Annotated in this window: 177 protein-coding genes, 4 tRNA genes and 2 pseudogenes; 112 read left to right on the top strand and 71 right to left on the bottom strand. The window is 72.5% G+C overall.

Features of this window, described 5'->3' with window-relative positions:
* The 4 genes from ACF07V_RS33525 to ACF07V_RS33510 all read right to left on the bottom strand — a co-directional run.
* Positions 1-941: CHAP domain-containing protein (locus tag ACF07V_RS33525; protein ID WP_392159457.1), on the bottom strand; the 941-nt coding region annotated here is incomplete at its 3' end.
* Positions 942-1,076: 135 nt separating this feature from the next.
* The gene (locus tag ACF07V_RS33520; RefSeq protein WP_392159456.1) at positions 1,077-1,526 is read right to left on the bottom strand and encodes a hypothetical protein; all 450 of its coding nucleotides are present in this window, start codon (positions 1,524-1,526) and stop codon (positions 1,077-1,079) included.
* A gap of 440 nt (positions 1,527-1,966) precedes the next feature.
* Positions 1,967-2,131: a hypothetical protein gene (locus tag ACF07V_RS33515; protein WP_392159455.1), complete on the bottom strand. Its 165-nt coding sequence runs from the start codon at positions 2,129-2,131 to the stop codon at positions 1,967-1,969.
* A gap of 142 nt (positions 2,132-2,273) precedes the next feature.
* Positions 2,274-2,630, bottom strand: a complete 357-nt coding sequence (locus ACF07V_RS33510) for a hypothetical protein (protein WP_392159454.1) — start codon at positions 2,628-2,630, stop codon at positions 2,274-2,276.
* Between the two features lie 132 nt (positions 2,631-2,762).
* Here ACF07V_RS33510 and ACF07V_RS33505 point away from each other — a divergent pair, with 132 nt between their 5' ends.
* Complete coding sequence (locus ACF07V_RS33505; protein WP_392159453.1) at positions 2,763-3,755, top strand: LuxR C-terminal-related transcriptional regulator; 993 nt, start codon at positions 2,763-2,765, stop codon at positions 3,753-3,755.
* Between the two features lie 146 nt (positions 3,756-3,901).
* Here the strand turns inward: ACF07V_RS33505 and ACF07V_RS33500 are convergent, their stop codons facing one another.
* From ACF07V_RS33500 to ACF07V_RS33490, 3 genes are all read right to left on the bottom strand, one after another.
* The gene (locus ACF07V_RS33500; RefSeq protein WP_392159452.1) at positions 3,902-4,762 is read right to left on the bottom strand and encodes a histidine kinase; all 861 of its coding nucleotides are present in this window, start codon (positions 4,760-4,762) and stop codon (positions 3,902-3,904) included.
* Positions 4,675-5,511 (bottom strand): alpha/beta hydrolase, encoded by an 837-nt coding sequence (locus ACF07V_RS33495; RefSeq protein WP_392159451.1) that lies wholly within the window; start codon positions 5,509-5,511, stop codon positions 4,675-4,677. The genes ACF07V_RS33500 and ACF07V_RS33495 overlap by 88 nt, the downstream gene beginning before the upstream one ends.
* Positions 5,512-5,729: 218 nt before the next feature.
* Positions 5,730-6,617 carry a cupin domain-containing protein gene (locus ACF07V_RS33490; RefSeq protein ID WP_392159450.1) on the bottom strand — a complete coding sequence of 296 codons (888 nt, stop codon included), beginning with the start codon at positions 6,615-6,617 and terminating at the stop codon, positions 5,730-5,732.
* Positions 6,618-6,874: 257 nt separating this feature from the next.
* Between ACF07V_RS33490 and ACF07V_RS33485 the strand changes: the two genes are divergently transcribed.
* The gene (locus ACF07V_RS33485; RefSeq protein WP_392159449.1) at positions 6,875-7,090 is read left to right on the top strand and encodes a DUF6243 family protein; all 216 of its coding nucleotides are present in this window, start codon (positions 6,875-6,877) and stop codon (positions 7,088-7,090) included.
* Between the two features lie 182 nt (positions 7,091-7,272).
* Here ACF07V_RS33485 and ACF07V_RS33480 read toward each other — a convergent pair whose 3' ends face one another.
* The 5 genes from ACF07V_RS33480 to cseB all read right to left on the bottom strand — a co-directional run bounded on the left by ACF07V_RS33480 (position 7,273) and on the right by cseB (position 13,514).
* Complete coding sequence (locus ACF07V_RS33480; protein WP_392159448.1) at positions 7,273-9,831, bottom strand: ABC transporter permease; 2,559 nt, start codon at positions 9,829-9,831, stop codon at positions 7,273-7,275.
* Positions 9,832-9,905: 74 nt separating this feature from the next.
* Positions 9,906-10,679: an ABC transporter ATP-binding protein gene (locus ACF07V_RS33475; RefSeq protein ID WP_392159447.1), complete on the bottom strand. Its 774-nt coding sequence runs from the start codon at positions 10,677-10,679 to the stop codon at positions 9,906-9,908.
* Between the two features lie 265 nt (positions 10,680-10,944).
* Entirely contained in the window at positions 10,945-11,193 is a 249-nt protein-coding gene (locus ACF07V_RS33470) for a hypothetical protein (RefSeq protein ID WP_392159446.1), read from the bottom strand.
* Between the two features lie 141 nt (positions 11,194-11,334).
* Positions 11,335-12,804: a sensor histidine kinase gene (locus ACF07V_RS33465; protein ID WP_392159445.1), complete on the bottom strand. Its 1,470-nt coding sequence runs from the start codon at positions 12,802-12,804 to the stop codon at positions 11,335-11,337.
* Entirely contained in the window at positions 12,801-13,514 is a 714-nt protein-coding gene (cseB, locus tag ACF07V_RS33460; RefSeq protein ID WP_392159444.1) for a two-component system response regulator CseB, read from the bottom strand. Before cseB ends, ACF07V_RS33465 begins: the two co-directional genes overlap by 4 nt.
* A gap of 427 nt (positions 13,515-13,941) precedes the next feature.
* On the opposite strand from cseB, the gene ACF07V_RS33455 reads away from it, so the two are divergent.
* Entirely contained in the window at positions 13,942-14,382 is a 441-nt protein-coding gene (locus tag ACF07V_RS33455; RefSeq protein WP_392159443.1) for a hypothetical protein, read from the top strand.
* A 128-nt stretch (positions 14,383-14,510) separates the two neighbouring features.
* Here ACF07V_RS33455 and ACF07V_RS33450 read toward each other — a convergent pair whose 3' ends face one another.
* Positions 14,511-15,071, bottom strand: a complete 561-nt coding sequence (locus tag ACF07V_RS33450) for a hypothetical protein (RefSeq protein WP_392159442.1) — start codon at positions 15,069-15,071, stop codon at positions 14,511-14,513.
* Positions 15,072-15,515: 444 nt separating this feature from the next.
* On the opposite strand from ACF07V_RS33450, the gene ACF07V_RS33445 reads away from it, so the two are divergent.
* Entirely contained in the window at positions 15,516-16,790 is a 1,275-nt protein-coding gene (locus tag ACF07V_RS33445) for a M23 family metallopeptidase (protein WP_392159441.1), read from the top strand.
* 412 nt (positions 16,791-17,202) lie between these two features.
* Here the strand turns inward: ACF07V_RS33445 and ACF07V_RS33440 are convergent, their stop codons facing one another.
* The 3 genes from ACF07V_RS33440 to ACF07V_RS33430 all read right to left on the bottom strand — a co-directional run bounded on the left by ACF07V_RS33440 (position 17,203) and on the right by ACF07V_RS33430 (position 18,653).
* On the bottom strand, positions 17,203-17,649 hold the full coding sequence (locus ACF07V_RS33440; protein ID WP_392159440.1) for a DUF2267 domain-containing protein: 447 nt from the start codon (positions 17,647-17,649) through the stop codon (positions 17,203-17,205).
* A 58-nt stretch (positions 17,650-17,707) separates the two neighbouring features.
* Entirely contained in the window at positions 17,708-18,103 is a 396-nt protein-coding gene (locus tag ACF07V_RS33435; RefSeq protein WP_392159439.1) for a DUF2267 domain-containing protein, read from the bottom strand.
* Between the two features lie 115 nt (positions 18,104-18,218).
* Positions 18,219-18,653: an Hsp20/alpha crystallin family protein gene (locus ACF07V_RS33430; RefSeq protein WP_392159438.1), complete on the bottom strand. Its 435-nt coding sequence runs from the start codon at positions 18,651-18,653 to the stop codon at positions 18,219-18,221.
* A gap of 127 nt (positions 18,654-18,780) precedes the next feature.
* On the opposite strand from ACF07V_RS33430, the gene ACF07V_RS33425 reads away from it, so the two are divergent.
* On the top strand, positions 18,781-19,443 hold the full coding sequence (locus tag ACF07V_RS33425; protein ID WP_392159437.1) for an HSP18 transcriptional regulator: 663 nt from the start codon (positions 18,781-18,783) through the stop codon (positions 19,441-19,443).
* A 388-nt stretch (positions 19,444-19,831) separates the two neighbouring features.
* Here ACF07V_RS33425 and ACF07V_RS33420 read toward each other — a convergent pair.
* Positions 19,832-19,902: transfer RNA gene (locus ACF07V_RS33420), tRNA-Gly, on the bottom strand.
* Positions 19,903-20,308: 406 nt separating this feature from the next.
* Here ACF07V_RS33420 and dcd point away from each other — a divergent pair.
* The gene (dcd, locus tag ACF07V_RS33415; RefSeq protein ID WP_030690788.1) at positions 20,309-20,884 is read left to right on the top strand and encodes a dCTP deaminase; all 576 of its coding nucleotides are present in this window, start codon (positions 20,309-20,311) and stop codon (positions 20,882-20,884) included.
* Between the two features lie 13 nt (positions 20,885-20,897).
* Positions 20,898-21,395: a phosphoribosyltransferase gene (locus ACF07V_RS33410; RefSeq protein ID WP_392159436.1), complete on the top strand. Its 498-nt coding sequence runs from the start codon at positions 20,898-20,900 to the stop codon at positions 21,393-21,395.
* Positions 21,396-21,449: 54 nt separating this feature from the next.
* Here the strand turns inward: ACF07V_RS33410 and ACF07V_RS33405 are convergent, their stop codons facing one another.
* A complete protein-coding gene (locus tag ACF07V_RS33405) occupies positions 21,450-22,328 on the bottom strand; it encodes a Yip1 family protein (RefSeq protein ID WP_392159435.1) in 879 nt (292 codons plus the stop codon).
* Between the two features lie 203 nt (positions 22,329-22,531).
* Here ACF07V_RS33405 and ACF07V_RS33400 point away from each other — a divergent pair, with 203 nt between their 5' ends.
* Entirely contained in the window at positions 22,532-23,158 is a 627-nt protein-coding gene (locus ACF07V_RS33400; protein ID WP_392159434.1) for a hypothetical protein, read from the top strand.
* An 89-nt stretch (positions 23,159-23,247) separates the two neighbouring features.
* Here ACF07V_RS33400 and ACF07V_RS33395 read toward each other — a convergent pair whose 3' ends face one another.
* Together ACF07V_RS33395 and ACF07V_RS33390 are read right to left on the bottom strand one after the other, a co-directional pair.
* On the bottom strand, positions 23,248-25,506 hold the full coding sequence (locus ACF07V_RS33395) for a (Fe-S)-binding protein (protein WP_392159433.1): 2,259 nt from the start codon (positions 25,504-25,506) through the stop codon (positions 23,248-23,250).
* 107 nt (positions 25,507-25,613) lie between these two features.
* Positions 25,614-26,093: a sugar transferase gene (locus ACF07V_RS33390; protein ID WP_392159432.1), complete on the bottom strand. Its 480-nt coding sequence runs from the start codon at positions 26,091-26,093 to the stop codon at positions 25,614-25,616.
* A gap of 228 nt (positions 26,094-26,321) precedes the next feature.
* Here ACF07V_RS33390 and dnaK point away from each other — a divergent pair, with 228 nt between their 5' ends.
* Genes dnaK through ACF07V_RS33370 form a run of 4 tightly spaced genes read left to right on the top strand, consistent with a single transcriptional unit; the run spans position 26,322 to position 30,470 of the window.
* The gene (gene dnaK, locus ACF07V_RS33385) at positions 26,322-28,166 is read left to right on the top strand and encodes a molecular chaperone DnaK (protein ID WP_392159431.1); all 1,845 of its coding nucleotides are present in this window, start codon (positions 26,322-26,324) and stop codon (positions 28,164-28,166) included.
* Positions 28,163-28,795, top strand: coding sequence for a nucleotide exchange factor GrpE (grpE, locus tag ACF07V_RS33380; protein ID WP_392159430.1), 633 nt, complete (start codon positions 28,163-28,165; stop codon positions 28,793-28,795). The genes dnaK and grpE overlap by 4 nt, the downstream gene beginning before the upstream one ends.
* A 33-nt stretch (positions 28,796-28,828) precedes the next feature.
* Complete coding sequence (dnaJ, locus tag ACF07V_RS33375) at positions 28,829-30,022, top strand: molecular chaperone DnaJ (protein WP_392159429.1); 1,194 nt, start codon at positions 28,829-28,831, stop codon at positions 30,020-30,022.
* A 4-nt stretch (positions 30,023-30,026) separates the two neighbouring features.
* Positions 30,027-30,470, top strand: a complete 444-nt coding sequence (locus tag ACF07V_RS33370) for a heat shock protein transcriptional repressor HspR (protein ID WP_392159428.1) — start codon at positions 30,027-30,029, stop codon at positions 30,468-30,470.
* Between the two features lie 111 nt (positions 30,471-30,581).
* On the opposite strand, the gene ACF07V_RS33365 is transcribed toward ACF07V_RS33370, so the two are convergent.
* Positions 30,582-31,562 carry a helix-turn-helix transcriptional regulator gene (locus tag ACF07V_RS33365; RefSeq protein WP_392159427.1) on the bottom strand — a complete coding sequence of 327 codons (981 nt, stop codon included), beginning with the start codon at positions 31,560-31,562 and terminating at the stop codon, positions 30,582-30,584.
* 132 nt (positions 31,563-31,694) lie between these two features.
* Between ACF07V_RS33365 and ACF07V_RS33360 the strand changes: the two genes are divergently transcribed.
* A complete protein-coding gene (locus ACF07V_RS33360) occupies positions 31,695-31,904 on the top strand; it encodes a hypothetical protein (protein ID WP_392159426.1) in 210 nt (69 codons plus the stop codon).
* Positions 31,905-31,911: 7 nt separating this feature from the next.
* Positions 31,912-32,229: a (2Fe-2S)-binding protein gene (locus ACF07V_RS33355; RefSeq protein WP_041129982.1), complete on the top strand. Its 318-nt coding sequence runs from the start codon at positions 31,912-31,914 to the stop codon at positions 32,227-32,229.
* Positions 32,230-32,333: 104 nt separating this feature from the next.
* Here ACF07V_RS33355 and ACF07V_RS33350 read toward each other — a convergent pair whose 3' ends face one another.
* Positions 32,334-32,738, bottom strand: coding sequence for a pyridoxamine 5'-phosphate oxidase family protein (locus tag ACF07V_RS33350; protein ID WP_392159425.1), 405 nt, complete (start codon positions 32,736-32,738; stop codon positions 32,334-32,336).
* A gap of 122 nt (positions 32,739-32,860) precedes the next feature.
* Between ACF07V_RS33350 and clpB the strand changes: the two genes are divergently transcribed.
* Complete coding sequence (gene clpB, locus ACF07V_RS33345) at positions 32,861-35,452, top strand: ATP-dependent chaperone ClpB (protein ID WP_392159424.1); 2,592 nt, start codon at positions 32,861-32,863, stop codon at positions 35,450-35,452.
* Between the two features lie 13 nt (positions 35,453-35,465).
* On the opposite strand, the gene ACF07V_RS33340 is transcribed toward clpB, so the two are convergent.
* The gene (locus ACF07V_RS33340) at positions 35,466-35,894 is read right to left on the bottom strand and encodes a hypothetical protein (RefSeq protein ID WP_392159423.1); all 429 of its coding nucleotides are present in this window, start codon (positions 35,892-35,894) and stop codon (positions 35,466-35,468) included.
* Between the two features lie 116 nt (positions 35,895-36,010).
* On the opposite strand from ACF07V_RS33340, the gene ACF07V_RS33335 reads away from it, so the two are divergent.
* Positions 36,011-36,550 (top strand): YbjN domain-containing protein, encoded by a 540-nt coding sequence (locus ACF07V_RS33335; RefSeq protein WP_392159422.1) that lies wholly within the window; start codon positions 36,011-36,013, stop codon positions 36,548-36,550.
* Between the two features lie 23 nt (positions 36,551-36,573).
* Here ACF07V_RS33335 and ACF07V_RS33330 read toward each other — a convergent pair whose 3' ends face one another.
* Together ACF07V_RS33330 and ACF07V_RS33325 are read right to left on the bottom strand one after the other, a co-directional pair.
* Positions 36,574-37,242 (bottom strand): hypothetical protein, encoded by a 669-nt coding sequence (locus ACF07V_RS33330; RefSeq protein WP_392159421.1) that lies wholly within the window; start codon positions 37,240-37,242, stop codon positions 36,574-36,576.
* Positions 37,243-37,372: 130 nt separating this feature from the next.
* Positions 37,373-38,569, bottom strand: a complete 1,197-nt coding sequence (locus tag ACF07V_RS33325; RefSeq protein ID WP_392159420.1) for a pyridoxal phosphate-dependent aminotransferase — start codon at positions 38,567-38,569, stop codon at positions 37,373-37,375.
* A gap of 199 nt (positions 38,570-38,768) precedes the next feature.
* On the opposite strand from ACF07V_RS33325, the gene ACF07V_RS33320 reads away from it, so the two are divergent.
* From ACF07V_RS33320 to ACF07V_RS33230, 19 genes are all read left to right on the top strand, one after another.
* Complete coding sequence (locus ACF07V_RS33320) at positions 38,769-38,957, top strand: hypothetical protein (protein ID WP_392159419.1); 189 nt, start codon at positions 38,769-38,771, stop codon at positions 38,955-38,957.
* A 52-nt stretch (positions 38,958-39,009) separates the two neighbouring features.
* Positions 39,010-39,222, top strand: a complete 213-nt coding sequence (locus tag ACF07V_RS33315; RefSeq protein ID WP_392159418.1) for a hypothetical protein — start codon at positions 39,010-39,012, stop codon at positions 39,220-39,222.
* 217 nt (positions 39,223-39,439) lie between these two features.
* Positions 39,440-39,958, top strand: coding sequence for a DUF2617 family protein (locus ACF07V_RS33310; protein ID WP_392159417.1), 519 nt, complete (start codon positions 39,440-39,442; stop codon positions 39,956-39,958).
* Positions 39,959-40,033: 75 nt separating this feature from the next.
* Positions 40,034-41,743: a polyamine aminopropyltransferase gene (locus tag ACF07V_RS33305; RefSeq protein WP_392159416.1), complete on the top strand. Its 1,710-nt coding sequence runs from the start codon at positions 40,034-40,036 to the stop codon at positions 41,741-41,743.
* Positions 41,744-41,802: 59 nt separating this feature from the next.
* Complete coding sequence (locus ACF07V_RS33300) at positions 41,803-42,606, top strand: SRPBCC family protein (protein ID WP_392159415.1); 804 nt, start codon at positions 41,803-41,805, stop codon at positions 42,604-42,606.
* A gap of 77 nt (positions 42,607-42,683) precedes the next feature.
* Positions 42,684-43,469 (top strand): aldose 1-epimerase, encoded by a 786-nt coding sequence (locus ACF07V_RS33295; RefSeq protein WP_392159462.1) that lies wholly within the window; start codon positions 42,684-42,686, stop codon positions 43,467-43,469.
* Positions 43,470-43,479: 10 nt separating this feature from the next.
* Entirely contained in the window at positions 43,480-44,028 is a 549-nt protein-coding gene (pyrE, locus tag ACF07V_RS33290) for an orotate phosphoribosyltransferase (protein ID WP_392159414.1), read from the top strand.
* A 234-nt stretch (positions 44,029-44,262) separates the two neighbouring features.
* Positions 44,263-45,285 carry a class II fructose-bisphosphate aldolase gene (gene fbaA, locus ACF07V_RS33285; protein WP_392159413.1) on the top strand — a complete coding sequence of 341 codons (1,023 nt, stop codon included), beginning with the start codon at positions 44,263-44,265 and terminating at the stop codon, positions 45,283-45,285.
* A gap of 60 nt (positions 45,286-45,345) precedes the next feature.
* On the top strand, positions 45,346-46,515 hold the full coding sequence (locus ACF07V_RS33280; RefSeq protein ID WP_392159412.1) for a MalY/PatB family protein: 1,170 nt from the start codon (positions 45,346-45,348) through the stop codon (positions 46,513-46,515).
* A gap of 42 nt (positions 46,516-46,557) precedes the next feature.
* On the top strand, positions 46,558-48,051 hold the full coding sequence (locus ACF07V_RS33275) for an MFS transporter (RefSeq protein ID WP_392159411.1): 1,494 nt from the start codon (positions 46,558-46,560) through the stop codon (positions 48,049-48,051).
* A gap of 15 nt (positions 48,052-48,066) precedes the next feature.
* Positions 48,067-48,480, top strand: coding sequence for a DUF3151 domain-containing protein (locus ACF07V_RS33270; protein WP_392159410.1), 414 nt, complete (start codon positions 48,067-48,069; stop codon positions 48,478-48,480).
* A 119-nt stretch (positions 48,481-48,599) separates the two neighbouring features.
* Entirely contained in the window at positions 48,600-49,466 is an 867-nt protein-coding gene (locus ACF07V_RS33265; protein WP_392159409.1) for a DUF3152 domain-containing protein, read from the top strand.
* A 121-nt stretch (positions 49,467-49,587) separates the two neighbouring features.
* On the top strand, positions 49,588-50,439 hold the full coding sequence (locus ACF07V_RS33260; protein WP_382865271.1) for a tryptophan 2,3-dioxygenase family protein: 852 nt from the start codon (positions 49,588-49,590) through the stop codon (positions 50,437-50,439).
* Entirely contained in the window at positions 50,432-51,637 is a 1,206-nt protein-coding gene (gene kynU, locus ACF07V_RS33255; protein ID WP_392159408.1) for a kynureninase, read from the top strand. The genes ACF07V_RS33260 and kynU overlap by 8 nt, the downstream gene beginning before the upstream one ends.
* 99 nt (positions 51,638-51,736) lie before the next feature.
* Entirely contained in the window at positions 51,737-52,606 is an 870-nt protein-coding gene (locus ACF07V_RS33250) for an alpha/beta hydrolase (protein WP_392159407.1), read from the top strand.
* Between the two features lie 98 nt (positions 52,607-52,704).
* Entirely contained in the window at positions 52,705-54,918 is a 2,214-nt protein-coding gene (locus ACF07V_RS33245; protein ID WP_392159406.1) for an FG-GAP repeat domain-containing protein, read from the top strand.
* A gap of 76 nt (positions 54,919-54,994) precedes the next feature.
* On the top strand, positions 54,995-56,311 hold the full coding sequence (locus ACF07V_RS33240; RefSeq protein ID WP_392159405.1) for a sensor histidine kinase: 1,317 nt from the start codon (positions 54,995-54,997) through the stop codon (positions 56,309-56,311).
* Positions 56,308-56,970, top strand: coding sequence for a response regulator (locus tag ACF07V_RS33235; protein ID WP_392159404.1), 663 nt, complete (start codon positions 56,308-56,310; stop codon positions 56,968-56,970). Before ACF07V_RS33240 ends, ACF07V_RS33235 begins: the two co-directional genes overlap by 4 nt.
* A gap of 269 nt (positions 56,971-57,239) precedes the next feature.
* Complete coding sequence (locus ACF07V_RS33230; RefSeq protein WP_392159403.1) at positions 57,240-58,436, top strand: cytochrome P450; 1,197 nt, start codon at positions 57,240-57,242, stop codon at positions 58,434-58,436.
* Between the two features lie 14 nt (positions 58,437-58,450).
* On the opposite strand, the gene ACF07V_RS33225 is transcribed toward ACF07V_RS33230, so the two are convergent.
* Positions 58,451-59,332 carry an alpha/beta fold hydrolase gene (locus ACF07V_RS33225; protein ID WP_392159402.1) on the bottom strand — a complete coding sequence of 294 codons (882 nt, stop codon included), beginning with the start codon at positions 59,330-59,332 and terminating at the stop codon, positions 58,451-58,453.
* A gap of 156 nt (positions 59,333-59,488) precedes the next feature.
* On the opposite strand from ACF07V_RS33225, the gene ACF07V_RS33220 reads away from it, so the two are divergent.
* The gene (locus ACF07V_RS33220; RefSeq protein ID WP_392159401.1) at positions 59,489-59,941 is read left to right on the top strand and encodes a MarR family winged helix-turn-helix transcriptional regulator; all 453 of its coding nucleotides are present in this window, start codon (positions 59,489-59,491) and stop codon (positions 59,939-59,941) included.
* A 20-nt stretch (positions 59,942-59,961) separates the two neighbouring features.
* Here the strand turns inward: ACF07V_RS33220 and ACF07V_RS33215 are convergent, their stop codons facing one another.
* Both ACF07V_RS33215 and ACF07V_RS33210 read right to left on the bottom strand, forming a co-directional pair.
* Positions 59,962-61,530, bottom strand: coding sequence for an ABC transporter permease (locus ACF07V_RS33215; protein WP_392159400.1), 1,569 nt, complete (start codon positions 61,528-61,530; stop codon positions 59,962-59,964).
* A complete protein-coding gene (locus ACF07V_RS33210) occupies positions 61,527-62,423 on the bottom strand; it encodes an ATP-binding cassette domain-containing protein (RefSeq protein WP_392159399.1) in 897 nt (298 codons plus the stop codon). The genes ACF07V_RS33215 and ACF07V_RS33210 overlap by 4 nt, the downstream gene beginning before the upstream one ends.
* A 62-nt stretch (positions 62,424-62,485) precedes the next feature.
* Here ACF07V_RS33210 and ACF07V_RS33205 point away from each other — a divergent pair, with 62 nt between their 5' ends.
* Positions 62,486-63,004 carry a GbsR/MarR family transcriptional regulator gene (locus tag ACF07V_RS33205; protein ID WP_392159398.1) on the top strand — a complete coding sequence of 173 codons (519 nt, stop codon included), beginning with the start codon at positions 62,486-62,488 and terminating at the stop codon, positions 63,002-63,004.
* Here the strand turns inward: ACF07V_RS33205 and ACF07V_RS33200 are convergent.
* Together ACF07V_RS33200 and ACF07V_RS33195 are read right to left on the bottom strand one after the other, a co-directional pair.
* Positions 62,992-64,755 (bottom strand): hypothetical protein, encoded by a 1,764-nt coding sequence (locus ACF07V_RS33200; RefSeq protein ID WP_392159397.1) that lies wholly within the window; start codon positions 64,753-64,755, stop codon positions 62,992-62,994. The two genes, ACF07V_RS33205 and ACF07V_RS33200, sit on opposite strands and share 13 nt — an antisense overlap.
* A 45-nt stretch (positions 64,756-64,800) precedes the next feature.
* The gene (locus ACF07V_RS33195) at positions 64,801-65,625 is read right to left on the bottom strand and encodes a diacylglycerol kinase (RefSeq protein ID WP_392159396.1); all 825 of its coding nucleotides are present in this window, start codon (positions 65,623-65,625) and stop codon (positions 64,801-64,803) included.
* A gap of 110 nt (positions 65,626-65,735) precedes the next feature.
* Here ACF07V_RS33195 and ACF07V_RS33190 point away from each other — a divergent pair, with 110 nt between their 5' ends.
* A complete protein-coding gene (locus ACF07V_RS33190; RefSeq protein ID WP_392159395.1) occupies positions 65,736-67,019 on the top strand; it encodes an adenylosuccinate synthase in 1,284 nt (427 codons plus the stop codon).
* A 51-nt stretch (positions 67,020-67,070) separates the two neighbouring features.
* Here ACF07V_RS33190 and ACF07V_RS33185 read toward each other — a convergent pair whose 3' ends face one another.
* Entirely contained in the window at positions 67,071-67,901 is an 831-nt protein-coding gene (locus ACF07V_RS33185) for an oxidoreductase (protein WP_392159394.1), read from the bottom strand.
* Between the two features lie 108 nt (positions 67,902-68,009).
* Here ACF07V_RS33185 and ACF07V_RS33180 point away from each other — a divergent pair, with 108 nt between their 5' ends.
* Positions 68,010-68,909, top strand: coding sequence for a LysR family transcriptional regulator (locus tag ACF07V_RS33180; protein ID WP_392159393.1), 900 nt, complete (start codon positions 68,010-68,012; stop codon positions 68,907-68,909).
* Between the two features lie 22 nt (positions 68,910-68,931).
* Here ACF07V_RS33180 and ACF07V_RS33175 read toward each other — a convergent pair whose 3' ends face one another.
* Together ACF07V_RS33175 and ACF07V_RS33170 are read right to left on the bottom strand one after the other, a co-directional pair.
* On the bottom strand, positions 68,932-70,782 hold the full coding sequence (locus tag ACF07V_RS33175) for a serine/threonine-protein kinase (protein ID WP_392159392.1): 1,851 nt from the start codon (positions 70,780-70,782) through the stop codon (positions 68,932-68,934).
* A gap of 34 nt (positions 70,783-70,816) precedes the next feature.
* A complete protein-coding gene (locus ACF07V_RS33170) occupies positions 70,817-72,343 on the bottom strand; it encodes a substrate-binding domain-containing protein (protein ID WP_392159391.1) in 1,527 nt (508 codons plus the stop codon).
* Positions 72,344-72,513: 170 nt separating this feature from the next.
* On the opposite strand from ACF07V_RS33170, the gene ACF07V_RS33165 reads away from it, so the two are divergent.
* The 3 genes from ACF07V_RS33165 to ACF07V_RS33155 all read left to right on the top strand — a co-directional run bounded on the left by ACF07V_RS33165 (position 72,514) and on the right by ACF07V_RS33155 (position 75,227).
* Positions 72,514-73,455 carry an NADP-dependent oxidoreductase gene (locus ACF07V_RS33165; protein ID WP_392159390.1) on the top strand — a complete coding sequence of 314 codons (942 nt, stop codon included), beginning with the start codon at positions 72,514-72,516 and terminating at the stop codon, positions 73,453-73,455.
* A gap of 100 nt (positions 73,456-73,555) precedes the next feature.
* On the top strand, positions 73,556-74,179 hold the full coding sequence (locus ACF07V_RS33160) for an FMN-dependent NADH-azoreductase (protein WP_392159389.1): 624 nt from the start codon (positions 73,556-73,558) through the stop codon (positions 74,177-74,179).
* A 157-nt stretch (positions 74,180-74,336) separates the two neighbouring features.
* Positions 74,337-75,227, top strand: coding sequence for a glycoside hydrolase family 19 protein (locus tag ACF07V_RS33155; RefSeq protein ID WP_392159388.1), 891 nt, complete (start codon positions 74,337-74,339; stop codon positions 75,225-75,227).
* Between the two features lie 6 nt (positions 75,228-75,233).
* Here the strand turns inward: ACF07V_RS33155 and ACF07V_RS33150 are convergent, their stop codons facing one another.
* Positions 75,234-75,410, bottom strand: coding sequence for a DUF397 domain-containing protein (locus ACF07V_RS33150; protein WP_392159387.1), 177 nt, complete (start codon positions 75,408-75,410; stop codon positions 75,234-75,236).
* Complete coding sequence (locus ACF07V_RS33145; protein WP_392159386.1) at positions 75,407-76,243, bottom strand: helix-turn-helix domain-containing protein; 837 nt, start codon at positions 76,241-76,243, stop codon at positions 75,407-75,409. The genes ACF07V_RS33150 and ACF07V_RS33145 overlap by 4 nt, the downstream gene beginning before the upstream one ends.
* Before the next feature lie 157 nt (positions 76,244-76,400).
* Here ACF07V_RS33145 and ACF07V_RS33140 point away from each other — a divergent pair, with 157 nt between their 5' ends.
* Both ACF07V_RS33140 and ACF07V_RS33135 read left to right on the top strand, forming a co-directional pair.
* Complete coding sequence (locus ACF07V_RS33140) at positions 76,401-76,814, top strand: hypothetical protein (protein ID WP_392159385.1); 414 nt, start codon at positions 76,401-76,403, stop codon at positions 76,812-76,814.
* A 50-nt stretch (positions 76,815-76,864) separates the two neighbouring features.
* The gene (locus ACF07V_RS33135; RefSeq protein WP_392159384.1) at positions 76,865-77,659 is read left to right on the top strand and encodes a DUF2785 domain-containing protein; all 795 of its coding nucleotides are present in this window, start codon (positions 76,865-76,867) and stop codon (positions 77,657-77,659) included.
* Positions 77,660-77,687: 28 nt separating this feature from the next.
* Here the strand turns inward: ACF07V_RS33135 and ACF07V_RS33130 are convergent, their stop codons facing one another.
* The gene (locus tag ACF07V_RS33130; protein WP_392159383.1) at positions 77,688-78,584 is read right to left on the bottom strand and encodes a hypothetical protein; all 897 of its coding nucleotides are present in this window, start codon (positions 78,582-78,584) and stop codon (positions 77,688-77,690) included.
* Between the two features lie 123 nt (positions 78,585-78,707).
* Here ACF07V_RS33130 and ACF07V_RS33125 point away from each other — a divergent pair, with 123 nt between their 5' ends.
* The 3 genes from ACF07V_RS33125 (at position 78,708) to ACF07V_RS33115 (ending at position 81,645) form a co-directional block, all read left to right on the top strand.
* The gene (locus ACF07V_RS33125; RefSeq protein WP_392159382.1) at positions 78,708-80,069 is read left to right on the top strand and encodes an aspartate aminotransferase family protein; all 1,362 of its coding nucleotides are present in this window, start codon (positions 78,708-78,710) and stop codon (positions 80,067-80,069) included.
* 68 nt (positions 80,070-80,137) lie between these two features.
* Positions 80,138-80,833: a GntR family transcriptional regulator gene (locus ACF07V_RS33120; protein ID WP_392159381.1), complete on the top strand. Its 696-nt coding sequence runs from the start codon at positions 80,138-80,140 to the stop codon at positions 80,831-80,833.
* A 161-nt stretch (positions 80,834-80,994) separates the two neighbouring features.
* Positions 80,995-81,645 carry a hypothetical protein gene (locus ACF07V_RS33115; RefSeq protein WP_392159380.1) on the top strand — a complete coding sequence of 217 codons (651 nt, stop codon included), beginning with the start codon at positions 80,995-80,997 and terminating at the stop codon, positions 81,643-81,645.
* A gap of 42 nt (positions 81,646-81,687) precedes the next feature.
* On the opposite strand, the gene ACF07V_RS33110 is transcribed toward ACF07V_RS33115, so the two are convergent.
* Entirely contained in the window at positions 81,688-82,392 is a 705-nt protein-coding gene (locus ACF07V_RS33110; protein ID WP_392159461.1) for an SLATT domain-containing protein, read from the bottom strand.
* A gap of 267 nt (positions 82,393-82,659) precedes the next feature.
* Here ACF07V_RS33110 and ACF07V_RS33105 point away from each other — a divergent pair, with 267 nt between their 5' ends.
* The 3 genes from ACF07V_RS33105 (at position 82,660) to ACF07V_RS33095 (ending at position 84,365) form a co-directional block, all read left to right on the top strand.
* Positions 82,660-82,995 (top strand): YbaB/EbfC family nucleoid-associated protein, encoded by a 336-nt coding sequence (locus tag ACF07V_RS33105; RefSeq protein WP_086825272.1) that lies wholly within the window; start codon positions 82,660-82,662, stop codon positions 82,993-82,995.
* A 66-nt stretch (positions 82,996-83,061) separates the two neighbouring features.
* Positions 83,062-83,661 (top strand): recombination mediator RecR, encoded by a 600-nt coding sequence (gene recR, locus ACF07V_RS33100; protein WP_030747474.1) that lies wholly within the window; start codon positions 83,062-83,064, stop codon positions 83,659-83,661.
* A 35-nt stretch (positions 83,662-83,696) separates the two neighbouring features.
* Entirely contained in the window at positions 83,697-84,365 is a 669-nt protein-coding gene (locus tag ACF07V_RS33095) for a DUF5063 domain-containing protein (RefSeq protein WP_392159379.1), read from the top strand.
* Here ACF07V_RS33095 and ACF07V_RS33090 read toward each other — a convergent pair.
* On the bottom strand, positions 84,355-84,753 hold the full coding sequence (locus tag ACF07V_RS33090) for a hypothetical protein (RefSeq protein WP_392159378.1): 399 nt from the start codon (positions 84,751-84,753) through the stop codon (positions 84,355-84,357). The genes ACF07V_RS33095 and ACF07V_RS33090 overlap by 11 nt on opposite strands.
* 218 nt (positions 84,754-84,971) lie before the next feature.
* Between ACF07V_RS33090 and ACF07V_RS33085 the strand changes: the two genes are divergently transcribed.
* The 4 genes from ACF07V_RS33085 (at position 84,972) to ACF07V_RS33070 (ending at position 89,532) form a co-directional block, all read left to right on the top strand.
* Positions 84,972-86,243 carry an aspartate kinase gene (locus ACF07V_RS33085; RefSeq protein WP_392159377.1) on the top strand — a complete coding sequence of 424 codons (1,272 nt, stop codon included), beginning with the start codon at positions 84,972-84,974 and terminating at the stop codon, positions 86,241-86,243.
* Positions 86,240-87,307: an aspartate-semialdehyde dehydrogenase gene (locus ACF07V_RS33080; RefSeq protein WP_392159376.1), complete on the top strand. Its 1,068-nt coding sequence runs from the start codon at positions 86,240-86,242 to the stop codon at positions 87,305-87,307. Before ACF07V_RS33085 ends, ACF07V_RS33080 begins: the two co-directional genes overlap by 4 nt.
* A 252-nt stretch (positions 87,308-87,559) precedes the next feature.
* Positions 87,560-88,285: a SigE family RNA polymerase sigma factor gene (locus ACF07V_RS33075; protein ID WP_392159375.1), complete on the top strand. Its 726-nt coding sequence runs from the start codon at positions 87,560-87,562 to the stop codon at positions 88,283-88,285.
* Positions 88,282-89,532 carry a hypothetical protein gene (locus tag ACF07V_RS33070; protein ID WP_392159374.1) on the top strand — a complete coding sequence of 417 codons (1,251 nt, stop codon included), beginning with the start codon at positions 88,282-88,284 and terminating at the stop codon, positions 89,530-89,532. The genes ACF07V_RS33075 and ACF07V_RS33070 overlap by 4 nt, the downstream gene beginning before the upstream one ends.
* Before the next feature lie 242 nt (positions 89,533-89,774).
* On the opposite strand, the gene ACF07V_RS33065 is transcribed toward ACF07V_RS33070, so the two are convergent.
* Positions 89,775-90,515, bottom strand: coding sequence for an SURF1 family protein (locus ACF07V_RS33065; RefSeq protein WP_392159373.1), 741 nt, complete (start codon positions 90,513-90,515; stop codon positions 89,775-89,777).
* A gap of 24 nt (positions 90,516-90,539) precedes the next feature.
* Complete coding sequence (locus tag ACF07V_RS33060; RefSeq protein WP_392159372.1) at positions 90,540-92,366, bottom strand: prolyl oligopeptidase family serine peptidase; 1,827 nt, start codon at positions 92,364-92,366, stop codon at positions 90,540-90,542.
* Between the two features lie 62 nt (positions 92,367-92,428).
* Between ACF07V_RS33060 and ACF07V_RS33055 the strand changes: the two genes are divergently transcribed.
* Positions 92,429-93,259, top strand: a complete 831-nt coding sequence (locus ACF07V_RS33055) for a class I SAM-dependent methyltransferase (protein WP_392159371.1) — start codon at positions 92,429-92,431, stop codon at positions 93,257-93,259.
* A 98-nt stretch (positions 93,260-93,357) separates the two neighbouring features.
* Here ACF07V_RS33055 and ACF07V_RS33050 read toward each other — a convergent pair whose 3' ends face one another.
* Both ACF07V_RS33050 and ACF07V_RS33045 read right to left on the bottom strand, forming a co-directional pair.
* Entirely contained in the window at positions 93,358-93,645 is a 288-nt protein-coding gene (locus tag ACF07V_RS33050) for a DUF6191 domain-containing protein (protein ID WP_392159370.1), read from the bottom strand.
* A gap of 32 nt (positions 93,646-93,677) precedes the next feature.
* Positions 93,678-94,712: an Lrp/AsnC family transcriptional regulator gene (locus tag ACF07V_RS33045; RefSeq protein WP_392159369.1), complete on the bottom strand. Its 1,035-nt coding sequence runs from the start codon at positions 94,710-94,712 to the stop codon at positions 93,678-93,680.
* Between the two features lie 119 nt (positions 94,713-94,831).
* Here ACF07V_RS33045 and ACF07V_RS33040 point away from each other — a divergent pair, with 119 nt between their 5' ends.
* Both ACF07V_RS33040 and ACF07V_RS33035 read left to right on the top strand, forming a co-directional pair.
* Positions 94,832-96,268 (top strand): tetratricopeptide repeat protein, encoded by a 1,437-nt coding sequence (locus ACF07V_RS33040; protein WP_392159368.1) that lies wholly within the window; start codon positions 94,832-94,834, stop codon positions 96,266-96,268.
* Positions 96,269-96,336: 68 nt separating this feature from the next.
* On the top strand, positions 96,337-97,344 hold the full coding sequence (locus ACF07V_RS33035) for a YdcF family protein (protein ID WP_392159367.1): 1,008 nt from the start codon (positions 96,337-96,339) through the stop codon (positions 97,342-97,344).
* A 32-nt stretch (positions 97,345-97,376) separates the two neighbouring features.
* On the opposite strand, the gene ACF07V_RS33030 is transcribed toward ACF07V_RS33035, so the two are convergent.
* Positions 97,377-99,215: an alkyl/aryl-sulfatase gene (locus tag ACF07V_RS33030; RefSeq protein WP_392159366.1), complete on the bottom strand. Its 1,839-nt coding sequence runs from the start codon at positions 99,213-99,215 to the stop codon at positions 97,377-97,379.
* 338 nt (positions 99,216-99,553) lie between these two features.
* On the opposite strand from ACF07V_RS33030, the gene ACF07V_RS33025 reads away from it, so the two are divergent.
* A complete protein-coding gene (locus ACF07V_RS33025; protein WP_392159365.1) occupies positions 99,554-99,835 on the top strand; it encodes a hypothetical protein in 282 nt (93 codons plus the stop codon).
* A gap of 92 nt (positions 99,836-99,927) precedes the next feature.
* Here the strand turns inward: ACF07V_RS33025 and ACF07V_RS33020 are convergent, their stop codons facing one another.
* Positions 99,928-101,076 (bottom strand): protein kinase, encoded by a 1,149-nt coding sequence (locus ACF07V_RS33020; protein WP_392159364.1) that lies wholly within the window; start codon positions 101,074-101,076, stop codon positions 99,928-99,930.
* 203 nt (positions 101,077-101,279) lie between these two features.
* Here ACF07V_RS33020 and ACF07V_RS33015 point away from each other — a divergent pair, with 203 nt between their 5' ends.
* Positions 101,280-102,158 carry a glycosyltransferase family 2 protein gene (locus ACF07V_RS33015; RefSeq protein WP_392159363.1) on the top strand — a complete coding sequence of 293 codons (879 nt, stop codon included), beginning with the start codon at positions 101,280-101,282 and terminating at the stop codon, positions 102,156-102,158.
* Positions 102,159-102,549: 391 nt separating this feature from the next.
* On the top strand, positions 102,550-103,182 hold the full coding sequence (locus ACF07V_RS33010; protein ID WP_392159362.1) for a hypothetical protein: 633 nt from the start codon (positions 102,550-102,552) through the stop codon (positions 103,180-103,182).
* Between the two features lie 110 nt (positions 103,183-103,292).
* On the opposite strand, the gene ACF07V_RS33005 is transcribed toward ACF07V_RS33010, so the two are convergent.
* The gene (locus ACF07V_RS33005) at positions 103,293-103,466 is read right to left on the bottom strand and encodes a hypothetical protein (protein WP_392159361.1); all 174 of its coding nucleotides are present in this window, start codon (positions 103,464-103,466) and stop codon (positions 103,293-103,295) included.
* Positions 103,467-103,783: 317 nt separating this feature from the next.
* Between ACF07V_RS33005 and ACF07V_RS33000 the strand changes: the two genes are divergently transcribed.
* Positions 103,784-103,858, top strand: a tRNA-Trp gene (locus ACF07V_RS33000).
* 505 nt (positions 103,859-104,363) lie between these two features.
* Here the strand turns inward: ACF07V_RS33000 and ACF07V_RS32995 are convergent.
* Positions 104,364-104,945: pseudogene (locus tag ACF07V_RS32995) on the bottom strand (YdcF family protein); the annotation flags it as partial.
* Between ACF07V_RS32995 and ACF07V_RS32990 the strand changes: the two are divergent.
* Together ACF07V_RS32990 and xerC are read left to right on the top strand one after the other, a co-directional pair.
* A complete protein-coding gene (locus ACF07V_RS32990; RefSeq protein ID WP_392159360.1) occupies positions 104,940-105,119 on the top strand; it encodes a helix-turn-helix domain-containing protein in 180 nt (59 codons plus the stop codon). The pseudogene ACF07V_RS32995 and the gene ACF07V_RS32990 overlap by 6 nt on opposite strands.
* Positions 105,119-106,291, top strand: a complete 1,173-nt coding sequence (xerC, locus tag ACF07V_RS32985; RefSeq protein ID WP_392159359.1) for a tyrosine recombinase XerC — start codon at positions 105,119-105,121, stop codon at positions 106,289-106,291. The genes ACF07V_RS32990 and xerC overlap by 1 nt, the downstream gene beginning before the upstream one ends.
* 97 nt (positions 106,292-106,388) lie before the next feature.
* Here xerC and ACF07V_RS32980 read toward each other — a convergent pair.
* From ACF07V_RS32980 to ACF07V_RS32970, 3 genes are all read right to left on the bottom strand, one after another.
* Positions 106,389-106,462 (bottom strand) — tRNA-Pro (locus tag ACF07V_RS32980).
* Between the two features lie 38 nt (positions 106,463-106,500).
* Positions 106,501-107,238, bottom strand: a complete 738-nt coding sequence (locus ACF07V_RS32975) for a Pr6Pr family membrane protein (RefSeq protein WP_392159358.1) — start codon at positions 107,236-107,238, stop codon at positions 106,501-106,503.
* Positions 107,239-107,255: 17 nt separating this feature from the next.
* Positions 107,256-108,194, bottom strand: a complete 939-nt coding sequence (locus ACF07V_RS32970) for a metallophosphoesterase (RefSeq protein WP_392159357.1) — start codon at positions 108,192-108,194, stop codon at positions 107,256-107,258.
* A gap of 74 nt (positions 108,195-108,268) precedes the next feature.
* Between ACF07V_RS32970 and ACF07V_RS32965 the strand changes: the two genes are divergently transcribed.
* Complete coding sequence (locus ACF07V_RS32965; protein ID WP_369145023.1) at positions 108,269-108,733, top strand: GatB/YqeY domain-containing protein; 465 nt, start codon at positions 108,269-108,271, stop codon at positions 108,731-108,733.
* A gap of 122 nt (positions 108,734-108,855) precedes the next feature.
* Here ACF07V_RS32965 and ACF07V_RS32960 read toward each other — a convergent pair whose 3' ends face one another.
* Positions 108,856-111,087, bottom strand: coding sequence for a transglycosylase domain-containing protein (locus ACF07V_RS32960; protein WP_392159356.1), 2,232 nt, complete (start codon positions 111,085-111,087; stop codon positions 108,856-108,858).
* Between the two features lie 416 nt (positions 111,088-111,503).
* Between ACF07V_RS32960 and ACF07V_RS32955 the strand changes: the two genes are divergently transcribed.
* The gene (locus tag ACF07V_RS32955) at positions 111,504-111,848 is read left to right on the top strand and encodes a WhiB family transcriptional regulator (protein WP_015034550.1); all 345 of its coding nucleotides are present in this window, start codon (positions 111,504-111,506) and stop codon (positions 111,846-111,848) included.
* A 79-nt stretch (positions 111,849-111,927) separates the two neighbouring features.
* Here ACF07V_RS32955 and ACF07V_RS32950 read toward each other — a convergent pair whose 3' ends face one another.
* Both ACF07V_RS32950 and ACF07V_RS32945 read right to left on the bottom strand, forming a co-directional pair.
* Entirely contained in the window at positions 111,928-113,211 is a 1,284-nt protein-coding gene (locus tag ACF07V_RS32950) for an ArsA family ATPase (RefSeq protein WP_392159460.1), read from the bottom strand.
* Between the two features lie 59 nt (positions 113,212-113,270).
* Positions 113,271-114,233 carry an ArsA family ATPase gene (locus tag ACF07V_RS32945; protein ID WP_392159355.1) on the bottom strand — a complete coding sequence of 321 codons (963 nt, stop codon included), beginning with the start codon at positions 114,231-114,233 and terminating at the stop codon, positions 113,271-113,273.
* 122 nt (positions 114,234-114,355) lie between these two features.
* Here ACF07V_RS32945 and ACF07V_RS32940 point away from each other — a divergent pair, with 122 nt between their 5' ends.
* The 5 genes from ACF07V_RS32940 (at position 114,356) to ACF07V_RS32920 (ending at position 117,777) form a co-directional block, all read left to right on the top strand.
* The gene (locus ACF07V_RS32940) at positions 114,356-114,514 is read left to right on the top strand and encodes a DUF4177 domain-containing protein (protein ID WP_116160244.1); all 159 of its coding nucleotides are present in this window, start codon (positions 114,356-114,358) and stop codon (positions 114,512-114,514) included.
* Positions 114,511-114,981, top strand: coding sequence for a RidA family protein (locus ACF07V_RS32935; RefSeq protein WP_369145019.1), 471 nt, complete (start codon positions 114,511-114,513; stop codon positions 114,979-114,981). Before ACF07V_RS32940 ends, ACF07V_RS32935 begins: the two co-directional genes overlap by 4 nt.
* A gap of 88 nt (positions 114,982-115,069) precedes the next feature.
* Positions 115,070-115,975, top strand: a complete 906-nt coding sequence (locus ACF07V_RS32930) for an NUDIX hydrolase (RefSeq protein WP_392159354.1) — start codon at positions 115,070-115,072, stop codon at positions 115,973-115,975.
* Positions 115,972-116,802 (top strand): MBL fold metallo-hydrolase, encoded by an 831-nt coding sequence (locus ACF07V_RS32925; protein WP_392159353.1) that lies wholly within the window; start codon positions 115,972-115,974, stop codon positions 116,800-116,802. The genes ACF07V_RS32930 and ACF07V_RS32925 overlap by 4 nt, the downstream gene beginning before the upstream one ends.
* Positions 116,803-116,892: 90 nt before the next feature.
* Positions 116,893-117,777 (top strand): prohibitin family protein, encoded by an 885-nt coding sequence (locus ACF07V_RS32920; RefSeq protein ID WP_392159352.1) that lies wholly within the window; start codon positions 116,893-116,895, stop codon positions 117,775-117,777.
* Between the two features lie 95 nt (positions 117,778-117,872).
* On the opposite strand, the gene ACF07V_RS32915 is transcribed toward ACF07V_RS32920, so the two are convergent.
* On the bottom strand, positions 117,873-118,547 hold the full coding sequence (locus ACF07V_RS32915) for a Crp/Fnr family transcriptional regulator (protein ID WP_015034542.1): 675 nt from the start codon (positions 118,545-118,547) through the stop codon (positions 117,873-117,875).
* A gap of 305 nt (positions 118,548-118,852) precedes the next feature.
* Between ACF07V_RS32915 and nth the strand changes: the two genes are divergently transcribed.
* The 3 genes from nth to ACF07V_RS32900 all read left to right on the top strand — a co-directional run bounded on the left by nth (position 118,853) and on the right by ACF07V_RS32900 (position 121,970).
* A complete protein-coding gene (gene nth, locus ACF07V_RS32910; RefSeq protein WP_392159351.1) occupies positions 118,853-119,878 on the top strand; it encodes an endonuclease III in 1,026 nt (341 codons plus the stop codon).
* Between the two features lie 108 nt (positions 119,879-119,986).
* Entirely contained in the window at positions 119,987-120,691 is a 705-nt protein-coding gene (locus ACF07V_RS32905) for an NUDIX hydrolase (protein WP_392159350.1), read from the top strand.
* Between the two features lie 79 nt (positions 120,692-120,770).
* The gene (locus ACF07V_RS32900; protein ID WP_392159349.1) at positions 120,771-121,970 is read left to right on the top strand and encodes a MarP family serine protease; all 1,200 of its coding nucleotides are present in this window, start codon (positions 120,771-120,773) and stop codon (positions 121,968-121,970) included.
* A gap of 52 nt (positions 121,971-122,022) precedes the next feature.
* Here the strand turns inward: ACF07V_RS32900 and ACF07V_RS32895 are convergent, their stop codons facing one another.
* The 6 genes from ACF07V_RS32895 to ACF07V_RS32870 form a co-directional block, all read right to left on the bottom strand.
* Positions 122,023-122,214 carry a hypothetical protein gene (locus tag ACF07V_RS32895; RefSeq protein WP_392159348.1) on the bottom strand — a complete coding sequence of 64 codons (192 nt, stop codon included), beginning with the start codon at positions 122,212-122,214 and terminating at the stop codon, positions 122,023-122,025.
* Positions 122,215-122,334: 120 nt separating this feature from the next.
* On the bottom strand, positions 122,335-123,270 hold the full coding sequence (locus tag ACF07V_RS32890; RefSeq protein WP_359510590.1) for an alpha/beta hydrolase: 936 nt from the start codon (positions 123,268-123,270) through the stop codon (positions 122,335-122,337).
* Positions 123,267-123,752 (bottom strand): phage holin family protein, encoded by a 486-nt coding sequence (locus tag ACF07V_RS32885; RefSeq protein ID WP_392159347.1) that lies wholly within the window; start codon positions 123,750-123,752, stop codon positions 123,267-123,269. The genes ACF07V_RS32890 and ACF07V_RS32885 overlap by 4 nt, the downstream gene beginning before the upstream one ends.
* Before the next feature lie 75 nt (positions 123,753-123,827).
* Positions 123,828-125,258, bottom strand: a complete 1,431-nt coding sequence (gene nhaA, locus ACF07V_RS32880) for a Na+/H+ antiporter NhaA (RefSeq protein WP_392159346.1) — start codon at positions 125,256-125,258, stop codon at positions 123,828-123,830.
* Between the two features lie 214 nt (positions 125,259-125,472).
* The gene (gene acs / locus ACF07V_RS32875; protein ID WP_392159345.1) at positions 125,473-127,428 is read right to left on the bottom strand and encodes an acetate--CoA ligase; all 1,956 of its coding nucleotides are present in this window, start codon (positions 127,426-127,428) and stop codon (positions 125,473-125,475) included.
* Between the two features lie 193 nt (positions 127,429-127,621).
* Positions 127,622-130,030: a SulP family inorganic anion transporter gene (locus ACF07V_RS32870; RefSeq protein ID WP_392159344.1), complete on the bottom strand. Its 2,409-nt coding sequence runs from the start codon at positions 130,028-130,030 to the stop codon at positions 127,622-127,624.
* Between the two features lie 324 nt (positions 130,031-130,354).
* Between ACF07V_RS32870 and ACF07V_RS32865 the strand changes: the two genes are divergently transcribed.
* The gene (locus ACF07V_RS32865; RefSeq protein ID WP_392159343.1) at positions 130,355-131,665 is read left to right on the top strand and encodes a hypothetical protein; all 1,311 of its coding nucleotides are present in this window, start codon (positions 130,355-130,357) and stop codon (positions 131,663-131,665) included.
* 129 nt (positions 131,666-131,794) lie between these two features.
* Here the strand turns inward: ACF07V_RS32865 and ACF07V_RS32860 are convergent, their stop codons facing one another.
* Complete coding sequence (locus ACF07V_RS32860) at positions 131,795-132,781, bottom strand: ATP-binding protein (RefSeq protein ID WP_392159342.1); 987 nt, start codon at positions 132,779-132,781, stop codon at positions 131,795-131,797.
* A 102-nt stretch (positions 132,782-132,883) separates the two neighbouring features.
* On the opposite strand from ACF07V_RS32860, the gene ACF07V_RS32855 reads away from it, so the two are divergent.
* A complete protein-coding gene (locus ACF07V_RS32855; RefSeq protein ID WP_392159341.1) occupies positions 132,884-133,726 on the top strand; it encodes an oxidoreductase in 843 nt (280 codons plus the stop codon).
* A gap of 439 nt (positions 133,727-134,165) precedes the next feature.
* On the opposite strand, the gene ACF07V_RS32850 is transcribed toward ACF07V_RS32855, so the two are convergent.
* Positions 134,166-135,032, bottom strand: a complete 867-nt coding sequence (locus ACF07V_RS32850; protein WP_392159340.1) for an HAD family hydrolase — start codon at positions 135,030-135,032, stop codon at positions 134,166-134,168.
* Positions 135,033-135,629: 597 nt separating this feature from the next.
* Between ACF07V_RS32850 and ssd the strand changes: the two genes are divergently transcribed.
* From ssd to ACF07V_RS32815, 7 genes and pseudogenes are all read left to right on the top strand, one after another.
* Entirely contained in the window at positions 135,630-136,673 is a 1,044-nt protein-coding gene (gene ssd, locus ACF07V_RS32845) for a septum site-determining protein Ssd (RefSeq protein ID WP_392159459.1), read from the top strand.
* Positions 136,670-137,857, top strand: a complete 1,188-nt coding sequence (locus tag ACF07V_RS32840; RefSeq protein ID WP_392159339.1) for a TadA family conjugal transfer-associated ATPase — start codon at positions 136,670-136,672, stop codon at positions 137,855-137,857. The genes ssd and ACF07V_RS32840 overlap by 4 nt, the downstream gene beginning before the upstream one ends.
* On the top strand, positions 137,854-138,732 hold the full coding sequence (locus ACF07V_RS32835; RefSeq protein ID WP_392159338.1) for a type II secretion system F family protein: 879 nt from the start codon (positions 137,854-137,856) through the stop codon (positions 138,730-138,732). Before ACF07V_RS32840 ends, ACF07V_RS32835 begins: the two co-directional genes overlap by 4 nt.
* Positions 138,729-139,496, top strand: coding sequence for a type II secretion system F family protein (locus ACF07V_RS32830; RefSeq protein ID WP_392159337.1), 768 nt, complete (start codon positions 138,729-138,731; stop codon positions 139,494-139,496). Before ACF07V_RS32835 ends, ACF07V_RS32830 begins: the two co-directional genes overlap by 4 nt.
* A gap of 50 nt (positions 139,497-139,546) precedes the next feature.
* Complete coding sequence (locus ACF07V_RS32825) at positions 139,547-139,810, top strand: DUF4244 domain-containing protein (RefSeq protein WP_392159336.1); 264 nt, start codon at positions 139,547-139,549, stop codon at positions 139,808-139,810.
* On the top strand, positions 139,797-140,153 hold the full coding sequence (locus tag ACF07V_RS32820) for a TadE family type IV pilus minor pilin (RefSeq protein WP_392159335.1): 357 nt from the start codon (positions 139,797-139,799) through the stop codon (positions 140,151-140,153). The genes ACF07V_RS32825 and ACF07V_RS32820 overlap by 14 nt, the downstream gene beginning before the upstream one ends.
* Positions 140,042-140,473: pseudogene (locus ACF07V_RS32815) on the top strand (Rv3654c family TadE-like protein); the annotation flags it as partial. The gene ACF07V_RS32820 and the pseudogene ACF07V_RS32815, both read left to right, overlap by 112 nt.
* A gap of 40 nt (positions 140,474-140,513) precedes the next feature.
* Here ACF07V_RS32815 and ACF07V_RS32810 read toward each other — a convergent pair.
* Positions 140,514-143,300: a DEAD/DEAH box helicase gene (locus ACF07V_RS32810; RefSeq protein ID WP_392159334.1), complete on the bottom strand. Its 2,787-nt coding sequence runs from the start codon at positions 143,298-143,300 to the stop codon at positions 140,514-140,516.
* Between the two features lie 80 nt (positions 143,301-143,380).
* Between ACF07V_RS32810 and ACF07V_RS32805 the strand changes: the two genes are divergently transcribed.
* The 14 genes from ACF07V_RS32805 to ACF07V_RS32740 all read left to right on the top strand — a co-directional run bounded on the left by ACF07V_RS32805 (position 143,381) and on the right by ACF07V_RS32740 (position 163,756).
* Positions 143,381-143,734 (top strand): STAS domain-containing protein, encoded by a 354-nt coding sequence (locus tag ACF07V_RS32805; RefSeq protein ID WP_015034520.1) that lies wholly within the window; start codon positions 143,381-143,383, stop codon positions 143,732-143,734.
* 15 nt (positions 143,735-143,749) lie between these two features.
* Positions 143,750-144,208, top strand: a complete 459-nt coding sequence (locus ACF07V_RS32800; RefSeq protein WP_392159333.1) for an ATP-binding protein — start codon at positions 143,750-143,752, stop codon at positions 144,206-144,208.
* 211 nt (positions 144,209-144,419) lie between these two features.
* The gene (locus tag ACF07V_RS32795) at positions 144,420-146,744 is read left to right on the top strand and encodes a sodium-translocating pyrophosphatase (RefSeq protein WP_392159332.1); all 2,325 of its coding nucleotides are present in this window, start codon (positions 144,420-144,422) and stop codon (positions 146,742-146,744) included.
* Between the two features lie 151 nt (positions 146,745-146,895).
* Positions 146,896-147,576 carry a small secreted protein gene (locus ACF07V_RS32790; protein WP_392159331.1) on the top strand — a complete coding sequence of 227 codons (681 nt, stop codon included), beginning with the start codon at positions 146,896-146,898 and terminating at the stop codon, positions 147,574-147,576.
* Between the two features lie 97 nt (positions 147,577-147,673).
* The gene (locus ACF07V_RS32785) at positions 147,674-149,239 is read left to right on the top strand and encodes a methyltransferase (RefSeq protein WP_392159330.1); all 1,566 of its coding nucleotides are present in this window, start codon (positions 147,674-147,676) and stop codon (positions 149,237-149,239) included.
* Positions 149,236-150,240 (top strand): ArsR/SmtB family transcription factor, encoded by a 1,005-nt coding sequence (locus tag ACF07V_RS32780; protein WP_392159329.1) that lies wholly within the window; start codon positions 149,236-149,238, stop codon positions 150,238-150,240. Before ACF07V_RS32785 ends, ACF07V_RS32780 begins: the two co-directional genes overlap by 4 nt.
* Before the next feature lie 192 nt (positions 150,241-150,432).
* Entirely contained in the window at positions 150,433-151,488 is a 1,056-nt protein-coding gene (locus ACF07V_RS32775; protein WP_392159328.1) for an ATP-binding cassette domain-containing protein, read from the top strand.
* Positions 151,485-152,270, top strand: a complete 786-nt coding sequence (locus ACF07V_RS32770) for an ABC transporter permease (RefSeq protein ID WP_392159327.1) — start codon at positions 151,485-151,487, stop codon at positions 152,268-152,270. Before ACF07V_RS32775 ends, ACF07V_RS32770 begins: the two co-directional genes overlap by 4 nt.
* A 14-nt stretch (positions 152,271-152,284) precedes the next feature.
* Positions 152,285-153,103: an ABC transporter permease gene (locus tag ACF07V_RS32765; RefSeq protein WP_392159326.1), complete on the top strand. Its 819-nt coding sequence runs from the start codon at positions 152,285-152,287 to the stop codon at positions 153,101-153,103.
* A gap of 322 nt (positions 153,104-153,425) precedes the next feature.
* Positions 153,426-153,623: a hypothetical protein gene (locus ACF07V_RS32760; RefSeq protein WP_392159325.1), complete on the top strand. Its 198-nt coding sequence runs from the start codon at positions 153,426-153,428 to the stop codon at positions 153,621-153,623.
* A gap of 260 nt (positions 153,624-153,883) precedes the next feature.
* Positions 153,884-156,739, top strand: a complete 2,856-nt coding sequence (gene topA, locus ACF07V_RS32755; protein ID WP_392159324.1) for a type I DNA topoisomerase — start codon at positions 153,884-153,886, stop codon at positions 156,737-156,739.
* A gap of 222 nt (positions 156,740-156,961) precedes the next feature.
* Positions 156,962-160,246, top strand: a complete 3,285-nt coding sequence (gene tmk, locus ACF07V_RS32750) for a dTMP kinase (protein ID WP_392159323.1) — start codon at positions 156,962-156,964, stop codon at positions 160,244-160,246.
* Between the two features lie 301 nt (positions 160,247-160,547).
* Entirely contained in the window at positions 160,548-161,324 is a 777-nt protein-coding gene (locus ACF07V_RS32745) for an ABC transporter ATP-binding protein (RefSeq protein WP_392159322.1), read from the top strand.
* A complete protein-coding gene (locus ACF07V_RS32740; RefSeq protein WP_392159321.1) occupies positions 161,321-163,756 on the top strand; it encodes an FtsX-like permease family protein in 2,436 nt (811 codons plus the stop codon). Before ACF07V_RS32745 ends, ACF07V_RS32740 begins: the two co-directional genes overlap by 4 nt.
* Before the next feature lie 131 nt (positions 163,757-163,887).
* Here ACF07V_RS32740 and ACF07V_RS32735 read toward each other — a convergent pair whose 3' ends face one another.
* Complete coding sequence (locus ACF07V_RS32735) at positions 163,888-164,532, bottom strand: LuxR C-terminal-related transcriptional regulator (RefSeq protein WP_392159320.1); 645 nt, start codon at positions 164,530-164,532, stop codon at positions 163,888-163,890.
* Entirely contained in the window at positions 164,520-165,704 is a 1,185-nt protein-coding gene (locus tag ACF07V_RS32730) for a sensor histidine kinase (RefSeq protein WP_392159319.1), read from the bottom strand. The genes ACF07V_RS32735 and ACF07V_RS32730 overlap by 13 nt, the downstream gene beginning before the upstream one ends.
* Before the next feature lie 171 nt (positions 165,705-165,875).
* Here ACF07V_RS32730 and ACF07V_RS32725 point away from each other — a divergent pair, with 171 nt between their 5' ends.
* The 4 genes from ACF07V_RS32725 to ACF07V_RS32710 all read left to right on the top strand — a co-directional run bounded on the left by ACF07V_RS32725 (position 165,876) and on the right by ACF07V_RS32710 (position 169,337).
* Positions 165,876-166,049 carry a hypothetical protein gene (locus ACF07V_RS32725; RefSeq protein WP_392159318.1) on the top strand — a complete coding sequence of 58 codons (174 nt, stop codon included), beginning with the start codon at positions 165,876-165,878 and terminating at the stop codon, positions 166,047-166,049.
* Between the two features lie 317 nt (positions 166,050-166,366).
* On the top strand, positions 166,367-167,569 hold the full coding sequence (locus ACF07V_RS32720) for a DNA polymerase III subunit delta' (protein ID WP_392159317.1): 1,203 nt from the start codon (positions 166,367-166,369) through the stop codon (positions 167,567-167,569).
* Positions 167,570-167,632: 63 nt separating this feature from the next.
* The gene (locus ACF07V_RS32715; RefSeq protein ID WP_392159316.1) at positions 167,633-169,183 is read left to right on the top strand and encodes an alpha/beta hydrolase; all 1,551 of its coding nucleotides are present in this window, start codon (positions 167,633-167,635) and stop codon (positions 169,181-169,183) included.
* A gap of 80 nt (positions 169,184-169,263) precedes the next feature.
* Positions 169,264-169,337, top strand: a tRNA-Thr gene (locus ACF07V_RS32710).
* 130 nt (positions 169,338-169,467) lie between these two features.
* Here the strand turns inward: ACF07V_RS32710 and ACF07V_RS32705 are convergent.
* The 4 genes from ACF07V_RS32705 to ACF07V_RS32690 form a co-directional block, all read right to left on the bottom strand.
* Positions 169,468-170,907 (bottom strand): hypothetical protein, encoded by a 1,440-nt coding sequence (locus ACF07V_RS32705; protein ID WP_392159315.1) that lies wholly within the window; start codon positions 170,905-170,907, stop codon positions 169,468-169,470.
* Positions 170,904-171,830: a hypothetical protein gene (locus ACF07V_RS32700; protein WP_392159314.1), complete on the bottom strand. Its 927-nt coding sequence runs from the start codon at positions 171,828-171,830 to the stop codon at positions 170,904-170,906. The genes ACF07V_RS32705 and ACF07V_RS32700 overlap by 4 nt, the downstream gene beginning before the upstream one ends.
* A gap of 89 nt (positions 171,831-171,919) precedes the next feature.
* Positions 171,920-172,681 (bottom strand): signal peptidase I, encoded by a 762-nt coding sequence (lepB, locus tag ACF07V_RS32695; protein ID WP_392159313.1) that lies wholly within the window; start codon positions 172,679-172,681, stop codon positions 171,920-171,922.
* 122 nt (positions 172,682-172,803) lie between these two features.
* Positions 172,804-173,940: a LuxR C-terminal-related transcriptional regulator gene (locus ACF07V_RS32690; RefSeq protein ID WP_392159312.1), complete on the bottom strand. Its 1,137-nt coding sequence runs from the start codon at positions 173,938-173,940 to the stop codon at positions 172,804-172,806.
* Positions 173,941-174,147: 207 nt separating this feature from the next.
* Between ACF07V_RS32690 and ACF07V_RS32685 the strand changes: the two genes are divergently transcribed.
* The 8 genes from ACF07V_RS32685 to ACF07V_RS32650 all read left to right on the top strand — a co-directional run bounded on the left by ACF07V_RS32685 (position 174,148) and on the right by ACF07V_RS32650 (position 183,409).
* Positions 174,148-174,345 carry a hypothetical protein gene (locus tag ACF07V_RS32685; RefSeq protein ID WP_392159311.1) on the top strand — a complete coding sequence of 66 codons (198 nt, stop codon included), beginning with the start codon at positions 174,148-174,150 and terminating at the stop codon, positions 174,343-174,345.
* A gap of 5 nt (positions 174,346-174,350) precedes the next feature.
* Positions 174,351-175,235: a hypothetical protein gene (locus ACF07V_RS32680; protein ID WP_392159310.1), complete on the top strand. Its 885-nt coding sequence runs from the start codon at positions 174,351-174,353 to the stop codon at positions 175,233-175,235.
* A 77-nt stretch (positions 175,236-175,312) separates the two neighbouring features.
* The gene (locus ACF07V_RS32675; protein WP_392159309.1) at positions 175,313-175,816 is read left to right on the top strand and encodes a cupin domain-containing protein; all 504 of its coding nucleotides are present in this window, start codon (positions 175,313-175,315) and stop codon (positions 175,814-175,816) included.
* Positions 175,813-177,414: a class I tRNA ligase family protein gene (locus tag ACF07V_RS32670; protein ID WP_392159308.1), complete on the top strand. Its 1,602-nt coding sequence runs from the start codon at positions 175,813-175,815 to the stop codon at positions 177,412-177,414. The genes ACF07V_RS32675 and ACF07V_RS32670 overlap by 4 nt, the downstream gene beginning before the upstream one ends.
* The gene (locus ACF07V_RS32665) at positions 177,407-179,590 is read left to right on the top strand and encodes an FAD-dependent oxidoreductase (RefSeq protein ID WP_392159307.1); all 2,184 of its coding nucleotides are present in this window, start codon (positions 177,407-177,409) and stop codon (positions 179,588-179,590) included. The genes ACF07V_RS32670 and ACF07V_RS32665 overlap by 8 nt, the downstream gene beginning before the upstream one ends.
* A 429-nt stretch (positions 179,591-180,019) precedes the next feature.
* The gene (locus ACF07V_RS32660; protein ID WP_392159306.1) at positions 180,020-181,261 is read left to right on the top strand and encodes an APC family permease; all 1,242 of its coding nucleotides are present in this window, start codon (positions 180,020-180,022) and stop codon (positions 181,259-181,261) included.
* A gap of 26 nt (positions 181,262-181,287) precedes the next feature.
* The gene (locus ACF07V_RS32655; protein ID WP_392159305.1) at positions 181,288-182,649 is read left to right on the top strand and encodes a lysine N(6)-hydroxylase/L-ornithine N(5)-oxygenase family protein; all 1,362 of its coding nucleotides are present in this window, start codon (positions 181,288-181,290) and stop codon (positions 182,647-182,649) included.
* 43 nt (positions 182,650-182,692) lie between these two features.
* Positions 182,693-183,409 (top strand): pyridoxamine 5'-phosphate oxidase family protein, encoded by a 717-nt coding sequence (locus ACF07V_RS32650; RefSeq protein ID WP_392159304.1) that lies wholly within the window; start codon positions 182,693-182,695, stop codon positions 183,407-183,409.
* A gap of 207 nt (positions 183,410-183,616) precedes the next feature.
* Here ACF07V_RS32650 and ACF07V_RS32645 read toward each other — a convergent pair whose 3' ends face one another.
* The gene (locus ACF07V_RS32645) at positions 183,617-183,997 is read right to left on the bottom strand and encodes a DUF6479 family protein (RefSeq protein ID WP_392159303.1); all 381 of its coding nucleotides are present in this window, start codon (positions 183,995-183,997) and stop codon (positions 183,617-183,619) included.
* 152 nt (positions 183,998-184,149) lie between these two features.
* Here ACF07V_RS32645 and ACF07V_RS32640 point away from each other — a divergent pair, with 152 nt between their 5' ends.
* Positions 184,150-184,659, top strand: a complete 510-nt coding sequence (locus ACF07V_RS32640; protein ID WP_392159302.1) for a SigE family RNA polymerase sigma factor — start codon at positions 184,150-184,152, stop codon at positions 184,657-184,659.
* 40 nt (positions 184,660-184,699) lie between these two features.
* Positions 184,700-185,983, top strand: coding sequence for a hypothetical protein (locus tag ACF07V_RS32635; RefSeq protein ID WP_392159301.1), 1,284 nt, complete (start codon positions 184,700-184,702; stop codon positions 185,981-185,983).
* A 45-nt stretch (positions 185,984-186,028) separates the two neighbouring features.
* Here the strand turns inward: ACF07V_RS32635 and ACF07V_RS32630 are convergent, their stop codons facing one another.
* Both ACF07V_RS32630 and ACF07V_RS32625 read right to left on the bottom strand, forming a co-directional pair.
* On the bottom strand, positions 186,029-187,720 hold the full coding sequence (locus tag ACF07V_RS32630) for a bifunctional 3'-5' exonuclease/DNA polymerase (RefSeq protein WP_392159300.1): 1,692 nt from the start codon (positions 187,718-187,720) through the stop codon (positions 186,029-186,031).
* Between the two features lie 161 nt (positions 187,721-187,881).
* Positions 187,882-189,126 (bottom strand): LuxR C-terminal-related transcriptional regulator, encoded by a 1,245-nt coding sequence (locus ACF07V_RS32625; RefSeq protein WP_392159299.1) that lies wholly within the window; start codon positions 189,124-189,126, stop codon positions 187,882-187,884.
* Positions 189,127-189,268: 142 nt separating this feature from the next.
* Here ACF07V_RS32625 and ACF07V_RS32620 point away from each other — a divergent pair, with 142 nt between their 5' ends.
* Together ACF07V_RS32620 and ACF07V_RS32615 are read left to right on the top strand one after the other, a co-directional pair.
* Positions 189,269-190,195: an NADP-dependent oxidoreductase gene (locus ACF07V_RS32620; protein WP_392159298.1), complete on the top strand. Its 927-nt coding sequence runs from the start codon at positions 189,269-189,271 to the stop codon at positions 190,193-190,195.
* Between the two features lie 29 nt (positions 190,196-190,224).
* Positions 190,225-190,782 carry a GNAT family N-acetyltransferase gene (locus ACF07V_RS32615; protein ID WP_392159458.1) on the top strand — a complete coding sequence of 186 codons (558 nt, stop codon included), beginning with the start codon at positions 190,225-190,227 and terminating at the stop codon, positions 190,780-190,782.
* Positions 190,783-191,129 lie beyond the last annotated feature (347 nt).

Raw genomic sequence — 191,129 nt, 5'->3', positions numbered from 1 at the left:
CGCGCGATGATGTCGGCGACCCCGGTCGAGTTCATGTCTCCCGCGCCCACGATCAGGTTGTACTGGTCCCAGCCGCCGCCCAGATCCGTACGGGCGGTGAACTTGCCGTCGCCGATGCCCATGTACGCGTACAGGTGTCCTGTCGCCTTGTCGCGCGCCAGAAGGTCCGGCACGCCTGTGGAGTTGATGTCACCCGCCCCCACGATCATGTCGTACTGGTTCCAGCCGCCGCCGAGATCCGTACGACCCGAGAACGACCCGTCACCCACACCCATGTACGAGTACAGATGGCCGTCCGAGCCACGCGCCACGAAGTCGGCCACACCCGTCTTGTTGATGTCACCCACACCCACGATCGGCGACATCCCCTCCGCCATCGGGGGGTTCTGGTCCACTCCGCCGATCGGCGAGACGTATCCGCTGACGCGCTGGGTGTTGTAGTAGCCGGCGGCCGTGATGGTGCCGTAGGTGACGGCGCCGCTCTGGTTGCCGCCGATGGTGGTGATGGTGCCGTCGGTGTTGATGGACTTCACGAGGGCCACGTGGTCGGCGTATCCGGCGCCGTTGTAGTTGAAGACCACCGCGTCACCGACGTGCGGGGTGCTCTTCAGGCCGCCGTTGTACTGGCCGAAGCTACCGGCGGCGGCAGTGAGGCCGGCGACGTCGACGCCTGCCTGGGCCCAGACCCACTTCGCGAAGTCGGCGCACCAGGCCTCTCCACAGCTCCCGTAATAGCCGGAGCCCCCGGCGCTGTTGGTGTCGCACGGGCCGTTGCCGAGGTTCTGCTCCGCTATCCCCGTGATCGTGGAACCCACGCTGGCGGAGGCGGACTGGGCGCCGGAAAGCATCAGGGCGGGAGCGAGCAGAGCGGTGGCGAGCATTCCCTGCAGAGTGCGCCGAATTGAAACCTTTGACACGTCTTGTCTCCTGTAAGTAGGCATGCTGAAGTCCTCGGCACGCGCGTGCCGGGTGAAGTGAGGAGGAGCCGCACCGCAGAAGGCGCGGCGATCGGGCTCTGATGCCGTCGATCAGAGGTGGTGCGGTCGACGGTGGTGCCGTCGATCAGGCAGTGATGTTCAGGGCGCGATCGTCACCTTCGCCGCGGCCATTCCGGCCTGCTGATTGGCGGGCTGTGAAACGGCGTACGCCTGGAGTTCGGTGACTCCGGCGCGCAGACCCGTGTCCACCGCGATCCGGTAGCGGATCGTCGTCGTGGCTCCCTTGGGCAATGGCGCTCCGCCGGTCGCGGCAAGGAGGAAGTCCATACCCGAGGCCTGCGGCAGAAAGGCGGGCTGCCATCTGCCGGTGGCGGGGTCGAGGCGCTCCAGGCGCCCGGCCACCGAGCCGAGGGGGGCGAGTCCCCCGTCGTACTGGTCGAAGCGAATCACGGGTGCGATGAGCGGGTAGTCGGTGTCGCCGGTGTTGCGCATGGTCACGGTGAACTCCACCGGTGCGCCGCCGGGAACGAACCGCGGCGAGGCGGGCAGCCCAGTGATGCCCACGGTGAGTCGCGCGGTCTTGGCCACGGTCAGAGGGCCTTCCGGAAGGCGTTGCTGCTGCCCGGCGGGCGGGCGGTGAGGCGGGGACGTGGTGGGCCGGGTGTGGGCAGATGCCGGGGTAGCCGGGTTCTGCGGAGCTCCCGCGGCCGCGCCGGGCGCCGGAAGGGGATCGGGCGCCCGGCCTGTCGGTCCGGGGTCCAGAGGTTTGGGGGCCTGAGAGGCCTGGGCAGCCGCCCCGTGGTCCGCGCTGTCGGCGCCGGAGTTCGTGGTGGCCGCGGTACGGGCCTGGGGAACGGCCGGGTCGGCGCCGGCGCAGGCACCGAGTGAGCCGACGAGTCCCGCGACGAGCAGAACGGCGGCGGCGAGTCGACGGGATGAACGGGGACTGGAGTTGACGGACTTCATGATGACTTGCTTCCTCCGCACGAGGGCCGATGGCAGGTGAATGTCGGGTGCTGCCCCGGCGACTAGCCCCAGATCCTGTTGTCGTCGGGCCCGGAGGCGACGACGGTCACGGAGGTGGTGGAGGAGTGGCTCTCGGCCGGCTGGGACTGGATCCCGTGGGCGGTGCCGAGCGCGACGAGCGGGAGGGCGGCGACCGCGGCGGCCTTGACGAGGGTGATGCGAAGCATGGTCGTGGTCCTTCTGTGCGTCGGGATGGTTGCCGGTGCTTTGCGTCCCGCGGTGGCGCTGGGCTCCGGTGGTGTCGTCCGGGGTGGTGTCCCTGGCTGACGAGTTCAGCTTCGTAGGAATTCGGACGGGGCGGAAGCGCGATCAGGTGGACGGAATCTGCAGTGGACGGTTCTGTCCACCGTGGCCGGGGGAGGACAGGAGGCGCTCGTAGAAAGGGGCCACCAAGGGCACTGTGGCGCCCATGAGTTCGCATGCCTCGAGGGACGGCTGGGTCTCGAGGACGCGTCGGCAGAGAGCCTCCCCGCGCGCCTCCGCATCGTTCAGCGAGCCGGCGAGGAGGAAGACGCCGACGACGGGATGTGGCCGGGCGTGGATGTGCGTGACCACGTGCTCGACGCGCTCGTCGGGACGGGCGGCGGAGAGGAGCAGATCACTCAGGCGTGGGGGGAGTACCGCGTCCGGCCCCAGCGGCCCGAGTGCGGCGTGGATCAGATACATGGGGCGAGGCACCGATGGTGGCGTTTCCGGCAGTGGACGGAAGCATCCACTGCCCGGCCCGCGACACTGTCGTACATTCATGGGTGATCACGGGCTGGGGCTGATCACCAGCTGTCGCAAGGGGGGAACCGAATGCTCACCGCACTCGGCCTTGATGCCGTGTCGGACGCCGTATATCGCAGCATGCTCGCTCACCCGCAGGAAGGCGTGAGAGCCCTCGCCGCGCGTCTCGGGACGACCGAGACCGCGATAAGCCACGCCCTGAACACCTTGAGCGAGCTGTCCCTGCTCCGCCCTTCCGGCGAACATGAGGGAATGCTGCGGGCCGTCTCCCCGGACATCGGGATGGAGATCCTGATGGCGCGGCAGCAGGAGGAGCTCGCCGCCCACCAGCTGCGGATCGAAGCTTCCCGCGCCGCCGCCGCCCAGCTCATCGCCGAGTACGCCGACCTGCGCCCCTCCGGCACGTACCCGGGGATCGAGCAGCTCAACGGTATCGACCAGATCCGCGACTGCCTGACGCGGCTGACCCGGGACCTCCGGGAGGAGGTCATGACCTTCGCGCCCGACGGCGGCCAGAAGCCCGAGCACATCGAGGCGGCCCGGCCCCTCAACCGAGACCTGCTGGAGCGCGGTGTCCGGATGCGCACCATCTACCTCGAGAGCGTGCGCAACAGCCCGCACACCGTCGCGTACCTGAACTGGCTCGCCGAACTCGGCGGCCGGGTGCGCCTCGTTCCCTCGCTGCCCACCCGGATGATCCTTTTCGACAGGTCCACCGCCGTGATCCCGGTGAACAGCGACGACACCGCGGCCGGCGCCGTCGTCCTGACCGGTCAGGGCACCCTCACGGCGCTCTGCGCCCTCTTCGAACAGGTCTGGGAAGGCGCGCAGCCGCTGGGCGAGGCACCCGGCGTCAGCGATCTGGACCTCAGCGCCCAGGAGCAGAGCGTGATCGATCTCCTCTCCAAGGGCCACACCGACGACACCATCGCCAAGCGACTCGGTGTCTCGCCGCGCACCGCCCGCCGCCTGGCCAGCGACCTCATGGAACGCCTGGGGGCACGCAGCCGCTTCGAGGCGGGAGTCCGGGCGGTCCAGCAGGGCTGGCTCCCCACACGCTGACCTGAGGATTCGTTCAAGAGCGCATGACGGGAATCGAACCCCTGCTGAAAGCTTGGGAATCTCGCGCGGGATAGGGCGCGGCCCGGCTCGTCCGGTGGATGTTCCGTCGGCGCGTTTCGGTACCCGGCCCGGGCCTCGGCCGGCTCTCAGCGTGTTCCCAGGCCGCCGTCGGAGGCCGACACGATTCCGCACTCGTACGCCGTGATCACGAGCTGGGCGCGGTCGCGGGCGGTCAGTTCGGCCAGGAGGCGGCCGATGCGGGTCTTCACCGTCCCCATGCTCACGTGCAGACGCGCCGCGATCTCGTCGTTCGACGAGCCCCGCGCGATCAGCTCCCAGACCTCGCGTTCCCGCTCCGTCACCCCCGTCACCGGGGCTCGTGCCCGGCCGGGGGCCGGGCCGGGGCGGCGGGTGAAGTCCTCGATCAGGCGGCGGGTCACCGACGGGGCCGGCAGGGAGTCGCCCGTGGCGACGACCCGGATCGCGGCCGGCACCTCCGCCCCGGGCGTCGGGCCCAGCGGTACGTCGACGGCGCCGCCGTCGGTACGCAGCACACCGAGGGCGCGGCGCATGTCGGTCGTCGCGGCCCGGCTGGTCTGCTCGACGACGCGCAAGGCATCGAGGGCCTCCTCCGGGCGCCGCTGGGCGACATGACCGGCGACGCCGGCCTTCACGGCGATCAGGCTGAGGCTGTGCGACACGATGTCGTGCGTCTCGCGTGCGATCCTCAGCCGTTCCTCGACGACGGCGCGTTCGGTGTGGCGGGCGGTGTTCGCCGCCTCCCGGGCCCGGCGGGCGCGCGCGGCGAAGCCGGCCGCCCAGCCGCTGCCCAGGACGACCCAGGCGATGGCGGCGACACCGGACCACGGTCCGACACGGGGCGGACGGGACGCGACCCGGTGGAACCTCGCCCCAGGGGTCAGCTCTGGCCGAGGTCGCCGGCGGTGGGGGAGAGGGCCCAGTCGAGGGCGAGGTCGGCGACGGCTTCCCAGCCGGGCTCGCCGCACGTGTAGTGGCTGCGGCCGTCGAAGAGCTTGTACGCGGTGATCGCCTTCGAGCGCTTGGCGTTCTTCTCGTAGTTCTCGTGCTGCACGGAGGGCGGCAGGATGTTGTCGTTGCCGCCGGAGACGAACAGCAGCGGGGCGCGGTCGTCGTTGGCGAAGTCGTAGGTCGTCGACGCGCTCGGGGTGAAGTTCGCGAAGCCGCCCTGGAAGAGGATGCGGCCCGAGACGGGAACGGAGTAGCGGTCGTAGACGGCCTTCGACTCCTCCTCGGTGAGGTTGTTGGTGAAGGCGTAGTGGAACTCCTTCTCGGTGATCGGCACCGCGCGGCTCTTGTTGGCCGGGTTCTTCAGGACGGGGAAGGTCGCCTTGATCTCGCTGAACGGGAGCGACTTGATCCCCTTCACGGCCGCGCCGTCGATGGACACGCCGGCCGACCCGTACCCGGCGTCGAGGAGGAGCTGGACGAAGGCGCCGCCGAACGAGTGCCCCATGATGATCGGCTTCGTGTCGAGCCCGCCGATGACGTGCTTCAGGTGGTCGAAGACCTCCGTCACGCCCAGGCCGGCCAGCGGGGACGGGTCGTCGCGCAGAGCCTGGACTCCGGCGGTGCCGGGCTGGATGCCGGGGTAGCCGGGAGTGAGCACCTTGAGCCCGCGCTGTTCGTAGCGGGTGACCCAGTTCTCCCACGACAGGGGGGTCATCCACAGGCCGTGGATGAGGACGACGGTGTCCGTGGCCGCTTCTCGTTCCATGAGTCTCACCCTGATCTCTCCGGCCGAGGGGCTGGGCCCGCTGCCTGCCGGCTCGTCTTCCCGCCGCGCGATCCGGTGCCGCGGCCCGTCGGCCTTTCGCCGACACGGAAGACGCTATTCCGGCGGTCGGCCGAGCAGAATGATCGACTCGCTTCCTTTCTTTGCCCAAACGCCAGGTCGGGCCTGTTCCGGCTCTTTGCCCAAACGCCAGGTCGCACCTATTCCGGCGCTTTTCGGGCGGCGCGCCAGTCACGGGGGGCGGTGCCGTACTCGCGGGCGAAGGCCCGGGAGAACGCCGCCTCGGACTCGTATCCCAGGGCCTTGCCGATGGCTCCCACGGGCTCCGTGGTCGTCGCGATGCGGTCGGCCGCCCGCGCCAGGCGCAGCCGGGCCAGGTAGCGGGCGGGCGGGTCTCCGGCCAGCCGGGTGAAGCGCGCGGCGAACGCGGCCCGGGACAGCGAGGCGAGCCCGGCCAGCTCCTCCACCGTCCAGGGCTGCTCGGGATGGCGGTGGATGGCCCACAGGGCGGGCCCGAGGGACCGGTCGAGCGCGGCTGTCAGCCACCCCGGGCTGCCGCCGGCCCCGTCGGCGTCGGACCACGCCCGCAGTGCCTTGATGAACAGCAGGTCCAGAAGCCGGGACGCCATCGCCCGCGACCCGGCGCTCGGATCGGCGATCTCGGCCGCCAGCAGCCCGGCGCTGAGCGGCAGCCACTCCAGACCGGGTTCGGCGCCGCGCAGCACGATGACCTCGGGCAGCGACGCGAGGAGCGGGGAGGCCGCGCTCTCCTCGACGAGGAACCGGCCGCTCATCCAGGAGGCATCCCCCTCCACCGCCCTCAGCCGGTGCGCGGTGCCGGTCGCCAGCAACGCCATGTCCCCCCGCCCGAGCCGCAGTCGCGTCCCCTCGTCGACGACGAGCTCGACCGGCCCCTCCTCGACGAGGTGCAGCGCCCGCTCTCCCGGCGCGTGGCGGACCTCGGTCCCGCCGGCCGCCCGGACCGAGGTCAGCGCCTCGCCGCGCAGATGGATCATGTCGAGTACGTCGGACAGCGCGTCGACGGACGCGTCGAGCGGGGCGGCCTGCGGCCCGACCGGATCACTCATGCTCTCGTGTCCTCACCTGTCGTGTAGTGCTCCGGCCCCTTCTATCAGCGACTCGTGCGTCACGGGCTGAGCGAAAGCACCACGGGCTGAGCGAAAGCACCACGGGCTGAGCGAAAGCGCCACGGGCTGAGCGAAAGCGCCACGGTCTGAGCGAAAGCGGAGCGGCGCCCCCGACGTGACGGCTTCGCCCGCTCGGCGGCCGCGTGCGACAGTCAGATGAATCCGCAGATCCCTCCAGCTCATGACCGGGAGAACCCGTGACCGACAGCAAGAACATCAACAACCCCGTGGGCCAGGGCGGCGGCCAGCGCAAGAAGCTGTCCCGCGCCGAACGCCAGAACAACGGTCCGCACCGCAACCTCGACCGCCGGGGTGCCGCCGAACAGAAGGCGGAGCTGGTGCGCAAGATGCGCGAGAAGGTGGGCACTGCCGAGGGCGCCGGGCAGACGGGCGACGACGCCGGGCAGAGCTGACGCACCGCCGCCGCGCAGAGCTGACGCACCGCCGCCGCAGGGCGGCACCGCACGGTTGATGCGACGACGAAGCCCCAGGTCACTGACCTGGGGCTTCGTTCACGAGCGGACGACGGGAATCGACCCCGCGCCACGAGCCTGGGATCACCGATGCTCGGACCGTCGCACAGCCGTGCCGGACCTCAGGTGTTCGCGGCCGCCTCCAGAGGGCTCAGGGCGGCTGCCCGGCGAGCGGGGACGGCGGCCGCGGGGACGGCGATCGCGAGGGAGAGCAGGCACACCAGGAGCAGGGTTCCCCAGGGCAGGACCAGGGTGTACTGCTCGATGGCGCCGTTGGCGAGGGAGCCGACGGCCCAGGCGCCGAACAGGCCGCCCGCCAGGCCCAGCAGGGTTCCGAAGCCGGCGACGGTCAGGGCCTCCAGGCGGATCATGCGGCGGACACCGGCGCGGTCCATGCCGAGCGCGCGCAGCGCGCCGATCTCCCGGGTGCGTTCGGCCACCGACATGGCCAGCGTGTTCACGATGCCGAGCGCGCTGATGACGACGCCGATGCCGAGCATGCCGTACATCACGTCCAGCAGGTCGCCCATGGTGCCCGCGGCCTCGCGGACGAGCTGCTCGCGGTCCTGCACCTTGAGCAGGGGGTTGTTGCCGACGGCGGTGCGCAGCCGGTTCTCCAGCGCCGCCGTCGCCGGGCCGTCGGTGCGCAGCAGCACGCGCTGGACGGAGCCGGGCAGGAAGCTGTTCGCCGCGATCTCGGCACGGCTGCCGAGCGCGTCACGGGCGACGGGGTTGTCCTTGTAGACGCCCACGACCCTGTACGTGGTGGACTTCCCCGCGCGGCCCATCTGGACGTTCAGCATGCCGCCGGTGGTCACGCCGTTGTCCCGGGCGAGGGTGGTGGAGACGGCGATCCGGCCCGGTGCCAGGTTCTCCGCGGAGCCGGACACGAAGTCGAGCTTCATGGTGTCGCGCGCGGTGGCGGGGTCGACGCCGGAGATCTGCCGGACACCGCTGCCGGTGAACAGGGTCGAGTCGGTGATGGCGTGCGCGGCGCGTACGCCGGGGGTATGGGCCAGCCGTCGTAGGGCACCGGGGTCGATGCCCGTCGTGGTGGAGCGGGTGCTGACGACGTAGTCGGCGCCGAGCCCGGCCGCTGCCTGGCGGTCGAGGGCCTGTCCGGTGGAGTGCCCGATGACGGCGAGGCCGGTGACGAGGCCGGTGCTGATCAGCAGGGTGGCGGCGGTGGCCGCCGTGCGCCGCGGGTCGCGCAGGGCGTTCTCGCGGGCGAGGCGGCCGGTGACGCCGAAGCGCCCGGTCAGCCGCCCCGTCAGCCGGATCACCGGGGCGGCGAGCAGCGGCGCCAGCACGATCAGGGCGGCGGCGAACAGACCGCAGCCGGCCATCGCGTCGCGCAGGTTCTCCTCCGAGGCGTCCTTCGCGCCGCTGAGCGAGACCAGCCGGCCGGCGCCGAGCACGAGGAGACCGAGGCCCACCGCGCCGCGCAGCCGGAATCGCTGTGCCGGAGGCGGCTGTTCGGCCGTGCGCATCGCCTCCACGGGGGAGGTCCTCGCGGCCCGGCGGGAGGGCAGCCACGCGGCGAGCACGGTGACGCCGACGCCCACGCCGAGCGCCGCCACGACCGGGCGCGGGCCGATCACCAGGGGGCCGCTGGGCAGGGTGCTGTCGCCGCCGAGGAGGCGGGGCAGCACCACGGCGACGCCGAGCCCGAGCAGGAAGCCGGCCGCCGAGGCGGCCAGGCCGACCACCAGGGCCTCCAGGAGGACGGAGCGCGACACCTGGCGGCGCGAGGCGCCGATCGCCCGGAGCAGCGCGGTCTCGCGGGTCCGCCGCTTCACGAGCATGGTGAAGGTGTTGACGATGAGGAACGAGCCGATGAAGAGCGAGACCCCGGCGAAGACCATCGGCACCTTCTCGTAGCCGCGGGTCAGAGTGTCGACCAGGATGGCCTGCTGGGCCGCCTGGGCCTGGCCCGTGGTGGCCTCGGCGCGGTCGGCGGGCAGCACGGCCGTGATCCGGTCGGCGAGTTCGTACGCGGTGGTGCCGGCGGCGGCGGTCAGGTCGATGCCGGTGTAGTGGCCGGGGGCGGCGAACAGCCTCTGGGCGGTGGCCTTGTCGAAGAGGACGAGGGTGCCGCCGGTGGTGACGCGGGAGTCGTCGGTGGTGACGATGCCGACCAGACGCTTGGTCATGACGGGGCCGTCCGTGGCCAGGGTGATCGTGTCGCCGACGTGGAAGCGGCCCGCGGCGGCGGTTCCGCGGTCCACGGCGATCTCGCCGCTGTTCGCGGGGGCGCGGCCCTCGGTCAGCGGATGGCGGCTGTCCTTGCCGTCCTTGCCCGGTACGTACGCGCCGGCCAGGTGGGACCGGGCCTGGTCGGCCCGGAGCGGGCTGCCGTCCGCCGCGTTCAGGGTGGCCGAGCCGTCGGCCGACGGGCGTACGGCGGCGACGCCGGGCACCCGGGCCAGTTCCGTGACGAGCGTGTCGTCGAGCACACCGGTCCGCGATCCGCCGTTCGTACCGGGTTCGGGGGCCTTCTCGGTCACGGTGACGTCGATCCCGGCGAAGTTCTTCGACGCGGCGGCACGGTGGGCGGCGGCGGTGGAGTCCGCGAAGACGAGGGTGCCGCTGACGAACGTGACGCCCAGGCTGACGGCGAGGACGGTCATGGCCAGCCGGGCCTTGTGGGCCAGGAGGTTGCGCAGGGCTGTTCTCAACATGGGGCTTCCGGGCTTTCCGAGGAAGTCGGGGACTTCCGGGGGCGGGAGGTACGGGAGGGGCGGCGGGGCGCGGCTCAGCCGCCGTGGGCGCGGGAGCCCAGGCTCTTCATCAGGTCGAGGACGCGGTCCGGGGTCGGCCGGGCCATCTCCTCGACGAGGCGCCCGTCGGAGAGGCACACGACGCGGTCGGCGTAGCCGGCGGCCACGGGGTCGTGGGTGACCATGACCACGGTCTGGCCCAGCTCGCGCACCGAGTCGCGCAGAAAGCCGAGAACCTCGGCCCCGGCGCGGGAGTCGAGGTTGCCGGTGGGCTCGTCGCCGAAGACGATCGCCGGGCGCGAGGCCAGGGCGCGGGCGATGGCGACGCGCTGCTGCTGGCCGCCGGACAGCTGCGCGGGCCGGTGGCCCAGGCGGTCGGCGAGGCCGACCATGGAGACGACCCGGTCCAGCCAGTCGCGGTCGGGGCGGCGTCCGGCGATGTCCATCGGCAGGGTGATGTTCTCGAGCGCGGTCAGGGTCGGCAGCAGGTTGAAGCCCTGGAAGACGAAGCCGATCCGGTCCCGGCGCAGCCGCGTGAGCTGCCGGTCCCCGAGGCGGGCGAGTTCGGTGGTGCCGACGCGTACCGACCCGGAGGTGGGCGAGTCGAGCCCGGCGGCGCAGTGCATCAGGGTGGACTTGCCGCAGCCCGACGGGCCCATGATCGCGGTGAACTCGCCCTCTCGGAAGGCGATGCTGAGCCGGTCCACGGCGACCACCCGGGTGTCGCCGCTGCCGTAGACCTTCGACAGGTCGGTGGTGGCGGCCGCGATGCCGGTCGTCGGGTGCGGCGGCAGGAGGTCGGCGGTCATGGGGCTCCTCTTCTCGTACGGAAAGCGCACGTGAAGGGTGTCCGGGGAACGTATCGGGGTCCGGGCCGCCGTGTATCGGCGACCGCTCGGGCGTGCGGCAAGGGTGTAGCGGGCACCGGGCGCGCGAAAGGGCCTCCCCGCGGTGTGCGCGCGTCGAGGGCGCGGGCACCGGGGGAGGCCCGGGAGGGGTGCTGCCGTTACCGGCGTCCGGCCTGGGCGGCGACCGAGCGGGCGAGCACGCCGACGGCCAGGAGGGGTGCTGCCGTTACCGGCGCCCGGCCTGGGCGGCGACCGAGCGGGCGAGCACGCCGACGGCCAGGAGGGTCCCGCCGAGGAACAGCCCGATCACGCCGAGCACTCCGGCGGGCTGTCCCGTCTCGCCCGCCGCGGTGTTCGCCGTGAGCCCGCCGATGACGAGCAGCAGGGACAGGACGGCGGTGAGGGCACCGATGCCCAGGGCGCCGCGGGACAGGGCGCCACGGAACAGGGTGGTGGTGCGGACGGACGGGTTCATGGTGGCCTCCTCGAAGTGGGCCCCGCGCCGGGTCGGGTACGGGACGCGATGTCCTTCGAAGGGTGCCGGAGCAACGTATCGGGCCCTGGGCGGCCGTGTATCAGTGCCCGCTCCACCCCGTACCGCCCCCGCGGCCGTCCGTCACGTGGGCAGCCGCAGGGTGGCGACCGCCCCTCCGTCCGGGGCGTTGGACAGCAGCAGTTCGGCCCCGAGGACCCGCGCCTGGCCGAAGGCGATGGTGAGCCCGAGGCCGTGACCCGAGCCGCGTTCCCGGGCACCTGTGTGGAAGCGGCGCGGGCCGTGGAGCAGCAGGTCGGCCGGGAAGCCGGGGCCGTGGTCACGGACGACGACCGTCGGGCCGTCGACGGTGACGCGCACGGGGCCGACGGCGTGGCGGTGCGCGTTGACGACGAGGTTGCCGACGATCCGTTCCAGGCGGCGTGGGTCGGTCTCCACGGTCTGCACGGTCTGCGCGACGCCGTCGGCGGCGACGTCGGCGTCGTCGGAGGCCCTGGCGGCACCGGCGGTATCGGCGGCACCGGCGGCACCGGCGGTATCGGCGGTATCGGCGGCACCGGCGGTATCGGCGGTATCGGCGGCACCGGCGGCCCCGGCGGCCCCGGCGGCACCGGCGGTATCGGCGGCCCCGGCGGCCCCGGCGGCACCGGCGACATCAGCGGCCCCGGTGACCTCGATGACCTCGGCGGCGAGGCCGGTACGGGAGACCGCCTCCATGACCACGGCGCCGAGCGGCACCCGGACGCGGACCGGTTCCTCGGCGCCGGCGTCCAGGCGGGAGATCTCCAGGAGGTCCTCGACGAGGTCACGCAGGTCGCGGACCCGGGCCCGCAGCAGGTCCTCGGTCTCTCCGGGAGGCAGGAGGTCGACGGTGGCGAGCAGTCCTCCGACCGGGGTGCGCAGCTCGTGGGCCACGTCCGCGGTGAACCGGCGCTCGGTGCGCAGCCGTTGGGCGAGGCTGTCGGCCATCCTGTCGACGGTCGCGGCGATGTCCGCGACCTCGTCACGGCCCTTCGTGGGCCCCGAGCGGGCGTCCAGATCCCCGGCGGAGATCCGCCCAGCCGTCTCGGCGACCCTGCTCAGCCGCCGGGAAAGAAGCCCCGCACCGTAGACAGCCAGGGGAACGGCGGCCGCGAGCGCGACGAGCGAGGCGACCGCCATGGCCGCGTCGAGGCGCGAGAGGTTGGCGTGGTCCGGGTTCAGGTTGGTCTGGACGGCGAGGACGGGGCTGCCCGGCCCGCCGGTGCGCTGGGCGGCCCAGACGCTCGGTCCGACGTTTCCCTCGACGTGCCCGTCGTAGACATGGTGCCGTTCGCCGTCGGCCGGGGCGCGCAGCGCGGCGGGCAGCTCGTCGGGGTCGAGCTCGGCGCCGTCCGTGAGGACGCCGGTGCGCCGGTGGACGTCCATGGCCGCGTACAGGGTGTTGAGCGCCCGTGCCTCGCCTCGGCTCCGGATGTCCTGGGCGGTCCACAGGTGTACGAGGACGCCGACCGCCGCGACCACGAGCAGGGCGATCGCCGCGGCGAGCGCGGCGATCTTCCAGCGCAGTGAGGTGCGGCCCGCCCGGAGACTGCGTGGGGAGAACAAGGTCACCGCCGGAACTTGTAGCCGAAGCCCCGGACCGTCTCGATGCGGTCCCGGCCCACCTTGCGGCGCAGCCGTTGCACGCACAGATCGACGACACGGCTGTCCCCGTCCCAGCCGTACTCCCACACGTCCCGCAGGAGGGTGTGGCGCTCCAGCACGATCCCGGGGTGGGCGGCGAACTCCAGAAGGAGCTTGAGCTCGGTCGGGGTCAGCGCCACCGCCCGGCCGGCGAGGAACACCTCCATCCCGGCGGTGTCGATCCTCAGGTCCCCGAACTCCAGCACGTCCCCCTCGGCCGGCGCCGGTCCGTCCGGGGGCACGGGCGCGTACGTGGCGCGCCGCAGCAGCGAACGCATGCGGGCCACGAGGACGTACGTCTCCACCGGTTTGACGACGTAGTCGTCGGCGCCGGCCTCCAGTCCGGCGACCACGTCGAGCCCGTCGCCGCGCGCGGACATCATCAGGACCGGCACGAGACTGGTCTCCCGGACCCGGCGGCACAGCCCGATCCCGTCGAGGCCGGGCAGCATCACGTCGAGGATCAGCAGGTCGAAGTCGTGCTCACGAAAGGCTTCGAGCCCGGCGAGGCCGTCGGCGACCGCCCGCACGTCGTAGCCGTAACGCTCCAGGGCGACGGCGAAGGACCGGCGCATCAGGTCGTCGTCCTCGACAAGGAGCACGCGCGCGGAGGACGCGGGGGAGTCGGGCGAAGACAAGAGGACGGCTCCTGTTCGAGCGGCGGACGGGTGGCCGGCCTCGGCCCACGTCCACAACGTGGGCACAGCCGCGCAACGACCGGAACAATACGGCAGAGAGCGGACAGCTCCCCCTGTCCCCGAAGCCCCTCGACGAGCGGCGCCGTCTCCTGACGCCCCTGAGAAGTCCCAGGTGAGCGCCTGTGCGACCGCCTCGCCGCCGCCGCACGCGGCGCACCGTGCTGCTCCCCTTCGATGCGATCCCGAGCGCTGCCCGACACATTCCGGATACACAGCCGGACGCGCGCGGCGGATCTGCCGCCGTACCCACAGGCCTGGCGCGTCGACATCGACGGCCACGGCGCGAACTCGTGGTGCGTGCCCGACGGGCGGATCGGCGCTCCACTACTTGGTTGCACCGGCCCACGGCGTGCGGTGATATCTCCGCATGAGCAGGATCGCGCAGGTCATCGTGTTGGCCACAGATGCGGACGAGGTCATGGAGCCGCTCACCCGCCCCGACGAATCGCGCAGCTGGAGGGGCGAGTTCACGCCGCTCAACCTGTTCGTCGGTGGCTGGGTCATCGAGTTCTCCAGGCAGTGGACGCGCTCGGGTCTCCTGAAGCACTTGGAATCACTTCCGTGGCCCGATCCCCGGCAGGTACAAGTGCTGATCCATGACGAGGAGGACGACTGCTTCGGTCTGTGGATGATGTACGACGGCGCGCTGGTCGAGGTACCGCTCCCGCATGTCCAGCGATTCCACGCCCCGGCGTCCCCGACCGTCCAGCATGCGCCGAGCCCGGGATTTCTCTGGCGGACGGACGGAGGGGTCGACGTGCCGGCAGGCCTCTCGACCGAGCGCCAGGATCCGCGACCGGCCTGGTAGCGCACGTGCCCGAGCCGCCTCGTCGTCTCACGGCGGACCGGCTGCCACGCAGACCGGTCGGACATCTGCACCGCGACCTCCCGTACGCCGTACTCGGGCGACGCCGGCGACGTCTCGTGCACGGCGACCTACGGTCGTAGCAGGGCGGCCGCTTCACGGGCGGCATCGATGGCCCCGGCGCGGGCGGCTTGCCGGTCGTCGTCGCTGCGGGTGTAGGCGACGGAGATCACCATGTTGCTGCGGCGGAAGACGACCTGGGCGGTGATGGTCTTGCCGGGGACGGGTGGCCGGAAGCGGAGGAAGGCTTCCGTGCCGAGGCCGAGCAGGTCCTCCTGCGTGTTCTTCTCCCAGCCCGGTTCGTCTTCGGCGCGTAGGTCGCGGAAGTCCTCGTGGGCCAGGTCGACATTGAGGCGGCTCGCGAAGAGATGGACGCCGGCCCGGTACTTGCCCTTCTCGCGCGGGGCGGCCCAGGTGCAGGAGGCGACGTCCTTTCGTCCGCCGTACGCCTCGGGCACGAGCCGGTGGATCGTCTCGGGAGTGACGAGTGTGCAGAAGCTCGGGTCGGCGCTGAACTCGCCGTCCTGAGCGCGGTCCCACCACCGCCATGAGGCGATGGACGCGGTCACGACGACGATCAGCAGGGCCGCGCCTATGAGGCCGCGACGTGAGGGTCTGGCGGGTGTGGTCACCGCCGCAGCATAGGGGCGTCGGCCCTGCCGCGATCGGCGTTCTGCCCGCTGATCCGCCGGTGGCCGGAGCCCGGAGCGGAGTCGGCCATCCGGAACACCTGGCTCAGGGCTTCGACCGCGCCACGGCGGAGGCTTTGACGGCGCATGCGCGGGTCGGAGGGATCGCGCGGAGCCTCAGGCGACAGGCCGCAGGGTTCCGTGCGCCTCGGAGGGCGAGTGCGGCGATATGCGTCGGGCCGACAAACAAGCCCCAGGTCTGTGACCTGGGGCTTCGTAGAAGCCGCCCCGCCCGGCGGTCCGGTGCGGCTGGACGGGTGTAGTTCGGCACCCGACTCCGGCGCCGTCCGCCGGGAGCGCCGGTCGGCCGGATTACATGGGCCTGCGCCTCGGCGCGGGGCGTGCCGGTGCCTTCGCGGTCCCGGACCCGACGACTGGAAGAGCACCATGGCAGAGCGCCACCCTCGTCACCGCACCGGCCGCAGCCCGCTACGTCGCGGGCTCGCCGCCGCCGTGCTCGCGGTCGGCATGCTGACGGCTTCGACGGCACCCGGATACGGCACCGGCGCGCCCACGCCGGCGCCGGGTCCCCAGTTCACGCCGCTGACGGCGGCCGTGATGACCGAACCGGCGCCGTTCAGCGCCACGGACGGCAAGACGCACCTCTCGTACGAACTGCTCACCACGAACGCACTGCCCAGCAGCGCACGGGTGCGGCTGGACCGTGTCGAGGTCCGGGACGCCCGCACGCACCGGGTGGTGGGCTCGCTGAGCGGGCAGGCGCTGGCCGACGCCGCCAACCCGGTGGGCGACCCCCTGCCGGGTGCGGACGGGTACACGCCGGCGCCCCCGGGGCCGACGCCGACCGTCATCCCGGGCTCCCAGGAGTGGGTCGTCTGGCTCGACCTGGTCCTCGGCCGCGGTCAGCGGGTGCCCGAGGTCCTCGAACACCACCTCTCGGGTGCCGTCCTCACCGCCTCGGGTGCCTCCCCGTTCGAGGAGACGGTCCAGATCACCCCGACCGACCGCACCGCGCCGCTGAACCTGGACGCGCCGGTCCGCCCCGGCACCTGGTACTCCAGCGAGTCGTGCTGCGGCAACACCCACCACCGGCGCGGCCTCGGTCCGATCAACGGCCGCTTCTACGTGCCGCAGCGCTTCGCGATCGACTGGTACCGGGTCGGTGAGCAGGGACAGACCTGGGAAGGCGACCCCACCCGGCTCACCAGCTACCTGAGCTACCGTCAGCCGGTCGTGGCGGCGGCCGGCGGCAGGGTGGTGGAGGTCCAGGACGGGATCCCGGACAACACGCCTCCCGTCACGCCGCCGGTCCCGCCGATCGACCAGACCGTCGGCAACCACGTCACCGTGGAGGTCGCACCGGGCCGCTACCTGCTCTACGCGCACCTGACGCCCGGCTCGCCCAGGGTCCGGGAAGGCGACCGCGTCGCGCCAGGCCGGGTCCTCGGGCTGATCGGCAACAGCGGCAACTCGACCACGCCGCACCTGCACTTCCAGGTGATGACCACGCCCGAGTTCTTCCCGACCGACAGCCCGCCGTTCACCTTCCGGAAGTTCCGCGTCGTCGGACACGTCGTACCCCGCCTCTGGGACGACAACCTGGGCACCCAGCCCACCGGCGTCCTCCCGATCACGCCCTCGCCGTACGACGGCCCCCACCGCGCGCAGTACCCGCTCGACCGCGAGGTGCTGGAATTCTGACCCGATTCCGGTGACAGCCCGGACAACGACGAAGGCCCTGGTCTCCGACCAGGGCCTTCGTCCAAGAGCGGATGACGGGAATCGAACCCGCGCTACAAGCTTGGGAATCACCCGGCCCTTGGGTGCCCATGTAGCCGTTGACCTGGGGAAACGTCTGCGTGTGGCAGCGCCCGGCAGGTCGCCGCAGATCCCCTGCTGACCGCTGTTCACCGCCGCTACTGGCACGTTGTGGCACGGCTACCTGCGAGCCGGAGCGGACGTACCTCTACTCGCTCGGCAGCCAGCCCGCCCGAAGGATCGCCAAGGAGGGGTGACCCGGCGGTGCAAGAGTCACGAACCGCCCTTCTAGAGCGAGCGGCACGTCACTGGCAGGCCTCGCGGCCCAATGGGTGGCTCCGGGGAGCGGGGGACATCAGGCAGCACGCTGAGGATGCCGGCTGAGTTCTGCCTGGCCGAAGAGGAGCGCGTAGCCATCGGGAAGCTGATGCAGGATGCGGCCGAGGAGGTCGGGACCGGCGAGCCGTGTCACGACAGCGAAGACGGCGCCGGTGTCCCAGCGGGCGATGGCCGGGCTGGTGCCGGTGCGGGTGGCGATGTCCTTGATGAAGCCCCAGCCGGTGAGCTGTTCGGTGGCGGGGATCTGGGCGGTCAGGGCGAGGGCTGCTTCGACGGGCAGGCATTGTGCGAGGTCGACGCGTTCGTCGCCGACGAGCTGCCGTCCGAGGGCGGCGAGGACGGTGCGGACGGCTTCCTCGGCGCGTTTGCGGGTGGGATACGCGCCTTCGTAGCGCACGCGTTCCAGCATCTGCTCGAACGTCATGGCGGGCTGGGCCGGGTTCGCTCGAAGCTGGTCGTACATGGTGCTGCGGTCGCCTTTCTCTTCGAGTCTCTTCGAGGGGTCGGTGCTCGGCCGGCCGTCAGGTGGGCTGGGGGTGGCCGAAGAGGAGGTCGTAGCCGGGTGGGAGCTGGAGCAGGGCTTCGCGGGTGAGGACGTCTCCGGCTGCGGCGGCCACGGTGGACAGGACCGCGCCGATGTCCCACAAGGCCGTCTTTTCGGTGGCGCCCTCGATCCAGGCCGCGGTTGCGCGGACGAAGCGTTCGGGGGAGAGCGGCTCTGCGGCCTGCAGGGGGTTGAGGAGGATCAGGGCGTAGGTCTCGGGAAGGCGGGCGGCGAGTGCCGCTCGCACGGCTCCGACCAGGTGGGCGCCCAGCAGGGCCAGGACCACGCGGGCCGCGCGTTCGGCTTCCTCCCGGGTCTCGTACTCGCCGCGTTCCTGGACGTGGTCCAGAAAGGATTCCCTGCGCATCGACATCTCACGTCACCTCGAGGGGAGGGGCGAAGGAAGGGGAGGGTGCGGAGGACGGGGTGCCGGAGGGGGATGAGGTTCTCCGTCCTCCGCTGCTGGTGCCGGGTGGTTGCCGGGCCGGTCAGCCGGAGATCTGCTTGCGGCCGGAGTCGCCGCCGATCGCGATCTTCCGCGGCTTGGCGCGCTCGGCGATCGGGATCCGCAGGGTCAGGACCCCCGCGTCGTAGTCGGCTTCGATGTGCTCGGTGTCGAGGGTGTCGGCCAGCATGATCTGGCGGGAGAAGACACCGAGGGGCCGCTCGGAGAGCTCCATCTGCACTCCGTCGGACTTCTCCGCGGGCCGGCGCTCGGCCTTGACGGTCAGCATGTTCCGCTCGACGTCGATGTCGATGGCCTCGGTGCTGACACCCGGGAGGTCGAAGGCGATCACGTACGCGTCGCCCTGACGGTAGGCGTCCATCGGCATCACGGACGGCTTCGACCATGTGCCCGACGTGCCCGAAAGCTGCTGAATGATCCGGTCCATCTCGCGGAACGGGTCGGTGCGCATCAACATCGCGAAACACCTCCAGTTGGTTCAGGCAGGAACTGCCAATGCGCTTCAACGTGCTCCCGTTGTAACATGTCATCGAAATGATGACAAGCGTGAAGTCATCTGGAGGATGACAGATTCGGGAGCCGTCATGAACGAGGCCGCGGAGCCGACCACACCCGTCACCTTCCTGGCTGCCGCCGCGGCGCTGGAGACCATCAACCAGGCCGTCAGGGAAGCGCAGCAAGCCTCCACGGGCACATCGGCAGCGCCGTCGGCAGCGGGCGCGGGCCCCCACCCGGCCCTGGCCGCTCTGCTGATGCTGCGCGAGGTCCGCGAGCAGCTGGGCGGCTGGGAAACGGGCCTGATCGAAACCGCCCGCAGCGAGGGCGCCAGCTGGGCCGACCTCGCCGGCCCCCTTGGAGTCGCCAGCCGCCAGGCCGCCGAGCGCCGCTACCTGCGTCTGCGGCCGGGGAAGGCCGGAAGTACGGGCGAGGAGCGCGTTCAGGCCACCCGGGACGCCCGCGCCGCCGACCGCAGCGTGGACGCCTGGGCCCGGGACAACGCCGCCGACCTGCGCCGGCTCGCCGGCCAGATCACCGCCCTCACGGGCCTCGCCGACGACGCCGAGGGCGCCATCGGCGACCTGAACCAGGCCCTCGCCCACAACGACACCGCACGCCTCGTCCGCCCCTTGACCGGCACCCGTGCCCACCTGCGGCCCGAGGACGCCGAGCTTGCCGAGCGCGTCGACGCCATGACCCGACACACCGACCGGCTCCGCCGGGACGCCCGCGACCAGCGCGGCACGTGACCCGCACCCAAGGAGTGATCACCATGGCCGGACGGTTTCCTCCTCGGCGCTGAACGCACTCCTCGCCGGGCGCCGCGCAGCCCAAGGGGCCGGCACCGTCATCCGCCTGGCGGCCCCCCGGCCCCAGCTCCGGCGCCTCCTGGAGATGGCGGGCGCCCGGCCCCTCTTCCCCGTGGACCCGGACCCGCCGCCCGGTCGACGGGCGCGGGGGTAGGCGCTGCCCGACCGGACGCGTCAGCCAACTGCCTTTCAGGGGCGCGAACGGCGCGCGGACAGTTCCTCCGACCTGGGCAATCCTGCGAGTTGGGGCACGCGGAGGGCACGGCGAGGCGAGGGGGATCTAGACAACGAAGAAGGCCCAGGTCACTGACCTGGGCCTTCTCTCAAGAGCGGATGACGGGAATCGAACCCGCGCTATAAGCTTGGGAAGCTCATGTTCTACCATTAAACTACATCCGCAAAGCGGCCGGATGATCCGTGCCGCATCGTTGCACACTGTACCCCATGCGCCACTTGAGGCGAAGCTCATGCCTTCGTCCGTGCGGAGTGCCGCGTGGAGGGCGCCCCCTTCATCCCCTAATGTGTCTGATCGTCCACCACATGTGTAGGGGAAGGGACTTGATGGCTTCGATGGAGCGCACCGTCGTCCGTTGTGCCGAAGGGCATGTGTTCAGTACCGCCTCGTTCCCGCTTCAGCAGCTCGGTGCCGGGCGGATCGGGCCCGGGCGGCTGATCCGCTGTCCGCGCTGTGCGCGGTTGCGGCACGCGGTGCCGGTGGAGGCCGGGCGGCGCTGAGCCGTGAGGTGCGGGGCGCGGGCGGCTGCCGATTGGGGCAGGTCCGCGCCCTCTGCGTATCGTGGGGGGCGTGCTTCTCTCAGACAAGGACATCCGGGCCGAGATCGATGCCGGGCGGGTGCGCATCGACCCGTACGACGAATCCATGGTGCAGCCCTCGAGCATCGACGTGAGGCTTGACCGCTTCTTCCGGGTGTTCGAGAACCACCGCTACCCGCACATCGACCCCGCCGTCGAGCAGCTCGACCTGACGCGCGAGGTGGAGCCGGAGGGCGACGAGGCGTTCATCCTGCACCCGGGCGAGTTCGTGCTCGCCTCGACCTACGAGGTCATCACCCTGCCGGACGACATCGCGTCGCGTCTGGAGGGGAAGAGCTCTCTGGGGCGGCTGGGGCTCGTCACGCACTCCACCGCCGGGTTCATCGACCCCGGTTTCTCCGGGCACGTGACCCTGGAGCTGTCGAACCTCGCCACCCTGCCGATCAAGCTCTGGCCCGGCATGAAGATCGGCCAGCTGTGCATGTTCCGGCTGAGCTCGCCCGCCGAGTTCCCGTACGGGAGCGAGCGGTACGGCTCGCGGTACCAGGGCCAGCGGGGCCCGACGGCCTCCCGCTCCTACATGAACTTCCATCGGACCCAGGTGTGAGGCGGTCGCAGGCATGAGTGAAGTACGCGAGAACCTGACGTACGAGGGCTTCGGCACCGCCATCCGCGAGCTGGCGCAGACCATCGCCGACGACGGCTACGAGCCCGACATCGTGCTCTCCATCGCGCGCGGCGGTGTCTTCGTCGCCGGCGGGCTCGCCTACGCCCTGGACTGCAAGAACATCCACCTGGTGAACGTCGAGTTCTACACCGGCGTCGGGACCACGCTCGAGATGCCCGTCATGCTCGCGCCCGTCCCCAACGCCATCGACTTCAGCGACAAGAAGGTGCTCATCGCCGACGACGTCGCCGACACCGGCAAGACGCTGAAGCTCGTCCACGACTTCTGCGTCGACCACGTCGCCGAGGTCCGCTCCGCCGTCATCTACGAGAAGTCCCACTCCCTCGTGAAGTGCGAGTACGTGTGGAAGAAGACCGACGAGTGGATCAACTTCCCCTGGTCGGTCGAGCCGCCCGTCGTGAAGCGCGAGGGTCAGGTCCTCGACGCCTGAGCCCCCCGGACATGCGAAAGCCCCCACCGCTCGCGGTGGGGGCTTTTCCGTGCGTCAGAGCATGCCCAGCTTGATCAGGCTCAGCAGCGCCACCAGCTGGATCGCCGACGCTCCCAGGGCCTTCGGCCACGGCAGGTCGTGCGAGCGGCTCACCATCACCGTGAACAGCGCGCCCGCCGCCAGCCAGGTCGCCCAGCCGAGGACCTGCACCAGGCCGTTCTCGCCGCCCAGGAAGAGCGCGAAGACCAGGCGCGGCGCGTCCGTGATCGACATGATCAGCATCGACAGGCCGATCGTGGGCTGCCAGGCGCCGTCGCCGCCCAGCTGGCGCGCGAGGGTGTGGGTGACCGCGCCCAGGATCAGACCGCCGAGCACGAAGCCGAGGGCGGTCATCAGGACGTACGGGATCGCCGTCGACAGCGTCGCGTTGATCGCCTCTTCGCGGGCCTTGTCGAAGCCGAAGATCGCGAGGAGCCCGTAGAGGAACGTGACGATCAGCGCCGGTCCCCAGACGGCGTGGTCCCGCATCTGCAGGAACGTGTCCGCCGGGCGGAGCACGATGCCGCTCAGGAGCGCCTTCCACGGGAGCCGGGGGCCCGTCGGTACGGGGGCGGGGGCCGGCCCCGCCTGCCCGTACGGGTCGTCGACGCTGAACATCTGGGTGTGGCCCGGGTTGTTCGCCGCCGCCGCGTGCTGCTGGTGCTGCTGCCCGCCGTACGGCTCGCCGAAGTACTCCGGCTCCCCGTAGGGCTGCTGCCCGTGCTGCCCCTGCTGCCCGTACGACTGCCCGTACGACTGCCCCTGCGGCGGCTGCTGCCACTGCTGCTGCGGGTTGGGCGGCGGGGCCGCGTTGTACCCGTACGGCGCCTGCTGCGGTCGTTGTTGTTGCGGGGGGCGGTTGTCCCGGCCGCGTCCGTTCCTGAATCCAGCCACGTCGTTGAACGTACCCGTTTCCGCTGTGTGCTCGCTCCTCCGCCCGTTCCTTGCCACTGAGCTGTGACATCCCCCAGGGGTGGCGTGGGTCGTGACGCGGTCGTGGGGGAGGCGCCGGAGCGCTGTTACAAATCCGACGTATCACCTCAATGTCGTACTCGTAGCTTCGGAGATGTCAGCGACCCGAGCAAGGAGCTCTTCCGATGCGTGCCACCCGTCGTTCCGTCCGTACCGCCGCCGTCGCCACCGGGGCCGCCACCGCGCTCCTCCTGCCGGCCGCCGGGGCCGCCTTCGCCGCCGATTCCCCGGCCCCGACCGCGGGCGACCAGGCGGCGAGCGACCGGACGGCGACCGGCCCGGCCGTGAGTGACCAGCCGGTCTTCTGGTGGAACGTCGACCTCGCCGACGGCTCCCTCGCCAGGGTCTACCAGGACGGGCCCGGCCGCTTCTCCGCCGAGATCTACGGCGGCGGCTCCCTGATCGACACCCTCGTCAGCAGCGACGGCAAGCCCGCGTACGGGGAGAACAACGGGCTCCACGTCGTCCTCCGGCCCGACGGCACCGTCTCCTCCTGGCTGGACAAGGGACCCGCCCCGAAGCCCACCCCGAAGCCGAAGCCGAAGCCCGCTCCCAAGCCGGCCCCGAAGCTCAAGCCCGCCCCCAAGAAGCAGGTCCCCGTCAACACCACCAAGGTCGTCAAGCTGCCCGACGGGCACACCGCCACCTTCTTCGCCGGCAAGGACGGGCGGCCCTACGTCAAGATCTCCGTCCCCGGCGGCAAGAGCTGGACCTACAACTTCCACGGGACCCTCGTCTCCCAGCACCGCTGAGGCACACGCGAAAGGGCCGCCCCCGCGCTTCGGAAGCGCGGGGGCGGCCCTTTCCCATGCCGGTCACATGTCCGGTCACCCGTCCGGGGTCAGACGGCCGGCTCCGGCTCCTCCGCCGCGGCCTCCGGCTCCGGGTCGACCGGGGCCTTCACCGAGTCCAGGAGCAGCTGCGCCACGTCCACGACCGTGACGGACTCCTTGGCCTTGCCCTCGTTCTTCTTGCCGTTCACGGAGTCCGTGAGCATGACGAGGCAGAACGGGCAGGCGGTGGAGACGATGTCCGGGTTGAGGGACAGGGCCTCGTCGACGCGCTCGTTGTTGATGCGCTTGCCGATCCGCTCCTCCATCCACATCCGGGCACCACCGGCGCCGCAGCAGAAGCCGCGCTCCTTGTGGCGGTGCATCTCCTGCTGGCGCAGGCCGGGGACGGCGGACATGATCTCGCGCGGCGGCGTGTAGACCTTGTTGTGCCGGCCCAGGTAGCAGGGGTCGTGGTAGGTGATGAGGCCCTCGACCGGGGTCACCGGGATCAGCTTGCCCTCGTCGATGAGGTGCTGGAGCAGCTGGGTGTGGTGGATGACCTCGTACTCGCCGCCGAGCTGCGGGTACTCGTTGGCGATGGTGTTGAAGCAGTGCGGGCAGGTCGAGACGATCTTCTTCGCCGACTTCGGCTTCTTGGTCGTCTCGTCCTCGTCGTCCTCGCCGAACGCCATGTTCAGCATGGCGACGTTCTCCTGGCCGAGCTGCTGGAAGAGCGGCTCGTTGCCCAGGCGGCGCGGGGAGTCACCGGTGCACTTCTCCTCGCCGCCCATGATCGCGAACTTGACGCCCGCGATGTGGAGCAGCTCGGCGAAGGCCTTGGTGGTCTTCTTGGCGCGGTCCTCGAGGGCGCCGGCGCAGCCGACCCAGTAGAGGTAGTCGACCTCGGTGAGGTCCTCGACGTCCTTGCCGACGATCGGGACCTCGAAGTCGACCTCCTTGGTCCACTCGACGCGCTGCTTCTTCGCCAGGCCCCAGGGGTTGCCCTTCTTCTCCAGGTTCTTGAGCATCGTGCCCGCCTCGGACGGGAACGCGGACTCGATCATCACCTGGTAGCGGCGCATGTCGACGATGTGGTCGATGTGCTCGATGTCGACCGGGCACTGCTCGACGCAGGCGCCGCAGGTGGTGCAGGACCACAGGACGTCGGGGTCGATGACGCCGTTCTCCTCGGCGGTGCCGATGAGGGGGCGCTCGGCCTCGGCGAGGGCGGCGGCGGGGACGTCCTTGAGCTGCTCCTCGGACGCCTTCTCGTTGCCCTCCATGTCCTTGCCGCCGCCCGCGAGCAGGTACGGCGCCTTGGCGTGCGCGTGGTCGCGCAGCGACATGATGAGGAGCTTCGGGGAGAGCGGCTTGCCGGTGTTCCAGGCGGGGCACTGCGACTGGCAGCGGCCGCACTCGGTGCAGGTGGAGAAGTCGAGGATGCCCTTCCAGGAGAACTGCTCGACCTGGGAGACACCGAAGACGGCGTCCTCGGCCGGGTCCTCCCAGTCGATCTCCTTGCCGCCGGTGGTCATCGGCTGGAGCGCGCCCAGGGCGGTGGAGCCGTCGGCGTTGCGCTTGAACCAGATGTTCGGGAAGCCGAGGAAGCGGTGCCAGGCCACACCCATGTTGGTGTTGAGCGAGACCGTGATCATCCAGGTGAAGGACGTGACGATCTTGAGGCACGCGAAGAAGTAGGTGAGGTACTGGATCGTGCTCAGGTCCAGGCCGTCCAGGAGCGCGATCAGCGGGTACGAGGCGAAGAAGCCCGGCTCCCAGCTCGTCACGTGGTGCTGGACGCCTTCGAGGGCGCGGAGCGTCATGATGCAGACGCCGACGATCAGGATGACGGCCTCGACGAAGTACGCCTGGCCGGTCTTGGAGCCGGCGAAGCGGGACTTGCGGCCGGCCCTGGTCGGCTTGCTCAGCTGGCGGATGACGATGAGGGTCACGATGCCGAGGACCGTCATCAGGCCGAGGAACTCGGTGAAGATCTCGTACGGCAGCCAGTCGCCGATGATCGGGATCAGCCAGTCGGCCTGGAAGAGCTGGCCGAAGGCGTTGACGATCGTGAGGAGCAGCGAGAAGAAGCCCACCGCGACGAACCAGTGCGCGAAGCCGACGATGCCCCAGCGGTTCATGCGCGTGTGGCCGAGGAATTCCTTGACCAGCGTGATGGTGCGCTGCTTGGGGTCACCGGTGCGTGTACCGGCGGGCACCGGCTGACCGAGCCGCACGAAGCGGTAGATCTGCACGGTGGCGCGGCCGAACAGCGCGACGGCCACCACCGTGATGGCGATCGACACGATGATCGCGGCGAGTTGCATGACGGGCTCCTCGGGCGGGCCTACTAAGCGGTAACTTATTGAGTTCCTGCTGAGATTACCCGGTCACGGCGCCGCGCTGTAGCGGCGCTCGCGGTGATATGTGTCGCTCAGGCAAACCTTGCCGCGCGACGCCTGCGTACAGCTGGAAGCGTACGCGCAAGGATCAGCAGATCCATCCCCAGCCAGTGGTGGTCCACATAGTGGAGATCGAGCAGCTCGCGCTCCTCCCACGGCAGGTCCGATCGGCCGCTGATCTGCCACGGTCCGGTCAGTCCCGGGCGTACGGAGAGCCGGCGGCGGCCCTCGCCCGCGCACTCGCGGTGGGCCGGGGTCAGTGGGCACGGTCCGACGAGCGACATCCGGCCCGCGATCACGTGCAGCAGCAGCGGCAGGGCGGCCAGCGGGCTCTTCGTGCGGAAGGTCAGCATCGTGAAGGGCCGCCCCTCCAGGCCGGCCACCGTCCGGCGGCGCAGGACCGTGCCGCTGCCGCCGAGGGTGACGGACAGCGCGGTCCAGGCGATCAGGGGCGAGAGCGCGAGGAGCAGGGCGAGCCCGCCCGCCACGTCGAACGCGCGCTTCGCCGTCATGCGCTCACACCCTTCGGCGGGAATCCTGGTTCCCGGAATCCCCGGACATGTCCTGACTATGTCCGGACCCTCTCATGCGAACCTGGTCAAAGAGGGGAGCGGCACGCCCTTTGAGTGGAGCGGCCGACGAAGAGTTGAGTCGCCTCCACTCAGGTCTGTTGACGCAGGCGACCTCCTCGTGCATCCTTGAGTCAGTTCCACTCAAGTCAGTCAGCTGGAGGAATCGAAATGGCACGTGCGGTCGGCATCGACCTGGGCACGACTAACTCCGTCGTCAGCGTTCTGGAAGGCGGCGAGCCCACCGTCATCACCAACGCCGAGGGCGCCAGGACCACGCCGTCCGTCGTCGCCTTCGCGAAGAACGGCGAGGTGCTCGTCGGCGAGGTGGCCAAGCGCCAGGCCGTCACCAACGTCGACAGGACCATCCGGTCGGTCAAGCGCCACATGGGCACCGACTGGAAGATCGACATCGACGGCAAGAGCTTCAACCCGCAGCAGATGAGCGCCTTCATCCTGCAGAAGCTCAAGCGCGACGCCGAGGCGTACCTGGGCGAGAAGGTCGTCGACGCGGTCATCACCGTCCCGGCGTACTTCAACGACTCCGAGCGTCAGGCCACCAAGGAGGCCGGTGAGATCGCGGGCCTCAACGTCCTGCGCATCGTCAACGAGCCGACCGCGGCCGCCCTGGCGTACGGCCTCGACAAGGACGACCAGACGATCCTCGTCTTCGACCTCGGTGGCGGCACCTTCGACGTGTCCCTCCTGGAGATCGGCGACGGCGTCGTCGAGGTGAAGGCCACCAACGGTGACAACCACCTCGGTGGTGACGACTGGGACCAGCGCGTCGTCGACTACCTGGTGACGCAGTTCCAGAACGGTCACGGCGTGGACCTGGCCAAGGACAAGATGGCTCTCCAGCGTCTCCGCGAGGCCGCGGAGAAGGCGAAGATCGAGCTCTCGTCCTCGACCGAGACCTCGATCAACCTGCCCTACATCACGGCCTCCGCCGAGGGCCCGCTGCACCTGGACGAGAAGCTCACGCGCGCCCAGTTCCAGCAGCTCACCTCGGACCTGCTCGACCGCTGCAAGGTGCCGTTCCACAACGTCATCAAGGACGCGGGCATCCAGCTCTCCGAGATCGACCACGTCGTCCTCGTCGGTGGCTCGACCCGCATGCCGGCCGTCGCCGAGCTCGTCAAGGAGCTGACCGGCGGTCAGGACGCCAACAAGGGCGTCAACCCGGACGAGGTCGTCGCCATCGGCGCCGCGCTCCAGGCCGGTGTCCTCAAGGGTGAGGTCAAGGACGTCCTGCTCCTCGACGTGACCCCGCTGTCCCTCGGCATCGAGACCAAGGGCGGCATCATGACCAAGCTCATCGAGCGCAACACCACGATCCCGACCAAGCGGTCCGAGATCTTCACGACGGCCGAGGACAACCAGCCGTCCGTGCAGATCCAGGTCTACCAGGGCGAGCGCGAGATCGCGGCGTACAACAAGAAGCTCGGCATGTTCGAGCTGACCGGTCTGCCGCCGGCCCCGCGTGGCGTCCCGCAGATCGAGGTCGCCTTCGACATCGACGCCAACGGCATCATGCACGTGACCGCGAAGGACCTGGGCACGGGCAAGGAGCAGAAGATGACCGTCACCGGCGGCTCCTCGCTGCCGAAGGACGAGGTCGACCGGATGCGCCAGGAGGCCGAGCAGTACGCGGACGAGGACCACCGCCGCCGCGAGGCCGCCGAGTCCCGCAACCAGGGTGAGCAGCTCGTCTACCAGACGGAGAAGTTCATCAAGGACAACGAGGACAAGCTCCCCGGTGACGTCAAGGCCGAGGTCGAGGCCGCGCTCGTCGAGCTGAAGGAGAAGCTCAAGGGCGAGGACACCGCCGAGATCCGCACCGCCACCGAGAAGGTCGCGGCCGTCTCGCAGAAGCTCGGCCAGGCGCTGTACGCCGACGCCCAGGGCGCCCAGGCCGCCGGCGGCGCCGAGGGTGGCGCGCAGGCCAAGGCCGACGACGACGTGGTCGACGCCGAGATCATCGACGACGAGCCCCAGAAGGGCGGCCAGGCGTGACCGAGGAGACCCCGGGCTTCGAGGAGAAGCCCGACGTCCCCTCCGGCGCCACCGCTGACGACGCCGCCGAGGCCGTCGAGTCCGAGGAGGACTCGACGGCCCCGGCCGGGGACGCTACGGACGTAGCCCTGCTGGCGCAGCTGGACCAGGCCCGCACCGCGCTCACCGAGCGCACCGCGGACCTCCAGCGGCTCCAGGCCGAGTACCAGAACTACCGCCGCCGCGTGGAGCGGGACCGGGTCACGGTCAAGGAGATCGCCGTCGCGAGCCTCCTGTCCGAGCTCCTTCCCGTGCTCGACGACGTGGGCCGGGCCCGGGACCACGGCGAGCTCGTGGGCGGGTTCAAGTCGGTGGCCGAATCGCTGGAGACCGTCGTCGCCAAGATGGGTCTGCAGCAGTTCGGCAAGGAGGGCGAGCCCTTCGACCCGACGATCCACGAGGCCCTGATGCACTCGTACGCGCCGGACGTCACCGAGACGACCTGCGTGGCGATCCTGCAGCCGGGGTACCGGATCGGCGAGCGGACCATCCGGCCCGCCCGCGTGGCCGTCGCCGAGCCCCAGCCCGGGGCGCAGGCGAAGGCCGAGGAGTCGGAAGACCCCAACAAGTCCGAGAAGGACAGCGAGTAACAGCCGTACCCGGAAGCGGGAGGAGGGACGTCGATGAATACGAAGGACTTCGTCGAGAAGGACTACTACAAGGTTCTCGGCGTCCCCAAGGACGCCACCGAGGCCGAGATCAAGAAGGCGTACCGGAAGCTCGCCCGCGAGAACCATCCGGACGCCAACAAGGGTGACGCGAGCGCCGAGGCGCGCTTCAAGGAGATCTCCGAGGCGAACGACGTCATCGGCGACCCCAAGAAGCGCAAGGAGTACGACGACGCCCGCGCCCTCTTCGGGAACGGCGCCCTCTTTGGTCAGGGGGGCAGGGCCGGCGGCCCCGGAGGCGGCGGCTCGTTCAACTTCGACCTGGGCGACCTCTTCGGAGGCGCCCAGGGCGGGGCGGGCGGCGGCGGATTCGGCGGTGGTGGCGGCATCGGGGACGTCTTCGGCGGCCTGTTCAACCGCGGCGGGGGCGCCACGCGCACCCAGCCGCGGCGGGGCCAGGACATCGAGTCCGAGGTGACGCTCAGCTTCACCGAGGCCATCGAGGGCGCGACCGTACCGCTGCGGATGTCCAGCCAGCAGCCGTGCGCGGCGTGCTCGGGCACCGGCGACAAGAACGGCACGCCCCGGGTGTGCCCGACCTGCGTCGGCACCGGGCAGGTCTCGCGCGGCGGCAGCGGCTCGTTCTCGCTCACCGACCCCTGCGTGGACTGCAAGGGCCGCGGCCTGATCGCCGAGAACCCCTGCGAGGTCTGCAAGGGCAGCGGCCGGGCCAAGTCCTCCCGGACCATGCAGGTCCGCATCCCCGCGGGCGTCAGCGACAGCCAGAAGATCCGTCTCCGCGGCAAGGGAGCGCCGGGCGAGCGCGGCGGGCAGAACGGCGACCTGTACGTCGTCGTGCACGTCGACGACCACCCGGTCTTCGGCCGCAAGGACGACAACCTCACCGTCACGGTGCCGGTCTCCTTCTCGGAGGCGGCGCTCGGCGGCGAGATCAAGGTGCCGACCCTCGGCGGCCCCGCGGTCACCCTCAAGCTGCCCGCGGGCACCCCGAACGGCAGGACCATGCGCGCCCGGGGCAAGGGCGCGGTCCGCAAGGACGGCACGCGCGGCGACCTCCTCGTGACGGTCGAGGTGGCGGTGCCGAAGGAGCTGGACGACAAGGCACGCGAGGCCCTGGAGACCTTCCGCGAGGCGACCGCCTCGGAGGACCCGCGGGCCGAGCTGTTCCAGGCCGCGAAGGGAGCGTGACCCGGTGGAAGGGCGCCGACGCAATCCGTACGAACTGACCGACGAGTCGCCGGTGTACGTCATCTCGGTGGCGGCCCAGCTCTCCGGTCTGCACCCGCAGACCCTCCGGCAGTACGACCGTCTCGGCCTGGTCTCCCCGGACCGCACGGCCGGACGAGGCCGCCGCTACTCGGCCCGTGACATCGAGCTGCTGCGCACCGTCCAGCAGCTGTCGCAGGACGAGGGCATCAACCTGGCCGGAATCAAGCGGATCATCGAACTGGAGAACCAGGTCGCGGCGCTCCAGGCACGTGTGTCCGAGCTGTCGGCGGCGGTCGAGGGCGCGGCGGCGACGCTGCGCCAGCGCGAGGCCCAGGTGCACGCCTCGTACCGCCGGGACCTGGTGCCGTACACCGACGTGCAGCAGGCGAGCGCCCTCGTGGTGTGGCGGCCGAAGCGCGGCGAGTAGCTCCCGTATCAGGCACGGAGGCCCCCTTCACCGATGGTGGAGGGGGCCTCTGCCGTTGTCCGGGACCGTTCAGCCGTCCCGGTGGCCCGCTGTCCCGGTGTCCCGGACCGCTCAGCTGTCCCGTTCGAGGATCCCGGACTGGGCGATCAGATAGCCGAGCTGCGCCCGGCTCCCGCTGCCGAGGGCGGCGGCGAGCTTGGCGATGTGCGCCCGGCAGGTCCGCACGTTCATCCCGAGCCGGCGGGCGATGGCCTCGTCGACGTGTCCCTCGACGAGGAGCTTGGCGATGGAGCGCTGGACGCCGCCGATGCCGTCCGTCTTGATGTCGTACGGGATCTCCTCCCGTATCGGCACCGCCAGCTGCCAGAACTGGTCGAAGACGCCGCCGAGGTAGGCGACCAGGCCTGGGTGGCGCAGCTCCAGGGCGACCTGGCGGTCGCTGCGGGCCGGGATGAAGGCGACCTCGCGGTCGACGATGATCAGCCGGTCGATGATCTCTTCGAGGGTGCGGACCTGGACCTCGGGCCCGACGTGCTCCAGATAGGTCAGCGTGAGCTCGGTGTGGCGCGCGGTGTGCTGGTAGAGGGTCCGCATGCTGATGCCGCGCCCCAGGAGCGGGGAGACGCGGTCCAGGGCCTCGCTGAGGGCCTGCGCGGGGCGGCCGCCGCCCGGCTGGACGGTGAGGAGCTCGCTGCGGCAGTTGGCCACGACGCGGTCGAGGGTCGAGTTGATGCGGTCGATGCCCTCGAGCACGGTGATGGCGTGTGTGGTGGGTGAGTCGTGGGCGCTGATGGCCATGAACGGCTCGAAAGCGTCCGACAGGGCGACGGTGCGCCGGCGGCGGTCGAGTATTTCCCGTTCGATCGGCTGGAGCAGCTGGGCGAGCGCGGCGGAGGGGGGAACCGGACGGAGCCACTGCGCGTCGTCGGGGTCGGGGTGGAGCAGCGAGAGGTCGAGGAGGCACGGTGCCTCGACCGCCTCTGACCGGGGTATTCGCCCGGTCCGCAGAGCGGCCGCGTACAGCTCGGCGCCCGCTTCGCACAGTTCGGCGTGCGAATGAGGGTGACCTGTTTCGTCCGCTTGTTTCCGCATATGTACACCCCCAGGCTCCTGCATCTCAGGAACATGATGCCTGGGTTTGGTGGTGCAGGCGCAGAGAGTAAGCCATCGTCTTACTCGCGGGGGTTGGAAGTAGACGTTGCCTTCAAGTGAGGTTGCTCGGTGATGATGAAGAAGCTCATACGCGCGGCGGCCGGAGTCGCCTTCATCGCGGCCGCCACAGTGGGCGCGGGAGTGGCCCTCGACCCGGGCTGGCACTCGGAGCCCGCGCAGGTGCAGGCCGCTCAGCTCGACCCGGGTTGGCACCTGACCGGGTCCACGCTCGTCGATGACCCGGGCTGGAGCGTGGCCCCCGCGGACCCCGGCTGGAGCTAGTCGGGACATGAATGTGCCCGATGACCCCAGGTTCCGCCGGGAGATGGCCTCGGCCTATCGCTCCGGCTGGCACTTCGTCGATCTCGCCACGGCCATCCCCCACCGTGGTGACTCGCTGAAGGTCACGCTCTTCGGAGAGCCGATCGTCGTCGCCCGCGAACAGGACGAAGACGTCCGCGCGTACCGCTGTCTGCGCCGTCCCCGCGGCGCGCCGCAGCCCATCCGCTGTGCCATCCGGTACGGCATGATCTTCGTCAATCTCGATCAGCGGGACCACCAGCTGATCGAACCAGAGGCCATCACCGCCACCCCCCGCAGTGCCTGAGCGATTCCCCCGTCGTTGTAGATCGCTCCGGCACTTCCCCCACACAGCGGCGCCATCGCGGACCTGAAACGCGATGGCGCCGCTGTGCGTCTGCGTGTCCGCGGTCAGGCGCGGCCCATCGCCCGGGTGAGGGCGATCTCGATGACGACCCGGTCCGGGTTCGGGGCCGGCGTCCGGCCGTACCGCTCGGCGTAGCGGGCGACGGCGTCCGCGACGACCTCCTCCTCCGTACGGATGCGGGCGACGCCCTCCAGGGTGGCCCAGCGCCCCTTGTCGACCTGGCAGACCGCGACCCGCGCGCCGTCCGCGCCCGCCGCCAGGACGTTGGCGACCTTCCGGCTGTTCTTGTTGGTGATCACGCGCGCGTACCCGCCCTCGGGGTCGTACGTGACGCCGACCGCGACGACGTGCGGTGTGCCGTCCGGGCGCGGGGTGGTCAGGGTGCACATGTGGTACTCGCGCCAGAAGCTCAGGTACGAGTCGGAGGGGTTCCTCGGGTCTGTGGCCATGCCCGGAAACTACCTGCGGCAGGACTCCCTCCGATACCTTGAGCGGAGTCGACTCAACTTTGTGTACCCTGGAGAGGTCATAGAAGGAGAGGACCCACGAGAACCCAGAAGGAGCACCGCACGTGGACGCCGAACTGACCAACAGGAGCCGGGAAGCGATCAACGCGGCGAGCAGCCGCGCCGTGTCCGAAGGGCACGCCGACCTGACCCCCGCCCATCTGTTGCTGGCCCTCCTGGCCGGTCAGGACAACGAGAACATCACCGACCTGCTGGCCGCCGTCGGCGCCGACCAGGCCGTCGTCCGCGGCGGCGCGGAGCGGCTGCTCGCCGCACTGCCGAGCGTCACCGGGTCCACGGTCGCGCCCCCGCAGCCCAACCGCGAGTTCCTCGCCGTCATCGCCGACGCCGACAAGCGCGCCAAGGAGCTCGGCGACGACTTCCTGTCGACCGAGCACCTCCTGGTCGCGATCGCCGCCAAGGGCGGCAGGGCCGGTGAGATCCTCGACGCGCAAGGCGCGAGCGCATCGAAGCTGCTCGACGCGTTCGAGAAGAGCAGGGGAGGACGCCGGGTGACCACACCCGACCCGGAGGGGCAGTACAAGGCGCTGGAGAAGTTCGGCACGGACTTCACCGCCGCCGCGCGCGAGGGCAGGCTGGACCCGGTCATCGGCCGCGACCACGAGATCCGGCGCGTGGTCCAGGTGCTGTCCCGCCGCACCAAGAACAACCCGGTCCTCATCGGCGAGCCCGGCGTCGGCAAGACCGCCGTCGTCGAGGGCCTCGCCCAGCGGATCGTGAAGGGCGACGTCCCCGAGTCCCTGAAGAACAAGCGGCTGGTCTCGCTCGACCTCGGCGCGATGGTCGCCGGCGCGAAGTACCGCGGCGAGTTCGAGGAGCGCCTGAAGACCGTCCTCTCCGAGATCAAGGAGAGCGACGGCCAGATCATCACCTTCATCGACGAGCTGCACACGGTCGTCGGCGCGGGTGCGGGCGGCGACTCCGCCATGGACGCCGGCAACATGCTGAAGCCGATGCTGGCCCGCGGCGAGCTCCGCATGGTCGGCGCGACCACCCTCGACGAGTACCGCGAGCGGATCGAGAAGGACCCCGCCCTGGAGCGCCGCTTCCAGCAGGTCCTGGTCGCCGAGCCGACCGTCGAGGACACCATCGCGATCCTCCGTGGCCTCAAGGGCCGGTACGAGGCCCACCACAAGGTGCAGATCAACGACTCCGCGCTGGTGGCCGCCGCGACCCTCTCCGACCGGTACATCACCTCCCGCTTCCTGCCCGACAAGGCCATCGACCTCGTCGACGAGGCCGCCTCCCGGCTCCGCATGGAGATCGACTCCTCGCCCGTCGAGATCGACGAGCTCCAGCGCTCCGTGGACCGGCTCCGCATGGAGGAGCTGGCCCTGAAGAACGAGACGGACGCGGCGAGCAAGCAGCGCCTGGAGAAGCTGCGGCGCGACCTCGCCGACCGCGAGGAGGAGCTGCGCGGTCTGACCGCCCGCTGGGAGAAGGAGAAGCAGTCCCTCAACCGGGTCGGCGAGCTGAAGGAGCGCCTCGACGAGACCCGCGGCCGCGCCGAGCGCGCCCAGCGCGACGGCGACTTCGACACCGCCTCCAAGCTGCTCTACGGGGAGATCCCGGGCCTGGAGCGGGAACTGGAGGAGGCGAGCGAGGCCGAGGCCCAGCAGGAGTCCTCGAAGGACACCATGGTCAAGGAGGAGGTCGGCCCCGACGACATCGCGGACGTGGTCGGCTCCTGGACCGGCATCCCGGCAGGACGCCTCCTGGAGGGCGAGACGCAGAAGCTGCTCCGCATGGAGGACGAGCTCGGGCGACGCCTCATCGGCCAGTCCGAGGCCGTCCAGGCAGTCTCCGACGCGGTGCGCCGCACCCGCGCCGGAATCGCCGACCCGGACCGGCCCACCGGCTCCTTCCTCTTCCTCGGCCCGACCGGCGTCGGCAAGACCGAGCTGGCGAAGGCGCTCGCGGACTTCCTCTTCGACGACGAGCGGGCCATGATCCGCATCGACATGTCGGAGTACGGCGAGAAGCACTCCGTCGCCCGGCTCGTCGGCGCGCCTCCCGGCTACGTCGGCTACGAGGAGGGCGGCCAGCTCACGGAGGCGGTCCGCCGCCGCCCGTACAGCGTGGTCCTGCTCGACGAGGTGGAGAAGGCGCACCCGGAGGTCTTCGACGTCCTGCTCCAGGTCCTGGACGACGGACGCCTGACCGACGGACAGGGCCGGACGGTGGACTTCCGCAACACCATCCTGATCCTGACGTCGAACCTGGGCAGCCAGTACCTCGTCGAGCCGCTGACCCCGGAGGACGTGAAGAAGCAGCAGGTCCTGGACGTCGTGCGGGCGAGCTTCAAGCCCGAGTTCCTCAACCGTCTGGACGACCTGGTCGTCTTCTCGGCGCTCGACCGGGCCGAGCTGGGCCGGATCGCGCAGCTCCAGATCGACCGGCTCGCGAAGCGGCTCGCCGAGCGGCGCCTCACCCTGGACGTCACCCCGGCGGCCCTGGAGTGGCTCGCCGAGGAGGGCAACGACCCGGCGTACGGCGCCAGGCCGCTGCGCCGCCTGATCCAGACGGCGATCGGCGACCGGCTCGCGAAGGAGATCCTCGCGGGCGAGGTCGTGGACGGCGACACGGTCCGGGTGGACCGCTTCGAGGACGGGCTGATCGTCGGAGCGGCGGGGTAGCCGTCCCGGCGGGCTACATGTCGAAGGAGCTGAGGTGTACGAGGGCGGTGCCGCCGTCCTCGTACACCACCTTCACGTTCACGTAGAGCACCTGGTCGTAGTCCACGTCCAGGCACAGGTCCCCCGGGCAGGACACCGGACGCTCGCCGGTCGGATAGGTGGCTTTCAGCCAGTCGGCGACCCCGGCGCGCGGCATCCGGAAATCCACGGTGACGTACGAGTCCTGCCAGTGCGTCCCGGTGCAGCGGGCGTCCTCGGCGGAGGCGGGAAGCCGGCCGCGGGCGAACGTCATCGCCTCGGCGCAGTCCACCGGCTGCGTCCTGCTGCCCTCGGTGAGGGAGTAGGCGCCCCAGGCCATCAGCGCGACGGGCAGACCGCAGAGCGCCAGGAGCCCCACCAGGAGCCAGATCCACCACCGGGATTTCTTCTTCGCGTCCCCCATGGGCACGAGATCATGTCAGCTGGCAGCGGATCTTGCCGCTTACGGACCAGCGGGGCTTGCCACGTACCGCCCGGCATGGGGGAGGATGGCGAGCATCCGTACGAAGGGAAATAACGGTGAGCATCGACCCGTCCTCGATTCCGAATTTCGGGGGCCAGCCCCAGCCTCAGGCCGCAGGACCGGCGGGCCCCGTCGTCCCCGACCAGGACCTCGTCAAGCAGCTCCTCGAGCAGATGGAACTCAAGTACGTCGTCGACGACGAGGGTGACCTCGCGGCGCCGTGGGAGGAGTTCCGCACGTACTTCATGTTCCGTGGCGAGGGCGAGCAGCAGGTCTTCTCGGTGCGGACGTTCTACGACCGCCCGCACGACTCCGACGATCGCACGAAGATCCTCGACGCGATCGACGACTGGAACCGCCGCACCCTGTGGCCCAAGGTGTACACGCACCTGCACGAGGAGGAGGACGGCTCCGCCACCCTCCGCCTCATCGGCGAGGCGCAGATGCTGATCGGCACCGGCGTCGCCCTGGAGCACTTCGTGTCCTCCACGGTGAGCTGGGTCCGCGCCTCCATCGAGTTCGACAAGTGGATCGTCGAGCAGTTCGGCCTGGAGTCCCCCGAGGAGAAGGCCGCCGGCGACGACGAGGAGGCGTAAGCCCCCTCCGTGCTCCTGGCGCCTCAGATCGCCATGCGCGCGAGCGTCAGGGCGTACGCCCCGTAGCAGCAAGAGAGCCCGGCCAGGGCCGTGACCACCAGGATCGCGGCCCTCGGCCGGGCTTTCGTCAGTGCCGCCGCGAGCGGCAGCAGCAGCGGGAAGGCCGGCAGCAGGAAGCGCGGTTTCGACTCGAAGAAGCCCGAGCCGCCGACGGCGATGACCACGAGCACCGCCGTGTAGGCGAGGACGGGCAGCGGCAGCCGCTCCCCGCACACGAGGAGCGCGAAGAGCAGTACCCCGGCGCCGGTGATGAGCAGCGCCATCGCGAAGCCGAACTGCGTGGGGCCGCCCAGCATGTCCCGTACGAAGACGAGGGCGCCCTTCCCGAAGTCGAAGCGGGACGTCCAGCCCTTCTGCACGGCGAAGTAGCCGCCGAGCGGATCGCCGCTGCGGACCCCGACCCAGAGCACGTACGAGAGCCAGCCCGCCGGTGCGAGCAGGCCCGCCGCCCACACCCGCGGCCCGGACCGGCCCCGGGTCCGCCACAGCGCGCAGCCGACGGCGGCCAGGACGGCGGCGGCGACCGCGACCCCGTTCGGCCGGGTGAGCCCGGCGAGGCAGGCGAGGGAGGCCGCCGCGAGCCACCGGCGGGTGAGCAGCGCGTACAGCGCCCAGGCGGCGAACGCGGTCATCACCGGCTCCGTGTAAGGGCGGACCGATCGTTGTCGGTAAATCGGTCTACCCGACGATCGTCCCGGCGCCCGGGGGGCGCGCACGCCACACCCCCACCCGGCCGAACGGCCGGGGCGGGGCGGGGGCGGCTCAGGCGCTGAGGGCCTTGAGGCGCGAGACGGCCTCCTCCAGGACCTCGGTCCGCTTGCAGAAGGCGAAGCGGACGAAGGGGGCGCCGGCCTCGCGGTGGTCGTAGAAGACGGCGTTGGGAATGGCGACGACGCCGGCGCGCTCCGGGAGGGAGCGGCAGAAGGCGAAGCCGTCGGTGGCGCCGAGGGGGCGGATGTCGGTGGTGACGAAGTAGGTGCCGGCCGGGCGGTAGACCTCGAAGCCCGCCTGCGCGAGGCCCTCGCTCAGCAGGTCCCGCTTGGCGCTCAGCTCGGCGCGGAGGCTGTCGAAGTAGGCGGCCGGGAGACGCAGGGCCTCGGCCACCGCGTACTGGAAGGGGCCCGAGGAGACGTACGTGAGGAACTGCTTGGCCGAGCGGACGGCGGAGGTCAGCCCGGGGCTCGCGGTGATCCAGCCGACCTTCCAGCCGGTGAACGAGAACGTCTTGCCGGCCGAGCCGATGGTGACCGTGCGCTCCCGCATGCCGGGGAGGCTCGCGATCGGGAGGTGCGCGGCGTCGTCGAAGACCAGGTGCTCGTACACCTCGTCCGTGACGACCAGCAGGTCCCGCTCGATCGCGAGCTCGGCGACGGCGGTCAGTTCGGCGCGGGTGAGGACCGTGCCGGTGGGGTTGTGCGGGGTGTTGAGCAGGATCAGCCGGGTCCGGTCGGTGACGGCGGCCCGCAGCTCGTCGAGGTCGAGGACGTAGCGTCGATCAGCGGCTCCGCCGCGGGTGCCCTCGTGGGGGCGGAGGGTGACGGGGACGCGGGTGCCGCCGGCCATGGCGATGCAGGCCGCGTACGAGTCGTAGTACGGCTCCAGGGCGATGACCTCGTCGCCCGGCTCGACCAGGGCGAGCAGCGCCGCCGCGATCGCCTCGGTGGCGCCCGCCGTGACGAGGACCTCGGTGTCGGGGTCGTACCCGAGGCCGTACCGCTCCCGCTGGTGGTCGGCGATCGCCGTCCGCAGCTCGGGGATGCCGGGGCCGGGCGGGTACTGGTTGCCGAGGCCGTCCCGCAGCGCCCGGACCGCCGCCTCCCGGATCTCCTCCGGGCCGTCGGTGTCGGGGAAGCCCTGACCGAGGTTGATCGACCCGGTCCTGGCAGCGAGCGCGGACATCTCGGCGAAGATCGTCGTCCCGAACTCGGCGAGGCGGCGATTGAGCAGCGGTCGTGTCATGACCGCCATCCTGGGGCCAAGCTCTGGACTTGCTCAAGTGCGCTTTGACGGGTGGGCGGAGCGGGGATCGCCCTGGCATGGACATCGCATTCTTCATCCTCGGGATCGCGGCCGTACTCGCGTTCGCGGTGTGGCTCGTCGCGAGCGGGATGAGGGGGACGGGCGGGGCGAAGCGCGGGAGCGGTGGGGGCGACAGCTGGTGGGCGGGATCGTCCTCCTCGTCCGCCGCCTCCTCCTCGTCCTCCACTTCCTGCTCCTCGTCCCCTTCGTTCTCCTGCTCCAGCTCCTCGTGTTCGAGCTCGTCGTGTTCGAGCTCCTCGTGCTCCAGTTCCTCCTGCTCCAGCTCCTCGTGCAGCTGAAGCTCTGGACTCGCTCAAGTCGGATTTGACGGGGTGTCGGACCGGGCATCCCCCTCGCACAGAGAAACGGGGGTAGTACTCATGGAATTCGTGATCTTCATCGTCTTCGCGCTGGTGGTGATCGGGCTGTTCTCCGGCCGGCGGAAGGGCGGGGGCAAGCGGCGCGGCGGGCGCAAGGGCGGCAGCTGGGCCGACGGCGGCGGCGGTGGCGGCTGCGGCGGCAGCAGCTCCTGCGGATCGGGCGGCTCCTGCGGGTCCGGCTGCGGCGGGGGTGGCTGCGGTGGCGGCAGCTGACTGAACAAGTGAACTGTTGGGGCCCCGAAGGGGTTGGAAAACACAGCAAGTTGGGTAAAAACGCTGCGAGTCGCCCGGCGTCCGTGGTTCTCTCGCTCCTGACAGAGACAGCCCTCGGACCGTGTGTGGACCCGAGCCGGCGATTCCCCACTCCCGTAGAACCCTTCTCCGGGGCGCCCCCGGCCCACCCGTCAAACCGTGTTTGCGGAGCCGACCCATGCTCACCACCTTGAAGACCTCCTACACCGATACGCGCGCGGCCGATCTGGCCTGGGCCCTCGGGCGCGAGCCGCTGCCCGCGCTCGCCGTGCTCGATCTCGAACTCTCCGGAGCCAAGCTCCAGTTGAGGCTGCTCGGCGCCTCCCACCAGGTCCTCCTGGAGGAGGAGGGGCGCCACTGCTCGGAGACCGTGGCCTGCATGCCCGGCAGCAGCACCCCGCTCCCGCTCGGCGTCTCCAAGCGCGTCGGCGAATGGGAGTACGAATTCGCGGCGCGCGTCGAGACGCTCTCGCAGGGCTCCTTCGCGGGCCGTGCGCAGGAGCTCCTCGCGCTCGTCGCCGACCACCCCAACGGGCTCGCGGGGACCTTCCCCGGCTCCCCGCACGCCTTCACCGCGATGCTGGCGCAGCGTCACGAGGGCCAGGTGCGGTGGCGCACCTGGCACGCCTACCCGCAGGAAGGGCAGTTGGTGGTGACCAGGACCCGCATTGGCGCACGTATGCCCGCAACGCTCTGATGCGCCCTCTCGGAGCGCCATGTGCACTCGTGTGGGTGACAAGGGGTGTGACAGTCGTGACGTAGCGTTACGGACATGATCGAGCCGACCGTGACCATGCCGCCCAAGCGGGTGCGCCGGCCGCCCCCGCGGCGGTCCGTGCCGCCGCCGCGCGAGGCGGTACGGTTCCCGGTCCTCGCGGTCGTCTTCGTCTGCGCCGCCTGCGGCCTGGTCTACGAGCTGGAACTGGTCGCCCTCGCCTCGTACTTGATCGGCGACTCGGTCACGCAGGCCTCCGTCGTGCTCTCCGTGATGGTCTTCGCGATGGGGGTGGGCTCGCTCCTCGCCAAGCGGCTGCGCTGCCGCGCCGCCGTCGGCTTCGGCCTGGTCGAGGCCGGACTCGCGCTGATCGGCGGCTGCTCGGCGATGGTGCTGTACGCGTCCTTCGCCTGGCTCGGCGAATCGCGGTACGTGCTCGTGGCGTTCTCGCTCGCGATCGGCGTGCTCATCGGCGCCGAGATCCCGCTCCTGATGTCGCTGATACAGCGGGGACAGGCCGCGGGGGCCGATCGGGCCGCGCGCTCCGCCGGATCCGGGCGGGCCGGGCGGCAGGCCCCGCTCGGGGAGCGGGACGACGCCGCGGGGACGGTCGCCGACCTCTTCGCCGCCGACTACGTCGGCGCGCTCGTCGGCGGCCTCGCCTTCCCCTTCCTGCTGCTGCCCTGGCTCGGCCAGCTCACCGGCGCGCTCGTCACCGGCGCGGTCAACGCCGTCGCGGGCGGCGGCCTCGTGCTCTGGGTCTTCCGCCGCGACCTCACCAACCGGTCCCGGGCCCTGCTCGTGGCCGTCAACCTGTGCGTCCTGACCGTCCTCGCCACCGCGACCGTCCTCGTCGACGACTTCGAACAGGCCGCCCGCCGGGCCGTCTACGGGGACCGGGTGCGGGTCGCCGTCCACACCGAGCTCCAGGAGGTCGTGGTCACCGGGGACCGTGAGGACCCGCCCGACCTGTTCCTCGACGGACGCCTCCGGGTGGCCGGCCGCGACGAGTACCGCTACCACGAGGCACTCGTCCACCCCGCGATGAACGGCGCCCACGCGCGCGTGCTGATCGTCGGCGGCGGCGACGGCATGGCCGCCCGCGAGGTCCTGCGCTACGCCGGGGTCCGCTCCGTCACCGTCGTCGAACTCGACCCCGGGGTCGTCCGCCTCGCCCGTACGGACCCGGCGCTCGCCACGCTCAACGCCCAGGCCTTCCGCGACCCCCGCGTCCGGGTGGCCTACGCGGACGCGTTCCGCTGGCTGAGGGGCGCCGCCGATCGTCTGCAGGAACGGTACGACGTGGTGATCTCCGATCTGCCCGACCCGGGGATCACCCCCAGCACCAAGCTCTACTCGGAGGAGTTCTACGGCCTGGTGGCCCGGGTGCTCACCGAGTCCGGACGGTTCGCCGTGCACGCCGGATCGGTCACCGACCGGCCCCGCACCTACTGGACCGTCGACGCCACCCTGCGCGCCGCCGGCTTCGCGACCCGGCCGTACGCGGCGAGCGGCCGCACCCCCGGCTTCGCCGCCGGACCCGACCGCGCCGACCGCACCAGCGGCACGGAGCGGGGGCCGGGGGACTGGGGCTTCCTCCTGGCCGTACGCGGCGAGCGGCCGCCCGCCCTCCGCCTCGCCCCCGACGCTCCCCGGCTGCGCTCGCTCGGCGCCGGGACCCTGGAGAGCGCGGCGCGCCGCGCCGAACGGACCCGGGGCGCCGCACCGCCGCCCTCGACCCTGGTGCACCCCCGGTACGGAGCCTGACCCGCCTGCCGGGCGCAAACAGGCGACGCCGCGCCCCGCCCTGAGTAGGCTCGGCTTCCATGGAGCATGAGGTGTTCGTTCCCGTCCCGGCCGAGGCCCTGCGCGCGACGCTCACGGACCCGGCCCGCGTCGTGCGCTGCGTGCCCGGTCTCCAGCGGGACGCCGACGCGGAGGCCGGGCCCCTCACGGGCAGGCTGAAGGTCCGGGTCGGCGGCAACACCATCACGTACCGGGGCACCCTGCGGGTCGTCGAGCGGGACGGTGCCATCACCTACGAGGGCGAGGGCACCGAGGCCCGCGGCAAGGGCTCGGCCGAGCTCTCCCTCACCGTCGTCCTCACCCCGGTGGCCGAGGGGACCAGCCTGAACTTCACCGGCGCCCTCACGGCCGTCGGCCGGCTCGCCGACGCGACCGACGAGGCGCGCGCCTCGGCGGGCGTCAGGCTCCTCGACAAGTTCGTGGAGGCGCTGGCCGTGCTCGCGGAGGAGCCCGCAGCCCCCGAAGAGGCCACCGACGACGACGGGGTCGACGACGGGGTGGAGGAGCCGTCCGCCCGGAGCGCCGTCTTCGACGCGCCCCTGCCGGCCTCCTCCCTCGACCCGCTCCTCGACGAGGACTTCACCGACACCCCGATCGAGTTCCCCGCCCCGCAGCCCGCCGCCGAGGCCGCCCACGCCCGCCGGACCATGATCGGGCGGAGCGCCGAGGAGGTCGACCACGCCCCGCCGCGCGGCCGTTACGCCCCCGTCCCCGCCCCCGAGGCGACGAGCGCCGGCGCCACCCTGCGCTGGATCGCCCCCGCCGCGGCCCTCGCCCTCGCCTCGGCCGTCGTCGTCGGCCGGGCCCTGCGCCGCCGCCGCTGAAACGATCTCATCGGGACTGGGGGGCGTCGTGGGGCAGGCGGGAACGTGACGACAGGCCCTAGGGTCAGGGCGTGAGCATGCAGACGCGACTGACGGCGGGCGACGCCGAGTTGACCATCAACCCCGACCACGGCTGCCGGATCGAGAGCCTGCGCATCGCCGGCACCGAGGTGCTGCGCCAGGGCGAGCGGTACGGAAGCTTCCCGATGGTGCCCTGGTGCGGGCGGACCGAGAACGGCCGCTTCCGCAACGGCGCCACCACGCACCAGCTCCCGGTCAACGCCGCCCCGCACGCCATCCACGGCACCGTGCGGGACATCCCGTGGAAGACCGCCCGGACCTCCGCGACCGAGGCCGTCTTCACCTGCGAGCTCGGCGACCCCTGGCCGTACAAGGGCCGGGTCACCCAGGTCTTCGAGCTCTCCGAGGACTCCCTCACCCTCCGCTTCGGCGTCGAGACCTACGACGACTCCTTCCCGGCGCAGGCCGGCTGGCACCCGTGGTTCCTGCGCAACCTCGGGCAGGGCGGTCAGGACGTACGGATCGACTTCACGCCCTCCTGGCAGGAGGAGCGCGGCGAGAACCACCTCCCCACCGGCCACCGCATCGACCCCCTCCCGGGCCCCTGGGACGACTGCTTCGGCATGCCCGGCGGCGTCGCCGTCACCCTCACCTGGCCGGAGGAGCTGGAGATCGAGGTCGCGAGCCGCGCCGAGTGGGTCGTGATCTACGACGAGCCCGCCGAGGCGGTCTGCGTCGAGCCGCAGTCCGGTCCGCCGAACGGCCTCAACACCCATCCGCGCCTGGTCACCCCGATCGACCCCCTGGAGGTCGAGAGCACCTGGAGCTGGCGGCGGCTTTAAGCTCGTGGGCATGACTGACGTACGCGCTGAGCTGCTCCAGCAGATCAAGGACAAGGCCGTGGTGCACGGCAAGGTGACCCTCTCCTCGGGTCTGGAAGCCGACTACTACGTGGACCTGCGCCGGATCACGCTGGACGGCGCGGCTTCGCCGCTGGTCGGCCAGGTCATGCTCGAACTGACCAAGGACCTCGACTTCGACGCGGTCGGCGGCCTGACGCTGGGCGCCGACCCGGTCGCGACGTCGATGCTGCACGCCGCCGCCGGGCGGGGCGAGCGGCTCGACGCCTTCGTCGTCCGCAAGGCCGCCAAGGCCCACGGGATGCAGCGCCAGGTCGAGGGTCCGGACATCAAGGGCCGTCGCGTCCTGATCGTCGAGGACACCTCCACCACCGGCGGCTCGCCGCTGACCGCCGTCGAGGCGGCGCGCGCGGCCGGCGCCGAGGTCGTGGCCGTCGCCACGATCGTGGACCGGGCCACCGGAGCCGGCGAGAAGATCAGCGGCACGGCGGGCGTTCCCTACCTCTACGCGTACGCGCTGGACGAGCTCGGCCTGGCGTAAGGCCCGGCGTAACCGCCGCGAAGTCGTGACTTAGGTCCCGGACCCCCGCCAGGGCGGTCCTGACCTGCGTTTTTACCTGAGGGCGGGGTGTTTCACGTGAAACACCCCGCCCTTCGGCATGCCGCGCCCGTGGGAGCCCGCACAAGAGTCTGGAAAGATGGGCCGCGACGATGACGTCGCCCCTAGGTCAGGGACAGCAACGCACACACCCCGCACATCACAAGGAGCGGACGAATGCCCATCGCAACCCCCGAGGTCTACAACGAGATGCTCGACCGGGCGAAGGCAGGCAAGTTCGCCTACCCGGCCATCAACGTGACCTCGTCCCAGACCCTGCACGCTGCGCTGCGCGGCTTCGCGGAGGCCGAGAGCGACGGCATCATCCAGATCTCGACCGGCGGTGCCGAGTTCCTGGGCGGTCAGTACAACAAGGACATGGTCACGGGCGCCGTTGCCCTGGCCGAGTTCGCGCACATCGTCGCGGCGAAGTACGACATCACGGTCGCGCTGCACACCGACCACTGCCCGAAGGACAAGCTGGACGGCTACGTCCGTCCGCTGCTCGACATCTCCGCCGAGCGCGTCAAGGCCGGTCGGAACCCGCTGTTCCAGTCGCACATGTGGGACGGCTCCGCCGAGACCCTCGCCGACAACCTGGCCATCGGCCAGGAGCTGCTCGCGAAGGCCGCCGCCGCCAAGATCATCCTCGAGGTCGAGATCACCCCGACCGGTGGCGAGGAGGACGGCGTCAGCCACGAGATCAACGACGAGCTGTACACCACCGTCGACGACGCCATCCGCACCGCCGAGGCCCTCGGCCTGGGCGAGAAGGGCCGCTACCTGCTCGCCGCGTCCTTCGGCAACGTGCACGGCGTCTACAAGCCGGGCAACGTCGTGCTCCGCCCCGAGCTCCTCAAGGACCTCCAGGCCGGCGTCGCCGCCAAGTTCGGCAAGGCCGACCCGTTCGACTTCGTCTTCCACGGCGGTTCGGGCTCGACGGCCGAGGAGATCGCCACCGCGCTCGAGAACGGCGTCGTGAAGATGAACCTCGACACCGACACCCAGTACGCCTTCACCCGCCCGGTCGTGGACCACATGTTCCGCAACTACGACGGTGTCCTGAAGGTCGACGGCGAGGTCGGCAAGAAGTCCACCTACGACCCGCGCACCTGGGGCAAGCTGGCCGAGGCCGGCATGGCCGTCCGCGTGACCGAGGCGTGCGCCGCGCTGCGCTCGACCGGCACGAAGCTGAAGTAAGCCTGTGAGCGACGGGCCCGGTCACCTCCTCGGGTGCCGGGCCCTCGTCATGTCTGGAGGGTGACCGTGGCGTACGACTTCGACCGGGAGATAGACCGGCGCGGGACCTGGTCGGTCCAGTGGGACGGCATCGCGGACCGCTTCGGCGTCTCCGATCTGCTGCCCTTCACCATCTCCGACATGGACTTCGCCTCCCCGCCGGAGGTCCTCGGGGCCCTGCGCGAGCGCGTCGACCACGGCGTCTTCGGCTACACGGACTGGCGGCTCGGGGAGTTCCGGGAGGCGATCCGCCACTGGTACGCGAGCCGGTACGACGCCGAGATCGACCCGGAGACGCTGGTGTACGCGCCCTCGGTGCTCTCCCAGCTCTCGCAGCTCCTCCAGATGTGGACTGCCCCCGGCGACGGCGTGGTCGTCCACACCCCCACGTACGACGGCTTCCGCAAGGCCGTCACCGGGCTCGGGCGCGAGCTGCGGGGCGTCCCCCTCGGCGATCCGGAGGCCCTGGAGCGCGAGCTCGCCCGGCCCGACAGCCGGATGCTGCTGCTCTGCTCCCCGCACAACCCCACCGGCCGGGTGTGGACGGAGGAGGAGCTCAGGGGCTTCGCCGAGCTGGCCGAGCGGCACGGCGCGGCCGTCGTCAGCGACGAGATCCACGCCGACCTGACGACCGAAGGCCACCGGCACGTTCCCTGGACGCGGATCGCCGAGCCGGGCCGGGGCCGCCGCTGGGCCCTGGTCACCTCCGGCACGAAGGCCTTCAACTTCCCGGCGCTCTCCGGTTCGTACGGCATGGTCGGCGACCCCGACGAGCGCGTGGCCTTCGTCCGGCGCATGGAGACCGGCGAGGGCCTCGCCTCGCCCGCGGTGCTCTCCCTGACCGCCCACATCGCCGCGTACCGGCAGGGCGCTCCCTGGCTCGACGAGCTGCGCGGATACGTGGCCGGGACGATGGACATGCTCAGGAAGCGCCTCGCGGACGGCCTTCCGGAGGTCGACTGGGCGCCCCCGCAGGCCGGCTATCTGGCCTGGATCGACCTGCGCCCGCTCGGGATCGAGGAGACCCGGCTCCAGGAGGAGCTGGTGGCGGTGGAGAAGGTCGCGATCATGCCGGGCGGGGTCTACGGCACCCCCGGCTTCGTCCGGCTGAACGTCGGCTGCCCCCGCAGCAAGGCCGAGCGGGGCGTGGACGCGCTGGTCAGGGCGGCGAACCGGCTGCGTACGGCCTGATCCCGGCGCGCGCGGGCCCCCGCTTCGCGGGACCATGCAGGCATGGGTGCGGGTACGGGCGCGGGTACGGGCGTGCGGGACGTGCGGATGGCCTCGGCTTCCGGCCGGTGGATCGTGTTCACCACGGTCCTCGGATCCGGGATGGCGCTGCTCGACTCGACCGTCGTCAATGTCGCCCTGCCGCACATCGGCGAGGACCTGGGCGCCGACCTCGCCGTCCTCCAGTGGACGGTCAACGCCTACATGCTGACCCTGGCCGGGCTGATCCTGCTCGGCGGCTCGCTCGGCGACCGGTACGGGCGGCGGAAGGTCTTCGTCCTCGGCGTGGTCTGGTTCGCCCTCGCCTCCCTGCTGTGCGGGCTCGCCCCGAACGCCGGGGTGCTGATCGCGGCCCGCGCCCTCCAGGGCGTCGGCGGGGCGCTGCTCACCCCCGGCTCCCTCGCGCTGATCCAGGCGAGCTTCCACCCGGACGACCGGGCGCGGGCCGTCGGGCTCTGGTCGGGCTTCGGTGGTGTCGGCGCGGCGATCGGGCCGTTCGTGGGCGGCTGGCTGGTGGACGGTCCCGGCTGGCGGTGGGTGTTCCTGCTGAACGTGCCGCTCGCCGCGATCTGCGTACCGGTCGCCCTGCGGCACGTGCCGGAGTCGCGGGACGAGACCGCGCACGGCCGCTTCGACGTGCTCGGTGCGGTCCTGGGCGCGGCGGGGCTCGCGCTCGTCACGTACGCGCTGATCGGCGCGGCCTGGTGGGCAGGGGTGGCCGGGGCATTGGTCGGGGCCGGGTTCGTGCTGGTGGAGCGGCGGCGCGGGGAGCGGGCGATGGTGCCGCCGTCGATCTTCCGCTCGCGCCTGTTCACCGCGGTCAACCTGGTGACCCTCTGCGTGTACGCGGCGTTCGGCGGTTTCTTCTTCCTGGCGGCCCTCCAGCTCCAGGTGGTCGTCGGCTACTCGGCCCTGGGTGCCGGCGTGGCCCTGCTGCCGACGACCGTGCTCATGCTGCTGCTCTCCGCGAAGTCCGGGGAGCTGGGGGAGAAGATCGGGCCCCGGATCCCGCTCACGGTGGGGCCGCTGCTGTGCGCGGCGGGGATGCTGCTGATGCTGCGGGTCGGGGAGGACGCCTCGTACCTGACGGATGTGCTGCCGGCGATGCTCGTCCTCGGTCTCGGCATGACGGCCCTGGTCGCCCCGCTGACCGCGACCGTCCTCGCCTCGGTGGACGTGTCCCGGGCGGGCCTCGCGAGCGGCATCAACAACGCGGCCGCCCGCGCCGCCGGACTGATCGCGGTGGCCGCGCTGCCGCTGCTCGCCGGGATGGGACCGGAGGCGTACCTCTCGGCGGACGAGTTCGGGGAGACGTTCCGGCGGGCGATGCCGATGTGCGCGGGGATCCTGGTGGTGGGTGCGGCCCTCGCCTGGACGACCATGAAGACCCCGGCCGCGGCGCCGGGCTGCCACCCGGAGTGCAAGGTCCACTGCGGGGTGCAGGCCCCGCCACTCGACCCGGGGCAGCGGGACGCGGCCACCGGCGGAGGCTCCTGAGGCAGACTGGGGCCCATGGCCATCCACGAGAACCTGCTGGGGGGACCGGCCCCCACCCACCTGCCCGACGAGCCGGGGCCGCGCGAGCTGCTCGCGAGCGGTGCGGCGCCGGCGGACGTCGCCGCGAAGTACCCGACCTCCTCGCTCGCCTGGGCCCGGCTCGCCGACGACGCCTACGAGCGCGGCGCGGTCGTCGAGTCGTACGCCTACGCCCGTACCGGCTACCACCGCGGCCTGGACGCGCTGCGCCGCAACGGCTGGAAGGGCCACGGCCCGGTGCCGTGGGAGCACGAGCCGAACCGCGGCTTCCTGCGCGCGCTGCACGCCCTCGCCCGGGCGGCCGGCGAGATCGGCGAGAAGGACGAGTACGAGCGCTGCACGACCTTCCTGCGGGACTCCTCGGAGACCGCGGCCGAGACCCTCGGCTGACGTTTCCGGCTTCCGCGCACACCTCAGACGAACGCCCTTTCTCCCCGACGGGAGAAAGGGCGTTCGAGTCGAGCGGGTACGATCCCCGGAACCGCAGGACTTGAGGGGGGAACTCTGTCGTGGGGAAACGTGCCTTACCCGCCGGAAGGCGGGGGAAGAGGAAACAGCGCAGGTCCCGGTCCGGGCTCGTCCTGCCGGCCCTGGTCCTGATGACGGTCTCGCTCGGTGCCGGGGCCGCCCTCGCGCACTACCAGGGCAAGGCCGGGGAGAAGACGGCGGCGGCCCCCGGGGCGGTGGAACCGACGACGGTCACGCCGAGCCCACGGCCCACGACGGCGAAACCGACGCCGAAGCCGACTCCCAAGAAGACGCCGAAGCCGACCCCCACCCCCACGCCCACCAGGAAGAAGACCACCGTCCCGCAGTCCGGTGCCGGGACCTTCACCACCGCGCGGGCCTCCGGGACGCCCGTCGGGGACAGCGGCACGCTGCGCCGCTACCGGGTCCAGGTCGAGGACGGAATCGACCTGTCGGCACGTGAGGTGGCCGCCGAGATCCAGCAGATCCTGGGGCATCCGCGGAGCTGGGCCGCGCACGGCCGGGGCCGCTTCCAGCTGGTCTCGGAGAACGCCGACTTCGTCATCAGGATCGCCACCCCGGACACCGCCGACGCGCTCTGTCTGCGGCAGGGGCTCCGCACCCACGGCGAGCTGAACTGCGAGACCTTCGATGGCGTCGTCGTGAACCTCAAGCGGTGGATGCTCGGCTCGCCGACCTTCACGGGGCCGGCCACGGAGTACCGGCACCTGATCATCAACCACGAGGTCGGGCACGAGATCGGCATCCGCACCCACATGGGCTGCCCGGGTCCGGGCAGGCTCGCGCCCGCGATGATGCAGCAGATCAAGGGCCTCGACGGCTGTCGGTCGAACGCTTTTCCGTATGACGAAGACGGGAGCTACATCACGGGCCCGATCGTGTCATGATGCGCTTGGGACGCGCGCGCAGAAGCGCGCCTCCCGAGGGGACCGGAGCTCCCGTGGCGCCCAGCACAGCGCACACGGTGGAGCGGACCGCTACCCGGTAGCACGTATCGAGGAGACAGCAATGTCCACCTTCCCCGATGCCTCCGGAGCCGGCTCGGTCGTCGACGACCCGAACCTCGACTTCGCGGGCACGACGCCGTACGAGGACTACGTCCAGGCGGACGTCCTCACCCACCTCCAGCACCTCCGCTCGGACGACCCCGGCGAGATGGTCTTCCTGGTCACCACCCAGGTCATGGAGCTGTGGTTCACGGTGATCGTCCACGAGTGGGAGACCGCGAGCCGCGCCCTGCGCGAGGACCGCGTCCCGGTCGCGATGGACGCGCTCAAGCGCTCCGTGCGCGAGCTGGAGGCGCTCAACCACTCCTGGCGTCCGCTCGCCCAGCTCACCCCCGGCCAGTTCAACGCCTACCGGGCGGCGCTCGGCGAGGGCTCCGGCTTCCAGTCGGCGATGTACCGGCGGATGGAGTTCCTGCTCGGCGAGAAGTCGGCGTCGATGCTCGTCCCGCACCGGGGCGCGCCCCGCGTCCACGCCGAGCTGGAGAAGGCGCTCCAGGAGCCGAGCCTGTACGACGAGGTCCTCGGGCTCCTCGCGCGCCGCGGCCTGCCCGTGCCGGCCTCGGTCCTCGGCCGCGACCTGGCGCAGCGGTACGAGCCCTCGCCCGAGGTGGAGGCGGTCTGGGCCGGGATCTACGCGGACGCCGACCAGAACACCGAGCTCGTCCGGCTCGGCGAGGCCCTGAGCGACGTCGCCGAACTGGTCTGGCGCTGGCGCAACGACCACCTGGTGGCGACCCGGCGCGCGATGGGCGCGAAGACCGGCACCGGTGGCTCCGCGGGCGTGGCCTGGCTGGAGAAGCGGGCCCAGAAGAACGTGTTCCCCGAGCTCTGGACGGCCCGCAGCCATGTCTGAGACGTCCGAGTCGTACATACAGCGCGCGAAGGCGCTCGACGCCGCCGACACACTCGCCGGGCACCGGGCGAAGTTCGCCCTCGACGAGGGCACCGTCTACCTCGACGGCAACTCGCTGGGCGCCCTGCCCGCGCACGTCCCGGCCCGCATGGCCGACGTCATCACCCGCCAGTGGGGCGAGCTGCGCATCCGCTCCTGGGACGAGTCCGGCTGGTGGACCGCGCCCGAGCGGATCGGCGACCGGATCGCCCCGATCGTCGGCGCCGCACCGGGGCAGATCGTGGTCGGCGACTCGACGAGCGTGAACGTCTTCAAGGCGGTCGTCGCCGCGGCCCGGATGAGCGGTGACGGCCGGGACGAGATCCTCGTCGACGCGACGACCTTTCCCACGGACGGGTACATCGCGCAGTCCGCGGCGCGGATGACGGGTCACGCGATCGTGCCCTGCGACCCGGCCGACATGGCGGCCGCGGCGAGCGACCGCACGGCCCTCGCGCTCGTCAACCACGTCGACTACCGCACGGGCTGCCTCCAGGACCTGCCCGGCATCACCGCCGCGCTCCACGCGGCGGGCGCGCTCGCCGTCTGGGACCTGTGCCACAGCGCGGGCGCCCTGCCCGTCGGTCTGGACGCGCACGGCGTCGACCTGGCCGTCGGCTGCACCTACAAGTACCTGAACGGCGGCCCCGGTTCGCCCGCCTACCTGTACGTCGCCGAGCGCCACCAGGCCGCCTTCGACTCGCCCCTGCCCGGCTGGAACTCGCACGCCGACCCGTTCGGCATGACCCCCGGCTACGCGGCGGCGGACGGCGCGCTCCGGGGCCGGGTCGGCACGCCCGACATCCTCTCCATGCTGGCCCTCGAAGCGGCCCTCGACGTCTGGGACGGGGTCGCCGTCGAGGACGTCCGGGCCAAGTCGCTCGCGCTGACGGACTTCTTCCTGGAGTGCGTCGAGGCGTACGTCCCCGAGGGCCGCGTCACCTCCGTGACCCCCGGGGCGGCCGCCGAGCGCGGCAGCCAGGTGGCGCTGCGCTGCGCGGACGCGCCGGCCGTCATGGCCGAGCTGATCAAGCGCGGGGTCGTCGGGGACCTGCGCCGTCCGGACATCCTGCGGTTCGGCTTCACACCGCTGTACGTGGGCTTCGCGGACGCGGAGCGGGCGGCCCGGATCCTCGCCGAGGTCCTCCGGTCGGCCTGATCATCGTCGGATGATCGCCTGATCTGCGGGGGTTCCGGTGCTGGTACCGTCCCCGCAGGTCAGGCCAATTCGGCCGCGTACCCGAGAGGTTGGAACAGCATGCCGGACCCCGCCGCGCGCGATGCCGCCGAAGAGGCGTCGGCCTTCTCGCACCCGGCCGTCGCCCCGGACGCCACCGCCGCGTACGGCGACCACCCGGACCAGGTGGTCGACTTCTACGCCCCGCGTGACGGGCGGACCCGGGCCCCGCTCGTCGTCGCCCTGCACGGCGGCGCCTGGCGGGCACCGTACGACCGGCAGCATCTGACCCCGTTCGTGGACTTCCTGGCCCGCCGGGGCTTCGCCGTCGCGAGCGTCGAGTACCGGCGCGGGCCCGGCCTCCCCCATCAGGGCGGTACGGCCCCGGTCGCCGGACGCTGGCCCGAGACCTTCGACGACGTGGCCGCCGCCCTGGACGCCGTACCGGACCTGGCCGCCGTGCACCTCCCGCAGGCCGACCCGCGGCGGACCGTCCTCACCGGCCACTCGGCGGGCGGCCACCTCGCGCTGTGGGCGGCCGCCCGGCACGTCCTGCCCGCGGATTCGCCCTGGCGCCTGCCGGCCCCGCCGGAGCTGCGCGGAGTCGTCGCCCTGGCCCCGATCGCCCACTTCGGGCGGGCGGTGGAGCTCGGGGTGTGCGGCGGCGCGGTCACGGAGCTCCTCGGCGGCGAGGCGCGGTACGAGGAGCGCGCGGCGGCCGCGGACCCGTCGGTCCTCCTCCCGACCGGCATCGCGACGACCCTCGTCCAGGGCCGCGAGGACATCGTCGTCCCGTACGCGGTGGCCGAGGCGTACGCGGAGGCGGCGGCGAAGGCGGGCGAGGAGGTCGGCCTGACGCTCCTGGAGGGCATCGGCCACTTCCCGCTGATCGACCCGGCGGCGGACGCGTGCGCGGTGGTGGCGGAGGAGATCGCCCAGCTGGCCTGGTGACCCGGAATTCCCTGGTCACCCGTACAACCCTTCGAACCGGTCGGGGGTCTCATCGGGCACGGCACTCCCGTGTCCGATCTTCCTCGTGGGGGTTCACCTTGCAGTTCCGCACCACCGGCATCCGCCTCGCCTCGGCCGTCACGGCCGTCCTCGCCGTCACGGCGCTGGGCGCGGGCACCCTGGCCACGGCGCCGACGGCGTTCGCGGCCGTCACGGCCGCGGCCGAGGACGCCGCGACCCTTCCCGTCTACCCGGAGGGCAGCAGCTTCGGAGGTGCGGGCACCTCCGGCTTCCTCACCTACTCCTTCGCCCCGGACACCACCCGGGAGCTGCTGTGGACGCCGTACGACGGCAGCGCCGCGATCCCGCTCCAGCACCCCGAGGGCTGGTCCCTGGGGGCCGGTGACGTGGTCGTCACCGGCGACGACTCCTGGTCCGCCCAGTTCCGTTCGATCACCCTGCGGAACATGGCCGACCCCGCCGCCCCCACCGTGGTCATCGACCTCGGCGCGCTGAACGGCAACTACGTGTCCGTGCTGAGCCCCACGAGCGTGCTCGCACAGGTGACGAACGAGGCCGGCCAGGCGGAACTGCACGTCGTCACCAAGGACGGCGCCACGACGACCAGCCGCAAGATCTCGGGTCTGCCCTCGGACGCCACCGACTTCTTCGGCTCGCAGGCCAAGGACGGCTCCGTCTTCGTCGGGTACGAGACGGGGCCGGCGGACAAGCGGACCGGCGGCCGGGCCCTCGTGGACGTGGCGGCCGGGACGGTCACCGCGACGTACGCCGCCCCCGAGTCCGGGTACGGCTACGGCGGCCTGAACTTCTCGGACGCCTACGTCACCTGGTTCGGCTACCAGGCCGGTGTCGGCGACTACATCACGTCCGTCGACCGCAAGACGGGCGCGGAGAAGAAGACCGTCCTCGGCTCGCACATCGACGAGTGGTACAGCGCGCTCGTGGGCGAGTGGCTGGTCTACGGCAACCCCGAGCATCCCGCCAAGGCCGTCTCCCTGGCCGGCGGCGAGATCGTCGACCTCGGCGTCTCGGCCTCGGACTCGGCGGCCGCGACCGACGGCAGCGCGGTCCTGCGCGGCAGCCGGGCCGCCGACGGCGACGGGCTGTTCCGCGTCGCGCCCGCGGCCGACGGCACCCCCACGGTCACCAAGGTGGCGGAGACGGGCACGCCCCCGGTGGTCGAGCAGCCGCTGGAGATCCAGCAGGTCCACGTCCCCGACACGGTGGACCTCGACAAGTCCGGCGGCAAGGTGACCCTGGGCTGGACCCTGTCGCGGGCCGACGCCTACCTCGACGTCACGCTCACGCACATCGCCACCGGCAAGGAGTTCACCAAGCGCCTGACCGCTCCCGCGTCCGGCACGCTGTTCTCCTTCGACTGGGACGGTGTCATCGCCGGGGTCGACGCGCCGAACGGCAAGTACGGCGTGGAGGCCGAGGCGACGCTCCTCGACGGCACCGGCGAGCCCGCCTACCAGGGCTGGCTCATGAACGTCACCCGCACGGCCAACCCGCACGACTACACCGACAACGGCTCCACCGACGTCCTCGCGAGGGACTCCTCCGGCGGGCTGTGGCGCGACGACCTGCGGGACCGGCCGGTGAACGGCCAGGTGACTCCGGCGAATCGGACGAAGGCCGGCACCGGCTGGGGGATCTACAAGCAGATCGAGGCCGTCGGCAACGTCGGCGGTGGCGCCGTCGGCGATCTGATCGCGGTCGACGGCTCCGGTGTGCAGTGGCTCTACCTGGGCAAGGGCGACGGCACGTTCACCACCCGGGTGCAGGTCGGCACGGGCTGGCAGATCTACAACAAGATCACCGGAGGCTCGGACCTCGACGGCGACGGCCGTCCCGACCTGGTCGGCACGGACAGCGCCGGCTACCTCTGGTTCTACAAGGGCACGGGCAGCTACACGAAGCCGTTCGCGCCGCGCGTGAAGATCGGCGGCGGCTGGCAGGTCTACAACCAGCTCACCGCCGTCGGCAACATCGCCGGTTCGGCCGCGGGGGACATGGTCGCCCGCGACACCTCCGGTGTCCTGTGGCTGTACCAGGGCAACGGCGCGGGCGGCTTCGCCCCCCGCGTGAAGATCGGCGCCGGCTGGGGCGCGTTCTCCCAGCTCGTCGGCGCGGGTGACCTCGACAACGACGGCCGCCCGGACCTGATCGCGTACGGGTCGGGCGGCACGTACGTCTACCGCTCGACGGGCTCCGTCACCGCCCCCTTCAGCCGTCAGACGACGTCGCTGTACGCGGGCGAGGGCTCGAAGTTCAACAACGTCCTGTAGGGGAGCGCTAGTCCTCAAGGGGGACCCGGAAGGATCCGCATCCAGCGGGACGACCGGGTCCCCCGCCGCCCGTACGGTGGTTCGCGTGACCGAGACGCAGACCACCGAGACGAGCCGCAGCCCCGAGTTCCGCCTGGTGCAGGTGGCACTCGGTGGGCTGCGCCAGGAACTCTTCCACGACGCCTTCGCCTACCGGCCGCTGCCGCGCATGGACGTGAACAGAGCGCGGTTCCTTCCGGAGCGGATACGCGTCTACGCCGGCCTCCTCCCGCATGCGATCGTCGCCTTCTGCGCCTTCGTCGTGTTCCTGATCGGGTACGACCGCGTCAACGACGCCTTCGGACCGGCGGCGTTCGTGTTCGCGTGGGTGTCGCCCGCGATCGTCCTGGTCACGTTGATCAGGCCGGTCTTCGCCTTCTGGGCCTCGCTCGCGTCGACGCCGTTCCTGGCGTTCCTCGGCGGCTACTGGGGCGGCTGGCCCTGGACGGAGAACAGCTTCGCCGCCCATCTGGTGGTCCTCACCGTGGTCGCCGCCCGCACCGGGCCCCGTACGGCCGGGTGGATGTGGGTCGGGACGGCGGGCTACGCGCTGTTCGCCGAGATGTTCCTCGGGGCGGGGTACGGCTCCGACTCGGTCCCGATGCTGTTCGTCGCCGCCCTCGCCCTGCTCGCCGTCACCGTGATCCAGGTCCGCCGCCAGGCGACCCGCGACGTCACCGCCCAGCAGACCGTCACCGCCCAGGAGATCTCCAAGCGAACGGTCCTGGAGGAGCGGACGACCATCGCCCGGGAGCTGCACGACGTCGTCGCCCACCACATGTCGGTCGTCGCCATCCAGGCGGAGGCCGCGCCGTACCGGGTGGAGAACCCGCCGCCCGAGCTGGAGCAGGCCTTCCTCACCATCCGCGAGAACGCCGTCGCCGCGCTCACCGAACTGCGCCGCATCCTCGGGGTCGTCCGGGCCGAGGACTACGAGGCCCCCGACGCCCCGCAGCCGACCCTCGGCGACCTCGACGCGCTCGTCGCCAACGTCCGCGAGGCCGGGCTCGACGTCGAGAAGACCGTGACCGGCGCGGTGCGCGAGCTGCCGCAGGGCGTCGAGCTCTCCGCGTACCGCATCGTCCAGGAAGCCCTGTCGAACGTCCTGCGGCACGCCCCGGGCGCGGCCGCGAAGGTCGAGGTCAGCTATGTCCTCGGCGGCCTCGGCCTGCGCATCGCCAACGCCCCCGCCCGCGGCCTCGTAAAGCCCTCCCCGGGCGCCGGCCACGGCATCACCGGCATGCGGGAGCGTGTGACGATGCTGGGCGGGGAGATGACGGCGGAGGCGACCGAGGACGGTGGCTACGAGGTGACCGCCTTCGTCCCCGTGAGCCGTGAGGAGCAGCAGGCGTGATCCGTGTACTGATCGTGGACGACCAGATCATGGTCCGCGAGGGCTTCTCGGTGCTGCTCGGCGCGATGCCGGACATCGAGGTCGTCGGCGAGGCGGTGAACGGCCGGGAGGCGATCGCACAGGTCGCCGCGCTCCACCCCGACGTGGTCCTCATGGACATCCGGATGCCCGAGCTGAACGGCATCGAGGCCACCCGGGAGATCGTCGCCGCCGACGCGGACGCGAAGGTGCTGGTCCTGACGACCTTCGACCTCGACGAGTACGTGTACCAGGCCCTGCGCGCCGGGGCCTCGGGCTTTCTCCTCAAGGACGCCTCGGCCCGGCAGCTGGCGGAGGGCGTGCGGGTCGTCGCTTCCGGCGAGGCGCTGCTCGCGCCGACGGTCACGAAGCGGCTGATCACCGAGTTCGCGAAGGCCCCGGGGAGCACTCCGCGCCCGCCGGCGATGGCGCGGATCGGGGAGCTGACCGAGCGGGAGACGGAGGTCCTGGTCCTCATCGCCCAGGGCCTGTCGAACGCAGAGATCGCCGACCACCTCGTCGTCGCCGAGTCGACGATCAAGACCCACGTCAGCCGCGTCCTGGTGAAACTGAGCCTCCGCGACCGCACCCAGGCGGCGGTCTTCGCGTACGAGGCCGGCCTGGTCCGCGTCGGCGGCTGAGCGCCGTCCGTGGCGGGGCCGGTCCGGGGTGGCGGTTGAGCGTTGTCCGTGGCGGGGCCGGTCCGGGGTGGCGGTTGAGTCTCGTCCGTGGCGGGGCCGGTCCGGGGTGGCGGTTGAGCGTTGTCCGTGGCGGGGCCGGTCCGCGTCGGCGGCTGAGCGCCGTCCGTGGCGGGGCCGGTCCGGGGTGGCGGTTGAGTCTCGTCCGTGGTCGGGCCGGTCCGGGGCTGGTGGGCCGGGCCGCGGCCGGCCGCGGGGGGTAGCGTCCGGGCATGGACGCTGTTGACGCTGTGTACGACCCCTGGTCGGCCGAGTTCGTCGCCGACCCCTATCCCGCCTACGCCCAACTCCGCGCCGCCGGCCGTGCCCACTGGCACGGTCCCACCCGCCAGTGGCTCATCCCGCACTACGAGGACGTGTCCGCGCTGCTGCGGGACCGGCGGCTCGGCCGGACGTACACCCATCGCTTCACGCACGAGGAGTTCGGGCGGACGGCGCCGAACGCCGCGTACGAGCCGTTCCACACGCTCAACGACCACGGGCTGCTCGATCTGGAGGCGGCCGACCACACCCGGATCCGGCGCCTGGTCTCCAAGGCGTTCACGCCGAGGACCGTGGAGAACCTGGCCCCGACGGTACGGCGCCTGGCCGCCGGTCTTGTGGGGGACCTGGTGGCGAACGGCGGCGGCGATCTGCTGTCGACGGTCGCCGAGCCCCTTCCCGTCGCGGTGATCGCCGAGATGCTCGGCGTCCCGGCGGAGGACGAGGAGCGGGCGCGGCTGCGGCCCTGGTCGGCGGCGATCTGCGGGATGTTCGAGCTGAACCCCTCGGAGGAGACGGCCCGGCTTGCGGTCGAGGCCTCCGTCGAGTTCTCCGACTACCTGCGGGAGTTGATCGCGCGGCGGCGGAAGAGCCCGGGGGAGGACCTGATCTCCTCCCTGATCGCGGTGGAGGAGCTGACGGAACAGGAGATGATCTCCACCTGCGTCCTTCTCCTCAACGCGGGCCACGAGGCCACCGTGAACACCACGGTCAACGGCTGGTGGACGCTCCTCCGGCAGGGCGTACGTCCCGATCCCGAAAAGTTGTCCACAGCTGTGGAAGAACTTCTGCGCTACGACACCCCGCTCCAGATGTTCGAGCGCTGGGTCCTCGACGACATCGAACTCGGCGGCGTCACCATCCCGCGCGGCTCCGAGGTCGCCCTCCTCTTCGGCTCCGCCAACCGCGACCCCGCCCGCTTCGGCCCCACCGCCGACGTCCTCGACCTCGAACGGGCCGACAACCCGCACATCACCTTCGGTGCCGGCATCCACTACTGCCTCGGCGCCCCGCTCGCCCGCCTCGAACTGACCGCCGTCTTCGGAGAGTTGCTGCGACAGGCGCCGGGCCTGAAGCTCGCCGCGGAGCCGGTGTGGAAGCCCGGTTACGTCATCCGGGGTTTCGAGGAGCTGCTCGTGGAGGTCTGACCTGGCCCTTCGGCTCAGCATGTCTCCGCCAGGACCTGGCGGAGGCGGGCCGCGTAGGCCTCCGGGTGGCTGGTGTTGCCGTTGTGGCCGCCGGGGAACTCGACGAGTTCCTCGCCGACGAGCCCGGCCAGGGAGGTCGCGCACTGGTAGTCGAAGACGGTGCGCGGGGTGGTGCGGCCGGCGGCGGGGACTATGCGGGTGCCGGTGCCCGCCAGCACGGTGGTGTCGAGCGTGTCGTGGACGATCGCGCTGAAGTCGTGGCGGATGAAGTGGTCGAAGTTGGCGATCCGTTGCGCGTTCATCGGCTGGGGCGTCAGGTCCGGCTCGGCGTCGGTGTTGGCGGGGTCGATGCCCAGGGTCCGGGCGATCTCCGGCAGCACGGTGCCGAGACCTCCCTGGCCGTACAGCTCCTGGAGGGCGGTGAGCTCCCGCTCGTGGTGGGTGCGCTCCTCGTCGGGCAGCAGACGCGGGGCGACGGGCTCGTGGGCGACCAGCGTGCGGATGAGTCCGGGGTGGCGCACGGCCGCGTGCAGCCCGATGACCGCACCCAGGCTGCAGCCCAGCATGAGGGCGGGCCCGTCGGCGAGAGCGGCGAGGAGGCGCTGGACGTCGTCGGCGTGCTCCGTGAGCGTGGCCCCCCGCTCCGGGGCGTCGAGCCGGCTGCGGGAGAGCCCGCGGCGGTCGTAGGTGATCACGCGGTAGGAGTCGGTGAGCCGGGCGACGAGGTCGGTGCTGCGGTCGGCGTCGCCCTCCCCGCTCTGCGAGATCAGCAGCGTCGGGCCGGTGCCCCGCACCTGGTAGTGCAGGACCGCCCCGGGGACGTCCAGCGTGCCGGTGGTGACGGTCGCGGTCGCGGTCGTGCTCGTGGCCTCGGTCGTGCCGGTGGTCCTGGACATGGTTCTCCCCCTCGTGTGCGGCGGGCCTCGCGCCCTCCGTCCTCCTCATCAACGTTATTCCATCCAACTCGATACATCAATCCCGATTCATCAATCTCGATCCATCAGTCTCGATACATCCGAGGGGATGAATCGAGTTCGATGTATGTTGACGGAGTGAATGGAGCCGAACTGTTCCTCCTGGGCCGCCTCCTGATGAAGATCGGCGAGGACGCGCTGCCCGAGCCTCCCGGCGGCGAGGGCCGGTACGCGGGCAGCGCCCGGCTGGTGCTGATCGTCGCCGGTGACATCGCCGCCCACCCCGACAGCGCCGTCGGCGAGATCGCCGCCCGGACCGGTCTGCCGCAGAGCCAGGTGTCCACCGCCGTGGCCCGGCTCAAGGAGGCCGGCTCGGTGCGGGCCGTGCCCGACCCCGCCGACCGGCGCCGCGTGCTCGTGCGCCCGGCCGCCGAGGCGTCCGAGCGCGTGGCGGAGGTGCGGGCCACCCGGATCGAGGGCGCGCTCGCGGCGGCACTGGGCTCCGACGACCCGCAGCGCCTGGGTGAGGTCACCCAGGCGCTGGAGGTGCTGGCCCGCACGCTCATGCCGGAGTCCCCGGCCCGTTCCTGAGGCGAGGGCGCGGGGGAACCTCAGCCCGCCGCCACGTCCCGCCGCCGCAGCCCCGCGAGCCCCGCCGCCGTCAGGGCCGCGGCCAGGGCCGTGAGGGCCAGGACCGGGGCCCAGGTCACCTCCGGTCCCGGCAGCTTCGGCAGGTGGCCGAAGGGGGAGAGGTCCAGGACGGCCTGCGGCAGGCCGAGCGCCGGGCCGATCCAGCCGAGGGCCAGGCAGAGTCCCGCCACGCCCCACGCGGCGGTCGCGGCCTTCGGGGCGGCGCCCCAGAGCAGGACCGCGAGCCCGGCGAGCGTCCAGACGGCAGGGAGCTGGACGAGCGCGGCGCCCAGGATCGGGCCGAGGTCGTGCCCGTACGAGAGCGCGAGGCCGAGTCCGGCGAGGGCCAGGATCAGGGCGGAGCCGGCGAAGGCGATCACCAGGTGCCCGGCGGCCCAGCGGAGCCGGCCGAGGGCGCCGGCGAGGAGCGGTTCGGCCCGGCCCGAGGTCTCCTCGGAGCCCGGCCGCAGCACGGACCCGACCGCGTACAGCGCCGCGAGCATCCCGAAGAGGGAGACCATGGTCGCGAGGAACGCGTCGGTCAGCGCGCTCTGACCGCCCATCCGCTCGAAGATCTCCCGGGCCCGTTCGTTGTCGCCGACGATGTCGGCCGCGCCCTCGACCATCCCGCCGAAGACGAGCCCGCCGAGCAGGAAGCCGAGCGACCAGCCGAGGAGCGTGCCGCGCTGGAGCCGCCACGCGAGCGCCCCCGCCGACGCGAGCCGCCCCTCCGCCGGGCCCGGGCGGGTCGCGAGGAAGCTCGCGCCGACGTCCCGGCGGGCGGTCAGCGCGTACGCCGCCGCCGTCTGGGCCAGGACGGCCGCGACGATCAGGAGCAGCACCCACCAGCGCTCACCGGAGAAGGCGCGGACGTGTTCGGCCCAGCCGATCGGCGAGATCCAGGTGAGGACGGAGCCGCCGTCGGCGCTGCCGGCGTCCCCCGCGGCCCGCAGGGTGAACGCGAGCCCCAGCACGCCGGCCGACAGGCCCTTCGCGAGCCGGGCGCTCTCCGTGAACTGGGCGGCGAGCGCGGCCGCCGTCGCGAAGACCATGCCGGTGCCGCCGATCGCCAGGCCCAGCGCGAGCGCGCCGGCCGCGCCCTGTCCGGCGAGCCCGGCGGTGACGACGAGGGCGATGGCGGTGTTCATCACGAGCGCGGCGAGGAGCGCCGCCGTCAGCGGGGCCCTGCGCCCCACCGCCCCGGCGGACAGCATCTCCTGACGGCCGGTCTCCTCCTCCTCGCGGGTGTGCCGGACGACCACGATCAGGCTCGCGACGGCGGCGAGGACCGCGCCGAAGGTGCCGAAGCGCCAGGCGACGAGCCCGCCGAGGGAATCGCCGAAGACCGGCCCGTACATCGCGCGCATCGAACTGTTGGCGGTCATCGAGGCGGCCACCTCGGCGCGCTCGGCGGCCGTGCCGTACAGGCCCTCCAGGGAGCCGGCGCCGCTCGCGACCATGCCGCCGGTGACGAGCGCCCAGACGGGGAGCATCAGCCGGTCGCGGCGCAGCGCGAGCCGGGTGAGCGGTCCGGTGCCGGCGAGGCTCATGAGGACACCTCGTCCGTGTAGTGCCGGAGGAAGAGCTCCTCCAGGGTGGGCGGGGTGGAGGTCAGGCTCCGTACGCCCGAGGCGGTCAGGGAGCGGAGGACGGCGTCGAGCTTGTCGGTGTCGACCTGGAACGACACGCGGTCGCCCCGCAGGTCGAAGCCGTGGACGCCGGGGAGGTGGGCGAGGCCGTTGGGCGGTCCGGCGAGTTCGGCGGTGACGCTGGTACGGGTCAGGTGCCGCAGCTCCGCGAGCGAACCCGACTCCACGGTCCGGCCCTTGCGGACGATGCTGACCCGGTCGCAGAGCGCCTCGACCTCGCTGAGGATGTGCGAGGAGAGCAGCACCGTCCGCCCCTGCCGGCGGGCGTCCTCCACGCAGTCCTGGAACACCTCCTCCATCAGCGGGTCGAGGCCGCTGGTCGGTTCGTCGAGGACGAGCAGGTCGACGTCGGCGGCGAAGGCGGCGACCAGGGCGACCTTCTGCCGGTTGCCCTTGGAGTAGGTGCGGCCCTTCTTCGTGGGGTCGAGCTCGAAGCGCTCGATGAGCTCGGCGCGCCGGGCCTTGTCGAGGCCGCCGCCGCGCAGCCGTCCGTACAGGTCGATGACCTCGCCGCCCGAGAGGTTGCGCCAGAGGGTCACGTCGCCGGGGACGTACGCGATGCGGCGGTGCAGCTCGACGGCGTCGGCCCAGGGGTCGCGGCCGAGGAGCTGGGCGGCGCCGGAGTCGGCGCGGAGCAGGCCCAGGAGGACCCGGATGGTGGTGGACTTCCCGGCGCCGTTGGGGCCGAGGAATCCGTGGACCTCGCCGGACTCGACCGTGAGGTCGAGGCCGTCGAGCGCGTGGGTGCGCCCGAAGGACTTGTGGAGTCCGACGACGCTGATTGCCTTCGTCATGCTTCAGAACGTACGCTCATTTCACAAACTTGTGAAGTTAAGGAACGATGTAAAGTCGCGGGATGGGTGAGAGCGAGATGACGAAGACCGATGCGGCCGCGGACGAGGCGGTCTCCCGCTTCGTGGAGCGCTTCGCCGCCGAGATGACCGCCGCCGGCATGCAGCGCATGGCGAGCCGCGTCTTCGCCGCGCTCCTCGCCTCCGAGACGGCCTCCATGACCTCGGCCGAGCTGGCCGAACAGCTGCGGATCAGTCCGGCCGCCGTCTCCGGCGCGATCCGCTACCTCTCCCAGGTCAGCATGGTCAGCCGCGAGCGCGACCCCGGCACCCGCCGTGAGCGGTACGTCCTCCACAACGAGCTCTGGTACGAGACCTTCACCCGCCGCGACCAGACCCTCACCCGCTGGGAGAAGGTCCTCGACGAGGGCGCCGCCACCCTCGGGACCGACACCGTGGCGGGGCGCCGCATCGCGGAGACGGCCGAGTTCTTCGCCTTCCTGCACGGCGAGATGGCCGGAATCATGGACCGCTGGCGCGCCCACAAGGACGCGCAGGCGGCCGGGGGCCCTCAGGGGGCCTGAGCCTCCAGCGGCGGGGCGAGCCGGTCGAGCAGCGCGGCGAACTCCGGCCCGTCCGCCTCCCGGTACGGCCCCGCCGGCCACAGGGGGCGCCCGTCGATCCACGGCACCACGAACGGCAGGCCGTGCTCGGTGAAGTCACGGAAGCCGTGCAGCGCGACACTGCCGGCGGGCGCGCTCGGCAGGCCGCGGCGCGGCTCCTTCGGCGGACCGGGCGGAATCAGGGGGAGCACCGCCTCGGGTACGGCGTCCCAGCCGCCGTACTTCGGGAAGAGCACCAGGACGGGTGCGCCGCCCTGCGGGTCGTACAGCAGGACGTAACGGCGCAGCACATGGACGGAGCCGGTCGCGGCCCGGACCATCAGCCGCACCGCGGGCCTGCCGGCGGTCAGCAGCCGGTAGACGGAGTGCACGAGCGCGGCCAGGCAGAGCGCGCCGACGCCGTACAGCTTCACGGCGTCCTCGTCCGGCGGCCCGGTCAGCGCGACCGCGCCCAGGGCCGCGCAGAACCCGAGCGCGACCAGCACCCGGTGCACGCCGGCCATCCGCCGCAGGCCCCGCACCCGCCACCAGGCCACCTCGCGCACGTCCGCCTCCGGGCGGGCCGCCCGGCCCCGGGACCCGGCCTGCCGCCGGGCATGCTCGAAGAGCTCGGCGTACGAGGGCCCGGACGGCCCGGGAGGCGCGGGAGGCGCCTTGTGGAGCCGCACGGGAGGACCGTCCGGGGCGCCGTCAACGACGGAATCCGAGCCCTGCACGGGACCCGGGTCCGGCACGGAATCCACTCCGTGCACGGCCTCCGGCCCCTGCACGGCTTCCGGGCCCCGTACGGCCTCCGGCCCCTGCACGGCTTTCGGGCCCCGTACGGCCTCCGGTCCTTGTACGGCCTCCGGCCCCTGCACGGCCTCCGGCCCCTGCACGGCTTCCGGGCCCCGTACGCCCTCCGGCCCCTGCACGCCCTCCGGCCCCTGCGCGGAATCCGATCCGTGCACGGCCTCCGGGCCCTTTACTGCCTCCGGTCCCTGCGCGGGATCCAGCCCCCGTACGCCCTCCGGTCCCTGCACGGCCTCCCGTCCCTGTGCGGATTCCGGCCCCTGGAGCTGATCCAGTACCGCCCCCAGCCCCCGCACCTCCGGCTGTCGTGGCGACGCCCGGTGCATCAGACCCTCGGCCTCCGCGAGTGCGGCGATCCGGCGCCGCACGCGCGCGCCGCGCAGCGGCTTCGCCCAGATCAGCTCGCCGCCGCCGGGCGGGGCGAGGACTCCGCCCCTGCGCGGGTCGCCGCACCACCACAGCACGCCGTCCGGGCCCGGCCGCACCAGCTCGTAGCGCTGCCGGGTCGCGATCACGGTCAGCGGCCACGCCTCGGAGCGGTCGGTGGAGCGCAGGACGACGGTGGTCGCGTGCAGGGAACGGCCGACGGCCACGGCGGGGTGCGCCGACCAGGTGCCCGCGCCGAGGGCCCGCCGCATCCGCCGCGCGAGGACCCGCGAGCCGATGCCGGCGCCCAGCGAGAGGATTCCGACCACGCTGAACGTGGCAGCGACGTCCTCGGCCCAGGTCTCCCCGAGCAGCTGCCCGGAGGCGAAGGCGAGCACGAGCATCAGCACCCCCGTGCCGATCAGCACGACGGCGTTCCCCCCGTACCCGTCCAGCGCCCGTGCCGTCGCCTCGACGTCCAGCGCGGACGTCGTCGCACCCGTTCTCGCTCCCGTCCCCGCACCCGTCGTCACACGTGTCGTCGCACGCGTCATCGTCCGTCCCCCACCCCATCGGTCCGTGTCTCCCCACCCGAGACGTTATGCGGCCTCCACGGGAAGTGTCAGCCCCCACGCCCCCGCCCGGACCGTCCACGTCCGACGCCGCACCGGCCCCGTCAGCCGCCCGTCCGCGCGGTAGCGGAAGTCCGGGCCCGAGACCGTGACCGTACCGGCGGTCGCGCGCCGTGCGGGCGCCGAGGCCGGGTGGACGGTCACCTCGGCCGTGCCGCCGACGGTCCGGACGGTCAGGCCCTCCAGGGGCGCGTCGACGTCCGCGAGCAGCACCCCGTCCGCCTCGACCCGCAGCCGGGCCACGGACGCGGGCGCGGGCCGGACCAGTGTGCGGACGAGGGAGCGGCAGGTGCCCCAGACGGAGGGCGCCGCGGCGACGGGGACGGGCAGGCCCGGGACCAGCAGGTCGCCGAGGACGACGCCGTCGCTGTCGTCGACGAGCAGGTCGAGGCGGCGTACGGCCCCGTGCAGGGCCACCCGGGCCGCCGCCGGTGTGGAGCGCGGCACGCCGAGCGCGTGGGCCACTTCCAGGGCGTCGGGGGCGCCGATCGGGACGAGTGAGAGGGCCCCCTCGGCGAGCTCCCGTTCGCGGTGCAGCAGGGCGACCGTGCGGAGCAGCGCGCGGTCGTCGCCGAGCACGACGGGGCGCCGGGAGCCGCGCCTGGCCAGGGCCCGGGAGAATTCTTCGGGGCCGTCCGGCAGGCAGATCTTCGTCTCTGCGCCCGCGGACAGAACATCTTTCGCGATCCGTACGGACTCGCCGTCACTTCGGCGGGCGACCGGGTCGACGATGACCAGCAGCTGGTCGTGATCCGACACCTCGGTCCTTCCTCGGGTAGCATCTTTGTGCAAGAGCCCCTTGCGCTATTGCGCCAGGGGCTTCGTCTATTCCGGGGCACACCGGTGAGGCGGCGTACGCCCCCTGACCTTGGACATGCCCCACCCGGAAGGGGTGTACGCCTGTGCCCGCACTTGTGCTGCTCGGTGCTCAGTGGGGTGACGAGGGCAAGGGAAAGGCCACCGACCTGCTCGGTGGATCCGTGGACTACGTGGTGCGTTACCAGGGCGGCAACAATGCCGGCCACACGGTCGTCGTCGGCGACCAGAAGTACGCGCTGCACCTCCTCCCTTCCGGAATCCTCTCCCCGGGGTGCACCCCGGTGATCGGAAACGGTGTCGTCGTCGACCCGGCGGTCCTGCTCTCCGAGCTGAGCGGGCTGAACGAGCGAGGCGTCGACACGTCGAAGCTCCTGATCAGCGGCAACGCCCACCTGATCACCCCGTACAACGTCACCCTCGACAAGGTGACGGAACGGTTCCTCGGCAAGCGCAAGATCGGCACCACGGGTCGCGGCATCGGCCCGACCTACGCCGACAAGATCAACCGCGTCGGCATCCGGGTCCAGGACCTGTACGACGAGTCGATCCTCACCCAGAAGGTCGAGGCGGCGCTGGAGGGCAAGAACCAGCTCCTCGCCAAGCTGTACAACCGCCGCGCGATCGAGGCGGAGCAGATCGTCGAGGAGATGCTCCAGTACGCGGAGCAGATCAAGCCGTTCGTCGCGGACACCACGCTGATCCTCAACAAGGCGCTCGACGACGACAAGGTCGTGCTCTTCGAGGGCGGCCAGGGCACCCTGCTCGACGTCGACCACGGCACGTACCCCTTCGTCACCTCCTCGAACCCGACCGCGGGCGGCGCCTGCACGGGTGCGGGCGTGGGCCCGACGAAGATCTCCCGCGTCATCGGCATCCTGAAGGCGTACACGACCCGTGTCGGCGCCGGCCCGTTCCCGACGGAGCTGTTCGACGAGGACGGCGAGGCGCTGCGCCGCATCGGTGGCGAGCGCGGTGTCACCACCGGCCGTGACCGCCGCTGCGGCTGGTTCGACGCGGTCATCGCGCGGTACGCGACCCGGGTCAACGGCCTGACGGACTTCTTCCTCACCAAGCTCGACGTGCTGACGGGCTGGGAGCAGATCCCGGTCTGCGTCGCGTACGAGATCGACGGCAAGCGCGTCGAGGAGCTGCCGTACTCGCAGACCGACTTCCACCACGCGAAGCCGATCTACGAGATGCTGCCGGGCTGGTCGGAGGACATCACGAAGGCGAAGACCTTCGCGGACCTGCCGAAGAACGCGCAGGCGTACGTGAAGGCCCTCGAGGAGATGTCGGGCGCCCCGATCTCCGCGATCGGCGTCGGCCCCGGCCGCACGGAGACGATCGAGATCAACTCCTTCCTGTAGGCATGCCGAAAAGGCCCGCACCCCCGGGTGCGGGCCTTTTCGTGTGTCCGGCTAGGCGTCGAACCTGGTGTCCCGGCCCACCTTGTCCCAGGCGTTCAGGTCCGCGCGGACCTGGTCCAGGTGGGCCAGGATCGCGTCGATCGAGTCGTCGCCGAGGGCGAGGCGGAGCGGGGTCTCGTCGGCGTTCAGGGCGGCGAGGACGGCCGCCGCCGCCTTCGCGGGGTCGCCGGCCTGCCCGCCGTCGCCGCCCTCCACGTACGCGCGCGTGGCGCCGACGGTGTCGGCGTAGTCGGCGATGCCGTCCGTGCTGAGGCTGCCGTTGCCGAAGAGGCTGGTGCGGAAGGCGCCGGGCTCGACGACGAGGACCTTGATGCCGAGCGGCCCGACCTCGGCGGCGAGCGCCTCCGACATGCCCTCCAGGGCGAACTTGGTCGCGCTGTACGCCCCGAAGCCGGCCATCGACATCTGGCCGCCGACGCTGCTGAGCTGCACGATCGCGCCGGAGCGGCGGGCCCGCATGTGGGGCAGGACGGCGCGGGTGAGGGCGGCGGGGCCGAAGACGTGCACGTCGAAGAGGGAGCGGAGCTCTTCGTCGGAGGTCTCCTCGACCGAGCCGACATGGGTGCGGCCCGCGTTGTTGACGAGGACGTCGATGCGGCCGTGGCGCTCGACCAGCGTGGCGACGACCCGGTCGACCGCCGCGCCGTCGGTGACGTCCAGGGCGACCGGGTCGACCTGGTCGGGGTGGGCGGCGACCAGGTCCTCCAGGGTCTCGGTGCGGCGGGCCGCGGCGACGACGACGTCGCCGGCGGCGATCGCGGCCTCGGCGAAGGCGCGCCCGAATCCGCTGTTGGCGCCCGTGATCAGCCAGACCTTGCTCATGTGCGTGTTCCCCCTGCTGTCGCTGTCTTTCTCTGTCTCTCGCTGTCCCAACAAGCTTGGGACAGCGGGACGTTGTCCGTCCAAGATCCGCCGTGATAGCCAACAGGCATGGATGTGCACGGGCGGGATCTTCGGTACTTCCTCGCGGTCGCCGAGGAGCTCCACTTCACACGGGCCGCCGAGCGGCTGTACGTCTCGCAGCCCGCGCTCAGCAAGCAGATCCGCGCCCTGGAGCGGCAGCTCGGCGCGCCCCTCTTCGACCGGGACCGGCAGGGCGTGGCCCTCACCCCGGTCGGTACGGCCCTGCTGCCGCACGCGCGGGACGTGCTCGCCGCGTGGGAGGAGGGCCGGGAGGCGGTACGGCGGGCCAGGGCGGCCGCCGACGGCACGCTGGTCGTCGGCATGAGCACCAGCCCCGGCCGCGGCGGGCTGCTGCCCGCGATCCGGTCGCGGTTCACCGAGGCGCATCCGGAGGCCCGGCTCAGGCTGCGCCAGGTGGGCTGGGAGGACCCGACGGCGGGGCTCGCGGACGGCACCAGCGACGTCGCCTTCGTGTGGCTGCCGCTGGCCGGCGCGGAGCGTTTCCGCTGGGTCGTCGTCGCCACCGAGCCGCGGCTCGTCGCCCTCCCCGAGGTCCATCCGCTGGCCGCCCGCGAGAGCCTCGACTTCTCCGAACTCCTCGACGAGCCGTTCCTCGCCCTCCCGGGCACCGGGCCCGAACTCCGCGACCACTGGCTGGCCGTGGAGGCGCGGGCCGGCCGCCCGCCGGTCGTGGGCGCCGAGATCGCCAGCGCGGACGAGACGTACGAGGCGCTGGTCGACGGCCTCGGCATCTGCCTGGTCGCCGCCGGGAACGCACCGCTCCTCACCCGCGGCGGCGTCGTCACCCGCCCCGTCCGGGGCGTCACCCCCAGCCGCTTCGCCCTCGCCTGGCGGGCGGCCGACGACCGCCCCCTGGTCCACGACTACGCCCGCGCGGCCTCCGAGGTCGTCCCGCGCGAGGCCTGAACCCGGAGGGCGAGGGCAGGCCTCAGGACCGGTAGTACTCGTTCGGTTCGCCGTCGAGCATCGGGTAGACGAGGAGCCGGTCCTTGCCCTTCAGCTTGTCGACGACCAGGTAGCGGGAGAGGCCCTCCTGGCATTCGCGGTCCCAGGCGGTCGTGTCCCGCATGCTGGGGCCGAGGACCAGCAGGTCCCCGGCGCCGCCGAGGACGGCCGTGGTGCCGCAGGACCAGTCCTCGGAGGTGGTCACGCCGTCGATGGTGCGGGGGTAGCCGTCGATGACGCTGATCACGGGTGCGCCGACCGGGCCCTGGGTGATCGTCACCTCCGAGGTGTAGCGGCTGTCGTCGGCTCCGTACATCTCCGGCGCGGGGATCCGGGACCAGTGGCCGAGGAAGCGGGCGGGGACGACCGCCGGTCCGCTCCGGGCCTTGCGGAGGGTGGTCTTCACGGTGCCCGAGGTCCATTCCAGGACCTCGGGGGAGCGCAGGGTGAGGGTCTGCTGGGCGGCGGGGGCGCAGCCCTGGGCGGGGATGCTCGTGGTCACGACGGACTCGCCGTAGACGACCTTGTCCTCGTCGGCCGAGACGAGCCGGGAGCGGCCCATGCACAGCTTGTTCTCGGCGACCTGGACGTAGATGCCGCTCTTGGAGCCCGCGGCGCCCTGGGTGATCTCGATCCGGGCGGTCTCGCGGGGCGAGTCGGTCGAGCCCTGGAGGACGCCCTCCCAGGCGCCGAGGAAGGCGGTGGGGACGATCCCGTGGGGTCGGGCGGCGGCGCCCTTTCCGTTGCCGCCCGCGGTGTCGCCGCCGCCGTCGGGCCAGTAGGTGTAGGCGGCGGTGGCCGCCGCCGCGACGACGAGGGCCGTGACGGCGGCGAGCAGGGCGGTACGGCCCCGACGTCGGGGCGCGGCGGGCGCGGTGGGCTCGGTGTCGGCGGTTCCGGCCGCGCCGGTGGGCGGTGGGGGAGTGTGCTCGGCGAGAGCCGCGCCCTCCGCCTCCAGGAGCTGCGCCGCGTGCCGTCCGAGCCGGGCCAGGACGTCCGCCGGGAGCCACGGGTCGGCGACCGGGAGCGTCTCGACGATCTCGGTCGCCGTGGGCCGGGCCGCCGGGTCCTTGGCGAGGCAGGCGCGGATGAGTCCGGAGAGCTCGGGCGGGAGGTCCGTCAGGTCGGGCTCGTCGTGCGCGATGCGGAACATCGTGGCGTGGACGCCGCTGTCGGCCGTACCGAAGGGGGCGCGGCCGGTCGCCGCGTACGCGAGCACGGATCCGAGGCAGAAGATGTCCGACGCGGGGGAGACCTGGTCGCCGCGGACCTGTTCGGGCGACATGAAGCCGGGGGAGCCGACGACGGCCCCGGTGGTGGTCAGGTTGCCGCCGTCGGAGACGTGGTCGACGGCGCGGGCGATGCCGAAGTCGATGATCCGCGGCCCGTCGACGGTGAGCAGGACGTTGGACGGCTTGAGGTCGCGGTGGACGAGCCCGGCGGCGTGGATGTGGTCGAGGGCGCGGGCGAGCCCGGAGGCGAGGGCCCGTACGGTCGCGGGCGGCAGCGGCCCGAACTCGTCGCCGACGACGGTCCGCAGCGAGGGGCCCGGTACGTAGCCGATGGCGACCCACGGGGAGTCGGCGGTGGTGTCGGAGCCGAGGACGGGCGCGGTGCCGGTGCCGCCGACGCGTTCGAGGGCGGCGACCTCGCGGGCGAACCGGCGCCGGAACTCGTCCTGGGCGGCCAGTTCCGCGTGCACCACCTTGACCGCGACGGTCCGCCCGCCGGCCGAGCGCGCCAGGAAGACCCGGCCCATCCCGCCGACCCCGAGGCGGCCGATCAGGCGGAACGGGCCGACGCTGACCGGATCTTCCGCGTTCAATGACTCCACGTCGCCAGAGCATGCCAGACGAGGAGATCGGCGATCAGCCCTCTCCGCACACCGGAAGCCCCTTCGGGGTCGCGCAGGGCAGGTGCCCGTGCGCGCTGATGACGTCCTGGCCGCGCCCCGACCGGAGGTAGGTGAGGAAGCTGGAGGTCAGGGAGTCGGCCTTGGGAACGCCCCGGGTGTAGGCGTACTCGATCTCCCGGTAGGGGTAGGGGGACGCGCCGATCTCGTCCACGACGGGCCGTCGCCCGTCAACGGCCACCCGGTGCAGGCCCTTGTGCCCGTCGGTCGCGCGGAGTTCGGCGTAGCCGAGGGCGCCGGGGAGCTTGGCGACCGTGGTGAGGACCTGCTCGGTGGAGTCGAGTTCGCAGCGGACGACCTTCGACTCGGGGTCGTCGGAGTTCTGGCAGTCCTGGGAGGAGTTGGCGGGCTCGTTGCGTTCGAGGACCCGGCGCTGGAAGACCTGCCGGGTACCGGAGTTGGCGTCGCGGCTGACGAGGAGGACGGGCCGGTCGAGGCCGGGGACGAGCGCGCCCCAGTTGCGGATCTCGCCCCGGTAGACGCGCCGGATCTGGTCGAGGGTGAGGTCGTCGAGGGGTATCCCGTCGTTCACGACGAGGGTGAAGAGGGAGACGGCGACCATGTTCTCCCGGAGCTCGGGGAAGCCGCCGGGCTTGCGTCCGTCGGAGAAGGCGATGACCGCGCCCTTGCCCTTTCCGGCCGCGGCCAGCTCCCGGATGCCGGCGGTGGAGCCGTGCACGTCGACGGTGACCGTGGAGCCCTCGCAGTCCTCCTCGTACCGCTTCGCCGCCTCCCGCAGGGCGGGCGCGAAGGCCGTCGAGCCGGTGACGGTGAGGGTGCCCCGGGCGCAGCCGATGGGCGGCGGGGTCTGCTCGCGGACGATGATCGTGGCGAGGGCCATGACGCAGGCGGTGAGGACGACGGTGACGGTCCGGGAGGTCGGGCTGAACCTGGCGGGTTTCTCGTCGGGGGTGGTGCTCCGGTTGCGCCGGATGGAGCCGCCCTGGAGGCTTCCGTCGATCTTGATGTCCCGGTCGGCGACGCCGCCGGAGAGCTGGACGAGCAGCTTGAAGTACTGGCCGCGTTCGAGGGCCACCTTGGGCACGAGGACGGCGGATCCGTCGCGGCCGAGCTTGGGGGAGCGCTCCAGGTCCTCCCGTACCGAGTCCCAGGCGGAGGGGATGGTGGCGACGACGCCCTGGACGGTCCGCTCGCCGAAGGTGATCTTCAGCCCGTGGGGGTCGGCGGCGGCGCCGTAGTCCTCGGAGCTGATGTCGAGCTCGCGGTCGTTCTCGATGCGGAGGAGGACGAGCGTGGAGCCGTCGGCGGGCGCGGCCATCCCCACGACCTGGCCCTCCCGCACCGTCATGACCTCGCTGTCCTGGTTCTCCTCCCGGTGGAGCGGGGTGTTCAGCTGCACGCGGTAGCCGAGCCGCTTGCGCTGGGGCGAGAACCGGTCGATCCAGACGACGGCGAGGGTGACCAGGACACCGACGAGGGCCGTTCCCACGGCGATCACGTTCTCTGCGGTTATCCACTCCATGGCCGGGACGGTACGCACGCCTGTACGAGGGCGGGGGCGGCGTAGCGGGCCGCCACCTGGACTTCGCCGTTCGTTCAGACACCTCCCCGGGTGGGCGGACAGAGGTTGCTGGGCGGTGTGGAGCGTGGGTGTAATGGCGACGAGGGGGCCTTCCGTCTGAGGAGTACCCCATGCGCGTCGTCGAAGTGACCGCCTACGGCGGACCCGAGGTCCTCCGAATGGCCCGCCGGCCGAAGCCGGAGGCCGGGGCCGTCCCGGGCAAGGTACGGGTGGCCCTGAAGGCGGCCGGAGTGAACCAGGCCGACCTGCGGATCCGCGCGGGCCGGTACGCCGACGCGGTCGGCGATCTCAGGCCCCCGTTCGTCCTGGGGACGGACTTCGCGGGCAAGCTGCTCGATCCCGCGCCCGGGATGGCGGTCGGCACGCGGGTGGCCGGCTTCGTGCCCTGGTTCGAGATGCTGACGGGCGACGGCACGTACGCCGAGATGATCTGGGCCGACCCGGAGTGGCTGGCGCCGGTCCCGGAGGACGTGGAATTCACGGTGGCCGCGTCCCTGCCGCTGGCCTCGGCCACCGCCCAGCAGGGCCTCGAACGGCTCGGTCTCCCGGCGGGAGCAACACTCCTCGTGACCGGTGCGAGCGCGGTGGTGGGCCGCCTGGCGGTCCAGTACGCCCATGCGGCGGGACTGCGGGTGGTGGCCGTCGCCCACGAGGGCGACGAGCCCGAACTGCGGGTCCTCGGCGCGGACCACGTCGTCACGCGCGGGATCCCGGAGGACGTGGTCGCGAAGGTGCGCGCGGGCGACCCGGACGGGGTGGACGCGGTCTTCGACGGGGCCCTCGTGGGCGCCGAGCTGCTCCCGGTGGTCAAGGACGGCGGTGCGTTCGCCGCGCTGGCCCCCGACCGGGTGCCGACCGCCGAGCGGGACATCCGCGTCGAGACCGTACGGGCGGTGCCGGACGCCGCCGGGCTCGCGGAGAGCCTGCGGAAGGTGGCGGACCGGGAGCTGATCACCCGGGTGGCCGACGTCATGCCCCTGGAGGAGGTCGCGGAGGCGCACCGCAGGGCGGAGGCGGGGCACAGGCCGGGCCGGATCATCCTGATGATCTGAGGGTGATCCGGGTCACAGGGGTCGTCGCCGACTGGACCTCAACTTTGGTTGAGGAAGAAGGATCTCTCTCACCAGCCCCTGTGACTTCCAGGAGATCCCCATGGCCACGCTGCTCCACATCGACACCTCCTTCAACGGCGAGAACTCCCACTCCCGCGCCGTCACCGCCGCCTTCCGCAAGGCCTGGGAGGCGGAGCACCCCGAGGGGACGGTGATCTACCGCGACCTCGCGGCGGAACCGGTCCCGCACCTGGAGGCCGCCGCCTACTACGCGGGCGGCACCGACCCGGCGTTCGCGCTGCGCGCGGAACTGATCGAGGAGGCGGAGCGGGCGGACGTGATCCTGCTCGGCGCGCCGATGTACAACTACACGATCCCCTCCACCCTGAAGGCGTGGCTCGACCACGTCTTCCTCGTGGGCCGCACCTCGATCACCGAGAACCCCTCGCTCGCCGGCAAGCGGGCCGTCGTCGTCACCAGCCGCGGCGGCTCCTACCGCGAGGGCACGCCGCAGCACGGCAACGACTACGTCGAGAACTACCTCCGGCTGGCCCTCGGTGACATGTTCGGCCTGGACGTCAGCTTCATCACCCCCGAGCTGACCCTGGCCCCGTACGTCCCGGCGATGGCCGGGCTCGTCCCGCTCTTCGAGTCCTCCCGCACCGAGTCCCTCGCGGCGGCCGAGTCCCTCGCCAAGGAACTGGCGGTGCAGCTGGCCGCGTAAGGCCCGCTGGCCGTGCAAGGCCGGTTGGATGCGTAAGGCCGAGAACGACCCCACGATGCCGTGGGGTCGTTTTCTGGTCTAGACCTTGACAGGTTCAGACCAATCGCGCTTCGCTGTGGCTTCCCACCCGGACCCCACCCGGAAGGAAGTACGCACCATGCTGCGTAAGTTGGTCACCCTGTTGGCCGCACTCTGTACGGCCCTCGGCCTCGCGGTCCTCCTCCCCACCGCCCCGGCGGGCGCCGCCCCCGCCTGCGTGGCCGCCTGGAACTCCGCCGGCGTCTACACGGGCGGCATGACCGCCTCGTACAACGGCCACAACTGGTACGCCAAGTGGTGGACCCAGAACGAGCGCCCCGGCTCCTCGGACGTCTGGCGCGACGAGGGCACCTGCGGCACCGGCGGGGGCGGCACGGACCCGAACCCCTCCGGATTCGTGGTCTCCGAGGCCCAGTTCAACCAGATGTTCCCGAACCGGAACCCCTTCTACACGTACGCCGGCCTCACCGCCGCGCTCAAGTCGTACCCCGGCTTCGCCACCACCGGCAGCGACACGGTGAAGAAGCAGGAGGCGGCGGCGTTCCTCGCGAACGTCTCCCACGAGACGGGCGGGCTCTACTACATCGTCGAGCAGAACACGGCCAACTACCCCCACTACTGCGACACGACCCAGCCCTACGGCTGCCCGGCCGGCCAGGCCGCGTACTACGGCCGGGGCCCGATCCAGCTGTCCTGGAACTTCAACTACAAGGCCGCCGGTGACGCCCTCGGCATCGACCTGCTGAACAACCCGTGGCGGGTGGAGCAGGATCCGGCCGTCGCGATGCAGACGGGCCTCTGGTACTGGAACACCCAGAACGGCCCCGGCACGATGACCGCCCACAACGCGATGGTGAACGGCGCGGGCTTCGGCGAGACGATCCGCTCGATCAACGGCAGCCTGGAGTGCAACGGCGGCAACCCGGCCCAGGTCCAGAGCCGGGTCACCAAGTACCAGCAGTTCACCCAGATCCTGGGCGTGCCCACGGGGGCGAACCTGTACTGCTGAGGGTCGTCAGTCCTGCCAGGCGAGGAACGCGGTCCAGGAGGACGGCTCCACGGCGAACGTGGGGCCGTCCTGCACCTTGGAGTCGCGGAGGTGGACGGCGTGGGCGCAGGTGGCCACCTCGACGCAGTTGCCACCGCCGCTGTCGCTGTAGCTGGACTTGAACCAGTGCAGGGTGTCGTTCATCTCCGTACTCCCGCCAACTCCTCGATGATGCCCAGCGACCTGCGCGGATCCAGGGCCTGTGCCCGGATCTTCGCATACCGCTGCGTGTGCGTACTGACCTTCGTCCGGTCGCTGATCAGCAGGCTCTCCCCCTGGATCTCCAGGAAGGTCACGCGGTCGTGTGCCGGGGTCTCGATGACGTTCAGATCGCCTCGATCGCCCGCGTACTCGCCGCCCAATCCAGCATCCAGCGGCAGTACCTGCAGGTTCACGTTCCTCCTCCGGGCGCATTCCGCCAAGTACGCCAACTGCTCCCGCATGACCTCCTCGTCCCCAAGCGGACGCCTGAGCACCGACTCGTCGAGTACGAGCTCGATCTCGCAGACCTGTTTCCGGTCGAACAGCGCCTTACGGGCCATCTGGCCGACGACCAGCTCCTCTACCCTCTCCGGACTTGGCTCCGGGTGTCCGCCCGCGATCAACGCGCGCGCGTAAGCCTCGGTCTGGAACAGGCCATGGACTACGTGGTTCGCGTACAACCACAACCCCACCGCCTTCTGCTCGATCGGCGCGTACCCCCGGAACTGCTCCGGCAGCTTCTCCAGTCGTACGAGCTCCCGCATCTCCTCGAAGATCCCCGTGCCGCCGCCCAGGACGCGTTCGAGCTGGACGAGCATGTCGTCGCTCACCGGGTGGATGAGCCGTTCCATGGCGCTGATCGCCGCGCCCGTGAAGCCCATCTGGGCGCCCTCGTACTCCTGCGTCCAGCCCTTCTTCTGTCGCAATCTCTTTGCCACCGCGGCCGCCATCCTGGCCGCGGGGCCAACCGTTTCCCTGTTCTCCGCTCGCGCCATTCGCGCTCCCCATTCGGACTCAACCGATCTCAACCGGTCTCAACTGCTCCCCGCCGAATTCGACTGCGTAGTGGGCGTGTTGGTGCAGGTCAAGGGGTTGTCGACGCGCCCGCCGCAGTCGTGGAAAACGCTAGCGCCGACGCGGGAACATGGTCCTGTGAATGCAGAGAATCGGGAAGTGAATGTGGATTGGATTCCTGTTTCCGGATTCCAACTCCGTAAGGCGGGCGTACAATTCGACGCCGTTCGAGTGGACGGTGACGAAGGGCGCCGGCTGGCCGACTGGATGGAGGCGCTGACGGGGGGAGACCCCGGGCCGGTCGTCATCGAGGCGAACGGCCGGCGGGGGGTGTACTTCCTCGTGCCGCCCGGCACCACGGCGCACAAGTCCTGGCCGCGCGGGGTGACCCGCTTCAACGCGGGCCCGGCCCATGTCAGTTACGTCCCGGTCCCGGCCCTCAGGGGCCGCACCTGGCCCCTGGCGTGGCGTTTCCCGCCGACGTGCCCGGAGCGCTTCGTCCATCCGCTGCTCCTGCGGAGCGCGGTCGCGGAACTGCTCGCCGGTGCGTGACATCCAAAACTCCCGGCGGGACGTGACGGTGTCCGATTACCGTGCGCACGGTGACCGACTGGAACAGCATCGAAGCCGCCGACTACGCCGTGCCCACCGACCGTGACCTGGGAGAACTCGTCGAGGAACTCTCCCGCGCCCTCGCGGATCCCGATCCGCTGATCCGCGACGGGGCGGCGTACGGCGTCCTCCACACGTGGATCGCGCGCGGGGTGATCGACGGGCCCCGGCGGCTGGCCCTCGGGGACGAGATGGCCGAGCGCTTCCGGGACCCGGAGATCCAGGCCCGTACCTTCGCGCCCCTCGTGCTCGACATGCTGGTGACCGAGGGGGACTTGAAGGCGGAGTGGGTGGACGCGTTCGCGCGCTGGTACCCGGCCGAGGAGGACCTGCGCGGGTACGACGAGAAGCTCGGCTGGCTGCACGCGGTCGCGCACGGCGCGGACCTGCTCGACCGGGTCGGGCGCCATGCCGATGGGGACCCGGTGCGGATGCTGGACCTCGCGGCGGCGCGCCTGACGGCGCCGACGGGCCATGTCCTCGACCAGCTGGAGGACGACCGGCTCGCGCGGGCGATCGCGCGTGTTCTCACGCGGACGGACATGAGCGAGCGGGACGCGACGGGATGGCTGGACGCGGTCGACGCCGAGTTCGGCGCCGACCGGATCGTCACGCCGGTGCCCGCGCAGCTCTCCAACTGCCTGCGCACGCTGCGCCTGCTGTACGTCCTCGCGGACCGGGGCGTACGGCCGGCGGCCGAGGGCGCGGCCCCGGAGCCCCTGCACCACCGCGAGGCGGTCAAGACCCGTCTCGGCGAGGTCCTCGACCGGATGGTCAAGCGCTGAACCGTGTCCTCGCGGTTCCCCGCGCCGGTCAGCCCCGCTTGACCAGCCAGGTGAAGGCAAGGCCCGGGGTCAGGGCGGCGAGGAGGGCGGGGGCGCGGTCGTAGCCCGCCACCTCGAACTCCAGGGCCATCGGCAGCAGCAGGACCAGGCCCGTCAGGAGGATGCCGAGCGCGGGGAGGTGGACGTCCGGCTCGAAGCGGCGCAGCCGGTGCAGGTCGTCGGCGCCCATGCAGCCCGTCAGGATCCCGCCCGCGATGAGGACCCAGGGGCCGCCCCAGATCGCGAAGACGATGAGGCCGAACAGCCGCCCGTCGCGGGTGCCGTTCTCGACGACGGGCACCTCCGGGTCGCGGGGCGCGAAGTACACCCCCACCTTCGTGCGGCCGGCCACGGGCCGGTCGTAGCGGGTGTACAGACCGCGGACGGTGACCTCGCGGGGCCCGGACTCGAACGGGATCCGCAGGACGAGGTCGGTGAGGTAGTACGGGTCGTGGTCCTCGTCGCCCTCGTGGAACACGGGATCGCCCGCGAGGCGGACCACGGGGACCTTGTACTCGTCGTACCCGGCGGCCTCCAGGCGCTCGGTCTCGCGGCCGTAGTCGCTGCTGGTGGTGAAGGCCGTCAGGAAGGCGGCGGCGGTGGCGAAGGAGACGCCGAACCCGAACACGTACCGCAGGAGACGGTTCCACCGGCGCGTCTCGCGGTACGGCTTGGCCAGCGGGTCCCGGGCGCGGGAGGCGGCCCGGTGCGAGGCGACGGCCCAGGCGGCGGCGAAGAGGACGGAGAGTCCGGCGAGCGCCAGCGGCGCGAGGAGCGGCGGGTACGGGGAGACCCCCGCGAGGGACACGTACAGGGCTGCCCCGGCACTGAGGACCATCCCCCAGCCGGTGAACGTGGTGGCCGCGCTACGACCGGGCGTGTACATGCCGCGCAGCATAGGTGCGCCGGAGTCGCCCGCGAGGGCTCAGCAACGTGTCGGGTCCGCCACGGTCTCGGTGGACAAGATGGCCATGGCCCGTCCCACCTGCGGTTCCTTACCCTCGGTCCCATGACCCCTCATGTCGAACCCGATCCTCAGGCCGGCGCGGCCGTCAAGGCCGCCGACCGCGCGCACGTCTTCCACTCCTGGTCCGCACAGGGACTGATCGACCCGCTCGCCGTCGCCGGCGCGGAGGGTTCGTACTTCTGGGACTACGACGGCAACCGCTACCTCGACTTCACCAGCGGTCTCGTCTACACGAACATCGGCTACCAGCACCCCAAGGTCGTCGCGGCGATCCAGGAGCAGGCCGGGAAGCTCAGCACCTTCGCGCCCGCCTTCGCCATCGACGTCCGCTCCGAGGCCGCACGCCTCATCGCCGAGCGCACCCCGGGCGACCTGGACAAGATCTTCTTCACCAACGGCGGCGCCGAGGCCGTCGAGAACGCCGTCCGCATGGCCCGTCTGCACACGGGCCGTCACAAGGTGCTCTCGGCCTTCCGCTCGTACCACGGCGCGACCTCCACCGCGATCAACCTGACCGGCGACCCGCGCCGCTGGGCCTCCGACACCGGTTCCGCGGGCGTCGTGCGCTTCTGGGCGCCGTTCCTGTACCGCTCGCCCTTCTACGCCACCACGGAGGCGGAGGAGAGCGCGCGGGCCCTCCAGCACCTGGAGGACACGATCGCCTTCGAGGGTCCGGCGACGATCGCCGCGATCATCCTGGAGACCGTGCCCGGCACCGCCGGCATCATGACCCCGCCGCCCGGCTACCTCGCCGGCGTCCGCGAGATCTGCGACAAGTACGGCATCGTCTTCATCCTGGACGAGGTCATGGCCGGCTTCGGCCGCACCGGCAAGTGGTTCGCCGCCGAGCACTTCGACGTCGTGCCCGACCTGATGACCTTCGCCAAGGGCGTGAACTCCGGCTACGTGCCGCTCGGCGGCGTCGCCATCAGCGCCGAGATCGCCGCCACCTTCGACAAGCGGCCCTTCCCCGGCGGCCTGACCTACTCCGGTCACCCGCTGGCCTGTGCCGCGGCCGTCGCCACCATCAACGTGATGGCCGACGAGAAGGTCGTCGAGCACGCCGCCCACATCGGTGAGAACGTCCTCGGCCCGGGCCTGCGCGAGCTCGCCGAGCGCCACCCGTCCGTCGGCGAGGTCCGCGGCATGGGCGTCTTCTGGGCGCTCGACCTGGTCAAGAACAAGGAGACCCGCGAGCCGCTCGTCCCGTACAACGCGGCCGGCGAGGCCAACGCGCCGATGGCCGCCTTCGGCGCCGCGGCGAAGAAGCAGGGCCTGTGGCCCTTCATCAACATGAACCGCACCCACGCGGTTCCCGCCTGCAACGTCTCCGAGGCGGAGGCCAAGGAGGGTCTGGCGGCCCTGGACGCGGCCCTCTCGGTGGCCGACGAACACACCGTCTGACGGCGGAACGGAGAGGCCCCTTCCGTCTGGACTAGGGTGTCCGGAACCGGACGGAGGGGGCCCGACCCATGCCCGCGAGCGGAGCTGTCACTCGCAACACCTTGCGACAGCAGATCGCGGACGCGCTCCGTGACGAAGTGCTCGCAGGGCGTCTCCAGCCGGGCCAGGAGTTCACCGTCAAGCAGATCGCCGAGCAGTACGGCGTCTCCGCGACGCCCGTCCGCGAAGCCCTCGTCGACCTCTGCGCGCAGGGCCTCCTCGACTCCGACCAGCACCGCGGCTTCCGCGTCCACCAGTACTCGGTCGCCGACTACCGGGGCATGGTCGAGGCCCGGATGCTCGTCGTCGACGGCATCTTCCGCCGCCACGCGCCCGGGACGACCCCGCCGGATCCAGAGCTGTCGGTAGGGGTCGCGCTGGTGTCGATACGCCGGCGCGGCGAGGCCGCCGCCCGCGCCGCCCGCGCCGGGGACCTGGACATCCTCATCGGCTACGACATCCGCTACTGGCGCGAGCTGGGGCGGCTGGTCTCCGCCAACGACTACATCGCCGACTTCCTGCACCGGCTCCGCGTCCAGGCCTGGGTCTTCTCCGTGCCCTACCTGCGCTCCGAGCGGGACGTCCTCGGCTGGCTGTGGAGCGGACACGTGGAGCTGGTCGACGCGATCACCCGCGGCGACGCGGAGGCCGCCGTGCAGGTCGTACGGGACTACAACGCGCACTCGCTCGAATGGGCCGAGGCCCTGGAGGCGCGGGCCCGCTGAGGCCGGGGTGGGTTTGGGTGTGTCAGTGGCGGGGCGCGTTGGGCCGGGGCCGGTGTTCGGGTTGAGGACGGACCTTCGGGGGCAGTTCCTGAGCGGGTGGGCGTCGTCGGCCCGGCCGACTACCCTGGCCGTCCCTGCAACTGACGGAGAGCGAGCCTCCCTTGGCCTGTGACCTGTGGCTGGTCCCCCTCGTCGACGTGCTGTGCCACAGCCCCGACAATCCCTTCGCCGAAGAGATAGCCGCCTACGACGCCGTGCTGAGCGCCTCGGGCCTGCCGACCGTGCCCGTCTACGCGTACATGCCGGGGCTCTCCGGCGACGTCGCCCCGGTCGCCGGATTCGACTACGAGGCCCTGCACTTCCTGCGCCGGGCCTACCTGCTCCAGATGTGCGGGCTGCCGGTCGAGCCGGTCGGCGAGCTCGGCGGGGACTACGAGCAGCTCCTGGAGATGTTCGAGGCGACCGCCCAGCAGTCCCACCTGGTCTGGCACTACGACCACGCGGGCGCGTACGTGCCGGTGGACTTCCCGGTGCCGCTCGCCAGCGACGAGCTCCTCGAAGGCGGCGGGCCGCTCGGCTCCTCGTACGGGCTGCTGCGGGAGCTGGAGTTCGTGGCGCCCGCGATCGGCATCGACCCGGCGAACCCGCCGGCGGCCCCGGCGCCGCCGGACCGGCCCACCACCCTGGAGGAGCCGGCCGCGGCCGTGCCGTCCGAGGACCACCCCTTCGCCCGGGAGCGGCACGTGTGGCTGGGGCTGCACGCGGCCGCGACCCGGAGCCTCGCCCAGGGCTCGATGATCATCCTGAGCTGAGCTGAGCTGAGCTGAGTCGCCCCGCCCGGCCCCCGGATCGCCCTAGCGGGCCTCCGGGGGCCGCTGGCGCGGCATGTTCGGCCGGGTGCCCGGCGGCAGCGGGAAGCGCCCGGAGGGGTGCGAGCTCTCCGCCCTGGCCGGGACCACGCCGACCGACTGGAGCGCCAGCGGTGCCGGGCCCGAGCGGAACTCGACCATCCAGTCCGCGGTCTCCGCCCGTACCAGCTCCGTCACGTCCTCCGAGAAGCGGCGCAGCACGCCCAGACAGCGCTCGGCCGCCTCGCTGGCCGTGCCCTCCGTGGGACCCAGGACCTCCCGGACGCTCTCCGACGCCCAGTCGAACTGGAGCGCCTGGAGGCGGCGCTGCACGGCCTGGGCGGTCGCCACGTCCCTTATCCAGCCCGACGTGAGCCCGAAGTACCGGTCGCAGGCCAGGCAGGCGGCGCCGAGCAGCAGCGACAGATAGCCCCAGCCCGCGGTGCCCTCGGCGACCCCGGTCAGGTCGAGCAGCGGGAGCGCGGCGCCCGCGATCACCCCGGCGGCCGTGCCGATCCGCAGGATCCGGGCGGCGCGGCGCTTCCAGACGCGGTCGGAGAGGTACCACTCGGCGGTGCGCAGGGCGTTCGTCTCGACCCATCGGTACAGCTCGTCGAGCCGTTCGGCCGGCTCGCCCCAGTCGCCCAGGGGGAACGGCGTACCGGTCAGGTCGCGGGTGGCGTCTCCCCCGGGGGGCCCCGGCGGCTGCATCTCCGGCTGCTGGCTCACCGGGGGACTCCTCTGTTCAGCTCAGCGCTCATGTCCTTCTGTGACGTGCGGTGCACGTGGTGCCTGCCCTTCCTACCGCCGAATGGTGGGCGATGGGCCCGGAATCCCGGGATTTCCGCCCACAAGAGGGTGTTGATCAGGTAGAGGAGCCCGCAGTTTCTCACTCGAAAGAGTTGCGTCGGCACCCCGGTCGAGGAGCACGTAGGCTCGGCATACCGACGTTCCGATGACCAGCAGGAGTGAGTGACCGTGATCCCCGGTGGTGGCCAGCCCAACATGCAGCAGCTCCTCCAGCAGGCCCAGAAGATGCAGCAGGACCTCGCCCGGGCGCAGGCCGAGCTCGCCGCGACCGAGGTCGACGGCCAGGCCGGCGGCGGCCTCGTCAAGGCGACCGTCACCGGCTCCGGCGAGCTCCGCGGCCTGGTCATCGACCCGAAGGCCGTCGACCCCGAGGACACCGAGACCCTCGCCGACCTGATCGTCGCGGCCGTCCAGGCCGCCAACGACAACGCGCAGCAGCTCCAGCAGGCCAAGCTCGGTCCGCTGGCGCAGGGCATGGGCGGGATGCCGGGCCTGGGCTTCTGAAGCCCTTCTAAGGCTCGCTTCCAGCCACTACCGTAAGAATCAAGCACTCCCGAGAAGGGCGCCGGCGTGTACGAAGGCGTGGTTCAGGACCTCATCGACGAACTGGGCAGGCTGCCCGGCGTCGGTCCCAAGAGCGCGCAGCGCATCGCCTTCCACGTCCTCCAGGCGGAGCCCACGGACGTCCGCCGTCTCGCGCACGCCCTCCTGGAGGTCAAGGAGAAGGTCAGGTTCTGCGCGGTCTGCGGGAACGTGGCACAGCAGGAGCAGTGCAACATCTGCCGCGACCCGCGCCGCGACCTCACCGTCATCTGCGTGGTCGAGGAGCCCAAGGACGTCGTCGCGATCGAGCGGACCCGCGAGTTCCGGGGGCGGTACCACGTCCTCGGCGGCGCGATCAGCCCGATCGAGGGCGTCGGCCCGGACGACCTGCGCATCCGCGAGCTCCTCGCGCGGCTCGCGGACGGCACCGTCACCGAACTGATCCTCGCGACCGACCCGAACCTGGAGGGCGAGGCCACCGCGACGTACCTGGCGCGGATGATCAAGCCCATGGGGCTCAAGGTGACCCGCCTCGCGAGCGGCCTCCCGGTCGGCGGCGACCTGGAGTACGCCGACGAGGTGACCCTCGGCCGTGCCTTCGAGGGGCGGAGGCTGCTAGATGTATGACGACAGGGCCGGCGCGCTCTCAGGGAGGCTGCTCGATGTCTGACGCCACACTGCACTCCGTCACGCAGGATCCGGACGACTTCGCGGTCCAGATCGCCGACTCGATCGAGAGCTTCATCGTCGCGACGACCGAGGTCGCCAAGGGCGACGAGCCGGACAGCGCGGTGCCCTTCCTGCTCCTGGAGGTCTCCCAGCTGCTCCTGGCGGGCGGCCGGCTCGGCGCGCACGCGGACATCGTCCCGGACGAGCGGTACGAGCCGGACACGGGCCCGGAGCCGGACGTCGACGATCTGCGCGAGCGGTTCGCGGTGATGCTGGACCCGGTCGACGTCTTCTCCGAGGTCTTCGACCCGTACGAGCCGCGCAAGGCCCCGGTCCCGGCCCGGATCTCCGACAACCTCGCCGACATCGTCACCGACCTGCGCCACGGCCTCGCCCACTACCGGGCGGGCCGCACCAGCGAGGCGCTGTGGTGGTGGCAGTTCTCGTACTTCTCCAACTGGGGCCCGACCGCCTCGGCCACCCTCCGCGCCCTCCAGTCCCTCGTCGCCCACGTCCGCCTCGACCAGCCGCTCGCCGAGCTGGACGGCCTCGACACGGACGAGGACCTCACCGAGGACGACCTCGCCGAGGAGGCGGGCCGCGTGATGCTGGAGGAGATCGCGACCCCCCTGGGCCTGCGCGGCCGCCCGCTCAGGAAGTGAGCGTCAGGAGGGCGCTGATGTCCTTCTCGTACGTGAACTCGCGCAGCAGCGTCCCCCAGCCGCCGTGGGGGGCGCGCCGCCAGACGAAGGTGTAGAGCACGGGCAGGCCGTCCTTCACGCGGCGCATGACGATCGAGCCGTACGTGTCGTACGTACTGGTCGTGAGGAACGTCGCGTCGTCGACGGACTCCCCGATGCTCACCCCCCGCGCCCTCAGCGCGCGGAACCGGCCCATGAACATGTCCTTCGTGAGGGTCACGGTCCGGCCCTCCTCGTCGCAGCGGACGTTCTCGAAGGCGGGGTCGTAGGTCGCGTCCAGTGCCTCGACGTCCATCGCGAGGCCGGCGTCCAGGTAGGCGCGCATCCGGTCCACCAGGGTCTGGTCCATGATCGGCTCCTCTGCTCGGTTGCTGTCCGTGGTGCCACCCTGGCCGGGGTCACCGACAGATCGCCGACCGATGACCGACCGTTCGCCGACGAGCCCCGGATGATCACTCTCTGAGCCGCGCGTCTCAGGATGCGATATCACGTCGGCGTTTCCGGGTCCCTCGATAGACTGAGCCGATCGCAGCGCCGGCTGCGGCACAGACTGAGCGAGGAGCGCACGTGGGCCTTGTCGTGCAGAAGTACGGAGGCTCCTCCGTTGCCGATGCCGAAGGCATCAAGCGCGTCGCCAAGCGGATCGTGGACACCAAGAAGGACGGCCACCAGGTGGTCGTCGTGGTTTCCGCGATGGGCGACACGACGGACGAGCTGATCGATCTCGCCGAGCAGGTATCCCCGATGCCTGCCGGGCGTGAGTTCGACATGCTGCTGACCGCCGGAGAGCGGATCTCCATGGCCCTGCTGGCCATGGCGATCAAAAACCTGGGCCACGAGGCCCAGTCGTTCACGGGCAGCCAGGCAGGCGTCATCACCGACTCGGTCCACAACAAAGCGCGCATCATCGATGTCACGCCGGGCCGGATCCGCACCGCCCTCGACGAGGGCAACATCGCCATCGTCGCCGGCTTCCAGGGCGTCAGCCAGGACAAGAAGGACATCACCACGCTCGGGCGTGGCGGGTCCGACACGACCGCCGTGGCGCTCGCCGCGGCGCTCGACGCCGAGGTCTGCGAGATCTACACCGACGTCGACGGTGTGTTCACGGCCGACCCGCGCGTCGTGAAGAAGGCGAAGAAGATCGACTGGATCTCCTTCGAGGACATGCTGGAGCTCGCCGCCTCCGGCTCCAAGGTGCTGCTGCACCGCTGCGTCGAGTACGCACGCCGTTACAACATCCCGATCCACGTCCGCTCGTCCTTCTCGGGGCTGCAGGGCACCTGGGTCAGCAACGAACCGCAAGGGGACCAGAAGGTGGAGCAGGCCATCATCTCGGGTGTCGCCCACGACACCTCCGAGGCGAAGATCACCGTCGTCGGCGTGCCGGACAAGCCGGGCGAGGCCGCGGCCATCTTCCGCGCCGTCGCGGACGCCGAGATCAACATCGACATGATCGTGCAGAACGTGTCCGCCGCCTCCACCGGTCTGACGGACATCTCCTTCACCCTCCCCAAGGCCGAGGGCCGCAAGGCCATCGACGAGCTGGAGAAGGCGAAGACCGCGATCGGCTTCGACTCGCTGCGCTACGACGACCAGATCGGCAAGATCTCCCTGGTCGGCGCGGGCATGAAGACGAATCCGGGCGTCACCGCCGACTTCTTCAAGGCGCTGTCCGACGCGGGCGTGAACATCGAGCTCATCTCGACCTCCGAGATCCGCATCTCGGTCGTCACCCGCGCCGACGACGTCAACGAGGCCGTGCGCGCCGTCCACACCGCCTTCGGTCTGGACAGCGACTCGGACGAGGCCGTCGTCTACGGAGGCACCGGCCGATGACCCCGAAGCCGACGCTCGCGGTCGTGGGAGCGACCGGGGCGGTCGGCTCGGTGATGCTCCAGATGCTCACGCACCACGCGGACGTCTGGGGCGAGATCCGCCTCGTCTCCTCCCCGCGCTCGGCCGGCTCCAAGGCCGCCGTGCGCGGGGAGGAGTGCGAGATCCTCGCGCTCGGCGAGGACGTCTTCGAAGGCGTCGACCTGGCGCTCTTCCTGGTGCCGGAGGACGTCGCCGCCCGCTGGGCGCCGGTCGCCGTCTCCAAGGGCGCCGTCGTCGTCGACACCTCCGCCGCCTTCCGGGCCGACCCCGACGTGCCGCTCGTCGTCCCCGAGCTCAACGCGCACGCCGCACGGATGCGCCCCCGGGGCATCGTCGCCGGACCCGGCTCCACCACCCTCGCGCTCATCGTCGCCGTGGGCTCCCTGCACGCCGAGTTCGGACTCTCCGAACTGGTCGTCACCGCCCAGCAGGCCGCCAGCGGCGCCGGCGCCGGACAGGCCGGCGTCGACGCGCTCCGCGCCCAGCTCGGCCTCGTCGCAGGCGGCGGCGACCTGGGCACCCACCCCGGCGACGTCCGGCGGGCCGTCGGCGAGAACACCGGCCCCTTCCCCGGCCCCCTCGCCCTCAACGTCCTGCCCTGGTCGGGCACGCCCGGCGCCGACGGAGCCTCCTCCGAGGAGGAGCACGTCCGCGACGAGACCCGCCGGATCCTCGGCCTCCCCGGGCTCCGGATCGCCGCCACCTGCGTCCGCGTCCCCGTCGTGACCGGGCACTCCGTCTCCGTGCACGCCCGCTTCGAACAGCCCGTCCCGGTCGGCCGCGCCCACGAGGTCCTGGCGACCTCGCCCGGAGTCGTGCTCTACGACGACCCGGCCGCCGGCGACTTCCCCACCCCCGCCGACGTCGTCGGCACCGACCCCGCCTGGGTCGGCCGGGTCCGGCGCTCCCTCGACGACGAGCGCGCGCTCGACTTCTTCGTCTGCGCCGACAACCTCCGCAAGGGCGCGGCCCTGAACGCCCTCCAGATCGCGGAATCGCTCGTGACGGATTTGTGGGTTCTGTGAACGAGCTGTGAGCAAAAAGGCGTCAGATATCACTTGAACTGCGGTGATGCCGTGGCCGACGATGCACTTCCCCCGTACTGCAACCAGAGTTGGGCGGGGCGCGTCTCTGCGTGCACCCACGACCGTGTGGCGCGGGACACGCTCAAAGCGGGGCATCGGGGGAGAACGGTTACGCATGAGGACGAAGAGCTCGCCGTCGAAAAGGGTGGCGAACGCGTACAACCCTGTCGGGGGGAAGCGTGTCCAACAGGCGTGGCAGAGGTACTCGACATCGCGACCATCGCCCCGCTGCGCGGCGGGGGAACGGCGGTGCTCCCCGTGCGGAGCAGCGCCGGCGTTCCCGTACGCGGCTCCGCGGTGCGTCCACTCAGACGCCCGCGCCCGCTCGGCGGCATGCCGGTGATCGCCCCCGTGCCCACCGGATCCCGCACCGGCGTGGACGGCATCCCCTCGCCTCGTAAGAGCGCCGAGGCCGCCCCGGCCGCCGGCACCACCGTCGACCACCTGACCGAGACCTACCGCGCCCACTACCGGTCGCTGCTGGGTCTCGCCGCGCTGCTCCTCGACGACACGGCCTCCTGCGAGGACGTCGTCCAGGAGGCCTTCATCCGCGTCCACTCGGCCCGCAAGCGGGTCCGTGAGCCCGAGAAGACCCTCGCCTACCTGCGGCAGACCGTCGTGAACCTCTCCCGGTCCGCGCTGCGCCGCCGCATCCTCGGCCTGAAGCTGCTGTCCAAGCCGATGCCGGACATGGCCAGCGCGGAGGAGGGGGCGTACGAGCAGCTGGAGCGCGAGGACCTGATCAAGGCCATGCGCGGACTCCAGCGGCGCCAGCGCGAGGTGCTCGCCCTGCGGTACTTCTCCGACATGACCGAGGTCCAGGTCGCCGAGACGCTCGGAATATCCCTGGGCTCGGTGAAGGCGTACGGTTCGCGGGGCATCGCGGCGCTGCGCGTCGCGATGGGAGCGACGACATGAGCGAGGCACCCGGCGGGGACGGCGTGGCCCACGAGAACCGTGACGGCGACGACGTCCCGGAGAGGCATGCCGCCGAGAAGGACGGCGCCGCCTCCGAGAACCCTGACGCCCAGGATGTACGTGACGAACCGAGTGGACAGCGCATGGTGAAGATCGAGCCCGGACCCGGCGAGGGCGACGACGAACTCGCGGTGCGGAAGCTGTTCCAGGACGCCGTCGGCGGCCTGGAACCCTCGCTCGGCTCGCTGGAGCACCTGCGCCGTGCCGTGCCCGCGCGGCGCGCCCGCAAGCGGCAGGCCGTCGTCGGCGCCGCGGCCGCCGCCGTCCTCCTCGGCACGGCCGTCCCCGCCTTCGTGCACGTCGCCGGCGCGGACGGCCTCTCCGCCGCCAACCCCGCGAACGCGGCGCACGGCGAGCAGGCCCAGGGCGGCACCGGCTCCGAGACCGGCACCGAGGGCGGCAAGAGCCCCCAGGGCCCCGCGAGCAGCGTCTCGCCGCGCCCCGGCGACGGCGCCTCGGGCGGGCCGCAGCGACCGGGCTCCGGCGCCGGCGGCAACGGCCCGCGGCCGTCCCAGGGCACGGCCCTCGACGGCACCCCCCGGTGCACCGCCGGCCAGCTCGGCGTCAGCCAGGCGGGCGCCGACGGCCCCGACGGGGAGGGCAAGGTCTACGGCACCTTCCGCATCGCCAACGTCTCCGACCGGGCCTGTCTGGTCTCCGGCGAGGGCACCGTGGGCTTCGAGGCCCGCGGGGCGGCCGACCCCGCGCGGATCTCGGTCGTCCGGCACACCTCGGGCGACGGCACCGGACTGCCCGACCCCTCGCAGGAGTCGTTCGCGCTCGTCCTGAAGCCGAACGGCAGCTACGAGGTGAAGTTCGCCTGGGTCCCCGGCGAGACCTGCCCGACGAGCGGCGGCGGTGGTGACCCGACCCCGACGCCGACCACCCCGACCGAGCCGCCGCCCACACCGGACCCGACCCCGACGCAGCCGACCCCGACGACCGACCCGACGAGCGGCGCGGGCGGCACCGACTCCGGCGGCGCGGGCGCCGGACCGGGCACCGGCACGGAAGCGGGCACGGGCACCGGCATGGCTGCCCAGCTGCTCCACGAGGACGGCGCTCCGGCGGACGGCAGCGTCGTGATCAGCCACACCGCTGAGATGGGCGGCACCACGGCCTCCGCCGTGGTCCCGAACGCCTGCGCGGGCGCGATCTACCGGACGGGCCTCCTCGCGGGCTCCTGAGCCCGCCGGGGGCCTGTACGGGGCTGGGCCTTGCGGCCGGCTTGTGGACCCGGGCTTTGTGACTGGACCTTGTGACCGGGCCTGTGGGACTGAAGAGTCCTACAGGCCCCGTGCGCACAGGCCTCGTGGCGCACAGGCCTCGTGGCTCACAGGCCTCGTGGCGCACAGGCCCCGTGGCGCACAGGCCTCGTGGCGCACAGGCCTCGTGGCGCACAGGCCCCGTGGCGCACAGGTCCTGCGGCCTACAGCCCCAGCGCCTCGTCGCGGGAGGCCTCGGCCTCGCGGCGGACGAGGCGGAACCACATGAAGACCACGAAGCCCGCGAAGACGAACCACTCCGCCGTGTAGCCGAGGTTCTGGAAGGCCTTGGCGTCCAGGCTCGTGCCCGCCGCGGCCGCCGCCGGCACCGGCGTGAGCCCGGCGGGGGAGTCCGCGAGGGTGATCCAGGCGTCGTAGACGTCGTCCGTGACCACGTTCACCAGGGACGCCGCGCTGATCATCCCGAGCTGCCCCTCGGGCAGCCCGCCCGCCGCGTGGACGCCCTTCGTGCCAGGGTTCTCCGAGGCCTGGAGCGCACCCACCACCGTCACCTCGCCCGACGGCGGGGCGGGGGCCTTCGCGCCCGTGGGGAGCCAGCCCCGGACCACCGGCAGCGAGCGGCCGCCGTCGGTCCTGAGGAGCGTCAGGACGTACGAGCCGGTCCGGCCGTCCAGCTCGCGGTCCGGCACGAGGAACTGCTCCCCGAACCGGCCGCGCGCCTGCGCCGAACGGCCCGAGGTCTCCTTGTCGACCGGCAGCAGCGAGTCCAGCGGCTCGGCCTTCAGCGAGTCCGCCGCCGGCCGCTGCTCGGCCTCCCGATGGGAGTCGACGCGGTCCTCGAACTTGCCGAGCTGCCAGGTCCCCATGAACACGCAGAACGGGATCGCGAGGAGGACGAAGACGTTGATCCCCCACCAGCGGGGCGTTCTCAGGAACCGGTACACGCCCCCCACGGTACGCAAGCCGACTCAGGCCCCCGCAGGCCGGGTCCCCAGGTGTCTGGCCGCGAAGTCCAGGTCCAGGGCGACCTGCTTGATCCGCTCCTCCACCACCAGGGAGCCGTGGCCCGCGTCGTACCGGTAGACCTCGTGGACCGCGCCCCGCGCCGCGAGCCGGTCGACGTAGTTGTCGATCTGGCGGATCGGGCAGCGCGGGTCGTTGACGCCCGCGGACACGTGCACCGGGGCCTTCACCGCGTCCACGTACGTCAGCGGCGACGAGGCCGCGTACCGCTCGGGCACCTCCTCCGGAGAGCCGCCCAGGAGCGTCCGGTCCAGCGCCTTGAGGGCCTCCATCTCGTCCTCGTACGCCGTGACGTAGTCCGCGACGGGCACCGCCGCGAGACCGACCGCCCAGTCGTCCGGCTGGGTGCCCAGACCGAGCAGCGTCAGATAGCCGCCCCAGGAGCCGCCGGAGAGGACCAGGCGCTCCGGGTCGGCGAGGCCGCTCGCCACCGCCCAGGCACGGACCGCCGCGATGTCCTCCAGCTCGATCAGACCGACCCGGTGCTTGAGCGCGTCCGTCCACTCCCGGCCGTACCCCGTGGAGCCCCGGTAGTTGACCCGCACCACCGCGTACCCGTGGTCCACCCAGGCCGCCGGGCCCGAGGCGAAGGCGTCGCTGTCGTGCCAGGCCGGGCCGCCGTGCACCTCGAAGATCGTCGGGAAGGGTCCCTCGCCCTCCACCGGGCGCTGCACGAGCGCGTGGACCCTGCCGCCGGGCCCCTCCACCCACACGTCCTCCACGGGCACCGACGGCGGCGCCTTCGGGCCGGGCGGGTCCAGGACCACACCGCCGGCCGTGGACCGCACCACCGGCGGCTCGGCGGCCGAGGACCACAGGTACTCCACGGAGCCGTCGGGCCGGGCCGTCGCGCTCGACACCGAACCGGCCGGGGTCTCCACCCGGACCAGCGCGCCGGTCGCGATCTCGTACCGCCACAGCTCGCTGCGGGCCTCGAAGCCGTGCACGATCAGCAGCCCCGAACCGTCCGGGTACCACTCCGCCGACACGTCGCCCGGCAGGTCGAGCCGCAGATCGGTCTCGGTGCCCGTCGCCACGTCCCACAGCAGCGGCTCCCAGCGGCCCCGCCGCTGGTGGCCGACGAGCAGCCGGGTGTCCCCGGCCAGCGGCGCGAAGCCGAGGACGGTGAGCCCCAGCTCCTCCGTGCCGCCCTTGGTGTCGTCGAGCTCGGCCACCACGCCCGCGTCCGAGGCGCGCAGCACCCGCAGCGAGGAGTGCATCGCGTCCCCGTGCTCCGTGTGCTCGACGGCGATCAGCGAGCCGTCGTACGACAGGTCGCCGACACCGGCCGACTCCCGGTGCCGGTAGATCTCGACCGGGGCGGCGGCCCCCGGCCGTACGAGATGGACGGTCGAGCCCTCCTCGTCCGTGGAGCGGCCCACCACGAGCGTGCCCTCCCGGCCGATGGCGAGCCCCGCCGGATAGGAGGCGGCGAGACCGGGCACGGCCGGCTCGTCCGCGCCGCCCCCGAACGGCTGCCGCATCCACACCCCGAACTCGTCGCCGTCGGTGTCCGCGAACCACCAGACCGAGGCGCCGTCCGGCGACAGCGTGCCGTCCGTCGTGCCGTTCGGCCGGTCCGTGACCTGCCGCTGCTCACCACTCGCCCGGTCCCAGGCGTACAACTCGTACGTCCCGGTCGCGTTGGACACGAACAGTGAGCGGTCCGGGGCCTCCTCGGCCCATTCCGGCAGGGAGACGCGGGGCGCCCGGAAGCGCTGCTCCCAGACGGGGGTGTCGCTGTGCTTGCTCTCGGTAGTCATGGCATCCATCATGCGCCGCGCGACCGACAATCGGGTCGCGTCGTCCGCAGCCTGTGGATAACCTCGCCGACATGTACTCTCCGACCCCCGACGACTGGCTCGAGGCCAACCGCGCGAAGTGGGACGAGCGCGTCCCGATCCACGCCGCCAGCGAGTTCTACGACCTCGACGCCTTCCGCGCGGGCAAGGACGCCCTGCGGGACTTCGAGCTCGCGGAGGTCGGCGACGTCACGGGCCGCTCCCTGCTGCACCTCCAGTGCCACATCGGCCTGGACACCCTGTCCTGGGCCCGGCACGGCGCCTCCCAGGTCGTCGGCCTGGACTTCTCCGAGCCGGCCGTCGAGACCGCCCGCTCGCTCGCCGCCGACCTGGGCCTCCCGCAGGAGCGGGCCGCCTTCGTCGCCGCCGACGTGTACGACGCCGCCGAGGCCGTCCCGGACGCCTCGTACGACATCGTCTACACCGGCCTCGGGGCGCTGTGCTGGCTCCCCGACCTCGAGCGCTGGGCGGAGACCGCCGCCTCGCTCGTCGCCCCGGGCGGATTCCTCTACGTGGCCGAGTTCCATCCGCTGACCGACTCGCTCGACGACGAGACCGGCAGCCGCGTCGTGCACGACTACTTCGTCCGCGAGCCGTGGGTGGACACCAGCCCGGGGACGTACGCCGACCTCGACGCCGTCACCGTCCACAACCGCAGCGTGGAGTGGGTGCACCCGGTCGGCGAGGTCGTCACGGCGCTCGCGAGGGCGGGCCTGCGCATCGAGTTCCTGCACGAGCACGACGCCTCGCTGTTCCCCCGCTACGGCGCCCTCCAGCGGCACGACGACGGCTACTACCGCTTCCCGGCGGACCGCCCCCGCATCCCCCTGATGTACTCGGTCAAGGCGTCCCGGCCGGCCTGATCGCGAAGGCCAGGGCCTCCCGCCGCGCCCGGCGGAGGGTCAGGGCCTCGCGCCGGGCCGTGTAGGAGGTCAGGGACCTCCCGCTGGGCCTGACCCGGTCACCGCTCGATCCGGATGACGGCCCGCCCGCCGCCGAGGTCCACCGTCGAGTGGCGCGGCGGGGCGCCGTCCTCCTCGTCGTCGCGCAGCACCAGGGCGCTCTGCCGCTCCTTGAGCTCGTTCTGCTTGCCCTGCGAGAACGTGGCGTGCAGCTGCTCGAAGCCCGTCGAGGAGACCTGCCCGGTGCGCTTGCCGCGTCCCGTCATGCGGAGGAACTGGTCGGCGAAGGCGATCACCGTCAGCAGGATGACCAGACCGGGCAGCGTCACGAACACGGCGAACTCCATGCGGCCCATCAGAACACGCCCCCGGCGCCCTGTCAGGGGGCGGTCGAGGGCCTGATGTGGTGGGTGCGCCGGCCGTCCGCGCCGAGGACCTGCGCGCCGATCTTGTGGGTGCGCAGGGACACCGCGGTGCCCGTGATGCGCAGCGCCGGCGCGGCCCGCACGAGCGCCGCCGTCACGTCGTGGAGCTCCTCGACCGTACGGAGCCACATGGCCAGGGCCAGGTTGTGCCGCCCGGTGACCGAGGTGACCACGCGCGTCTGGCGCAGCCTGCCGAGCGCGGCCACCGACTCGGACACGTCCAGGGGCGGTACGTCCGCCGTGACCAGCGCCCACACCGGGCGTCCCGAGAACCGCGGGGCGGGCAGGCAGTGGTGGTGGCAGGCGCCGGCCGCGCCGAGGGCTTCCAGCCGGCGGCGTACGGTCGACTCGCTCGTGCCGCACTGCCGGGCCAGTTCGGCGGCGCTGCGCCGGGCGTCCCCCGCCAGCTCCGCGACGATCCGCTGGTCGAGCTCCGTGACCTGCGCGTACGCGCGCGCGGGGGTCCTGACCCGCCGTTCGCCGCCGGTGATGTCGGCGAGGTGCTGCGCCTGCCCCGGGGTGAGCTGCTCGATCCGCGAGCGGTACGGGCGGTTGTGCAGCTGGGTGACGACCTGTGTGCGGGCCCTGAGCACCCCGGGGAGCTGCCGCACCCGGCCGGCGAGGTAGCCGTCGAGGGCGTGGAGGTCGGGGCAGTTGACGAGCAGGATGAGATCGGCGTCTCCGGTCACCTGGTGGACGCCGAGGGTGTACGGATCCTCCGCGAGCTCGATCGCGGTGGCCTCGGCGCCGCCGGCCACGCACTCCAGCTCGACCCACGCGTAGAGGGTGGCTTCCGTGCCGCGGCGGGCGGTGAGCATCGAACTCCAGGCGTATCCCCCCGCGGTGAGGGTCTCCCAGCGCCGGGCGAGGGTGTCGGGGCTCACGGCGAGGACGGTGGAGAGCTGGGTCCAGCTGGCGCGGGGCGCTATCTGCAGTGCGTGGATCAGTGCCAGATCCACCTCCCCCAGGACGGATTCCCTGGTATGCATGTGCCTCCTTGGTCGATCCCGGGGAAACCCTGGGTGTGGGCACGGGAAGGCCCCAGGATGTGGACCGGGGCTCATGCATTCAAGCCGCGAACCTGGCCGATTTCCATTAAATCCGTCCTATGTCACAGGAGAAGGGCGGAGAAGTGACACGGGGGCTGGACCACATGTGGACAGGAGAACCACCGGAGACGGAACGCCTGTGGGGGGAAGCGGTCGGTCTTGACCAGATCGCCGCGGCCGAGCGCGGCTACGCGAGCTGCGGCCCGGCCGAACAGCTCCTGTGGGAACGTCTTTCCGTCTTCGAGGGCGCCTTCGGCCGGGAGGCGGTCCGCGAGGTCTGCGCCTCCGGCACGCTGCCCGCGGGGGAGATCCAGACGGTCCTCGACCGGCTCGCGCCGCTCGCCCTGCTGCCCGTCGACGACCTCTTCGACGGCGAGGACGGCCTGCCCCGGTACTGGATGCCGCACCCGATGCGGGCCGTCGGCGCCCGTCGGCTCACCGCGCGCGGCGACCGCTGGGCCGTGCTCCTGCACCACCGCAGGTGGTGCGTGAAGGTCGCCCGGCGGGCCGCCGACTGGTGGCAGCGGGGCCGGCAGCTCGACGCCCGGGACCTCGCGCTGCGTGAACTCCCGGACCTGGCGGCCGCCATGGACCCGACGACCGCGCCGCTCTCGCCGAACGCCGAGGCCGAGACGTCCGTCGAGATCGCGGTCTCCCTGTGGTTCCTGTGGGTGGCCTGCGGGCGGATCGCCGAGGGCCGCACCCGCCTGCGGCACGCGCTCAGCCTGCACGCGGGCCCGCCGTCCGCCCGCGCCCTGTGGCTCGCCGCCTTCCTGGAGCTGGAGTCGGGCCGCCCCGAGGACGCCGACCCGCTCCTCGCCCAGGCCTGGGCGGCGGCCGTACGGGACGGCGACGAGCGCTGTCTGGCGCTGCTGGCCCATCTGCGCGGGGCGACCGCCCTCTACCAGGGGCGTACGCGCGCGGCGGAGGCCGAATTCCGGGAGGCCCTCGCGCTGATGGAGGAGCACCCGGAGTTCGGGCCGACCCGGCGGGCCTGCTGGGTCGGGCTCGCGCTCTCCCTGTGCCGCTCCGACCCGGAGGCCGCACAGGAGGCGCTGGACCAGGGGGACCTGGACCGCGAGAGCCGGCGGGCCTGGGTGGGCCGCGACATGTTCGCCGAGGCCTGGGCGTACCACGTGCGGGCCGAACTCGGCGCCTGGGACGGGGAGCGGGAGCGCGCCGCGGAGTACGCCAGGCGGGCCCTGCGCGAGCATCTGCGGCTCGGTTCCGCGGTGGGCGCGGCCTGCGCGGCGGAGCTCCTGGCGCAGATGCGGGCGTTGGAGGGGCGGCACGACGCGGCGGCCCATCTCCTGGGCGCGGTCGACCTGTTGCGGACCTCGGTCTTCGACTCCTCGTACCGGCCTGCGCAGTACTGCCTGGTCACCCGGGCGCGCGGCGAGGAGGCCCTCGGGGCGCTGCTCGTCGACCCGGAGCTGCGGAGCGCGTACGAAGAGGGCGCGAGGCGCGGCCTGTTCGCGCTGGCGGGCGAGATCTGACGCCGGGTTTTCCACAGGCCGCGGCTCGCGCCCGGTCCGTTGTCGGCCCCGATGCCTACGATGTCGGAATGTTCGCCTTCGTCGTGGCTGCCGTTTTTCTGCTGCTCTTCGGGGTCGGTGTGCTGCGCGACCGGCGCCGCTTCGGCAACGCCGTGTACCTCGGTCTCGCGGTCACCTTCCTCGGGATCGGGCTCCTCTTCGGGATCGACGAGACCCGCCCCGGGCTCGCCGAGACCCTCATGGTGCTCGTGCTGCTCGCGCTCGGCCTCGGCCCGGTCGTCCTCGCCGGGCTGCTCTGCGCGAACGGCGTGAAGATGGTCCGCAAGGAGGGCAGACGCCCGGCCAACCTGCTCGCGCTGCTCGCCGGCCTCGGCATGTTCGGGGTGATGGCCCTGGCGGTGGTGACGGCCGCCACCGGCTCGCGGATCCTGGGCCTGCTCACGGGCACCACCCTGCTGGTGCTCGGCTACGTCTCGTTCCTCTTCCTCTGCTTCGTCGGCTACGCCTTCCTGTACGGCCGGATGCGGCTCCGCCGCGACGCCGACTACGTCGTGGTCCTCGGCTCCGGCCTGATCGGGGGCAGACGGGTGCCGCCGCTGCTCGCGAGCCGTCTGGACCGGGGCCGGCAGGTGTACGAGACGCTGGCCGCGCGGGGCGGGGACGCGCCGCTCCTCATCACCTCCGGCGGGCAGGGCCCCGACGAGGAGCTGCCGGAGTCCCACGCGATGGCCGACTACCTGACCGACGGCGGCTTCCCGGCCGGGGCGGTCGTGCGCGAGGACCGCTCGCGCACGACCGAGGAGAACATGCTCTTCAGCAAGGAGCTGATGGAGGCGGACCGGCCGGGCTCCTCCTGTGTGATCGTCACCAACAACTTCCATGCCTTCCGGGCCGCCCTGATGGCCCGGAAGGCGGGGATCGACGGACAGGTGGTGGGCTCGCCGACCGCCGCCTACTTCTGGCCCTCGGCGACGATCCGCGAGTTCGCCGCGGTCTTCCTCCAGTACAAGGTGGTCAACCTCGGAATCTGCCTGATGCTGATCCTGCTGGGTGTCCTGGCGTGGACGGTGCGCTGAGCGCGGCCCATCGGGGCCTCCTCACGGACGGTCTACGGGGTGACGATCGGGAACCGGGCGTCGGGCTTCGACACGTACGAGAAGAGGCGGGTGAGCAGGGCCGGGTCGCCCTCCACCCCGATCCCGAGCTCCTGGAGGCTCTTCCCGGCGAGGAGGCCGAGCAGCTGGGCCTTCCCGAGGGTGAGGGTGAGTCCGGCGGGCGTCCGGGGCTCGGCGACCACCCGGTGGGTGAGGGCGCCGTTGTGCAGGGTGAGCCGCCGCCGCTCGCCCGCGTCCGTGGCGCCGTCCAGGAGGACCAGATCGATCGTCAGGTCCTCGTCCCAGGCGCGCGGCCCGTCGATCGCGACGGCGACCGAGTCGATCAGCATGGGGACGCTGAGGGCCATCGTCATCTCGGGGTTGGCCATGTCGACCATGTCGCCCGTGATGCCGTGCCGGAGCTCCTGGGCGCCGCGCAGGTAGAAGTTCCGCCAGGTGGCGTTCTCGGCGCCGTACCCGAGCTTCTCGTACACCCCGGCGAGGGCCTCCTTCGCCTCCTCGTTCCCGGGGTCGGCGAAGACCACGTGGTTGAGGAGGGTGGCGGCGAAGCGCGGGTCGCCGTTCTCGATGTACCGGCGGGCCTTGGCGAGGGCCTCGGCGGGGCCGCCGGCCACGTCCACGTACCGCTGCGCGAGCTCCACCGGCGGGTGCTCCCACAGATGGGCCGGGTTGCCGTCGTACCAGCCGAGGTAGCGCTGGTAGACGGCCTTGCTGTTGTGGCTGAGGGAGCCGTAGTAGCCGCGGGCGTGCCAGGCCTTCTGCAGGGCGGGCGGCAGCTCGATCCGCTCGGCGATCTCGACGCCCGTCCAGCCCTCGTTGAGCAGGCGGAGGGTCTGGTCGTGCAGGTACGCGTAGAGGTCGCGCTGCTCGGCCAGGAACCGCACGACGTTGTCGTGGCCCCAGGTGGGCCAGTGGTGGGAGGCGAAGCCGACGTCGTACCGCCCGTTGAAGAACTCGATCGCCTCGTCCAGGTAGTGGGCCCAGATCCGGGAGTCGCGGACGACCGCGCCGCGCAGGGTGAGCACGTTGTGCATGTTGTGCGTGGCGTTCTCCGCCAGGCACAGGGCGCGGTGGTCGGGGAAGAGGAAGTTCATCTCGGCCGGGGCCTCGGTGCCCGGCGTCAGCTGGAAGACGATCCGCACCCCGTCGACCGTCTCCTGCTGCCCGGTCTCGGTGATGTCCACGGTCGGCGGGATCAGGCTGATGGTGCCGGTGGAGGTGCCCTGGCCGAGGCCCACGCCGATCTGGCCGTCGGGGGCCTTCGGGAGGCCCACGCCGTACATGTAGCTCGCCCGGCGGGTCATCGCGTTGCCCGCGTACACGTTCTCGCTGACCGCGTGCTCCAGGAAGCCGGCGGGGGCGAGGATCGGGACGCCCTCCTCGGTGCCGTGCGGGAGGACGCCGCGGACCCCGCCGAAGTGGTCGCCGTGCGAGTGGGTGTAGATCACGCCGGTGACCGGCCGGTCGCCGCGGTGCTCCTTGTAGAGCGCGAGGGCGGCGGCCGCCGTCTCCACGGAGATCAGCGGGTCGATGACGATCACCCCGCGCTCGCCCTCGACGAGCGTCATGTTGGAGATGTCCAGGCCGCGGACCTGGTAGATCCCCGTGGTGACCTCGTACAGGCCCTGGCGCGCGGAGAGCTGGCCCTGCCGCCACAGACTGGGGTGCGCGGTGTCGGGGCAGTCGCCCTTGAGGAAGGCGTAGGCGTCGTTGTCCCAGACCACCCGGCCGTCCCCGGCCGTCACCACTCCGGGGACGAGCGCGCCGAGGAAGCCCCGGTCGGCGTTGTCGAAGTCGGTCGTGTCCTCGAACGAGGGCAGGGTGTCGCTCATGAACCAGGTGCTCCGTTCCGCGCGGGCGGTGATCGGCGTACCGGTCCATCTGAACACCGGGGTACTACGGCCGCACTTCGGAGCGAGCGGGCCCGCCGGACCGTGCCCCAGGGCCTGTCTGACCATTCCCGTCGGGTCCGGCCCACCCGGCACGCACGACCGCCGCACGGCCGAAACGCCCAAGTAGCTCCGCTACGAGGGCGCCCCGGCCGCACACCGCTCGCACGCACCGGACGACCCGGCCTGATCCGACGCGAAAGGCCAGACAGGCCCTAGGCTGGAGATACGCGTCCCGCCCCGGCGGCACGTGCCTCATCCGCGCGGCTCGGAGGTGGCCCATGAGGGCACGCCACCACTTCCACATCGACTACCTCGGCCACTCGGTCTCCGCGACCGTCCAGACCGGGCACACGCCGGTCGTCGAGGTCCTCGTCGACGGCAAGGAGACCGGTCACGCCACGACCCGGGACGACCGGCCGGTCACCCTCCCGATCGAGCTGCCGACCGACCCGCCGACCGCGGTGACCGTACGGGCCACCCCGGGGCCCGGCGTACCGCGCTGCCTGCTCCTCACGGAGGAGGACGGGGAGCCGCACGTGATGGCGCCGAGACTGTACTGACCGCGACCGCACCGGCCGCGACCGCACCGGCCGCGACCGTACTGGCCGCGACCGCACCGGCCGGGACCGTGCCGAGGGGACGACGGCGGGGCTCAGGACAGCCAGGCCATCCCGATGATCAGGAAGACGACGAAGGCGATGGCCCCGGCCACCGCGGCCGTCTTGCGCGGCCGGCGCCGGGACAGCTCCGCGAGCGCGCCACCGGTGCTCGGCGGGCTCTGGCGCCGCCGGGTGGCGGGCGCGGACCGGGTCACCGGCGGCCGGTTCATCGGCGGCGGGGTCGGCGCGGGCGTGTGCACCGGCGCGGGCATGGGCATGGGCGCGGCCCCGGCGGGCTGATGGGGCGCGTGCGACCGGCCCCCGACCGGGGCGGCGCCGGGAGGCTGATGGGGCGCGTGGGACCGGCCCGCGACCGGCGCGGCCCCGGAGTAGGAGCGCCAGGCGCCGGAGGAGAACCAGTCCGCGATCGCCTGCGCCGTGGGCCGCTGCTCCGGCTGCTTGGCGAGCAGGCTCAGCAGGTACGCCTCGAAGTCGGGCGGCAGCGCGGCTCCGAGGCGGCTCGGGGGCATCGGCGCGGTGTCGATGTGCTGGTACAGCAGGGCCGTCGCCGTGTCCGCGCGGAACGGCGGTCTTCCGGTGAGGAGTTGGTAGAGCACGCAGCCCAGCGAGTACACGTCGGAGGCGGGGGACGCCGGCTGCCCGAGGGCGCGCTCGGGCGCGAGGTAGAGCCCCGTGCCCACGATCTGACCCGTCGTCGTGAGCGCCGCCGAGGGGTCGTCGACGAACCGGGCGATGCCGAAGTCGGCCAGCTTGACCGTCCCTTCGGCGTCGACGAGCAGGTTCCCCGGCTTGATGTCCCGGTGCACCACGCCCTGCCGGTGCGCGGCCGCGAGCCCGGCGGCGGCGTGCGCGGCGACCACCGCGACCCGCTCGGCGGGCAGGATCATCGGATCGGACGGGCTCCCCTGAAGGCTGTCGCCCTCCACCAACTCCATGACCAGGAACAGTTTTCCGTCCCAGGTGCCGAAGTCGAAGACGCCCACCACGTGCGGATGGCTCAGCCGCGCGGCGGTCTGCGCCTCCAGGCGGAAGCGGTCACCGGCGGAGGGGTCGGTCGCCTGGGCCAGCATCAGCTTCACGGCCACGGCCCGGCCCAGGACCTCGTCGGTGGCCTGCCACACCTCGCCCATGCCGCCCCGGCCGATACACACATGAAGCCGATATCGGTCCGCGACCAGCACCTGGAGACCACCCTTTCGACGATCGATCAACCTGACGGAAGAGAACCAGCGTAGAGCCGCCCCCGGGCGTCCTTCGCCGCGCTCCCCCCTCCGGGCTCCCGTCCGGTGCACGACACCCGTGGTCCGGGTGAACGGAAGGTGTCCCCCGGCGGTTAGCATCGCGGCCCGGAGCCAGTTCCGGCGGACATGGGACGGAGTGGGTCGTGGCGCGACCTCGTGTGGGTGTGGCGGTACTGACGATGGGCACGCGCCCGGTCGAGCTGCGGGCGCTGCTCGACGCCGTGGCGGGTCAGGACGAACCCGCCGCCCGGATCGTCGTCGTCGGCAACGGCACCGGTTCGCTCCCGGCCCTGCCCGAGGGCGTGACCGGGGTCGAACTCCCCGAGAACCGGGGCGTCTCGGGCGGCCGGAACGTGGCGATCGAGACGCTGCGCGCGTTCGGCGACGTCGACATCGTGGTGGACCTCGACGACGACGGCCTCCTCGTCGACAAGGACGTCTTCCGCCGTCTCGCCGACCTGTACGAGGCGGACCCCGCCCTCGGCATCGTGTCGTTCCGCATCGCCGACGAGACCGGCGAGACCCAGCGCCGGCACATTCCCCGCCTCGGGGCGAAGGACCCGCTGCGCGGCGGCGAGGTCACCACCTTCCTCGGCGGCGGCCACGGCCTGTCGATGCCGATGCTCGACCGGATCGGCGGCTGGCCGGAGGACTTCTTCTTCACCCACGAGGAGACCGACCTCGCCTGGCGGGCCCTCGACGCGGGCTGGAAGGTCCTGTACGCGCCGGAACTCCTCCTCCAGCACCCGAAGACCAGCCCGGCCCGGCACGCCGTCTACTACCGGATGACCGCCCGCAACCGCGTCTGGCTGGCCAAGCGCAACCTGCCGGCCCTGCTCGTCCCCGTCTACCTGGGCGTGTGGACCCTGCTCACCCTGGCCCGCACCCGCTCCCTGCCGGGCCTCAAGGCCTGGTTCGGCGGCTTCGCCGAGGGCGTCCGCCGCTCCTGCGGCCCCCGCGCCCCGATGCGCTGGACGACGGTCCTCCACATGACCCGCCTGGGCCGCCCGCCGGTGATCTAGGACCTCGGCCCCGGGAGCATGACGGCCCTGGGAACGAGTCCCCAGGGGGCACCTGAGCCCGGAAACCACTCAGGGGCCCGACCCGCTTTCGCGGATCAGGCCCCTGAGGGTCTTGCGGCTGTCGGGGTGGCGGGATTTGAACCCACGACCTCTTCGTCCCGAAGCAACTCGGCGAGGTGCGCTGCCTTGGAACGGCAGGCTCTTCACCTGCGCTGATGATCCGCAGACGTTCGCGGTTGTCCGCCGCTGTTCGTCGGCGTTGTCACGCAGTTAGACACTCACCGCTTCCGCGCCCTCGTGGCGCGTCGGGCGGAGCGCCCTGATCCGTAGCTCCAGGAGGCATGCTGTAAATGCGATGCCCTGTGATGACGGGGCGTGGCACAGTCAACGGATGTCCAACGACGTCGCATATCCCGTCTTCCGTACCCCCGATCCGGTACTCGCCCTGAGCACCGCGCGCCGTCTCATGGAGTTCGGCCGCTGCGAGTATTCCGAGGTCTCCGCGTACGCGGAGTTTTCCTCTGTCGCCGAGGTGCGGCGGGTGGCGAAGGCGATGCCCGGGGGATGGTTCCGCGGGGCGTCAGAGCTCGAGGAATTCGAAGGGGTGCCGTTCGAGGACCAGCCCCCTTTCGTGGTCGGTGTCCCGGCGGCCGACCTGCCGGCCGAGGCGGACGCGTTCGAGGGGCGGCTACCGGTGGAGTGGGGGGTGGGGGACCAGCCGGTCGGCAGTATCGAGGACGCTTTCACCGCGGCGATCGGTCCCAACATGGGCGAGATCAACTGGGTGTCGCTGCAGTGGCCAGATGCGCCCGAGGCGGGATTCCACGGTGAGTCCAAGCATGCTGAAGTAACACTCCTCTTCAACACCCACACCCGCTACTCGCACGAGCTCGCCGACGATCACACCATCCTCGTCCACGTCCGCAGCGTCATTATCGACGGTCACCAGAGAAGAGAGCCGTACGCCCACTGGCTCGCCGCGCAGGTGGGACTTACGGTCATCGGGCCCGCGCAAGAGAACTGACGGCGGCCGGCCTCGACCGTGCACCGGGCGGCGCAGCCGCCGGGACGACGACACCGCCCGCAGGAAGCCGGGCGCCCGTGTCGGAACGACGCGAGCCGGATCGGTCACCATCAGCGAGGTGCGATGCCTGTCCCCTGCTTGCCTATCGCAGCGGCGAGCGCAAGGAGCGCCTCAACCTGGGCCATCCGCACGCGAGTCTCAGCACTCAGGCGTCCCTTCGACTCCCGCTCGACCGTTTCGAGCAACTCCTGAGCCTTGTAGGCATGAGCGGCGTAGTCAGCCATGTGACCTCCAGTGTGGGTGATCCGTACGGTAACGACCCTGTGAGGCCGGTGATGTCTCAACGGCTCAACCAGGATCTTGGAAGCTGCTGGATGTTCGGTTGGGAAAACCGTCGTGGCAGCGATGTCACCGTGGGTTCAAATCCCACACCCACCGCAGGTAAACGGCCCCTGACCAGGCAGATCGGTCGGGGGCCGTCCTTGCGTGCGTTGCCCGTCAACCACCGTGGTTCCCCGTCAGCTCCCGGCCGAACGGGCACGCCAAGGGCACGGATGCCACCTCGGCAGCAGGCAGGAGTCCTTAGGATGGCAGGCGGGGCAGAGCTGTAGCGCAGAGGTCGTCGCGCGCGGTCTCCAAAATCGCGAGGACGCCGGTTCGAATCCGGCTGGTTCTGCCCTCTTGTCGTATCCGGCGTACTGCGGGCCTTCACCGCCCACCCCAACCCACCACTCGCCCCAGCTCCCATCCCGTCTGCCGTCGACCCACACACCGTGGAGCAGGCGCGGTGCCGGGCGTCCAGGTGGAGCGCGCCACTGTACGAACGACCTGGACGCCCGGTGCCGTGTCTGCTCGGCTCCGCCTGGGTCGAAGGCAGACGGGATGGGAGTCCCCCACCGCCACAGCCCACCGGCCGGCACCCGCGCACGGCCCCTCCCATCCCGGAGCCTGAGCGCCCCCGCCGGAGGCCTTGTCTTGAGGTCGCACTCGCGTACCGCCTCGGCCGCATCGCGGGTTCGTCGCCCATCAACCCAAGCTGTCAGGCGTGCGGACGGCGGCCGGGCTGGAGCGGGGCGGAGACAGGAGCGCAGGCCCGGACGACGGGCCGCGCGCGCCGCGCCGTGCGCGGCGGGTGCCTTGATGAGGTAGAGAAATCTGTAACAACTGTCTCGGCTGCGCCTCTAACTGGCGGGCTGGAGGATCTCGCCTCGGCTGTCTCGGAGCAGGCGGCTCGTGAATCCGTTCTGGGCGAGTCGGTCGTACGCGCTGAGCACATCGCCGGGGACCTGCTGGCTGATCATGAAGCCCTGTTCTGGGGAGACCAGTAGCCGCTGGAGCGCTCCGGCAAGCATGTCGATGACCAGACGGGCGTCTCCGACGGAGTCGACGTAGTCCTGAAGCGTCATGGGGCTCGAAGCGCTGACGATCTCGACCTCGGGCCACAGTTTCCTCGCCGTGGCGTACGCCCGCCGCTCCTCGTATGACTTGCTGATCAGCAGGACGGAGGACACGTCGACGCCGGCCTCGTCCAGGAGCTCCCGGGAGAATCGGATGTTCTCGCCGGTGTTCCGGGCTCGCGGCTCCACCATCACCGCCGAGGCGGGAACGCCCAGCTCGATCGCTCGCTCCTGGTAGTGCACGGCCTCGCCGCGGGGCATGCGTTCCCGTGTGGTCGGGCTGGTCGCCCCGGTGAACACGAGGAGTGGGGCCATGCCGCGCCGGTATAGGTCAACGGCGGCGTCGGCCACCCCCAAGTCGTGGCTGACGAACTGCTGACCGTGGCGGAGGTCGTGATCCGGCTCAAGGTCGGACGTACCAAGGTCTACGACCTGATCCGGACCCGCCGCCTGGTCTCCATCAAGGTCGACGGCTGCCGCCGCATCCCCGCTTCGGCCGTGGGCGACTTCATCGCGGGCCAGATGGAGCGTGCGGCCTGATGACCAAGCGTCGGAGCCGCGGTAACGGTGGACTGCACTGGGACGAGAAGCGGCAACGGCGGATCGCCACGGCGAACCTCGGCTTCGATCCGAGCGGCAAACGGATCGTCAAGCGGGGGAGTGGCAAGACCAAGACGGAGGCCAAGAACAAGCTCAAGGAGGTGCTGCGGGACCACAAGGACGGCCTCGCGATCGCGCCCACCAACTACACGGTCAAGGACGCGGTGACGGACTGGCTCCACTACGGCCTGGTGGGCATCGACCCGAGCACGGCCGCGACCTGCACGACCTTGACCCACACGCACGTCATCCCGTCCCTAGGCGCCCGCAAACTGCGCGATTTGAGCGCGGAGGACGTCGACCGCTGGCTGGCCGCCAAGGCGAAGACGCTCAGCACCCGCACTCTCCAGGCGATCCACTCCTGCCTGAACCGCTCGGTGAAGCGCGCCATGGCCCGGGACAAGGTGAAGCGCAACGTCGTCGAGTTGTGCGCGGTGCCCCAGGGGCAAGCCGCCGGGCGTCCGTCCAAAGCGCTCACCTTCGCTCAGGCCGAAGCTGTGCTCAAGGGTGCCGAGGGGACCTCGATGTACACCTACAGCGTCGTCGCCCTGCTGACCGGCGCCCGTACCGAGGAGCTGCGGGCGCTCACCTGGGACCACGTCTTCCTGAAGGGCATCCCGGACGCCGATCCGCCGCAGCCTCCGCACATTGCCGTGTGGCGCTCGGTCCGGCGGGGTGGAGACACCAAGACCCGGAAGTCCCGGCGGACGCTCGCTCTGCCGGCGCGCTGCGTCGAAGCTCTCTGGCAGCAGTTCGAAGATCAGGGGTGGGGCCGGCTCGCCGCCGACGAGAAGTGGGAGGAACACGGCCTCGTCTTCTCCTCGGCCGTGGGCAAGCCGCTCGACGCGGCCAACGTCCGCCGTGCCTTCCGCCAGGCGCTCAAGGGCATCGACGGGATCGATGCCGACGAGTGGACGCCCCGGGAGCTCCGGCACAGCTTCGTGTCCCTGCTCTCCGACCGTGACATCCCGCTGGAGGTGATCTCCCGCCTCGTCGGGCACTCGGGGACGGCTGTGACGGAGGAGGTCTACCGGAAGCAGATCCGGCCCGTGATCCAGACCGGCGCCGTCGTCATGGACGGGATCTTCGGCGCCGACCCGCAGCGGCCGTAGACGCGCGGGAAGCGGTAGTCACGCAGATAGACACGCAGACAGAAACAGGTGAGGCCGGTACTGAGATCAGTACCGGCCTCACCTGCTGTTACGGCTGTCGGGGTGGCGGGATTTGAACCCACGACCTCTTCGTCCCGAACGAAGCGCGCTGCCAAGCTGCGCTACACCCCGATGTCGCTGCTTTGTTCTTCTCGTCGCGGCGACATCGATTACTTTAGCCCACGCGCGCGCTCAGACGAAATCCGGTATTCGGGGGACCGCGGCGCAGGTCGGATGCGGTCCAGGCCGACGATCGCGAGACCCAGGACGTAGAAGGCCGCGCCGAGGACGACGGAGTTGAGGAGGACGCCCGCGTAGCCGTGGACGGTCACGTCCAGGAACGGGTACGTGTAGCGGGTCGGCGCGTCGGGGGAGATCAGCTCGCCGCGGATCAGGGCGAAGGCGAGGTAGAGGCCCGGGACCGCCGGCCACTGGGCCGCGTGGCGCCACCGGAGGGCCCCGGGGGCCGTGAGCAGGAGGAAGTCGAGGGCCGTGCCGATCGGGGTCACGGTGTGGAGCAGCTGGTTGGCGACGGCCCTCCCACCGGTGAGGCGGGCGATCTCGGCGGCCTGGTTGAACTCGCTCGCCTCGTTGTCGAGGACCAGGTGGAAGACCAGGCCGACGACGGAGATGCAGAGCAGGACGCCGCCGGTCCACAGCGCCGCAAGCGGCGGGCGGCGGGTCCAGGCGCGGTGGGCGCCGAGGCCGAGGACGACGGCGACCAGGATGTTGGTCCAGACGGTGAAGAAGCTCAGGACGACGAGGACGTCCCCGTAGACGCACTCGATGACGATGCCCGTCGCCGCCGACAGCGCGATCAGAGCCCGGAAGGCCGCCGCCCACGGTCGGCGGTGGGCGGGCGGAACGACGGCGGAGGCCGGCGCGGCCGCGGAGCGTGGCGTGAGCATGCCCCCACCGTAAGTGCTCAGGCGCGCGCCGTCAGGGTGAGCAGGGTGGCCTCGGGCGGGCAGGCGAAGCGGACCGGGGTGTACCGGTTGGTGCCGCAGCCCGCCGAGACGTGCAGATATGAGGTCCGGTCGGCGACCGTGTGCCGGGAGAGCCCCTTGACCCGGTCCGTGTCGAGGTCGCAGTTGGTGACGAGCGCCCCGTAGAAGGGGATGCACAGCTGCCCGCCGTGGGTGTGGCCGGCGAGGATCAGCTCGTAGCCGTCGGCCGTGAAGGAGTCGAGCGAGCGCAGGTACGGGGCGTGGACGACGCCCACCGTGAAGTCGGCCGAGGCGTCGGGGCCGCCGGCGACCCGCTCGTACCGGTCCCGCTTGATGTGCGGGTCGTCCAGGCCGGTGAAGGCGAGGTCGGCCTGCGGCAGCTTGAGGCGGCCGCGGGTGTTGGTGAGGTTCACCCAGCCGGCCGCGTCGAAGGCGTCCCGCATTCCCTCCCAGGGGTTGTGGACGGCGCCGACGACCGGCTTGTTGCCGTTGAGGCCGTGCCGGCCCTGGGCCTTCTCCTTGAGGTAGCGGGCGGGGTTGCTCAGCCGGGGCCCGTAGTAGTCGTTGGAGCCGAAGACGTACACCCCGGGGAAGTCCATCAGCGGCCCGAGCGCGTCGAGGAGCTCCGGCACGGCCTCGGTGTCGGAGAGGTTGTCGCCGGTGTTGACGACGAAGTCGGGGCGGAGGCCCGCGAGCGACTGCAGCCAGGCGCGCTTCTTGCGCTGGCCGCTCACCATGTGGATGTCGGAGACCTGGAGGACCCGCAGGTCGCGCATGCCGCTCGGGAGGACGGGGATCGTCACCCGGCGGAGCCGGAAGGAGCGGGCCTCGAAGCCGGCCGCGTAGACGAGTCCGGCCGCAGCCGTCGCCGTGAGGCCTGCCGTGATCTTCAGGGGGATCCCGTACCGTGCGCGCATCCCCCCATCGTCGCAGACCCGCTGAGCCGAAATGCGCGGGCGGTACGGGTGGGTCACCTGCCACACTTGACCCCATGACCACGCTCAAGGCGAAGCTCCAGGACGACCTCAACGCCGCGATCCGGGAGCGCGACGAACTGCGCTCCTCGACCCTGCGGCTCACCATCACCGCGATCACGAAGGAGGAGGTCGCGGGCACGACGAAGCGCGAACTCTCCGACGACGAGGTGCAGAAGGTGATCGCGAAGGAGGCGAAGAAGCGCCGCGAGGCCGCGGACGCCTTCGCCAAGGGCGGTCGCCCCGAGTCCGCCGAGCGCGAGAAGGCCGAGGGCCTCCTCCTCGACGCGTACCTGCCGAAGCAGCTCAGCGACGAGGAGCTCGACTCCATCGTCGCGGCGGCCGTCGAGGAGGCGAAGGCGGCGGGCGCCGAGGGGCCGCGTGCCATGGGCGCCGTCATGAAGATCGTGAACCCGAAGGTGGCCGGCCAGGCCGAGGGCGGCCGCGTCGCCGCCGCGGTGAAGAAGCTGCTCGCGGGCTGATCGCGGAGTACGTACGCGACCCGGGCTGATCCGCGCGGTAGGTACGCGGGAGGTACGCGGTAGACACGAGGAAGGGCGCCCCACCGGACCGGTGGGGCGCCCTTCCTCGTATCAGCTGTGCGTCAGCGGGTGGGCTTGCGGCCGCCGCGACCGTCCGTGCCGCCGATCAGGTCCGTCGGGAAGGTGAACCCGGGGCTCGGCTGGGTGTCGCTGGGCTTGTCGCCGGGCTTCCGGGGCTTGTTCGGGCCCTCGTCGCCCTCCTTCTCCGGGTCCTTGGGCTTCTCGGCCCGCGGCACGGAGACGGGGACGAAGCTCGGGGTCTCGCCGGCGTTCAGCGCGCCCGTCATCGCGATCTTCCAGATCGGGCCGGGGAGGCAGCCACCGCAGACCTTGTCGTAGTACTCGCCACCGATGGTGATGTCGTACATCGACTTCTTCTCGCCGACGTCGTCACCGACCCAGACGGCGGTGGACAGGTTCGGGGTGTAGCCGACGAACCAGGCGTCCTTGCGGTCGTTGGTCGTACCGGTCTTGCCCGCGTTGTCGCGGTCGCTGAGACCGGCCCGGGTACCGGTGCCGTCCTCGACGACGCCCTTCAGCATCTGGTTGACGGTGTCGGCGGTCCGGTCGGTCATCGCGCGCGTGCACTTGGTCTGCGGCACGTTCAGCTTGTCGCCGTTGGCGGCCTTGATGGACTCGATGGCGATCGGGGTGCAGTAGATGCCGCGGTTGGCGAAGGTCGCGTAGACGGACGCCATGTCGAGCGGGGTGCTCTCGATGCTGCCGAGGGTGACGGAGGGGCTCTGCTTGATGGGCTTGCCCAGCTCGCGCTCGTAGCCGACGTTCTTCGCCATCGTCAGCGTCTCGCAGAGGCCGGCCATCTGCTCCAGCTTGGCGAAGTACGTGTTGATGGACTTGCCGAGGGCGCTGGTCATGTCGAAGACGCCCTTCTCCGACTTCATCTCGTTGTTGACCTCCCAGTTGGCGTAACCGGCCGGCTTGCCGTCGCAACGGGTGTAGTCGCTCTCGTTGATGTTGATCTGCGCCGGGTCGTTGAAGCTCGTCGCCGGGCTGATGCCCTTCTCCAGGGCCGCGGCGGCCGTGATCGGCTTGAAGGTCGAGCCGACCTGGAAGCCGTACGTCGTGCCGCCCATCCTGCTGCCGACGGCGAGGTTCAGCGTCGTCTGGTGCTGCTTCTGGTCCAGGCCGTACGGGCGCGACTGGCCCATCGACAGGATGCGGCCGGTCTTGGGCTGAACCTGCACCACCGAGGCGGCGACTGGGTCGTCCTTGTTGACCTTGGCGATGGCGGCCTCGTTGGCGGCGGCCTGCGCGCGCGGGTCGAGCGTGGTCCGGATGGTGAGGCCACCCAGGTTCCACAGCTTCTGCCGCTCCTCGGACGTCTTGCCGAAGGTCGGGTCGTTGAGGATCGTCTTGCGGACGTAGTCGCAGAAGAAGCCGGCGCCGTCGACGGCGGTGATGCAGCCGTTCTTCGGGGTCTTGACCTTCAGCTTGATCGGCTTGGCCTTGGCGGCGTCCGCCTCGGCCTGGCTGATGTCCTTCACGTCGGCCATCCGCTGGAGGACCGTGTTGCGGCGCTTGGTCGCTTCCTGGATGTCGTTGATGGGGTCGTAGCGGCTCGGCGACTGGACGAGACCGGCCATCATCGCCGCCTCGCCCAGGTCCAGGTCGGCGGCGTGCTTGGAGAAGTACCGCTGGGAGGCGGCCTCGATGCCGTAGGCCTGCTGCCCGAAGAACGTGATGTTGAGGTAGTTCTCCAGGATCTTCTTCTTGCCCAGCTCCTCCTCGACCTGGATCGCGAACTTCAGCTCGCGGACCTTGCGGCCGATGGTCTGCTGGGTGGCCTGTGCGACCTTCTCGGGGTCGTCACCGGCCTCCTCGACGAAGACGTTCTTCACGTACTGCTGGGTCAGCGTGGACGCGCCCTGCGCGACCCCGCCCGACTGCGCGTTGCGGTTGATGGCGCGCAGCACGCCCTTGAGGTCGATCGCCCCGTGCTCGTAGAAGCGCCCGTCCTCGATCGCGACGATCGCCTTCTGCATGTACGGGGAGATCTTGTCGATCGGCACGACCTTCCGGTCCCGCGAGTACACCGTGGCGATGAGACCGCCCTCGGCGTCCAGGATCGTGGTGCGCTGACTCAGCGGTGGGGTCTTCAGGTTGGAGGGGATCTCGTCGAACCCCTCCACCGTGCCCTTCGCGGCCAGCCCGAGGGCCCCGGCCGCGGGCAGGGCGATGCCCGCCAGCACGGCTCCGGCGAGCACACTGACACCGAGGAACTTGGCGGCCTGCTGGGTCCCGGTCAGACCACCGCCCGAGCGCTTCTTTGGCATGGGGGCAGCCTACGTTCTCATTCGCCGGACACACGTATATGCCTTGGCCTAAGCTGCTCCCAACTGTCACAGCAGTGTGGTCCGGCATCAAGACCCATGCGTGACATCGGTATGAATTCCCGTGACCCCGAAACACGGGAAGCTCGTGTCCGATTCCGGCTCATGCGTCACACGGTGCCCCAAGTGGGCCCGTCGAAGAAGGGCATATCTGCGAGATATGTCCGCTATGACACGCATGTCCTTCGATCACTCCCCTGGGTGATCTGACGCGCACGCATAGTCCGTTCGGGCCATTCAAGATTGGGCCCGAAGGGGGTGTTGCGCTGTCCCCGCCTTCCGTAACGTCCCAACTGGCAGCGGTGAATATGCCGCTGCCGCCGTGGGGGAGCCTCGATTCGGGAGAGGACGGCGCCGGTATGGGCTGGGTAGCTGACTGGAGTGCGCAGGCGGCCTGCCGCACTACCGATCCGGATGAACTTTTCGTGCAGGGAGCGGCACAGAACAGGGCAAAGGCGGTGTGCACCGGATGCCCGGTGCGGACCGAGTGCCTCGCCGACGCCCTCGACAACCGCGTGGAGTTCGGTGTGTGGGGCGGCATGACGGAGCGCGAGCGCCGTGCACTGCTGCGCAGGAGGCCGACCGTCACCTCGTGGCGCCGGCTCCTGGAGACCGCGCGCACGGAGTACGAGCGGGGAGCGGGCCTGCTGCCCGTGGCGATCGAGGACGACGCGACGTACGAGGCGTACGCCGCGGTCGGCTAGCCCCGACCCGTACGAGAACACGGGTAGGAGAACGAGCACGGGTACGAGTACGGATACGGGTACTCGTACGCGAGACGGCTCAGGCCGAGGGCATCCGCCCCGCCGTGAGCCGGTCACCGATGGCCCGCAGCCCGGCGAGGTCGTGCACATCGCCGGGCAGGGCGGCCACTTCGGTCACCGCCACCTCGGGGTGGAGTGCGGTGAAGCGGTCGCGTGTGCGCTGCTCACGCGCGAGCACCCGCATGCGCTCGGCATGCAGGCGCAGAAGTCCCGCGGTGAGAAGACGTACGTCGGTTTCCTGTGCTGCCGGTTCGGCTGTGGGGGCAGCCTCGGGTACGGAAGATGCGGCGGCGGTGGCGAGATCGTTCGGCTCGTGCTCGGGGTCGGGCCCGGTGGCCGGGGAGCCACGCAGTCCAGCCTTCCCGTCCCCCTGATCCACAATGCGCCCCTCCTCAAGATTTTCCGCGGCCGCCCGCGCCCGCTCGGCCGACAGCCGGGCGGCGCCGCTGCCGTGGACGCGGTTGAGGACGAGACCCGCGAGCGGCATCTCCTCTGCGGCCAGCCGCTCCACGAAGTACGCGGCCTCGCGCAGCGCGTCCCGCTCCGGCGTCGCGACCACGAGGAAGGCCGTGCCCGGGGCCTGGAGCAGTCTGTACGTGGCGTCCGCGCGGGTCCGGAAACCGCCGAACATCGTGTCCATCGCCGCCACGAACGTCTGCACGTCCTTGAGGAACTGACCCCCGAGCAGCTTCCCCAGGGTCCCCGTCATCATCGACATGCCGACGTTGAGGAACTTCATCCCGGCCCGGCCGCCCACCTTCGCCGGGGCCATCAGCAGCTTGATGAACTTCCCGTCGAGGAAGGACCCGAGCCGCTTCGGCGCGTCCAGGAAGTCGAGCGCGGACCGGGACGGCGGGGTGTCGACGACGATCAGGTCCCACTCGTCGCGGGCCCGGAGCTGGCCCAGCTTCTCCATCGCCATGTACTCCTGCGTACCGGCGAATCCGGCCGACAGGGACTGGTAGAAGGGGTTCTCCAGGATCGCCCGCGCCCGCTCGGGATCCGCGTGCGCCTCGACGATCTCGTCGAAGGTCCGCTTCATGTCCAGCATCATGGCGTGCAGTTCGCCGCCGTCGGACCCCTTGATGCCGTCGACCTTGCGCGGAGTGTTGTCGAGGGAGTCGATGCCCATGGACTGGGCGAGCCGGCGCGCCGGGTCGATGGTGAGCACGACGACCCGCCGGCCGCGCTCCGCCGCCCGCACACCGAGGGCCGCCGCGGTGGTCGTCTTCCCGACCCCGCCCGCGCCGCAGCAGACGATGATGCGGGTCCCCCGGTCGTCGAGCAGCGGATCGAGCTCCAGAGCGGGGGCGTGGTCGAGCCCGGGGGCCTCGGCACTCGCCTCGGCGCCTGCTTTCTCCGTCACGCGCCCACCCCTTGCTTCCGCAGTTCCTTCGCCAGTCGGTAGAGGCCGGCGATGTCCGCCCCGTCCCCGAGGAAGGGCAGTTCGTACGAGGGGACGCCGACGCCGTCCAGGACCGCGCGCTGCGTCCGCTCCAGCTCCACCCGCCGTGCGTGCTCGGCCGCCTGGTCGAGGAGCGGCTCCACCAGCCGTGTGCCGCCGGTGACGCCCGCGGAGGCCAGGGTCCGCGCGATCGCGTCCCGGTGGTCGCCGGAAGCAGCCCGTACCGCCGCCTCGTCGAGGACGTGCGGGCGGACCATGTTCACCACGACCCTGCCCACCGGCAGTTCGGCGTCCCTCAGCTCCGCGATGCCGTCCGCGGTCTCCTGGACCGGCATCTCCTCCAGGAGGGTCACCAGGTGCACCGCCGTCTCGGGGGACTTGAGGACCCGCATGACGGCCTGCGCCTGGTTGTGTATCGGACCGATCCTGGCCAGGCCCGCCACCTCGTCGTTCACGTTGAGGAAGCGGGTGATTCGGCCGGTGGGCGGCGCGTCCATGACCACGTGGTCGTAGACGGGACGGCCGTCCTTCTCCCGCCGCCGCACCGCCTCGCACGCCTTGCCGGTCAGCAGTACGTCCCGGACGCCCGGCGCTATCGTCGTCGCGAAGTCGATCGCGCCGAGCTTCTTCAGGGCCCGCCCCGCACCGCCCAGCTTGTAGAACATCTGGAGGTAGTCGAGGAGCGCGCGCTCGGCGTCGATCGCCAGCGCGTACACCTCGCCGCCGCCCGGGGCGACGGCGATCTTGCGCTCCTCGTACGGAAGGGCTTCCGTCTCGAAGAGTTGTGCGATGCCCTGTCTGCCTTCGACCTCGACGAGGAGGGTCCGCTTCCCCTCCGTCGCGAGGGCGAGGGCGAGGGCGGCGGCGACCGTCGTCTTACCGGTACCGCCCTTGCCGCTGACGACCTGGAGCCTGCTCACGCAGTCGAGCCTAACCACTGGCGGCCGCGCGCAATCAGGAGGCCGCCCCGGAGAAGCCCCCTAGGGGGCCTGTGGGGGCCGCCTCGGAGAGGAGGCCCGCGGCAGCGGATACAGTCGGGCCCATGACCAAGTGGGAGTACGTCACGGTGCCGCTTCTGGTGCACGCGACCAAGCAGATTCTGGACACCTGGGGCGAGGACGGCTGGGAGCTCGTCCAGGTCGTGCCCGGGCCGAACAACCCCGAGCAGCTCGTGGCCTACCTGAAGCGGGCCAAGGCGTGAGCGGGGCCGTCGAGGCGCGGATCGCCGAACTCGGCCTGACCCTGCCCGAGGTCGTGCCGCCGATCGCGTCCTACCAGCCGGCCGTGCAGTCCGGCGTGTACGTGTACACCTCGGGCCAGCTCCCGATGGTGGCGGGCAAGCTTCCGGTGACCGGCAAGGTCGGCGCCGAGGTCACGCCCGAGGAGGCCAAGCAGCTCGCCGCCACCTGCGCGCTCAACGCGCTCGCGGCCGTGAAGTCGGTCGCCGGTGACCTCGACCGCATCAAGCGCGTCGTGAAGGTCGTCGGCTTCGTCGCCTCCGCCGCCGACTTCACCGGTCAGCCCGCCGTCATCAACGGCGCCAGCGAGCTGCTCGGCGAGATCCTCGGCGAGAAGGGCGTGCACGCGCGCAGCGCCGTCGGCGTGGCCGTGCTGCCGCTCGACGCGCCGGTCGAGGTCGAGGTCCAGGTCGAGCTCGTCGAGGCCTGACATCCCGGACGGACGCGGAGAGCCGGTTTTCCACAGGCGTGGGAAACCGGCTCTCGTGCATTCCGATGCTTGCGCATAGCATCCGGCCATGTCGAATGGTCAGCCGAAGCAGGCGAAGCAGGCTCAGCAGTCGAACGGTCAGTGGTACCCGCCGGAGTGGCCCGACCGCATCCGCGCCCTCGCCGCCGGTGAGCTCACCCCGGTGACGCCCCGGCGCGCCGCCACCGTGCTGCTCCTGCGGGACGGGGCCGCCGGGCCCGACGTCCACATGCTGCGCCGCCGCACCTCGATGGCCTTCGCGGGCGGTGCGTACGCGTACCCCGGCGGCGGGGTCGACCCGCGCGACGAGCAGCCGGTGCGCTGGGCGGGCCCGTCCCTGGGGAAGTGGGCGGCCCGGCTCGGCCTCGACGACCCGGCGCAGGCCCAGGCCGTGGTCTGCGCCGCCGTGCGCGAGACCTTCGAGGAGGCGGGCGTGCTGCTCGCCGGGGAGACCGAGGAAGGCGTCGTCGGCGACACGACCGGCGAGGACTGGGAGCGGGACCGGGAGGCGCTCGTCGCCCGGGAGCTGTCCTTCGCCGACTTCCTGGACCGCCGCGGGCTCGTCCTGCGCTCGGACCTGCTGGGCGCCTGGGCGCGCTGGATCACCCCGGAGTTCGAGCAGCGGCGGTACGACACCTGGTTCTTCGTGGCCGCCCTGCCGGCCGGTCAGCGCACCCGGGACGTCTCCGGGGAGGCGGACCGCACGGTGTGGATCCGCCCGGCGGAGGCCGCGGCCGGCTACGACCGGGGCGAGCTGACGATGATGCCGCCGACGATCTCGACCCTGCGCACCCTGGAGCCGTACGGGACGGCCGCCGAGGCGCTGGCGGCGGCGGGGGAGCAGGACATGGCCCCCGTGCTCGCGCAGGCCCGCCTGGAGGGCGAGGAGCTGGTCCTGAGCTGGCCGGGGCACGAGGAGTTCACCAAGGTCATCCCCACCGGGGGTGAGCGATGAGCGACGCCGCCGCCCTGCCCGGCCAGCCGCGCGGGCTCGTGGTCTCCGGACCCGCGACCGACCGCGCCGTGAACGTCCTGGCGCCGAACCCGTCCGCGATGACCCTCGACGGCACCAACACCTGGCTGCTCTCCGAGCCGGGCTCCGGCCTCGCCGTCGTCGTCGACCCCGGGCCGCTCGACGAGGCCCATCTGCGCCATGTGATCGACACCGCGGAGAAGCTCGGCAAGCGGGTCGCGCTGACCCTGCTGACCCACGGCCACCCGGACCACGCGGAGGGCGCGGGCCGTTTCGCGGAACTGACCGGGACGGCCGTGCGGGCCCTCGATCCGGCGCTGCGGCTCGGCGACGAGGGCCTGGGCGCGGGGGACGTGGTGACGGTCGGCGGCCTGGAGCTGCGGGTCGTCCCGACGCCCGGGCACACCTCGGACTCGCTCTCCTTCCATCTGCCGGCCGACCGGGCGGTGCTCACGGGCGACACGATCCTGGGGCGCGGGACGACGATGGTCGCGCACCCGGACGGGCGGCTGGGGGACTATCTGGACTCGCTGCGGCGGCTGCGTTCGCTGACCGTCGACGACGGGGTGCACACGGTCCTGCCGGGGCACGGGCCGGTGCTCGAGGACGCTCAGGGGGCGGTGGAGTTCTACCTCGCGCACCGGGCGAACCGGCTCGCCCAGGTCGAGACGGCGGTCGAGGCCGGGCACCGGACGGCGGCGGAGGTCGTGGCCCACGTGTACGCGGACGTGGACCGCTCCCTGTGGCCGGCGGCCGAGCTGTCCGTGCGGGCGCAGCTGGAGTACCTGAGGGAGCACGGCCTGGTCTGAGCGCACGCTTTCGGGACCCGGGAACCTCCGGGCCTTCCCCCGTGTCTTACGCTCCGCCTACATCTGGCCGTAGCTCTCGGGGGGAAGCCCGTGTTCGTCATCGCCATCCTGCTGGTCATAGCCGCAGTGGTGCTCTTTTTCGTCGGCCGTGCCAACGACTCCACGGGCCTGAAGTTCGGCGCCCTCGGCGCGGTCCTGGCCGGTCTCTTCTCGCTGATCGCGAGCATGACGTACGTGATCAGCGCGTACGAGGTCGGTGTGCCGGTCGCCTTCGGCAAGGTCGGCTCGCCGATGACCTCGGGCATGCACGTGAAGTCGCCGTTCACCGACGTCACGACCTTCTCGACCCGCCCGGTCGACCTCAACCTCTCCGACAAGGACGTGGTCGAGGTCCGCTCCTCGCAGGGCGGCGTCATGTACGCCGAGGTCACGGTGAAGTGGTCCGTCGACCAGGCCAAGGCCGTCGAGCTGTACAAGCTCGCGGGCAGCGAGGACGCCATCCAGCAGCGGCTGGTCTACCCGGACAGCCGTGAGATCGTCCGGAACGTCTTCGCCCGCCACACCAGCGAGGAGGGCTACGCCTCCGACCGCGAGGGGATCAGCGCCGAGATCAACGCCCTGATCAAGGAGCGCCTGGCCCCGCGTGGCATCGACGTCACCACCGTCAACCTGCGCAACGTGAAGCCCTCGGACGCGCTCCAGGGCCAGATCGACCGCAAGATCCAGCAGCAGCAGGCCACCGAGCGGGCCACCGAGGCCTCCCGCACCGCCAAGGCCGAGGCCGACCGGCGCCGCATCGAGGCGGAGGGCATCGCCCGCGCCAACAAGATCCTCAACGACTCGCTGACGGACAAGGTCCTGATGAACCAGTGCATCGACGCGTACAAGGAGGCCGCGGCGAAGAACCCGGTCTACGCGGTGCCCTGCGGGAGCGGCGGCTCCGCCCCGGTGATCGTGGACGGCTCGAAGCGCTGACCGTCCCGCGGTACGCGGAAGGCCGCCCCGGTCCTCGGACCCGGGCGGCCTTTCCGTGTGTACGACGTGCGTGTGCGGAGCGCGTACGGAGGTGCTTACCGCGAGCGCTTCGCGAGGCGCTCCACGTCCAGCAGGATCACGGCGCGGGCCTCCAGGCGCAGCCAGCCGCGCTGGGCGAAGTCGGCGAGCGCCTTGTTGACCGTCTCGCGGGAGGCGCCGACCAGCTGGGCCAGCTCCTCCTGGGTGAGGTCGTGGACGACGTGGATGCCCTCCTCCGACTGCACGCCGAAGCGGCGCGACAGGTCGAGGAGCGCGCGGGCGACGCGGCCCGGGACGTCCGAGAAGACCAGGTCGGACATCTGGTCGTTGGTCTTGCGCAGCCGGCGGGCGACGGCGCGGAGCAGCGCGGTGGCCACCTCGGGGCGGGCGTTCAGCCAGGGCTGGAGGTCGCCGTGGCCCAGGCCGAGCAGCTTGACCTCGGTCAGCGCGGTCGCGGTGGCGGTGCGCGGGCCCGGGTCGAAGAGGGACAGCTCGCCGATGAGCTCGCCGGGGCCGAGGACGGCCAGCATGTTCTCGCGGCCGTCGGGGGAGGTGCGGTGCAGCTTCACCTTGCCCTCGGTCACCACGTAGAGGCGGTCGCCGGGGTCGCCCTCGTGGAAGAGCGCGTCGCCACGGGCGAGCGTCGCCTCACTCATCGAGGCGCGCAGCTCGGCAGCCTGCTCGTCATCGAGCGCCGCGAAGAGCGGGGCGCGCCGCAGAACGTCGTCCACGAGTTCTCTCCTACTGTCGACCTGCTCAAAGGACCTGGGTCCCATGATGCCGGACGCACAAAACAGTGCGATCAATCACAACAAGTTTGACGTACCGAGCCGCCCGTCCGTACGTCAGGGGCCCGATTGGGCTCCGATCGGCCACGCCCGGGGCGGATGTCGGCGGCGGCGCCTAGGCTGGCCGGGTGTCCAACTCGCCGGTGAGAGCGCAGGCCAAGGGGGCTGAAAGAGTGTCGGCCGAAGGTAATTCCGCTGTGGGCGAACGCGGCGTGTCGAAACGGGCAAAGGGTGCAAAAGGGGAGCCCGTGAAGCCTTCCGAGCCCGCCGAGCCGGCCAAGCCCACCGCGCCGGCCAAGCCGGTGACGTCGGCCAAGCTCGCCAGGCCGACGGCGTCGGCCAAGCCCACCGCGCCGGCCAAGCCGGTGACGTCGGCCAAGCCCGGTAAGCCCGCCCCGTCCGCCAAGCCGGTGACGTCGGCCAAGCCCGGTAAGCCCGCCCCGTCCGCCAAGCCCGCCGCGTCCGCCAAGCCGGCCCCGTCCGCCAAGCCCGTGAAGCCGGCCAAGCCCGAGTCGCGGCTCGCGATGGTCCGCCGGGCGCGCCGGATCAATCGCGAGCTGGCCGAGGTCTACCCGTACGCCCATCCGGAGCTCGACTTCCGCAACCCCTTCGAGCTGCTCGTCGCGACGGTCCTCTCGGCCCAGACCACCGACCTGCGGGTCAACCAGACCACCCCCGCCCTCTTCGCGAAGTACCCCACGCCCGAGGACCTCGCCGCGGCCGTGCCCGAGGAGGTCGAGGAGCTGATCCGGCCGACCGGCTTCTTCCGCGCCAAGACCAAGTCGATCATGGGTCTCGCCGCCGCCCTCAGGGACGACTTCGGAGGCGAGGTCCCCGGCCGCCTGGAGGACCTCGTCAAGCTCCCCGGCGTCGGCCGCAAGACCGCCTTCGTCGTCCTCGGCAACGCCTTCGGGGTCCCCGGCATCACCGTCGACACCCACTTCATGCGCCTCGCCCGCCGCTGGCGGTGGACCGAGTCCGACGACCCGGTGAAGATCGAGGCCGAGGTCGCCACGATCTTCCCGAAGAGCGAGTGGACGATGCTCTCGCACCGGGTGATCTTCCACGGCCGCCGGATCTGCCACGCCCGCAAGCCCGCCTGCGGCGCCTGCCCGATCACCCACCTCTGCCCCTCGTACGGAGAGGGCGAGACGGACCCCGAGAAGGCGCGGAAGCTGCTCAAGTACGAGATGGGCGGCTTCCCCGGCCAGCGGCTCAACCCCCCGGCCGGCTACCCGGGCCGCCCGGCGCCCCCGCTGGGCGGCGACGCGTGAACCCGGCCGCGGGAGCCCGGAGCGGCCCGCCGCCGCGGGAGCCCGGGGCGGCGGGACCGTCGGGAACGAACCCGTCCATCGATCGCGTTGTGAATCACGGGGGTGCCTATGACGCGCACTGACGAAGAGATCCACGGACCCGGCACGGCCGGCCTGCTCAGCCGGGACGGACTGCCCGACTGGCTCGGCCCCGTCGACCGGGTCGCCCGCACGGTCCGGCCCGAGCAGCTGAGCCGCTTCCTGCCGCCCGAGAGCGGCGCCGGCCGCCAGTCCGCCGTCCTCGTCCTCTTCGGCGAGGGCGAGCGCGGACCCGAGCTGCTGCTCATGGAGCGCTCCGGCAGCCTCCGCTCGCACGCGGGACAGCTCTCCTTCCCCGGCGGCGCCCTCGACCCCGAGGACGGCGACCCCGAGGACGGCGGACTGCTCCGCGCCGCCCTGCGCGAGGCCCAGGAGGAGACCGGCCTCGACCCGCGGGGCGTCCAGCTCTTCGGCGTACTGCCCCGGCTCTACATCCCGGTCAGCGGCTTCGTCGTCACCCCCGTCCTCGGCTGGTGGCGCGAGCCCAGCCCGGTCGGCGTCGTCGACCCCGGCGAGACCGCCCGCGTCTTCACCGTCCCCGTGGCGGATCTCACGGACCCCGCGAACCGCGCGACCACCGTCCACCCGAGCGGCCACCAGGGCCCCGCCTTCCTCGTCGCGTCCGCCCTGGTCTGGGGTTTTACGGCCGGGGTGATCGACCGGCTGCTCCACTACGCCGACTGGGAGCGCCCCTGGGACCGGTCCAAGCAGGTCCCGCTCGACTGGCGCTCATGACAGGCTGACCTCCGGGCGGGCCGGCCTTCGGGCCGACCGGCCCCGGGCGACCGGAAACGAATCTGCGAGGCTATTGACGGTGAACGTGCTGGACATCTTGTTGCTGCTCGCCGCCGTGTGGTTCGCGATCATCGGTTACCGCCAGGGATTCGTCGTCGGCATCCTCTCGGTGATCGGCTTCCTCGGCGGCGGTCTCGTCGCCGTTCTGCTGCTCCCGATCCTCTGGGACCAGCTGACCGACAACAGCGAGGTCTCGACCACCGCCACCGTCGTCTTCGTGATGGTGGTCATCGTCTGCGCCTCCGTCGGCCAGGCCTTCACCACCCACCTCGGCAACAAGCTGCGCCGTCACATCACCTGGTCGCCGGCCCGCGCCCTGGACGCCACCGGCGGCGCCCTCGTCAACGTCGTCGCGATGCTGCTCGTGGCCTGGCTGATCGGCTCCGCCCTAGCCCGTACCTCGCTGCCCACCCTGGGCAAGGAGGTACGGAACTCCAAGGTGCTGCTCGGTGTGGAGCGGGTGATGCCGGATCAGGCCTCGGGCTGGTTCGACGACTTCAGCTCCACCCTGGCCCGCAGTGGCTTCCCCCAGGTCTTCAGCCCCTTCGCGAACGAGCCGATCACCCCGGTCACCCCGCCCGACCCGGCGCTCGCCGACAGCCCGGTCGCCGCCGCCGCGCAGCGCTCCATCGTGAAGGTCGTCGGCACCGCGCAGAGCTGCGGCAAGGTCCTCGAAGGCACCGGCTTCGTCTTCGCCGACCGCCGCATCATGACCAACGCCCACGTCGTCGGAGGCGTCGACGAGCCGACCGTCCAGATAGGCGGCGAGGGCAAGCTCTACGACGCCAAGGTCGTCCTCTACGACTGGCAGCGCGACATCGCCGTCCTGGACGTGCCGGCCCTGAAGGCCACGCCGCTGGCCTTCACCGACGAGGACGCCCGCAGCGGCGACGACGCGATCGTCGCCGGATTCCCGGAGAACGGCTCGTACGACGTGCGCTCCGCCCGCGTGCGGGGCCGCATCAGCGCCAAGGGCCCCGACATCTACCACCGCGACGAGGTGCGCAGGGACGTGTACTCGCTGTACGCGACGGTCCGCCAGGGCAACTCCGGCGGTCCGCTCCTCACCGAGGACGGCGAGGTGTACGGCGTGATCTTCGCCCGCTCCCTCGACGACGCGAACACCGGATACGCCCTGACGGCCGACGAGATCCGCGAGGACATCGAGCGCGGCCGGACCGCCGACCAGCAGGTCGACACCCAGGCCTGCGCCCTCTGATTCCGGGCCCGGGGCCTGTCCGGCGGCTCAGGCCGGGCAGGCCCCGCGCGGCCTACGCGGTGTCTCTGGGGTGCCGGAGCCGGGCCGAGACCCAGCGGGCCCGGCGGCGCAGGATGCGCGAGATCCCCACCCCTTGCGCCGCGGGGCCCTGGTCCGGCGGGCCACCCCTCTCGCGGGAGCCCGGCCCCGTGGCCGTGCGGCGGTCGTGTGCTGTCGTGTCACCGTAGTCGTGCGTCCAGCCCATACCTCGACGTCTGCCCGGGGGCCAAGGTCGGTAACCGCGCCCGGGGCCGCCAATTGGAGTATGCGCGGGGCACATGGCCGTTCGAAGGACGCCTGTACGCAGGACGGGGCTGACGGCGGCTCAGCGGTCGGGCTCGGGGTCCTTCAGCCAGTTGACGAGCTCCGTGGTGAAGGCCACCGGGTCCTCCTCGTGCGGGAAGTGCCCGAGCCCGTCGAAGAGCCGCCAGCGGTACGGCGCCTCCACGTACTCGCCGGACCCCGCGGCGCTGCGGGTCCGCATCACCGGGTCCAGGGAACCGTGCAGATGGAGCGTCGGCACCCGCACCGGCCGCTTCATGCGCCGGTTGAACTGGATGCCGTCCGGGCGGGCCAGGGACCGCACCATCCACCGGTACGGCTCGATCGAGCAGTGTGCCGTCGACGGGACGCACATCGCCCGCCGGTACACCTCGACGGCCTCCTCGTCGACAGGCTTCGGGCCCGACCAGTCCCGGATCAGCTCGCCCACGAGCGCCCCGTCGTCCGCGACGAGCTGACGCTCCGGCAGCCACGGCCGCTGGAAGCCCCACACGTGCGAGCCGGCCCGCGACTGGGCGAAGTCGGACAGCATCGCCGAGCGCCAGCGGCGCGGGTGCGGCATCGAGGAGACCACGAGCCGGCGCACCAGCTTCGGCCGCATCACGGCCGCCGTCCAGGCGAGGTAGCCGCCCAGGTCGTGCCCGACGAGCGCCGCGTCCGGCTCGCCGAGCGAGCGGACGACCCCGGTGATGTCGAGGGCCAGGTTGGCCGGGTCGTAACCCCGCGGCGTACGGTCGCTGCCGCCCACCCCGCGCAGGTCCATCGCGACCGCCCGGAACCCGGCCTCGGCCAGGGCGGGCAGCTGGTGGCGCCAGGTCCACCAGAACTGCGGGAAGCCGTGCAGGAGCAGCACCAGCGGGCCGTCGCCCATCTCGGCGATGTGGAAGCGGGCGCCGTTGGCGGCCACGTCACGGTGGGTCCACGGCCCGTCGAGCCGTACGGGCCCGCCGTTGCCGCTGCTGCTCTCGGGGAGGGTCATACGGACGAGCGTCCCACAGCGGAGGCCTTCTCAAGGGCCGGACGCTGCTCCGGACGGGGGTGCGGCTTCGCGTTCTGCATGATGGCCGCCGTCTGCTTGGCGGAGGCGATGGACTTCTCCGGCGGCTTGACCTTCTTGAACTTGGAGTACGCGATCAGGCCGAGGAGGCCCGCGAGCAGCACGTTGAAGGCGAAGGACAGCAGGAAGCACCAGACGAGGTTCCAGCCCCCGTTGCCGTTGTGCCCGCCGGTCCAGGTGTTGATGGCGTACGCGAGCGCGAAGCTCAGCATCGGCAGCGAGAAGAGCAGCACCACGAGGGCGCCGATTCCCATGATGCTGCCGAACGCACCGCGCTTCACGTCCTGCCGCAGTTCGGCCTTGGCCAGGGCGATCTCGTCGTGCACCAGCGCGGACATCTCGGCGGTCGCCGAGGCGACCAGCTGCCCGAGGCTGCGCTCGGTTCCGTCGAACGGGTCGCTCATCGCTGCTCCCTCTTCTCTTCTGCGGTCCGAGGTCCTCTTCTACGGTGCGAGTCCTCTTCCACGGTCCGAATCAGATCATGCCGGACGGTCGGCCCCGTCGCGCGATGCCCCCGCCAGTTGGGCGCGCTCCCGGTGCTCGGCGGCCTTCCGCTCGTAGATCTCGGCCATCCGCAGGTGGTACTCCGGGTCGCCCTCCTCGTAGATGTCGGGGATGCCGTCTCCGTCCTCGTCGCGCTCCTCGTCGGAGACGAGGGCCTGGTACTTCCGGACCCGCAGCTTCAGCAGGACGGAGGCGAGGAGGGCCGCGATGAGCGAGCCCATCAGGACGGCGGCCTTCACCTCGTCGGTGAGGACGGTGTCCCCGGCGAAGGCGAGTTCGCCGATGAGCAGCGAGACGGTGAAGCCGATCCCGGCGAGTGAGGCGACGGCGAACACGTCGGGCCAGGCCAGGTCCGGGTTGAGCTCCGCCCGGGTGAAGCGGGCGGCGAGCCAGGTGCCGCCGAAGATGCCGATCGCCTTGCCGACGACGAGACCGAGGACCACGCCGAGGGTGACCGGCTGGGTGAAGACGTCGCGGATCGCGCCGCCGGAGACGCTCACACCGGCGGAGAACAGCGCGAAGAGGGGCACGGCGAGTCCGGCCGAGAGCGGCCGGACCAGGTGCTCGATGTGCTCGCCGGGGGAGTGCTCCTCGCCGTCCCGGGTGGTGCAGCGGAGCATCAGGCCCATGGCGACGCCGGCGATGGTGGCGTGGACGCCGCTGTTGTACATCAGGCCCCAGATGACCAGGGCCAGCGGCACGTACACGTACCAGCCGCGGACGCCCTTGCGGAGCAGCAGCCAGAAGAGGACGAGTCCGGCGACGGCGCCGCCGAGGGCGGCGAAGTTCAGGTCGCTGGTGAAGAAGATCGCGATGATCAGGATCGCGAACAGGTCGTCGACGACGGCGAGGGTCAGCAGGAAGGCGCGCAGCGCGGACGGCAGCGAGGTGCCGATGACGGCCAGGACGGCGAGCGCGAAGGCGATGTCGGTCGCGGTGGGCACGGCCCAGCCGTCCATCGAGCCGTTGCCGACGGTGTTGACCAGGGCGTAGACGAGGGCGGGGGCCGCCATGCCGCAGATCGCGGCGACGACGGGGAGCATGGCGGCCTTGGGGTCGCGCAGCTCGCCCGCGACGAGCTCGCGCTTGAGCTCGATGCCGGCGACGAAGAAGAAGATCGCGAGGAGGCCGTCGGCGGCCCAGTGCTGGATCGACAGGTCGAGGCCGAGGGCGGCGGGGCCTATGTGGAAGTCCCGGACCGACGCGTAGCTGTCGCCGAGCGGGCTGTTCGCCCAGACGAGGGCGGCGACGGCCGCGAGGAGCAGCAGGACGCCGCCGACGGTCTCGGTGCGCAGGGCGTCGGCGATGTACCGGCGCTCGGGCAGGGAGAGTCGGCCGAGGAACTTGCGGTCGGTGGGGGCGGACACCTGGGGGAACCTCCGGTCGGTGGGCAGGGCAGAGCACATGCCGACCAGACTTCCCGGCGCACCTAGGTGTTTCTGTCGCGTTCCTGACGCATTCCTTACTTTACCTAACGAGCTCGGGTTGTGTCCGGCGGGATTCACTTTAGGTCGGTACGTGTTGTTTTGCTTAGGTCGGTTCGTGTTCTTTTGCCCGTATGCGGAAGCGCCCGCCCCGAGCGATGGCTCGGAGCGGGCGCTTGCGTGTGAGCGGCGGGGCTCAGTCCTCGCTGGACGTGGCCGGCAGCTGCGTCTGGATGAGCGACATGACCGAGGAGTCGGTCAGGGTCGTGACGTCACCCAGCTCACGGTTCTCCGCGACGTCCCGCAGCAGACGGCGCATGATCTTGCCCGAGCGGGTCTTCGGCAGCTCCGCCACCGGCAGGATCCGCTTCGGCTTGGCGATCGGGCCGAGGGTGGCGCCGACGTGGTTGCGCAGGTCGGCGACGAGGTTGTCGTCCTCGCTCGCCGTGCCGCGCAGGATGACGAAGGCGACGATCGCCTGACCGGTCGTCTCGTCGGCGGCGCCGACGACGGCCGCCTCGGCGACGGACGGGTGCGAGACGAGGGCCGACTCGACCTCGGTCGTCGAGATGTTGTGGCCCGAGACGAGCATGACGTCGTCGACCCGGCCGAGCAGCCAGATGTCGCCGTCCTCGTCCTTCTTGGCACCGTCACCGGCGAAGTACTTGCCCTCGAAGCGGGACCAGTACGTGTCGATGTAGCGCTGGTCGTCGCCCCAGATGGTCCGCAGCATCGACGGCCACGGCTCGGTGAGGACCAGGTAGCCGCCGCCGCCGTTCGGGACCTCGTTCGCCTCGTCGTCCACGACGGTGGCGGAGATGCCCGGCAGCGGGCGCTGCGCCGAGCCCGGCTTGGTCTCGGTGACGCCCGGCAGCGGCGAGATCATCATCGCGCCGGTCTCGGTCTGCCACCAGGTGTCCACGATCGGGGTCTTGTTCGCGCCGATGTGCTCGCGGTACCAGACCCAGGCCTCGGGGTTGATCGGCTCGCCGACCGAGCCGAGCACACGGAGGCTGGACAGGTCGAACTTCGCGGGGATGTCGTCTCCCCACTTCATGAACGTGCGGATCGCGGTGGGCGCCGTGTAGAGGATGGTGACGCCGTACTTCTGCACGATCTCCCAGAACCGGCCCTGGTGCGGGGTGTCCGGGGTGCCCTCGTACATGACCTGCGTCGCGCCGTTGGCCAGCGGGCCGTAGACGATGTACGAGTGCCCGGTGACCCAGCCGATGTCGGCGGTGCACCAGAAGACGTCGCTCTCCGGCTTGAGGTCGAAGACCGCGTGGTGGGTGTACGAGGCCTGGGTGAGGTAGCCGCCGGAGGTGTGCAGGATGCCCTTCGGCTTCCCCGTGGTGCCGGAGGTGTAGAGGATGAAGAGCGGGTGCTCCGCCGGGAACGCCTCCGGGGTGTGCTCGGTGGACTGACGGGCGACGATGTCGTCCCACCAGACGTCCCGGCCCTCGGTGAAGGCGGTGTCCTGGCCCGTACGGCGGACCACGAGGACGTGCTCGACCTGCGGGCACTTGGCGACGGCCTCGTCGATGGCCGGCTTGAGGGCGCTCGGCTTGCCGCGGCGGTAGCCGCCGTCGGCGGTGACGACCAGCTTGGCGTCGGCGTCCTGGATGCGGGAGGCGACGGCGTCGGCCGAGAAGCCGCCGAAGACCACCGAGTGGGCGGCGCCGACACGGGCGCAGGCCAGCATCGTGATGGCCGCCTCGGGGATCATCGGCAGGTAGACGGCGACCCGGTCGCCCTTGCGGACACCCAGCTCGGTCAGGGCGTTGGCGGCCTTGGAGACCTCGTCCTTGAGCTCGGCGTAGGTGATCGCGCGGCTGTCGCCGGGCTCGCCCTCGAAGTGGATGGCGACCCGGTCGCCGTGGCCGGCCTCGACGTGCCGGTCGACGCAGTTGTACGCCACGTTCAGCTCGCCGTCGGCGAACCACTTGGCGAACGGCGGGTTCGACCAGTCGAGGGTCTCGGTCGGCTCGGTGGCCCAGCTGAGGCGCCTGGCCTGCTCGGCCCAGAAGCCCAGCCTGTCCGCCTTGGCCTGCTCGTACGCCTCCGCCGTCACATTGGCGTCCGCGGCCAGCTCGGTGGGCGGCGCGAACCGCCGCTCTTCCTTGAGCAGGTTGGCCAAGGATTCGTTGCTCACGACATCTCCCTTTCCCAGGGCGTCCTCTGTGCGTATGTGTCCCGCGTCATAGCTCACCAGTCGAAGGCCCGGGTGACAAGAGCCTCCAGGGAATTGGTTTAGACCTGTGAGTGGCTTGACGTGCGGTGGCCCCTTCTTCCCGAGCGGTGGGAGAAGGGGCCACACAGTCTCACGGCCGGGGCGGCCGGAAGGTTCAGGACGCGCGCGCCGCCCCGGCGAGGTGGCCGGTCGGCATGACCTGGGTGAAGACGTCGTCGTAGCTGTGCACCTCGTCCGTCCCCGAGAGGAGGTAGGCCTGCGCCTCGCCCACGTGGAAGTACACGCCGTGCAGCGAGAGCGTGCCCTCGGCCAGCCGGCGCGCCACCGGCTCGTAAGCCCGGAGGTGCTCCAGCTGCTGGACCACGTTCGTCAGACAGAGCTGCTCGACCGCGTCGGCCGGAAGCCGCCCGGAGATGCGGGCCCAGGCGTGCCGCCGGCTCGCCATCCGCTCCAGGCTGGGTCTGCCGTGGCGCAGCCAGCGGCGGAGCGGGGTCGGCGGGTCGTCGGGGCTGCCGTTGAGCAGGGCCTGCATCGCGCCGCAGCCCGAGTGGCCGCAGACGGTGATCGACGAGACCCGCAGCACCTCCACCGCGTACTCGATCGCCGCCGCCACCGAGTCGTCCCCGCTCTCCTCGCCGGGAAGCGGGACGAGGTTGCCGACGTTGCGCACGGTGAAGAGGTCACCGGGGCCGCTCGAGGTGATCATGCTGGTGACCAGACGGGAGTCGGCGCAGGTCAGGAAGAGCTGCGAGGGACGCTGCCCCTCCCGCGCGAGCCGCGCGAGCTCGTCCCGCACGAGCGGGGCGGTGTTCCGCTGGAACTTGCCGATGCCGCTCGCCAGGTGCAGCCCGGCGGTCTGGCCGGGTCCGGCGTTTCCGGTCCCGATGGTCTCGCTGGTCCCGGTTCTTTCGCTGGTCTCGCTGGTCTCGGCGGTCTCGGCGGTACTCTCCCCGCACTGGTGGTTGTGCCAGGGAGTCCAGGGGCGGCAGCAGGGGTGCGCGGCCGAGGCGGTGACGGGCGTGGGCTCGGAGATCCGGGCCCCGGACGGGCCGGTCGTCTCCACCGTCCCGCCGTGGGCGAGGTGCCCGGCGGTCCAGTCGCTCAGCGTCTCGTACGCGGCGTGGTCCATGAAGGACCCGTCGAGCTCGACCACCACGTCGGATCCCTGCGGCAGCTGGTGCAGGGCCCGGCTGAGCCGGGGCACGGCCAGGAAGGTCAGCTGGCCCCGCACGTGCAGCAGCTGGCGCCCGTCCCGCTCCTCGCGGGTGATCCGGGTGCGGGCGAGCCGGTGCAGGGCGACCGCGATGGCCACGGCGATGCCGAGGGCGACGCCCTCCAGGATGCCGACGAGGACGACGCCGGTCAGCGTCACCACGTAGACGACGACCTCACGGTGGCGGGTGACCGTACGGATGTGGGTGATGCTCACCATCTGGATGCCGACCACCATGACGAGCGCGGCGAGCGCCGCCAGCGGGATCAGGTCGAGCACCGGCACGAGCAGCAGGGCCGCGAGCACGATCCACAGACCGTGCAGCATGGTCGAGGTGCGACTCACCGCGCCCGCCGACACGTTGGCGACGCTGCGGACCGCGACCCCGGCGACCGGGAGACCGCCGAGCGCCCCGGAGATCACGTTGGCCGCACCCTGTCCGGCGAGCTCGCGGTCGAGGTCCGAGCGGGGCACGCCCCGGCCGCGGTCCGCGCGGGAGGCGACCAGCTTGTCGACCGCGACGGCCGAGAGCAGTGACTGCACGCTGGTGACCAGGGTGATCGTGAGCACGCCGGCCGCGATCCCGAGGACCGGGCCCTCGGGCAGGCCGGGCAGCGCGTGGCTGCTCCAGGACGGCAGGTCCACGCGGGGCACGGCGAGTCCGGCGAGGGCGGCCAGGGCCGTCGCACCGGCCACGGCGACGAGCGCGGCCGGGACCTTCCGCGCGAGCCGCCCGGCCCGGCCGGGCAGCCGGGACCAGCACAGCAGCACGGCGACGGTGAGCGCGCTGATGGCGAGCGCGGCCGGCTGGGCGTGCGCCAACTGGGCGGGCAGACCGAGGACGTTGTCGACGGCGGAGCTCTGCGGGGTGCCGCCGAGCACGATGTGGAGCTGCGCGAGGGCGATGGTGACGCCGATGCCGGCCAGCATGCCGTGCACGATCGCGGGCGAGACGGCGAGGGCCGAGCGGGCCACGCGCAGGGCGGACAGCGCGAGTTGGGTGAGACCGGCGAGGACGGTGATGGCGCAGGTGGTGCGCCAGCCGTACCGCTGGATGAGCTCGGCGGTCACGACGGTGAGTCCGGCGGCGGGGCCGCTCACCTGGAGCGGGGAGCCGCCGAACCGGCCGGCGACGAGGCCGCCGACGGCGGCGGCCACCAGGCCGGACTGGAGCGGGGCTCCGGTGGCGAGCGCGATGCCGAGCGAGAGGGGCAGCGCGATCAGGAAGACGGCGACGGACGCGGAGAGGTCGGCGCCGGCGACGCGGAAGCGGCGGGGCCCCTCCGGCGGGCTGTGAGGCCGCTGGATCCGGGGTCGGTTGGTCGTGCGGGCAGGGGTGCAGAGGGTCATTCCCGTCTCCTCCGGGGCAGCGCGGTCGCGGCTCGTGCGGGGTGCAGCGGCGGGATGGCGGCGAGAGCCCCCGGAATGTCCGCGGGGAAGTGTCCGCGGAGCGTCCGCATGGAGGATCAACGCTCAGTAAATGGATCGTAATGGAGAGTAAAGACTGCGGCATTATTTTCGGGGCAAACAGGGCAATGATTCACCGGTTCCGGTGACAGAACGTGCGCATGCCGCTTGTCGTTGACGCCTCCCGGTCCTCGTGGTGCGACCTTGACGCCGCTTGTACGGAAATCCCTTGTACGGAAATCCGAGGATCTGAGGAGAGGTGCGCGGATGTCAGTCGCCCGCAGAACGACCACTGTCCGGAGGAAGGCGCTCACCGTCGGCGCCCTCACCCTCGCTCTCGCCACCGGCCTCGCCGGCTGCTCGGGCTCCGACGGCACCACCCCGAAGGGCGCGCCGGGCGGTGTGGGCACGGGCGCCAAGAAGGGCCCGGCCGCGGCCCCGCAGGCGCCCCGGCTGATCGGCGACGGTTCGACCGCCTTCACCGGCGCCCAGCCGCACCAGCCGGTCTGGCAGAAGCTCAAGCCGGGCGAGACGCCGCCCCAGTTCGTGGTCTTCTCGTGGGACGGCGCGGGCGAGGACAGTCAGAAGCTGTTCTCCCACTTCCGCGCGGTGGGCAAGAAGTACGACGCCACCATGACGTACTTCCTGAGCGGCGTGTACCTGCTGCCGGAGGAGAAGAAGGAGCTCTACGACCCGCCGCAGCACAGTCGCGGTCGCTCCGACATCGGCTTCAACGACGTCGAGGGCATCCGTGCCACCGTCCGCGAACTGCGCGGCGCCTGGCAGGAGGGCAACGAGATCGGCACCCACTTCAACGGCCACTTCTGCGGCGCCGACGGCGGCGTCGGGAACTGGTCCGCCGAGGAGTGGAAGAGCGAGATCAACCAGGCCAAGTCCTTCGTCAAGAACTGGAAGACCAACGCCGGCCTGCGCGCCGAGCAGCCCTTGCCCTTCGACTACGACAAGGAGCTCGTCGGCGCCCGCACGCCCTGCCTGGAGGGCCGGAAGAACTTCGTCGAGGCGGCGTCTCAGATGGGCTTCCGCTACGACACCAGCGGCGTCAACGACCAGATCTGGCCCAAGAAGGACCTGGGCCTGTGGGACCTGTCGATGCAGCTCGTGCCCGTCCCGGGCCGCGCCTTCCAGACGCTCTCCATGGACTACAACTTCCTGGTGAACCAGTCCCCCGGCACGACCCAGGGCGACCCGTCCCAGCGCGAGTACTGGGGCAACCAGATGCGCGACGGCCTGGTGCAGGCCTTCGAGCGCTCCTACCGGGGCAACCGCGCGCCGCTGATCATCGGCAACCACTTCGAGTCCTGGAACGGTGGCACGTACATGCGCGCCATCGAGGAGACCATCGCCACCGTCTGCGTGCAGAAGGACGTCAAGTGCGTCTCCTTCCGCCAGCTCGCGGACTGGCTCGACGCCCAGGACCCCGAGGTCATCGCCAAGATGCGCACCCTGAAGGTGGGCGAGGCGCCGCAGGGCGGCTGGCAGACCTTCCTCTCGGCCCAACCGCCCGCCGCCCCGGCAGGCGCCCCCGCCACCAAGGCGGCTACGGCCGCCCGCCGCTGAACCGGCCGCACGGCAATGAGGCAGCTGTCCGCCACTGGGCCGGCTCTACGGCACTGAACCGGCCGCACGGCACTGAGACAGCCGTCCACGACTAAGCGGGCTGCACGGCACTGAGACAGCCGTCCGCGACTAAGCGGGCTGCACGGCACTGAGCCCTTCGTCCAGCACGAACCCGGGGTCGACCTGCGCCGCCAGGTCGGCCCCCGTTTTGGCGTTGCCCCAGCTCTCCGCGTTGCGCAGGTGGAAGTGGACCATCTGGCGCGTGTAGCGCTCCCAGTCGCGGTGGGTGTACGAGTCGTCCGCCGCGTCCTGGAGGGCCTGGAGCGACATGCGGTTCTCCGCCTCCAGGAGTTCGAAGCGCGGCGGGCGGCCCTTCTCCATCGCGCGGACCCAGTCCGAGTGCCCCACCGTCACCAGCAGGTCCTCGCCGACCTCCTCGCGCAGGAAGTCGAGGTCGTCCTGGCCCTGCACCTTGTTGCCGACGACCTTGAGCGCCACGCCGAAGTCCCGCGCGTACTCCTTGTACTGGCGGTACACCGAGACGCCCTTGCGGGTCGGCTCGGCCACCAGGAAGGTCATGTCGAAGCGGGTGAAGAGACCGGAGGCGAACGAGTCCGAACCCGCCGTCATGTCGACGACCACGTACTCGTCCGCCCCGTCGACCAGATGGTTGAGGCAGAGCTCCACCGCCCCGACCTTCGAGTGGTAGCAGGAGACCCCGAGGTCCGACTCCGTGAACGGCCCGGTCGCCATCAGCCGGATCTCCCCGTCGTCGAGCCGCACCGCACGCGCGCACGCCTCGTACACCGGGTTGTCCTCACGGACCCGCAGCAGCCGCGAACCCTCCCCGGGCGGCGTCGTCTTGATCATCGTGTCGGCGGAGGCGATCCGCGGGTTGCTGCCCCGCAGGTACTCCTTGATGAGCGGCAGATGCGCACCCATCGCGGGCAGCGCGGCGGCCTCCGCCTCGGGCAGGCCGAGCGCGGCGCCCAGGTGCTGGTTGATGTCGGCGTCGACGGCGACGACCGGCGCTTCGTTGGCGGCGAGGTGGCGGATGAAGAGCGAGGACAGCGTGGTCTTGCCGCTGCCGCCCTTCCCCACGAAAGCGATCTTCATGTTCACCTAGGGTAGTGGCACGATCGCGGCCCGTGGTCAAGGTGCGTGAAGAAGACCACTCCAACGTGGGGTGGGCCCCCGGGGCGCGTAGCCTCCCTACTTATGAGTACGCACGCCTCTGACCCCTTGGCCGCCCTCGGCTCCCTGCCGGGCGTCGCCGAAGCGGTGGACTCCGTACGCAAGGCCGTCGACCGGGTATACGGCCACCGCGTGATGCGCCGCCGCAGCAACGAGATCTCCTCCGAGGCGGCCCTGCGCGGCGCGCGCGGCTCGGCCGCCCTGTCCGGGGCCGACTGGGCCCTGGAAGAGGTCCGCCGGCGCACCGACTTCAGCGCCGATGCCGAGGCCCGAACGGTCGGCGCCGCCCTGCGCCTGGGCGCCGAGGCCGGGCAGCTGCTCTCCATCTGGCGCCAGTCGCCGCTGCGCGTCCTCGCCCGGCTCCACCTGGTCGCCGCGGGGGACACGGGCGTCCCGGGCGGCGCCGGTGTCGCCGACTCCGTGGGCCGGCCCCGGCTGGACGGCGAGACGGTCGACGAACCGCTGATCGGCGCCCCGCTGCCGACGCCTGCCGAGGTCGCGGGACGGCTCGACGGCCTCGCCGAACTGATCGTCGCGGGCAGCCAGGCCCCGGCGCTCGTGACGGCCGCCGTGGTGCACGGCGAGCTGCTCGCGCTGCGCCCCTTCACCTCGTACAACGGCCTGGTCGCCCGGGCGGCGGAGCGGATCGCCCTCGTCGGCAGCGGCCTCGACCCCAAGGCGATCTGCCCGGCCGAGGTCGGCCACGCGGAACAGGGCCGGGCCGCCTACCTCGCCGCCTTCGAGGGCTACCTCTCGGGCACCCCGGAGGGCGTCGGCGCCTGGATCGCGCACTGCGGCCGCTCGGTCGAGCTGGGAGTCCGCGAATCGACGGCCGTCTGCGAGGCGCTCCAGCGCGGCGCCGCCTGACGGCCGGGCCGGCACCGGAGCCGAGCCCGGTCTCGTGAGGATCGGGCTCTCGGGGGCGCGTGGCCGTCTCGTAAGGACCGGGCTCTCGGGGTGCGTGCCCCGGTCTCGTGAGGGCCGGGCTCTCGGGGGCGCGTGGCCGGGCCCGGAAATGGGTTGCGGCGGCACCAGTCCTGGTACCGCCGCTGGCACTTCCACCCAGTTACCAAGCGTCCTCGATATGTGCCCATCAGGCCGGGAACTTTGCCCGTGGCCTGGTGCGGCTGGCCCGTAATCGACGGGTCGACGTCGCGTGGGTGCCCGGTTTCGGTGCTAGGTCCGTGGGGCCTTCATGCTCAACAGGTGATCCTCTCGGATGTCCTCGGTCTCGCGGGCCTGATTCCTTTCTACTCCTGTCCGGGGGGAAGCGAAAGTGCTGGCTCCGCTTCCAGCGGCCGATGGCTCACATGCGGGCAAAGTCAGCGGCGAGCCGCTGGGCGAGGGCGGCCTGCCGGCGCCGTGCCGCGTACCAGACGAGCCCGGCCCCGACGGCTGCCGCTCCCACTGCCGCCGCGGCGACGAGCGTCGGGCGGGGCGGCATCCGGAATTCGGGCAGCCGCTGCTTGAGCCGCACCGGCTTGTCGAAGGCGAGAACCGGCCATTCCCGGGCCACCGCCTCCCGGCGCAGCGTCCGGTCCGGATTGACCACGTACGGGTTGCCGACGGCCTCCAGCATGGGGATGTCGGTCGCCGAATCGCTGTACGCGTAGCAGCGCGAGAGGTCGTAGCCCTCCGACTTCGCGAGCTCCCGGACGGCTTCCGCCTTCGTCGGCCCGTAGGCGTAGTACTCCACCTCCCCGGTGAAGCATCCGTCCTCGCCGACCACCATCCGGGTGGCGACGACCCGGTCGGCGCCGAGCATCTCGCCGATCGGCTCGACCACCTCGGCACCGGAGGTCGAGACGATCACGACGTCGCGGCCGGCGGCGTGGTGTTCCTCGATGAGGGAGGCCGCTTCGTCGTAGATGATCGGGTCGATCAGATCGTGAAGAGTCTCGGCGACGAGCTCCTTCACCTGGGCGACGTTCCAGCCTTTGCAGAGCGCGGAAAGATATTCACGCATCCGCTCCATCTGGTCGTGATCTGCTCCGCCCGCCAGGAAGACGAACTGGATGTAGGCCGTCCGCAGGGCGGCGCGGCGGCTGATCAGTCCGCCCCGGTAGAAGGACTTGCTGAAGGTCAGTGTCGATGACTTCGCAATGACCGTCTTGTCCAGGTCAAAGAAGGCGGCTGTGCGCGGCAAGGAGTGGTTTTCCACAAGCCTGAGCATAGGTGCCCGCCATTCGGCGTACGCTCGGGCGCGTGGGTTTGCCTGAGAAGGCTGTCGGGTACACCATGGAAGTCACGGATCGTTCGCGACCGTGCTAACCCGGTCCGGCTCCTCCCCCCCCGAGTCGGCCGGAGAGACGACCCCCGCTCTCCCCCCCGGCGGGGGTCGTCGCATGTCCGGAGCCATTTCGGCCCTGCGCGCCATCGTTTGCTCCCTTCCTTCCGTTCTTCGGCCGTGAGTCGACCGGGGCCCCGCCCGGCCCTCGATCCATCACTCACGGTAATCATCAGGCTGCGTTCCGGACAGTCCCCGGAGGGGTGGCGAAGTTATTCACAGCCCCTCGCTTATCCACAGTTTTTCGGCAAGATCGGCACGATTTCCTGGACGGCCCCACGGTGATTCCTGTCGCGAAGTTCGCGGACGGCAGGAATCACGAGAGGGGAGTGCGTCGTGGAGACATCCAGGACTTCCCGGGTCAGGGGTACGGGACGCGGTTCGGGGCCGCGGGGGCGGGATCCGTGGGGGCCGGAGTCGCGGGGAGCGGGATCGCCGGGAGCGGACGGACCGGCGGCGGAAGGGCCGCGCCGGGCGGGGCCGCTGATCGTCACCGAGGACCTCGGTCTGCTCGACGACCTCCTGCGGCTGTGCGCCGCCGCCGGGGTCGAGCCCGAGGTGCACCACCGGGTGCCGGAGCGGCGGGCGAGCTGGACCGACCCGCCGCTCGTCCTGGTCGGCGACGACGCCGCGGCCCGCTGCCGGGGAGCCGTGCGTCGGCCGGGGACCCTCCTCGTCGGCCGTGACCAGGACGATCCGGGGCTGTGGCGGCTGGCGGTGGAGATCGGTGCGGAGTGCGTGCTGAGCCTGCCGGGCGCCGAGAGCCTCCTCGTCGACCGTCTCGCGGACGCGGCCGAGGGGGCGGGCAGGCCGGCGCTGACCGTCGGCGTCGTCGGCGGCCGGGGCGGCGCGGGTGCCTCCACCCTGGCCTGCGGCCTCGCGCTGGCCGCCGCGAGGGCCGGGCGCCGCACGCTGCTCGTCGACGGCGACCCGCTGGGCGGAGGGCTCGACGTGTTGCTCGGCGGCGAGCGCGAGGAGGGCAGACGCTGGCCCGACTTCGCCGCTTCGAAGGGCCGTCTGGCCGGCGGCGCCCTGGAGGAGTCCCTGCCGTCGGTGCGCGGGGTACGGGTGCTCAGCTGGGGCAGGGACGCGGCTGCTCCGGTGCCGCCCGAGGCCGTGCGGTCCGTGCTCGCCGCCGCGCGGCGTCGGGGCGGGGCCGTCGTGGTCGATCTGCCGCGCGGGACCGACCCGTCGGTCATGGAGGCGCTGGCCCAGCTGGACCTCGGGCTGCTCGTCGTCCCCGCGGAGTTGAGGGCCGTCGCGGCCGCCCACCGGATGGTCGCGGCGATCGGACCTGCCGTCCGCGACCTGCGGGCCGTGGTCCGCGGACCGTACGCGGTGGGGCTCGACGAGCGATGGGTCGCCGACGCGCTCCGACTGCCGCTCGCCGGTGAACTCCCTTACGACCCGGGGATCGTGGTCGACCAGGACGCGGGAGTACCGCCCGGCGCCGAGCCCCGCGGGCCCCTCGGCCGGTTCTGCACCGCCTTCTGGGAGCACGCTCTCCTGCCCGGAGGTGCGGGATGACCGGGGCAGGGTCGGTGGCCCGGGGCGCGGGTGGCGGCACGGGGCTCCTCGACGCCGTGCGGCAGCGGCTCGCGGCGAGCGGGGCCGAGCCCACCCCGGCGCGCGTGGCGGCGGCGCTGAGGGCCCAGGGGAGGCTGCTCGGGGACGTGGAAGTGCTCGGCGCGGCCGAGGAGCTGAGGTGCGAGCTGATCGGCACCGGCCCGCTGGAGCGGCTCCTCGCCGATCCGCAGGTCACCGACGTCCTGGTCTCCGCACCCGACCGGGTGTGGGTGGACCGGGGCACCGGTCTCGAACGGGCTCCGGTGTCCTTCCCCGACGCAGCCGCCGTCCGCCGCCTCGCGCAACGGCTCGCGGCGGTGGCCGGGCGCAGGCTGGACGACGCCCGGCCCTGGGTCGACGCGCGGCTCCCCGACGGCACCCGGATGCACGCGGTGCTGCCACCGGTCGCGGTCGGCTCGACCTGCCTGTCCCTGCGGGTGGTCCGCCCCCGCGCCTTCTCCCTCGAGGAGCTGGTCGCGGCGGGCACCGTGCCACCGGGCGGCGCCCCGATCCTGAAGGCCCTGATCGACGCGCGTGTGTCCTACCTCGTCAGCGGCGGCACGGGGACGGGCAAGACCACGCTCCTCGCCTCGCTCCTGGGACTCGTGGGGGAGCGGGAGCGGATCGTGCTCGCCGAGGACTCGGCGGAGCTGCGGCCCGACCACCCGCACGTGGTGCGTCTGGAGGCGCGGCCCGCGAACCAGGAGGGCGCCGGGCTCGTCACCCTGCGGGACCTGGTCCGACAGGCGCTGCGGATGCGCCCCGACCGGCTGGTGGTCGGCGAGGTCAGAGGCGGTGAGGCGGTCGATCTGCTCGCCGCCCTCAACACGGGACACGAAGGCGGCTGCGGGACGGTGCATGCCAACACGGCGGCGGATGTTCCGGCACGGCTCGAAGCCCTGGGGACGGCGGCCGGGCTCGACCGGGCCGCCCTGCACAGCCAGCTGGGCGCGGGTCTTTCGGTCGTGCTGCACCTCGTACGGGACCGGGACGGGCGGCGGCGGATCGCCGAGGCGCACGTCCTGGAGCGGGACCGGGACGGTCTGGTCCGGACGGTGCCGGCTCTGCGGTGGGGCGCGGGCGGGTTCGAGCGGGAGCGGGGTTGGGAGCGGCTGAGCTCGCTGATCGGAGGGGGATCGCGGTGACGGTGGAACTGGTGCCGGTGCGGGGCGCGGCACACGGCGCGGCGGCGCTCTGCGCGGTGCTCGCCCTGTGGTGGGCGGTCGAGCGGCGGCGCGGTGGGGGCCGGGCGAGGGCGGTGCTCGCGGGCGGGGTCCCCGAGGCGGCCGAGGGCCGGGAATGGCCTGCGGTGGCCGCGCGATGGTGGGCGGCGCTGCGGGGGCGGCGTGCGTGGCTGTGCCTGCCCGTGGCGGGAGTCGTCGCCCTCCTCGGCGAGTCACCGCTGCCGCTGGTCGCCGGGGCGGTCGCGGTGCCCCTGGTGGGGCGGCGGCTGCGGGCCGCCGGGCGCCGGAAGGAACGGGAGGCGCGGGCCGAGCGGGTGGTGGCCCTGTGCGCGGCGGTCGTCGGCGAGTTGAGGGCCGGATGGCAGCCCGCGCAGGCCCTGTCCTTCGCGGCCCGGGAGACGGGCGCGCTCGGCGAGGCGGAGGCCCCGGTCCTCGCGGCGGCCCGGTTCGGCGGGGACGTGCCGGAGGCGCTGCGGTGGGCGGCCCGGCAGGACGGTGCCGACGGGCTCGCCGGCATGGCGGCCTGCTGGCAGGTGGCCGTGGACGGCGGCGCGGGCCTGGCCGCCGGGCTGGACCGGCTGGAGGCCGCCCTCCGGGACCACCTCGAGCAGCGCGACCGGCTGCGGGCCGAACTGGCCGGAGCCTGGGCCACGGTGACGGTCCTCGCGCTGCTCCCTGCGGCCGGACTCGCCCTCGGTGCCGCCCTCGGCGCCGACCCGCTGCGGGTGCTGCTGCACACGCCGGCCGGCCTGGGCTGCCTGGTCGTGGGCGGGGCGCTGGAGGCGGCCGGACTGTGGTGGGCCGCGCGGATCGTGCGGGGAGGGGAGCGGGCATGACACCGGACGTCGTTCGGGCCGCGGGCCTCCCGGCACTTGCGGTGGTCCTGTGCGCGCAGGGCGTCCTGGAGGCGTTGCGCGGGCTGCGGGCGCGCCGGACGCGGCGGCGGGCGGGAGCTCTCCTCGTGAGCCCGGAACCGCGCCCTCGGAAGGCCCGTGGCGGGCTGCCCTCGTGGGTGGGGCTCTGGCTGCCGCCCCTTGCGGGGGCCGGCATCGGCTGGGCGCTGTTCGGCGCGGTCGGCGGCCTCTGCGCCGGGGCCCTCGTGGCGGCCTGGGTGCGGCGGAGGGCCGCGAGAGGCGCCGCGCCTCCGGCCGGTGACGAGGAGACGGTGCGTCATCTGCCGCTCGCGGCCGATCTGCTGGCGGCTTGCGCCGCCTCCGGGGCCGGGCCCGGTGAGGCGGCGGAGGCGGTGGGTCGGTCACTGGGCGGTCCGCTCGGCGAGCGCCTGACCCGCACGGCCGCGGAGCTCCGGCTCGGCGGCGAACCGGCCGAGGTGTGGGGGAGGTTCGGTGCGATACCGGGCGCCGAAGGGCTGGCCCGCTGCATGGAGCGGGCCGGTTCCTCGGGAGCGCCGGCGGCGGAGGCGGTCGCCCGGCACGCGGGCGCCCTGCGCGCCGGCCGGGCCCGCGCGGCGGCGGCCGGGGCGCGCCGGGCGCAGGTGCTGATCAGCGCCCCCGTGGGGCTCTGTTTCCTGCCCGCCTTCCTGGCGGTGGGCGTGGCTCCGGTGGTGATCGGCCTGGCGACGGGGCTGCTGGACGGATGAACACGACGAGACGACGAGCAACGAACGAGAAGCGAACGAGGAGCGAGGACATGGCACAGCACGGCGAGGCAGGTCAGGACGAGACGGTACGGGACGAGGAGGCCGGCACGGCGGTCGAGAAGCGGCTGCGTGGCTGGTGGCGGGCCGGGCGGGCGGCGGCGCGCCGTGACGAGGGGATGACCACGTCGGAGTACGCGGTGGGGACGATCGCCGCGGCGGCGTTCGCCGCCGTGCTCTACAAGATCGTGACCAGCGGGGCGGTCTCGGGGGCGCTGGAGTCGGTGATTGGGAAGGCCCTCGATGCGCCGTTCTGACCGGGGCTTCGTGACCGTCGAAGCGGCGCTGGTCCTGCCCGTCCTCGCGCTGTTCACGGTGACCCTGCTCTGGGCGCTGGCCGCGGCCGCCGCGCAGATCCGGTGCGTGGACGCGGCGCGAGCGGGGGCGAGGGCGGCGGCCCGCTCCGAACCGGTGGCCTCCGCGGAGGCGGCCGCCCGGGCCGCCGCGCCCGACGGCTCCCGGGTGTCGGTGGCGAGGGAGGGCGAGCTGTGGCGGGTGACGGTGGAGGCGGCGGCCCCGGGCCCCGGCGGCATGGGGGTCACCCTCCGAGCCGACGCGGCGGCGCTCGCGGAGGACACGGTCGGCGGGGGAACGCCGTGACGGGCGCCGAGGCCCAGGGCGCCAGGGGCACGGACCGTGGGGCGGCTCGGCCGCCGGGGCGGGGTGGTGATCGTGGGGCGGCGACCGTGTGGGCTGCTTTCGCGGCGTGTGCCGTGTGCGTGGTGTTCGGGGTGGTCCTCGCGCTCGGGCAGGCGGTGGCGGCCCGGCACCGGGCCGGCGGGGCCGCGGACCTCGCCGCCCTGGCCGCCGCCGACCGGGCCCTGTGGGGCGAGGCCGAGGCGTGCGCCGCCGCCTCGCGGGTGGCCGTCGCGCAGGGCGCCGAGCTGGCGCGGTGCGCGGTTCGGGACGGGGTCTCGGAGGTGACCGCCCGGGTCGTGCGCGGCCCGTACAGGCCGGAGGTCAGGTCGCGGGCGGGCCCACCGGGCCAGGCCCCGCTGCCTGAGGGGGCTTCTGAGACGGCTCCGCTGGCTGAGGGGGCTCCTGGGACGGCTCCGCTGGCTGAGGGGGCTCCTGGGACGGCTCCGCTGGCTGAGGGGGCTCCTGAGACGGCCCCGCTACCGGCGTGGGTTCCTGAGGCGGCCGGCCCGCTTCCAGTGGGGGCTGCCGAGAGGGCCCCGCTACCGCCGTGGGTTCCTGAGGCGGCCGGCCCGCTTCCAGCGGGGGCTGCCGAGAGGGCCCCACTGCCGCCGTGGGTTCCTGAGGTGGCTGGCCCGCTTCCGCCGGGGGCTCCTGAGGCGGTTCCGGGGCCGCGCGGAGGAGTTCCGTGAGGAGGCGGACGGCTCCGCGTTTGTGGAGCGGATCGTTGCCGTTGCCGCACTTCGGGGACTGGATGCAGGAGGGGCAGCCCGCCTCGCACTCGCAGGAGGCGATGGCCTCTCGGGTGGCCGTCAGCCAGGCGCGGGCGGTGTGGAAGGCGCGCTCGGCGAAGCCCGCGCCGCCCGGGTGCCCGTCGTACACGAAGACGGTGGGCAGCAGGGTGTCGGGATGGAGCGGTACGGAGACGCCGCCGATGTCCCAGCGGTCGCAGGTGGCGAAGAGCGGCAGCATGCCGATGGAGGCGTGCTCGGCGGCGTGCAGGGCGCCGCCGAGGATCTCCGGGTTGATCCGGGCGGCGTCCAGCTGGTCCTCGGTGACCGTCCACCACACGGCCCGGGTGCGCAGGGTGCGGGGCGGCAGGTCGAGCTTGGTCTCGCCGAGCACCTCGCCGGTGATCAGGCGGCGGCGGAGGATGGAGACGACCTGGTTGGTGACCTCGACGGAGCCGTAGCAGAGGCGGCCGGCTCCCCAGGGGATCTCGGTGTCGGTTTCGAGGACGGTGATGGAGGTGGTGTCGCGGGCGGTGGTGGAGTACGGGGGGACGGCCTCCTCGACGAGGGCGACGGAGTCCTTGAGGTCGAGCTCCCGCACCAGATAGGTGCGGCCCTGGTGGAGGTGGACGGCGCCCTCGTGGACGGCGGTGTGGGAGGCGGCCTCGTCGACCGTGCCGAGGAGGCGGCCGGTGCCGGCCTCCACGATCCGGACGGGGCTGCCGCCGCCGCCCCGGATGTCGGCCAGGTCGGCGGCCCGCTCGCGGCGGGTCCAGTACCAGCCGGTGGAGCGGCGGCGCAGCAGGCCGGCGGCCTCCAGCTGGGGCATCAGGCCGGGGGCGGCCGGGCCGAAGAGGGCCAGGTCCGGTTCGGTCAGTGGGAGCTCCGCGGCGGCGGCGCACAGATGGGGGGCGAGGACGTAGGGGTTGTCGGGGTCCAGGACGGTCGTCTCGACCGGCTGCTCGAAGATCGCCTCCGGGTGGTGGACGAGGAAGGTGTCCAGCGGGTCGTCCCGGGCGACCAGGATCGCGAGGGCGCCCTCACCCGAACGGCCGGCGCGGCCCGCCTGCTGCCACAGGGAGGCCCGGGTGCCCGGGTAGCCGGCGATCACGACGGCGTCCAGGCCGGAGACGTCCACGCCCAGCTCCAGGGCGGTCGTGGCGGCCAGGCCGAGGAGTTCGCCGGAGTGCAGGGCGCGCTCCAGGGCGCGGCGCTCCTCGGGCAGGTAGCCGCCCCGGTAGGCGGCGACGCGCCGGGCGAGCGCGCGGTCGGTCTCGGCCAGCCGTTCCTGGGCGATCACCGAGATCAGCTCGGCACCGCGCCGGGAGCGGACGAAGGCGACCGAGCGGACGCCCTGCCGGGTCAGGTCGGTCAGCAGGTCCGCGGTCTCGGCCGTGGCGGTGCGGCGTACGGGCGCGCCGCGCTCGCCGTGCAGCTCGGTCAGCGGCGGCTCCCAGAGGGCGAAGACCAGCTCGCCGCGCGGGGAGGCGTCGTCGGAGACCTCGGTGACCGGCAGGCCGGTGAGGCGTCCGGCGGCCAGGGCCGGTTCGGCGGAGGTGGCGGAGGCGAGGAGGAAGACCGGTTCGGAGCCGTACCGGGCGCAGACGCGGCGCAGACGGCGCAGCACCTGGGCGACGTGGGAGCCGAAGACGCCGCGGTAGGTGTGGCACTCGTCGATCACGACGTAGCGCAGGGAGCGGAGGAAGGAGGACCACCTGGGGTGGGAGGGAAGTATGCCCATATGGAGCATGTCGGGGTTGGTCAGCACGTAGTTCGCGTACTGGCGCACCCATTCGCGCTCCTCGACCGGCGTGTCGCCGTCGTAGACGGCGGGGCGGATCCGGTTGCCGAGCGGGGCGGCCAGTTCCCGCACGGCGCGCCGCTGGTCGGCGGCGAGGGCCTTGGTGGGCGCCAGGTAGAGGGCGGTGGTGCCGCGTCCGTTCGGGGCCTCCGAGCCGTCCAGGAGGGTGCTGAGGACCGGGGCGAGGTAGGCGAGCGACTTGCCCGAGGCGGTGCCTGTGGCGATCACCACGGACTCGCCGTCCAGGGCGTGCTCGGCGGCCTCCGCCTGGTGGGCCCAGGGGTGATCGATTCCCGCCGTCTGGATCGCCGCGATCACCTCCGGACGGATGCGGTGCGGCCAGACGGCATGGCGGCCCTCCCGGGCGGGCATGTGCTCCGTATGAGTGATGCGCGCGGCCCGGCTCTCGCCCGAGGAGAGCCGGTCGAGGACCATGCCGGGAGAGGGGCGGCTGCCCGTTTCCCCGGCCGGACGACGGGGGCGGTGATTCTTGGCCATCGGCACCGAGTGTGTCACTGCCATGACGGACAATGCTTCCAAGGCGTCGTGCATGGCTGCTGGTAAGTGATTGAATGCCATCGCGGCTGGCGTTCCGTTCCTCGGCTCCGCCCCGGAGACCCGAGGGGACGATCGCCCGATAGCAAGGTGCTGGAGGATCCGTGGACCTGTCCCTGTCGACTCGCAATGTGTCCGGCGCTGGTGGTGACCGTACGGTCGTCGAGGTCGGTGGCGAGATTGATGTGTATACCGCGCCCAAGCTGCGCGAGCAGTTGGTCGAGTTGGTGAACGACGGCAGCTACCACCTGGTCGTCGACATGGAGGGCGTGGACTTCCTCGACTCCACCGGCCTCGGTGTGCTCGTCGGCGGCCTGAAGCGCGTTCGCGCGCACGAGGGCTCGCTGCGTCTGGTCTGCAACCAGGAGCGCATTCTCAAGATTTTCCGGATCACGGGTCTCACCAAGGTGTTCCCGATCCACACCTCGGTCGACGAGGCCGTCAACGCCGTCGACTGAGCCCAGGGGGTTCGCATGGCCACCGTTGAACTCCGCTTCAGTGCTCAGCCCGAGCACGTCCGCACGGCCCGTCTGGTGGCGGCCGCGGTCGCGCGCCGGGCGGGCGTGGACGAGGCGGTCCTCGACGAGGTGCGTCTCGCTGTCGGTGAGGCCTGTTCCCGCGCGGTCGGGCTGCACCGGAGCAACGACGTCACGACCCCCATCCGGGTCGTCCTGACCGAGGAGGAGAAGACGTTCTCCATCGAGGTCGGCGACGAGGTGCCGGGTGCGGGGGTGGCGGCGGCCGATGCCGCCGGTGTCCCCGGCGCGCGGGCCGCGGCCCCGGCCGAGGACTTCGACGACGCCGACGGCGAGGACGAGATGGGCCTCGCGGTGATCCGCGGGCTCGTCGACGACGTCGAGGTCAGTGCCGGCGAGGACGGCGGCACCATCCGGATGAGCTGGCCGGTGAGCTCGGCGGACGTCTTGTCCTGACCCGTACACGTACAGAGCGAAGAGGCCCCGTGGCACGGGGCCTCTTCGCTTTTGCCGGGCGTCCTCGCCCACGCAGTCCGGCGTCCTCGCCCACGCAGTCCGGCGTCCTCGCCCACGTAGTCCGGCGTTCTCGCCCGCGACGCCGGGCGTCCTCGCCCACGAATTGGTGCATCCCCGCCCGTACCGGTTCGTCTCCCTATGATCCGTCCCCATGTACCCCACATCTCTCGCCGCCGCGGTGCTCACGAGCGGGAACCGGACGATCGTGGTCGTCGTCGCGGCCGTCGCCCTCGCCGCGCTGGTCGTCGCCCGGCTCCTCGTCCGCCAGGTGCTCGCGGCCGGTGAGGGCACCGAGAAGATGAAGGAGATCGCCGCTGCCGTGCAGGAGGGCGCCAACGCCTACCTCGCGCGGCAGCTGCGGACCCTCGCCGTCTTCGCGGCCGCCGTGTTCTTCCTGCTGATGCTGCTGCCCGCAGACAGCTGGTCGCAGCGCGCAGGACGTTCCCTGTTCTTCCTGGTCGGGGCGCTCTTCTCGGCGGTCACCGGCTACATCGGCATGCGGCTCGCCGTACGGGCCAACGTGCGGGTCGCCGCCGCGGCCAGGGAGGCCACCCCGGCGCCGGGCGAACCCGAGAAGGACCTGAACGAGGTCGCCCACCGGGCCATGCGGATCGCGTTCCGCACGGGTGGGGTCGTCGGCATGTGCACGGTCGGCCTCGGCCTGCTCGGGGCCTCCTGCGTCGTCCTCGTCTATGCCGCCGACGCTCCCAAGGTCCTGGAGGGGTTCGGCCTCGGCGCCGCGCTCATCGCCATGTTCATGCGGGTGGGCGGCGGCATCTTCACCAAGGCCGCCGACGTCGGCGCCGACCTCGTCGGCAAGGTCGAGCAGGGCATCCCCGAGGACGACCCGCGCAACGCCGCCACCATCGCCGACAACGTGGGCGACAACGTCGGGGACTGCGCCGGCATGGCGGCCGACCTCTTCGAGTCGTACGCCGTGACCCTGGTCGCCGCGCTCATCCTCGGCAAGGCCGCCTTCGGCGACCACGGACTCGCGTTCCCCCTGATGGTGCCCGCGATCGGGGTGGTCACGGCCGTGATCGGCATCCTCACGGTCGCCCCGCGGCGCGCCGACCGCGGCGGGATGAGCGCGATCAACCGCGGGTTCCTGGTCTCGGCGGTGATCTCGCTGGCGTTCGTCGCCGTCGCCGCCTTCGCGTACCTGCCGTCCTCGTACGCCGAGCTCGAAGGCGTCACCGAGCCCGGCATCCGCGACCACGGCGGCGATCCGCGGGTCCTCGCCCTGGTCGCGGTCGCCGTCGGCATCGTCCTCGCCGCGCTCATCCAGCAGCTCACCGGCTACTTCACCGAGACGAGCCGGCGGCCGGTCAGGGACATCGGCAAGTCCTCGCTCACCGGCCCCGCCACCGTCGTCCTCGCGGGCGTGGCACTCGGCATGGAGTCCGCCGTCTACACCGCCCTGCTGATCGGGCTCACCGTCTACGGGGCGTTCCTGCTCGGCGGCACCTCGATCATGCTGGCGCTGTTCGCGGTGGCCCTCGCCGGGACGGGACTGCTCACCACCGTCGGCGTGATCGTCGCCATGGACACCTTCGGCCCGGTCGCCGACAACGCGCAGGGCATCGCGGAGATGTCCGGGGACGTGACCGGGGCGGGCGCGCAGGTCCTGACCGACCTCGACGCGGTCGGCAACACCACGAAGGCCATCACCAAGGGCATCGCCATCGCCACCGCCGTCCTGGCGGCCTCGGCGCTCTTCGGCTCGTACCGGGACGCCATCGCGACCGCGATCGCCGACGTCGGGGAGACCGGGAAGGACGGGGTGCTCGGCGAGGTGACGCTCTCGATGGACATCTCCCAGCCCAACAACCTCTTCGGGCTGATCCTCGGCGCCGCGGTCGTCTTCCTCTTCTCCGGGCTCGCGATCAACGCCGTGTCCCGCTCGGCCGGATCGGTCGTCTACGAGGTGCGGCGGCAGTTCCTCGAACACCCCGGGATCATGAACTTCACCGAGAAGCCGGAGTACGGGCGGGTCGTCGACATCTGCACCAAGGACGCGCTGCGCGAACTCGCCACGCCCGGACTGCTCGCCGTGATGGCCCCGATCGCGGTCGGCTTCACGCTCGGTGTCGGCCCGCTCGGCGCGTACCTCGCCGGGGCGATCGGGGCGGGTGCGCTGATGGCGGTCTTCCTCGCCAACTCCGGTGGCGCCTGGGACAACGCGAAGAAGCTGGTCGAGGACGGGAACCACGGCGGCAAGGGCAGCGACGCGCACGCGGCGACCGTCATCGGGGACACGGTCGGCGACCCGTTCAAGGACACGGCGGGACCGGCGATCAACCCGCTCCTGAAGGTGATGAACCTCGTCGCGCTGCTCATCGCCCCGGCGGTGGTGCGGTTCAGCTACGGCAGCGACGCGAGCGCCGGACTGCGGGCCGCGGTCGCGGCGGTCGCGCTCCTCGTCGTGGTCGGCGCGGTCCGTGCCTCCAAGAGGCGTCCGGTGACCGTCTCCTGACGTGGCGTCCGTCTCATTTGCCGGGTGGAAAGAGGGGTCACCCCTTGGTTCAAAAGACTGCAATAGGGGAGGAATCAGTCGTACGAAAGGTGGAAGTAGCCCGTTCGGCGTGTATGTTCCGGGGCCGAGAGCCTTGGAAGGGACCGATCCGTTGAACAAGAAGCTTGCGGCCGCACTGTCCGGCGGCGCGGTACTGGTGCTCGCGCTGTCCGGTTGCAGCAGTGACGAGGGCGACAAGGTGGGTGACTGGGCGAAGACCTTCTGCGACCAGGCGAAGCCCCAGATCCAGAAGCGGGCCGACGCCCACCAGATCATCATCTCGACCGCCGCCGACAGCAAGCCGGCCGAGATCCAGGCCGCCGACTCGAAGGCGTTCCAGGACATCGCGAACGCCGACCGCGCCCTCGCCAAGGCCGTCGAGGCCGCCGGGGCGCCGCCCGTCGAGAACGGCGAGAAGATCCAGCAGGACGCGATCAAGGAGCTCAACGCCACCGCGGTGGCCTACGAGGGGCTCAAGAAGCAGGTCGACGCGCTGGACCCGACGAACCAGCAGAAGTTCGCGGACGGCCTCCAGAACGTCGCCGACGGCCTCACCAAGATCGAGAAGATGGACCAGAACGCCCTGTCGAAGCTGGAGGAGGGCGAGCTGGGCCAGGCGATGGCCAAGCAGCCCGGCTGCCAGAAGCCCACGGCCTCGGTCCCGCCGAAGACCACCGCCTCCCCGAACGCCGGGTCCACCTCCGATTCCGACTCGGACTCCGGTGCCACGAAGCCGACCGAGAAGGCGTCCGCCACGCCGACCAAGAAGGCCACGGCCGGCAAGAGCGAGTAGCAGACCCGAGGGCCGTTCGGCCCGGCGGTGGCGGCGATCGGCCGCACGCCGCCGGGTCGGCCGCCCGGATGTCGGTGGCGCCCGTCACAATGGAGCGGTGAGTACGACCCTGCCTTCCCGCCTCCCGGTGCCCGCGCACGCCACCCGTCTGCGCGAGGCACTGCTCGCCGCCGACTTCACCGCCGACGGCCTGCTCGACCTGCTCGGCGCCCCGGCGTACGCGGCGCTCGCCCGCAGCGAGACCGTGCCCGCCCTGCGCGCCACCCGCGGCGGCTCCCCGCTGGAGACCCTCGTCCGGCTCTTCCTGCTCCAGGAGCCCGTCGCCGCCGACCTGGCCGCCGCCGCGCTCCCGCTCGACGAGGCCCTCGACGACGGCTGGGTGGTCCGCGAGGACGACACCGTGCTCGCCACGGTCGACGTCCGGCCGTACGGCGGACCCGACGGCGAGGACTGGTTCATCGTCTCCGACCTGGGCTGCGCGGTCGGCGGGGCGGGAGGTATCGGCAAGAAGGACGAAGGAGTCGTCCTCGGCGTCGGCGGCGCCTCCACCACCCTCGCCGGCATCACGGTCCGTACGCCGGTCTCCTCCGCGCTCGACCTCGGCACGGGCTCCGGCATCCAGGCACTGCACGCCGCCCAGCACGCCACCCTGGTCACCGCCACCGACCTCAACCCGCGCGCCCTGGACTTCACCCGGCTCACCCTCGCCCTCTCCGGGGCCCGGGAGGCCGAGCTGCTGACCGGTTCGCTCTTCGAGCCCGTCGACGGCGACACGTACGACCTGATCGTCTCCAACCCGCCGTTCGTGATCTCCCCCGGCGCCGGACTCACCTACCGGGACGGCGGGATGAGCGGCGACGACCTGTGCCGCACGCTCGTGCAGCAGGCCGGGGAGCGGCTCAACGACGGCGGGTACGCCCAGTTCCTCGCCAACTGGCAGCACGTCGAGGGCGAGGAGTGGCAGGAGCGGCTGCGGTCCTGGGTGCCGCGCGGCTGCGACGCGTGGATCGTGCAGCGCGAGGTCCAGGACATCACCCAGTACACCGAGCTGTGGCTGCGCGACAGCGGCGACCACCGCGGCGACCCGGACGCCTACCGGGCGGCGTACGACCGCTGGCTCGACGAGTTCGAGGCGAGCAAGACCCGCGCGATCGGCTTCGGCTGGATCACCGTCCGGCGGAACGAGGCCGTGGCCTCGGGCGCGGTCGAGCCCTCGATCGTCGTCGAGGAGTGGCCGCACCCCGTCGAGCAGCCCCTCGGCCCCACCGTCCGCGCCCACTTCGAGCGCCAGGACTACCTGCGTCACCACGACGACGCCGGGCTCCTCTCCGACCGCTTCACCCTCGCGCCCGAGGTGGTGCAGGAGCAGGTCGGACTGCCGGGCGCCGAGGACCCCGAGCACGTGGTGCTCCGGCAGAACCGGGGCATGCGCCGCGCCACCAAGGTCGACCACGTCGGCGCCGGGTTCGCCGGCGTCTGCGACGGCACGCTCAGCGCGGGCCGCATCCTCGACGCCATCGGGCAGCTCATGGGCGAGGACCCGGTCATGCTGCGGGACCGCACCCCGCAGGCCATCCGGCTCCTCGTCGAGGAGGGCTTCCTGATCCCCGACTCCCTGCTGCCGGGCACGGAGCCGTCCGCGACCGGAGGGAGCGGCGCTTGATACGCATCGAGCTGGACGAGGCCTCGCTCGGGGCGACCCGGATCGCGATCAGCCCGCTCCGCGACGCGTTCTGCGCGATGCACCTCGCGCTGCCCCACCGCCACCCCTCCTGGCCGTACCAGGCCTGGGTCGGGCAGGCGCGCGAGGTGTGGCGCGAGGACGACCGGCTCCGCCCGCTGTGGGAGCTGTTCGGGGTGGGCCGGCGCGAGACCTCCGACTTCCTGCTGCCCCGGCCGTTCGGCACGGTCCACGTCCACGAGGAGCTCGCCGCGCTGCGGGGCACCTCCCCGGAGTTCGTCCGCGAACAGGCGGCCGTCTGCTACCCCGGCATGGAGGACGCGCCCTTCCTGCAGCCGTACCTGAAGGACCCGGAGGCCGCCTGCGCGGCGCTCGCCGACGCGTACGCCGCCTACTGGGAGGGCGCGATCGAGCCGTACTGGCCGACGATGCGCCGGCTCGTCGAGGACGAAGTCCTCGTCCGGGCCAGGACGTTCGCGACGGAGGGCGTCGACGCGCTGTTCGCGGGCCTGGAGGCCCGGGGCACCTGGCAGCCGCCCGTACTCGAACTGACCAAGTACATCGACGTCGAGTACGCGCCCGGGGAGCGGCGGCTCGTCCTCGTGCCGCTGGTCTTCGCCGAGGGCTGCCGGCTGTACTCCACGGACGATCCCGAGGTCTTCGCGCTCAGCTTCCAGGCCCGGGGCGCCGCCGCCCTGCGCGAACCGGCCGAGCCTGTCGCCGAGGACCGCCTCGGGCTGATGCTCGGCCGGGGCCGGGCGGCCGTCCTGCGCGAGCTGGGCGGGCCCCTGACCACGGCCGGACTCGCCGACCGGCTCGGCCTCGCACCCAGCACGGTCTCCGAGCACCTGTCGGTCCTCTCCGAGGCCGGGGTCGTGACCCGCCACCGCGTCGGACGATCGGTGTACTACCAGCTCACGGACACGGGCCGCTCGCTGCTCGCACTGCTCGCCGGGGAGGACGTCCTCAGGGCCGTGGCCTGACGATTCGGGTGCTTTTCCGAGGCCGTGGCCCCGATGATTCGGTGCCTGTCCCGGGCTGCGGCCCGACGGTTCGGGTGCCCGTCCGAGGTCGTGGCCCGACGACGGGGGTGCCCCCTCCGAGGCCGGGCCCGACGATTCGGGGCCTCCCGAATCGATGGCCCCGCTCTGCCGCCCGCTTCTACCGTCCGCCGCATGCTCGCAATCGAGGCGGACGCGCTGCGCCGCACCTACACCAGCAGGACCGGATGGCCGCGGTCCCGGCGGACCGAGACCGAAGCCGTCCGCGGGGTCACCTTCGAGGTGGCGCCCGGAGAGCTCTTCGGCCTGCTCGGGCCCAACGGCGCCGGCAAGACCACCACCATCAAGATGCTCAACACCCTGCTGCTGCCGACCTCCGGCACGGCCCGGGTGTTCGGCCACGACGTGGCCCGCGACCCCGTCGCCGTACGCCGCAGGATCGGATACGTCTTCGGCGGCGACCGGGGCCTGTACGACCGGCTCTCCGCGCTCGACAACCTCCGCTACTTCGCCGAGCTGTACGGCGTCCCCGCCCGCGACCAGAAGCGGCGCATCGCCGAACTCCTCGACCTCGTCGGCCTGCTGGGCCGGGAGAAGGAACGCGTCGAGGGGTACTCGCGCGGCATGCGGCAGCGCCTCCACATCGCCCGCGGACTGCTCCACGGCCCCGACGTCCTCTTCCTCGACGAACCGTCCATCGGCGTCGACCCCGTCGCCGCCCGCGACCTGCGCCGCACCGTTGCCGACCTGGCCGCCGCCGGCACGACCGTCCTCCTCACCACCCACTACATGGCCGAGGCCGACGAGCTCTGCGACCGGATCGCCGTCATCGCCGGCGGCCGGATCCGCGCCCTCGGCACCCCCGACAGCCTCAAGTCCCGCGTCGGCGACCGGGACGTGCTCGACATCGAGGCGTACGGGGCGGGCGAGGAGGTCCTCGACCGGATACGACGGGTCCCCGGCGTACGGGGAGTGTCCGCAGAGGACCGGGGCACGGTCCAGACCGTGAGCGTGCAGACGGACCGCGGCGCCGAGCTGCACGCGCCCGTCCTCGCCGCCCTCGACGGTGTCCGCGTCGGACGGGTCGTCAGCCGCGAACCGTCCCTGGAGGACGCCTACATCGCGATCGTGGAGGAAGCGACGGGGTCCACCGGGGCCCCTGCGTCCACCGGGGCTCCTGCGTCCACCGAGGCTCCTGCCTCCACCGAGCCGGACGGGGTGCCCGCGTGACCCGCGTCCTTCGCCTGATCGGCGTCGGGGTCCGCACCCACGTCTCGTACATGTCGCGCTCCCCGATCGAAATCACCTTCGCCGTCCTCGTCCCCCTCGTCTACGCGACCCTCGCCGTCTACCTGTTCCGCGCCGCCGGCGACCCCGACCGGCTGCTCACCGCCTCCGTCGGCGCCGGACTCATGGGCATCTGGGGCTCGGTCCTCTTCGGCTCGGGCGGCGCGGTGCAGAACCAGCGCTGGCTCGGCACCCTGGAGACCCTCGTCGTGGCGCCGACCCCGCTCGCGCTCGTCCTCCTGCCGATCACCCTCGCGACCGCCGTCATCGGCACCTACGCGATGGGCGCGACCGTTCTGTGGGGCGTCCTTCTCTACGGCGTGCCGCTCGACTTCGCGCACCCCCTGCTCTTCCTCGTCGCCGTCCCGGTGTGCGTCCTCTCGCTCGGCATGATGGGGCTGCTTCTCGCCGCGACCTTCGTCCTGCTGCGCAACGCCAACGCCCTCGCCAACCCCCTCGACACGCCCGTCTGGCTGCTGTCCGGACTGCTCGTCCCCGTCACCGTGCTGCCCGCCTGGACCCACCCGATCTCCTGGGCGCTGCCCACCACCTGGGGCGCGCGGGCCGTGCACGCCGCGACCTCCGGCGGGCCCTCCACCGGGGAGGTCCTCACCCCGCTCCTCGTCGCCCTCGCGCTCGGCGCCGGCTACGCCCTCGTCGCCGTCCTCGTCCTCGGCCGGGTGGAGCGCCGGGCCCGCGCCGCCGCCACCCTCGCCCTCGCCTGAAAGGCCACCGTCGGATGTTCCGCTTCCGCAGCCGACTCCTCGGCTTCCGCTTCCACGCCACCTCCCGGCTGCTCGTGGTCGGCGGGGCGATCTCGTACCGCGCCCTGTTCAACTGGACGACCCCGCCCATGTTCATCGGAACACTGCTGGTCGGGCCGCTCCTCCAGGTTTTCTTCTTCGTCTTCCTGGGCAGGGAACTCGGTGTCGCCGACGACCGTTTCCATCTTGTCGGCAACGCCGTCCTCGCAGCTTCCGCCTCCTGCGTGTACGGCGGCACGATGGCCGTCGCCAACGAGCGCCGGTACGGCACCCTCGGGGCCGTCCTGCTCTCGCCCCGCCGCCGGGTTCCGCTGTGGCTCGGACGAGCTCTCCCGTACGTCCTCAACGGGCTGTTCGTCAGTGCCTTCGTGCTCACCGCCGCCGCGCTCGTCCTCGGGCTGCCCGTGCCTGCCGGGGCGCTGCCCGGGCTCGGTCTGGTGCTGCTCGTCGCGGCGGCCGCCTGTTCGGCCTTCGGGCTCGCGCTCGGGGCGCTCGGGCTGCGGTTCCGTGACGTGTTCCTGGTGTCGAACGTGGCCAGTTCGGTCCTGCTGCTGCTGACCGGCGCCGCCGTGCCGCGGGAGACGCTGCCCGAGTGGATGCGGTTCGCCGGTGAGCTGCTGCCGCTCACGCACGCGGCGGACGCGGCGCGCGGGCTGACCGCCGGCGGCGGTCTGGACGGGCGCCTGCTCGGGGCCGAGCTCGCGGTCGGCGCGGGGTGGGGGCTGCTCGCCGTCGTCCTCCTCGCCGTCTTCGAGCGCGGCAGCCGACGCCGGGCCACGCTCGACACGATGTGACGCGAGGGGAGGCGAGGCGACGCGACCCGACGCGACCCGACGCGACCCGACCCGACGCGACCCGACCCGACGCGACGCGACGCGAGGGGAAGGGGAGGGCAGGGGGGAGGGAGGGGTGAGGTGGGGTGGGGGGAGGGCCCCCGTGCGGGATGACTACCGGCCGGGGGGAGGGCCCCCGGTGCGGGATGACTACCGGCCATCTTCGTGAACCCGTGCCAGTCGGCCCACGCAGTTCACCCGGAGTTCGCGCCCCCGATGCCCGGAGGTGCCAGCCTCGGCGGCGAGAGGCGAACACCGCACGTGAACGGAACGGGGTACGGGCATGGAGAGCGGGCCGGCGATCTTCGCGGGGGCGGCGTTCACGCTGTTCGGAGGCGCGCTGCTGCTGTGGACCACCGTGCGGGCGCTGCACCGTGAGCCCGTCGCGCACGGGGTCGCCCCGCGCACCGCGGTCGCGCTGACGAGCCTCTCCGGCGTCGCCTTCCTGGCCCTCGGCGTCTGGTGCTTCGGCCGGCTCTGAATCCGGTTCCGCGTCGGCGTCGGGTCTCTTTCCGATCTCTCCGGCTCGCACCCCCGCCCCGCCCGACCGGGAGTCCGGGCGGCAGGAATGGCAGGACTCGGGTTACCGTTCGAGTGGCCGTTGCGGGCTTTTGCCGTTTGACACGGGGGCGGGTTGTACCGTCACACTCCGCAGCGACGGGAGCGTCACCGTCCGTGCCGCTGCCGTGCGTGCCAGTGCCGTACGTGCCAGAGAGTGTCGATCCGGAGAGAAGAGCGAAGTTGTCCCCGACCAGCGAGACCGCACACGGCGGCCGCCGACTCGTCATCGTCGAGTCGCCTGCCAAGGCGAAGACGATCAAGGGCTACCTCGGCCCCGGCTACGTCGTCGAGGCGAGCGTCGGGCACATCCGCGACCTGCCCTCCGGCGCCGCCGAGGTGCCGGAGAAGTACACCGGTGAGGTGCGCCGCCTCGGGGTCGACGTCGAGCACGACTTCCAGCCCATCTACGTCGTCAACGCCGACAAGAAGGCGCAGGTCAGGAAGCTCAAGGAGCTCCTCGCCGAGTCCGACGAACTCTTCCTCGCCACCGATGAGGACCGCGAGGGCGAGGCCATCGCGTGGCACCTCCAGGAAGTCCTGAAGCCCAAGGTCCCGGTCCACCGGATGGTCTTCCACGAGATCACCAAGGACGCGATCCGCGAGGCCGTCGCCAACCCGCGCGAGCTGAACCAGCGCATGGTCGACGCCCAGGAGACCCGCCGCATCCTCGACCGGCTCTACGGCTACGAGGTCTCGCCGGTCCTGTGGAAGAAGGTCATGCCGCGGCTCTCCGCCGGCCGTGTGCAGTCCGTCGCCACCCGTCTCGTCGTCGAGCGGGAGCGCGAGCGCATCGCCTTCCGTTCCGCCGAGTACTGGGACCTCACCGGCACCTTCGGCACCGGCCGCTCCGGTGACGCCTCCGACCCGTCCTCGCTGGTCGCGCGCCTCGCGTCGGTCGACGGCAAGCGCGTCGCGCAGGGCCGTGACTTCGGCGCCGACGGCGCGCTGAAGACCGCGAACGTGCTCCACCTGGACGAGGCGAACGCCCGGGCGCTCGCCGCCGCGCTCGCCGACACCGCGTTCTCGGTGCGCTCGGTCGAGTCGAAGCCGTACCGCCGCTCCCCGTACGCCCCCTTCCGGACCACCACCCTCCAGCAGGAGGCGAGCCGCAAGCTGGGCTTCGGTGCGAAGGCGACCATGCAGGTGGCGCAGAAGCTGTACGAGAACGGCTTCATCACCTACATGCGTACGGACTCCACGATCCTCTCCGACACCGCCGTCACGGCGGCGCGGGCGCAGGTCACGCAGCTGTACGGCGCTGACTACCTGCCGGAGAAGCCGCGCGTCTACGCGGGCAAGGTCAAGAACGCGCAGGAGGCGCACGAGGCGATCCGGCCTTCGGGTGATCGTTTCCGCACCCCGGCGGAGACCGGCCTCACCGGCGACCAGTTCAAGCTGTACGAGCTGATCTGGAAGCGGACCGTCGCCTCCCAGATGAAGGACGCGACCGGTAACTCGGTCACGGTGAAGATCGGCGGCCGGGCGGCCGACGGCCGTGACGCCGAGTTCAGCGCGTCCGGCAAGACGATCACCTTCCACGGCTTCATGAAGGCGTACGTGGAGGGGGCCGACGACCCGAACGCGGAGCTCGACGACCGCGAGCGGCGCCTGCCGCAGGTCGCCCAGGGCGACGCGCTGACCGCCGAGGAGATCACGGCGGACGGGCACGCGACCAAGCCGCCGGCCCGCTACACCGAGGCCTCGCTGGTCAAGGAGCTGGAAGAGCGCGAGATCGGCCGCCCGTCGACGTACGCCTCGATCATCGGCACCATCCTCGACCGCGGCTACGTCTTCAAGAAGGGCACGGCGCTCGTCCCGTCCTTCCTGAGCTTCGCCGTCGTCAACCTCCTGGAGAAGCACTTCGGGCGGCTCGTCGACTACGACTTCACCGCCAAGATGGAGGACGACCTCGACCGCATCGCGCGCGGCGAGGCCCAGGCGGTGCCGTGGCTGAAGCGTTTCTACTTCGGTGAGGGCGAGTCCGGCGGAGCGGGCGGTGCGGCGGACGCCGGGAACGGCGACGGCGACCACCTCGGCGGCCTCAAGGAGCTCGTCACCGACCTCGGCGCGATCGACGCGCGGGAGATCTCCTCCTTCCCCGTCGGCAACGGCATCGTGCTGCGCGTCGGCCGCTACGGCCCGTACGTCGAGCGCGGCGAGAAGGAGCAGGAAGGCCACCAGCGGGCCGACGTGCCCGACGACCTCGCGCCCGACGAGCTGACCGTCGAGCACGCCGAGGAGCTGCTCGCCAAGCCGAGCGGCGACTTCGAGCTGGGCACCGACCCGGTCAGCGGGAACCAGATCGTCGCCAAGGACGGCCGTTACGGCCCGTACGTGACGGAGATCCTGCCCGAGGGCACCCCGAAGACCGGCAAGAACGCGGTGAAGCCGCGCACGGCCTCCCTCTTCAAGTCGATGGCCCTCGACACCGTGACCCTGGAGGACGCGCTCCGGCTGATGTCCCTGCCGCGGGTGGTCGGCGCCGACGCCGAGGGCGTGGAGATCACCGCGCAGAACGGCCGCTACGGCCCGTACCTGAAGAAGGGCACGGACTCGCGGTCGCTGACGGACGAGGAGCAGCTCTTCACGATCACCCTCGAAGAGGCCCTCGCGATCTACGCGCAGCCGAAGCAGCGGGGCCGGGCCGCGGCCAAGCCGCCGCTGAAGGAGCTGGGCACCGACCCGGTCAGCGAGAAGCCCGTGGTCGTCAAGGACGGGCGGTTCGGCCCGTACGTGACGGACGGCGAGACCAACGCCACCCTGCGCACCGGCGACAGCGTGGAGACGATCACGCCCGAGCGCGGCTACGAGCTGCTCGCCGAGAAGCGGGCCAAGGGTCCGGCGAAGAAGGCCGCCAAGAAGGCCCCGGCGAAGAAGGCCGCGGCGAAGAAGGCCGCGGCGAAGAAGACGGCCACGAAGACGGCGGCGAAGACCACCGCCGCCAAGAAGACCGCCGCGAAGAAGACCACGACGGCGAAGACGGCCACGGCGAAGAAGACCGCTGCCAAGAAGACGGCGGCGGCCAAGCCGGAGTAGTACCCGAAGCACGCGCAGGAGGGCGGGAGCGATGCTCCCGCCCTCCTGCGTTCGGCTGCTCCAGTTCTCCTGCGTTCGGCCGCTCCGGCTCTCCTGCGTTCGGCTGCTCCCGACCTCTCGCGTTCGGCTGCTCCCGACCTCTCGCGTTCGGCGGCTCCCGCCCTCCCACGTTTGTTCGGGCGCGGGCCGCGGGGAGCTGGGACGTCCGGATAGGGTGGACGGATGACGCGAGCAGAGCAGCCAGACCGCCTGGGCGATTCCGACGCCGCACTCGTCGCGGATTCCCGGGAGCGCGCCGTACGCGCCCTCTTGCGCCATCAGCCGCTGCGCCGGCTGTGGAGCGCCCACCTGGTCGGCAGCACCGGCGACGCCCTCGCCCTTCTCGTCCTCGTCCTCCTGGGCCTCCAGGCGGCCGTCGCCGAGGGTGCGCTCGGGGGTGGTTACCGGGGAGCCGCGTTCGCCGTGGCCGCCGTCGTCGGCGCCCGTCTGCTCGCCTCGGTCCTCTTCGGGGCCGTCCTCCTCGGTCCGCTGACCGCGCTCACCGGGCCGTCGGGACCGCTCGACCGGCGCTGGACCATGATCGGCGCCGACGGGGTGCGGATCGCGCTGCTCGTCATCGCGCCGCTGTGGATCGACTGGGTCCCGGACAGTGCCCTCTGGTACCTGCTCGGCACCGTCTTCGTCGCCGGTGCGGCCGAGCGCCTGTGGACCATCGGCCGGGAGGGCGCCGCGCCCGCGCTGCTGCCCGCCGCGCCGCCGGAGGGCGACGCCGTACGGCCGCTGCCGGACCACCTCGGCGCGCTGCGCCGGCTGTCCCTGCGGACCGGCTTCCTCGCCGTCCCCGCCGCGGCGGCCGTGCTGCTCGTCGCCACCCTCGTCGGGAACCTGCTGGGTGTCGGGATCGACTGGTTCTCGCTGCACCAGGCGGCCCTCGGCTCGTACGTCGCGGCCGGTCTGTTCGCCGCCTCCGTCACCGTCCTGTACGCGATGGCGCTGCCCGGCGGGGAGACGCCCCGGCCCCGTTCGCCGCTTGAGGGCCTGCGCCGGCCCTCGGCCAAGGGCTCGGCCGAGGGCAAGGGCCGCACCGGCGCCCTGCCGCTGCTGGTCCTCGCCTCCGCCACCGTCGCCGGGGCGATCGCCGCGGCCGCGTCGGTCTCCGTGCTCCACGCGTACGACCTGGGCGGCGGGCCCGTCACGTACGCCCTGCTGATCCTGGCGCTGAGCGGCGCCACCGCCGTCGGCATCCGCACCGCGGGCTCCGTCCTGCCGGTGCTGTCCCGGCGCCGGATGCTGGCCCTCGCGACCGCCGTCACCGGCATCGCCCTGATCGCGATGGGCCTGGTCCCGGACACGGCGACCGTGCTGTTCCTCGCCGTCCTCGCCGGGTACGCCGCCGGGGTCGCCGCGAACACCGGCCACATCCTGATCGACCAGGAGACCGAGGAGCCCCGCCGGGCCCGGACCACCGAGCACCTCCAGGCCACCGCGCGCGTCGCCATGGGCCTCGGCGCGCTCGCTGCGCCGCTGCTCGCCGCCGCGATCGGGCCGCACCGGCTCGCCTCCGGGGACTTCGTCTTCGCGCACGGCGGTGCCGCCTTCACGCTCGTCCTCGTCGGCGCCCTGCTGCTTCCGGTCGCCGCGCTGGTCCTCGCGAAGACCGACGACCGGGCGGGCGTCCCGCTCCGCCGCGACCTGCGGGACGCGCTGCGCGGCTCCGACCCGGTCCAGGCGCCGTCCCCGACCGGTTTCTTCATCGCCCTGGAGGGCGGCGACGGCGCCGGGAAGTCCACGCAGGTCCAGGCGCTCGCCGAGTGGATCCGCGCCAAGGGCCACGAGGTGGTCGTCACCCGCGAGCCGGGTGCCACCCCGATCGGCAAGCGGCTCCGCTCGATCCTCCTCGACGTGTCGTCGGCGGGGCTCTCGAACCGCGCCGAGGCCCTGCTGTACGCGGCGGACCGCGCCGAGCACGTCGACTCCCTGGTCCGCCCGGCCCTGGAGCGGGGCGCGATCGTCCTCTCCGACCGGTACATCGACTCGTCCGTGGCCTACCAGGGCGCGGGCCGTGACCTGTCCCCGACCGAGATCGCCCGCATCTCGCGCTGGGCGACCGACGGTCTCGTGCCGAACCTGACCGTGGTCCTCGACGTCTCCCCGGAGACCGCGAGGGAACGGTTCACCGAGGCGCCCGACCGGCTGGAGTCCGAGCCGCCGGAGTTCCACGCGCGCGTACGGGCCGGTTTCCTCGCGCTCGCGGCCGCCGACCCCAGCCGCTACCTCGTCGTCGACGCCGGCCAGGAGCCGGAGGCCGTCACCACCGTCGTGCGCCACCGGCTCGACCGGATGCTGCCGCTCTCCGAGGCCGAGGTGAAGGCCGCGGAGGAGGCCCGCCGGAAGGCCGAGGAGGAGGCCCGGCGCCTCGCCGAGGAAGAGGCCGCCCGCAAGGCCGAGGAGGAGCGCCTGGAGCGCGAGCGGCAGGAGCAGCTCGCCAGGCTCCGTGCCGAGGAGGAGGAGCGCAAGCGGCGCGAGGAGGAAGAGGCGCGCCGCCTGGAGGCCGAGCGGCAGGCGGAGGAGGCCCGCCGCAGGGCCGAGGAGGAGCGGATCGCGGCCGAGGAGGAGGCCCGCCGCCTCGCCGCCGAGGAGAAGGCCCGCCAGGAGGAAGAGGAGCGGCTCCGCAAGGAGGCCGAGGAGGAGGCCCGGCTGCGGGCCGAGGCCGAGGAGCGCCGCCTGGAGAAGCAGCGCAAGGCCGAGGAGGCCCTGCTGCGTGCCGAGGAGGCCCGCCGGATGGCCGAGGCCGCCGCGGCCGCGAAGGCCGCGGAGGAGGCAGCGGCGAAGGCCGCCGCGGAGAAGGTCGCGGCCGAGGCCGCCGCGAAGGCGGCCCGGGAGCGGGCTGCCGCCGAGCGTGCCGCCGCGGAGCTGGCCGCCGCGGAGCGGGCCGAGGCGGCGAAGGCGGCCCGGGAGAAGGCCGCGCAGGCGCGGGCGGCGGCGGAGAAGGCCGCCGCCGAGCGGGCCGCCAGGGCCACGGAGGTGTCGGCGAGCGAGATCACCGTGCCGACCCCGGTCGTGAAGCCGGACGCGCCGTCCGTCTCGCCTGACGAGGTCACCGTCGAGACGCCGATCGTGCGGCCGGAGACGGCCCGCAGGCCCGAGGCGGAGACCGCCGTCATGCCGCAGGTCCGGGACTCGCGGGAGGCCGACGAGACCGCCGTCCTGCCGCAGATCCGGGATCCGCGCGAGGTCGACGAGACCGCCGTGCTGCCTCCCGTACGGGACGCGAGGGCGTCCGACCCCGCCGACCGCGTGCCGCAGGGCATCTTCCGCGATGAGCGTGACGCGCCGCACGGTGCGAACGACCGGACCCGTGAGCTGCCGCAGCTCGACGAGGACGGCCGTCCCCGCCGCCGCTCCGACTGGGCGGAGGAGACCCCGCTCGACGATCTCCCGACCCTCGCGGACGAGCTGTTCGGCCCGCACGAGGACGAGGACGAGGGCCCGCGCCGCCGTCGCTGAGACCCGGAAGGCCCGCGCTGCCCCGTCGCTGAGACCCGGAGGGCCCGGGGCGGCGCCGCTGAGACCCCGAGGGCCCGCGGCGATGCCGCTGAGACCCGGAGGGCCCGCGGCGGTGCCGCTGAGACCCGGAGGGCCCGCGGCGGTGCCGCTGAGACCCCGAGGGCCCGCGGCGGTGCCGCTGAGACCCCGAGGGCCCGCGGCGGCGCCGCTGACACCGGGAGTGGGGGTGTAGCTGGCTCCACCCCCACTCCGGGAGCCCACCCCATACCGCTGTGACCTGCGCTTTTCTAGCGTTGGCGGTATGACGACGACAGCAGTGACGGAGAACGGGGCCGCCCTCGCCCTGGACGGGGTGAGCCGTACGTACGGAGGCGGGGCGCCCGCGCTCGACGGGGTCGACCTGGTCGTGCCGCGCGGGCGCCTCGTGGCCGTGATGGGCCGGTCGGGCTCCGGCAAGTCCACCCTGCTGCGCTGCGCGGCCGGGCTCGAACGGCCGACGGCCGGGCGGGTACGGATCGGGGGCACCGACCTCGCGACCCTGAAGGCGGCCCGGCTGACCCGGCTCCGGCGGGACCGGATCGGCTTCGTGTTCCAGTCGCTCAACCTCGTCTCCGCCCTGAACGTGCGGGAGAACGTCACCCTGCCGCTGCTCCTCGCCGGGGCCTCCGAGGGCCGGGCGCTCGACGCCCGCGCCCTGGCCGGTCTCGACGCCGTGGGGCTCGCCGACCGGGCCGAGGACCGGCCCGAGAGCCTCTCCGGCGGCCAGCAGCAGCGGGTGGCGATCGCCCGCGCCCTGGTCAACGAGCCCGAGGTCGTCTTCGCCGACGAGCCGACCGCCGCCCTGGACCCGGTCACCGCGTCGGAGGTCCTCGCCCTGCTGCGGCGCGCCGTCGACGAGCGGGGCCGCACGGTCGTCCTCGTCACCCACGACCCGGTGGCCGCCACCTGGGCGGACGAGGCCGTGTTCCTGGAGCGGGGCCGGATCGCCGGCCGCCTCGACCGCCCGGACGAGGCGCGCGTACGGGCCGCCCTCGGCGCCCACGCCGTGGCCGGGCGGCACCTGGCGGTGGCGCGATGAACGACGTCGCGCAGCCGTCCGCGGGCCGCGGCCGGAACCCCGCCGTGCGGCTGCTCGCCGCGCGGTCGCTGCGGGCCCACCGCAAGGCATGGGCCGCCGTGTTCGCGGCCGTCGCCGTCACCGCCGCGCTGCTCGGCGCCCTGGCCCTCGCGCTCGGCTCCACCGGACTCGGCCACGCGCGCGTGGAGCGGTACGCCGCCGCGCCCGTCGTCGTCGCAGGCGACCACGAGGTCCGCTGGACGGTGAAGCCCTGGGGCAGCGAGCCCAGTACCGAGACCGTGGGTCTGACCGAGCGGGTACGGGTCCCCGAGGCGGCCGTCGCCGTCCTGCGGGCCGTTCCGGGGGTGCGGGAAGCGGTCCCGGACGACACGTTCGTCGTACGGGAGCCGGCGGGCGGTGCCGCTCCGCGCGCGTACCCCGGGCGTTCCTGGGAGGCGGCCCGGCTCGCCCCGTACCGGCTGACCGACGGGCGGGAGCCCCGGGGGGCCGGGGAGGCCGTCGTCGGCGCGGGCCTCGGCGCCGCCGTCGGGGACACCGTGGCCGGGCGCAGGGTCGTCGGCGTGGCGGACGGGCCGGCCGCGCTGTACGTCACGGCGGGGGAGGCGCGGCGGCTCGCCGGGCATCCCGGTGCCGTGGACGCCGTCGGGGTCCTCGCCGAGCCCGGCGTCCCCGTGGACACCCTCCACGCGCGCGTACGGGCCGCCCTCGACACCGCCGGGCTCAAGGACACGGCCGCCGGGCAGCCGCTGCGGGCGCTGACCGGGGACGGAAGGGGAGGCGCCGAGCACCTCGGCGCGCCGCCCGCGCGCGCGGAGCTCCTCCAGATCCTCGCCGCCGTCGCCGCGAACGTCGTCCTGGTCGCCGTCCTCGTCCTCGCCTCGCTCGTCGCACAGGCCCTCCAACAGCGCGCCGGGGAACGGGAGCTGCTGCTCGCCGTCGGCGCGACGCCCCGTCAGGTGCGGGGCGCGGCAGGCCGGGAGGTGGTCCGGGTGGCGGGTGCGGCGGCGCTGCTCGGCGCGCTCGCGTCGGTACCGGTGTTCCTGGCGCTGTGGTCGGCGCTGCGGGCCCGTACCGGAGTCGTCCCGGAGGGCCTCGAACTCCCCACCCCGCCGTGGCTGTTCACCGCCGTCCTCGTCGCCGCCGCCCTCGCGGTGGGCATCGCCCGCCTTGTGGTCCTCTTCGCGGCCCGCCGGCCGGGACGCCCGGGGAAGGGCGGCGTCCGCCGGGGCGCCGGGCTCGTGCTGCTCGTGCTCGGCGCGGGCTCCGCCGGTACGGCCGCGCTCCAGGGCGGCGGCGCGGCGGCAGCCGCCGCCGGTGCGGCCACGCTGACGCTGGTCGCCGGGTGCGCGCTGCTCGGGCCGTGGATCGCGGGGGCCGCGATGACGGTCCTGGACCGGCCGTTCCGGTGGTTCGGCGGGGCGCCCGGGCGGCTCACGGCCGCCGGTGCCGCCGCGCACTCGCGCCGGCTCGGGGCCGCGCTCGTCCCCGTCGTCCTCGTCACCGCCTTCGCGCTCGTGCAGCTCTCGGCGGGCGCCACCATGGAGCGGGCCGCCGCCGCGCAGGCGCGGGCCGCGACCACCGCCGACCTCGCGTACTCCGGCACGACGGCGGAGCGGGTGCGCGAGCTCCCGGGCGTGGACTCGGCCACGGACGTGCTGCGGTCGTCGGTGGTCCTGGCCCGCACGGAGGCCGGTGCGCCGCGCCTCGACCGGCTCCCGGTCCTCGGCGTGGACGCCGAGGGCCTCGCGGGGACGCTCGACCCGGGCGTCGTCGCGGGCGACCTCGGTGGACTCGCCCGGGCGGGCACGGTCGCGGTCGGCGCGGACACGGCCGACTCCCTTGAGGTGAAGCCCGGTTCGACGGTGGAGCTCCGGCTCGGCGACGGCACCCCGAAAACGCTGCGGGTGGTCGCGGTCTACGAACGTTCCCTCGCGCTCGGCGAGTTCCTCCTGCCCAAGGCCGAACTGGCCCCGCACATGAGTGATCCGTACCCCGCGCGCGTACTGGCGGCCGGAGTCCACGGAACCGCCCCCGTCGCCCCCGAGGCGGTGACGCCGCCCGGGGCCGCGCTGAACGCGCTCGTCTCCGGCGGGATCGTCGCGGCGATCGGCGGGCTCACCCTCCTCTCCGTCCTGAGCACCCTCGCGCTGATCGGCGCCGGGCGCCGCGGCGAGCTGGAGCTCCTGCGTCAGGTCGGCGCCTCGGCGGGCCAGCTGCGCAGGATGCTCGGCCTGGAGGCGGGGTTCCTGACCGGGACGGGCCTCCTCGTCGGGCTCGTCGTGGGCGCGCTGCCGCTGACGGCGTTCGCATGGGCGCTCACCGGCGGCCTGCCGTACCTGCCGCCCGCGCAGGCCGGGCTGATCACGGGCGCCGTCCTCGTCACGGTGGTGGCGGGCGTGTTCGGACCGTCCCGGGCGACGCTCAGGCGTTGAGGTCTCCGTCGGGACGGCTTCCAGGCGTCGAGGTCGGTGGGGGTGGCTGCTGGGTGCCGAGGCCGGTGGGGACGGCTTCCAGCGTCGAAATCGGTCAGGGCGCGCGCGTCGAGGTCGGTCGGGACGGGCTGCTAGGCGTTGAGGTACGCGAGGACGGCGAGGACCCGGCGGTGGCCGCCGCTGTCGGTCGGCGGCAGGCCGAGCTTCAGGAAGACGTTCCCGATGTGCTTGTGCACGGCCCGCTCGGTGACCACCAGCGAGCGGGCGATCGTGCCGTTGTCGTGGCCCTGTGCCATCAGCCCCAGGACCTCGCGCTCGCGGGGCGTGAGGGAGTCCAGCGGGTCGTCGCGGCGGCGGGCCATCAGCTCGGTGACGACCTCCGGGTCCAGGGCCGTACCGCCGGAAGCGACCCGTTCCAGGGCGTCCAGGAACTCGTCCACCCGGCCCACCCGGTCCTTCAGGAGGTAGCCGACGCCCTGCGCGCCGCCGCCGAGGAGCTCGGCCGCGTACGTCTCCTCCACGTACTGCGAGAGCACGAGCACCGGCAGCTCCGGGAGCTGCTCGCGGGCCGCGAGCGCCGCCCGCAGCCCCTCGTCGCGGAAGCCCGGCGGGAGCCGCACGTCGAGGACGGCCACGTCCGGCCGGAGCTCCAGGAGCATCGGCAGGATCTCGGGGCCGGTGGCCGCGACGCCGGCGACCTCGTGCCCCGACGAGGTGAGCAGCAGCACCAGGCCCTCTCTGAGGAGGGCGTTGTCCTCGGCGATCACCACACGCACGGAAGCTCCACTTCGATCACGGTCGGGCCCCCCACGGGGCTGGTCAGTCGTACGGTGCCGTCGAGCGCGGCGACCCGGCGGCGCATGCCCGTCAGGCCGGAGCCGCCGCCCTCGCCGGCCTCGGCCCCGCCGCGGCCCTCGTCCCGCACGCGCACGCGGAGGGCGGCCGGTTCACGCGTCAGGGAGACGGAGGCACGGTCGGCGCCGCTGTGCTTGGCGGCGTTGGTCAGCGCCTCGGCGACCACGAAGTATGCGGCAGCCTCGACGGCGGCCGGGGCACGGGGGCCGTCCTGCGCGTGATCGCCGAGGCCGGTCACCGCGACAGCCGTCTCCAGGCCGCCGTTCGCGGCCAGGGCCCGGACGGCTCCGGTCAGGCCGCGGTCGGTGAGGATCGGCGGGTGGATGCCGCGCACCACGTGCCGCAGTTCGGCGAGCGCCTCCTCGGCCTGAGTCTGGGCGTCGTCGAGGAGCCTGCGGGCGGTCGCGGGATCGGAGTCGTACGCACGCCGGGCGAGCCCGATCCGCATGGACAGCGCCACCAGGCGGGCCTGCGCGCCGTCGTGGAGGTCGCGCTCGATGCGGCGCAGCTCGGCGCCGTGCGCGGCGATCGCGCCCGCACGGGTGGCCGTGAGCTGCTCGACACGGGCGGCGAGGGCGGCGTCCCGGACGGCCGACGGGGGCGGTGTGAGCAGCGCGCGCGACCAGTCGGCGGCCAGGCCGGCGAGCCGGCCGATCAGCGGCAGGGCCACCGGCCGCCGCCCCGCGAGCCCGGTCCACACGCCGTCGACGAGCAGCGCGGGCACCCAGACGATCAGCGAGAGGTACCAGAGGACCGAGCCGTAGAGCAGCTGCGCGGCGGCCCAGACCAGGTCGTGCCGGGTGCCGGGATCGGTGACCGCGGTCCGCACGCGCGCGGGGAGGGGCCCTTCGAGCGGCAGGTACGCCTCGGGGACGGGCGTCCCGGTCCACGCGGCCGTACGGCGGCGCTCCCAGTCGGCGAGGCGGCGCAGCAGCAGCACGCTCTCGGGGAGCACGCCGGCGCCGATGACCGTGAGGGTGAGGACGGCGGTGAAGAGGGCGATGCCCACCATCAGGTAGCAGAGGAGGGAGATCGCGGCCCCGATCGTGAGGTGGAGCCACGCCCGTGCCGCTTCCTTGATCGCCTCGCGCATGGGGCCAGCGTAGGCGGCGGTGCCGGGGGAGACGGTGGAGCGGGCTACACCATCCCTTCGGGAGCGGGCACCGCTGTGCGCGGAGACGGCGGAGACCAGGATCGAAGAGTCGCCGGGAACGACCCGGCGCCATCCGGAATCCCACCCGAAACCCACTCCACGGAGGCACCCATGCGCGCCCTTCTCTGGCTGCTGCTCGCCGCGAGCGTCCTGGCCAACGTCTTCATCAGCACCTTCGCCGGCTGGAGCGGAGGCCTCCAGATCGCCGGGAGCGTCGGCACCGGAGCGGTCCTGCTCGGCTCCGCGGTCGGCCTGTGGCTGACCCGGCCGCGCAGCGGGGCCTGAGGGGGCCTTTCGACAGGCGAGTCCCCCACGGGCAAGTCCTCCACGGGCGAGTCCTCCACGGGCAAGTCCTCCACGAGCGAGCCCTCCACGGGCGAGTCCTCCACGGGCAAGTCCTCCACGAGCGAGCCCTCCACGGGCAAGTCCTCCACGAGCGAGCCCTCCACGGGCGAGTCCTCCACGGGCGTGGTCTCCACAGGTCGGTTCTCCACAGGCCGGTTCTCCACAGGCCGGTTCTCCCCGGGCCGGTTTTCCACAGGTCGGCGGGGGTTGTCGGAGGGCTGCCCCACAATGGAGGACGTACCTGAGGAGGGGCAGACATGGCCGTATGGGACGACCTGGTCGGACAGACCCGGGTCGAGGAGCAGCTCGCCGCCGCCGCGCGTGACGCCGACACGTTCGTGACCGCCCACGCCGCAGGCGAGCCGGTCCCCGAGGCCTCCAAGATGACCCACGCCTGGCTCTTCACCGGCCCTCCCGGGTCCGGGCGTGCGACCGCGGCGCGTGCCTTCGCCGCCGCGCTGCAGTGCGTGAGCCCGGACCGCGCGCTCGGTGGCGCCCCCGGCTGCGGCTTCTGCGACGGCTGCCACACGACCCTCGTCGGCACGCACGCGGACGTCGAGATCGTCCGCACGGACCTGCTGTCCATCGGTGTGAAGGAGACCCGCGACCTCGTCCGGCGCGCCCAGCTGTCCCCGGCGGGCGGCCGCTGGCAGGTCATCGTCCTGGAGGACGCCGACCGGCTCACCGAGGGCGCGGGGAACGTGCTCCTGAAGGCCGTCGAGGAGCCCGCGCCCCGCACGGTCTGGCTGCTGTGCGCGCCCTCCCTGGAGGACGTGCTGCCCACGATCCGTTCCCGCTGCCGCCACCTGACCCTGCGCACCCCGCCGGTGGAGGCCGTCGCCGACGTGCTGGTGCGGCGCGACGGCATCGAGCCGGAGGTGGCCCAGGCCGCCGCCCGCGCGACCCAGGGGCACATCGACCGGGCCCGGCGGCTGGCCACCGACGAGCGGGCCCGCGCGCGCCGGTCCGTCGTCCTGAAGCTGCCGCTGCGGGTCGAGGACGTCGGCGGCTGCCTCAAGGCCGCGCAGGAGCTGGTCGACGCGGCCGCGGAGGACGCGAAGCAGGTCGCGGAGGAGATCGACGTCAAGGAGACCGAGGAGCTGAAGGCGGCCCTCGGTGCGGCGCAGGGCGGACGGATGCCGCGCGGCACGGCCGGGGCGATGAAGGAGCTGGAGGACCGGCAGAAGCGGCGCAGGACGCGGACGCAGCGCGACAGCCTGGACCTCGCGCTCACCGACCTGACCGGTTTCTACCGCGACGTCCTGGCCCTGCAGCTCCGCTCCCGCTCGGCCCTGGCGAACACGGACGTGCGGGACGCCCTGGAGCGGGTCGCCCGCGACACCACCCCGGAGCGGACCCTCCGCCGCATCGAGGCGGTCCTCGCCTGCCGCGAGGCCCTCGACCGGAACGTGGCTCCGCTGCTGGCGGTGGAGGCGATGACGATGGCGCTGCGGGGCTGATCCCGGATGGGCCGGCTCCGGGCGATTGGACACGATCCGTACCGGTCCGGATACGCTCCGGGGATGGATTCCAGGCGCTTGCTCCGTATGTCCGCCACGGCCCTCGCGGCAGCCGGACTGATCCTCTCCGGCTGTTCGGGCGGGAGCGACGCCGCCGCTCCCCGGACGGCCGCGCCGGCGCCCTCCTCGCCGTCCCGGGCGCCGCAGCTGAAGAAGTTCTACGAGCAGAAGCTGAAGTGGCGCGACTGCGGCGTCGAGGGTTTCCAGTGCGCCACCCTGCGCGCCCCGCTGGACTACGCGAAGCCGGACGGGGAGGAGGTCGAGCTCGCGGTGTCCCGGGTCAGGGCCACCGGCCCCGGCAAGCGGCTGGGCTCGCTCCTGGTCAACCCGGGCGGCCCGGGCGGCTCGGCCGTCGGCTATCTCCAGGGGTACGCGGGCATCGGCTATCCGGCGCCGGTCCGCGCCCGCTACGACATGGTGGCCGTCGACCCGCGCGGAGTGGCCCGGAGCGAGCCCGTCGAGTGTCTGACGGGCCCGCAGATGGACGCGTACACGCAGGTCGACCAGACCCCCGACGACACGGCGGAGACCAACGCGCTGAGCGCGGCGTTCAAGGACTTCGCGGCGGGCTGCGCGAAGAAGTCGGGGCAGGTCCTGCCGCATGTCTCCACCGTCGAGACGGCCCGCGACATGGACATCCTGCGGGCGGTGCTCGGCGACGCGAAGCTCACCTATGTGGGGGCGTCGTACGGCACCTTCCTCGGCGCCACGTACGCCGAGCTGTTCCCCGACCGGGTCGGCCGGCTCGTCCTCGACGGGGCGATGGACCCCTCGCTCTCGGCGCTCGACCTCAACCGGGACCAGACGGGCGGCTTCGAGACCGCGTTCAAGGCCTTCGCCGCCGACTGCATCCGTATGTCGGACTGCCCCCTGGGCACCGAGTCGGTCGAGGCCGCCGGTGAGGCGATGAAGAAGTTCTTCCGCGACGTGGACGCCAAGCCCGTGCCCACGGGGGAGAGCCGGGAGCTCGGCGAGTCCCTGGCCACCACCGGTGTGATCGCCGCCATGTACGACGAGGGCGCCTGGCCCCAGCTGCGCGAGGCCCTCACCCGGGCGATGGCCGGCGACGGCTCCGGCCTCCTCGCCCTGGCCGACAGCTACTACGAGCGCGAGTCGGACGGCACCTACGCCAACCTCATGGCCGCGAACGCCGCCGTGAACTGCCTGGACCTGCCGCCCGCCTACAGCGGCCCGGCAGAGGCCGCGAAGGCCGTCCCGTCCTTCGAGAAGGCCTCCCCGGTCTTCGGCGCGGGCCTCGCCTGGGCCGCCCTCAACTGCACCTACTGGCCCACCCCGCCCACCGGCCGCCCGCACCGCATCACCGCGGAGGGCGCCGCGCCGATCCTCGTCGTCGGCACCACCCGCGACCCGGCCACCCCGTACCACTGGGCCCAGTCGCTCGCCGAGCAGCTGTCCTCGGGCACGCTGCTGACCTACGAGGGCGACGGCCACACGGCGTACGGCCGGGGCAGCGACTGCATCGACACGGCGATCAACACCTACCTCCTCGAAGGCACCCCTCCGGCGGACGGAAAGCGCTGCTCGCAGGCCTGATCCGGGGGTGGTCGGAGCACCCCGGGAAACTGTGTAGACTTGGCGACGCTGCTGCACCCACCATGGGAACGCACAGCGGCGCCGCCTTAGCTCAGTTGGCCAGAGCAACGCACTCGTAATGCGTAGGTCTCGGGTTCGAATCCCGAAGGCGGCTCAGAAGAAGGCCAGGTCAGATTATTTCTGACCTGGCCTTTTCTGTTGCCCCGGCCGCTCGCCCGCCCGCCCGTTCGCCGGCTGTCCGTTCACCCGCCCGTTCATCACCGGCCCGTTCACCACCTGCCCGGTCACCAGTTGGGGTCGAGGACCAGCGGCGCGTCCTCGTCGGACATCCAGGCGTCGAATTCCTCCGGGGTCAGGAAGACGGGGCGGCCGGCCTCCGTGGCCGTCAGTGTCGCCAGGTCGGACAGCGCCGTCGTCGGGTCGGTGCCCGCGAGGTCTTTCCGTACGGCATCGAGGCCGGGGAGCACGACGGCCGACGCGTGGGTCGCCGGGCCCAGGGCGGCCGTCGCCGAGGCGAGGAGGCCCGAGGTCAGGGACGCCGTGAGCAGTTCCCGCTCCAGGAGCTCCGCGCCCGGGCCGCCGGTGCCGCGGACGGCCACCAGGGCGGCCTGCAGGCCCTGCGTGATCAGGGTGCCGGCCGCCTGGCCCACCAGGCCGCCCACCAGGGCCCCGACCACCGGTACCGGGATCACCGTCTGTCCCACCGCCCCGCAGGCCCAGCCCAGACCGGTCTGCAGGGTGGCGCGGGCGCTGCGGGCCGCGAACTCGCCCGCGTCGATCCGGCCCTGCGCCAGGGCCACACCGGCCTCGGCGACCGTGTACGCGGCTCCGGCCGTCGCGAACGCCAGGTCTCCGCCGCCCAGCACCGCGGGCAGACGCCCGGCCCGTGCCGCCGTACGGATCACCGAGCCGAGCCCCGCGACGGCCCCGGACCGTGCCGCGCCCTGGGCCGCCGACGCGGCCGCCGTGAGAGCGGCGGACGCGGCCGAGGTCTCGCCCGCCCGCACCCGGGCCAGCTGCTCGGCGGCGGACACGGCCCCGGTGACCAGCCCGCCGACGGCCGCCGCCGTGCCCGCCGCGGCCGCCGCCTCCCGGCCGGCCGCCCGTATCGCCTCGCCGCGCGCCCAGCGCCCCGGGTCGAGGGCCGAGCGGTGCGCGTCGGCCAGGTCGATCGCGTCGGAGCCGATGTCCCCGTACGTCAGCCGGTCGCCCAGATGCGCGTGGGCGTCGGCGTACTCGGCGAACCGCACTCCTTCGGGGGACATGGTGAGCCGGCGTTCGAGGAGGCTGTCCACGGCGGCGACCCGGTCGCCCGCCACCAGCCGCGTCATCCCCTCGTACTCCGGCCGGGCCACCTGGTGCGCGGTCTTCGGGACGCTGTCCATCAGCTTGGCCTGCGCCTGGCCGACGAGCCGGCCCCGGTCGGTGAGCCAGATGTCGGCCGGCGCGGTCTGCGAGCCGCCTTCGGCCCACTCGGTGACCACGGCCCGGACCGAGGCTCCCGCGCGGATCGCGTTCAGGTTGAAGGAGAGCGCGTGCCGCACCTCGAAGAGGTGTCCCGCACGCTGGGCGTTGCCGATGTCGGCGTACCGGCGCGCCAGCCGTTCCACCGTCTCCCGGGTGCGCAGCGTCTCGACGGTGGCCTCGGCGAGCCGGCGGGTGGCGGCGTCCGCGACCGTCCAGGCGGCCTGGTCGGCGGCGCCGGGAAGGACCGTACGGCTCATGCGGCGGAGGCCAGTTGCGCCAGGTGGGCGCGGGCTTCCGTGACGACGCGGACGGACAGTTCGGTGGCCCGGCCGTCCTCCCCGGCGGGCGGGGCTCCCATCACCGTGACCGTCGTGCAGGCGAGCTCGAAGATCTCCTTGACCCGGGCGCGCTGCCGCGCGTCGTACGCGCCGTAGTCGTCGTGCTCGGCGACCAGTTCCGCGAAGGCCGGCAGCCGCTCCTCCATGGCCGCGGAGAGGTCCTTGAGCACGAGGCGGATCTCCCGGCTGCGCCGGAACACCTCGGACAGGGTCTCGCGGGCGTCGGCCAGTTCGGACTTCGCCTCTTTCAGTTCCCGGGCGAGCTTCTGCTGGTCCTCGCGGGCCGAGCGGCCCCGCCATTCGAGGAGGACGCCGGTCGCGAGGAGCGCGGGGACGGCGACGGCCGCGGCCAGGACCATCGTCCCGGCGGCCACTCCGCCGCCGCCCGCCGCGAGGGAACCGCCGCCCAGCCAGGCCAGGGTGGCGCTGCTCGCGGCCGCCCCGGAGAGCCCGGAGATGGCGGTGCCGGTGGAGGCGGTGGCGAAGGCGCCGACGGCCATGTAGGTGGCCGTGCCGACGCCCGCTCCGGTGGCTCCGCCGCCGACGACCGACCCGATCGCGGACACGGCGAGCTGCTGGATCTCTCGCAGTTCGACGTCGGCCGTGGCGTGCCCGGCCGGTTCCACCGGGGCCAGTTCGGCCAGATCCACCCGCTTGAGCCGCCCGAAGGCGTCCCGGAAGGGGACGAGGGCCCGGTCGTAGGTGGCCTGCCGCTGCTGGTCCTGCGCGGTGCTCTCCTGGACGATGTGCCGGTCGAGTTTGGCGCGGCGGGCGCGCAGCTTCTCGTACCGCTGCTCGTTCTTCCGCGCGAGCATGACCGCCTGGTACATGGCCACGGCCATGCGCCACCCCTCCCCTGGATCGGTCGAACCGACCGGCCGTCAGGCTATCGTCGATCGGGTGCCCGTCAGGGCTGTTGTCCGGATCCCGGTCAGTGGGCGAGACCCGGCTGATCGAAGGTGTCCGGTACGGGCAGGGTCGACCAGTGGGCGACCGGCCAGGCGACGACGACGGCGCGGCCCACCACGTCCGTCAGGGGCACCATGCCGCCCCGGGGGTCGTCCTGGTGGTAGCGGGAGTCCTGCGAGGCCTGCCGGTGGTCGCCCATCACCCAGAGGCTGCCGGCGGGCACCGTCACCTTGAACTGGCCGTCCGGGTCCGTGCTGCAGGCCGTGTTCCCCGCGAAGACGTACGGCTCCGTCAGCGGCTTGCCGTTCACCTTCAGGGGGCCCTCGCCCGCGCACTCCACGGTGTCGCCGGCCACCCCGATGACCCGCTTGATCAGGTGCTTCTCGTTCGCCGCGGGCATGAGACCGACGAAGCCCAGGACCTTCTGGGCCGTCGTGGGCCGCTTCACCGGCTGTCCCGCCAGCCACTCGCCGGGATCGCGGAAGACCACGACCTCGCCCCGGTCCGGTTCCGAGCCGAACCACGGGGTGAGCTTGTCGACCAGGACCCGGTCGTCCACCTGCAGGGTGTTCTGCATCGAGCCCGAGGGGATCAGGAACGCCTGGAGCAGGAACGTCTTGATCAGGAAGGCCAGCACCAGCGCGACCCCGGCGAGCACCGGCAGCTCCACCCAGAACGGCCTGCGCCGTTTCGGAGTGCCGCCGGACGCCGGTGCCGCCTCGTCCGGAAGGCTTCCCTCCGGGCCGTCCCGGTCGGATCGCTCCCCGGTCGCCAAGTCGCTCATGTCCACCCTGACTTCGTCGTGTCGCCGTTGACCTGTGTCGTCTGCACGGACCCTATGCCCCGCCGGTGTCCGGGAGATGACCACGGGCGCTCTTCACCCCGTACGGGTGACCTCGCGGCCCGTCAGGGGCTCGGCTGCTCGCGGTCCTGCTGCGCCAGCAGGTAGCCCGCCTGGAAACGGCTCTCGGCGCCGAGCGCGGTCATCACATCGGCGACGTGGCGCCGGCAGCTGCGGACCGACAGGCCCAGGCGGCGGGCGATCGCCGCGTCCGTCAGGCCCTCGGTGAGCAGACGCACGATGGTCTGCTTCAGCTCGTCGGAGATGTCCATGATGGTCTGCCGGTCCCACTCCGTCTCGAACGGCAGGGCCTCCAGCCACAGCCGCTCGTACGCGCCCACCATGAACGCGACCACGTGCGGCTCGCGGATCAGGACCGCCGCGTGCGGGTCGTCCGGGACCGGGATGACCGCCGTCGCCCGGTCGAAGACCAGCATCCGCGGGAACTCGTCGTCCAGGGTGCGGACCTGGGCGCCGAGCCGGCCGACGCGCTCCACATAGGCGCACGTCCCCGAGGAGAATCGCGCCGTGTGCTGGTAGAGGACGCGCATCCGGACCCCGCGGCGCAGCAGTTCCTCGTCGCGGGCCACCGCCTCCTCCAGGACCTCGGCGCGCCGCCCGCCGCCCGGCTGCGCCGTCATGACCTCGCGCTCGCAGGTCCGGCCCAGTTCGGTGATGGCCTCCCGCACGGCCCGCAGGTCGGTGAGCAGCTCCACGTACTCCGCCTGCCGCAGGTGCGTCAGCCGGAGCAGGTGGGACTCGTACAGCGGCATGAAGGCCATCAGCTGCTCGCGGGTGCGCTCCATGTGCTGGCGGCGGGCGCGCATCTCCCGTTCCAGCGGGCCCAGGGTGCGCTGGACGGCCTCGTCCGGCGCCACCGGGAGCACGGCCCGCTCCGGGGTCCGGCGCAGCAGGCCCATGTCGAGGAGGGCCGAGACGGCCGACTCCACCCGGGCGAGCGGCAGGTCCAGTTCCACCGCGAGGTCGGCGGGGAGCGCGGGCGGGTGGGCCGGGTCCCGGGCCAGGAGGGTCGTGTAGACGCGGGTCAGCGGGTCGTCGGCGGAGCCGGAGTCCCCGGGGTGCCCGGCGGCCTCCGGGGGTGGCGCGGGGACCGGCGGGGCCGCCGCCGCGATCGCGGCCAGGGCGGTGGCCTCCGGTCCCTCGGTGTCGCTCTGGGCCTGCTCTGTGTCTCGTATCGCCACCTTTTCCCCCGTTTTGTGACGGCGTCCTCTTGCTGCCATGCAGCCTAATGAGCCATGCGGTCGGCCCCATAGCCATGCAGCCCTCGCTACGTTCGTATCACCGCCCACAAGGTCGAAGCGCACCAAGCTCGCACAGCCCGCGAAGCTCGCAATCCCCACGGAAACCCACGACTTACTCCTCGCGGAAGCGGAAAGAGAGCACACGACATGAAGCGGCGGATCCGCAGCACCCTCCTCACCACCCTCGTCGTCGGCCTCGCCGGCCTCGCCACCGTCACCACCGACCGGATCGCCACCGGCACCGACGACACCGGCTGGGGTGCGGCCGTCCTCACCGGCACGTACGACACCGGCTGGGGCGCCCCGGCGGCCGGCACGGGCACGAACGACACCGGCTGGGGGTGACCCCGATGACCCTGCTCGACTGCACCCTGCGCACCGGCGGACGGCTCACCGGCGGATCCGTACCCCCCGCGCTGGCCGCCGAGTACCTCGCGGTCTGCGCGCGGCTCGGCATCGACGTCATCGAGCTGGGCAGCGTCCACGACCCCGCCGACCGCTCCGCCCCGCGCGGCGCGCTGCTGCCGGTCCCGCTACCCGAGCGCTACGGCCCCCGCTTCTCCGTCCTCCTCGACACCGCGCACCTGCCCGCCACGGACGCCGCCGCCACGGCCTCCGCCGGGCGGATCGCCGACACCCTGGCCACCGGGCAGGTACCCGTCGGCCTGGTCCGCCTCGCCGTCCGGTACGACCGGGTGGCCCGAGCCGCCGCACCGCTGCACCGCCTGCGCGACGCCGGCTTCGGCGTCTGCCTGTTCCTCACCCACATCGACCTCGCCTCCTACCCGGAACTCGACCGCTGCCTCGGCGAGAGCGCGGCACTCGGCCCGCTCGACGCCGTCTTCCTCGTCGACTCCCTCGGCTCGCTCCGCCCCGAGCGCGTCATCGAACTCGTCCAGTCCACCCGCGCCGCCGTGTCCGCCCCCGTCGGCATCCACGCCCACGACAACCAGGGCTTCGCCCTGCACAACACCGTCGTCGCGGGGAGCGCCGGCGCCACCTGGCAGGACGCCGCCGTGCACGGGATCGGCCCGGGCGCCGGCCTGACCCGCACCGAGCAGCTGCTCGCCCTCCTCGGCGCCGCACCCTCCGACCTCGCGCCGCTCCTCGCGCTCATCGCCACCCATGTCGCGCCGCTCAAGCGGCGGTACGGATGGGGGGCGGGCCCCCGCCAGGTCATGGCCGGCCTCGCCCGCATCCCGGTCACGTCGGTGACCGGCCTCGGCCCCCGGTAGCCCGCACCCCGAACGCCCGTCAGGTCCCGTCGCGCCCGGGGCCGCCTCGACCGCGCCCACCGCCCCAGGAGACCCGTATGCCCTTCACCTCGCCCATCCTGCCGCCGGGAGAACCGGCCCTCGCCCCCACTCCGTACCGCGACCTCCCCCCGCAGCCGACCCCCGGAGCCGCCCCCATGGCCGATCGCCGATTCCGTATCGACCGCAGTGCCGCCACCGAGGAGTTCGGGCTCGCCTGCCAGCGGCTCATCCCGTGGCCGGGCGGGGACGCCGAGCCGCCCGTCGGCGCGATGGCCTGCTTCCTCAAGCCCGGCGGGGACTCCGACCCCGACTGCCACAACCAGGACGAGGTCATGATCGTCCTGTCCGGGACCGGCAGCGTGACCCTCGACGGGACGCTGGAGCCGCCGTTCCGCGCGGGCGACATCGTCGTGCTGCCCAAGAACCAGGAGCACGTCGTCCACAACACCGGCGACACCGAGCTGAGCTGGGTCTCCCTCTACTGGCCGCTGCGCGAGCCCGCCATCCGTACCGAGAACGAGACCGCCACCGAGACCGAGAACGAGGAGGTCGCGGCATGAGCGACACCACCGCCCACTGGATCACCGCCACCCCGCCCACCCCCAACGGCGACCTCCACATCGGCCACCTCGCCGGGCCCTACCTCGCCGGCGACGTCCTGCGCCGCTTCCTCGCCGCCGAGGGCACCGGTTCCGTCCGCTACACCACCGGCCTCGACGACCACCAGAGCTACGTCCCCGTCCGCGGTCTCAACGACGGCGGCCGCAAGGGCGACGAGGTCGCCGACGGCTACGGCGCCTCCATCGAATCCGTGTGGCGCCAGGCCGGCGCCGACTTCGACGCGATCGTCCGCCCGCGCCGGGACGTCGGCTACCAGGCGGCCGTCCAGGACTTCTTCGGCCGCCTGTACGAGGCCGGGCACATCGTCGCCCGGACGCGACCGCTGCCGTACTGCACCGGCTGCGAGCGCTGGCTGTACGAGGCCTACCTCAAGGGCGACTGCCCGCACTGCGGCTCCGGCTCCAACGGCAACGCCTGCGAGCCCTGCGGCCGCCCCAACGACTGCGCCGACCTGACCGACCCCGTCTGCACCGGCTGCGGCGCCACCCCCGAACTCCGCGACTGCGAGCGGCTCTACTTCCCCCTCGCCCCCTGGGAGCGGGAACTCACCGCCTTCTGGGACCGGGTCGACATGCCGCCGCACCTGCGCTCCCTCTGCGAGCGGATGCGCGCCGACGGGCTCCCCGAGATCGCCGTCAGCCACCCCTCCGAGTGGGGCGTGCCGGTGCCCGTCGCCGGCTTCACCGACCAGCGGATCTACGTCTGGTTCGAGATGGCCCCCGGCTACCTCCTGGAGTGGACCGGCGCCGGCGAGACCGGACCCGCCCCCGCGCCCGTCCAGTTCTTCGGCTTCGACAACGGCTACTTCCACGCCCTGCTGTTCCCCGCCGCCTTCCGGGCGTACGACCCCGAGATCGCGCTGCCCCGGGCCTTCGTCGTCAACGAGTTCTACCGGCTCGAAGGGCTCAAGTTCTCCACCAGCCGCCGCCACGCCATCTGGGCGCACGAGGAACTCGCCCGGACCGGCGCCGACGTCCTGCGCTACCACGTCCTCTCCGACCGCCCCAACGGCCGCCAGACCAGCTTCAGTTCGGGCGCCCTCGCGATCAGCCGGGAACGGCTCGCCGAGCGCTGGGACGGCTGGCTGGGCCGGCTCCTCACCGCCGTCGCCGAGACCGGCGGCGCCGCTCTCGCCGAGACCCCGCAGGGCCCCGCCTGGGAGCGGCTCCGCGCCCGGCTCACCGAGACCGTCGGACAGCTGCGGGAGGCGTACGGCGTCGAGGGGTACGACGCGCGGCGCGCGATCGCCCTGCTCGACGAAGTGGTCGGCCTGGCCGAGGACTTCGGGTACGTGAACGGCTTCGAGGGCGAGCGGCCGGACGGCGCCTCGGCCTACCGCTCGGCGCTCTCCGCCCAGCTCGCCGTCGCCGCCGCCCTGTCCGCCTGGGCCGCGCCCGCCCTGCCGTACGGTTCCGCCCGGCTCGCCGCGCTCCTCGGCCTCGCGCCGGAACCGCGCCGGGTCGACGCGGAGGCGCTCGCGCCGCTCGCCCCGGGGACGCCGGTGGCGGCCTGGCCCGGGGCGGTCTTCAGTGCCTGAGGCGCCCGAGGTCCTGCCGCGGGGTGCCGTCGTCGGGCCCTTCTCGGGGCCCAGGGCCGCCTGGGGCGAGCACCTGGAGCGGGCCGCCGAGCGGTACGGGACGGCCGTGAACTGGGAGCTGTACGACGACCGGGGCGAGGCCGGGACGGCCCGGAAGATCGCCGAGGCGGTCGTCGCCGAGGGCCGGCACGCGCTGGTCGTCGGGCACTTCAACAGCGCCGGCGCGGCGGCGGCCCTCCCCGTCTACCGGGCGGCCGGACTCCCCGTCCTCCTCCCGCTGGCCACCACGCCGGACCTGCTCGCCGACAGCGCCGGCACGATGCTGCGCTGGTGCCCGGACGACCGGGCCCAGGCGGTGGACCTGCTCGCGGCCGTACGGGAGGCGGGCCGGACCCGGGTAGCCGTGACGCACGACGGCAGCGCGTACGGGGAGCGGCTGGCGCTGCTCGTACGGGAGGCCTCGGCCGCCGCACCCGTGGGGTCCGTCGCCGTCCCGTCGGGGGCCGTGGTCTCCGACGGTCGAGGGCCCGCGACGGGCGCCGTGCCCGTGCCGGCCGTCCTGGCCGAAGCTCCGCTGCTCGACGTCCTCGACGGGCCGGGAGAACGGGACGTCACCGCGCTGACCGCGCTCGTCGTCTGCGGGACCCACGTCGGCGCCGCACGGGTGGGCCGGGAGTGGCGGGCGGCCGGGTTCGAGGGGGCGTTCTGGTTCACCGACGACTGCGCGGTGGACGAGTTCGCCGAACTGCTCGGCTCGCAGGCCGGCTCCGCCTCCGTGGCCCGGATGCGCGGCGGGCCCGAAGCGCACGTGGACGCGGCCTTCGCGGCCGCCACCGCCGCGCTCTCCGAGGACCCCGGGCGCACCGGACGCACCCTCCTCGCCGCCGTGCGGGCCCACGCCGACCGGGGGTTCACCGCGCTCGGCGAACCCGAGGCCGGGAGCGTGGGCTGGGACTTCGTGCCGGTCCAGCCGGTGCAGTCGGTGCCGTCGGTGCAGTCGGTGCGGCCGGTCCAGCCGGTGCCGGACGCCGTCGAGCCCGGTACCCGTACGCGTACTCGTACCGCCGGACGGCACGGGCGGGCCTACGACGTCATCGTCGTCGGCGCCGGGGTCGTCGGCTCGGCCACCGCGTCCGTACTCGCCCGGCACGGCGCGCGGGTCGCGCTCGTCGCGCCCATGGACGGGAGCCAGGACCACGCCACCGCCTGGTCCGGAGGACTCGTCCGGTCCTTCGAGGCCGACCCGTACCTGCGGGGGCTCGCCCTCCGCAGCCACCACCTCGCCTGGGGGCCCGCCGCGCTCGCCCCGGGACCGTACGGGTTCATGACGACCGGGTCGCTCGTCCTCTGCGGCGACGCCGACCTGGAACAGGCCGAGAAGGGCGTCGCCGAGCTCAACGGGGCCGGAGTACCGGCCGAGTTGCTGGATCCGGGCGTGCTCGGCGCCCGGTTCCCCGGGCTCTCCGTCGACGGCATCACCGCCGCCGTGTGGGAACCCGAGGCCGGTTACGCCGACCCGCCCCGCACCGCACGGGTCTACCGCGACCGCGCCCTCGCCCACGGGGCCCGGCTGCTGCCCGCCCGGGTCCGGGAACTCGACGCCCCGCCCGGGGCCGACCGGGTCCGCGTCCTCCTCGAACCGGGAGGGCCCGTCGAGGCCTTCGCGGTCGTCCTCGCCGCCGGCGGCGGCACCGGGGAGATCGCCGGGCACCGGCTGAGCGGCGCGGACGCCGGACGGACCAAGTCCATCCGGTACGGCTTCTTCCACCACCCCGCCACGGCCGGTCTGCCGACCGTCGTCGACATGGTGAGCGGTGTGTGGGGGCGGCCGCAGCTCACCGGGGAGGCGGCGGGGGGCTACATGGCGGGGCGGCCGGTCGACGAGTGGGACGTACCCCCGGGCGGGCTCGCCACGCTGACCGACGAGCACGTGGCGTACATCCGCCAGGGGGCGGCCGCGCGGTGGCCCTGGCTCGCCGACCCCGCGACCCGCTTCCTCGGTGGCCGCCAGGGCGTCGACCTCTACGCCCCCGGGTCCCGGCCGCACCTCGGCCGCGAACGGGCCGACAGCCGGATCGTCCTCGCGACGGGGTGGTCGGGCGCGGGCTTCAAGACGGCACCGGCGGCGGCGGAACTGGCGGCGGCGGAGGCGCTGGACGTGCTGGGGGGCGGCTGAGGCGCCTGGACCCGTGCGGGCCCGCGCCCGCGTCCGTGCGGGCCGCGCCCGCGTCCGTGCGGGCCGCGCCCGCGCCCGTGCGGGCCCGCGCCCGCGCCCGTGCGGCCCGCGCCCCCGCCCGTGCGGTGCCCCCGCCCAACCGCCCGTGTGGGCAATCGTCCCGCAGGGCGGGACGGGTGGGCACACGGGACGGCGCGCCTGGCCGCGCCTCCGCCTTCCGCGCCTGGACCCGCACCCCAGCGGCGGCACACACCGTGGTGCGGGTCAGGGCGCGGGAGCCTCTGGCGCCGGCAAGGGCGCCGTTCCGATGTGCCCACCCTCCCCCAAGCTCTCGGCTTCGCTCGAGCAGGGGGGACCCCCATCGCCCCGGCGGAACGCATGCCCACAACGGGCGGGCACCGCCCACAACTCGTCACTGGAGGTGACACCATGACCGATCTGCTGCAGCGGCCCGACGCCGCCCCCGCCCCCACCGCCCTCGGCGTCCGCGCGCTCGTCGTGTTCTACGTCAGCAGTCTCGTCGGGACCGGCATCCTGCTGGTGCCGGGGCTGACCGAGCGGCAGGCCGGGCCCGCCGCGCTGCTCGCGTGGCTGGCGCTCGCGCTCAGCTCGTACCCCTTCGCCCGCTTCTTCGCGGAGATGTCGGCCTGGCGTCCCGACGCCTCCGGGCTCGCCGCGATGGTGGAGGCCGGGTTCGGCCGCCGCCCGGGCCGCGCGGCGGCGCTGCTGCTCGTCGCCACGTACGTCATCGGGAACCCGGTGATGGGCATCGTGTCCGCCCGCTGTCTGCTGGGGCTGCTCGGACAGCCGGACGGCCCGGTGTACCCGATCGCGATCGGTTTCATGGCGCTGTCCGCCGCGTTCACCCTGCTCGGCCTCACGGCCGGCGCCCGGGTGCAGGCCGCGGCCCTGGTCGTGCTGCTGCTCGGCCTCGGCGGGGCCGTGGTGCTCGCGGTCCCGCGCTTCGACGCGGGGGAGTACACCCCCTTCCTCACGCACGGCTGGGGCGGCGTCGGCATCGCCGTCGTCACCGCCTTCTTCTCCTTCCTCGGCTGGGAGAACGTCTCCACCCTCGCCGAGCAGGTCGACGACCCGGCCCGCAGCTACCGGCGGGCCATCCGCTGGGCGGTGCCGATCGTCGGGCTGCTCTACGCGGCGGTGACGGCCGCCTACCTGGCCGTCCCCGGCGACGAGCCCGTCGTCATCACCGCCCTCCTCGGCGCCTCGCTCGGCGACGCCGGTGCCCTCGTGGGCGATCTCCTCGCCCTGGGACTCGCGGTGGTCGCCACCAACGCCTGGGTCCTCGGCGCCACCCGGGTCGTCCGGGCCGCCGCCCGTGAGCGGATCCTGCCGCGCGCCCTGGCCGACCGCCCGGTTCCGGCGACCCTCGCCCTCGCCCTCGCGTACGCGGCGGTCCTCGGCACCCTGACCCTCACCGGCACCGGTGAGGAACTGGTGCTCGTCGTCACCAGCAGCGCCTTCCTGCTCCTGTACGTGGCCGCCGCCGCGGCCGCCCTGCGGGCCCGCGGCACCGGCCGCGCCCTGCGCACGACCGCCGTCGTGACCCTGCTGATCGCGGCCGTCTTCCTCTCCTTCGCCGGTACGGGGCTGCTGCTCGCCCTGCTCCTCGCCGCCGGCTGCGCCGCCCTCACCGGCGCCCGGAACCACTGAACCCCTCCACCGAAAGGCACTTCGCCATGAACGAGACCGTGAACGAGACCGTGAACGAGACCACTCCCGTCTACGACATCGTCGGTGTCGGCTTCGGGCCCGCCAACCTCGCCCTCGCGATCGCCATCGAGGAGTACAACGAGCAGGCCGCGCCCGACGAGCGGCTCACGGCCGTCTTCCTGGAGAAGCAGCCGAACTTCGGCTGGCACCGGGGGATGCTCCTGCCGGACGCCACCATGCAGGTCTCGTTCCTCAAGGACCTGGCGACGATGCGCAATCCGCGCAGCCGCTTCGGCTTCGTGCCGTACCTGCACGACCGGGGCCGGCTGGTCGACTTCATCAACCACAAGATGCTGTTCCCGACCCGTGAGGAGTTCCACGACTACCTCCAGTGGGCCGCCAACGGCGTGGACCACATGGTCCGTTACGGCCTGGAGGTCACCGCCATCCGCCCGGCGGGAACAGCGGGCGCGCCGGGACCGGTCGTCGAGGTCGACGTCGCCGCCGTCGGCGAGGCCGAGGCCGCCACGTACCGGGCACGGAACCTCGTCATCGGCACCGGCCTCGTGCCCCGGCTCCCCGAGGGCGTCACCTCCTCCGAACGCCTCTGGCACAGCAGCGAGTTCCTCCACCGCCTCGCCGCCCTGCCCACCGGGAACCCGCGCCGGTTCGTCGTCGCCGGGGCCGGGCAGAGCGCCGCCGAGATCGCCGACCACCTCCACCGGACGTACGAGGGGGCCGAGGTCGTCGCCGTCCACACCCGGTACGGCTACAGCCCGGCCGACGACAGCCCGTACGCGAACCGGATCTTCGACCCGGAGGCCGTCGACCTCTACCACGGCGCCGAGCCGTCCGTCCGCCGCACGCTCATGGACTACCACCGCAACACCAACTACGGCGTCGTCGACATGGACCTCATCGAGGAGCTCTACCGGCGCTCGTACCAGGAGAAGGTCCGCGGCAAGCAGCGGCTGCGGATCCTCGGCGTCACCCGGCTCACCGAGGTCCAGGAGGGCCCCGACGGCGTCCGCGTCCAGGTGCGGAACCTGGCCACCGGCGAGACGGAGACGATGGAGGCCGACGCCGTCGTCTACGCCACCGGCTACTCCGAGCCCGACCCGGGCCGGCTGCTCGGCGAGCTCGACGCCGCCTGCGCCCGCGACGAGGACGGCCGGCTGCGGGTCCGCCGCGACTACCGGGTGGAGACCGCGCCCGAGGTGGCGGCGGGGATCTACCTCATGGGCGGCACCGAGCACTCGCACGGCATCACGGCCAACCTGCTGTCGATGGCCGCCGTCCGGGCCGGCGAGATCTGCGACTCCCTGGTGGCGAGCCGTCACGGCGACCGCCGTTCCGACAGGCGGAAGTCGGTGGCGGTGACGGGCTGATCCCCCGTACAACACGTACACCCGCACGGAACGAGAGGTCCTCATGAGCAGCACCACCACAGAGCTCGGCGACGAGCTGGCCGTCACGGAGCGGACCCGGCTTCGCCGGATGCGCCACAAGGGCAGCCACCTGCGCGCCGACCTGGACGCCGTCCTCGCCGCCGGCTTCCTCTGCCACCTCGGCGTCACCGTCGACGGCACGACGATGGTGGTGCCCACCGCGTACGGCGTGGACGGCGACCGGCTCTATCTGCACGGCTCGGTCGCCAGCCGCAGCCTGGTCCAGGCCCCCGACACCACCGTCTGCGTCACGGTCACGCACGTCGACGGCCTCGTCCTCGCCCGCTCCGTCTTCGAGCACGGGGTCAACTACCGCTGCGCGATGGTCTACGGCGTCCCCGAGATCGTCACCGACCCGGAGGAGAAGCTCCGCGGCCTGCGGGCCCTCACCGAGCAGAGCTCCCCGGGCCAGTGGGACTACGCGCGGCAGCCGAGCCGCAAGGAGCTGGCCGCGACCGCGCTCCTGGCGCTCGACCTGACCGAGGCCTCGGTGAAGACCGCCGACGGGCCGCCGGACGACGGCGAGTCCGAAGACGCGGCGCTGGGCCTGTGGGCGGGGGTGCTCCCGGTGGTGACGACCTTCGGCGAGCCGGTCACCGACCCGATCCTCCCGGCGGACTTCGCCCCGCCGGCGCACATCGCGGCGCGTGCCGGCCGGATCCCGGGCGGCGACGCGGCGGCTGCCGCCACCCAGGTGTAGCCGGAGCCGGAGCCGGAACCGGAGCCGGAACCGGAGTCGGAGTCGGAGTCGGAGTCGGAACCGGGGTCGGAGTCGGGGTCGGAGCCGGAACCGGAGTCGGAGTCGGAGTCGGAGCCGGAGTCGGAGCCGGACCAAGCCCAGCCGGGTGCGGCTGGGCTTTCTGGTTCCGGGGGCCGGGGGCCGGGGGCCGGGGTCAGGCGTCAGCAGTCAGTCGCCGTGGCCCGTGCCTCCGCTGCCGAAACCGCCACTGGAGATGCCGCCCCACTTGCGCTTCTCCTCGGACGGCGGATCGGTCGAGGCCTCTCCGGCATTCTTGAGCTGGTAGGGCATGAGCCGGTGCTCGCCGTCGGTCTGCGGCATCTCGGACGGCTTGCGGTATTCCTCCATCTCGCCGGGCAGCGCGCCGGTGTCGGGCCGGTGCGGCTGTTCCTCCGGATCGGGCTTCTTGGACTCGCGGTCGCTGAGCCGGAAGCCCAGCCAGACGGCGCCGATGAGTACGAAGACGACGACGAGCCCGCCGACGACCTGGGCAAGACCTGACTGCCAAACCCCAGCGGCCAGGTTCTCTGCTGCGCTGAGAGTGTTCATACCAACAGGATTACCCGATTCCGCTTCTTCGGATACGTCGAGCGGGCATCCTCTCGAATTCCCGCGGATCCGTCTGAAACATTTCCGCGGCCCCGTCGCGTCAATGAGGTGTACGCCGACCACACCACGTGACCGCGAGGCAAAGGAGGGGCATGAGAAAGTCCCGCGCGGACGAGTTCCTGGAGTTCGCCTCGGCACGAACAGGGCACCTGTTCCGCTCGGCATGCCTGCTGACCAGCGGCGACACCCATCTCGCCGAGGACCTCACCCAGGAGACCCTCGGCCGGATGTACGCCCACTGGAGCCGCATGGCCCGGATCGGGAACCCCGCCGCGTACGCCCAGACCGTGCTCGTACGCACCTTCCTCAGCCACCAGCGGCGCCGCTCCGCCACGGAGCGCCCCCTCGGCGAGCTGCCCGACCGCGCCCCCGAGCACGGCGAGGACCCGGCCCTGCGGATCGCGCTGCTCGACGCGCTCGCCGGCCTCGCGCCGAAGGACCGGGCGGTCGTCGTCCTGCGGTACTGGGAGGACCGCAGCATCGAGGAGACCGCCGAAGCCCTGCACGTCAGCTCCGCCGCCGTACGCACCCGCTCGGTGCGGGCGCTGGCGAAGCTGCGGGAACGACTCGGCGGCAGCGTCGCCGCGTTCGCCACCCGCTGACCACGTACTTTCCCTACCGACCTGAGACGGTGATCCCGGCATGCCCCAGAACGAAGAAAACCGGCGCTTCGAGGAGGAGCTCGGCGCGGTCCTGCGCAGCACCGGTGACGGCTTCGCCGCCGAAGGCCGGCGCGAGCTGATCGACGGCGGCCTCCGGCGCGGCCGGCGCCGCCTGGTGCGCCGCCGCCTCGCGGTGGGCGGCGGCGTCCTCGCCCTCGCCGCCGTCGGCATCGGCGGCGTGTACGGCGGCTCGCTCCTCGGCCCCGCGGGAGACGCGACGAAGACCTCCGTCGCGGCGCCCCCGCAGCCCCGGCAGGGCAACGGCGCAGCCCAACCCGGCAAGGTGCCGCCCGGCGAGGCGACGATCCCGGTGAAGGACATCGCCGCCGTCCTCAAGGCCAACACCCCGGCCGGCCAGTGGCAGTTCGACGACCTCGACGGCGTGGGCCAGTCCGCCCACGGCATCTACGACGACGGCCACGGCAAGGCGGCCGTCGGCGTCAGCCTCTTCCGCGCCGGCCGGAGCGCCGAGGCCGGGACGGATCAGGTCACCTGCCCCGACAAGGCCCTCGTCCCCTACGACAGGTGCGCCGCCGGGCGGCTGCCGGGCGGCGACCGGGTCATGGTCATCGAGGGGTACGAGTACCCCGACAAGCGCGAGGAGACCAAGAACTGGCGGGCGGTCCTGCTCACCAAGGAGGGGATCGTCATCGACGCGAGCGAGTACAACGCCGCCGCCGAGAAGGGTGCCCCGATCAGCCGCGAGAACCCGCCCTTCACCGCCGCCCAGCTCAAGGCGCTCGTCACGGCCGAGGCGTGGCGGCCGCTGATCGCCCAGCTGCCCGAGCTCCCGACGAAGCCCGCCACGGGCGAGGCGCAGCTGCCCGCCGTGCCGAGCGCCGCCGCCGTCCAGGCCACCCTGCGCTCCCTTCTGCCCCAGGGCCTCACCGTGAAGTCCCACGGCGGCGGGGACGGCCACGGCTACGTCGTCGTCGACGACGGCAAGGGCGCGAGCATGGTCGGCGTCGACGTCCAGCCCAAGGCCGGGAAGGCTGTCGCCGACCTCTTCACCGGCGACGACGTCGTCACCCTGCCCGACGGCACCAAGGTCAGGTCCACCCAGCGGGCCGGCGAGAAGGGCGGCGCCGGGGTCGTCTGGTGGAGCGTCGACACCCTGACCCCGCAGGGCTTCCGGGTCGTCGTCTCCGCCTTCAACTCGGGCGCGCAGCACGAGGCCGCCACGCGCGCCGAGCCCGCGCTGACCATGGAGCAGCTGAAGACGCTCGCGCTGAGCCTGAGGTGGAGGACGCTGCCGGTGAAGTAGCCGGGAGCGGCCTTGCGGTACGGGAGGGGGCCCGTACCGCAAGGCCTATTTCGCGTCGGCGTACCGCTCGACCGTCGCCGTCGTGAACGGGAAACGGACCGGGGTCTCCCCGAACGCGATCCGCCCGGCCTCGTCCCCGGCCGCCCGGATCGCCTCCGTCACCGCCGCCGCCTCCTCCGCGGGGCAGTGCACGATCACCTCGTCGTGCTGGAAGAAGACCAGCTCCGCCCGCATCCCCGAGAGGGAGCGGCGCAGCGCCGCCAGCATCAGGAGCGCCCAGTCGGCGGCGCTGCCCTGGACGACGAAGTTACGGGTGAACCGGCCGCGGGCCCGGGCGTTCCCCGAGGCGTACCCGGGGACGAACTCACCGCTCTCCGGCTCCGGTTCGCCGCTCTCCTGCGGCAGGCCCGCCTCCTCGTCCTCGCCCGAGCCGACCGCCCGCGGGCTGGTCCGGCCCAGCCAGGTCCGTACGAGCCGGCCCTCTTCGCCCGCCTTCGCCGCCTCGTCGACATAGGCCACCGCGCGCGGGAAGCGGCGGCGCAGCGCCGCGAGGTTCTTCAGGCCGTCGCCGCTGGTCTGCCCGTAGATCGCGCCGAGCAGCGCGAGCTTGGCGTGGTCGCGGTCGCCGGAGAAGGCGCGGTCGGACAGCCGGGTGTAGAGGTCGTCGGGGTGCCCCGCGACCTCCATCAGGCCCGGGTCGCGGGAGATCGCCGCGAGCACGCGCGGTTCCATCTGGTCGGCGTCGGCGACCACGAGCCGCCAGCCCTCGTCGGCGACCACCGCCCGCCGGATCACCTTCGGGATCTGCAGGGCGCCGCCGCCGTTGGTCGTCCAGCGCCCGCTGACGGTGCCGCCGGGCAGGTACTCGGGCCGGAAGCGGCCGTCGCGCACCCAGTCGGCCAGCCAGGACCAGCCGTGGGCCGTCCAGATCCGGTAGAGCTTCTTGTACGCGATGAGCGGCTCCACGGCCGGGTGGTCGATCTCGGCGAGCTCCCAGCGGCGCGTGGACCTGATCCGGATCCCGGCCTGCGCGAAGGCCTTCACCACGTCCGCGGGCAGATCCGGCCGGACCCGGCGGCCGAACGCCGCCGACACCTCGTCCGCGAGCTCCGCGAGCCGGCGGGGCTCGCCGCCGCCCGCGTACCGCTCGCCGAGCAGCTCGTTCAGCAGCTCCCGGTGCACGTCCGCCCGCCACGGCAGCCCGGCCCGGTGCATCTCGGCGGCCACCAGCATCCCGGCCGACTCGGCGGCGGTGAGCAGCCGCATCCGGCCGGGGTGCTCGGCCCGGTCGTGGCGGCGCAGCTGCTCCGCGTAGACCGCGAGGAGCCCCTCGAAGGGCACGGAGACGGTGGGGCGGGGCTCGAAGAGCGAGTCCTGGGAACCGGGCTCGGCGGCGCGCTGCGGCGGGTCCGGCGGCACGGGGGCGTTCCGCAGGCGCGCCCAGGCGGCGGCGGCGCTGCGCGGCTCGCCGAGCCGGCCCTCGTGCCCGAGGAGGAGCTGCTCGGCGTCCTCGATGTCGTAGCAGCGCTCGACGCGGACGCCGCCGGCGAGGAGGCGCGGATAGACCTCGGCCGTGGACCGCCACACCCAGCGGGCCACCTCGGGCCGCGCCCGCACGGCCGCCACGAGGTCCGGCTCGCGCCGCACGGGCCCGGCGGGCCGTCCGTCCGGCCCGAGGGGCACGAGCTGCGCACCGTCCCCCTCCGCCTCGGCCGCCAGGGCCCACCTCTCGCTCATGTGCGCGAGTCTGACATTCGGCACTGACAGCGCCGGGTCACGACATCGGGCGACTCCTGAGCGACTCCCTGCGCGGCACCTCACGTGACTCCCTGCGCGGCGCCTCCCGTGACCCCGGAGCGGTGCGTCACGTGGTTCCCGAGCGGCACAGCACGCGACTCCTACGCGGCCGCGTGGAAGAGGGCCGCGGCCTCGCCGCGGGAGTCGACGCCCAGTTTGTTCAGGATGTTCGCGACGTGGAACTTCACCGTCGACTCGCTGATGTGCAGCTCCTCCGCGATCCGCCGGTTCCGGTGCCCGAGCGCCAGGTGCCGCAGGACCTCCACCTCCCGTTCGCCGAGCCCGGTCAGCGGGTGGGCGGCCTCGACCGGGGCCTCCGGGGTGGCCAGGGGGATGACGGCCGTGATCGTCGTGCCCCAGCCCGGGACGGCGTCCATGTCGAGCCGCCCGCCGAGCACGTCGAGCCGGTCGCGGATCGTGCCGGCGCCCAGGTCGCAGGGGGCGAGCGCGCCCGCCCCGTCGTCGCGCACCGAGGCCCGCAGTTCGTGTTCGGTCAGCTGCCAGCCGACGTGGACCCGGTCGACGGAGTCCTGCTCCAGGACGATGAGGAGCAACGAGCGGACGATGGCCCGCGCACTGTGCGCAACGTCGGCCGCGAGCGAGCGCGTCGAGTCGGGCGCGCCGAGGTCGAGGCGCACCTTGCTGTGCCGGAGCATCGGCCGCAGTTCGCCCGCGAGCCGCTCGAAGGCGTCCTCCGCGGGCTCCTCCGCGAGCGCCCGGTCCCGCCGCTGCTCGGCCCGCATCTCGATCAGCGCGGACGCGGCCAGGTCGGTGGCGGTGGTCCGGGCCGTCGTGTCGTCGAGGGCCCGGCTGCGCAGCACCCCGAGGACGCCGGAGAGGGCCGCCGCGTGCGCGCCGGTGAGTTCGGCGATCACGCGGGCGCGTGTGTCCGCCGCCGCCCGCGAACGGGCCAGCGCGCCCGGCACCGCCTCCGTCGCGAACCGGTCGAAGTGGGCGGCGACCAGGTCCCACAGCGCCTGCGCCACGGTGAGCGCGGCCGCGTCGGCCGGGGCGGCGCCGTCCTCCCGTACGAGCACGAGGACCGCCCCGCGGCGGGTCGCGTGGCTGGTGACGGCGACGACCTCGCGCTCCCGGCCGCCGATCGTCGCGCGGCCCTGCCAGGGTTCGCCGGGGACGCCGGCCGCGAGCAGCGGGGTCAGTTCGGCGGCGGTCATCAGCTCCGTACCGCCGAGGGTCTTGAAGGGGGAGTGGGCGCAGTGGGTGGAGAGTTCGGCCGCGTCCACGTGCGGGACCAGGGGGGCGAGGGCGGCGGAGACCTGGGGGAGGATCTCCCCGAGCGGCTGCCGGATGATCTCGTACGCGGTGGTCAGCGTGAGCGCGTCCATGCGGCTCAGCCTAGTCAGGGCAGACCAGGTGACGGCCCGTCTTTCGGCCAGGTGGGACTGGCCGTTGGGAGGGCGGGAGGAAGGGGGCACGGGGCGCAGGCTGGGGGCATCGAAGAGCGAACGGGCAGCAGCGGAGGCTGAGATGGAAGCGATCGTGTACGAGGAGTTCGGCGGCCCCGAGGTGCTGCGCCACGAGAGCGGCGTCGCGAAGCCGGAGCCCGGCCCCGGCGAGGTCCGGGTGAAGGTCGCGGCGGTCGGGGTCAACCCGGTGGACTGGAAGCGGCGTTACGGCTGGGTCGAGGCGTTCTACCCGACCACCTTCCCCGCCGTCCCGGGCCTGGAGTTCGCCGGCACCGTCGACGCGCTCGGGGAGGGCGTCACCGGCCTGGCCGTCGGCGACGAGGTCCTCGGCTGGACGCAGACCGGCGCCTACGCCGAGTACGCCATCGCCGGCACCGTCGCCCCCAAGCCCGCCGGGCTGTCCTGGGAAGCCGCCGCGAGCCTCCCGGTGGCCGGCGAGACCGCCCAGCGGGTCCTGGACCTGCTCCGGGTCCGGGAGGGCGAGACGCTGTTGCTGCACGGCGCGGCGGGCGTCGTCGGCTCGGTCGCCGTCCAGCTCGCGGTCGATGCCGGGATCACGGTGATCGGCAGCGCCTCCGAGTCCAACCACGCCTACCTGCGCGAACTCGGCGCGATCCCCGTCGCGTACGGGGACGGACTGGCCGACCGGGTCCGCGCCGCCGCCCCGGAGGGCGTCGACGCGGTCTTCGACGCGGCCGGGCACGGGGTCCTGCCGGTCGCGATCGAGCTGCTCGGAGGCGGCGACGCGGCGAAGGAGCGGATCGTGACGATCGCGGCGACGGACGCGGAGGAGCACGGCATCGTCTTCTCGGGCGTCACCGGGGAGCCGGAGGCGGTACGGGCGGGGCTCACGGCCCAGGCCCGCCTCGCGGCGGAGGGCGCGCTCACGGTCCGCCTGGCGGAGACCCTGCCGCTGAAGGAGGCGGCGCGGGCGCAGGAGCTGAGCGAGTCGGGCCACGTACGGGGGAAGATCGTCCTGATCCCGTAGTGCCGTGACGATGGAGGAAGGCGATGCCGATGTACGCGATGTCCCTGGGTGACGACGGCGCGGAGCTGCGCCCGCTCGAACCGTGGCAGGCGGAGGAGTTCCTCGCGCACATGGACCGGGGACGGGAGTTCATCGGCGCGCGGAACGGACTCCCGGACGTCGTCACGGACCTGGAGTCGAGCCGGGCCTTCCTCCGGGCGTACGCGGAGAGGGCGGCGGCCGACACCGGACGCATCCACGGCATCTGGTCCGGGGGCGCGCTCGTCGGCGCGGTGATCCTCCGGAAGTTCGACCTGACGGACGGCACGGCCGAGGCCGGCTGCTGGCTTGAGCCGGCGGGCGTCGGCAAGGGCCTGGTGACACGGGCGGCGCGGGCGCTGATCGACTGGGCGATCTCGGTGCGGGGCATCCACCGGGTGGAGTGGGTGGTCTCCTCGGACAACGAACCGAGCATCGCGGTGGCGCGGCGGCTGGGGATGACGAGGGACGCGGTCCTCCGCGAGAGCTACCACTACCGGGGCAAGCGACACGACGAGGAGATCTGGTCGATCCTGTCCCCCGACTGGCACGCCCCCGCGACGCGGTAACTCCCCGCCGTTGTGAGCGCTGGTCCCACCGGGACGGCACCCCGCCCACCCCCGTTGTGGGCAGGCGTTCCGCCGGGGCGGCGCCCCCCCGCCCACCCCCGTTGTGGGCAGGCGTTCCGTAAGGGGCGGAACGGGTGGGCACAACGGACCCGCGCCCTGCCGGCGCCAGAGGCTCCCGCGCCTGAACCCGCACCGCGAGTGACGGAGCGCAACGTGGTGCGGGCCAGGGCGCGTAACGCGGAGGCGCCGCTAGAGGGCGCCGTCCCGTGTGCCCACCCTCCCCCAAGCTCTCGGCTTCGCTCGAGCAGGGGGGACCCCCATCGCCCCAGCGGGACGATTGCCCACAC

The sequence above is a fragment of the Streptomyces sp. NPDC015661 genome (assembly GCF_043077765.1).
GTDB lineage: Bacteria > Actinomycetota > Actinomycetes > Streptomycetales > Streptomycetaceae > Streptomyces.
Note: the sequence above shows the minus strand (reverse complement) of the source record. Positions and strands in the feature narration are given on the sequence as shown.

Bases quoted from the DNA above. Each gene is read 5' to 3' on its own strand.
- ACF07V_RS33515 (WP_392159455.1), bottom strand. From the start codon at position 2,131: ATGCTTCGCATCACCCTCGTCAAGGCCGCCGCGGTCGCCGCCCTCCCG.
- ACF07V_RS33510 (WP_392159454.1), bottom strand. From the start codon at position 2,630: ATGTATCTGATCCACGCCGCACTCGGGCCGCTGGGGCCGGACGCGGTA.
- ACF07V_RS33505 (WP_392159453.1), top strand. From the start codon at position 2,763: ATGCTCACCGCACTCGGCCTTGATGCCGTGTCGGACGCCGTATATCGC.
- ACF07V_RS33495 (WP_392159451.1), bottom strand. From the start codon at position 5,511: ATGGAACGAGAAGCGGCCACGGACACCGTCGTCCTCATCCACGGCCTG.
- ACF07V_RS33490 (WP_392159450.1), bottom strand. From the start codon at position 6,617: ATGAGTGATCCGGTCGGGCCGCAGGCCGCCCCGCTCGACGCGTCCGTC.
- ACF07V_RS33480 (WP_392159448.1), bottom strand. From the start codon at position 9,831: ATGTTGAGAACAGCCCTGCGCAACCTCCTGGCCCACAAGGCCCGGCTG.
- ACF07V_RS33475 (WP_392159447.1), bottom strand. From the start codon at position 10,679: ATGACCGCCGACCTCCTGCCGCCGCACCCGACGACCGGCATCGCGGCC.
- ACF07V_RS33470 (WP_392159446.1), bottom strand. From the start codon at position 11,193: ATGAACCCGTCCGTCCGCACCACCACCCTGTTCCGTGGCGCCCTGTCC.
- ACF07V_RS33455 (WP_392159443.1), top strand. From the start codon at position 13,942: ATGAGCAGGATCGCGCAGGTCATCGTGTTGGCCACAGATGCGGACGAG.
- ACF07V_RS33445 (WP_392159441.1), top strand. From the start codon at position 15,516: ATGGCAGAGCGCCACCCTCGTCACCGCACCGGCCGCAGCCCGCTACGT.
- ACF07V_RS33440 (WP_392159440.1), bottom strand. From the start codon at position 17,649: ATGTACGACCAGCTTCGAGCGAACCCGGCCCAGCCCGCCATGACGTTC.
- ACF07V_RS33435 (WP_392159439.1), bottom strand. From the start codon at position 18,103: ATGTCGATGCGCAGGGAATCCTTTCTGGACCACGTCCAGGAACGCGGC.
- ACF07V_RS33430 (WP_392159438.1), bottom strand. From the start codon at position 18,653: ATGTTGATGCGCACCGACCCGTTCCGCGAGATGGACCGGATCATTCAG.
- ACF07V_RS33425 (WP_392159437.1), top strand. From the start codon at position 18,781: ATGAACGAGGCCGCGGAGCCGACCACACCCGTCACCTTCCTGGCTGCC.
- ACF07V_RS33410 (WP_392159436.1), top strand. From the start codon at position 20,898: ATGAGTGAAGTACGCGAGAACCTGACGTACGAGGGCTTCGGCACCGCC.
- ACF07V_RS33400 (WP_392159434.1), top strand. From the start codon at position 22,532: ATGCGTGCCACCCGTCGTTCCGTCCGTACCGCCGCCGTCGCCACCGGG.
- ACF07V_RS33395 (WP_392159433.1), bottom strand. From the start codon at position 25,506: ATGCAACTCGCCGCGATCATCGTGTCGATCGCCATCACGGTGGTGGCC.
- ACF07V_RS33390 (WP_392159432.1), bottom strand. From the start codon at position 26,093: ATGACGGCGAAGCGCGCGTTCGACGTGGCGGGCGGGCTCGCCCTGCTC.
- dnaK (WP_392159431.1), top strand. From the start codon at position 26,322: ATGGCACGTGCGGTCGGCATCGACCTGGGCACGACTAACTCCGTCGTC.
- dnaJ (WP_392159429.1), top strand. From the start codon at position 28,829: ATGAATACGAAGGACTTCGTCGAGAAGGACTACTACAAGGTTCTCGGC.
- ACF07V_RS33365 (WP_392159427.1), bottom strand. From the start codon at position 31,562: ATGCGGAAACAAGCGGACGAAACAGGTCACCCTCATTCGCACGCCGAA.
- ACF07V_RS33360 (WP_392159426.1), top strand. From the start codon at position 31,695: ATGATGAAGAAGCTCATACGCGCGGCGGCCGGAGTCGCCTTCATCGCG.
- ACF07V_RS33355 (WP_041129982.1), top strand. From the start codon at position 31,912: ATGAATGTGCCCGATGACCCCAGGTTCCGCCGGGAGATGGCCTCGGCC.
- ACF07V_RS33350 (WP_392159425.1), bottom strand. From the start codon at position 32,738: ATGGCCACAGACCCGAGGAACCCCTCCGACTCGTACCTGAGCTTCTGG.
- ACF07V_RS33340 (WP_392159423.1), bottom strand. From the start codon at position 35,894: ATGGGGGACGCGAAGAAGAAATCCCGGTGGTGGATCTGGCTCCTGGTG.
- ACF07V_RS33330 (WP_392159421.1), bottom strand. From the start codon at position 37,242: ATGACCGCGTTCGCCGCCTGGGCGCTGTACGCGCTGCTCACCCGCCGG.
- ACF07V_RS33325 (WP_392159420.1), bottom strand. From the start codon at position 38,569: ATGACACGACCGCTGCTCAATCGCCGCCTCGCCGAGTTCGGGACGACG.
- ACF07V_RS33315 (WP_392159418.1), top strand. From the start codon at position 39,010: ATGGAATTCGTGATCTTCATCGTCTTCGCGCTGGTGGTGATCGGGCTG.
- ACF07V_RS33310 (WP_392159417.1), top strand. From the start codon at position 39,440: ATGCTCACCACCTTGAAGACCTCCTACACCGATACGCGCGCGGCCGAT.
- ACF07V_RS33305 (WP_392159416.1), top strand. From the start codon at position 40,034: ATGATCGAGCCGACCGTGACCATGCCGCCCAAGCGGGTGCGCCGGCCG.
- ACF07V_RS33300 (WP_392159415.1), top strand. From the start codon at position 41,803: ATGGAGCATGAGGTGTTCGTTCCCGTCCCGGCCGAGGCCCTGCGCGCG.
- ACF07V_RS33295 (WP_392159462.1), top strand. From the start codon at position 42,684: ATGCAGACGCGACTGACGGCGGGCGACGCCGAGTTGACCATCAACCCC.
- pyrE (WP_392159414.1), top strand. From the start codon at position 43,480: ATGACTGACGTACGCGCTGAGCTGCTCCAGCAGATCAAGGACAAGGCC.
- fbaA (WP_392159413.1), top strand. From the start codon at position 44,263: ATGCCCATCGCAACCCCCGAGGTCTACAACGAGATGCTCGACCGGGCG.
- ACF07V_RS33275 (WP_392159411.1), top strand. From the start codon at position 46,558: ATGGGTGCGGGTACGGGCGCGGGTACGGGCGTGCGGGACGTGCGGATG.
- ACF07V_RS33270 (WP_392159410.1), top strand. From the start codon at position 48,067: ATGGCCATCCACGAGAACCTGCTGGGGGGACCGGCCCCCACCCACCTG.
- ACF07V_RS33260 (WP_382865271.1), top strand. From the start codon at position 49,588: ATGTCCACCTTCCCCGATGCCTCCGGAGCCGGCTCGGTCGTCGACGAC.
- kynU (WP_392159408.1), top strand. From the start codon at position 50,432: ATGTCTGAGACGTCCGAGTCGTACATACAGCGCGCGAAGGCGCTCGAC.
- ACF07V_RS33250 (WP_392159407.1), top strand. From the start codon at position 51,737: ATGCCGGACCCCGCCGCGCGCGATGCCGCCGAAGAGGCGTCGGCCTTC.
- ACF07V_RS33230 (WP_392159403.1), top strand. From the start codon at position 57,240: ATGGACGCTGTTGACGCTGTGTACGACCCCTGGTCGGCCGAGTTCGTC.
- ACF07V_RS33225 (WP_392159402.1), bottom strand. From the start codon at position 59,332: ATGTCCAGGACCACCGGCACGACCGAGGCCACGAGCACGACCGCGACC.
- ACF07V_RS33215 (WP_392159400.1), bottom strand. From the start codon at position 61,530: ATGAGCCTCGCCGGCACCGGACCGCTCACCCGGCTCGCGCTGCGCCGC.
- ACF07V_RS33210 (WP_392159399.1), bottom strand. From the start codon at position 62,423: ATGACGAAGGCAATCAGCGTCGTCGGACTCCACAAGTCCTTCGGGCGC.
- ACF07V_RS33205 (WP_392159398.1), top strand. From the start codon at position 62,486: ATGGGTGAGAGCGAGATGACGAAGACCGATGCGGCCGCGGACGAGGCG.
- ACF07V_RS33200 (WP_392159397.1), bottom strand. From the start codon at position 64,755: ATGACGCGTGCGACGACACGTGTGACGACGGGTGCGGGGACGGGAGCG.
- ACF07V_RS33185 (WP_392159394.1), bottom strand. From the start codon at position 67,901: ATGAGCAAGGTCTGGCTGATCACGGGCGCCAACAGCGGATTCGGGCGC.
- ACF07V_RS33180 (WP_392159393.1), top strand. From the start codon at position 68,010: ATGGATGTGCACGGGCGGGATCTTCGGTACTTCCTCGCGGTCGCCGAG.
- ACF07V_RS33170 (WP_392159391.1), bottom strand. From the start codon at position 72,343: ATGGAGTGGATAACCGCAGAGAACGTGATCGCCGTGGGAACGGCCCTC.
- ACF07V_RS33165 (WP_392159390.1), top strand. From the start codon at position 72,514: ATGCGCGTCGTCGAAGTGACCGCCTACGGCGGACCCGAGGTCCTCCGA.
- ACF07V_RS33160 (WP_392159389.1), top strand. From the start codon at position 73,556: ATGGCCACGCTGCTCCACATCGACACCTCCTTCAACGGCGAGAACTCC.
- ACF07V_RS33155 (WP_392159388.1), top strand. From the start codon at position 74,337: ATGCTGCGTAAGTTGGTCACCCTGTTGGCCGCACTCTGTACGGCCCTC.
- ACF07V_RS33150 (WP_392159387.1), bottom strand. From the start codon at position 75,410: ATGAACGACACCCTGCACTGGTTCAAGTCCAGCTACAGCGACAGCGGC.
- ACF07V_RS33145 (WP_392159386.1), bottom strand. From the start codon at position 76,243: ATGGCGCGAGCGGAGAACAGGGAAACGGTTGGCCCCGCGGCCAGGATG.
- ACF07V_RS33130 (WP_392159383.1), bottom strand. From the start codon at position 78,584: ATGTACACGCCCGGTCGTAGCGCGGCCACCACGTTCACCGGCTGGGGG.
- ACF07V_RS33125 (WP_392159382.1), top strand. From the start codon at position 78,708: ATGACCCCTCATGTCGAACCCGATCCTCAGGCCGGCGCGGCCGTCAAG.
- ACF07V_RS33120 (WP_392159381.1), top strand. From the start codon at position 80,138: ATGCCCGCGAGCGGAGCTGTCACTCGCAACACCTTGCGACAGCAGATC.
- ACF07V_RS33110 (WP_392159461.1), bottom strand. From the start codon at position 82,392: ATGCAGCCGCCGGGGCCCCCCGGGGGAGACGCCACCCGCGACCTGACC.
- ACF07V_RS33095 (WP_392159379.1), top strand. From the start codon at position 83,697: ATGTCTGACGCCACACTGCACTCCGTCACGCAGGATCCGGACGACTTC.
- ACF07V_RS33090 (WP_392159378.1), bottom strand. From the start codon at position 84,753: ATGGACCAGACCCTGGTGGACCGGATGCGCGCCTACCTGGACGCCGGC.
- ACF07V_RS33080 (WP_392159376.1), top strand. From the start codon at position 86,240: ATGACCCCGAAGCCGACGCTCGCGGTCGTGGGAGCGACCGGGGCGGTC.
- ACF07V_RS33070 (WP_392159374.1), top strand. From the start codon at position 88,282: ATGAGCGAGGCACCCGGCGGGGACGGCGTGGCCCACGAGAACCGTGAC.
- ACF07V_RS33060 (WP_392159372.1), bottom strand. From the start codon at position 92,366: ATGGATGCCATGACTACCGAGAGCAAGCACAGCGACACCCCCGTCTGG.
- ACF07V_RS33055 (WP_392159371.1), top strand. From the start codon at position 92,429: ATGTACTCTCCGACCCCCGACGACTGGCTCGAGGCCAACCGCGCGAAG.
- ACF07V_RS33050 (WP_392159370.1), bottom strand. From the start codon at position 93,645: ATGGAGTTCGCCGTGTTCGTGACGCTGCCCGGTCTGGTCATCCTGCTG.
- ACF07V_RS33045 (WP_392159369.1), bottom strand. From the start codon at position 94,712: ATGCATACCAGGGAATCCGTCCTGGGGGAGGTGGATCTGGCACTGATC.
- ACF07V_RS33040 (WP_392159368.1), top strand. From the start codon at position 94,832: ATGTCACAGGAGAAGGGCGGAGAAGTGACACGGGGGCTGGACCACATG.
- ACF07V_RS33035 (WP_392159367.1), top strand. From the start codon at position 96,337: ATGTTCGCCTTCGTCGTGGCTGCCGTTTTTCTGCTGCTCTTCGGGGTC.
- ACF07V_RS33030 (WP_392159366.1), bottom strand. From the start codon at position 99,215: ATGAGCGACACCCTGCCCTCGTTCGAGGACACGACCGACTTCGACAAC.
- ACF07V_RS33025 (WP_392159365.1), top strand. From the start codon at position 99,554: ATGAGGGCACGCCACCACTTCCACATCGACTACCTCGGCCACTCGGTC.
- ACF07V_RS33010 (WP_392159362.1), top strand. From the start codon at position 102,550: ATGTCCAACGACGTCGCATATCCCGTCTTCCGTACCCCCGATCCGGTA.
- ACF07V_RS33005 (WP_392159361.1), bottom strand. From the start codon at position 103,466: ATGGCTGACTACGCCGCTCATGCCTACAAGGCTCAGGAGTTGCTCGAA.
- xerC (WP_392159359.1), top strand. From the start codon at position 105,119: ATGACCAAGCGTCGGAGCCGCGGTAACGGTGGACTGCACTGGGACGAG.
- ACF07V_RS32975 (WP_392159358.1), bottom strand. From the start codon at position 107,238: ATGCTCACGCCACGCTCCGCGGCCGCGCCGGCCTCCGCCGTCGTTCCG.
- ACF07V_RS32970 (WP_392159357.1), bottom strand. From the start codon at position 108,194: ATGCGCGCACGGTACGGGATCCCCCTGAAGATCACGGCAGGCCTCACG.
- ACF07V_RS32965 (WP_369145023.1), top strand. From the start codon at position 108,269: ATGACCACGCTCAAGGCGAAGCTCCAGGACGACCTCAACGCCGCGATC.
- ACF07V_RS32960 (WP_392159356.1), bottom strand. From the start codon at position 111,087: ATGCCAAAGAAGCGCTCGGGCGGTGGTCTGACCGGGACCCAGCAGGCC.
- ACF07V_RS32955 (WP_015034550.1), top strand. From the start codon at position 111,504: ATGGGCTGGGTAGCTGACTGGAGTGCGCAGGCGGCCTGCCGCACTACC.
- ACF07V_RS32940 (WP_116160244.1), top strand. From the start codon at position 114,356: ATGACCAAGTGGGAGTACGTCACGGTGCCGCTTCTGGTGCACGCGACC.
- ACF07V_RS32930 (WP_392159354.1), top strand. From the start codon at position 115,070: ATGTCGAATGGTCAGCCGAAGCAGGCGAAGCAGGCTCAGCAGTCGAAC.
- ACF07V_RS32925 (WP_392159353.1), top strand. From the start codon at position 115,972: ATGAGCGACGCCGCCGCCCTGCCCGGCCAGCCGCGCGGGCTCGTGGTC.
- ACF07V_RS32905 (WP_392159350.1), top strand. From the start codon at position 119,987: ATGACGCGCACTGACGAAGAGATCCACGGACCCGGCACGGCCGGCCTG.
- ACF07V_RS32895 (WP_392159348.1), bottom strand. From the start codon at position 122,214: ATGGGCTGGACGCACGACTACGGTGACACGACAGCACACGACCGCCGC.
- ACF07V_RS32890 (WP_359510590.1), bottom strand. From the start codon at position 123,270: ATGACCCTCCCCGAGAGCAGCAGCGGCAACGGCGGGCCCGTACGGCTC.
- ACF07V_RS32885 (WP_392159347.1), bottom strand. From the start codon at position 123,752: ATGAGCGACCCGTTCGACGGAACCGAGCGCAGCCTCGGGCAGCTGGTC.
- nhaA (WP_392159346.1), bottom strand. From the start codon at position 125,258: ATGTGCTCTGCCCTGCCCACCGACCGGAGGTTCCCCCAGGTGTCCGCC.
- ACF07V_RS32870 (WP_392159344.1), bottom strand. From the start codon at position 130,030: ATGACCCTCTGCACCCCTGCCCGCACGACCAACCGACCCCGGATCCAG.
- ACF07V_RS32865 (WP_392159343.1), top strand. From the start codon at position 130,355: ATGTCAGTCGCCCGCAGAACGACCACTGTCCGGAGGAAGGCGCTCACC.
- ACF07V_RS32860 (WP_392159342.1), bottom strand. From the start codon at position 132,781: ATGAAGATCGCTTTCGTGGGGAAGGGCGGCAGCGGCAAGACCACGCTG.
- ACF07V_RS32855 (WP_392159341.1), top strand. From the start codon at position 132,884: ATGAGTACGCACGCCTCTGACCCCTTGGCCGCCCTCGGCTCCCTGCCG.
- ACF07V_RS32850 (WP_392159340.1), bottom strand. From the start codon at position 135,032: ATGCTCAGGCTTGTGGAAAACCACTCCTTGCCGCGCACAGCCGCCTTC.
- ACF07V_RS32840 (WP_392159339.1), top strand. From the start codon at position 136,670: ATGACCGGGGCAGGGTCGGTGGCCCGGGGCGCGGGTGGCGGCACGGGG.
- ACF07V_RS32830 (WP_392159337.1), top strand. From the start codon at position 138,729: ATGACACCGGACGTCGTTCGGGCCGCGGGCCTCCCGGCACTTGCGGTG.
- ACF07V_RS32825 (WP_392159336.1), top strand. From the start codon at position 139,547: ATGGCACAGCACGGCGAGGCAGGTCAGGACGAGACGGTACGGGACGAG.
- ACF07V_RS32820 (WP_392159335.1), top strand. From the start codon at position 139,797: ATGCGCCGTTCTGACCGGGGCTTCGTGACCGTCGAAGCGGCGCTGGTC.
- ACF07V_RS32810 (WP_392159334.1), bottom strand. From the start codon at position 143,300: ATGGCATTCAATCACTTACCAGCAGCCATGCACGACGCCTTGGAAGCA.
- ACF07V_RS32800 (WP_392159333.1), top strand. From the start codon at position 143,750: ATGGCCACCGTTGAACTCCGCTTCAGTGCTCAGCCCGAGCACGTCCGC.
- ACF07V_RS32795 (WP_392159332.1), top strand. From the start codon at position 144,420: ATGTACCCCACATCTCTCGCCGCCGCGGTGCTCACGAGCGGGAACCGG.
- ACF07V_RS32775 (WP_392159328.1), top strand. From the start codon at position 150,433: ATGCTCGCAATCGAGGCGGACGCGCTGCGCCGCACCTACACCAGCAGG.
- ACF07V_RS32765 (WP_392159326.1), top strand. From the start codon at position 152,285: ATGTTCCGCTTCCGCAGCCGACTCCTCGGCTTCCGCTTCCACGCCACC.
- ACF07V_RS32760 (WP_392159325.1), top strand. From the start codon at position 153,426: ATGGAGAGCGGGCCGGCGATCTTCGCGGGGGCGGCGTTCACGCTGTTC.
- tmk (WP_392159323.1), top strand. From the start codon at position 156,962: ATGACGCGAGCAGAGCAGCCAGACCGCCTGGGCGATTCCGACGCCGCA.
- ACF07V_RS32745 (WP_392159322.1), top strand. From the start codon at position 160,548: ATGACGACGACAGCAGTGACGGAGAACGGGGCCGCCCTCGCCCTGGAC.
- ACF07V_RS32740 (WP_392159321.1), top strand. From the start codon at position 161,321: ATGAACGACGTCGCGCAGCCGTCCGCGGGCCGCGGCCGGAACCCCGCC.
- ACF07V_RS32730 (WP_392159319.1), bottom strand. From the start codon at position 165,704: ATGCGCGAGGCGATCAAGGAAGCGGCACGGGCGTGGCTCCACCTCACG.
- ACF07V_RS32725 (WP_392159318.1), top strand. From the start codon at position 165,876: ATGCGCGCCCTTCTCTGGCTGCTGCTCGCCGCGAGCGTCCTGGCCAAC.
- ACF07V_RS32720 (WP_392159317.1), top strand. From the start codon at position 166,367: ATGGCCGTATGGGACGACCTGGTCGGACAGACCCGGGTCGAGGAGCAG.
- ACF07V_RS32715 (WP_392159316.1), top strand. From the start codon at position 167,633: ATGGATTCCAGGCGCTTGCTCCGTATGTCCGCCACGGCCCTCGCGGCA.
- ACF07V_RS32705 (WP_392159315.1), bottom strand. From the start codon at position 170,907: ATGAGCCGTACGGTCCTTCCCGGCGCCGCCGACCAGGCCGCCTGGACG.
- ACF07V_RS32700 (WP_392159314.1), bottom strand. From the start codon at position 171,830: ATGGCCGTGGCCATGTACCAGGCGGTCATGCTCGCGCGGAAGAACGAG.
- lepB (WP_392159313.1), bottom strand. From the start codon at position 172,681: ATGAGCGACTTGGCGACCGGGGAGCGATCCGACCGGGACGGCCCGGAG.
- ACF07V_RS32685 (WP_392159311.1), top strand. From the start codon at position 174,148: ATGAAGCGGCGGATCCGCAGCACCCTCCTCACCACCCTCGTCGTCGGC.
- ACF07V_RS32680 (WP_392159310.1), top strand. From the start codon at position 174,351: ATGACCCTGCTCGACTGCACCCTGCGCACCGGCGGACGGCTCACCGGC.
- ACF07V_RS32675 (WP_392159309.1), top strand. From the start codon at position 175,313: ATGCCCTTCACCTCGCCCATCCTGCCGCCGGGAGAACCGGCCCTCGCC.
- ACF07V_RS32670 (WP_392159308.1), top strand. From the start codon at position 175,813: ATGAGCGACACCACCGCCCACTGGATCACCGCCACCCCGCCCACCCCC.
- ACF07V_RS32660 (WP_392159306.1), top strand. From the start codon at position 180,020: ATGACCGATCTGCTGCAGCGGCCCGACGCCGCCCCCGCCCCCACCGCC.
- ACF07V_RS32655 (WP_392159305.1), top strand. From the start codon at position 181,288: ATGAACGAGACCGTGAACGAGACCGTGAACGAGACCACTCCCGTCTAC.
- ACF07V_RS32650 (WP_392159304.1), top strand. From the start codon at position 182,693: ATGAGCAGCACCACCACAGAGCTCGGCGACGAGCTGGCCGTCACGGAG.
- ACF07V_RS32645 (WP_392159303.1), bottom strand. From the start codon at position 183,997: ATGAACACTCTCAGCGCAGCAGAGAACCTGGCCGCTGGGGTTTGGCAG.
- ACF07V_RS32640 (WP_392159302.1), top strand. From the start codon at position 184,150: ATGAGAAAGTCCCGCGCGGACGAGTTCCTGGAGTTCGCCTCGGCACGA.
- ACF07V_RS32635 (WP_392159301.1), top strand. From the start codon at position 184,700: ATGCCCCAGAACGAAGAAAACCGGCGCTTCGAGGAGGAGCTCGGCGCG.
- ACF07V_RS32630 (WP_392159300.1), bottom strand. From the start codon at position 187,720: ATGAGCGAGAGGTGGGCCCTGGCGGCCGAGGCGGAGGGGGACGGTGCG.
- ACF07V_RS32625 (WP_392159299.1), bottom strand. From the start codon at position 189,126: ATGGACGCGCTCACGCTGACCACCGCGTACGAGATCATCCGGCAGCCG.
- ACF07V_RS32620 (WP_392159298.1), top strand. From the start codon at position 189,269: ATGGAAGCGATCGTGTACGAGGAGTTCGGCGGCCCCGAGGTGCTGCGC.
- ACF07V_RS32615 (WP_392159458.1), top strand. From the start codon at position 190,225: ATGTACGCGATGTCCCTGGGTGACGACGGCGCGGAGCTGCGCCCGCTC.